At 62.7% G+C, this 230,686-nt stretch carries 196 protein-coding genes, 3 tRNA genes, 2 rRNA genes and 2 pseudogenes (1 of these 203 running past the window's edge); 85 read left to right on the top strand and 118 right to left on the bottom strand.

Annotation, left to right across the window (positions count from 1 at the left end):
• The 5 genes from HNQ60_RS22595 to tyrS all read right to left on the bottom strand — a co-directional run.
• Positions 1-184: ribosomal RNA gene (locus HNQ60_RS22595) — 23S ribosomal RNA — on the bottom strand; it reaches 2,722 nt to the left of the window's first position.
• 223 nt (positions 185-407) lie between these two features.
• Positions 408-483: transfer RNA gene (locus tag HNQ60_RS22600), tRNA-Ala, on the bottom strand.
• Between the two features lie 20 nt (positions 484-503).
• A tRNA-Ile gene (locus HNQ60_RS22605) sits at positions 504-580 on the bottom strand.
• A gap of 102 nt (positions 581-682) precedes the next feature.
• Positions 683-2,220, bottom strand: a 16S ribosomal RNA gene (locus tag HNQ60_RS22610).
• The 16S and 23S rRNA genes sit together here with 2 tRNA genes alongside, the layout of an rRNA operon.
• 444 nt (positions 2,221-2,664) lie before the next feature.
• On the bottom strand, positions 2,665-3,870 hold the full coding sequence (gene tyrS, locus HNQ60_RS22615; RefSeq protein ID WP_184335054.1) for a tyrosine--tRNA ligase: 1,206 nt from the start codon (positions 3,868-3,870) through the stop codon (positions 2,665-2,667).
• A 177-nt stretch (positions 3,871-4,047) separates the two neighbouring features.
• Between tyrS and HNQ60_RS22620 the strand changes: the two genes are divergently transcribed.
• Both HNQ60_RS22620 and ppk1 read left to right on the top strand, forming a co-directional pair.
• Entirely contained in the window at positions 4,048-5,406 is a 1,359-nt protein-coding gene (locus HNQ60_RS22620) for a peptidoglycan DD-metalloendopeptidase family protein (protein ID WP_184335055.1), read from the top strand.
• A gap of 89 nt (positions 5,407-5,495) precedes the next feature.
• Positions 5,496-7,571 (top strand): polyphosphate kinase 1, encoded by a 2,076-nt coding sequence (ppk1, locus tag HNQ60_RS22625; protein ID WP_184335056.1) that lies wholly within the window; start codon positions 5,496-5,498, stop codon positions 7,569-7,571.
• 5 nt (positions 7,572-7,576) lie between these two features.
• Here ppk1 and ppx read toward each other — a convergent pair whose 3' ends face one another.
• From ppx to HNQ60_RS22645, 4 genes are all read right to left on the bottom strand, one after another.
• Positions 7,577-9,073, bottom strand: coding sequence for an exopolyphosphatase (gene ppx / locus HNQ60_RS22630; RefSeq protein ID WP_184335057.1), 1,497 nt, complete (start codon positions 9,071-9,073; stop codon positions 7,577-7,579).
• A 105-nt stretch (positions 9,074-9,178) separates the two neighbouring features.
• Positions 9,179-9,541: an iron-sulfur cluster insertion protein ErpA gene (gene erpA / locus HNQ60_RS22635; RefSeq protein ID WP_184335058.1), complete on the bottom strand. Its 363-nt coding sequence runs from the start codon at positions 9,539-9,541 to the stop codon at positions 9,179-9,181.
• A 76-nt stretch (positions 9,542-9,617) separates the two neighbouring features.
• Positions 9,618-10,049, bottom strand: coding sequence for a bactofilin family protein (locus HNQ60_RS22640; protein ID WP_184335059.1), 432 nt, complete (start codon positions 10,047-10,049; stop codon positions 9,618-9,620).
• A gap of 90 nt (positions 10,050-10,139) precedes the next feature.
• Complete coding sequence (locus HNQ60_RS22645) at positions 10,140-10,880, bottom strand: DUF6776 family protein (protein ID WP_184335060.1); 741 nt, start codon at positions 10,878-10,880, stop codon at positions 10,140-10,142.
• Between the two features lie 140 nt (positions 10,881-11,020).
• Between HNQ60_RS22645 and hemJ the strand changes: the two genes are divergently transcribed.
• Positions 11,021-11,437: a protoporphyrinogen oxidase HemJ gene (gene hemJ / locus HNQ60_RS22650; RefSeq protein ID WP_184335061.1), complete on the top strand. Its 417-nt coding sequence runs from the start codon at positions 11,021-11,023 to the stop codon at positions 11,435-11,437.
• 19 nt (positions 11,438-11,456) lie between these two features.
• On the opposite strand, the gene HNQ60_RS22655 is transcribed toward hemJ, so the two are convergent.
• Positions 11,457-12,047: an RNA pyrophosphohydrolase gene (locus HNQ60_RS22655; RefSeq protein WP_184335062.1), complete on the bottom strand. Its 591-nt coding sequence runs from the start codon at positions 12,045-12,047 to the stop codon at positions 11,457-11,459.
• 91 nt (positions 12,048-12,138) lie between these two features.
• On the opposite strand from HNQ60_RS22655, the gene HNQ60_RS22660 reads away from it, so the two are divergent.
• Positions 12,139-13,116 carry a FecCD family ABC transporter permease gene (locus HNQ60_RS22660; RefSeq protein ID WP_221304401.1) on the top strand — a complete coding sequence of 326 codons (978 nt, stop codon included), beginning with the start codon at positions 12,139-12,141 and terminating at the stop codon, positions 13,114-13,116.
• Positions 13,117-13,139: 23 nt separating this feature from the next.
• On the opposite strand, the gene HNQ60_RS22665 is transcribed toward HNQ60_RS22660, so the two are convergent.
• From HNQ60_RS22665 to HNQ60_RS22685, 5 genes are all read right to left on the bottom strand, one after another.
• On the bottom strand, positions 13,140-14,180 hold the full coding sequence (locus tag HNQ60_RS22665) for an ABC transporter ATP-binding protein (RefSeq protein ID WP_184335064.1): 1,041 nt from the start codon (positions 14,178-14,180) through the stop codon (positions 13,140-13,142).
• Positions 14,170-15,831 (bottom strand): ABC transporter permease, encoded by a 1,662-nt coding sequence (locus HNQ60_RS22670; protein WP_184335065.1) that lies wholly within the window; start codon positions 15,829-15,831, stop codon positions 14,170-14,172. Before HNQ60_RS22670 ends, HNQ60_RS22665 begins: the two co-directional genes overlap by 11 nt.
• Positions 15,832-15,847: 16 nt before the next feature.
• Positions 15,848-16,861 (bottom strand): extracellular solute-binding protein, encoded by a 1,014-nt coding sequence (locus HNQ60_RS22675; RefSeq protein ID WP_184335066.1) that lies wholly within the window; start codon positions 16,859-16,861, stop codon positions 15,848-15,850.
• Positions 16,862-16,947: 86 nt separating this feature from the next.
• Positions 16,948-18,036 carry a GGDEF domain-containing protein gene (locus HNQ60_RS22680; protein ID WP_184335067.1) on the bottom strand — a complete coding sequence of 363 codons (1,089 nt, stop codon included), beginning with the start codon at positions 18,034-18,036 and terminating at the stop codon, positions 16,948-16,950.
• Positions 18,037-18,043: 7 nt separating this feature from the next.
• The gene (locus tag HNQ60_RS22685) at positions 18,044-19,141 is read right to left on the bottom strand and encodes a prephenate dehydrogenase/arogenate dehydrogenase family protein (protein WP_184335068.1); all 1,098 of its coding nucleotides are present in this window, start codon (positions 19,139-19,141) and stop codon (positions 18,044-18,046) included.
• Positions 19,142-19,288: 147 nt separating this feature from the next.
• Between HNQ60_RS22685 and pdxH the strand changes: the two genes are divergently transcribed.
• On the top strand, positions 19,289-19,954 hold the full coding sequence (gene pdxH, locus HNQ60_RS22690) for a pyridoxamine 5'-phosphate oxidase (protein WP_184335069.1): 666 nt from the start codon (positions 19,289-19,291) through the stop codon (positions 19,952-19,954).
• An 18-nt stretch (positions 19,955-19,972) separates the two neighbouring features.
• Here the strand turns inward: pdxH and HNQ60_RS22695 are convergent, their stop codons facing one another.
• The 5 genes from HNQ60_RS22695 to petA form a co-directional block, all read right to left on the bottom strand.
• Positions 19,973-20,395: a ClpXP protease specificity-enhancing factor gene (locus tag HNQ60_RS22695; protein WP_184335070.1), complete on the bottom strand. Its 423-nt coding sequence runs from the start codon at positions 20,393-20,395 to the stop codon at positions 19,973-19,975.
• A gap of 19 nt (positions 20,396-20,414) precedes the next feature.
• Entirely contained in the window at positions 20,415-21,011 is a 597-nt protein-coding gene (locus HNQ60_RS22700) for a glutathione S-transferase N-terminal domain-containing protein (protein ID WP_184335071.1), read from the bottom strand.
• Positions 21,012-21,082: 71 nt separating this feature from the next.
• Positions 21,083-21,847, bottom strand: coding sequence for a cytochrome c1 (locus tag HNQ60_RS22705; RefSeq protein ID WP_221304402.1), 765 nt, complete (start codon positions 21,845-21,847; stop codon positions 21,083-21,085).
• Positions 21,834-23,087: a cytochrome b gene (locus HNQ60_RS22710; RefSeq protein ID WP_184335072.1), complete on the bottom strand. Its 1,254-nt coding sequence runs from the start codon at positions 23,085-23,087 to the stop codon at positions 21,834-21,836. The genes HNQ60_RS22705 and HNQ60_RS22710 overlap by 14 nt, the downstream gene beginning before the upstream one ends.
• Positions 23,087-23,686 (bottom strand): ubiquinol-cytochrome c reductase iron-sulfur subunit, encoded by a 600-nt coding sequence (petA, locus tag HNQ60_RS22715; protein WP_184335073.1) that lies wholly within the window; start codon positions 23,684-23,686, stop codon positions 23,087-23,089. Before petA ends, HNQ60_RS22710 begins: the two co-directional genes overlap by 1 nt.
• Before the next feature lie 470 nt (positions 23,687-24,156).
• On the opposite strand from petA, the gene HNQ60_RS22720 reads away from it, so the two are divergent.
• Positions 24,157-25,071: a S1C family serine protease gene (locus HNQ60_RS22720; protein WP_221304403.1), complete on the top strand. Its 915-nt coding sequence runs from the start codon at positions 24,157-24,159 to the stop codon at positions 25,069-25,071.
• Here HNQ60_RS22720 and murA read toward each other — a convergent pair.
• Positions 25,068-26,336, bottom strand: coding sequence for a UDP-N-acetylglucosamine 1-carboxyvinyltransferase (gene murA / locus HNQ60_RS22725; RefSeq protein WP_184335075.1), 1,269 nt, complete (start codon positions 26,334-26,336; stop codon positions 25,068-25,070). The genes HNQ60_RS22720 and murA overlap by 4 nt on opposite strands.
• Before the next feature lie 2 nt (positions 26,337-26,338).
• Positions 26,339-26,587: a BolA family protein gene (locus HNQ60_RS22730; RefSeq protein ID WP_184335076.1), complete on the bottom strand. Its 249-nt coding sequence runs from the start codon at positions 26,585-26,587 to the stop codon at positions 26,339-26,341.
• Between the two features lie 150 nt (positions 26,588-26,737).
• On the opposite strand from HNQ60_RS22730, the gene HNQ60_RS22735 reads away from it, so the two are divergent.
• The 9 genes from HNQ60_RS22735 (at position 26,738) to mgtE (ending at position 34,724) form a co-directional block, all read left to right on the top strand.
• Complete coding sequence (locus HNQ60_RS22735) at positions 26,738-27,721, top strand: KpsF/GutQ family sugar-phosphate isomerase (RefSeq protein WP_184335077.1); 984 nt, start codon at positions 26,738-26,740, stop codon at positions 27,719-27,721.
• Positions 27,721-28,215 carry a KdsC family phosphatase gene (locus HNQ60_RS22740; protein WP_184335078.1) on the top strand — a complete coding sequence of 165 codons (495 nt, stop codon included), beginning with the start codon at positions 27,721-27,723 and terminating at the stop codon, positions 28,213-28,215. The genes HNQ60_RS22735 and HNQ60_RS22740 overlap by 1 nt, the downstream gene beginning before the upstream one ends.
• 43 nt (positions 28,216-28,258) lie before the next feature.
• A complete protein-coding gene (gene lptC / locus HNQ60_RS22745) occupies positions 28,259-28,810 on the top strand; it encodes an LPS export ABC transporter periplasmic protein LptC (RefSeq protein ID WP_184335079.1) in 552 nt (183 codons plus the stop codon).
• The gene (locus tag HNQ60_RS22750; protein WP_184335080.1) at positions 28,788-29,456 is read left to right on the top strand and encodes an LptA/OstA family protein; all 669 of its coding nucleotides are present in this window, start codon (positions 28,788-28,790) and stop codon (positions 29,454-29,456) included. The genes lptC and HNQ60_RS22750 overlap by 23 nt, the downstream gene beginning before the upstream one ends.
• Positions 29,453-30,178, top strand: a complete 726-nt coding sequence (gene lptB, locus HNQ60_RS22755) for an LPS export ABC transporter ATP-binding protein (protein ID WP_184335081.1) — start codon at positions 29,453-29,455, stop codon at positions 30,176-30,178. Before HNQ60_RS22750 ends, lptB begins: the two co-directional genes overlap by 4 nt.
• Before the next feature lie 73 nt (positions 30,179-30,251).
• The gene (locus tag HNQ60_RS22760) at positions 30,252-31,700 is read left to right on the top strand and encodes an RNA polymerase factor sigma-54 (RefSeq protein ID WP_184335082.1); all 1,449 of its coding nucleotides are present in this window, start codon (positions 30,252-30,254) and stop codon (positions 31,698-31,700) included.
• Positions 31,701-31,824: 124 nt separating this feature from the next.
• Positions 31,825-32,142: a ribosome hibernation-promoting factor, HPF/YfiA family gene (hpf, locus tag HNQ60_RS22765; protein WP_184335083.1), complete on the top strand. Its 318-nt coding sequence runs from the start codon at positions 31,825-31,827 to the stop codon at positions 32,140-32,142.
• Between the two features lie 154 nt (positions 32,143-32,296).
• Entirely contained in the window at positions 32,297-33,169 is an 873-nt protein-coding gene (gene rapZ / locus HNQ60_RS22770; protein WP_184335084.1) for an RNase adapter RapZ, read from the top strand.
• Between the two features lie 199 nt (positions 33,170-33,368).
• On the top strand, positions 33,369-34,724 hold the full coding sequence (mgtE, locus tag HNQ60_RS22775) for a magnesium transporter (protein WP_184335085.1): 1,356 nt from the start codon (positions 33,369-33,371) through the stop codon (positions 34,722-34,724).
• Here mgtE and HNQ60_RS22780 read toward each other — a convergent pair.
• On the bottom strand, positions 34,692-35,885 hold the full coding sequence (locus tag HNQ60_RS22780; protein WP_184335086.1) for a patatin-like phospholipase family protein: 1,194 nt from the start codon (positions 35,883-35,885) through the stop codon (positions 34,692-34,694). The two genes, mgtE and HNQ60_RS22780, sit on opposite strands and share 33 nt — an antisense overlap.
• Positions 35,886-36,147: 262 nt before the next feature.
• Here HNQ60_RS22780 and HNQ60_RS22785 point away from each other — a divergent pair, with 262 nt between their 5' ends.
• Positions 36,148-36,687 carry a peroxiredoxin gene (locus HNQ60_RS22785; RefSeq protein WP_184335087.1) on the top strand — a complete coding sequence of 180 codons (540 nt, stop codon included), beginning with the start codon at positions 36,148-36,150 and terminating at the stop codon, positions 36,685-36,687.
• A gap of 103 nt (positions 36,688-36,790) precedes the next feature.
• Here the strand turns inward: HNQ60_RS22785 and HNQ60_RS22790 are convergent, their stop codons facing one another.
• From HNQ60_RS22790 to tkt, 7 genes are all read right to left on the bottom strand, one after another.
• A complete protein-coding gene (locus tag HNQ60_RS22790; RefSeq protein WP_184335088.1) occupies positions 36,791-37,966 on the bottom strand; it encodes a vWA domain-containing protein in 1,176 nt (391 codons plus the stop codon).
• Between the two features lie 86 nt (positions 37,967-38,052).
• Positions 38,053-38,907, bottom strand: a complete 855-nt coding sequence (locus HNQ60_RS22795) for an AAA family ATPase (protein WP_184335089.1) — start codon at positions 38,905-38,907, stop codon at positions 38,053-38,055.
• A gap of 115 nt (positions 38,908-39,022) precedes the next feature.
• On the bottom strand, positions 39,023-41,395 hold the full coding sequence (locus HNQ60_RS22800; RefSeq protein ID WP_184335090.1) for a penicillin acylase family protein: 2,373 nt from the start codon (positions 41,393-41,395) through the stop codon (positions 39,023-39,025).
• 194 nt (positions 41,396-41,589) lie between these two features.
• On the bottom strand, positions 41,590-43,023 hold the full coding sequence (gene pyk, locus HNQ60_RS22805) for a pyruvate kinase (RefSeq protein ID WP_184335091.1): 1,434 nt from the start codon (positions 43,021-43,023) through the stop codon (positions 41,590-41,592).
• 146 nt (positions 43,024-43,169) lie between these two features.
• The gene (locus HNQ60_RS22810) at positions 43,170-44,345 is read right to left on the bottom strand and encodes a phosphoglycerate kinase (RefSeq protein ID WP_184335092.1); all 1,176 of its coding nucleotides are present in this window, start codon (positions 44,343-44,345) and stop codon (positions 43,170-43,172) included.
• Positions 44,346-44,491: 146 nt separating this feature from the next.
• Positions 44,492-45,490 (bottom strand): type I glyceraldehyde-3-phosphate dehydrogenase, encoded by a 999-nt coding sequence (gap, locus tag HNQ60_RS22815; RefSeq protein WP_184335093.1) that lies wholly within the window; start codon positions 45,488-45,490, stop codon positions 44,492-44,494.
• A gap of 22 nt (positions 45,491-45,512) precedes the next feature.
• Complete coding sequence (gene tkt / locus HNQ60_RS22820) at positions 45,513-47,516, bottom strand: transketolase (RefSeq protein ID WP_184335094.1); 2,004 nt, start codon at positions 47,514-47,516, stop codon at positions 45,513-45,515.
• Positions 47,517-47,959: 443 nt separating this feature from the next.
• Between tkt and HNQ60_RS22825 the strand changes: the two genes are divergently transcribed.
• The gene (locus tag HNQ60_RS22825) at positions 47,960-48,733 is read left to right on the top strand and encodes a metallophosphoesterase (protein ID WP_184335095.1); all 774 of its coding nucleotides are present in this window, start codon (positions 47,960-47,962) and stop codon (positions 48,731-48,733) included.
• Positions 48,734-48,803: 70 nt separating this feature from the next.
• Positions 48,804-49,682 (top strand): TraB/GumN family protein, encoded by an 879-nt coding sequence (locus HNQ60_RS22830; protein WP_184335096.1) that lies wholly within the window; start codon positions 48,804-48,806, stop codon positions 49,680-49,682.
• Here HNQ60_RS22830 and crcB read toward each other — a convergent pair.
• Together crcB and HNQ60_RS22840 are read right to left on the bottom strand one after the other, a co-directional pair.
• Positions 49,669-50,046, bottom strand: a complete 378-nt coding sequence (gene crcB, locus HNQ60_RS22835) for a fluoride efflux transporter CrcB (RefSeq protein WP_246433845.1) — start codon at positions 50,044-50,046, stop codon at positions 49,669-49,671. The genes HNQ60_RS22830 and crcB overlap by 14 nt on opposite strands.
• 19 nt (positions 50,047-50,065) lie before the next feature.
• Positions 50,066-50,230 carry a rubredoxin gene (locus tag HNQ60_RS22840; protein WP_184335098.1) on the bottom strand — a complete coding sequence of 55 codons (165 nt, stop codon included), beginning with the start codon at positions 50,228-50,230 and terminating at the stop codon, positions 50,066-50,068.
• Positions 50,231-50,433: 203 nt separating this feature from the next.
• On the opposite strand from HNQ60_RS22840, the gene hemL reads away from it, so the two are divergent.
• Positions 50,434-51,702, top strand: a complete 1,269-nt coding sequence (gene hemL, locus HNQ60_RS22845; protein WP_184335099.1) for a glutamate-1-semialdehyde 2,1-aminomutase — start codon at positions 50,434-50,436, stop codon at positions 51,700-51,702.
• Between the two features lie 4 nt (positions 51,703-51,706).
• Complete coding sequence (locus HNQ60_RS22850) at positions 51,707-53,656, top strand: capsule assembly Wzi family protein (RefSeq protein ID WP_184335100.1); 1,950 nt, start codon at positions 51,707-51,709, stop codon at positions 53,654-53,656.
• On the opposite strand, the gene HNQ60_RS22855 is transcribed toward HNQ60_RS22850, so the two are convergent.
• Positions 53,635-54,753: a glycosyltransferase gene (locus HNQ60_RS22855; protein WP_184335101.1), complete on the bottom strand. Its 1,119-nt coding sequence runs from the start codon at positions 54,751-54,753 to the stop codon at positions 53,635-53,637. The two genes, HNQ60_RS22850 and HNQ60_RS22855, sit on opposite strands and share 22 nt — an antisense overlap.
• A gap of 48 nt (positions 54,754-54,801) precedes the next feature.
• Here HNQ60_RS22855 and HNQ60_RS22860 point away from each other — a divergent pair, with 48 nt between their 5' ends.
• Complete coding sequence (locus HNQ60_RS22860; RefSeq protein ID WP_184335102.1) at positions 54,802-55,914, top strand: glycosyltransferase family 9 protein; 1,113 nt, start codon at positions 54,802-54,804, stop codon at positions 55,912-55,914.
• A 37-nt stretch (positions 55,915-55,951) separates the two neighbouring features.
• Here HNQ60_RS22860 and HNQ60_RS22865 read toward each other — a convergent pair whose 3' ends face one another.
• Complete coding sequence (locus HNQ60_RS22865; protein WP_184335103.1) at positions 55,952-56,359, bottom strand: hypothetical protein; 408 nt, start codon at positions 56,357-56,359, stop codon at positions 55,952-55,954.
• Positions 56,360-56,566: 207 nt separating this feature from the next.
• On the opposite strand from HNQ60_RS22865, the gene HNQ60_RS22870 reads away from it, so the two are divergent.
• Positions 56,567-57,466: a CPBP family intramembrane glutamic endopeptidase gene (locus tag HNQ60_RS22870; protein ID WP_184335104.1), complete on the top strand. Its 900-nt coding sequence runs from the start codon at positions 56,567-56,569 to the stop codon at positions 57,464-57,466.
• Here the strand turns inward: HNQ60_RS22870 and HNQ60_RS22875 are convergent, their stop codons facing one another.
• Genes HNQ60_RS22875 through HNQ60_RS22885 form a run of 3 tightly spaced genes read right to left on the bottom strand, consistent with a single transcriptional unit; the run spans position 57,467 to position 60,023 of the window.
• Positions 57,467-58,108, bottom strand: a complete 642-nt coding sequence (locus tag HNQ60_RS22875; protein WP_184335105.1) for an LON peptidase substrate-binding domain-containing protein — start codon at positions 58,106-58,108, stop codon at positions 57,467-57,469.
• 6 nt (positions 58,109-58,114) lie between these two features.
• Entirely contained in the window at positions 58,115-59,494 is a 1,380-nt protein-coding gene (gene mpl, locus HNQ60_RS22880) for a UDP-N-acetylmuramate:L-alanyl-gamma-D-glutamyl-meso-diaminopimelate ligase (protein ID WP_184335106.1), read from the bottom strand.
• 13 nt (positions 59,495-59,507) lie between these two features.
• A complete protein-coding gene (locus tag HNQ60_RS22885) occupies positions 59,508-60,023 on the bottom strand; it encodes a hypothetical protein (RefSeq protein ID WP_184335107.1) in 516 nt (171 codons plus the stop codon).
• A gap of 26 nt (positions 60,024-60,049) precedes the next feature.
• Here HNQ60_RS22885 and rnd point away from each other — a divergent pair, with 26 nt between their 5' ends.
• Positions 60,050-61,189 carry a ribonuclease D gene (rnd, locus tag HNQ60_RS22890; protein WP_184335108.1) on the top strand — a complete coding sequence of 380 codons (1,140 nt, stop codon included), beginning with the start codon at positions 60,050-60,052 and terminating at the stop codon, positions 61,187-61,189.
• Between the two features lie 3 nt (positions 61,190-61,192).
• Here rnd and HNQ60_RS22895 read toward each other — a convergent pair whose 3' ends face one another.
• Positions 61,193-62,071 carry an adenylate kinase gene (locus tag HNQ60_RS22895; protein WP_184335109.1) on the bottom strand — a complete coding sequence of 293 codons (879 nt, stop codon included), beginning with the start codon at positions 62,069-62,071 and terminating at the stop codon, positions 61,193-61,195.
• A 209-nt stretch (positions 62,072-62,280) separates the two neighbouring features.
• Here HNQ60_RS22895 and HNQ60_RS22900 point away from each other — a divergent pair, with 209 nt between their 5' ends.
• The gene (locus tag HNQ60_RS22900) at positions 62,281-63,552 is read left to right on the top strand and encodes a 6-phosphofructokinase (protein WP_184335110.1); all 1,272 of its coding nucleotides are present in this window, start codon (positions 62,281-62,283) and stop codon (positions 63,550-63,552) included.
• Between the two features lie 105 nt (positions 63,553-63,657).
• Positions 63,658-65,709 carry a sodium-translocating pyrophosphatase gene (locus HNQ60_RS22905; RefSeq protein WP_184335111.1) on the top strand — a complete coding sequence of 684 codons (2,052 nt, stop codon included), beginning with the start codon at positions 63,658-63,660 and terminating at the stop codon, positions 65,707-65,709.
• A 201-nt stretch (positions 65,710-65,910) separates the two neighbouring features.
• On the opposite strand, the gene HNQ60_RS22910 is transcribed toward HNQ60_RS22905, so the two are convergent.
• On the bottom strand, positions 65,911-68,220 hold the full coding sequence (locus HNQ60_RS22910; RefSeq protein ID WP_184335112.1) for an EAL domain-containing protein: 2,310 nt from the start codon (positions 68,218-68,220) through the stop codon (positions 65,911-65,913).
• Between the two features lie 600 nt (positions 68,221-68,820).
• Here HNQ60_RS22910 and HNQ60_RS22915 point away from each other — a divergent pair.
• From HNQ60_RS22915 to HNQ60_RS22925, 3 genes are all read left to right on the top strand, one after another.
• Positions 68,821-69,471 carry a protein-L-isoaspartate O-methyltransferase family protein gene (locus tag HNQ60_RS22915; protein ID WP_184335113.1) on the top strand — a complete coding sequence of 217 codons (651 nt, stop codon included), beginning with the start codon at positions 68,821-68,823 and terminating at the stop codon, positions 69,469-69,471.
• Positions 69,472-69,547: 76 nt separating this feature from the next.
• Complete coding sequence (locus tag HNQ60_RS22920; protein ID WP_184335114.1) at positions 69,548-69,868, top strand: rhodanese-like domain-containing protein; 321 nt, start codon at positions 69,548-69,550, stop codon at positions 69,866-69,868.
• Positions 69,869-70,005: 137 nt separating this feature from the next.
• Positions 70,006-71,454: a TolC family outer membrane protein gene (locus tag HNQ60_RS22925; protein WP_184335115.1), complete on the top strand. Its 1,449-nt coding sequence runs from the start codon at positions 70,006-70,008 to the stop codon at positions 71,452-71,454.
• A 105-nt stretch (positions 71,455-71,559) separates the two neighbouring features.
• On the opposite strand, the gene waaA is transcribed toward HNQ60_RS22925, so the two are convergent.
• Positions 71,560-72,840 (bottom strand): lipid IV(A) 3-deoxy-D-manno-octulosonic acid transferase, encoded by a 1,281-nt coding sequence (gene waaA / locus HNQ60_RS22930; RefSeq protein WP_184335116.1) that lies wholly within the window; start codon positions 72,838-72,840, stop codon positions 71,560-71,562.
• A gap of 89 nt (positions 72,841-72,929) precedes the next feature.
• Here waaA and HNQ60_RS22935 point away from each other — a divergent pair, with 89 nt between their 5' ends.
• Positions 72,930-73,928 carry an LpxL/LpxP family acyltransferase gene (locus tag HNQ60_RS22935; RefSeq protein ID WP_184335117.1) on the top strand — a complete coding sequence of 333 codons (999 nt, stop codon included), beginning with the start codon at positions 72,930-72,932 and terminating at the stop codon, positions 73,926-73,928.
• A gap of 45 nt (positions 73,929-73,973) precedes the next feature.
• Positions 73,974-74,927 carry an LpxL/LpxP family Kdo(2)-lipid IV(A) lauroyl/palmitoleoyl acyltransferase gene (gene lpxL / locus HNQ60_RS22940; protein WP_246433817.1) on the top strand — a complete coding sequence of 318 codons (954 nt, stop codon included), beginning with the start codon at positions 73,974-73,976 and terminating at the stop codon, positions 74,925-74,927.
• A gap of 126 nt (positions 74,928-75,053) precedes the next feature.
• On the opposite strand, the gene HNQ60_RS22945 is transcribed toward lpxL, so the two are convergent.
• A complete protein-coding gene (locus HNQ60_RS22945; protein ID WP_184335118.1) occupies positions 75,054-75,797 on the bottom strand; it encodes a 3-deoxy-D-manno-octulosonic acid kinase in 744 nt (247 codons plus the stop codon).
• 107 nt (positions 75,798-75,904) lie between these two features.
• Between HNQ60_RS22945 and HNQ60_RS22950 the strand changes: the two genes are divergently transcribed.
• The 3 genes from HNQ60_RS22950 to HNQ60_RS22960 all read left to right on the top strand — a co-directional run bounded on the left by HNQ60_RS22950 (position 75,905) and on the right by HNQ60_RS22960 (position 78,652).
• Positions 75,905-76,969 (top strand): glycosyltransferase family 9 protein, encoded by a 1,065-nt coding sequence (locus HNQ60_RS22950; protein ID WP_184335119.1) that lies wholly within the window; start codon positions 75,905-75,907, stop codon positions 76,967-76,969.
• A 60-nt stretch (positions 76,970-77,029) separates the two neighbouring features.
• Entirely contained in the window at positions 77,030-78,070 is a 1,041-nt protein-coding gene (locus tag HNQ60_RS22955; RefSeq protein ID WP_184335120.1) for a CDP-glycerol glycerophosphotransferase family protein, read from the top strand.
• 186 nt (positions 78,071-78,256) lie between these two features.
• Complete coding sequence (locus HNQ60_RS22960) at positions 78,257-78,652, top strand: DUF6165 family protein (protein ID WP_184335121.1); 396 nt, start codon at positions 78,257-78,259, stop codon at positions 78,650-78,652.
• A gap of 4 nt (positions 78,653-78,656) precedes the next feature.
• Here the strand turns inward: HNQ60_RS22960 and HNQ60_RS22965 are convergent, their stop codons facing one another.
• Together HNQ60_RS22965 and glnE are read right to left on the bottom strand one after the other, a co-directional pair.
• Positions 78,657-78,857, bottom strand: a complete 201-nt coding sequence (locus tag HNQ60_RS22965) for a zinc-finger domain-containing protein (RefSeq protein WP_184335122.1) — start codon at positions 78,855-78,857, stop codon at positions 78,657-78,659.
• 74 nt (positions 78,858-78,931) lie between these two features.
• Entirely contained in the window at positions 78,932-81,808 is a 2,877-nt protein-coding gene (gene glnE, locus HNQ60_RS22970) for a bifunctional [glutamate--ammonia ligase]-adenylyl-L-tyrosine phosphorylase/[glutamate--ammonia-ligase] adenylyltransferase (RefSeq protein WP_184335123.1), read from the bottom strand.
• 220 nt (positions 81,809-82,028) lie between these two features.
• On the opposite strand from glnE, the gene HNQ60_RS22975 reads away from it, so the two are divergent.
• The 4 genes from HNQ60_RS22975 (at position 82,029) to HNQ60_RS22990 (ending at position 85,601) form a co-directional block, all read left to right on the top strand.
• Entirely contained in the window at positions 82,029-82,622 is a 594-nt protein-coding gene (locus HNQ60_RS22975; RefSeq protein WP_184335124.1) for an energy transducer TonB, read from the top strand.
• 331 nt (positions 82,623-82,953) lie between these two features.
• Entirely contained in the window at positions 82,954-83,901 is a 948-nt protein-coding gene (locus HNQ60_RS22980) for a trypsin-like peptidase domain-containing protein (protein WP_184335125.1), read from the top strand.
• A 298-nt stretch (positions 83,902-84,199) separates the two neighbouring features.
• On the top strand, positions 84,200-84,727 hold the full coding sequence (locus tag HNQ60_RS22985) for a glycine zipper 2TM domain-containing protein (protein WP_184335126.1): 528 nt from the start codon (positions 84,200-84,202) through the stop codon (positions 84,725-84,727).
• A gap of 88 nt (positions 84,728-84,815) precedes the next feature.
• On the top strand, positions 84,816-85,601 hold the full coding sequence (locus HNQ60_RS22990) for an SIR2 family NAD-dependent protein deacylase (RefSeq protein ID WP_184335127.1): 786 nt from the start codon (positions 84,816-84,818) through the stop codon (positions 85,599-85,601).
• On the opposite strand, the gene HNQ60_RS22995 is transcribed toward HNQ60_RS22990, so the two are convergent.
• The 7 genes from HNQ60_RS22995 to HNQ60_RS23025 all read right to left on the bottom strand — a co-directional run bounded on the left by HNQ60_RS22995 (position 85,583) and on the right by HNQ60_RS23025 (position 96,799).
• A complete protein-coding gene (locus tag HNQ60_RS22995) occupies positions 85,583-86,884 on the bottom strand; it encodes an amidohydrolase (RefSeq protein ID WP_184335128.1) in 1,302 nt (433 codons plus the stop codon). The genes HNQ60_RS22990 and HNQ60_RS22995 overlap by 19 nt on opposite strands.
• A gap of 88 nt (positions 86,885-86,972) precedes the next feature.
• The gene (locus HNQ60_RS23000; protein ID WP_184335129.1) at positions 86,973-87,989 is read right to left on the bottom strand and encodes an FAD:protein FMN transferase; all 1,017 of its coding nucleotides are present in this window, start codon (positions 87,987-87,989) and stop codon (positions 86,973-86,975) included.
• Positions 87,990-88,052: 63 nt separating this feature from the next.
• Complete coding sequence (locus HNQ60_RS23005; protein ID WP_184335130.1) at positions 88,053-89,498, bottom strand: c-type cytochrome; 1,446 nt, start codon at positions 89,496-89,498, stop codon at positions 88,053-88,055.
• Between the two features lie 15 nt (positions 89,499-89,513).
• The gene (locus HNQ60_RS23010; protein WP_221304405.1) at positions 89,514-91,124 is read right to left on the bottom strand and encodes a c-type cytochrome; all 1,611 of its coding nucleotides are present in this window, start codon (positions 91,122-91,124) and stop codon (positions 89,514-89,516) included.
• Entirely contained in the window at positions 91,121-93,034 is a 1,914-nt protein-coding gene (locus HNQ60_RS23015) for a hypothetical protein (protein ID WP_184335131.1), read from the bottom strand. The genes HNQ60_RS23010 and HNQ60_RS23015 overlap by 4 nt, the downstream gene beginning before the upstream one ends.
• Positions 93,035-93,184: 150 nt before the next feature.
• On the bottom strand, positions 93,185-94,075 hold the full coding sequence (locus tag HNQ60_RS23020; protein WP_184335132.1) for a hypothetical protein: 891 nt from the start codon (positions 94,073-94,075) through the stop codon (positions 93,185-93,187).
• A gap of 30 nt (positions 94,076-94,105) precedes the next feature.
• A complete protein-coding gene (locus tag HNQ60_RS23025; RefSeq protein WP_221304406.1) occupies positions 94,106-96,799 on the bottom strand; it encodes a cytochrome c in 2,694 nt (897 codons plus the stop codon).
• Positions 96,800-97,028: 229 nt separating this feature from the next.
• Between HNQ60_RS23025 and HNQ60_RS23030 the strand changes: the two genes are divergently transcribed.
• Both HNQ60_RS23030 and HNQ60_RS23035 read left to right on the top strand, forming a co-directional pair.
• Positions 97,029-98,840: a sensor histidine kinase gene (locus HNQ60_RS23030; RefSeq protein ID WP_184335133.1), complete on the top strand. Its 1,812-nt coding sequence runs from the start codon at positions 97,029-97,031 to the stop codon at positions 98,838-98,840.
• A gap of 11 nt (positions 98,841-98,851) precedes the next feature.
• Complete coding sequence (locus HNQ60_RS23035) at positions 98,852-99,325, top strand: AtaL-like protein (protein ID WP_184335134.1); 474 nt, start codon at positions 98,852-98,854, stop codon at positions 99,323-99,325.
• Between the two features lie 63 nt (positions 99,326-99,388).
• On the opposite strand, the gene HNQ60_RS23040 is transcribed toward HNQ60_RS23035, so the two are convergent.
• The 5 genes from HNQ60_RS23040 to HNQ60_RS23060 form a co-directional block, all read right to left on the bottom strand.
• Positions 99,389-100,474 (bottom strand): OmpA family protein, encoded by a 1,086-nt coding sequence (locus tag HNQ60_RS23040; RefSeq protein WP_184335135.1) that lies wholly within the window; start codon positions 100,472-100,474, stop codon positions 99,389-99,391.
• A 176-nt stretch (positions 100,475-100,650) separates the two neighbouring features.
• Positions 100,651-101,361 (bottom strand): RcnB family protein, encoded by a 711-nt coding sequence (locus tag HNQ60_RS23045; RefSeq protein WP_184335136.1) that lies wholly within the window; start codon positions 101,359-101,361, stop codon positions 100,651-100,653.
• A gap of 79 nt (positions 101,362-101,440) precedes the next feature.
• Positions 101,441-102,244 carry an N-formylglutamate deformylase gene (gene hutG / locus HNQ60_RS23050; RefSeq protein ID WP_221304407.1) on the bottom strand — a complete coding sequence of 268 codons (804 nt, stop codon included), beginning with the start codon at positions 102,242-102,244 and terminating at the stop codon, positions 101,441-101,443.
• 8 nt (positions 102,245-102,252) lie between these two features.
• A complete protein-coding gene (hutU, locus tag HNQ60_RS23055; RefSeq protein ID WP_184335137.1) occupies positions 102,253-103,953 on the bottom strand; it encodes a urocanate hydratase in 1,701 nt (566 codons plus the stop codon).
• Complete coding sequence (locus tag HNQ60_RS23060; RefSeq protein WP_184335138.1) at positions 103,950-105,374, bottom strand: formimidoylglutamate deiminase; 1,425 nt, start codon at positions 105,372-105,374, stop codon at positions 103,950-103,952. Before HNQ60_RS23060 ends, hutU begins: the two co-directional genes overlap by 4 nt.
• Before the next feature lie 24 nt (positions 105,375-105,398).
• On the opposite strand from HNQ60_RS23060, the gene hutI reads away from it, so the two are divergent.
• The gene (gene hutI / locus HNQ60_RS23065; RefSeq protein ID WP_184335139.1) at positions 105,399-106,637 is read left to right on the top strand and encodes an imidazolonepropionase; all 1,239 of its coding nucleotides are present in this window, start codon (positions 105,399-105,401) and stop codon (positions 106,635-106,637) included.
• Positions 106,638-106,646: 9 nt separating this feature from the next.
• On the opposite strand, the gene HNQ60_RS23070 is transcribed toward hutI, so the two are convergent.
• From HNQ60_RS23070 to HNQ60_RS23090, 5 genes are all read right to left on the bottom strand, one after another.
• Positions 106,647-107,360 carry an outer membrane protein gene (locus tag HNQ60_RS23070; protein WP_184335140.1) on the bottom strand — a complete coding sequence of 238 codons (714 nt, stop codon included), beginning with the start codon at positions 107,358-107,360 and terminating at the stop codon, positions 106,647-106,649.
• 71 nt (positions 107,361-107,431) lie between these two features.
• Positions 107,432-108,694, bottom strand: coding sequence for an MFS transporter (locus tag HNQ60_RS23075; protein WP_184335141.1), 1,263 nt, complete (start codon positions 108,692-108,694; stop codon positions 107,432-107,434).
• Positions 108,695-108,753: 59 nt separating this feature from the next.
• On the bottom strand, positions 108,754-109,209 hold the full coding sequence (locus HNQ60_RS23080) for a DUF2214 family protein (RefSeq protein WP_221304408.1): 456 nt from the start codon (positions 109,207-109,209) through the stop codon (positions 108,754-108,756).
• Positions 109,210-109,402: 193 nt separating this feature from the next.
• A complete protein-coding gene (locus HNQ60_RS23085) occupies positions 109,403-110,026 on the bottom strand; it encodes a superoxide dismutase family protein (RefSeq protein ID WP_184335142.1) in 624 nt (207 codons plus the stop codon).
• Positions 110,027-110,088: 62 nt separating this feature from the next.
• Complete coding sequence (locus HNQ60_RS23090) at positions 110,089-110,493, bottom strand: hypothetical protein (protein WP_184335143.1); 405 nt, start codon at positions 110,491-110,493, stop codon at positions 110,089-110,091.
• 151 nt (positions 110,494-110,644) lie between these two features.
• Here HNQ60_RS23090 and HNQ60_RS23095 point away from each other — a divergent pair, with 151 nt between their 5' ends.
• Positions 110,645-111,454, top strand: a complete 810-nt coding sequence (locus HNQ60_RS23095) for a helix-turn-helix domain-containing protein (protein WP_184335144.1) — start codon at positions 110,645-110,647, stop codon at positions 111,452-111,454.
• A gap of 57 nt (positions 111,455-111,511) precedes the next feature.
• Entirely contained in the window at positions 111,512-112,297 is a 786-nt protein-coding gene (locus HNQ60_RS23100; protein ID WP_184335145.1) for a thioesterase family protein, read from the top strand.
• Positions 112,298-112,440: 143 nt separating this feature from the next.
• Here HNQ60_RS23100 and HNQ60_RS23105 read toward each other — a convergent pair whose 3' ends face one another.
• From HNQ60_RS23105 to HNQ60_RS23115, 3 genes are all read right to left on the bottom strand, one after another.
• Positions 112,441-112,653, bottom strand: a complete 213-nt coding sequence (locus HNQ60_RS23105) for a hypothetical protein (RefSeq protein WP_184335146.1) — start codon at positions 112,651-112,653, stop codon at positions 112,441-112,443.
• A 107-nt stretch (positions 112,654-112,760) separates the two neighbouring features.
• Complete coding sequence (locus tag HNQ60_RS23110) at positions 112,761-114,875, bottom strand: carboxypeptidase-like regulatory domain-containing protein (RefSeq protein WP_184335147.1); 2,115 nt, start codon at positions 114,873-114,875, stop codon at positions 112,761-112,763.
• Between the two features lie 302 nt (positions 114,876-115,177).
• A complete protein-coding gene (locus tag HNQ60_RS23115; protein ID WP_184335148.1) occupies positions 115,178-116,290 on the bottom strand; it encodes a helix-turn-helix transcriptional regulator in 1,113 nt (370 codons plus the stop codon).
• Between the two features lie 387 nt (positions 116,291-116,677).
• On the opposite strand from HNQ60_RS23115, the gene HNQ60_RS23120 reads away from it, so the two are divergent.
• From HNQ60_RS23120 to HNQ60_RS23160, 9 genes are all read left to right on the top strand, one after another.
• A complete protein-coding gene (locus HNQ60_RS23120) occupies positions 116,678-117,799 on the top strand; it encodes an efflux RND transporter periplasmic adaptor subunit (RefSeq protein WP_184335149.1) in 1,122 nt (373 codons plus the stop codon).
• A 1-nt stretch (position 117,800) separates the two neighbouring features.
• The gene (locus tag HNQ60_RS23125; RefSeq protein WP_184335150.1) at positions 117,801-120,926 is read left to right on the top strand and encodes an efflux RND transporter permease subunit; all 3,126 of its coding nucleotides are present in this window, start codon (positions 117,801-117,803) and stop codon (positions 120,924-120,926) included.
• Positions 120,923-121,576, top strand: a complete 654-nt coding sequence (locus tag HNQ60_RS23130; protein ID WP_184335151.1) for a TetR/AcrR family transcriptional regulator — start codon at positions 120,923-120,925, stop codon at positions 121,574-121,576. Before HNQ60_RS23125 ends, HNQ60_RS23130 begins: the two co-directional genes overlap by 4 nt.
• 61 nt (positions 121,577-121,637) lie before the next feature.
• Positions 121,638-123,437 carry an ATP-binding cassette domain-containing protein gene (locus HNQ60_RS23135; RefSeq protein WP_184335152.1) on the top strand — a complete coding sequence of 600 codons (1,800 nt, stop codon included), beginning with the start codon at positions 121,638-121,640 and terminating at the stop codon, positions 123,435-123,437.
• A 321-nt stretch (positions 123,438-123,758) separates the two neighbouring features.
• Complete coding sequence (locus HNQ60_RS23140) at positions 123,759-124,478, top strand: response regulator (protein WP_184335153.1); 720 nt, start codon at positions 123,759-123,761, stop codon at positions 124,476-124,478.
• Positions 124,475-125,893 carry an ATP-binding protein gene (locus HNQ60_RS23145; protein ID WP_184335154.1) on the top strand — a complete coding sequence of 473 codons (1,419 nt, stop codon included), beginning with the start codon at positions 124,475-124,477 and terminating at the stop codon, positions 125,891-125,893. The genes HNQ60_RS23140 and HNQ60_RS23145 overlap by 4 nt, the downstream gene beginning before the upstream one ends.
• A gap of 114 nt (positions 125,894-126,007) precedes the next feature.
• Positions 126,008-126,397 (top strand): hypothetical protein, encoded by a 390-nt coding sequence (locus HNQ60_RS23150; RefSeq protein WP_184335155.1) that lies wholly within the window; start codon positions 126,008-126,010, stop codon positions 126,395-126,397.
• Positions 126,398-126,673: 276 nt separating this feature from the next.
• On the top strand, positions 126,674-128,044 hold the full coding sequence (locus HNQ60_RS23155; protein ID WP_184335156.1) for a spinster family MFS transporter: 1,371 nt from the start codon (positions 126,674-126,676) through the stop codon (positions 128,042-128,044).
• 114 nt (positions 128,045-128,158) lie between these two features.
• Positions 128,159-129,349, top strand: coding sequence for a carbohydrate porin (locus HNQ60_RS23160; protein WP_184335157.1), 1,191 nt, complete (start codon positions 128,159-128,161; stop codon positions 129,347-129,349).
• Positions 129,350-129,519: 170 nt separating this feature from the next.
• Here the strand turns inward: HNQ60_RS23160 and HNQ60_RS23165 are convergent, their stop codons facing one another.
• The 9 genes from HNQ60_RS23165 to HNQ60_RS23205 all read right to left on the bottom strand — a co-directional run bounded on the left by HNQ60_RS23165 (position 129,520) and on the right by HNQ60_RS23205 (position 139,690).
• Positions 129,520-130,305 (bottom strand): amidohydrolase, encoded by a 786-nt coding sequence (locus HNQ60_RS23165; protein WP_184335158.1) that lies wholly within the window; start codon positions 130,303-130,305, stop codon positions 129,520-129,522.
• Positions 130,302-131,462, bottom strand: coding sequence for a methionine aminotransferase (locus HNQ60_RS23170; protein WP_184335159.1), 1,161 nt, complete (start codon positions 131,460-131,462; stop codon positions 130,302-130,304). Before HNQ60_RS23170 ends, HNQ60_RS23165 begins: the two co-directional genes overlap by 4 nt.
• Positions 131,463-131,528: 66 nt before the next feature.
• Positions 131,529-132,371, bottom strand: a complete 843-nt coding sequence (locus tag HNQ60_RS23175; protein WP_184335160.1) for an ABC transporter permease subunit — start codon at positions 132,369-132,371, stop codon at positions 131,529-131,531.
• Complete coding sequence (locus HNQ60_RS23180) at positions 132,368-133,375, bottom strand: ABC transporter permease subunit (protein ID WP_184335161.1); 1,008 nt, start codon at positions 133,373-133,375, stop codon at positions 132,368-132,370. Before HNQ60_RS23180 ends, HNQ60_RS23175 begins: the two co-directional genes overlap by 4 nt.
• On the bottom strand, positions 133,372-134,517 hold the full coding sequence (locus HNQ60_RS23185) for an ABC transporter ATP-binding protein (RefSeq protein WP_184335162.1): 1,146 nt from the start codon (positions 134,515-134,517) through the stop codon (positions 133,372-133,374). Before HNQ60_RS23185 ends, HNQ60_RS23180 begins: the two co-directional genes overlap by 4 nt.
• Positions 134,518-134,630: 113 nt before the next feature.
• Complete coding sequence (locus HNQ60_RS23190) at positions 134,631-135,770, bottom strand: polyamine ABC transporter substrate-binding protein (RefSeq protein WP_184335163.1); 1,140 nt, start codon at positions 135,768-135,770, stop codon at positions 134,631-134,633.
• A 343-nt stretch (positions 135,771-136,113) separates the two neighbouring features.
• Positions 136,114-137,511, bottom strand: coding sequence for an aspartate aminotransferase family protein (locus HNQ60_RS23195; RefSeq protein ID WP_184335164.1), 1,398 nt, complete (start codon positions 137,509-137,511; stop codon positions 136,114-136,116).
• 74 nt (positions 137,512-137,585) lie between these two features.
• Positions 137,586-138,920 (bottom strand): glutamine synthetase family protein, encoded by a 1,335-nt coding sequence (locus tag HNQ60_RS23200; RefSeq protein ID WP_184335165.1) that lies wholly within the window; start codon positions 138,918-138,920, stop codon positions 137,586-137,588.
• The gene (locus tag HNQ60_RS23205; protein WP_184335166.1) at positions 138,917-139,690 is read right to left on the bottom strand and encodes a gamma-glutamyl-gamma-aminobutyrate hydrolase family protein; all 774 of its coding nucleotides are present in this window, start codon (positions 139,688-139,690) and stop codon (positions 138,917-138,919) included. Before HNQ60_RS23205 ends, HNQ60_RS23200 begins: the two co-directional genes overlap by 4 nt.
• A gap of 241 nt (positions 139,691-139,931) precedes the next feature.
• Between HNQ60_RS23205 and HNQ60_RS23210 the strand changes: the two genes are divergently transcribed.
• Positions 139,932-141,302, top strand: a complete 1,371-nt coding sequence (locus HNQ60_RS23210) for a glutamine synthetase family protein (RefSeq protein ID WP_184335167.1) — start codon at positions 139,932-139,934, stop codon at positions 141,300-141,302.
• A gap of 92 nt (positions 141,303-141,394) precedes the next feature.
• Entirely contained in the window at positions 141,395-142,672 is a 1,278-nt protein-coding gene (locus HNQ60_RS23215) for an NAD(P)/FAD-dependent oxidoreductase (protein ID WP_184335168.1), read from the top strand.
• A gap of 15 nt (positions 142,673-142,687) precedes the next feature.
• On the opposite strand, the gene queD is transcribed toward HNQ60_RS23215, so the two are convergent.
• The 5 genes from queD to HNQ60_RS23240 form a co-directional block, all read right to left on the bottom strand.
• Positions 142,688-143,050: a 6-carboxytetrahydropterin synthase QueD gene (gene queD, locus HNQ60_RS23220; RefSeq protein WP_184335169.1), complete on the bottom strand. Its 363-nt coding sequence runs from the start codon at positions 143,048-143,050 to the stop codon at positions 142,688-142,690.
• A 93-nt stretch (positions 143,051-143,143) separates the two neighbouring features.
• Complete coding sequence (locus HNQ60_RS23225; protein ID WP_184335170.1) at positions 143,144-143,518, bottom strand: hypothetical protein; 375 nt, start codon at positions 143,516-143,518, stop codon at positions 143,144-143,146.
• 226 nt (positions 143,519-143,744) lie between these two features.
• Positions 143,745-145,988 (bottom strand): bifunctional 23S rRNA (guanine(2069)-N(7))-methyltransferase RlmK/23S rRNA (guanine(2445)-N(2))-methyltransferase RlmL, encoded by a 2,244-nt coding sequence (rlmKL, locus tag HNQ60_RS23230; protein ID WP_184335171.1) that lies wholly within the window; start codon positions 145,986-145,988, stop codon positions 143,745-143,747.
• A gap of 101 nt (positions 145,989-146,089) precedes the next feature.
• Positions 146,090-146,962, bottom strand: a complete 873-nt coding sequence (gene aguB / locus HNQ60_RS23235; RefSeq protein WP_184335172.1) for an N-carbamoylputrescine amidase — start codon at positions 146,960-146,962, stop codon at positions 146,090-146,092.
• A gap of 2 nt (positions 146,963-146,964) precedes the next feature.
• Positions 146,965-147,513, bottom strand: a complete 549-nt coding sequence (locus HNQ60_RS23240; RefSeq protein WP_184335173.1) for a cupin domain-containing protein — start codon at positions 147,511-147,513, stop codon at positions 146,965-146,967.
• Positions 147,514-147,648: 135 nt separating this feature from the next.
• On the opposite strand from HNQ60_RS23240, the gene HNQ60_RS23245 reads away from it, so the two are divergent.
• Entirely contained in the window at positions 147,649-148,971 is a 1,323-nt protein-coding gene (locus tag HNQ60_RS23245; RefSeq protein ID WP_184335174.1) for an aspartate aminotransferase family protein, read from the top strand.
• A 79-nt stretch (positions 148,972-149,050) separates the two neighbouring features.
• Here HNQ60_RS23245 and HNQ60_RS23250 read toward each other — a convergent pair whose 3' ends face one another.
• The 9 genes and pseudogenes from HNQ60_RS23250 to HNQ60_RS23290 form a co-directional block, all read right to left on the bottom strand.
• Entirely contained in the window at positions 149,051-149,722 is a 672-nt protein-coding gene (locus tag HNQ60_RS23250; protein ID WP_184335175.1) for a TorF family putative porin, read from the bottom strand.
• A gap of 336 nt (positions 149,723-150,058) precedes the next feature.
• On the bottom strand, positions 150,059-150,442 hold the full coding sequence (locus HNQ60_RS23255) for a cupin domain-containing protein (protein WP_184335176.1): 384 nt from the start codon (positions 150,440-150,442) through the stop codon (positions 150,059-150,061).
• Positions 150,443-150,556: 114 nt separating this feature from the next.
• Positions 150,557-151,246 (bottom strand): OmpA family protein, encoded by a 690-nt coding sequence (locus HNQ60_RS23260; protein ID WP_184335177.1) that lies wholly within the window; start codon positions 151,244-151,246, stop codon positions 150,557-150,559.
• Positions 151,247-151,518: 272 nt separating this feature from the next.
• Positions 151,519-152,289: an SDR family NAD(P)-dependent oxidoreductase gene (locus HNQ60_RS23265; protein ID WP_184335178.1), complete on the bottom strand. Its 771-nt coding sequence runs from the start codon at positions 152,287-152,289 to the stop codon at positions 151,519-151,521.
• Positions 152,290-152,373: 84 nt separating this feature from the next.
• Positions 152,374-153,738, bottom strand: coding sequence for a GH1 family beta-glucosidase (locus HNQ60_RS23270; RefSeq protein WP_184335179.1), 1,365 nt, complete (start codon positions 153,736-153,738; stop codon positions 152,374-152,376).
• Positions 153,735-155,342 (bottom strand): sugar porter family MFS transporter, encoded by a 1,608-nt coding sequence (locus HNQ60_RS23275; protein WP_184335180.1) that lies wholly within the window; start codon positions 155,340-155,342, stop codon positions 153,735-153,737. Before HNQ60_RS23275 ends, HNQ60_RS23270 begins: the two co-directional genes overlap by 4 nt.
• A gap of 164 nt (positions 155,343-155,506) precedes the next feature.
• A pseudogene (locus HNQ60_RS23280) lies at positions 155,507-155,824 on the bottom strand (cation:proton antiporter); the annotation flags it as partial.
• A gap of 129 nt (positions 155,825-155,953) precedes the next feature.
• On the bottom strand, positions 155,954-157,444 hold the full coding sequence (locus tag HNQ60_RS23285) for a tryptophan halogenase family protein (protein ID WP_184335182.1): 1,491 nt from the start codon (positions 157,442-157,444) through the stop codon (positions 155,954-155,956).
• Positions 157,444-158,409, bottom strand: a complete 966-nt coding sequence (locus HNQ60_RS23290) for a hydrogen peroxide-inducible genes activator (protein ID WP_184335183.1) — start codon at positions 158,407-158,409, stop codon at positions 157,444-157,446. Before HNQ60_RS23290 ends, HNQ60_RS23285 begins: the two co-directional genes overlap by 1 nt.
• A 74-nt stretch (positions 158,410-158,483) precedes the next feature.
• On the opposite strand from HNQ60_RS23290, the gene HNQ60_RS23295 reads away from it, so the two are divergent.
• On the top strand, positions 158,484-159,305 hold the full coding sequence (locus HNQ60_RS23295) for a polysaccharide deacetylase family protein (protein ID WP_184335184.1): 822 nt from the start codon (positions 158,484-158,486) through the stop codon (positions 159,303-159,305).
• Positions 159,306-159,311: 6 nt separating this feature from the next.
• On the opposite strand, the gene HNQ60_RS23300 is transcribed toward HNQ60_RS23295, so the two are convergent.
• Both HNQ60_RS23300 and HNQ60_RS23305 read right to left on the bottom strand, forming a co-directional pair.
• The gene (locus HNQ60_RS23300) at positions 159,312-160,658 is read right to left on the bottom strand and encodes a glycosyl hydrolase family 17 protein (RefSeq protein WP_184335185.1); all 1,347 of its coding nucleotides are present in this window, start codon (positions 160,656-160,658) and stop codon (positions 159,312-159,314) included.
• A complete protein-coding gene (locus HNQ60_RS23305) occupies positions 160,658-163,657 on the bottom strand; it encodes a glycosyl hydrolase family 28-related protein (RefSeq protein ID WP_221304409.1) in 3,000 nt (999 codons plus the stop codon). The genes HNQ60_RS23300 and HNQ60_RS23305 overlap by 1 nt, the downstream gene beginning before the upstream one ends.
• Before the next feature lie 327 nt (positions 163,658-163,984).
• Here HNQ60_RS23305 and HNQ60_RS23310 point away from each other — a divergent pair, with 327 nt between their 5' ends.
• The 6 genes from HNQ60_RS23310 to HNQ60_RS23335 all read left to right on the top strand — a co-directional run bounded on the left by HNQ60_RS23310 (position 163,985) and on the right by HNQ60_RS23335 (position 172,927).
• Positions 163,985-166,960 carry a TonB-dependent receptor gene (locus HNQ60_RS23310; RefSeq protein ID WP_281382821.1) on the top strand — a complete coding sequence of 992 codons (2,976 nt, stop codon included), beginning with the start codon at positions 163,985-163,987 and terminating at the stop codon, positions 166,958-166,960.
• 146 nt (positions 166,961-167,106) lie between these two features.
• On the top strand, positions 167,107-168,660 hold the full coding sequence (locus tag HNQ60_RS23315) for a tryptophan halogenase family protein (protein ID WP_184335186.1): 1,554 nt from the start codon (positions 167,107-167,109) through the stop codon (positions 168,658-168,660).
• 15 nt (positions 168,661-168,675) lie between these two features.
• Positions 168,676-169,389, top strand: a complete 714-nt coding sequence (locus HNQ60_RS23320; protein WP_184335187.1) for a SapC family protein — start codon at positions 168,676-168,678, stop codon at positions 169,387-169,389.
• Positions 169,382-170,386 (top strand): cupin-like domain-containing protein, encoded by a 1,005-nt coding sequence (locus tag HNQ60_RS23325; protein ID WP_184335188.1) that lies wholly within the window; start codon positions 169,382-169,384, stop codon positions 170,384-170,386. The genes HNQ60_RS23320 and HNQ60_RS23325 overlap by 8 nt, the downstream gene beginning before the upstream one ends.
• A 10-nt stretch (positions 170,387-170,396) precedes the next feature.
• Positions 170,397-171,905 carry a tryptophan halogenase family protein gene (locus HNQ60_RS23330; protein WP_184335189.1) on the top strand — a complete coding sequence of 503 codons (1,509 nt, stop codon included), beginning with the start codon at positions 170,397-170,399 and terminating at the stop codon, positions 171,903-171,905.
• A gap of 20 nt (positions 171,906-171,925) precedes the next feature.
• Positions 171,926-172,927, top strand: coding sequence for a LacI family DNA-binding transcriptional regulator (locus HNQ60_RS23335; RefSeq protein ID WP_184335190.1), 1,002 nt, complete (start codon positions 171,926-171,928; stop codon positions 172,925-172,927).
• A gap of 10 nt (positions 172,928-172,937) precedes the next feature.
• On the opposite strand, the gene HNQ60_RS23340 is transcribed toward HNQ60_RS23335, so the two are convergent.
• Positions 172,938-173,495 carry a DUF3237 domain-containing protein gene (locus HNQ60_RS23340; protein ID WP_221304411.1) on the bottom strand — a complete coding sequence of 186 codons (558 nt, stop codon included), beginning with the start codon at positions 173,493-173,495 and terminating at the stop codon, positions 172,938-172,940.
• Between the two features lie 220 nt (positions 173,496-173,715).
• Here HNQ60_RS23340 and HNQ60_RS23345 point away from each other — a divergent pair.
• From HNQ60_RS23345 to HNQ60_RS23355, 3 genes are all read left to right on the top strand, one after another.
• A tRNA-Met gene (locus HNQ60_RS23345) sits at positions 173,716-173,792 on the top strand.
• 174 nt (positions 173,793-173,966) lie between these two features.
• Complete coding sequence (locus HNQ60_RS28395) at positions 173,967-174,248, top strand: Arm DNA-binding domain-containing protein (RefSeq protein ID WP_184335191.1); 282 nt, start codon at positions 173,967-173,969, stop codon at positions 174,246-174,248.
• Between the two features lie 282 nt (positions 174,249-174,530).
• Positions 174,531-174,863 carry a hypothetical protein gene (locus HNQ60_RS23355; RefSeq protein WP_184335192.1) on the top strand — a complete coding sequence of 111 codons (333 nt, stop codon included), beginning with the start codon at positions 174,531-174,533 and terminating at the stop codon, positions 174,861-174,863.
• A 59-nt stretch (positions 174,864-174,922) separates the two neighbouring features.
• Here HNQ60_RS23355 and radC read toward each other — a convergent pair.
• Positions 174,923-175,375, bottom strand: a pseudogene (gene radC / locus HNQ60_RS23360) (RadC family protein); the annotation flags it as partial.
• A 437-nt stretch (positions 175,376-175,812) separates the two neighbouring features.
• On the opposite strand from radC, the gene HNQ60_RS23365 reads away from it, so the two are divergent.
• A complete protein-coding gene (locus HNQ60_RS23365; RefSeq protein WP_221304412.1) occupies positions 175,813-177,330 on the top strand; it encodes a DUF1254 domain-containing protein in 1,518 nt (505 codons plus the stop codon).
• 1 nt (position 177,331) lies between these two features.
• Here the strand turns inward: HNQ60_RS23365 and HNQ60_RS23370 are convergent, their stop codons facing one another.
• The 5 genes from HNQ60_RS23370 to HNQ60_RS23390 all read right to left on the bottom strand — a co-directional run bounded on the left by HNQ60_RS23370 (position 177,332) and on the right by HNQ60_RS23390 (position 185,248).
• Entirely contained in the window at positions 177,332-179,299 is a 1,968-nt protein-coding gene (locus HNQ60_RS23370; protein WP_184335193.1) for an alkyl/aryl-sulfatase, read from the bottom strand.
• Positions 179,300-179,432: 133 nt separating this feature from the next.
• Positions 179,433-180,581: an acyl-CoA dehydrogenase family protein gene (locus tag HNQ60_RS23375; RefSeq protein WP_184335194.1), complete on the bottom strand. Its 1,149-nt coding sequence runs from the start codon at positions 180,579-180,581 to the stop codon at positions 179,433-179,435.
• A 36-nt stretch (positions 180,582-180,617) separates the two neighbouring features.
• Entirely contained in the window at positions 180,618-181,862 is a 1,245-nt protein-coding gene (locus HNQ60_RS23380; protein WP_184335195.1) for a thiolase family protein, read from the bottom strand.
• Position 181,863: 1 nt separating this feature from the next.
• Positions 181,864-182,631: an enoyl-CoA hydratase/isomerase family protein gene (locus HNQ60_RS23385; protein ID WP_184335196.1), complete on the bottom strand. Its 768-nt coding sequence runs from the start codon at positions 182,629-182,631 to the stop codon at positions 181,864-181,866.
• A 184-nt stretch (positions 182,632-182,815) separates the two neighbouring features.
• Positions 182,816-185,248: a TonB-dependent receptor gene (locus tag HNQ60_RS23390; RefSeq protein ID WP_184335197.1), complete on the bottom strand. Its 2,433-nt coding sequence runs from the start codon at positions 185,246-185,248 to the stop codon at positions 182,816-182,818.
• 245 nt (positions 185,249-185,493) lie between these two features.
• Between HNQ60_RS23390 and HNQ60_RS23395 the strand changes: the two genes are divergently transcribed.
• A complete protein-coding gene (locus tag HNQ60_RS23395; protein ID WP_184335198.1) occupies positions 185,494-188,175 on the top strand; it encodes a LuxR C-terminal-related transcriptional regulator in 2,682 nt (893 codons plus the stop codon).
• Positions 188,176-188,224: 49 nt separating this feature from the next.
• Here HNQ60_RS23395 and HNQ60_RS23400 read toward each other — a convergent pair whose 3' ends face one another.
• Positions 188,225-189,118, bottom strand: coding sequence for an SDR family NAD(P)-dependent oxidoreductase (locus tag HNQ60_RS23400; RefSeq protein ID WP_184335199.1), 894 nt, complete (start codon positions 189,116-189,118; stop codon positions 188,225-188,227).
• Positions 189,119-189,362: 244 nt separating this feature from the next.
• On the opposite strand from HNQ60_RS23400, the gene HNQ60_RS23405 reads away from it, so the two are divergent.
• The gene (locus HNQ60_RS23405; RefSeq protein WP_184335200.1) at positions 189,363-190,940 is read left to right on the top strand and encodes a class I adenylate-forming enzyme family protein; all 1,578 of its coding nucleotides are present in this window, start codon (positions 189,363-189,365) and stop codon (positions 190,938-190,940) included.
• 227 nt (positions 190,941-191,167) lie between these two features.
• Here the strand turns inward: HNQ60_RS23405 and HNQ60_RS23410 are convergent, their stop codons facing one another.
• The 3 genes from HNQ60_RS23410 to HNQ60_RS23420 are packed head-to-tail and all read right to left on the bottom strand — an operon-like array spanning position 191,168 to position 195,849.
• Entirely contained in the window at positions 191,168-193,561 is a 2,394-nt protein-coding gene (locus tag HNQ60_RS23410) for an arylsulfatase (protein ID WP_221304413.1), read from the bottom strand.
• Positions 193,554-194,672, bottom strand: coding sequence for a CaiB/BaiF CoA transferase family protein (locus tag HNQ60_RS23415; RefSeq protein WP_184335201.1), 1,119 nt, complete (start codon positions 194,670-194,672; stop codon positions 193,554-193,556). The genes HNQ60_RS23410 and HNQ60_RS23415 overlap by 8 nt, the downstream gene beginning before the upstream one ends.
• On the bottom strand, positions 194,665-195,849 hold the full coding sequence (locus HNQ60_RS23420; RefSeq protein WP_184335202.1) for a lipid-transfer protein: 1,185 nt from the start codon (positions 195,847-195,849) through the stop codon (positions 194,665-194,667). The genes HNQ60_RS23415 and HNQ60_RS23420 overlap by 8 nt, the downstream gene beginning before the upstream one ends.
• Before the next feature lie 247 nt (positions 195,850-196,096).
• Between HNQ60_RS23420 and HNQ60_RS23425 the strand changes: the two genes are divergently transcribed.
• On the top strand, positions 196,097-197,806 hold the full coding sequence (locus HNQ60_RS23425; protein ID WP_221304414.1) for a carboxylesterase/lipase family protein: 1,710 nt from the start codon (positions 196,097-196,099) through the stop codon (positions 197,804-197,806).
• A gap of 42 nt (positions 197,807-197,848) precedes the next feature.
• On the opposite strand, the gene HNQ60_RS23430 is transcribed toward HNQ60_RS23425, so the two are convergent.
• Genes HNQ60_RS23430 through HNQ60_RS23445 form a run of 4 tightly spaced genes read right to left on the bottom strand, consistent with a single transcriptional unit; the run spans position 197,849 to position 202,244 of the window.
• Positions 197,849-198,664 carry an enoyl-CoA hydratase gene (locus HNQ60_RS23430; protein ID WP_184335204.1) on the bottom strand — a complete coding sequence of 272 codons (816 nt, stop codon included), beginning with the start codon at positions 198,662-198,664 and terminating at the stop codon, positions 197,849-197,851.
• 25 nt (positions 198,665-198,689) lie between these two features.
• The gene (locus HNQ60_RS23435; protein WP_184335205.1) at positions 198,690-199,841 is read right to left on the bottom strand and encodes an acyl-CoA dehydrogenase family protein; all 1,152 of its coding nucleotides are present in this window, start codon (positions 199,839-199,841) and stop codon (positions 198,690-198,692) included.
• Positions 199,842-199,862: 21 nt separating this feature from the next.
• Positions 199,863-201,041 carry an acyl-CoA dehydrogenase family protein gene (locus tag HNQ60_RS23440; RefSeq protein ID WP_184335206.1) on the bottom strand — a complete coding sequence of 393 codons (1,179 nt, stop codon included), beginning with the start codon at positions 201,039-201,041 and terminating at the stop codon, positions 199,863-199,865.
• A 9-nt stretch (positions 201,042-201,050) separates the two neighbouring features.
• Positions 201,051-202,244, bottom strand: a complete 1,194-nt coding sequence (locus HNQ60_RS23445; protein ID WP_184335207.1) for an acyl-CoA dehydrogenase family protein — start codon at positions 202,242-202,244, stop codon at positions 201,051-201,053.
• A gap of 218 nt (positions 202,245-202,462) precedes the next feature.
• Between HNQ60_RS23445 and HNQ60_RS23450 the strand changes: the two genes are divergently transcribed.
• The 7 genes from HNQ60_RS23450 (at position 202,463) to HNQ60_RS23480 (ending at position 206,952) form a co-directional block, all read left to right on the top strand.
• Complete coding sequence (locus HNQ60_RS23450; RefSeq protein ID WP_184335208.1) at positions 202,463-202,906, top strand: MaoC family dehydratase N-terminal domain-containing protein; 444 nt, start codon at positions 202,463-202,465, stop codon at positions 202,904-202,906.
• Positions 202,907-202,916: 10 nt separating this feature from the next.
• Complete coding sequence (locus HNQ60_RS23455; RefSeq protein ID WP_184335209.1) at positions 202,917-203,336, top strand: MaoC family dehydratase; 420 nt, start codon at positions 202,917-202,919, stop codon at positions 203,334-203,336.
• Positions 203,337-203,349: 13 nt separating this feature from the next.
• Positions 203,350-203,832: a hypothetical protein gene (locus HNQ60_RS23460; protein WP_184335210.1), complete on the top strand. Its 483-nt coding sequence runs from the start codon at positions 203,350-203,352 to the stop codon at positions 203,830-203,832.
• Between the two features lie 400 nt (positions 203,833-204,232).
• Positions 204,233-204,589: a hypothetical protein gene (locus tag HNQ60_RS23465; protein ID WP_184335211.1), complete on the top strand. Its 357-nt coding sequence runs from the start codon at positions 204,233-204,235 to the stop codon at positions 204,587-204,589.
• Positions 204,586-204,792 (top strand): helix-turn-helix transcriptional regulator, encoded by a 207-nt coding sequence (locus HNQ60_RS23470; RefSeq protein ID WP_184335212.1) that lies wholly within the window; start codon positions 204,586-204,588, stop codon positions 204,790-204,792. Before HNQ60_RS23465 ends, HNQ60_RS23470 begins: the two co-directional genes overlap by 4 nt.
• A 236-nt stretch (positions 204,793-205,028) precedes the next feature.
• The gene (locus HNQ60_RS23475; RefSeq protein ID WP_184335213.1) at positions 205,029-206,354 is read left to right on the top strand and encodes a serine hydrolase domain-containing protein; all 1,326 of its coding nucleotides are present in this window, start codon (positions 205,029-205,031) and stop codon (positions 206,352-206,354) included.
• Between the two features lie 76 nt (positions 206,355-206,430).
• A complete protein-coding gene (locus HNQ60_RS23480; RefSeq protein WP_184335214.1) occupies positions 206,431-206,952 on the top strand; it encodes a lipocalin-like domain-containing protein in 522 nt (173 codons plus the stop codon).
• A 162-nt stretch (positions 206,953-207,114) separates the two neighbouring features.
• On the opposite strand, the gene HNQ60_RS23485 is transcribed toward HNQ60_RS23480, so the two are convergent.
• Complete coding sequence (locus tag HNQ60_RS23485) at positions 207,115-207,792, bottom strand: DUF4386 family protein (RefSeq protein ID WP_184335215.1); 678 nt, start codon at positions 207,790-207,792, stop codon at positions 207,115-207,117.
• Positions 207,793-208,161: 369 nt separating this feature from the next.
• Positions 208,162-208,470 (bottom strand): hypothetical protein, encoded by a 309-nt coding sequence (locus HNQ60_RS23490; protein WP_184335216.1) that lies wholly within the window; start codon positions 208,468-208,470, stop codon positions 208,162-208,164.
• A gap of 137 nt (positions 208,471-208,607) precedes the next feature.
• Between HNQ60_RS23490 and HNQ60_RS23495 the strand changes: the two genes are divergently transcribed.
• Entirely contained in the window at positions 208,608-209,111 is a 504-nt protein-coding gene (locus tag HNQ60_RS23495; RefSeq protein WP_184335217.1) for a DUF1993 domain-containing protein, read from the top strand.
• 139 nt (positions 209,112-209,250) lie between these two features.
• Here HNQ60_RS23495 and HNQ60_RS23500 read toward each other — a convergent pair whose 3' ends face one another.
• Both HNQ60_RS23500 and HNQ60_RS23505 read right to left on the bottom strand, forming a co-directional pair.
• Complete coding sequence (locus HNQ60_RS23500) at positions 209,251-209,475, bottom strand: nucleotidyl transferase AbiEii/AbiGii toxin family protein (RefSeq protein WP_184335218.1); 225 nt, start codon at positions 209,473-209,475, stop codon at positions 209,251-209,253.
• Positions 209,476-209,567: 92 nt separating this feature from the next.
• Positions 209,568-209,993 carry a type IV toxin-antitoxin system AbiEi family antitoxin domain-containing protein gene (locus HNQ60_RS23505; protein ID WP_184335219.1) on the bottom strand — a complete coding sequence of 142 codons (426 nt, stop codon included), beginning with the start codon at positions 209,991-209,993 and terminating at the stop codon, positions 209,568-209,570.
• A 484-nt stretch (positions 209,994-210,477) separates the two neighbouring features.
• Between HNQ60_RS23505 and HNQ60_RS23510 the strand changes: the two genes are divergently transcribed.
• Positions 210,478-210,888, top strand: a complete 411-nt coding sequence (locus tag HNQ60_RS23510) for an arsenate reductase ArsC (RefSeq protein ID WP_184335220.1) — start codon at positions 210,478-210,480, stop codon at positions 210,886-210,888.
• A 17-nt stretch (positions 210,889-210,905) separates the two neighbouring features.
• Here the strand turns inward: HNQ60_RS23510 and HNQ60_RS23515 are convergent, their stop codons facing one another.
• Entirely contained in the window at positions 210,906-211,412 is a 507-nt protein-coding gene (locus tag HNQ60_RS23515; RefSeq protein WP_184335221.1) for an arsinothricin resistance N-acetyltransferase ArsN1 family B, read from the bottom strand.
• A gap of 132 nt (positions 211,413-211,544) precedes the next feature.
• Positions 211,545-211,910: a hypothetical protein gene (locus tag HNQ60_RS23520; protein WP_184335222.1), complete on the bottom strand. Its 366-nt coding sequence runs from the start codon at positions 211,908-211,910 to the stop codon at positions 211,545-211,547.
• A gap of 167 nt (positions 211,911-212,077) precedes the next feature.
• Between HNQ60_RS23520 and HNQ60_RS23525 the strand changes: the two genes are divergently transcribed.
• Positions 212,078-215,146: a sensor histidine kinase gene (locus HNQ60_RS23525; protein ID WP_184335223.1), complete on the top strand. Its 3,069-nt coding sequence runs from the start codon at positions 212,078-212,080 to the stop codon at positions 215,144-215,146.
• Entirely contained in the window at positions 215,130-215,786 is a 657-nt protein-coding gene (locus tag HNQ60_RS23530) for a response regulator (protein ID WP_184335224.1), read from the top strand. Before HNQ60_RS23525 ends, HNQ60_RS23530 begins: the two co-directional genes overlap by 17 nt.
• A gap of 7 nt (positions 215,787-215,793) precedes the next feature.
• On the opposite strand, the gene HNQ60_RS23535 is transcribed toward HNQ60_RS23530, so the two are convergent.
• Positions 215,794-218,220, bottom strand: coding sequence for a TonB-dependent receptor (locus HNQ60_RS23535; protein WP_184335225.1), 2,427 nt, complete (start codon positions 218,218-218,220; stop codon positions 215,794-215,796).
• 120 nt (positions 218,221-218,340) lie between these two features.
• On the opposite strand from HNQ60_RS23535, the gene HNQ60_RS23540 reads away from it, so the two are divergent.
• The 3 genes from HNQ60_RS23540 (at position 218,341) to HNQ60_RS23550 (ending at position 221,347) form a co-directional block, all read left to right on the top strand.
• Positions 218,341-219,405 (top strand): SMP-30/gluconolactonase/LRE family protein, encoded by a 1,065-nt coding sequence (locus HNQ60_RS23540; protein ID WP_184335226.1) that lies wholly within the window; start codon positions 218,341-218,343, stop codon positions 219,403-219,405.
• Positions 219,406-219,545: 140 nt separating this feature from the next.
• Positions 219,546-220,640, top strand: a complete 1,095-nt coding sequence (locus HNQ60_RS23545; protein ID WP_184335227.1) for a sensor histidine kinase — start codon at positions 219,546-219,548, stop codon at positions 220,638-220,640.
• Entirely contained in the window at positions 220,637-221,347 is a 711-nt protein-coding gene (locus HNQ60_RS23550; RefSeq protein WP_184335228.1) for a LytR/AlgR family response regulator transcription factor, read from the top strand. Before HNQ60_RS23545 ends, HNQ60_RS23550 begins: the two co-directional genes overlap by 4 nt.
• A gap of 9 nt (positions 221,348-221,356) precedes the next feature.
• Here the strand turns inward: HNQ60_RS23550 and HNQ60_RS23555 are convergent, their stop codons facing one another.
• The 6 genes from HNQ60_RS23555 to HNQ60_RS23580 all read right to left on the bottom strand — a co-directional run bounded on the left by HNQ60_RS23555 (position 221,357) and on the right by HNQ60_RS23580 (position 226,093).
• The gene (locus tag HNQ60_RS23555; RefSeq protein ID WP_184335229.1) at positions 221,357-223,264 is read right to left on the bottom strand and encodes a serine hydrolase domain-containing protein; all 1,908 of its coding nucleotides are present in this window, start codon (positions 223,262-223,264) and stop codon (positions 221,357-221,359) included.
• Between the two features lie 117 nt (positions 223,265-223,381).
• Positions 223,382-223,714, bottom strand: a complete 333-nt coding sequence (locus HNQ60_RS23560; RefSeq protein ID WP_184335230.1) for a YciI family protein — start codon at positions 223,712-223,714, stop codon at positions 223,382-223,384.
• 170 nt (positions 223,715-223,884) lie between these two features.
• On the bottom strand, positions 223,885-224,109 hold the full coding sequence (locus tag HNQ60_RS23565) for a hypothetical protein (protein WP_184335231.1): 225 nt from the start codon (positions 224,107-224,109) through the stop codon (positions 223,885-223,887).
• 326 nt (positions 224,110-224,435) lie between these two features.
• The gene (locus HNQ60_RS23570; RefSeq protein WP_184335232.1) at positions 224,436-224,918 is read right to left on the bottom strand and encodes a dioxygenase family protein; all 483 of its coding nucleotides are present in this window, start codon (positions 224,916-224,918) and stop codon (positions 224,436-224,438) included.
• On the bottom strand, positions 224,915-225,625 hold the full coding sequence (pcaH, locus tag HNQ60_RS23575) for a protocatechuate 3,4-dioxygenase subunit beta (protein WP_184335233.1): 711 nt from the start codon (positions 225,623-225,625) through the stop codon (positions 224,915-224,917). Before pcaH ends, HNQ60_RS23570 begins: the two co-directional genes overlap by 4 nt.
• Positions 225,626-225,634: 9 nt before the next feature.
• Positions 225,635-226,093 (bottom strand): acyl-CoA thioesterase, encoded by a 459-nt coding sequence (locus HNQ60_RS23580; RefSeq protein WP_184335234.1) that lies wholly within the window; start codon positions 226,091-226,093, stop codon positions 225,635-225,637.
• 155 nt (positions 226,094-226,248) lie between these two features.
• Here HNQ60_RS23580 and HNQ60_RS23585 point away from each other — a divergent pair, with 155 nt between their 5' ends.
• From HNQ60_RS23585 to pcaD, 3 genes are read left to right on the top strand one after another with little or no spacing between them, the layout of a single operon-like run.
• Positions 226,249-227,598 carry a lyase family protein gene (locus tag HNQ60_RS23585; RefSeq protein ID WP_184335235.1) on the top strand — a complete coding sequence of 450 codons (1,350 nt, stop codon included), beginning with the start codon at positions 226,249-226,251 and terminating at the stop codon, positions 227,596-227,598.
• Positions 227,595-227,981 (top strand): 4-carboxymuconolactone decarboxylase, encoded by a 387-nt coding sequence (gene pcaC, locus HNQ60_RS23590; RefSeq protein WP_184335236.1) that lies wholly within the window; start codon positions 227,595-227,597, stop codon positions 227,979-227,981. The genes HNQ60_RS23585 and pcaC overlap by 4 nt, the downstream gene beginning before the upstream one ends.
• Before the next feature lie 25 nt (positions 227,982-228,006).
• Positions 228,007-228,807 (top strand): 3-oxoadipate enol-lactonase, encoded by an 801-nt coding sequence (gene pcaD / locus HNQ60_RS23595; RefSeq protein WP_184335237.1) that lies wholly within the window; start codon positions 228,007-228,009, stop codon positions 228,805-228,807.
• A 24-nt stretch (positions 228,808-228,831) separates the two neighbouring features.
• Here the strand turns inward: pcaD and ychF are convergent, their stop codons facing one another.
• Both ychF and pth read right to left on the bottom strand, forming a co-directional pair.
• Positions 228,832-229,923, bottom strand: a complete 1,092-nt coding sequence (gene ychF / locus HNQ60_RS23600; RefSeq protein WP_184335238.1) for a redox-regulated ATPase YchF — start codon at positions 229,921-229,923, stop codon at positions 228,832-228,834.
• Between the two features lie 125 nt (positions 229,924-230,048).
• Positions 230,049-230,636: an aminoacyl-tRNA hydrolase gene (gene pth / locus HNQ60_RS23605; protein ID WP_184335239.1), complete on the bottom strand. Its 588-nt coding sequence runs from the start codon at positions 230,634-230,636 to the stop codon at positions 230,049-230,051.
• Between the last annotated feature and the right edge of the window lie 50 nt (positions 230,637-230,686).

The following is a 230,686-nucleotide window of genomic DNA, read 5'->3' on the forward strand; positions in this document are numbered from 1 at the left end:
CCCGGGTTCGCTCTTGCAACCTATGTATTCAGTTGCAAGTACTGCCGAAGCAGTGGGTTTCCCCATTCGGACATCTCCGGATCAAAGCTTGTTTGCCAGCTCCCCGAAGCATTTCGCAGGCTACCACGTCCTTCATCGCCTTCTATCGCCTAGGCATCCACCACATACGCTTATTCGCTTGACCATATAACCCCAATGAGCCTGAGGTTATAGGCGCTGGATCTCTCGAATGCGACATGATCAAAACAAACTCAAATTCAAAGAATTTGAATTCGCTTGAGATGATGCGTCAAAACAACTTCCGAATTTTTAAAGAACACCGTGCGAATTTTCATTCGCGACGCAAAGCCACACATGCACTGCACGCAACGCATGTGTCGCTTCACGTCATCCGCTAAAGACGAGGTTGGTGGAGCCAGTCGGGATCGAACCGACGACCCCCTGCTTGCAAAGCAGGTGCTCTCCCAGCTGAGCTATGGCCCCTGATACGTCTTTGTGAAGACTGGTGGGTCTGGGAGGATTTGAACCTCCGACCTCACCCTTATCAGGGGTGCGCTCTGACCAACTGAGCTACAGACCCGGATTCGACTTTGTAGCACTAGCCGGGCCAGTCTCGCGGGAACCGATAAACAGGTAACTTGAGTGGGAACTCGCTCCGGCTGTAAGCCAACGCGAGTCTTTTAAAGGAGGTGATCCAGCCGCACGTTCCCGTACGGCTACCTTGTTACGACTTCACCCCAGTCATTGACCACACCGTGGTAAGCGCCCTCCTTGCGGTTAGGCTACCTACTTCTGGTGCAATCAACTCCCATGGTGTGACGGGCGGTGTGTACAAGACCCGGGAACGTATTCACCGTGACATCGCTGATTCACGATTACTAGCGATTCCGACTTCACGCAGCCGAGTTGCAGACTGCGATCCGGACTACGACCGGCTTTTTGGGATTGGCTCCCCCTCGCGGGTTGGCAACCCTTTGTACCGGCCATTGTAGCACGTGTGTAGCCCTGGTCATAAGGGCCATGATGACTTGACGTCATCCCCACCTTCCTCCGGTTTGTCACCGGCGGTCCCCTTAGAGTTCCCAACTTAATGCTGGCAACTAAGGGTAAGGGTTGCGCTCGTTGCGGGACTTAACCCAACATCTCACGACACGAGCTGACGACAGCCATGCAGCACCTGTCTCCAGGTTCCCGAAGGCACTCCCGCATCTCTGCAGGATTCCTAGGATGTCAAGACCAGGTAAGGTTCTTCGCGTTGCATCGAATTAAACCACATGCTCCACCGCTTGTGCGGGTCCCCGTCAATTCCTTTGAGTTTCAACCTTGCGGCCGTACTCCCCAGGCGGACAACTTAACGCGTTAGCTACGACACCGAGAGGCAGACCCTCCCGACATCCAGTTGTCATCGTTTATGGCGTGGACTACCAGGGTATCTAATCCTGTTTGCTCCCCACGCTTTCGCACATGAGCGTCAGTATTGGTCCAGGAAGTCGCTTTCGCCACTGATGTTCCTTCCGATATCTACGCATTTCACCGCTACACCGGAAATTCCACTTCCCTCTCCCATACTCTAGCAATGCAGTCTCGAATGCAGTTCCCAGGTTAAGCCTGGGGATTTCACACCCGACTTGCAAAGCCGCCTACGCGCGCTTTACGCCCAGTAATTCCGATTAACGCTCGCACCCTCTGTATTACCGCGGCTGCTGGCACAGAGTTAGCCGGTGCTTCTTCTATGGGTTACGTCAAGACCCCGAGGTGTTAACTCGAGGCTTTTCTTCCCCACTGAAAGGGCTTTACAACCCGCAGGCCTTCTTCACCCACGCGGCGTCGCTGGATCAGGGTTTCCCCCATTGTCCAATATTCCCCACTGCTGCCTCCCGTAGGAGTCCGGACCGTGTCTCAGTTCCGGTGTGACTGGTCGTCCTCTCAGACCAGTTACGGATCGTAGCCTTGGTAGGCCATTACCCTACCAACTAGCTAATCCGACTTGGGCTCATCTATTAGCGCCAGGCCTTGCGGTCCCCGGCTTTCCACCATGGTGCGTATGCGGTATTAGCCCGAGTTTCCCCGGGTTGTCCCCCACTAATAGGCAGATTCCCAAGCGTTACTCACCCGTCCGCCGCTCGTCAGCATGTATTGCTACACCTGTTACCGCTCGACTTGCATGTGTTAGGCACGCCGCCAGCGTTCAATCTGAGCCAGGATCAAACTCTTCACTTAAAGGCTAATTTCTTAGACCTAATTGAAGTGACTAGAGAATCCAAAAAGCTCTACTGGCTATTTGGAACTCATCGTCGTGTTGCGTTAGCAGACGACCGACGCGAGTCCCCACACAAATTACCTGTTTCGATTTTTAAAGAGCGACCTATGCGCGGGGCCTAGGCAGAAGCGGGATTTTAACCGACTTTCCAGGTTCGTCAACACCCCAAAACTTCGAGGCGGTCACTTTTCTGGAGCTCGGCACGTGCGTTTTGTGACGCTCGTGTCTCGCGAGGCGGCGCATCTTACTGACGGCGACCCGGGAGTCAACACCCTTTTTGCAACTTCTTTTCGCCCTACGTCAGAGGGCGAATTTTTTCGGGGAATTCGCAAAATCAAGCGCGACGAGAACGACGAAGTGGAGACGAAAGCGACGTCATTCAACACATCGTCGCGCGATTTTTTTCATCCGCGGCGGAGCGTGATCTCCTCGAACACACGTTTGCCGACTTGAAAAAGATAAGTGCCACCCGCCTTCACCGACGCTTTCGTGTCCGTGATTTTTTCATCGTTCAGACGAACCCCGCCTTGCTGCATAAGGCGAAACGCTGCAGAGGTGCTTTCCACGAGACCGCACTGCTTGAGCAGAGCAGCCACACCGATCGAGTCGTTCTCGATCGTCACCGTTCGCTTCGGCACGTTCTCCGGCACTTCGCGTCGCTGGCTGCGCGCGCGAAAGTTGTCGAGCGCCTGGCTGGCTGCGGCTGAATCATGGAATCGTGCCGTAATTTCCAGTGCCAACTCGATCTTCAGCTCCATCGGATTGCGCCCCTCCGCGACGTCCTGCCTGAACTTCGCGAGCTCCGCATTCGGCCTGAAAGACAGCAGATCGAAGTAGCGCCACATCAGCTCGTCCGAAATCGACATGAGCTTGCCGAACATGCTGTCGGGGGTTTCGGTCACACCGATATAGTTGCCCAGCGACTTGGACATCTTGTTCACGCCATCGAGACCTTCGAGCAGAGGCATCGTCAGGACGACCTGCGGCTCCTGCCCATACGCTTCCTGCAGCTGGCGACCGACGAGGAGATTGAATTTCTGGTCGGTGCCGCCGAGCTCGACATCCGACTTCAGCGCCACCGAGTCGTAGCCCTGCACGAGCGGGTAGAGAAATTCGTGGACCGCGATCGGCTGTCCGTTCTTGTAGCGCTTGCTGAAATCGTCGCGCTCGAGCATTCGCGCCACGGTGTGTTTCGCGGCCAGCTGGATCAGGCCCGCCGAACCCATTTCGGTCATCCATCGGGAGTTGAATTCGATGCGGGTTTTCGCGGGATCCAGGATCTTGAAGATCTGCTGCTTGTAGGTCGCGGCGTTTGCCTCGATGTCCGCCGGAGTCAGCGGCGGCCGGGTCGCGTTGCGCCCCGACGGATCGCCGATCAGCCCCGTGAAATCGCCGATCAAGAAAATGACGTCGTGGCCGAAATCCTGAAAGCGGCGCATTTTGTTGATGAGCACCGTGTGCCCGAGATGCAGATCCGGCGCGGTCGGATCGAATCCAGCCTTGATTCGCAGCGGCTTGCCTCGGCGCAGCTTCGTCAGCAGCTCCGATTCCAGCAGGATCTCCGAGGTGCCGCGCTTCAGCTCGGCGAATTGTTCATCCGGGGACAGCATTCGTTTCTCAGGTGAGGAAAAAGGGTCGCGAGGACTCTATGAGTTCGATGCATTGCATGCAATTGCGGACGCCTGCGCGGTCGACCGCGCATCAAATCCATGGTTGACGATGCGCGGCTTGATCTTCTATTTTTCGCGCAACTGTTAAGTCGCTGATTTGTCTGCGGGGGTTCGAAAGTGCAGCCGGATTCGAGGATCGCCTTCGACTACAAGCCAAGGTCCGCGCAGTCCTCTTCCGCCAACCATGCCCGCTGGTTCGCTTCGGGGCTGATGCTGCCGCTGGTCGGCGGTCTCATCGCGTACTTCATTGCGAGAAATCAGCCGGTCGACTCACTGCCCGCGATTCAGGCGATCGCCCCCGCTGCGCTGCCCGCGCTCGAGCCCGATATAGTTGCTGCGCCACCCCTGCCTCAACCGCTGGGCGACACGCTGGAGTTCGTGGTCCGTCGCAACGACACGCTCGATCGCATCTTCCGGCACCTGAAACTCGATCTGAACGATCTCGCGAACATTCGCGACGTGCCGGGCATCCGCGCACAGCTCGACCGGCTTCGCCCTGGCGACACGATCGAGCTCATCCACGATGAAGGCATGGTGTACGCGCTAACGCGCCGCATCAGCGAAACAGAGATCCTGACGGTCAAGCGCGGTGATGCAGGGTTTGCTGCCGAAGTCATCGCGACACCGATCGAGACCCGCACGGTGCGAACGCACGGCACGATCGAGTCGTCGCTGTTCGTAGCGGCGAGATCGGCAGGCGTGAGCGCCGAACTGATCATGCGACTCGCGAACGACATCTTCGGCTGGAAGATCGATTTTGCCCTGGAAATCCAGCCCGGCGACACGTTCGACATCGTCTACGAACAGAAGTATCGCGATGGCGAATACATCGGCGACGGTCACATCCTCGCCGCCGACTTCATGAATGAAGGCAAGCTGCATCGGGCGGTTTACTTCAAGTCGACCGACGGTCAGATCGCCGGATACTTCGGTCCGGACGGTCGCAGCATGCGCCGTCAGTTTCTGCGCGCACCGCTCGATTTCACGCGCATCAGCTCGAATTTCAATCCATCCCGTCGCCACCCGATCCTGAACACGATCCGCGCGCACAAAGGCGTGGACTACGCGGCACCGACAGGAACCGTGATCAAAGCCGCCGGCGAGGGACGCGTCAGCTTTGCTGGCACGAAAGGTGGTTATGGCCGCGTGATCATTCTCGAACACGGAGGCGGCATCTCGACGCTCTACGGGCACATGTCGCGATTCGCAAAGGGCATGCGCGATGGGCTTCGCGTCGGCCAGGGCGAAACCATCGGCTTCGTTGGCAGCAGCGGCGCCGCGACCGGTCCGCATCTGCACTACGAATACCGGGTAAACGGCGCTCACAAGAATCCTCGCACGGTCGCGCTGCCGGATGCGCAGCCAATTCCGAACCAGTATCTGGCCGAATTCCAGACCAGCGCCGGCCCTCTGCTTGCCGACCTGGATCGGGCGCGCGACGCGGCCGTCGCGGCGGTGCCCGCCGCACAGCGGTGATCGTGGGAATGGCCTGACTTGCCGCTGTAACACAGCGGCTGAGCCCCCGTAGTATCCTCGGGATCGCCCCTCCTTCTCCGGCGATGCCCATGCTCGATGTGAATCTCAAGGCTCCCGAGTACTACATCAATCGGGAACTCTCCTTCCTCGACTTCAACTGGCGCGTGCTTGCTCAAGCACATGACGAGTCGCTGCCATTGCTGGAGCGCATCCGCTTTCTGGGCATCTCCTGCTCGAATCTCGATGAGTTCTTCGAAATCCGTGTTGCCGGCCTGAAGCAGCGCATGGAACTCGGGTCGCTGAGCGGCGGACCGGACGGCATGAGCGTCCCCGAGCAGCTCACGGCGATTCACGAACGGGCGATGGCGCTGGTGAAGGATCAATACGATCTCCTCAATCAGCTCGTCTTTCCCGCACTCGCCGCCCACGGGATTCAATTCGTCAACGCTAAGACGCTGACCGCGCGTCAGCACGCGTGGCTGGCAGATCAGTTCGCGAAGGAAGTCGAGCCGGTGCTCACGCCGCTGGGACTCGATCCGGCCCGCCCCTTTCCGCGGATTCAGAACAAGAGCCAGAACTTCATCGTGCGGCTCTCGGGCAAGGACGCATTCGGACGCGACGCCGAGCTCGCTGTTGTGCAGGTTCCGCGTTCGCTGCCGCGAATCATCAAGCTTCCGCAGACCGACGAGGCGCCGGGCACCACGCACTTCGTGTTTCTGTCCGCAGTCATCTCGACCTTCATCGCGCAACTCTTCAGCGGCATGACCGTGGTGGGTGCGTGGCAATTTCGGGTGACAAGAAACAGCGATCTCTTCGTCGACGACGAAGAAGTCGACAACCTGCTGCGCGCGATCGAAGGTGAGCTCGCCCAGCGCAGATACGGCGCGGCGGTTCGTCTCGAAACCTCGATGGACTGCCCTGAGGACATCACGACGTTCCTGTTGAAGCACTTCGCGCTGACCAAGGACGATCTCTACCAGGTGAACGGACCGGTCAACCTGAACCGGCTGATGTCGCTGTATGACCTGCTCGATCGTCCCGATCTCAAGTACGCACCCGTCACACCCGCGATTCCACGGCGGGTCGTCGCGAAGGAAGACATTTTCGCGGTGATGCGCGACAGCGATCTGCTGCTGCACCATCCCTTCGAGTCGTTCGTTCCCGTCATCGATCTTCTGCGCCAGGCGAGCACCGATCCGCAAGTACTCGCGATCAAGCAGACGCTGTATCGGACGGGGCCGCAGTCACCGATCGTCGACGCACTGGTCGAAGCGGCTCGTCATGGCAAGGAAGTCACGGTCATCATCGAGCTCATGGCCCGCTTCGACGAAGCCGCCAACATTGCGCTCGCGACACGGTTGCAGGAAGCGGGTGCTCACGTCATGTACGGCGTGGTCGGCTACAAGACACACGCGAAATTGATCATGGTTGTGCGGCGCGAGCACGGGAAACTTCGTCGCTACTGCCACCTGGGCACAGGCAACTACCACCCGAGCACAGCCCGCTTCTACACGGATTACGGCCTGTTCACTTGCGACGAGGCCATGGGTGAAGACCTGCACGAGCTGTTCCTTCAGCTCACGAGCCCGACACGCGTCGCCACGATGCAGAAGGTCCTGCAGTCGCCCTTCACGCTGCACGAGGGACTGCTTGAAAAAGCGCGGCGCGAGATGGAGTTTGCGCGCCAGGGCAAGCCGGCTCGCATCATCGCGAAGCTCAACGCGCTGATCGAGCCTCAGATCATCCAGACGCTGTACCAGGCGTCGATGGCCGGCGTGAAAGTGGATCTGATCGTGCGCGGCATATGCGCGCTTCGCCCTGGGATTACAGGGGTTTCGGAGAACATCACGGTCCGGTCGGTCATCGGACGGTTCCTCGAGCACTCGCGCGTCTATTACTTTCAGAACGGCGGCGAACCCGAGCTCTTCTGCGCGAGCGCGGACTGGATGGACCGGAATTTCTTCCGGCGCATCGAAGTGTGCTTCCCCGTGGGACACAAACACCGCGAGCAGATTCTCGAGGATCTGGAGACGTATCTGGCCGACAATACGCAGGCCTGGGAGCTTCGGGCCGCCGGCGAGTACGAACGGCGGACGCCGGGCGACAAGGCGGCGATCAGCGCCCAGACGACGCTGCTGCGCCGATACAGCCAGTCGACTGAGTAGCTTCTCTACAGAAGTTTCAGCCTGAAACCCGTCGATTTCAGGTACTCGGCCTCGTTCTCCAGGTCGGCCATCGTCAGCGGATAATCTTCGATCCAGCCGCTCGGAAACGTGAGATCCAGCGATCTTCCCTTGGCATGCACGCCGATCTTCGGCAGCGCCGCACTGCTGCGGCCGCGATGAAGGAGCACCGCAAGCCGCAGGATCACGATCAGGAACTCGACCTTCAGGTGCCAGGGCGGCGTCAGATCCTCGAGGTCCTCGAGATGAATCTTGCGTCGATGGGCGCCGACGATGCGGGCGAGAATTCTCTGCTCTTCCTGCGGAAAACCAGGCATATCCGCATGCTCGAGCAAATACGCGCCATGCTTGTGATAGTGGGAGTGCGAAACATCCAGGCCGATCTCGTGCAGCTTCGCCGACCACGAGAGAACCAGCGCGGCGAACGGATCTTCCAGCCCCCATTCCTTCTGCGTCTGCGCGAGAAAATCCTGTGTCGTCGCCTCGACACGATCCGCCTGCGCCACATCGACGTGATACCGGCCCTGCATCGCACGTACGCTGCGGGTTCGCGCATCTTCGTCGGTCAATCGACCGATGAGGTCGTACAGGAGCCCTTCGCGCAGCGCACCGTCGGCAACCTTCATCTGCTTGATGTCGAGCACATGCAGAATCTCGGCGAGGATGGCCAGGCCGCCGGCGAAGACCGGAACGCGTTCCTCTGACAATCCAGGCAGCCGGATGCGGTCTACGTTGCCCGCGCGGATCGTGTGGTCGATCAGGGATTCGACCGCTGCAGGCGTGATGACGCCGTCGCCTCCTCGGGCGCGCAGCACGTCGCTCACTGAACGGATCGTGCCCGACGATCCCACGGCGCTGTCGAACCCGTAGTCCCGAAACGTCGAGCGAACCGGCTGCAATTCCAGCCGTGCTGCGAGACGGGCGCGCTTCATGCGCTTTTCGCTGACTTCACCGCCGTCGAAGAAGCGGCTGCTGGTGCTGACGCAGCCCATGTAGAGGCTTTCGAGCTTCCGGGTCTGCACGCCCTCGCCGATGATGATCTCGGTGCTGCCGCCGCCGATGTCCGCGACGAGACGCCGGCCCGGCTCACTTGGCATCGTGTGCGCAACGCCCAGGTAGATGAGACGCGCCTCTTCGATACCGGAGATGATTTCGATGGGATGCCCGAGCGCGTTGCGGGCCCGATCGAGGAATGCACCTTTGCGCTTTGCCCGACGCAGTGTGTTCGTTCCCACGACGCGTACGCTCTCGGCCTTCATGTCCCGCAGGCGCTGGCCGAAGCGCTCGAGGCAGGCGAGCGCTGTCTCGATGGCGCTGCGATCGAGACGCCCGGTTTCGTCCAGCCCCGCAGCGAGCCGGACCATTTCACGCAGGCGATCGAGAATGATGATCTGGCCGTGGGAGTGACGGGCCACGACCATATGGAAGCTGTTGGAGCCCAGATCGACCGCGGCGATGACGTCAGGGACTTTGGATCGGGCCATGAACAGGAAGCTCCGCTAGCTGCTAGCAACTAGCGGCTAGCCAGAGCGGCAAAATACCTTCGGAGCCGCTGCCTTGGCTAGCGCGGGAAGGCCACGGGCTTCGGGTCAGGCGGAGAAAGACGAGCCACAACCACAGGTCGTGGTTGCGTTGGGATTGCGAATGACGAACTGCGCGCCTTCGATGTCTTCGCGGTAATCGATCTGCGCACCGGCGAGATACTGGATGCTCATCGGATCGACGAGCAGCGTGACACCCTGGTTCTCGACCTGCGTGTCACCTTCTTCGACGTTCTCATCGAAAGTGAAGCCGTACTGGAAGCCCGAGCAGCCGCCGCCCTGGACGAAGACTCGCAGCTTCAGGTTCGGATTCGCTTCCTCGCGAATCAGCTCGCCGACCTTTGCCGCAGCTGCGTCGGTGAAGAGCAGCGAGGAGGCGGGAGTCTCGAGGGTATGTGCTTCAGTGGCCATGCAGCGCGTATTGGGGCAATAACGACCGGATCAAGTCTACATCACCCACCGAACGCAAGCGTCGAAGACAGGAGAATCAGGAAGTCGCCTCATCCGCTACCGGTTCGGCCACAGGGGCCTGCGCTGCGGCTGAGGCTTTCCCCGCCCCGCCCTTACGCGCTTCATGGATGAGCTTGCCGTTGATTTCAGCACCCATCTCCATCTCGATCAGGTTGTAGTAGACGTTTCCCGTCACCTTCGCGGTCGCACCGAGTTCGACGCGCTCGTGCGCCAGGATGTCACCGTTGACCGTGCCGTTGAGGATCACGTTCGGGACGGCAACCGCGCCCTCGATGACGCCGCTGTCGCTGACGCTCAGCGTCGCCCCGGATTCGGACTTGGCGTCCACATTGCCCTTGATGTGCCCGTCGACGTGGAAGCCGCCGCCGAACTGGACGTCCCCGATGATGCGGGTGCCGGCGCCGATCAGCGTGTCGATGCGCTGGGGCTTGGGTTTGCTTCTGAACATGCGTGGATCCTGGAGAGGCTGCAACCGGGGCCGTACTTGGCCGGGAGCGGATCGTGAGGGCTTCAGACAGGGCGGTAAATCAGCCCTTCCCTAGCTTTCCGCCTGAATTTCCCACGGGTAGGACTCCCGAACAGGGGCGAGTCTGCCCGAACGGACCTCCACCGTGACTGCACGTGGTTCAAAGTCTGGAGGCAAAACGATGTCCTGCTGCAGCTCCTGGAAGTACCGGAACTTGAAATCGACCTGCCCGTCGGCGCGGGTATCGCCGCCGATTTGCGACAGGGGCAACTGGACCGGCGCGTTGTTGCGGACGCCTTCGATGTGGATGGTCACGGCGCCCGAGGCGGCGGCGTCCTGCCTCATCGACTGGACCAGCACCAGCTGCAACCGGTAATGGTGCTCCGCACCGCCCGGAAAGACCTGCAGCCGCTGGATCCTCAGCCCTCCGACACCGTCTTCAGGCGCCACGATGCCGCGATAGAAAGTGAGCTCTTCGCGATGTTTCAGCACCTGGGATTGAAGGTCGGAGAGGCTCTTCTCGACTTCGGCATAGGCCTCGCGATCGACGTTCTTCGCAAGCTCGGCCTTGGCGAGCTCGGCTTTCAGTTTTTCGTTGGCCTCGCCCAGCGAATCGATCTGGGCATTCAGCTCGCGCCGTCGCTGAATCTCGGCGAACTTGCTGTAGCCGCCCTGAAAGCGGCCCGTTTCATACGCAGCGTAGACCAGCAGCAGCACGCCGAAGATGCCGCCGAACAGCCACAGCCGCCGCTGCCACAGCGGCCGCGTGCGGATCACGAAACGCCCGGTTCGCAGCCCCCCGGTATCAGCCATTCACCTCAATCCCCCATGCATGGCCGGACAAGTAACGGTAACCTGCGCCATTAAAGCACAGGCCTTGTCGCGATCCGCGAACCCGTCACCAACCGACGACAACGCCGCGTTCGGCCCCGCATTCCACTCATGGGACGTTCATGCTCTGGCTCAAGGCATTCCACATCATTTTCGTCGTGACCTGGTTCGCCGGATTGTTCTATCTGCCGCGGCTCTTCATCTATCATGCCGAAGCGACGGACGCGCCCTCGATCGAACGCTTCAAGGTGATGGAGCGACGCCTCTTCGCCATCATGACGATCGGCGCAACGCTGGCCGCAACGTTCGGCATATCGATGCTGATCGTAGCGCCCGTGATGCTGAAGCTCGGCTGGATCCACGCCAAGCTGACGCTGGTGGCGCTGCTCATCGGCTATCACCTGTGGTGCTATCAGCTGATGAAGGCGCTGGCAGCCAACGCGAATCGTCACTCTTCCCGCTGGTATCGCATCTTCAACGAGGTGCCCGCCCTGCTGCTGATCTCGATCGTGCTGCTGGCGGTATTGAAGCCGTTCTGAAGCGGCTGCGACCTGGAACTCAGCCCTGATCGGTCGCTGCGGGGACGCCATCCTTCGATGCGCGCCGGAGCGCGAGATTGCGCAGATTCTTCTCCTGCGACGACCATTCCGGGAGCGACGGCGGATCGCCCGGCCAGGCGCGGCTCGCGAGCTCGTCGAGAGCGCGCACGTACACAGCGCGCTTGAAATAGATCACTTCGCGGACCGGGGTCCAGTAGTCGACCCATCGCCAGCGGTCGAACTCGGGCGTGTCGGTCGAATCGAAATGCAACCGGTCTTCGGAGCCGACGAGCCTGAGGAGAAACCAGCGCTGCTTCTGCCCGATGCACTGGGGCTGGCTGTTCCGACGCACATACTGGCGCGGCAACCGATAGCGCAGCCAGTTGCGCGTCGTCGCTACGAGCTCGACGTCGGACTTCTCCAGCCCGATTTCTTCCTTCAGCTCCCGGAACAGCGCCTGCTCCGGCGATTCGTTGCGCAGAACGCCGCCCTGCGGGAACTGCCAGCCGCGGCCGCCCGTGCGGCCCCCGAGAAATACCTGGCGGTCGTCGCGGATCAGGACGATCCCGACATTGGCGCGGAAACCTTCGGCGTCGATGAAGTCGGTCATGGTGCCTGCCGGATTGTTCCACAAGCACTCGCGGTGAACCACCCGACGTCCTTGAATGTCACGATCGCGGGCCCGTAATCTCCGCTGCGCTGTGCCGACCCGAATTACAACGACCTACTGCCTCCTCCTGATCGCGGCGCTTGGCGCGTTTGCACTGTCGCTCGCGAACGGCAGTGTCGGCCTGAGCCCCGGGCAGCTCTGGCACGGATTGATGGGCGAGGATTCGCTGGCCCGGGCCGTCGTGCTGGAGCTGCGCCTGCCGCGCACCCTGACGGCGTTCGCGGCGGGCGGTCTGCTCGCCATTGCCGGCGTCCTGATGCAGGTCCTGCTGCGAAATCCGCTCGCTGATCCGTTCGTCATGGGCATCTCCGGCGGCGCAGCCGTCGCCGCACTGTCAGCGATGCTGGTCGGCCTGACGGGCCTGCTGGTCGATGTCTCCGCGACGCTAGGGGCGCTGGCGACCACTCTGATCGTCTTCGCATTGGCGCGAGGCGAAGGCGGCTGGACACCCACAAGGCTGCTCCTGACCGGCATCGTGATGGCCGCCGGCGCCGGCGCTGTCGTGAGCGTGTTGCTGGCGATGGGGAACGACACCGAGCTCAGGGGCATGCTGTTCTGGCTGATGGGCGATCTTTCGACGAGCTCCAATCCCTGGCCCCTGCTCGTTCTGTTCGCGATCGCAGTCGTCGTTCTGTTTCCGCTGGCGAGACATCTCAATGTCCTGTCCCGTGGCGAGTTGCAAGCTCAGATGCTGGGCGCGCCGGTGCGCGCGATGAGGATCGCGATTTTCATCGCCAGCTCGATTCTCACTGCGGCGACAGTGACCAGCGCAGGGACCATCGGCTTCGTCGGACTCGTGACACCGCATCTCGTGCGGTTGATGCTGGGAGCAGACCATCGCCTCGTGCTTCCCGCCGCAGCGCTGCTCGGCGGTACGCTCGTGATGATTGCGGACCTGTGTGCACGGACTCTGTTCGCGCCGCGCCAGCTCCCGGTCGGAGCGCTCACGGCAATCGCGGGCGTGCCTTTGTTTCTGATCCTGATGCGCCGGGGAAAGACAGTGCCTTGACCTCCGTCGGCGTCAGCACGTCATCACTTCTTCTCGAACGCCACCACATGGTCCGGCTCGATACGGATCCCGATCTTCTCGCCGACCGCGTGATTGTGATGGCTCGGCACGAGTGACAGGAGTCGTGCACCGCTCGGCAGCTTGAGCGTGTACAGGAACTCGGCGCCGCGGAACGCGCGCTGACAGACCTCGGCCTTGAACGTGCTCTCGTCATCGTGAATAACATCGTCCGGCCGCAGCAGCAGATCGACGGCCGTACCACGTTCCCAAGTACCACTGCCGTTCGCATGCATCACACCGACTTCGGTCTGAACCGAGTTCCCGCCGACGATCTCACCGGCAATGAAGACGCCCTGGCCGATGAAGTCGGCGACGAACCGGCTCGCCGGGCGGTGGTAGAGCTCGTAAGGCGCATCCCATTGTTCGAGCCGACCCTGGTTCATCACGCCGACGACGTCGGCCACGGCGAACGCCTCCTGCTGATCGTGCGTAACCAGCAATGCTGTCGTGTTGAGCGACTTCAGCACCGCGCGGACTTCAGCGCTCAACCGTTCGCGCAACTCGATATCGAGGCTCGAGAACGGCTCATCGAGGAGCACGAGTTCGGGCTCCGGTGCCAGCGCTCGCGCAAGTGCCACGCGCTGTTGCTGCCCACCAGAGAGCTGATGCGGATACTTCGCACCGGAGTCGCCGAGCCCTACGGTTGCCAGCATCTCTTCGGCCCGCCGCTTCCGTGACGGGCCAGGCAGCCGATGCAGCCCGAAGGCGACGTTTTCGAGCGCAGTGACGTGCGGGAACAGCGCGTAGTCCTGGAACACCATACCGATCTGTCGCTCGGAGGGGGACAGAGCGAGCCCCGGCTGCGCGAGCAAGCGATCATGCGCACGGATCGATCCACGATCCACCGGCTCGAAACCCGCGATGCATCGCAGAGCCGTTGTCTTGCCGCATCCGCTCGGACCGAGCAGGCAGCCGATCGAACCGCGTGCGAGCTGCAGCGACAGCCCATCGACCGCACGATGCGAACCGAACGAGCGGGCGACATCCTGGAGCTCAAGCCACATGACGGTTCCCACGAACCAGCATTGCGGCCGGTACCAGGCCGACGAGGACGATTGCGAGCGCGGGCAATGCAGCTCGCTCCCATTCGCCGATCGATGTCATGTTGAACACGCGCACCGCCAAAGTATCCCATCCGAACGGTCGGGTGATGAGGGTGATGGGCATCTCTTTCATCACATCGACGAATACCAGGATCGCCGCGGTCGTGAGACTCGTCTTCAGCAGCGGGACGTGAACCTTCCGGACCAGCCGCGCACCGCTCACGCCCATGCCGACCGCCGCCTCGTCGATGGAGTGCGTCACGCGCTCGAGGCCGCTCTCGACAGGATTGAAGCCGACCGCGAGGAAGCGCGCCATGTAAGCAAGCAGCACCGCCAGCAGCGTGCTCTGGAGCAGAATGACCGGCGCACTGCTGCCCCACACGACTCTCATCGCGTCCTGCAGCGTGTTGTTGACGATGACCAGAGGAAACAGGATGCCCACCGCAAGCACGGTGCCGGGGACGGCGTATCCCAGCGTCGCCGTGCGGACTGCGGCTTTCACGAATCGGGTATGAGGTCGCCGCAGCAAGTACGCAAGAGTCAGGCTCGCTGCGACGATGACCAGCGATGCACTCGCCGCGAGCACGATGCTGTGCATCGCGAACTCCCAGTAGCGGGCATCCAGATCCTGCGCGGCACGCTGGATGGTCCACCAGATCAGCTGCAGCAGCGGCAGGAAGAACGCGAGCAGGAATACGACCAGCGCGTATCCCGCGGTGAGCCAACGGGCCGGACCCGATAGCGCGAATCGAGGGGGCTCGCGCGTCATGTCACGACTGTTGGCGAAGCGAAGCCCCGATCGTGAGCGACGCTCCAGATACAGCGCGACGAAGACGAATATGAGCAGCACCGCCGACAGTTCCAGCGCTGCATGAACGGAGAACATTCCGAACCAGGCGCGGTAGATCGCCGTGGTGAACGTGTTGTAGTTGAAGATCGAAACCGCACCGAAGTCGGCGAGCGTTTCCATGCAGACGAGTGCGACGCCGCCCGCGATCCACGGCTTCGCCATCGGCAGCGAGACGCGCCAGATCGCCGCCCTGCGCGTGTGCCCAAGCGTCTGCGCAACCTCGAGCACCCGACGCCCCTGGGTCAGGAATGCGCTTCGCGCGAGCAGATAAACGTAGGGATACAACGCGAGCGACAGTACGAGGATCGCGCCACCCGTCGATCGAATCGGAGGAAACCAGGCGGAAGACCCGAAGACGGAACGCAGTGCGGTCTGCAAAGGGCCTGCGTAGTCGAGAAATCCGATCGCCACGAAAGCCAGCACGTAAGCGGGAATTGCGAGTGGCAGCAGCAGTGCCCATTCGAGCCACCGTCTGCCCGGGAAGTCATACATCGTCGTGAACCACGCGAGCGATGTGCCGAGCGTGCCTGCGATCAGCGCCACGCCGATCACGAGCTTCACCGTGTTGGCAACGACGTCCGGCAACACGTGCTGGGCCAGATGACTCCACACACTCGTTTCCGGCGAGATCAACGCCGTTGCAATTACGAGGAGCGGCAGCAACGCGGGCAGGCACAGGGTGGCAGCGAGCAGCGTCCCCTGCCATTGGGACTGCGTGCCCGCGGACCGCACGGGAAGATCGGCCCGACCGATGGCGCTCATGGCGGGCCGTCAGAGATCACAGATACCCGGCACGATCCATCAGCCGGACCGCGGCGGGCTGCAGCTCGCCAGCCTGCGCGACATTCAACGGACTCTGTTTGAATTCGCCCCAGCCGGCGACCTGGTCCACCGCCTTGGCACTCGGCGATGCGGGGTATTCGAGATCGAGGCTGGCGAACAATGCTTGTGCTTGCGGCTGCGAAAGCCACTCGAGGAACTTCTGGGCCTGCTCGGCACGCGGCGCATGGGCAGTCACACCCGCGCCGGAGATGTTCACGTGCGTGCCCTGCCCGTTCTGATCGGGCCAGAACAGCTTCAACGGCAGATCCGGCTGGTCGCGCTGCAACCGACCGAAGTAGTAGGTGTTGACGATGCCGACGTCACACTGACCCGCGGCGATGGCCTGCATCAGCAACGTATCGTTGGCGAATGCGGGCGTGGCGAGGTTGGCGACCCAGCCGCGCACGATCTGCTCGGTCTTCTCTTCACCGTGCTGCGCGATCAGCATCGCGACCAGCGATTGGTTGTAGACCGACTTCGATGTGCGCAGGCACAGCCGGCCGCGCCACTTCTCGTTCGTCAGCGATTCATAGGTGTCGAGCTCTTCGGGCTTCACCCTTTCGGTGGAGTAGACGATGGTGCGCGCGCGAACCGTGAGGCCGAACCAGCGTTTCCGCGGATCGCGCAGATGCTCCGGAATGTTGGCATCGAGAACGGGGGATTCGATTGATCGCAGCACGCCGAGCTGTGCGGCGTGCCAGAGCACACCTGCATCCACGGTGATCAGCAGATCGGCCGGTGAATTCTTGCCTTCGGCATTCAGGCGCTGAATGAGCGGCCCGGCGTCATCGGTGATGAGCTGAACCTTCTGACCTGTCTCCGCGGTGTACTTGTCGATGATCGGCTGAATCAGCGTCTCGTTGCGGGCCGAATAGACGATCAGTTCCGACGGCGGCGGCGCGCACGAAACCAGGAGAGCGAGCGAACCCAGGAGCAGCCAGTGCAGGCCGGCGAATCGAAGCCGTTTCATGGAATCGTACTACCTCAAATGCGAATGAATCGCATTAAAATAGTAGCACGGCCCCGACCAAGTTCTCAGGCCAAGTTTCGCAGGCCTCAGGCAAGCTCGACCCGATTCCGGCCGTTCTGCTTGGCCCGATAGAGCGCGGCGTCGGCTTCGGCGAGCAATTCCTCGGCGGCCGCCTTGAGATCAGAATGATTCCGGTCGAGCACGATGCCGGCCACCCCGATCGATACCGTCAGATTCAGGCTCTTGCCGCCCGGGATTTCGAGCGGCGACTCGCAGACAGCGGCACGGATGCGCTCCGCCAGCGCACCAGCCTGCTCGGGGCTGATGCCGGGCGCGAGCACCACGAATTCGTCGCCGCCGAAGCGGGCCGCCGCATCGCTGTCCCGGATGTGGGCGTCTACGCGCTGAGCGGCCTCGCGCAGCGCCATGTCGCCGGCAAGGTGCCCGTGCTGGTCGTTGATCTGCTTGAACTTGTCCAGATCGATCAGGAGGCACGTCAGCCCGGAGCCCTGACGCTGCGCGCGCGCGAGTTCTTCTTTCAGGCGTGCATGCAGATACCGTCGGTTGTGCCAGCCCGTCAGGAAGTCCGTGAGACCGCTGCGCACGAGGCGCGCACGGTTCACTGCGTTCTCAATCGCGAAGGACGCTATCACGCCGAGGTGTGCCAGAAAGTCCGTTGCGAGATGGCGCGAGAACCGCTTCTCGTCGCTGCTTCCGAAGTTGAGGCTTCCCTGCAGACGCTCGTTGCGACGAAGAGGAATCAGGGCAACGCTGCGCAACGACTCAGCGCGCGGAAACAGGAGTTGATGATCGCAACCCATGTACGGACCGAGCCAGGGCTTGTGGAACGCGTTGAACTGCGGAGCCACGCCGACCATGCTGTCCGTGAAGATCACGTTTGGAAAATCATCGGTGCTCACATGGTCCGCGATGAGCAGGTGGCGGATCTCGTGCTGGGGATCGCACAGCAGGAGCGTCACCGCTTCGAGACCGTAGGATGCGAGCAGCCCTTTCGAGATCGCCTCGAACAGCTCGCGGAGATTGTCGGCCTTCAGCAGGTCGAGCTCCCGCTGCTGACTGCGCTTCAGCAGGCGCTCGTTGTTCGCGGCCTCTTCCACCAGCGCGGCGATCCGGGCCCGCAACTCTCGCGTTTCGTTCTCGAGATCGCGCGACATGACGACGTCATCCCTCCCTGACCCGGCCCGCCAGGTATTCGCGTCCCTGGCGCATCATTGCCGCGAAATCCGCGGCATCGTTTCCGGACACCGCCTGCCAGAGCCGATCCACGGCTGAACGCAGCGCGGTCAGCGATTCGCGGCCGTAGTCGTTCAGGCTCTGGATCTCGAAATACAGATCGGGACTCTCGCCCGCGACGCGCGTCGCGACATCGACTTGAGCGTCGTACGTGGTGCTGGAGAGCTGTGCGAGACGTGGCGCGGCCTCGCCGCTGTTCGCGAGGGCCGTGAAGAAAGCAATGTTCAACGCATGCGAGAGGCCGAGAACGTACGCGATGAGCCGATCGTGTTCATCGAGCGTCATGACGACCTGCTCCGCCATCGTTGACGCGAAGAGCCCGCGCGCGGCGTCGATCGCTTCCTTGCTGCCGGCATCGACAAAGATCACATGCCGCCCTGAGAGCAGTTCGGTGTCCGGTCCGAACATCGGATGGATCGACGTGATCCGCAGGCCCGCGTCCTGCATCGCCTTGATACCTGTCCGGAGCGGCGACTTGAGCGAACCGATGTCGAACACGATGCCTCGCGGCTTGCGGGCAGCCAGCTCGGCGAGAACACGGTTCGCGATCTGCAGCGGCGTCGCGACCACGATGAGGTCGTGCTCGAGCGCTGTCTCGCGCCAATCCGCAACCCACGACACGCCCTCGATACGCCCGGCGGGATCGGCTCCGCAAACCTGGTAACCCTGAGATGCCAGGAATTCCACGAACCACCGGCCCATCTTGCCGGCGCCGCCGATGACCAGCGCGGAGCGACCGCTCCCCTGACCGCCGGCTGCTACACGCAAGCGCTCCTGCGTGGTCAGCGATCCGCGAATGAGCAGCCGCATCACCGACTCGGCGAGATCCGGCGAGAGCTCGAGAGACTGCGCCGTGGAGCGTGCACGCATGAGCACATCGCGTTCGCGCTGATAGTCACGGGTGCCGCGTCCGGTTGAGCGTTTTGCTTCGGCGACTTCACGACTCAGCCTCTGGCGTTCAGCGACCAGCGTCAGCAGCTGTGTGTCCAGCGCGCTCAACCGCTCGCGCAGATCTTCGAGTGTCATGGAGAAAGCCAAGCTGTCGTCGTATGCAAAATCGCGCCGTTGTTTTACCTAGAGCCTCAAGCCCCGGCAAGCGTCGATCTGCAGCGACGGTTGCAACTGGCATAATCGGTCGACGAACGGCTTTTCCCCGATGACGGCACGAGTCCAATGGCTCAGAACGACTTTCTTCCGGAACCCCTGCCTGCCAGCCCCCTGCCGCTGTTTGCGCAGTGGTTCAGCGATGCGCGCGCCCGCGCCACTCAGCCGAACCCGGACGCCATGGTGCTCGCCACCGTCGGTCCGAACCTGGCGCCGTCAGCGCGGGTTGTGCTGTGCAAGCGAGTGGAAGACCAGGCTGGCTATATCGTGTTCTTCACCAATTACCAGTCGCGCAAGGGTCGGGAGCTCACCGAGCACTCTCGAGCCGCGGCGGTGATGCATTGGGACGTGCTTCAGCGGCAGGTCCGTATCGAGGGGACCGTGGTGCGCTCGCCCGCGGAGGAAAGCGATGCGTATTTTGCGAGCCGGGCAGTGCTGAGCCGGGTCGGCGCCTGGGCAAGCGATCAAAGCCAGCCGTTGGGCTCACGGGCCGAGCTGGCGACGAAGGTCGAGGCGGCAGCCCGTCGCTTTGGAGTCGCCCCGAACGCGCAGGACGGCCAGGTCCCGAGGCCGCCTCACTGGGGCGGCTTCCGGCTCTGGATCGAATCGATCGAACTGTGGGTGGAGGCGCCCGGACGCGTTCACGACCGGGCCGTCTGGAACCGTTCGATCAGCCGCAGCGGCGAATACACGTTCTCCGCCGGGGACTGGAAATCGACGCGGTTGAATCCGTGACGCGACCCGCCGGGGCCGCTATTTCACGACCTTGAGCGTCGGCTTGCCCTTCTTGGGCTGCTCTGGCGCGCCCGTCGACTGTGCCTCCGCGGGTGGCGGTTGCGGCGGAGGGGCGTCGGCCTCCGAGAAGATCATGCCCTGCCCCGTCTCGCGGGCGTAAATGCCCAGCACAGCGGCGATCGGCACGCTCACGTCGTAGGTCGACGGGCCGAACCGCGCACGGAAGACGACGCCGTCATTGCCCAGGTTCAGGCCGCTGGTCGCATTCACGCTGACATTGAGAATGATCTTGCCGTCCTGCACGTACTGGCGCGGGACTTCCACGCCCGTCACGCTGGCGTCGACGACGATGTGCGGCGTCTGCTGGTTGTCCGAGATCCATTCGTGCATTGCCCGAAGCAGGTAGGGTCGCCGCGACCGGAGGATTGGCGCATCACTCATCAGTATTCGCTCATCGCCTCTATGCGCGCATGTCCTGCTCGACACGCGAGAGGCTGTGCCTGAACGCCGGCCGGGAGAACACGAGGTTCATGTAACGCGTAATGGCCTGCGCCTGCGGCGGCAGGTCGATCTCCCAGAGCGCGAGCCGCCACAACACGGGCGCGATCGTCGCGTCGACCAGCGAGAACTCGTCGGAAAGAAAAAACGGCTTGGCCTGAAAGACATCCGCGCTCGCAAGCACACTGTCGCGCAGGACCTTGCGTGCCTTCACGCCCACTTTCTTGTCGGGATCGTTGATCTGCCCGACGAGCCCGTACCAGTCGCGCTCGATCCGGTACAGCGCGAGCCTGAACTGCGCACGCGCGACCGGATCCACCGGCATGAGGGGCGGATGCGGGAAGCGCTCGTCGAGATACTCCATGATGACGCGCGAGTCGTAGAGCACGAGATCGCGATCCACGAGCGTCGGAACGCTGTGGTAGGGATTCAGATCGAGGAGGTCTTCGGGAAGATTGCCGTCATCGACGTCGATCGCTTCGACATGGATGCCCTTCTCGGCCAGCACGATCCGCGTGCGGTGACTCCACACGTCGTCGGCCTTGGAGAAGAGCGTCATCACGTGCGGGTTTGTCCGGTGGAACGTCGAGCGATCGCAGCGCCGCGCACTTCAGGCGCGGCGCCAGGAAATCACTTCACGTCCTTCCAGTACTCCTTCTTGAGGAAATACGCGAAGAGGAAGAACACCGCCAGGAACGCCAGTACCTTCAGACCCAGGCTCTGGCGCTTCAGCTGCACCGGCTCGCCGATGTAGTCCAGGAAGTTCACGGTGTCGCGCACGAACTGATCGTATTCCTGCGGCGTCAGGCTGCCCTTCTGAACGAGCTCGAAGCCCGTGAACTTCTTGTGCACGGCATCGTGAGCGGCATCGCTCTGACCTTCGTACACGGCCTTCTGGTAGCCCTGCAGCTCCCACAGAACATGCGGCATCGCCGTGCCCGGCAGCATGGTGTTGTTCACACCGGTCGTGCGGGTGGGATCCAGGTAGAAGGACTTGAGGAACGTGTACAAGTAGTCGGCGCCCCGGGCACGTGCGATCAGGCTCAGATCCGGCGGCTGCGTGCCGAACCAGTGGCGCGCGTCCTCCGTCTTCATCGCGATACGCATGGTGTCGTGCGGTCGTTCCCCGGTGAACATCAGGTTCTGCATCACCTGGGCTTCCGAGAGACCGAGGTCGGTTGCCAGACGGTTGTAGCGAACGTACTTGGCCGAGTGGCAACCCAGGCAATAGTTCACGAAGTTGCGGGCACCACGCTGCAGCGACGCGACGTTGCTGACGTCGTTACGGGCTGCCTGCAACAGACCACCCGCCTCCGACGCGCTGCCGACGACGGGCAGTGCGGCCAGGGCGAGACCCAGCGCAAGAGCAATGACTGGCTTCTTAATGAGCATCATAGGTCACTCGTTCCGGCACCGGCCGAGTCTGATCGGCTCGCGTGTACCAGGGCATCAGAATGAAGAAGGCGAAGTAGATGACGGAGAAGATCCGGGCCGCGTTGGTGGCCTCAGGCGTCGCCGGCTGCAGGCCGAGGTAGCCGAGCGCGAGGAAGCTGATCGCGAACGCGATCAGGAACCCGCGATACAGCCAGCCGCGATAACGGATCGACTTCACCTTCGAGCGATCGAGCCAGGGCAGGAAGAAGAACGCCACGACGGCCAGACCCATGCAGATCACGCCGATCAGCTTGTCCGGGATCGCGCGCAGGATCGCGTAGAACGGCGTGAAGTACCACACCGGTGCAATGTGCTCAGGCGTGCGCAGGGCGTCGGCAGGTTCGAAGTTGGCGTGCTCGAGGAAGTAGCCGCCCATCTCCGGTGCGAAGAACAAGACGCAGGAGAACAGCGCCGCGAACACGATGAAGCCCACCAGATCCTTGACCGTGTAGTACGGGTGGAACGGGATGCCGTCGACCGGATGGCCGTCCGGACCCTTCACCTTCTTGATCTCCACGCCGTCGGGGTTGTTCGAACCTACTTCGTGCAGCGCGAAGATGTGCGCGATGACCAGGAAGATCAGCGCGATCGGCAGCGCAACGACGTGCAGTGCGAAGAAGCGGTTCAGCGTGATGTCGGAGATGTAGTAGTCGCCGCGGATCCACTCCACGAGCGATTCGCCGATCCCCGGAATCGCGCCGAACAGGGACACGATCACCTGCGCGCCCCAGTACGACATGTTGCCCCACGGCAGCAGGTAGCCGAAGAAGGCTTCGGCCATCAGGCACAGGTAGATCAGCATGCCGAAGATCCACACGAGCTCGCGCGGATTCTTGTGCGAGCCGTACATGATGCCGCGGAACATGTGCAGGTAGACCACGATGAAGAACGCGGAAGCACCCGTCGAATGCAGGTAGCGGATGAGCCAGCCCCATTCGACATCCCGCATGATGTACTCGACCGAAGCGAATGCTTCCGCCGCCGAGGGCTTGTAATTCATCGTCAGGAAGATGCCGGTGACGATCTGGAGCACCAGAACGACCAGCGCCAGCGAACCGAAGTAGTACCAGAAGTTGAAATTCTTCGGCGCGTAGTACTCGCTTGCGTGTTCCTTCATGAAGCGCGTCATCGGGAAACGCGCATCGATCCAGGAAACGAGGGCGTCGAGCCGCGTGGGCTTCGACTCAGGCAGTGCGCTCATCAGGCAGCCTCCGTATCAGTGCCGATCTGGATGACGCCTTCGTTGACGAAGCGGTACGGCGGAATTCTGAGGTTCGTCGGAGCGGGAACGTCCTTGAAGACGCGGCCGGCCAGATCGAACTTCGATCCATGACACGGACAATAGAAGCCGCCCGGCCAGGTGGCACCGAGCTGGGCATCCTGCGGCTGGAAGCGATCCAGCGGCGCGCAGCCCAGGTGGGTGCAGACACCCACGAGCACGAGGTATTCATCCTTCAGGGCGCGCGTCGCGTTCTTTGCGTATTCCGGCTGCTCGGACTCTTTCGAATCCGGATCGCGCAGGACATCCAGCACGGCCGGGGTCGTGAGGGTCGCAAGCATCTCGGGTGTGCGGCGGACGATGTAGATCGCCTGACCGCGCCAGTTCACCTTGACGATGGCGCCCAGCTCCAGCTTGCTGACGTCGGCATCGACCGGCGCGCCGAGCGCCTGTGCGCGAGCGCTGGGTTTCCATGATGCGAGAAAGGGCACGGCGGTCAACGCCGCACCAGCCACACCAGTTACCGTCGTTGCAACCAGCAGGAAGTGTCTCCTGCTGCGGTCGACATGCTCTTCACTCATCAACGATCTCCGCTGGCTCCGCACAATGCGGGCTGGCCCCTTTGTAAGCCCCGACTTTCAGGGTGTGTGACGCGCATCACGCGACCGCTGCTTCGCAGACAGCCGGCGTCGATGGCGCATGCGTCTGCCGCGAAATTTCCAAACCCTGAAGGAATTCCGCATTATACACACATTGAATACCGCGCTTTGAAGCGCCCCGCATGTCCCGGCATGGCGATGCTGGCCGCGCCGAGTCCCTGCAATCCGCATCCATGGCAACGCTGAAACAGAGCTTGGTCTTTTTGCTGAAGTGGGCGCTGATCGGACTCGCGGTCGCATGCGTTTTTCTCGTGGTGCGCTCGAATCTCCCGGGCCGTGCGGCCAATAGCGCCCCCACAGCGCCCCTCCCTTCCAGCACGCAGACGGACCCGGCCACGGTCCAGCCCCGCAGGTCATACGCGGACGCAGTCTCGCGAGCGGCACCGGCCGTCGTGAACATCTATACGGCTCGCGTCGTCAGCACGACGGTCCGGCCCCAGGCCACCCGACCGCTCTACGAACAGAATTTGCCGGCTGTTCGCAGGCGCGTGGAAAGCAGCCTCGGCTCCGGCGTCATCGTCGATGCCGCCGGGCATATCGTGACGAATCACCATGTGATCCGGGATGCGAGTGAAATTCGTGTGCAGCTCGCGGATGGCCGGGTGGCCACGCCGACGGTCGTGGGCACCGATGCCGATACTGATCTTGCGGTACTGAAGGTCGATCTTCCCGGGCTGCCGGTGATGCCGCTCGGACGCTCCGATGAATTGCGGGCCGGGGATGTCGTGCTCGCGATCGGCAATCCTCTCGGCCTCAGCCAGACCGTCACTCAAGGCATCGTGAGCGCCATCGGTCGCGGCAGCCTGCGCCTCGCGACTTTCGCCGACTTCATCCAGACCGACGCCGCGATCAACTTCGGCAACTCGGGCGGCGCGCTCATCGACGTCGATGGCGATCTCATCGGCATCAACACGGCGGTGCTCGCGCAGCAGCTCGGCACGGAAGGCATCGGGTTCGCGATTCCGGTGAATCTCGTGCGCGGCGTCATGAGCGAGATCATCACCCATGGCCGGGTGCGGCGCGGCTGGCTGGGCGTGCATGTCATCGGCGATCCGAATCGCCGCTTCAGTGCGCCCGTCGTCGGAGTGATCGATCGCGGCAGCCCGGCCGAGCGTGCCGGCCTGCGTCCCGGCGATCTGATCGTCGAAATCAACGGCCGGCAGATCCTGACCGATCAGGAAGCACTCACCCAGGTCGCCGCCATGCCGCCCGGATCCGAAATCGAAATCCGGTTCCGTCGCGGCGATCAGTCACTCACCGCGCGTGCCACGCTCGAAGAACGGCGCAGCGATGAACCAGCGCCTTAGGTGCTCCCGCCCGCAGCTCGCTTGATCTGCGCGCCGAGCTGTTCGAGCTTCTCCTCGATCCGCTCGTAGCCGCGATCGATGTGATAGATGCGCAGCACGTCCGTCGTGCCCTGCGCGACCAGACCAGCCAGCACCAGGCTCGCCGATGCCCGCAGGTCCGTGGCCATCACCGGAGCCGCGGTCAGTTGCGGCACGCCGCGAATGATCGCGGTATTGCCTTCGATCCGGATGTCCGCACCGAGACGCCGCATTTCGAGCATGTGCATGAAGCGGTTCTCGAAGATCGTCTCCGTCACCGTCGCGACGCCGTCCGCGATCGTATTCAGCGCTGCGAACTGAGCCTGCATGTCAGTGGGGAATGCTGGATGCGGCGCGGTTCTTATATCCACGGCCTTCGGCCTGCGGCCTTGCATATCCAGTTCGATCCAATTGTCGCCGGTCGTGATGACGGCGCCCGCTTCGCGCAACTTGCCGAGCACTGCATCGAGATGCTCAGCGCGTGCACCTTTGACCTTCACGCGCCCGCCGGTAATCGCGCCGGCAACGAGAAATGTGCCGGTCTCGATGCGATCGGGCAGCACGTCATAGCTCGCGCCATGCAGCTTTTCGACGCCGTCGACGATGATGGTGTCGGTGCCTGCGCCGCGGATCTTCGCGCCCATCGCGATGAGGAAATCCGCGAGATCCACCACTTCGGGCTCGCGCGCCGCGTTCTCGATGATGGTCTGCCCTTCCGCCAGCGTTGCGGCCATGAGCAGATTCTCCGTGCCGGTCACGGTGACCGTCTCGAGCACGAGCCTCGCTCCCTTCAACCGATCCGCGCGGGCACGGATGTAGCCATTCTCGATATGAATTTCGGCTCCCATTGCCTGCAGACCGGCGACGTGAATGTTCACGGGCCGGGCGCCGATAGCGCATCCGCCGGGCAACGAGACATCGGCGCGACCGAAGCGCGCCAGCAACGGACCCAGCACGACAATGGACGCGCGCATCGTGCGAACCAGCTCGTACGGCGCGACACATTCGGTAACCGTCGACGCATCGACTTCCACGCGTGTTTTCTCGTCGATGGTGACACTGACCCCCATGCTGCCCAGCAGCTGGATCATCGTGGTCACGTCACGCAGGTGCGGCACGTTGCCGATCGAGACCGGGCCTTCGGCCAGCAGCGTTCCCGCGAGGATGGGTAGCGCCGCGTTCTTGGCCCCCGAGATCTTGACCTCGCCGTCGAGACGCGTGCCGCCCTTGATCTGCAGTTTGTCCATGATCAGGCGTCCAGTGGCAGAGCCGGCGTTTCAGACGGGGCATGAACCTGCATGGTCAACGCATGGATCTCGCGTCCCATCAGTGCGCCCAGCGTGCCGTAGACCAGCTGGTGACGCTGCAGCGTCCGCTTACCCTCGAACTGGGAAGCGACGATGATCGCTTCGAAATGCGTATCGTCGTCCGAGACAACACGTACCTGCGCACCGGGAAGCCCGGCTTCGATCAGGGTTCTGACTTCGGATGCATTCATTGCCTGGTACTTCGCGAAAGAGTTCGAAAAAACTTGCGGCTCGCGAGCGACGCGGGCGCAGCGGGGAGTTCAGCGATATTAAAGGAACGCGACGGATTGTTCTGCAGCGGAGACACCCTCCCGGCGAACTTCCCGCGTTATGATGCGGCCATGAAAGCGACGCTCAGTGGCGAAAAACTGATCTCCCGCGCGCAGCAGGTCTTCAACGTCGAATCCGCGGCAATTGCGGCGCTGGGCGTACGCCTCGGCGATGCGTTCGTGGCCGCGTGCAAGCTGATCGATTCGTGCACCGGCCGGGTCGTCGTGACCGGCATGGGCAAATCCGGCCATATCGGCGACAAGATCGCCGCGACCTTCGCCAGCACGGGCACGCCCTCGTTCTTCCTGCATGCCGCGGAGGCCAGCCACGGCGACATCGGGATGATCACTGCCCACGACGTCGTCCTGGCGCTGTCGAATTCGGGGGAGACGGCCGAGCTCGTGTCCATCCTGCCGGTCATCAAGCGACTGGGTGTCGGCCTGATCGCCCTGACCGGCAAGCCGCAGTCCACCCTGGCCCGGGCCGCCGATGTCGTGCTCGACGTCAGCGTTGCGCAGGAAGCCTGTCCGCTCAATCTGGCGCCGACGGCCAGCACCACCGCGACACTCGCGATGGGCGATGCACTCGCGGTTGCGCTGCTCGACGCGCGGGGCTTCACCGAAGAAGACTTTGCGCGATCGCATCCGGGCGGCAGCCTCGGCCGGAAGCTCCTGCTCCATGTCGAAGACGTGATGCGCAGCGGTGAACAATTGCCGCGTGTGACGGTCGACACTTCATTGCATGACGGTCTCACCGAGATGAGCGCCAAGGGCCTCGGCCTCACGACGATCGTCGATGCCCAGGGCCGGCTCCTCGGCGTCTTCACGGACGGCGATCTGCGGCGACTCCTCGAGAAGCCGTTCGATCTGCATCAATCCCGGATGGGTGACCTGATGAAGCGCAACCCCAAAACCGCCCAGGCCAGGATGCTCGCCGCCGAAGCCGTGCAGATCATGGACTCGAGCCGCATCACGGCCCTGCCCGTCATCGATGCCGAAGGCAGGCTCGTCGGCGCGTTGAACGTTCACGACTTGTTCCGCGCCGGAGTCATGTAGTGGACACGTTGGTCGAACGCGCCCGAGACATCCGCCTGCTGGTTCTCGACGTCGACGGCGTCCTGACCGACGGGCGCCTGTACTTCTCCGCCCGGGGCGAAGAAATGAAATCGTTCCATGTGCGCGATGGCGCGGGCATCGTCCAGCTGCTCAAGGCAGGTCTGCAGATCGCCGTGATCTCGGGCCGCCAGTCGCGTGCGGTCGAGAGGCGGATGGCGGAACTTGGAGTGACCTGGGTACGTCAGGGAATCGAAGACAAGCTGGCGGCGCTGCGCGAACTCCTGGATATCCTCGGACTCGGCCCCCAGGCGGTCGCGAGCATTGGCGATGACCGGGCCGATCTGCCGATCTTCGAGGTGGCGCGGCTGGCAGTCGCCGTCGCGGATGCCCATACGAGCGTGAAGTCGCATGCCCACTTCATTACGCAGGCGCCTGGCGGTCAGGGCGCGGTGCGTGAGATCTGCGACCTAATTCTGGAGTCCCAACGCAAGTGACGCCTATCCGCTGTCCGCTATCCGCTATCCGCTTCTGCTCGCTATGAACTGGAGCTGGATCTGGATCGCCGCCGTCCTCGCCGCATTGGTGATCGCCTTCGGCGTGGCGTCGCGACGTGACTCCTCGTCCGTTGGCGCGCAGGAGACGCCGTCGCAGCCTGCCTACTATCTGAAGGACGCCGTCATCACGGAAACCACGCCTGAAGGCAATCCGGAAATCCGGTTGATCGCCAATCGCATCGAACAGCAGCCGAACGACGATGGCATCGAACTTTCGAACGTCCGCGTCGATTACCTCAAGGTGCCGGACAAGCAGTGGTTCCTGTCCGCCCAGCGTGGAGTCGTGCCGGCCGATTCGCACATCATCCAGTTCATGGGCAACGTGGAGCTCAAGCCGACCGACGGTCCGGCAACGACTTTCCTGCGCACCCAGGAGCTGAGCATCGACAGCGAGAAGAACATCGCCTACACCACGACGTCGCCCGTCACGATCCGCTTCGGCGCCTATGCGATGGACGTGAAGCGATTCGAAGCCGACCTCAATACCGAACGAGTGCGAATGGAGGCTGTGAATGGCCGCACCGACAAGGGCTGATGGGTACGCTGCCCTCGTGATGGGCATCCTGCTCCCCCCGTCACTGCCGGTGCACGCGGCAACGCCCAGCACCGAAGGCATCAACATCAGCGCCGATCTGCAGGACTCCAACCTGCGCGATGACGTGCACGTGCTGACGGGAAACGTCCGCATCACGCAAGCCGACATGTCGATGGAGGCTGAAAAGGCGACGGTGAACGGGCTGCAGACCGATCGCAGTCGCTGGACATTCGAGCGCGGGGTTCACATCCGTTCGAACAAAGCCGACCTGCGCGCCGACACGGCAGATGCGCTGTTTGCCAGCGGCCGGGTGTCCGAAGCGACAGTGAAAGGCGCGCCTGCGCAGTTCGAGCAGCTCGATGCGACCGCGGACAAGAAAGTCAGCGGCCGCGCAAAAGTGATCGAGTACGATTTCGGCAAGGGCACTGTGAAGATGACCCAGGACGTCTGGTTCAGCTACGGCGGCAACGAGTTCCGCGGCGACACGGTGGTCTACAACCTGAACGACGAACGCGTCGTGGTGAATCCCGGCGCAACGAGAGGCAACGGCGGTCGCGTGAACATCACCATCAAGCCCGGCAGTGTCCCCGCGCTCCCTGGTTCGCAAAACAAACCGCCGCCCGAGAAAGACGGAACCGCCGAATGAGTCGTCTGGTCGTCGAAGGACTCGCCAAACGTTATCGGTCGCGGCAAGTCGTCAAGGACATCTCGATCGAGATCTCGAGCGGCGAGGTCGTGGGCCTCCTCGGCCCGAACGGCGCCGGCAAGACGACGGCGTTCTACATGATCGTGGGACTCGTACCGCTCGACGCCGGCCGTGTCATTCTCGATCAGAACGACATATCGAAGCTGCCGGTGCATCGTCGGGCGCGATTGGGTCTCGGCTATCTGCCGCAGGAAGCATCCGTCTTCCGCAAACTCACCGTCGCGCAGAACATCATGGCGATTCTCGAGACGCGTTCGGAGCTCAACCGCGAGAAGCGCGACGAAATTCTCGAATCGCTGCTCGAGGAACTGCACATCGCTCACATTCGCAACAGCGTCGGTCAGGCATTGTCGGGCGGTGAGCGGCGGCGTGTCGAAATCGCGCGGGCGCTTGCTGCTGAGCCGCAATTCATGTTGCTGGATGAACCCTTCGCGGGCGTCGACCCGATTTCGGTTCTGGATATCCAGCGCATCATCCGGCACCTGACCGCGCGCAATATCGGCGTGCTCATAACCGATCATAACGTCCGGGAAACATTGGGAATTTGCGGCCGGGCCTACATCGTGAGCGGCGGGTCCGTCATCGCTTCCGGGACTGCGGAAGAGATCCTTGCCAATAAGGAGGTTCGTGAGGTGTACTTGGGCCAGGATTTCCGTTTGTGAGGATCCTGCCTTGAGGCTGCGTTGAGTCTGCGCCGCCTTCAGGGCAGCGAACGAACCCGGTACTGCCCAAAGAATGCTCAAACCCGCACTGCAGCTAAGACTCGGCCAGCAGCTCACGATGACCCCGCAGCTGCAACAGGCCATTCGCCTGCTCCAGCTGCCGGTGCTCGAACTGCAGGCGCAGATTCGCGAAGCGCTCGAATCCAATGTGATGCTGGAGTCCGAGGACGAGGCCGGCAGCCTCGAAACCGGCGACACCATCGTCGATCAGCAGACCTTCGAAAGCGCCGCTCCGACTCAGACCGTCGAGAGTCCCGAGACCGAGCGCGAAGCCGACACACCCGAGCAGGATTGGGGTGACAGCCAGGTCACGGGCCAGTCGGAAACGCCCTGGTCCGGCGACGATCAGCAGCAGGACTTCTCCGACACCAGCGGCGAGACGCTCCAGGAACACCTGACCTGGCAGCTCGAAATGTCGCGGCTCGACGAGCGCGACATGCGCATCGGCGCGGCCATCATCGATGCGATCAACGACGACGGCTATATCATCGAGCCGCTCGAGGAAATCGCCAGCAATCTCCAGCCCGAAACCGTCGCGACCATCGCCGACGTCGAACGTGTGCTGTTGCACGTGCAGGCGATGGACCCGGCGGGCGTCGGGGCGCGTTCGGTCAGTGAATGCATCGAACTGCAACTGCGTCAGCTGGACCCGGACACGCCGGGTCGCGAAACCGCCCTTGCCATTGCCGCGGGCTACCTCGACCAGGTCGCCGACCAGCAGTACTCGCTGCTGCGACGACAACTGCGAGTGTCGGAAGAGGAGCTCGAACATGCGCTCGTTCTCGTGCGCGCGTGCCAGCCTCGGCCGGGCTCGAGTGTCCATTCCGTTCCCGCCGAGTACATCGTTCCCGACGTCTTCGTGCGCCGGACCGAAAAAGGCGGCTGGGCCGTCGACATCAACCCGGCAAGCCTGCCGCGCATCCGCGTGAACCAGAGCTATGCCGGCCTCATCGGCCGCTCGTCCGACCACGCAATGCTGCGCACGCAGCTGCAGGAAGCACGCTGGCTGATTCGCAGCCTGGAAATCCGCAACGAAACGCTGCTGAAGGTGGCGCGCTGCATCGTGCAGCGGCAGTCCGCGTTCCTGGAGAACGGGGACGAATACATGCAGCCGATGATCCTGAAGGATGTCGCGGAAGCCGTCGAGATGCACGAATCCACGATTTCGCGCGTCACGACGAACAAGTACATGCATACGCATCGTGGCGTGTTCGAATTCCGCTATTTCTTTTCCAGCCACGTGGCGGCGAGCGACGGCACCGAAATGTCGTCGACCGCCATCCGCGCCAAGATCCGCAAGCTCGTCGCCGCCGAGGATGCGGACAAGCCCCTGTCGGACAGCCGCATCGCGGAGATCCTGTCGCAGGAAGGCGTGCAGGTCGCGCGACGCACCGTGGCCAAGTACCGCGAGGCGCTGGGCATTCCGCCCTCCAGCGATCGCAAACGGGTTCCCGTCAGGTGAAAGGTTTTTAAGGACCGCAACGAGCAGCCGAGAGCAGCGTCAGATCTTGAGATCGACCGGTGCGATGGCAGTAAGACCGGGTCGATGGTTCATTCCTCTGCCGGACTTGCCTGTAGGAGGCGCCATGCAATTGAACGTCACGGGTCACCATGTGGATGTCACGACATCCCTCAAGGGCTACGTAGAAAAGAAGCTTGACCGAATCGTCAGGCATTCGGACCACGTTACAGACGTTCACTGCATCCTGACGGTCGAGAAATTGCGACATAAGGCCGAAGCCACGGTCGCCCTGCGGGGCGCCACGGTCTACGCGGACGCAACCGAAGCAGACATGTACGCCGCGATCGATGCGCTCGCCGACAAGCTCGACCGCCGCGTCAAGAAACACAAGGAAAAGCTCGTCGATCATCACGCCGTGCCGGCCCCCAAGAACGGCGCATGACCCCCGACCAGCGGCGGTGAGACGGTCACCGCCGCTGGTCTCTCCCGCCCAATGTCGTAAGACTGGGCGGAAGCCACCTCAGGAGCGATAATCGCAGCGCGCCCCGGCGCTGTTCCATTTCGTTCCAACCGTCAGTCATTCACGATCATCCTTCATGCGTCTCGTCATCGTTAGCGGCCTGTCCGGGTCCGGCAAGAGCGTTGCGCTGCATATGCTCGAGGACCTCGACTACTACTGTGTCGACAACATTCCGGCGGGCCTGCTGCCGATGTTCATTTCGCACACCGTGCGGTCGCAGGAACCGACCTACGGATCGACTGCCGTCGGCGTGGATGCCCGCAATCGACCGACCGAGATCGCATCAGTCCCCAAGCTCGTGGACGAGCTCAAGCGCAGCGGCGTCGGCTGCGAAGTCCTGTTCCTGCGCGCCGACGAGGACATTCTCCTGAAGCGCTACAGCGAAACGCGTCGGCGCCACCCGCTCAGCCACGACGGGACCGGCCTGATCGACGCCATTCGCCAGGAGCGCAACCTGCTCCAGCCGATCGCCGATGCGGCGGACCTGGTCATCGATACCAGCCGCACGAGCGTGCATGAACTACGGGAGCTGATTCGCCAGCGCGTTGCCGGGCGAACCGAGGGTCGCCTGTCGATCCTCTTCGAATCGTTCGCCTACCGGCAGGGCGTGCCCGACGACGCCGACTTCGTATTCGATGTCCGCAGTCTTCCGAACCCCTACTGGGAACCCGGTCTCGCCCGCATGACCGGCCGCGATCCCGCGGTCGCCGAATATCTCGAACGCCATCCGGTGGTCGCGAAGATGTTCGCCGACATCGTCGGCTTCCTCGAGCACTGGATTCCCGAGTTCGTCCGCACCAATCGCAGCTATCTCACGATCGCCATCGGCTGCACCGGCGGACAGCATCGCTCGGTGTATCTCGTGGAGCGGCTCGCCGAACACTTCGCGAAACGCTATGCACTCGTGCACGCCCGCCACCAGGTCGTCGGCGACGCGAGCAAGCGCTGAGAGGCCAATCACCGGAACCGGAATCTCCACGGGGAACACGGGGCGCACAGGGTCAGAGCAGAAAAATCATTCCCCGTGAAACCCCGTGTTCCCCATGGAAACTCTTCTTCCGCGTCTTCCGTGCTGCTGCGGGTAGAGCACATGCACCTCACCCGCTACACTGCGCGCCACTTCGCGGTGGGCCAGCAGCTTTGCACCGATGACGACCGAGGCTCCAGTCACCAAAATCAGCCGACTCGCCGCGCTGCGCAGCGCGCTCGAGCGGGGAACCATGCGCCACGGTCAGCGCATGATCAATTCCCTGCACCCGGCGGAAATTGCCTCGCTCATCGAATCGCTGCCGCCCGCCAAGCGTGAAATCGTCTGGGAATTCGTCGATCCCGAGCTCGAGGGTGATGTGCTCGTCGAGCTCAACGAGGAAGTGCGGGCCGAGCTGATCGGCGGCATGGACGCGGACGAGCTCATCGCCGCGACCGAAGGCATGGAAGTCGACGACCTCGCCGACCTCATCGGGGACCTGCCCGAGACGCTGAATGAGCGCGTCCTGCGGTCGATGGACGCTCAGGACCGCGAACGGTTGAGCGCGGTGCTGGGATTTGAGCAGGACAGCGCCGGCGGCCTCATGAATCTCGACGCTGTCACGATCCGTCCGGACGTGACACTGGAAGTGGTCATCCGCTACCTGCGGATGCGGGCCGAACTGCCCGACCGCACGGACCGGCTCTTCGTGGTCAATCGATACGATCAGTATCTCGGCGGGCTCGATCTCACCCGGCTGCTGACGGAAGACCCGGAGCGGACGGTCGGCGAAGTGATGGATTCGACCGTCGAGGGTATTGCCCCTGAAGCGCCGGCCCGCGAAGTCGCGAAGCTCTTCGAAGACCGCGACCTCGTGTCCGCGGCCGTCGTGAGCTCGGACGGCAAGCTGCTCGGCCGCATCACCATCGACGACGTCGTCGACGTCATCCGCGAAGAGGCCGATCACTCCGTCCTGAGCATGGCCGGCCTCGACGAGGACGAGGACATGTTCGCCGGCGTCGTGCGCAGCGCCCGTCGGCGTGCCGTCTGGCTGGGCGTCAATCTCGCTACTGCATTCCTCGCTGCCAATGTCGTGGGATTGTTCGAGGCCACGATCGAAAAAGTGGTGGCGCTCGCCGTGCTGATGCCGATCGTCGCCAGCATGGGCGGCATCGCGGGCAGTCAGACCCTGGTGCTCATCATCCGCGGTATCGCGCTGGGCCAGGTCGAGGATGCGAACGCCCGCTGGCTGCTGATCCGCGAAATCCTCGTCGGCATGTTCAACGGACTATTCGTCGCCGGCCTCGTCGGCCTGGCGGCGGGACTGTGGTTTCACGAGTGGAAAATCGGCGCGATCATCTGTGGAGCATTGATGATCAATCTGCTCGCCGCCGCCATCACAGGCGTCAGCGTCCCGCTGGTTCTCAAGCGCTTCGGAGTCGATCCCGCGCTCGCGGGTGGCGTGATCCTGACGACGTTCACCGACTGCATCGGCTTCGCGTCGCTACTGGGTCTCGGCACTCTGTTCCTGACGTGACGACAAGCGGCGCATGACGCCAGTCGCGCCGGTCGACGCCACCGAGAAGCCGCCGATGAACGCGAGCAGATCCTCCGACCGCTTCATCGCATCCTGATAACCCAGCGCGATCAGCTCGCGCGTGAAGCTGTCCTGGAACAGCAGGTAGCTCATCAGCTGTCCTCCGCCGGTGTTCAACGCACCCATCGTTCGAAGCAGCACACGCAGCGCGCGCGGCAACGACCCCACGTGATGCCGGGCGATCTCAGAGATGTCGCGGCTGGGAAGGATCACCAGCAGATTGATCTTGCGCAGATGGAGCTCGCCCTGCTGCGCCGGCAACCCATTGTCGAGCAGGTTGTTGATCTGCGTCAGACGCTCCATGTCGGCATACAGACCGTCCGTGAACAACGCATCGAGCATGTAGCCGAAGATCTGGCCGAACGTCGGACAGACCGGCGGCTGCGGACAGACGACATGCGACTCGTTGCGCGTACCGATCACGAGCAACCGGTCGGCGCCGAGATGGATCGCGGAACTGAACGGACTGGCCTGTCGCATTGCGCCATCACCGTAGTACTCGTTGCCCATGAGCACCGGCGGAAACAGGAACGGAACCGCCACGCTCGCCATCAGGTGATCGAGCGAGAGCTGCGCCGGTTCACCGACACGCCGCAACCGGGCCCAGGGAACGCTGCCGGCTTTGCTCTCGTAAAACGACACTGACCGGGCGGTGATGTAGCCGGCCGCGGCGATCGACAGCGCATCGAGCTGACCGGCTTCGATGGACTTGCTCACCCGGGCGAAATCGAACTGCTCCTTGAGCAGCTCGCGCAGCGGCGAATTGTCGAACAGGGATTTGGGCGGCGGCAGCAGCCAGCCGCCCGACATCATGGCGAACAGCCAGTGCAGGCCGGACCGCATCATGCTCGCGGTATCCGCCCTGAACACCTGTTCGACCTGGAAATTGCGCCACACGCGCTCGAGGTTGCCGACGGCGACGCGAAAGCGGTCGGCGTGAACCGCCAGCGCGGTGGCATTCACCGCCCCGGCGGATGTGCCTGTAATCACGGGAAACGGATTGATCGCGCGGGCCGGCAGCAGATCGGCGATCGCACGCAGCACACCGACCTGGTATGCCGCACGTGCACCGCCGCCCGGCAGCACCAATCCGAGCTTCATGCCCCCTCTGGATGGATCCAGATTGGATGAATCCAGCTTCGATGAATCAAACTCGGTGGTCAAAGCAGTCCGCCCTACCCGCTTCCAAGTCCTGCGCCTGTCGTGCGTCTGGCTATTGTGTGCAGTGAATCGCATGGCAGCGTAACGCCTCAAGCAGGCGTGAGTTGCCGTCGGTTCAGGATTAGTATGGCACAGTGCCATCGCAGGCCGGCGTTGACGCCGCCAGCCGTCATCGACCCTTGTTACATACCGTGGAGCTTCCATGAACCGTATCCCCGCCCTCCGCGCCCTGACCTTCGGGATGCTGCTGGCCTGGTTCGCCGTGCTGCATGCAGAGCCGCAACTCGGCAGCGCGGCGCCCGCTTTCCGTCTGCAGGATCAGAACGGCAAGTGGCACGAGCTGAAGGATTACCGCGGCAAGTGGGTCGCGCTGTACTTCTATCCGAAGGATCAGACACCGGGCTGCACGACCCAGGCGTGCGAGTTCCGCGACAACATTTTCGCGTTCCGCGAAGCCGGCGCCGTGATCCTCGGCATCAGCGTCGACGACGTCGAATCGCACAAGAAGTTCTCCGAGAAGCACGGCCTGCCGTTCCCGATCCTCGCGGATTCCACGAAGGCGACCGCGAAGGAATACGGCGTCCTGAAGAAATTCTTCGGCACCCTCGAAGCCGCCCGTCGCGACACCTTCCTGATCGACCCCCAGGGGCGAGTCGTGAAGCACTACATGGACGTGGATCCGAAGGGGCACTCGCAGGTGGTGTTGAATGACATCAAGGAGCTGCAGAAGAAGGCTAGTTAGCGGCGAGCAACGAGCAGCGAGCCAGAAAATCAGAGAGGCCGGCGTTAGCCGGCCTTTTTTCTTGTCTGGCTACCCGCTCGCAGCTCGTCGCTCGCCGCCGGTTTTAGTGCAGTGCCTTGATCGCCTGATCCAGCCCCGCCAGCGTCAGCGGGAACATCCGGTCTTCGATCAGTTCGCGGGTGAGTTGCACTGACGGGGTGTATTCCCAGCGCTGCTGCGGTTCAGGATTGAGCCAGACGTGATGCGGCCAGGTGTGAGTCAGCCGTTGCATCCAGAGGGCGCCCGGCTCTTCGTTCCAATGCTCGACGCTGCCGCCGGGCTGCACGATCTCGTAGGGGCTCATCGTCGCGTCGCCGACGAAAATCAGCTTGTAGTCGTGGCCGTAGGTGCGCATCACTTCCATCGTCGAGATCTTTTCGCGATGACGGCGGCGGTTGTCCTTCCACACCGACTCGTAGACGAAGTTGTGGAAGTAGAAATACTCCATGTGCTTGAACTCGGTGCGCGCCGCCGAGAACAGTTCCTCGCAGACGCGCACGTGATCGTCCATGGAACCGCCGACATCCAGGAACAGCAGGATCTTGATGGCGTTGTGACGCTCGGGAACGAACTTCAGGTCGAGCAGACCGGCATTGCGCGCCGTTGAGCTGATCGTGTCGTCGAGATCGAGATGATCCGCGACGCCTTCACGGGCGAACTTGCGGAGCTTGCGCAGCGCCACTTTGATGTTGCGCGTGCCGAGCTCGACGTTGTCCGCCAGGTTCTGGAACTCGCGCTTGTCCCAGACTTTCACCGCGCGACGATTGCGCGATTCATCCTGCCCGATACGAATGCCTTCGGGGTTGTAACCGTAAGCACCGAACGGCGACGTGCCCGCGGTGCCGATCCACTTGTTGCCGCCCTGGTGGCGTTCCTTCTGCTCTTCGAGCCGTTTCTTGAGCGTCTCGATCAGCTTGTCCCATCCGCCGAGCGCTTCGATCTTCGCTTTCTCTTCTTCGGAAAGCGTCTTCTCCGCCATGCGGCGCAGCCACTCTTCCGGAATCTGTCCCATCATCGAATCGAACAGCTCTTCGACACCCTTGAAGTGCGCCGCGAACGCGCGGTCGAAGCGATCGAAATGCCGCTCGTCCTTCACCATGCAGGCACGCGACAGATAGTAGAAATCCTCGGCGCTCGCATTCGCGAGCCGCGCCTCGAGCGCCTCGAGCAGCGTGAGGAACTCCGTGATCGAGACCGGGACGCCGGCTTCGCGGAGTTTGAAGAAGAAGGGGATCAGCATTGGGAGAAGCGGTTGGCGGTTGGCGGTTGGCGAGAAGAAGGGCTGGATCGGACCAGTCACCTCCGCTATCCGCCATCCCCTTCAGCTCATTGCCGGCCCTGGCGGCGGTGGAGGAAGACGAGCTGTTCGAACAGGTGCACGTCCTGCTCGTTCTTGAGCAGTGCGCCGTAAAGCGGGGGGATCGACTTCTTGGGGTCGTCGGTGCGCAGCGCTTCCGGCGGAATGTCTTCGGCGACGAGCAGCTTGATCCAGTCGAGCAGTTCGGAGGTCGACGGCTTCTTCTTCAGTCCCGGGGTTTCGCGCAGCTTGAAGAATGCGTTCATCGCTTCGGCGAGCAGATCCTTCTTGAGCGTCGGGTAGTGAACCTGGACGATCTGCTCCATCGTGGCGGCGTCGGGGAAACGGATGTAGTGGAAGAAGCAGCGGCGCAGGAAAGCGTCCGGCAGTTCCTTCTCGTTGTTGCTCGTGATGATGATGATCGGACGATGACGCGCCTTGATCCACTGACGCGTTTCGTACACGTAGAACTCCATCCGATCGAGCTCGTGCAGCAGATCGTTCGGAAACTCGATGTCCGCCTTGTCGATCTCGTCGACCAGCAGCACCGGCTGCACGTCGCTCTCGAACGCTTCCCACATGCGTCCCTTGACGATGTAGTTGCCGATGTCATGCACCTTCGCTTCGCCGAGCTGCGAATCGCGCAGGCGCGAAACCGCGTCGTACTCGTAGAGACCCTGCTGAGCTTTCGTGGTCGACTTGATGTGCCAGCGGTAGAGAGGACGGTTCAGCGAACGCGCCACTTCTTCGGCGAGCTGCGTTTTGCCAGTGCCAGGCTCGCCCTTCACCAGCAGCGGACGCCCGAGCGTCACCGCCGCGTTGACGGCCATCATCAGATCTTCGGTCGCGACGTAGCTGTCGGTTCCGGCAAAGCGTGAAGACATTGGAACTCCGAAAGAAGGCTACTGGCTGCTGGCCAGCTGGCTGACTGGCCAGAGAAGAGCAGATCTTCTCCGGCCTGACCCGGATTTGCCAGCTCGCCGGTTCACCAGTTGACAGTTACGGCGTGAGTCGCAGCGTGTGCTCGGTTTTTCCCGGCAGCAAGGGTCGTGGTTCTCCACGCACCCAGGCCTCGTGGCCCGCACCGTAGAACGGCGACAGAGGATGGTCCACCGGTCCGCCCGGCATCTGGAACAGGCCTTCCGCTTCTTTTCCCGGAGACACGACGAGACGCTGCGACGCACCGAAGGCCGGGCCCTGGGCGCGAGGCATCGCGGAATCTCCGGACATCGGGTCGGTCGGCATATCGAGCCAGCGCGCGGCAAACGGCAATGCGCCGGACAGCGGATGGCGCATGTGCAACGTGTTCTGGCGCCCCCAGGTACACGGCTCCGCGCACTCTTCCGCGAGCTTCACCAGCGAACGGTCGAACGCGGCAAGCAACGCATCCTCCCAGCCCGAATAGCGGGGATCGAGCAGGTGCTGAGGTCGCTGGGTCACGATCTGCCACAGCGCACCCTCGAACTGCGCCGACGGTGCGAAGGTGGTTTCAGGGTGCTTCGAGCGCGCCTGAGCGATCAATGCGTCGAATACCTCGTTGCGCACCTGAAGTCGGAATGCGCGCACGATCGGATAACCGGCATCCTCAGCAGACGCGCGCGCTTTCCAATGCTCGACCAGCTCTCTCGCCTTCGCGCGTGCCGGCTGGTTGGCCAGCGCTGGTTCGTTCAGCAGGTCCAGCAAGAGATCGCGCCATCGGACCAGGAATAGCGCGCGATCATCGATCTGCAATTCGGCGAGCTGCTGTGGCGTCGCCTGCGTGAGACCGAGAAGACCATCGCGAATCTGCGCAGCTCGCGCACCGAGGTCATAGCCGCCATCGCCCATGAAGGCGAGCCACGTCTCGACATCGATGGTGCGAGTGTTCGCCGTCCACAAGCGACCGGCGGCAGGATCGATCACCCGCGGATATTCATCGGCGGTGCGCCAGCCCGTCCATCCTGTTCCCGGCGTGCGCCAGGAGGTCGGCAGCGTCGAGTCGTAGTTCGCACGGATCGGCACCTGCCCCATGAGCGACCAGCCGATGTGGCCCTGCTGATCGACCGCGAGAAAATTCTGCACCGGCGTGCCCGAACGATTCGCAGCGGTGAGCGCTTCCTGCACATTCGTCACGGTTTCGAAGTCGAGCATGCGAACGTTCGTTGCGCGTGAATGATGCGCAGTCCACGCGAGCGCCAGCGGTCGCCCTTGCGAATCGTGATTCACGATCGGACCCCATCGTGTGGTCTTCACTTCCAGTGCGATCGGATCTGCGCCGCGAACCTCGAGCGTTTCGCTGTGCGTCTCGATGGCTTCGGTCGTATCACCAACGAAATACCGCCCTTCGTTCGCCGGATCCAATTCGACGACGACGAGATCGGTCCAGTCGCCATAGCTGTTGGTGAAGCCCCATGCGACGCGGCCATTGCTGCCGACCACCATGACAGGCAGTCCGGGAAGCGTCACACCAACGAGGTCACGAGGTGTTTCGGCGCCGCCCGTCACGACCAGTCTCGCGTGATACCAGACGTGCGGCAGGCGCAGGCCAAGGTGCATGTCATTCGCAAGCAAAGCCGCATCGGCGACCGCATGACCGGCATCGACCGCCCAGCTATTGCTGCCGACGACCAGACGTTCTTCCCACGGCGTGTTGGAGACTGGAGCTGACAGTGCGGCTACACGAGCTTCGCCCTGGCGCAGGTCCATCACATCGGGCCCCGGGATCGCTGGAACGCGCCACGTACCCCCCGTGATCGGCGCATCCCATTCCGTACCGAGCGGATGCAGGAACGCGAACATCGCGGGCGGCAGAATCTCGTGGAGCTGCGATCGCGCGAGCTCATCAGCGCCCGACGAATCGTTCAGGCTCAGATACATCGAGAACGCGGTGAGAACTGAATCCTCAGCGAGCCATGGCTGTGGTTTCGTGCGCAGGACGAAGTATTCCCACGGCCTCGCTCTCGCTCCACCGAGCGCCGCATTCACACCGTCGACATAGGCCTCAAGGAGACTGCGATCCGAATCCGGCATCCCGGCAACGACTTGCTGTGCGACTTTGCGGAACGCATGAATGCGCAAGCGCTTGTCCGAATCGATCGTTGCCGCACCGAGCAGAGCAGAGAGCTCGCCGGCGGCCGCCCGCCGCATCAGGTCCATCTGGAAGAAGCGATCCTGCCCGTGGGCATACCCCGTCGCGAAAGCCAGCTCGCGTCGCGAAGCCGCCTTGATCGTCGGCGTACCGGATTTGTCACGCTCAATGGTCGCGGAGACGCCGATACCGGCGACGTCGCCGTCGAGCTGCGGCAGGCTGCCGCGAAACATGAGATAGCCGGTCGCGATCACGATGACGATCAATGCGACGACGGCAATAGCGATCCGGCCAAGCAAACGCATCCGGGCCCCTCTTGTAGTTATTCGGCCGGGCGATTATCGAGGGCCCCTCCCTGGGGCGCCAGCCGGAAGAAGATGATCCTGGAGCCGTCCTTACGCGCTGTCATAGCCGCGAAAAGAGGCTGTCATCCCCGCGAAAGCGGGGATCCATCTTGTTCAAGGGCATGGATTTCCGCTTTCGCGGGAATGACGACAGCCTACACCCTCACTTCCAGGATCTTCATCGAGTTCGTCTTCCCCGACACCCCTGACAGTTCGCCCTTTGTCAGGATGATCCGGTCGCCGGCTTCGACCATTTTCTTGTCGAGCATGAGACGGAAAATATCGTTGTAAACCTGCTGCGCGTCAGTGTGGAGGATGTCGAAGTTCACCGGGTAGACACCGCGGTAGAGCATCACGCGACGACGCGTGGCCTCATGGCGCGTGAAGGCGTAGATCGGAATGTCGGCGCGGATGCGGGACATCCACAGTGGTGTCGAGCCCGATTCCGTCAGGGCGACGATGGCTTTCACCTTGAGATGATTCGCCGTGTACATCACGGCCATCGCGATCGCTTCGTCGGTCTTCTCGAACTGGCCGCCATCGCTGCGATGGCGAATCGGCGTGTGGGAAGACTCGTACTTCTCGGCGCCGAGAATGACCTGGGCCATCGCCTGCACCGCTTTCACCGGATACTTGCCGACTGCGCTTTCACCGGAAAGCATCACGGCGTCCGTCCCGTCCATCACGGCATTCGCGACGTCCGACACTTCGGCGCGGGTCGGGATGGGGTTGTGAATCATCGACTCCATCATCTGGGTCGCGGTGATGACGACACGGTTGCGTTTTCGCGTCGCTGAGATGATGTGCTTCTGCAAGCCCGTCAGTTCGGCGTAACCCACTTCCACGCCGAGATCGCCGCGCGCCACCATGACTGCATCGCTTGCCTGGATGATGCGATCCAGGTTCACGATCGCTTCGCTGCGCTCGATCTTCGCCACCAGCTGGCCGTGGCCGTTCTCCGCCCGCAGCAATCGACGGGCCTCTTCCATATCCGAACCATCGCGCGCGAAGGACACGGCGAGATAGTCGACGCCCAGCTCGGCAGCGAGCTTGATGTCGATCCGGTCCTTGTCCGTCAGCGCGCCGGCGGAAAGTCCGCCGCCCTGCTTGTTGATGCCCTTGTTGTCGGAGAGCTCGCCGCCGACCACGACCTGGGTTGCGATCCGCGAGCCGTCCACCGCTGTCACTTCGAGGACGATCTGCCCGTCATTGAGGAGCAGCACATCTCCTGCGCTCACATCGCGGGGCAGGCTCTTGTACGCGACGCCCACGCTCGTTGCCGTTCCGGCCTTTGCGTCGAGCGAGACGTCGAGCGTGAAGGGCGCGCCGTCGACCAGTTGCACCGGGCCATTGGCAAAGCGCTCGATCCGGATCTTCGGTCCCTGGAGGTCGCCGAGCACGGCGACCTGCTTGCCGACCTGCTCCGCCACCTCGCGCACCATCTGCACACGCTTTGCGTGCGCCTGGGGTTCGCCGTGGGAGAAGTTCACACGCACGACATCGGCGCCCGCGACGATGAGGTCGGTGAGCACTTTGGGATTGTCCGTGGCCGGACCCAGGGTCGTCAGGATTTTTGTGCGGCGGAGCATTGGAGAAGTGACTGGCGGATGGCGGATGGGTCAGAGAAACATCAGCCAGTCTAATCCCGTCTGCTCAGCGGAAGTAAGTGCCTTGCGACCGATCGTCCGATAAGTGACGACGATGGCGGGCAGATTCGCCATCGTCGTTGAGAGCTCTACTGGCCGCGTTCTTCAAGCACAGCGACCGCCGGGAGCTTCTTGCCTTCGAGGAATTCGAGGAAGGCACCGCCGCCGGTCGAGATATAGGAAATGTCGTCTTCGACGCGGTATTTCTCGATCGCCGCGAGCGTGTCGCCACCGCCGGCAATCGAGAACGCGGAACTGCGGGCCACTGCGTGAGCCAGCGTCTTGGTGCCTTCGCCGAACTGATCGAACTCGAAAACGCCGACCGGTCCGTTCCAGACGATCGTGCCGGCATTCGCGCACAGGCGGCCGAACTGCTCCGCCGTATCCGGACCGATGTCGAGGATCATCTCGTCGGCGGCCACGTTGGCGACCTTCTTCACGTCCGCTTCCGCATTCGCGGAGAACTCTTTCGCGACGACGACATCCGTCGGCAGCGGAATCTCGACCTTGAGCTCGGCCGAGCGCTTGAGCAGGCCCTTGGCGATGTCGAGCATTTCCATCTCGACGAGCGACTTGCCGATGTTGTGTCCGGCCGCCGCGAGGAAGGTATTCGCGATGCCGCCGCCGACGATGAGCTTGTCGACCTTCGTCAGCAGGCTTTCGAGCACCGTGAGCTTCGTCGACACCTTCGATCCCGCGACGATCGCCATCAGCGGGCGCTTCGGCTTCTCGAGCGCCGTTTCCAGCGCGACGAGTTCGTTCATCAGCAGCGGTCCGGCGCAGGCCACCTTCGCGTACTTCGCGACGCCGTGCGTGCTCGCCTCCGCACGGTGCGCTGTGCCGAACGCATCCATGACGTACACATCGCACAGGTCGGCCATCTTGCGCGACAGGTCTTCCTTGTCCTTCTTCTCGCCCTTGTTGAACCGGACGTTCTCGAGCAGCACGACTTCGCCCGGTTCGCACGTCACGCCCTCGAGCCAGTTCTTCTCGAACCGGACCTTGAAGCCGAGCAGCTCGGACAGCCGCTTCGCGACCGGCGCCAGCGAGAACTCCTCGTCGTAGACGCCCTCTTCCGGGCGACCGAGGTGCGACATGAGCATCACCCGCGCACCTGCTGCTTTCGCCGCCTGGATCGTCGGCAGGGAAGCACGGATACGCGCGTCGCTGGTCACGACGCCACCCTGTACGGGCACGTTGAGATCCTCGCGGATCAGCACGCGCTTGCCGCGCAGATCGAGCTCAGTCATTCGCAGGATGGGCATGGAGGCTCCGGAGGCAGCCAGCAGCTGGCTGGCTGGCTAGCTGGCTAGCTCGCTAGCCAGATGATGGACAAAGAAGGAATCGTTCGGTCTCTGGCCAGCCAGCCCACTCCGGACAGGAGCAGCGCCAGCCAGCCAGTCGGCCGATCTCACTTCGAGATGACGCGCGCCATCTCCAGCACTTTGCTCGAGTAGCCCCACTCGTTGTCGTACCACGACACGATCTTCACGAAGGTGCCGTCGAGCGCGATGCCGGCCTCGGCATCGAAGACGGACGTCCGTGCGTCGCCGCGGAAATCGGTGGAGACCACCTTCTCCTCGGTGTAGCCGAGCACGCCCTTCATCGCGCCTTCGGACGCGGCCTTCATGGCTGCGCAGATCTGCTCGTAGGTCGTGTCCTGCTTCAGCTCCACCGTCAGGTCCACCACGGACACATCGGACGTCGGAACGCGGAACGACATGCCGGTGAGCTTCTTGTTCAGCTCGGGGATCACCACGCCGACGGCTTTCGCCGCGCCGGTCGACGACGGGATGATGTTCTCCAGGATGCCGCGGCCGCCGCGCCAGTCCTTGTTCGAAGGACCGTCGACAGTCTTCTGCGTCGCCGTCGTGGCGTGCACAGTCGTCATCAGTCCGCGCTTGATGCCGAAGCTGTCGTTCAGCACCTTGGCGATCGGCGCGAGGCAGTTCGTCGTGCACGAAGCGTTGGAGATGATCGCCTGGCCGGCGTAGGTCTTGTCGTTCACGCCGAACACGAACATCGGCGTGTCGTCCTTCGACGGCGCCGACATGATCACTTTCTTCGCGCCGGCATTGATGTGCTTCTGCGCGGTTTCCTTCGTGAGGAACAGGCCCGTCGACTCGACGACGATATCGGCGCCGACTTCGTTCCACTTCAGCTCCGCTGGATCCTTGACCGCGGTGAGACGGATCTTCTTGCCGTTCACCACGAGGGTGTTGCCGTCGACCGCGATCGTGCCCTTGAACTGACCGTGCACCGAATCGTATTTCAGCATGTAGGCGAGGTAGTCCGGCTCGAGCAGGTCATTGATGCCTACGATCTCGATGTCCGGAAAATTCTGCGTGGCCGCGCGAAACACCATGCGCCCGATACGACCGAACCCGTTGATTCCAACTTTGATGGGCATGCTCGTTCCTCTTACGAAAGATTCATTTCAGAACCTGTTCCACGGTCGCGACGATGTTGTCCGTCGTGAACCCGAAATGCTTGAACAAATCCTTGCCGACGCCCGAGGCGCCGAAGCTGTGCATCGCGACGATCGCGCCGCTGGGCCCGACGTAGCGCCACCACGTTTCGGGCGCGGCCGCTTCGATGGCCACCCGCTTATCGACAGCACGCGGCAGCACTTGTTCACGGTAAGCCGCATCCTGCGCATCGAACACGTTCGTGCTCGGCATCGAGACCACGCGTACGCGCCGGCCCTTCTGCTGCAGTGCCTGAGCCGCATCCATGGCGAGTCCGACTTCCGACCCGGTGGCGATCAGGATCGCTTCGGGCGTGCCTTCGCAATCCTTCAGGATGTAACCGCCGCGACGCACTGCTTCGATCTGCGCCGGAGTGCGAGCCTGGGCTGGCAGCGCCTGCCGCGTGAGCGCGAGTGTCGTGGGACCGTTGCGGCGCTCGATGGCGTCAGCCCATGCCACCGCCGTTTCCAGCGTGTCGCAGGGGCGCCAGACCGTCATGTTCGGAATGATGCGCAGGCTCGGCACGTGCTCGACCGGCTGATGCGTCGGGCCGTCCTCGCCGAGACCGATCGAGTCATGCGTCATCACGTAGATGACGCGCTGCTTCATGAGCGCCGACATGCGCATGCCGTTGCGAGCGTAGTCGGAGAACACGAGGAACGTGCCGCCGTACGGGATCTCACCTCCGTGCAGCGCGACGCCGTTCATGATCGCGGCCATGCCGAATTCGCGAACGCCGTAATGCAGGTAGTTGCCCGATGCATCCGCACCGGTAATCGCCTTCGAATCCTTGCGGTTCGTGTTGTTCGAACCCGTCAGGTCCGCCGAGCCGCCGAAGAGCTCGGGCACTGCCGGGCCGTAGGCGTTGAGCGTCTGCTGCGACGACTGGCGAGTCGCGAGGCTGCCGGAAGCCTGCTGAGCAACCTGCGCGATGTAGTTGCGCGCGACGTCCGACCAGTTCGCGGGAAGATCGCCCTTCATTCGCCGGGTGAACTCGGCTGCGAGGTCCGGGAACTGGCCTGAATAGGCTTTGAACTTGTCGTTCCAGGTGCCTTCCGCTTTCGTGCCGCGGTTGCGGGCATCCCAACCGGCGCGGATGTCTTCGGGAATGACGAAGGCATCCGAGGTCCAGCCAATGTGCTTGCGGGTCGCTGCCACTTCGTCAGCGCCGAGCGCCGCGCCATGCGTCGCCTCGGTGCCCTGCTTGTTGGGCGATCCGAAGCCGATGATGGTCTTGCAGCAGATCATGCTGGGGCGGTCCTTGACCGACTTCGCGGCACGGATCGCGGTCTCGATCGCCTGCGGGTCGTGACCGTCGACATTCGGCACCACGTGCCAGCCGTAGGCCTCGAAGCGCTTCGGTGTGTCGTCGGTGAACCAGCCGTGGACTTCGCCGTCGATCGAAATGCCGTTGTCGTCGTAGAAGGCGATCAGCTTGCCGAGCTTCAGCGTGCCGGCGAGCGAACAGGCCTCGTGGGAGACGCCTTCCATGAGGCAGCCGTCGCCGAGGAAGACCCACGTGTGGTGATCGACGATCTCATGCCCCGGACGGTTGAATTTGGCGGCGAGCATCTTCTCGGCGAGCGCCATGCCGACGGCGTTCGCAAGTCCTTGACCGAGCGGGCCGGTCGTCGTCTCGATGCCCAGGTGCGTGTCGTGCTCGGGATGTCCGGCGGTGTGGGAGCCGAGCTGCCGGAACGACTTGATGTCGTCCATCGTGAGCGGATAGCCGGTCAGGTGCAGGAGCGCGTACAACAGCATCGAGCCGTGGCCGTTCGAGACCACGAACCGGTCGCGGTCCGCCCACAGCGGATTGCCGGGGTTGTGCTTGAGGTGGTCGTTCCAGAGGACTTCGGCGATGTCGGCCATGCCCATCGGCATGCCCGGGTGGCCGGAATTCGCTTTCTGAACCGCATCCATCGCGAGGGCACGGATGGCATTGGCAAGCTGCCTGCGATGCGACGTCATGGACCTTCGGAACCCCTTTTCGACCCGGCTTTCAACAGCCGCGCATTCTGGACCAAGGGGGCGTCAGCGGCAATGGAAGTGGGACGCCGTCGACACAATTCGCGGGAACTTTCGGGGCGTCGACGCGTAGGAGCAGGCTGAGATACAGCCGCGTGCGCGAGCCGGGAGGCGGAACTTCGCGCTTCGATCCGCGGTCCAGCAAAGCATCAGCGGGCGGGCGTGCCGGCTTGCAGTTCGTGGAGTCGCCGCCAGTGAGACGCACTGCAAAGAATCGGGCACTGGTTCGACGGCGCCCCGGCTGATAAGACCTTGGTCACCCTTTCAGCCACGTAGGCATTGTTACGATGTCATGAATCGAGGGAGTCATCGACCATGCCCTGGGACCCTGACTCCGGAACATGACGCTTGTGATGATTATGTCGGACCGGACGTAACCGAATCTGATGAAATCCTTTCGCTTCATTCATTTCACCGATACGCATCTGACCGGTGATGCGGCAGCGACGCTGCGTGGCGTTGCGAGCCTGCCCGCCCTCCAGGCGGCCATTGCCGATGCGCGTCACCGCTGTCATCAGCCCGACGGTGTCCTGTTGACGGGCGACCTGGTGCAGGACGATCCGTCCGGTTATCGCCTGATCCGGCAGGTCTTCGGCGGATCGACCGTGCCCGTGCTCTGCCTCGCGGGCAATCACGATGTGCCGCACGAGATGCGCGCCGAGCTGAACACCGGCCCCTTCCAGGTCGGCGGCGAAATGGAGTTCGGCCGGTGGCTCGTCGTGATGCTCGACACGTGGATCGAACACGACGCGAGCGGCCGCATCGGTGAAGCACAGCTCGCTCATTTGCGCGACGTGCTGCGCACGCATCGCAATCATCATGTGCTCGTCTGCCTGCATCATCATCCCATCCGCATGCGCAGCGAATGGCTCGATCAGGTCGGACTGCAGGATGCAGAGGAATTCCTGAACATCGTCCGCACCCACTCCAACGTGCGCGGCGTGCTCTGGGGACATGTGCATCAGTCGCTCGACAGCTTCGTCGCGGGCGTCCGGTTCATGGCCTCACCCGCCACGTGTGCGCAGTTCCTTCCGAACAGCGACGACTTCGCCATCGACGATCGCCCACCGGGCTATCGCCTCCTCGAGCTGATGCCGGACGGCTCGATCGCCACGGAAGTGATCTGGCTCGAACGGTACGCGCAGCGCGTCGTCGCCTGATCGTCCCGATGCTGGCGGGATCGCGCCAGCCGGCAGATACTGCGGGCAACTTCCGAAGCGATGGCCCGCCATGCCCTTTTTCTTCCGTACGCTTGCCCTTGCCGCCCTGTTGGCGACTACGTCCGCGGCGGTTGCGGCACCCGGCGGTGAAAGGCATGCGCTCTGGTCGCTCAAGGGAAAATCGAACACGGTCTATCTGCTGGGATCGGTTCACTTCCTGAAGCCGACCGACCAGCTCCCCGGCGCCATCGACACTGCGTATCGCGACGCGGAGAAGCTCGTGATGGAGATCGACATGGATGATCTCGATCCGCTCGAGGCGCAGCAGATCACGCTGCAGCTCGGCATGCTTCCAGAAGGCAGGACGCTCGAGTCGGAACTCGGTGCGAAGGCCTATGCACAGGTCGCAACGCAGGCGCGCGCCATCGGCGTGGATCCCGCATTGCTCAATCGTTTCCGCCCGTGGCTGGCCGCGATGACGCTCGTGCAGCTGCAGCTCATGAAGCAGGGACTCGATCCGCAATCAGGCGTCGAGCAGCGGCTCACTGCACGCGCCGCGGTGGACCGCAAGGAGATCACCGGACTCGAAACCATGGAGCAGCAGCTCGGCATGCTTGCCGGACTGCCGGAGGATCAGCAGCGTGAGTTCCTGATGTACAGCGTCGAAGACGTCGAACGCGCATCGAAGGAGATCGATGAGCTGATCGCGGCGTGGCGCATCGGCGATACGAGCACGCTCGACAAGTTGCTGTCGGAAGGCTTCGACAAATACCCGGACCTTTATCGCCCGCTTACCGTCGATCGCAATCGGCGCTGGATCCCGAATATCGAAGCGCTGCTCGATGACTCAGACGACTACCTGGTCGTAGTCGGGGCTCTGCACCTGGTGGGCAAGGACAGCGTGATCGATCTGCTGGAACGCAAAGGGCACAAGATCACGCAGCATTGAGCTTTCCGATCGCATAGCCCGCCCAGACCGCGAGCAGGCAAAGCGCGACCGACAGCGCGACGTTCGCTCCAGCGAACAGGATCTTGCCGTCGCGCACCAGCGCGAACGTCTGCAGGCTGAATGCGGAAAACGTGGTGTAGCCGCCCAGTATCCCGACCATGAGGAATTCGCGCGCGGGCTGTGAATCAGGCCGCGTGTCCGTCATGGCGGCGACGAGGCCGATCAGGAACGAGCCGGTGACGTTGACGAAGAGCGTGCCCCAGGGAAACGACGTTCCCATTCGCTGGGCGACCAGCATGCCGAGCCAGTGCCGCCCGACCCCGCCGACGGCGCTGCCGAGCGCTATTACGGTGTAGGTCGTCAGCGTCTTCACTATCCGCCGCTCAGACTTCCACCATCTCGAAATCTTCCTTGCCGGCGCCGCAATCCGGACACCGCCATGACAGCGGCACATCCTCCCAGCGCGTGCCGGGGGCGAGACCGGAGATGGGGTCGCCCTTCTCCTCCTCGTAGATATAGCCGCAGATCACGCACATGTAGGCTTTCATCAACAGTCACGCACGGGAAGTTGTGAGATTTCGAGGGCGGCGATTATAGAGGGAGTTGCGTCGCGCTGTCGTCAGGTCGCTACAGCTCGAGGTCGTCGCGGCTCGGGACCCGGATCCGGCCGCCCGGCGGGGTGCTTCCGCCGCCTTCTGCCCCTACACTTGCGCCCCTGTCACGGTCTTTGTCACCCGCGGAGTTTCCGACCTTGTCTCTCTTCACCGATGCCTCCCGCTACATCCCCGGCGGCGTGAACTCGCCCGTGCGCGCTTTCCGCTCCGTCGGCGGCGAACCGCTGTTCATCGAGCGAGCCAGCGGTGCGCACATCTTTGCCGCGGACGGACGGCAGTACATCGACTATGTGGGCTCCTGGGGTCCGATGATCCTGGGTCATGCGCATCCGGACGTGATCAGGGTCGTGCAGGAACGGGCGGCGCTGGGATTGTCCTTCGGCGCGCCGACACAGATCGAAACCCGGCTGGCCCAGAAGGTCTGCGAGCTCATGCCATCGATCGAGCTGGTCCGGATGGTGAGCTCGGGCACCGAGGCCACGATGAGCGCGATCCGACTCGCACGCGGATTCACGGGCCGCAGCAAGATCGTGAAATTCGAAGGCTGCTATCACGGTCATTCGGATTCGTTGCTCGTGAAGGCCGGCTCCGGCGCGCTGACGCTCGGCGTCCCCACTTCTCCTGGTGTGCCGCCCGAACTGGCGGCTCATACGATCACGCTGGCTTACAACGACATCGCCCAGGTCCAGCAGACCTTCACCGACATGGGCCGCGAGATCGCATGCGTCATCGTCGAACCGATTGCCGGCAACATGAACTGCGTGCCGCCGGTGCCTGGGTTCCTCGAAGCACTGCGGGCGCTCTGCGACCGCCACGACTCGGTGTTGATCTTCGATGAAGTAATGACCGGCTTTCGCGTCGCGCTCGGCGGCGCCCAGCAGCTCTACGGCATCAAGCCCGATCTCACGACGCTCGGGAAGATCATCGGCGGCGGCATGCCCGTCGGTGCGTTCGGCGGCAAGCGCGAGATCATGCAGCAGATCGCGCCTCTCGGCCCCGTCTACCAGGCGGGCACACTTTCCGGGAATCCTGTCGCCATGGCAGCGGGCCTCGCCACGCTGGAGGCAATCAGCGCGCCGTCATTCCATGCGGCGCTGGCGGAACGAACGAACCAGCTGATCGAGGGCCTCTCGCTCGCCGCCCGCACGGCGAACGTTCCGTTCAGCACGAATCATGTCTGCGGCATGTTCGGCCTGTTCTTCACGGACAAGGCCCCCGTCCGCTACTTCCGGGAAGTCATGGCCTGCAACGTCGAACGATTCAACCGCTTCTTCCATGCGATGCTCGACGAAGGCGTCTATCTCGCCCCATCGGCGTACGAAGCAGGGTTCGTCTCGTCGGCGCACGACGCGAACCTCATCGAGTCCACCGTGAAAGCCGCTCGCGCCGCGTTCTCGAGAATCTGACCGGATGCACATCAAGTCGATTGCCTGCGCCCTGACGCTCCTCGGACTCGCTCAGGTCGCTCACGGGCGAGGCGTAACGCCCTACCTGCCGCTCAACCTGGCACCGGAAGTCGAGCGACAGATCGAGGAAGTCCTGATCCTGGCCGGCAAACCCGTCATGCGGCGGCCGATCGCCGCGGCAAACGTGCTCGATGCCTTGCCCGAGGCCTGCAAGGTCGACCGGCCTCTGTGCGATTCCGTTCGCAGCTATCTCAACCGCTACATGCAGAAGGCTGGCCTGACGCACGCTCACGCGGAAGCGGCAGCGACATCCGATACCGTCGCGCCCGTCGCGAATCGGCGCGGCATGACGACGGATGACGAGTGGGCCGCATCGGCCCAGGCCTACTACCAGCCGAGCGACTACTTCCTGCTGTCCCTCGGCGGCGTGGCGCATCCGGACACGACATCGCCGGCAGGTTCTTACCTGAGCGCGGGATTCGAATACGCGCAGCTCGACGTCGGTTACCGCGACCGATGGATGTCGCCGCTGACGGACTCCGCGATGCTGATCAGCACCGAGGCGGAGACGATGCCGTCGATCTCGATTTCGAATTACACACCGATGACGCCGCTCGGGATCAACTACGAATTCTTCCTCGCCGAGATGTCCGAGTCCGACCGGATCGTGTTCGAGGACGGCTACACCAGCGGCAATCCGGCGATCTTCGGCATGCAGCTCGGCATCGAACCGTTCGCGGGCTGGTCGCTCAGTGCGAATCGCATCATGCAGTTCGGCGGAGGCGAACGCGGCGGCAACTCCATCAGCGATGTGCTCGACGCCTTCTTCCGGCCTTCGAGCGCCGACAACCTCAGCGAAACCGAAGGCGCGGAGTTCGGTAACCAGGCCGCGTCGATCACTTCTCGCTTCCTGTTCCCGGGAAAGGTGCCCCTCGCGTTCTACATGGAATACGGCGGCGAGGACACATCACGGTCGCGCGACCTGCTCCTCGGCAACTCCTCGCTTTCTGTCGGCGTCGATCTGCCGAGGATCCTGCCGGACATCGGACTCACTTACGAAGTCTCGGAGTGGCAGAACGCCTGGTACGTCCATCACATCTATCAGGATGGCCTGACCAATGAAGGCCGCGTCATCGGTCACTGGGGCGCAGCGAACCGCGTCACCGGCGACGGGGTCGGCGCGCAGAGCCATATGCTGAAACTGACGTGGACGCCCTCGTTCGGTGGCTTCTTCGAAGCGCGTTACCGCACGCTGGCGAACGAGAGCTACTCCGGCTACGACTACACGCGCATGCACGATCTCTCGCTGCGGTACTCGCGCGACTGGAAGATGCTGAACTTCGGCGCCGAGATCCAGGCGGGCCGCGACGTCTTCGGCGAGGATTATCAGCGGTTCGCCGCCTTCGTGACGTACCCGCCCGGCGGAATCGAGCGCACGCCGCGAGGCCTGACGACGCAGTCCAGTGCGAAGATCGGCGAATACTTCGTCGACGCCGGCGTGCACACGGGTGAACTCAGAACCGACCTGGCTGCATCGATTCCCCGCACCGAGACCAGCACGACGGGCGGGCACATCGCCGTCGGCGTGCGCCGCCCGATTTCGAATCGCAACGACATCGGCGTGCGACTGGATATCGACGACCTCGACGGCTCGATGCTGCTCGGCGTGCGCGCCATCGACTATCGCTTTCGCCTGAACAAGAAGATTGCGCTGTCGCTGTTCGCGGGTGCTGCCCGCTACGATCTCGCGACGCCCGCTTACGGCATTTACACGGGCGCCGGCGTGCAATGGCGCGATGCTTTCCCGAAGTACGACATCGGCCTCGAATACCGCTTCGCCGACAAGATCGCGCGCGACAACCTGTTGCCGGACGATCCGCCGAACGACGGTTCGCGTAACGACGCTTTCTATGACGCGTCGCTGCTGACGCTCTACGTCAGCCGGCGCTGGTGAGAGAGATCGAGAGAAGATCGGCCGCCCGCCGACCCATCGACGACACCGTTACGCTGCGCGCTGGCCAGGATCGCTTCGTACGCACGAACCAGCGTCGCACCCGCATTCTCGGGCAGGAACTCACCCAGATCGACCTGCTGTCGCGGCGTGCGCTGACTATAGTGTCGCGTTAGCAAGGCAGCGAGCGCATCAGCGTCGTCGACCGGGTATAGCTGGCCCGGGAAGTTGCTCAGGATCTCGCAGCACCCTTCCGTTCGCGAAGCGACCACCGGGAGGGCACTGTCGAGCGCCTCCGCCAGCACCAGACCGAATGCTTCTTCGCGCGAGGGACACACGAACAGATTCATGATCTGGAAGTAGTCCTTCGCGTTGCTGCGAAAGCCCGGCAGGATCACGCGATCACCGCCGAGGGCAACGAGCTCATCCTTCTGCCTGCCGTCTCCGAGGATCAGCACCTTCGCATCCGGAAGATTCGCCTTCGCGAAAGCGCGGATGAGGACATCCCATCCCTTGCGCTCGATGAGCTGCCCGACTCCGCCGATGACGAAATCGTTCTCCGCGATCCCGAGCTCGCGCCGCAGGCCCGCGCATTCTTCGCCACACAGCTTGCGATTCGGCCGGACGATGTTCGGCGTGTAGAAGACGTCGCCGCGGTAGCTTGCAGGAATCAGTCGTTGCTGCCATCGCGCGACGCATAAAATTGCATCGAGCCCCAGATAGGCGTCGTCGAAGCAATGCATGTGGAGCGTGCCTGTCGTGACGACCGTTCCCTTCAATCGCGCGACGAGCTTCGTCGCGCGCGTCAGATGTGCATGTGCGATGTCCGGTGCATACTCGGCAATCACGCGTCGCAGCGCTCGCAGGGCAAACCATTGACGACGGATCCGGAACACGGTGACGCGGGAATCGAGATGATCACGGATCGATCCCTGCGCTCCGCCGCGTTTGAGAAACTGGCGCAAGGTGGGCCAGCCGGGAACAGCGACAGCGACTTCATGTCCGGCCGCTGCAAGATAGTTGCAATACTCCGCGGCAGATCGCTCCGATCCCTTGAACCCTTCAGACAGGATGACGTGCAGAATACGCAATCGAGTCATGCTGACGGCGACACTTCACACCCTTGAAGCAGCCCCGACTATACCTCCATGAATGAACAACCGCCCGGTTCGATGCGTCCGCTGGTCGTGAGATGCGGCGCCTTTGGCGACATGGTGCTGCTGACTCCTCTCATCCGCCGGCTGGCCGAACGCTTCCAGCAGCCCGTCGATCTGGTGTCCTCGGGTCCCTGGACGATTCCCCTGCTGCAGGGACAGCCCGGCGTCGGCCGCATCCATTTGCTCGAGAGCCGCAACACCCCCTACTGGCTCAACTTTCCGAAACAGCGCATCGCGCGCGAGCTGCGCCGCAACGGACCGGCACCCGCATGGTTCTGCGACGGCAACGGAGCCGCCTTCGATGTACTGCAAAAGGGAGGCGTGCCGAAGGACTGGGTGCTCGATGTTCGCGACCTCGCATTCGGTGCGCGTGAGCACTTCGTCATACGATGGTCGCGCTTCGCGAACATGACGCCGCCCGGACTGAGCGTCGCTCCATCGATGTCCCGCGATGGGATGATCGGTGATGGCACATCGCCGGTAGCTGTCCAGGCCGCGGTGATCGACGTCCTTCCCGCATGGCGATCGGATCTTTCCACCTGGCTCGAATCGCGCGGCCTTGGAAACACGACACTGCATCTGGTCCAGGCCGGCAACAAGCGCACGATGCGCAGCGGCCGACGCGACCGGGCAACCAACACGAAGTACTGGCCCGAAGAACGTTGGGCCGAAGTCGTGCGGCATATCAGGCACCGATCGCCGGAGAGCAGCATCTTGCTGCTCGGCACGCCGGGCGAAAGTGAACTGAACGACGACATCATCCGCCTGAGCGCAACGAAGAACGTGCACAACGCTGCGCTCGACCTGCCGATTCCGCGATTGCTGGCGCTGATGGAATCGGCCTCCAGCCTCGTCACCGTCGATTCCGGCCCTGCGCACGCGGCAGCGGCGGTGGGTTGTCCGCAGGTGGTCCTCTTCGGTCAGGCCGATCCCGAACTCTATCGGCCGTGGGGCGCCGCCGGCGCACAGGCCGAATGCCTCACCGGTACCGTCGACGGCCAGGCCAGCATGCTCGGCATTGGTGCAGGCGAGGTCACGGCGGCGTGGGACGCACTCGAGAAACGAGCACGCCCGTCGCCCGCCGTGGGCGTCGCCGCGCACTGACCGGCGTCGGCAGAATCTGCCGTTCCATCGCGTTCGGTCATCCCGCCGGCGCATCGGCGGTCCGCGATCGCCCGTTGCTGTCCGCGAAGCGACGTGCGGAGGCGTTCATCGCGGGTGTGACGCGCCCGTGCTTTTCGAGTCGCGCCTGAATTCCCGCCACTGTGCGCAAATGGCCGCGGGCCAGATCCGCGATGGACATGCCCTCGTCGAACTGCGTCAGCAGACGCTGGTCTTCGTCGCTGCTCCAGGGCTTGCCTGCATTGTCGGCTGTCGATGCGCGCGACCTCGGCTTAGGGCGTCGCTCGAGAATCCATAGGACCAGAAACAATGCACGCACCACGTCCGCCGTCTGATACGGGCTGTCCGCGGGAAACACCTCACCCGTAAGTGGATTGACGCCATTGGCCAGCGCCGACACGATAGAGAACGCTTTCGTTTCGTCCATCTCGATACCATCCGTAGTGAAAATTACGATCCCTGTTGTGCATGAGCGTCCAGACGCCGCTCCGCAGCCACCATCAGACCACACGAGCTTCGCGCTGGTTGTGCGATATCTGGTCGCTTCCGCCAGAAACGCGATCAGAAGCGCACGATCCGCTGCCGGTGATGTCCCAGTGGCGTCAATGAATCGACTCGGAGGTCCTCTTTAACGATGCGATCGTTCGCCTCCATCCTGCTGCTGTTCGCGGCGTGCCTGCTGACCGCCGCAGTGCTCGCCTACCCTTTCTGGTTGCTGGTCGGACTCATCGACGATCAGCCGATTCACCGTGTCCTGCACCGCGTGGCGATGCTGTGCGCGCTCGTCAGCCTGTTCTGGCTGTTTCGGCGCTGGCGGGTCGCGGACAAACACTCGACGGGCTTCGGCCTGCCCAAAGCCGCCTTCTGGAGACAGATCGGCGTCGGTGTGCTGGTGGGCGGACTCATCATCCTGCCGCCGCTGATCGCGCTGCAGATGATGGGCGTGCGAGTAACCGACGATCGTGTGGAGATGACCCTCTGGATTGCGGCCTCCGCGATCGTGAAGGGACTGGCGACCGGGCTCGTCGTCGGGCTCATCGAGGAAACGTTCTTCCGGGGCGCGCTCTACACGGCCATCGAACGCGAATCGGGCAGCGCGCCCGCGATTCTCCTGCCGAGCCTCCTCTACGCGTCGGTGCACTTCCTCGGCGGACGGTTGCACGTGCCCGCGGATCAGATCGACTGGCTCAGCGGCTTCGCGGTGCTGGACAGGATGTTCATCGCGTACAAGGACCCCGCCGCCATTCTCGACTCTTTCGCAGCCCTGTTCGCCGTCGGTGTCCTGCTCGCGCTGGTGCGTCAGCGCACGGGCAACATTGCTGCGTGCATCGGGATGCACGCAGCGTGGGTCGGCGCACTGTATTTCTACGGCGCGATCACGGAATTCAATGCGGCCAGCGAAGCGCGATGGCTCGTGGGCTCGTACGATGAAGTCATCGGCTGGGGAACGGTGATGTGGATGGGCGTGCTCGCCCTCATCCATTTCGTCGTGAGTCGCGGCACTCCTTCCGTATCGGCCGCGGCAGTGCGCTGACTACTGCAGATCTTCTTCCTGCTCGATCGCCTCGACTTTCACCCGCATGCGCAGGTGCTCGAGGCGCTTGAGCGGATCCTGCAATTCGAGGCACAACTGCTTCTCTTCGAGCGGCAGCGGCAGGATTTCAACCAGTCGCGAGCCCACCCATGTCGCATCCTCGTAGCGGATCGGAGTGAAGTCGTAGACCGGCGCCAGCTGCGGCAACGCGTGCTGCAACAACCGCACGAGGTATGCGCTGTCTTCTGGCACTGCCGTCGTGGTTTCGCGCGGCAGCCATTGAACATGCGCGATGTTGAGTCCATCGGACTGGCGACTCATCGACTCGATGCGAAAGGTATCTTCGCCGAGCGCGGTGATCCCAAGCAGCCCATCCTGCAGCCGCTCGAAATCCACGATGCGCGCGGATGTGCCGATGCGGACCGTGCTCGCCTCGCCGCCTGCTTCGACCCCTTCCAGAATCATTGCGACACCGAACGTGGTGCCTTCGCGCATGCAGCGGCCGATCATGTCCACGTAGCGCGCTTCGAAGATGCGCAGCTTGAGTGGCCCTTCGGGAAACAGGACCGCGTTCAGCGGAAACAGTGGAATCGTGCGCGGGAGAGCCGTGGATTTTCGCTCGTTGACCGCTGCGGGCTCCATCGTGGGTCAGCCGGTCGAGCGCTCGCGCAGTCGCGCGAGCAGCTTGCCGTGAACTCCGTCGAAGCCGCCGTTCGACATGATCAGCACGTGATCGCCCGCTGTCGCGAAATCGTTGATCTCCGCGACGAGGGCACCGATGTCATTCACGGTCCGTGCACGCTCGCCGAGCGTTGCGACCGATGCTGCGACGTCCCACTTCACACCCGGCCCCTGGTAGAGCCACACCCGATCCGCCTGGGCGAGCGAGCCGGCGATCGCTTCCTGGTGGGAGCCGAGCTTCATCGTATTCGAACGCGGTTCGAGCACGGCGATGAGTCGCGCCTTGCCGATGCGGCGGCGCAGGCCGTCGATGGTCGTATGGATCGCTGTGGGATGGTGCGCGAAGTCGTCGTACACAGTGATGCCGTCGACGACGCCTCTCACTTCCATGCGCCGGCGCACGCCTTTGAACTCTCGCAGCGCCTCGATGGCCTTGCTGATTTCGACGCCCGCGTGGCGTGCCGCGAGGACTGCGGCAAGTGCATTCTCCGCGTTGTGACGCCCGACCATCGACCAGCGCACTTCGCCCATGCTGCGCTCGCCTTCCATGATCGCGAACGACGAGTAGTCGCCGCCCGGTTCGACTGCGATGTACCACGCGGTATCCCCCTGCGTGCCGCTCGAGAACCGCTCGACGGGCGTCCAGCAGCCCATGTCGATCACGTGCATGACGTTGGCATCGCCAGCGTTCGCAACGACCATGCCATTGCGAGGCACCATCCGCATCAGCTGATGGAACTGCCACTGGATCGACGCAACGTCCGGATAGATGTCCGCGTGATCATGTTCGAGATTGTTGAGGATTGTGGTCCGGGGACGGTAGTGCACGAACTTCGCGCGCTTGTCGAAGAATGCGGTGTCGTATTCGTCTGCTTCGACGACGAAGTACTTCCCGCCTCCGTCGCGTGCCGTCACGTTGAAGTTGCCCGGCACGCCACCGATGAGGAAGCCCGGGTTCAGGCCGGCGTATTCGAGTATCCACGCGAGGATGCTCGACGTCGTCGTCTTGCCGTGCGTGCCGGCAACCGCGAGCGTCCATCGACCCGCGAGGATGTGCCGCGCCAGCCATTCGGGCCCCGAGGTATACGGAATTCCGCTCTCGAGCAGCGCTTCGACCAGTGGATTGCCGCGGCTCATGACATTGCCGACGACGACGACATCCGGTTTCAGCTTCAGCTGATCGGGATCGTAGCCCTGGATCAACTCGATGCCGAGCGCCGCGAGCTGATCCGACATCGGCGGATAGACGTTCTGGTCGGAGCCCGTGACGCGATGGCCCGCCGCCCTGGCGAGGGCAGCGATGCCGCCCATGAACGTGCCGCAGATGCCGAGAATATGGACGTGCATAGAGATGCGTGTTTCAACCCTGCAATCGGGTAACGATGAGCTGCGCCACTGCCAGCCCGGAATAGGCGATCGCTACCGTCAGCGCCATTCCGGTGAGCAGGCCCTGACCGAGCGCATGCATGAAGATACGACCCTGGATGAGCGCCAGGGCGACGAAACGAATGAACAGCCAGGCGATGTATGGTTTCTGCTCCGGACCGGCCATCATGATCTGGAGGACGCGTACCCCGATGTCGGCCAGCGCGAGCAGCACCCCGACCCCGAGCATGGCGGTCAGTGTCTGCATGAACCGCTCGCTCCGGCGAAAAAAAGAGAGCACGGCCCAGGGCCACAGGATCATCATGATCGCATCGACGACGACGACGACGATGACCGTCCGCAGCTGCAGACCCAGCAGCTGCACCTGGATGAAACTCGCGGCGACGTACATCGCGAGCGCAAGGGCCACCAGGAATTGCGACGCGGGAAGGTCCTGCGGGCCTTTGCGCCACAGCGCAATGTCGAGGAAGGTTTGCAATAATTTCAACATGAGACGTTCCGCAGATTGTACACGCCATGCCGCCGGCACTTCCGATCACGACCGCCGCTGAACTGACGCGAGCCCTGGAATTGCTGTCCGGCAGCAACTTCATCGCGCTCGATACGGAGTTCATGCGTGAGCGGACGTATTACGCGACGCTATGCCTGATCCAGGCAGCGACTGCGGACACGTGCGTGATCATCGACCCCCTCGCGGTGACCGACCTGACGCCGCTCTGGGAATTCCTGGCCGACCGCCGCCGATTGAAGGTGCTGCATGCGGCCCGGCAGGATCTGGAAGTCCTGTCGCAGGCGATGCATCGCACGAGCCCGGGCAACGCCGATGCTCCGGCCCCTGTTCCCGGACCGCTCTTCGATACGCAGATTGCAGCCGGGCTGCTCGGGTTGTCAGCTCAGGTCGGCTACGGCTCCCTCGTTGCGGACCGGCTCGGCCACGTGCTGCCGAAGGGACAGACACGGACCGACTGGAGCCGCCGGCCGCTCAGTCCCGAACAACTCGAATACGCCGCCGACGACGTACGCTACCTCGTCCCGCTGTATCTCAATCTCCAGGACGCGCTCGAAGAACGCGGGCGATTGGGCTGGCAGATCGAGGAGGCGCGGGAACTGGAGGATCCGAAGCTCTATCGCCCGGATCCCGCGGATTCATGGCGCAGACTGAAAGGGCTGGATCGGTTGCGCCCGGAACAGCGCGCAACGCTGAAACTGCTCGCGCAGTGGCGCGAGGCTCGCGCGATCCACAAGGACAAGCCGCGAGGCTGGATTCTTTCCGACGAATCGATGCGCGAGATTGCGGATCGCCTGCCGCGCACCGGCGAGCAGCTGGAGACGATCGATGGCCTGTCTGCGAATTTCCTGCGCAAGCGCACCGACGAGATGCTGGACCTGGTGACGCAGGGCCGTGCCAACGCCACCGCTGAAGCGCCGGCGGTGACGCCTCCCAGACCGGACCCGCAGAAGCTCGCGCTGGCCAATCGCCTGCTGTCGATCGTTCGCGACGAAGCTCAGCGCAACAGCATTGCGCCCGAGCTTCTCGCGACACGCCGCGACGTCGAACAGCTGGTCTTCTCAGGGCGCTCCGATCACCTGATGCAGGGATGGCGCCGGGAAGTCATCGGCGAGCGGCTGGTCGAACTCGCGACCGCCGCCGCCTGATCGTCACTTCTTTCGCGCGGCCTTCTTGGCCGGGCGCTTCTTCGCGACCTTCGCACGCTTCGCGGTCTTGGGGGCTGCCTTGACGCGCTTCGCCTTCGGTGCCGGCTTGCGAGCGGACTTCGCCTTCGCCGTCCTCACAGCAACCTTCTTGGTCTTCTTCGCGGGCTTGCGCGCGGCCTTAACGACGACCTTGTTCCTGGGCACCTTCGCGGTGCTGACTTTCACGCTCGACGGCGGCAGCGGCTTCGCAAGCGCGGCGGCCTCCATCCGTTCGAACACGGAGTCGAGCTCGCCTTCGCCGGCGATCGTGCGCAGCAGGCCGAGCTTCGCGTAGTAGTCGATGAGCGGCTGGGTCTGCTTCTCGTAGACCTCGAGCCGGCGGCCGATGACTTCTTCCTTGTCGTCCGGACGCTGAAAGAGCTCGGCGCCTTCGCGCGGGCACGTTGTCGCACCGTTGAGGGAATGCACGTTATAGACCGTGCCGCACTTCGGGCAGGTGCGCCGGCCGGCCAGACGCTGCATGAGCGTCTCGCGGCGAACGTCCAGCAGGAGCACGGCGTCGATGGGCTGGCCGATGTCCTTCAGGAGCGCATTGAGCGAGTTCGCCTGGTCTTCGTTGCGAGGAAAACCGTCGAGGATGAATCCGTTGGCGGCGTCGGGACGGGCCAGCCGGTCTCGAATGAGTCCAAGGACGATATCGTCGGACACGAGCTGACCGGCTTCCATGACGGCCTTGGCCTTGAGGCCAAGCTCCGTGCCTCGCGCAACTGCATCGCGCAGCAGGTCCCCGGACGACACCTGGGGCACGCCGTACTTGGCCTGCAGCCTCTGTGCCTGTGTGCCCTTGCCCGAACCGGGCGCTCCCAGCAAAACGATACGCATGATGTCGGCGACGACCTCCGAAGCAAAGGGGCGCTACCCTACCGAAAACGGGGCTTGCTGGCCAACTGGCAACCGGTGGACTTCGCAGGAATGGTCCCGGGCCGACGTTCGATTCCGGCCAGCTAGCATGCTAGCCAGCTAGCCGGCTAGCTGGCTTCTTCCTGCGCTATCCTTCGCCCCCCAAATTCCAATCACCTCAGGGGTCTGCAATGCCTGCAAAGAAACCTCGTAACGCCTTCTATGCCCAGTCGGGCGGCGTTACTGCCGTGATCAACGCGTCGGCCTGCGGGGTCATCGAGACCTGCCGCAAGCACAAGAACAAGATCGGCAAGGTCTATGCCGGGCGTCACGGCATCGTGGGTGCTTTGACAGAAGATCTGATCGACACGACGAAGGAATCCGCGGCCGCCATCCGGGCCTTGCGGCACACGCCCGCCGGCGCATTCGGTTCGGCGCGGTACAAGCTGAAGAAGATGGAAGACAACCCGGCGCAGTACGAACGCCTGATCGAGGTCTTCAAGGCGCACGACATCGGCTACTTCTTCTATAACGGCGGCGGCGATTCGGCCGACACGTGCCTGAAGGTCTCGCAGCTTGCCGACAAGCTTGGGCTTCCGATCCAGGCGATTCACGTGCCGAAGACAGTCGACAACGATCTGCCGATCACGGATTGCTGTCCCGGGTTCGGCTCGGTCGCGAAGTACGTTGCCGTGTCGATCCGCGAAGCCGGCTTCGACGTCGCCTCGATGGCGAAGACTTCGACGAAGGTCTTCATCATGGAAGTCATGGGTCGTCACGCCGGATGGATCGCCGCGGCGGGCGGTCTCGCGTCAGAGAAAGAAGGCGATGCGCCGCACATCATCCTGTTCCCCGAAATCACATTCGACGAAGAGCGCTTCTGCGCGCGCGTGAAGGAGTGCGTGGAGAAGTTCGGCTACTGCGCGATCGTAGTGTCGGAAGGCGTGAAGAACACGGACGGCAAGTTCCTCTCCGATGCCGGCCTGCGCGATGCATTCGGCCATGCACAGCTCGGCGGTGTCGCGCCCGTGATCGCCCAGCTGATCAAGTCGAAGCTCAACTACAAGTATCACTGGGCGGTCGCCGACTACCTGCAGCGCGCTGCGCGCCACATCGCATCGAAGGTCGACGTCGATCAGGCTTACGCGCTGGGCAAGGCCGCGGTCGAGCTCGCGTTGAAGGGTCACAACTCCGTCATGCCGACCGTCGTGCGCGCTTCGCAGAAGCCCTACAAGTGGAAGCTGGGCATCGCGAAGCTCAGCGATGTCGCGAACCAGGAAAAAATGGTGCCGCGCGACTACATAACAGAAGACGGTTTCTTTATTACCGAGAAGGCCCGTCGCTATCTGAGCCCGCTGATTCAGGGAGAAGACTATCCTCCCTACAAGAACGGGCTGCCGCGGTACGTCGAACTGCGCAACGCACCGGTGAAGAAGAAGCTCGACAAAACCTTTGTGCTATAGTCCAGCGCCTTTTTCTGGCAGCTTTTACAGCGGAAAAACCTGCATTTTTCGCTGTATGCAATCACTTAAGAATCGAAGCCCGTTTTTGGGGGAGGGGAAAGTTTCATGTCCACAGAAGTCGCGCTCTGGCTCGCGATCGGTGCCGGTGTGCTCGCCGTGCTTTACGGCGTGTTCTCCGTTGGCTGGATCAACAAACAATCGGCTGGCAACGAACGCATGCAGGAGATCGCAGCCGCGATCCAGGCAGGTGCCAAGGCTTACCTCAACAGGCAGTACACCACGATCGGCATCGTCGGCGTCGTGCTGCTCGTCCTGCTCGGCGTAGCGCTCGACTGGGCGACGGCAGGTGGCTTCGCCGTCGGCGCGATCCTCTCGGGTCTCGCCGGATACATCGGCATGAACGTTTCCGTGCGTGCGAACGTGCGCACCGCACAGGCAGCGAGCGTCGGCCTCAATCCCGCTCTGCAGGTTGCGTTCCGCGGTGGTGCAATCACCGGCATGCTGGTGGTGGGCCTCGGCATGATCGGCGTCGCCGGCTACTTCGCACTGATGCGCGGCCCCATCGGCGATGCAGCCGCGCTGCACTCGCTCATCGGCCTTGCGTTCGGTGGCTCGCTGATCTCGATCTTCGCGCGTCTCGGCGGCGGCATCTTCACGAAGGGCGCGGACGTCGGTGCCGACCTAGTCGGCAAAGTCGAAGCCGGCATTCCTGAAGACGATCCCCGCAACCCCGCCGTGATCGCGGACAACGTCGGCGACAACGTCGGTGACTGCGCGGGCATGGCGGCCGACCTGTTCGAAACCTACGCGGTGACGGTCGTTGCCACGATGGTTCTCGGCGGCCTGATGTTCACTGCCGCCGACGGCAGTCTCGACATCCGCTACATCATCTATCCGCTGGTTCTCGGCTCCGTGTCGATCGTCGCGTCGATCGTGGGCACGTTCTTCGTGAAGGCCCGCGAAGGCGGCAAGATCATGAACGCGCTCTATCGCGGCACCGCGGTATCGGGCGTGCTCGCACTCATCGCGTTCTACTTCGTCACGCCGGTCGTGATGGGCGAAGGCGAACTGGCCAGCGATCTCTTCTGGTGCTCCGTCATCGGCCTCGCACTGACTGCAGCGCTGATCTGGATCACCGAGTACTACACCGCAACGGAATACGGCCCGGTCCGCTACGTGGCCAGCGCTTCGCAGACGGGTCACGGCACGAACGTGATCGCCGGTCTCGCCGTTTCGATGAAGTCGACCGCCCTGCCCGTGCTCGCGGTCTGCGCCGCCATCTGGGGCGCGTACCACATCGCCGATCTGTACGGCATCGCGATCGCTGCAACGGCGATGCTGTCGATGACCGGTATGATCGTCGCGCTCGACGCGTACGGCCCGATCACGGACAACGGCGGCGGCATTGCTGAAATGTCCGGCCTGCCGAAAGACGTGCGCAAGATCACCGACGCACTCGACGCCGTGGGTAATACGACGAAGGCCGTCACGAAGGGCTACGCGATCGGTTCCGCCGGACTCGCAGCACTCGTGCTCTTCGCCGACTACACCCACAACCTCGAAGCCGTGAACAAGCTCCAGGTGTTTTCTCTGTCGGATCCGGCCGTGATCATCGGCCTGTTCATCGGCGGTCTCGTGCCCTACCTGTTCGGCGCGATGGCGATGGAAGCCGTGGGCCGTGCCGCCGGATCTGTCGTCGTCGAAGTGCGCCGCCAGTTCAAGGAGATCAAGGGCATCATGGAAGGCACCGCCAAGCCCGACTACTCCAAGGCCGTGGACATGCTGACACGCTCCGCGATCAAGGAAATGATCGTGCCGTCGCTGCTCCCGATCCTGGTGCCGGTGGTCGTCGCCTTCGGCATGAACTTCCTGATGGGTCCGGGCGCCGGCATCCGCGCACTCGGCGGCCTGTTGATCGGCACGATCGTGACCGGCCTCTTCGTGGCCATCTCGATGTGCACCGGCGGCGGCGCCTGGGACAACGCCAAGAAGTACATCGAAGAAGGCAACTTCGGCGGCAAGGGCTCGGAGACGCACAAAGCGGCGGTCACCGGCGACACCGTTGGCGATCCGTACAAGGACACGGCGGGGCCGGCGATCAATCCGCTGATCAAGATCATCAACATCGTGGCGCTGCTGCTGGTGCCGCTGCTTTGAGAAGGAAGCAGTGAGCTACGAGCGGTGAGCTGGTAGCCAGAGAACGAAAAAGGGCGCGACGGAAGTCGCGCCCTTTTTGTTTGCACACTGCTATTCGGAACCTTGCCTGCTCAAGGCAACTCAGCGACCAGGTCTCTCTTCCATCTGGCTCACAGCTCGTCGCTCGCAGCTCGCAGCCTCCGTCCGCACCCGTGCGGACGCTCAGCTCGCCCTCGCCACCACTCTCACCAACGGCTGCGGTCTCCCCAAGTGATACCCCTGCACAAAGTCCACGCCCATCCTGGTGGCCGCTTCCAGAGCACTCACGTCTTCGACCTGTTCGGCAACGACCTGGAAGTTCAGTGTCCGGGCGAGCTTGATCATCGCGGCGACCATCGCCTGGTTGACCGAATCGATGCCGAGGTTGCGGATGAATGAGCCGTCGATCTTGAGGTAGTCGAGCGAGAGGTTCTTGAGATTGCCGAAGGACGACAGGCCACGGCCGAAGTCGTCGAGGGCGAAACGGCAGCCCATGCCGTGGAGTACGCCGATGAATCGCTGGGCGTGTTCGATGTTCGTGATGACGGAATTCTCGGCGACTTCGAAGCACACCTTGTCGGCGTCGACGCCCGTGCGGTCGAGCACTTCGACGACGAACTCGAGGAACTGGGGATCGCCGAGCGTCTGGCCTGAAAGGTTGATCGCGATGCTGCGATCCGGTGGAACTCTGATCGCACCGCGCGCAAGCGCTGTCAACGCGGCTTGCACGACCCAGCGATCCACATCCGTCATGAGCCGATAGCGTTCAGCGGCACGCAGGAACTCCACCGGAGAGATACCGCCGGGGATCGACTCGTCCTGCAATCGCAGCAGCACTTCCAGCGCCGGGCCCCGCGTAACGCCGGGTGTCGCAATGATCGGCTGCGCCATCAGCTCGAAACGGTTGTCCTTGAGCGCAGTCTGCAGGCGCTGCAGCCACTGGATCTCGCCGCGGTGACGGGCGACGGACTCATCGCGAGCGGAGTACACGTGAACGTGATTGCCCTGCTTCTTGGCGACGTAGCACGCGGAGTCGGCGGCGCTCATGATCTCATCGACCACCCCGCTCTCGCGCGAGACTTCGACGAGGCCGACGCTGACGCCGATGTTGAAGATCTTGTCCTTCCAGACGAAGCGGTACTCGCTCACCTTGCGGACGACGTCGTCGGCAATCTGGCGCGCCTTCTCGAGCGGACAGCCGGTGAGCAGCAGGCCGAACTCGTCGCCGCCCAGCCGACCGGCGGTATCCGAATCGCGCACCGCTGCTTTCACGAGTGCAGCGACCTCGCGCAGCATCGTGTCACCAGCCATGTGACCGCAGCTGTCGTTCACGACTTTGAAACGATCCAGGTCGAGATAGCACAGGACATGCCGCGCGGCACTCGCATGCGTCGACTCGAGCGCTTCCTCCATGCGGCGTTCGAACTCGCGTCGATTCACGAGGCCAGTCAGTGGATCGTGGCTCGCCTGGTACGACATCTGGCGCGTGATGCCGCGCAGTTCGCTCACGTCGCGAACCGCGATCACCGTGCCCGCCAGATCACCGCGCTGACCCTTCAGGGGCGTGACCGTGAGCTCGACAGACCGTTCTTCGCCGCCATCGCGCGAGATCATCAATCCGCGGCGACCTACGGTGACTTTCGCTTGCGTGGTCAGGCACTGGCGAACCGGATCACCGAGCGACCGGCGGTCGCTTTCATCCACCAGCGTGATGATGTCGGTGATGGTCTTGCCCATCGCATCCGCGCCGGACACGCCCACCAGCTGCTCGGCAGCACGATTGAGATAGTCGATGCGACCGCTGACGTCCGTCGTGACGATGCCCTCGCCGAGCGAATCGAGCGTATCCCAGGCGGTCGAACGACCCTTCGATCCCTGCGACGGCGCGGTGGCGGCTCTGGGGCCCATCTCCAGCATCGTCAGCAACAGCGCCGGCCCGCCCTGGTAGTCGATGCGAACGGCTGAAAGCTCGACCCGCAATGTCTGATCGCGGTTCGGCTGCAGCTCGATCTCGAGCCGATCCATCGCCGGTTCCGCGCCCAGCACGCGGCGCAGCTGTTCGCCGACGAGATCGCGATAGTCGGGATGCACCAGGTCGGACATGGCCTGCCCGATCAGGTTCTTTTCATTCTGGCCGCTGAGGACGGCGAAGCGATGGTTTGCGAAGACGATGCCTTCGCGATGCACGGCAACTGCCTCGTGGAGTCCGCCGAGCAGCCCGACGAGAGCGCGTTCGCGTTCGGCGATCAGGAGATCCTTGACGGCGATCTGTTCGAGCAGCTGATTGGCGCTCGATGCGAGCGGTTGTGCCGGCTGGCCGCCGCTTCGCACGCGCTCGGCGAATCTGCCTTCGCGCACGATGCCGTCGAGCTGATTCGCGGCGCGCGACAGCACCGCGGCACGACGCTCGCGCCACACGAGCACGCCGATGAGGGCAAACAGCGCAATGCCCAGCAGCAAAGTGCCGACAGGAATGTTCAGTGTCCCTAACATGTCGCCCAACATGTCGGACGGGCACCAGCGAACGTACCGCCCATGATCTCCTTCAAGCCCCTACTCGCGCATTCATGCCGCCCGCACGGCCGATGCGCTTTGTCGATGATCCACGCATCGCGATCGCCTGAAGCTCCCCGCTTGCGAGCGACCTGATGACACCGATGCAGATGTTCACGCAAGCAATTGTGTGAACGCGATCGCAGCATATCGGACCGAGAAATTTCTGCTGCGGAGATTGACCATATTGCAGCGGCGATTCATGCGTTCGCCAGCGCTTTGCACGAAGGCGCATTGCGATTGTCGATCTTTTTTCCAGATCGCCCGCGAAGCTTCAGGGAATCGCTTCATGCGTACTGTCGCGGACGAGCGCTGCATCGCGTGCTCGACTCGCGACGCGAGTGAAACGCCCTGGGCCGAACCTGCCGCCGGGACGCTGCCGGAGGCACCCGCCGGCGTGTCACATAACCTTGTCTTGGGGCGGTCAAAGCCCTTACCCTTTGCGCCCGTTTTCCTCAGGTCCGGCCCCGCCCGGACCGCGGCCGTGGGGCCGCTCCCAAGTGATTGATCCTGGTCCCTGATCCTGAGCGTTTAGACGACATGAATATCGAACTGGCCCGCGAGCAGATGATCGGACAGCAGGTCAACACCTGGGAGGTGCTGGACGATCGCATCCTCGATGTGATGCGCGAGGTCCGCCGCGAAGCCTTCGTCCCCCAGGGTTGGCAGGGCGTGGCGTTCGCGGACAGCCCGATTCCGCTCCCCCATGGCCAGATGATGCTGCCGCCCAAGGTGCATGGCCGGATCCTGCAGGCCCTGGGCCTGCAGCCGGCCGACCTGGCGCTCGAAATCGGCACCGGCACCGGCTTCCTGGCGGCCTGCATGGGTAAGCTCGCCGGCCGTGTGCGTTCGCTGGAAATCGTTCCGGAGCTCGCCGACATGGCTCGCGCCAATCTCCTGACGGCCGCCGTGAACAACGTCGCCGTCGAAGCGGCTGACGGCATGCGGCTCGAAGACACCCTCGCTTTCGACGCCATTGCCGTGACAGGCTCGCTGCCGTTGTACGACGAACGCTTCCAGCGTGCGTTAAAGATCGGTGGACGCCTTTTCGTCGTGGTCGGCCAGGCACCCGTCATGGAAGCCTGGAAGATCACTCGGGTAGGCGAGCGTGAATGGCAGCGCGAAGGCCTGTTCGAAACCGTGCTGCAGCCGCTGATCAACGCGCCGAAACCACCGGAATTCGTGTTCTGAAAGTGTCCGCGGCCGGACACTCGCCGCCATTCACCGATCTTCACCCGCGATTCGCCGCAACTCGCTTCTCTTAACGATGAACATCCCGGAAATTACCCCCGCCGAATTCGTAGCCCGACGTGATCGCGGCGACGCCCTGACGTTGCTCGATGTCCGGGAGGGCTGGGAACTCGGGGTGGCAAGCGTGCCCGGAGTCGTCCACATCCCCATGGGGGAAGTCGCCGGACGTGCCGGCGAGCTGGATGCCTCGAGGGAGGTCGTAGTGTTGTGCCGGTCGGGCCGGCGCAGTCTCGAGGTGGCGAAGTACCTGCAACAAAACGGTTTCCGGGCGGTCAACCTCGCGGGCGGCATCCTCGCCTGGTCGCGCGACCTGGATGCAACCATTCCGACCTACTGACGCGTCCAAGGGAAGCTTCGTGGCGGTGAGGCCACCGGTCATGACATCAATCGTCAATAACAGGCGGGATGACCGGGTCCGATCGAAGTTGCAACTACTGGCCGGCTGCTGTGTTCTCGAACATGGGAAATGAATCAATGAAATTGCGCTCGTATATCCAAGCGTGCCTGAAGAAACACGCGCTGGCCTCGGCTGCTGCCATGATGGGCGGGCTGTCCCTGCTCGCGATCGCGCCGACGGCCTCCGCCGCGGACATCGTGGAGGTCTATCAGAAAGCGCTCCAGAACGATCCGCAGATTCGCGAAGCAGACGCCAACCGTCTGGCGAGCCGCGAATCGAAGCCGCAGGCGCTGGCTGCCTTGCTGCCGCAGATCAACGCAAGCGGCTCCTACGAGAAGACCGAGTCCGAAGGCGCCAGCCTGTTCGCTGACCCGACGACCAATCCGATCCAGTTCCGGCCGGCCCAGCGCGAGCAGGAGCTCGATACCACGGTCTACCAGTTCCAGTTGCGCCAGACGCTCTTCCGCTGGGATCAATGGTCGACGCTGAAGCGCGCCGATTCCCAGGTCGCCCAGGCCGAAGCCGACTACCAGGCGGCTCAGCAGGAGCTCATCCAGCGCACCGCACAGCGCTATTTCGATGTACTCGCTGCCCAGGACACCGTCGACGCCGCGGTCGCCACCCTCGAAGCTTTCAGTCGCCAGCTCGAGCAGGCGGACAAGCGTTTCGAAGTGGGCCTGATCGCCATCACGGACGTCCAGGAAGCACGCGCTGCCCACGATCAGGCAGCGGCAGGCGTGATCCTTGCCAAACGGCAACTTGCCACGGCGCTCGAACTGCTCCGAGAACTGACGGGTGAATCGTTCTCCTCCCTCGCCGCGCCGATCGATGACTTGCCGCTGCGCTCGCCCGATCCCGAGAACGAGGAGACCTGGGTCGCGACCGCCCTGGAACAGAACCTCCGCATCATCTCCGCGCGACTTGCAACGGACATCGCCAAGCAGGATGTGAGCGTCGCAAGATCGGGCCATCTCCCGACCATCGACCTGGTCGCTGGCCGCTCGGGCAATGACATCTCCGGCGATACGACGACGCAGACGGGCAACGGCCCCCGCTCCACTTCGCCGGCTGACAGCGACGGCACCGAAGACGCGATCGGCGTGCAGGTGACGGTCCCGATCTATTCCGGCGGCGGCACCTCGTCCCGCGTCCGCCAACGCGTTTATCTGCATCGTGCGGCTCGCGAGCGTCTGGAGCGCACCAACCGCGAGACCGAACGTGCCACCCGTGACGCCTACCTCGGCGTGCTCAGCGAAATGTCACGCGTGAAGGCACTCAAGCAGGCGCTCGATTCGAGCAAGACGGCGCTGCAGGCGACGGAAGCCGGATTCGAAGTCGGCACGCGCACGACGGTCGACGTGCTGGACGCACGCCGCCGGCTGTTCGAAGCGCAGACGAACTACTCGCGCAGCCGCTACGACTACATCCTGAATGCGTTCAACCTGCGGCTCGCGACCGGCACGCTGCGGCAGGAAGATCTCCAGAGGATCAATCAGTACCTGGAAGAAAGGGTCATTACGAAGTGACGACGCCGAGGCGGCGTCAGCTGTGAGCTGTGAGCTGTGAGCCAGAGACAGAGACAGAAGGCCGGCATTAGCCGGCCTTTTCTTTTCTCCTGTCCGGCTCGCCGCTCATCGCTCGCGGCTCACAGCCTCTGCTTTCTCGATCATCTCCATCACCCTCGCCACGGCCCCCCGATTCATCTCCAGAATCCCCAGCGCCGCTTGTCCCAGCTCCGCGCGCTTTTCCGGATTCGCGCTCAGCATCGCCAGCGTCGCTGCGAGTTCATCCGCTGAGTTCACTTGCAGCGCGCCTCCACTCTCGAAGAGCATCTTCGCAATATCGGGGGCGTTGAAGTTGCGAGGGCCGGTCAGGATCGGTCGCGCGAGGGCCGCGGGTTCGAGCAGATTGTGGCCGCCGATCGGTACCAGGCTGCCTGCGACGAAGGCGACATCTCCCGCTGCGTACAGCATCAACAGCTCGCCGAGCGTATCGGCCAGGACGACCCGCGTGTCTTCTTTCGCGCTCTCGCCACGAGAGCGGCAAACGAATGCCATTCCCTGCTGGCCGAGCCACTGACGCACGCGGTCGAAGCGATTCGGATGTCGCGGCACCAGGACGAGCAATGCGTCGGATCGCTTCGCGATGAGTTGTCGATGCGCGGCCAGCACGATGTCCTCTTCGCCTTCGTGGGTGCTGCCCGCGATCCAGACGAACCGGCCGAAGAACTCTGCTGTCCGCAGCGCCTCTCCAGTTGCGCGCACGTTCGGCGCGACCTCGATATCGAACTTGATGTTTCCCGTCACGTGCACGCGCGAGGCCGGTGCGCCGACTTCGATGAATCGATCGGCGTCCGCGCGTGTTTGCGCACCGATCGTGAGGTCCTGGTTCAGCGCCTCCCGGAACAGCGACGAGATGCGACGGAATCGGCGCACGGACTTCTCCGACAGCCGTGCGCTCGCAAGCACGATGGGAATCTGGCGTCGGCCGCACTCTCGATAGAGGTTCGGCCACACTTCCGTTTCCATCATGACCGCGATCCGCGGCTGGATGCGGTCGAGAAAGCGGCGAACGGCGCCCGGCAGGTCATACGGCAGATAGACATGCCGGACGGCATCGCCAAACAGCGCGTTCACCCGCTGCGCCCCGGTCGGCGTGGCCGTCGTCACGATCAGCGGCGGATCCGGATATCGCTTGCGCAGTTCCCGGATCAACGCGGCAGCAGCCTGCACTTCTCCAACCGAGACGGCATGGACCCAGATCGTCGGCACCTGTGTCCTGGTGCGCGAGAATCCGAAGCGCTCGCCCCAGCGCTCCCGGTAGAGCGGATCGCGCACGCCGCGCCACATCGTCGCCGCAAGCGCAATCGGTGCGGCTACATACAGGAGCAGCGTGTAAAGCAGACGAAGCATCGGGCGGCGTTTTGCTCTTGACCGGCGACGGTGGTGGGAGGCTACAGGCTGTCGCCGCCTCGAATCCATACTACTATTCGCGCCCGATCATGAGCACGCCCGACCAGAACGTCGCCACCGATCCGCCTGCCGCGGAACGTGCGGCCCGCGCAAAGATCCAGCGGGAGCCAGAGATCCCGCTGTATCGATTCCTCGGGCCCCGGTTCTGGGGCGTCTGGCTCGGGATTGCGATCGTGCGGCTCGTCAACGTGCTGCCGCTGCGGATGCAGATGGCGATCGGCCGCACGACGGGCCGCCTGGCGTTCCACCTGAGTCGTCGCGACCGGCGCGTGACGAAGATCAATATCGACATGTGCCTGCCGGAGCTCGACGAGCAGCAGCGGCATCGCCTCGTGCGCCGTCATTTCGAATCGCTGGGTTGCGCGCTCTATGAAACAGGCCTGGTGTGGTGGGCGAGCGATGCCCGCTTGCGTCGCCTGATCCAGTTCGACGGCGAAGAGAATCTGCACAAGGCGCTCGAAGGCGGCCGCGGAGCGCTCATGCTGAGCGCCCATTTCACGACTCTCGAGATGGGAGCGCGCGGACTGACCCTGCTCGGACCGACGAGCATCATGTATCTGACCCCGGGCAACGCGCTGATCGCAGAGTTCTCGCGCAGGGGTCGCATGCGCCATACCGTGCAGGCGATCACCTCGGAACAGATCCGCGACCTCCTGCAGAATCTGAAGAACAACCTGCCCGTGTGGTACGCGCCGGACCAGCGCTTCACCGAAAAGAACAGTGAACTCGTGCCGTTCTTCGGCCAGCCGGCCGCCTCGAATGTCGCGACGTCGCGGTTGGCCCGCATTTCGCGCGCGCCTGTCCTGCCGTACTTTCCTGCGCGCCGCGCGGACAATCGCGGTTACGTGATCCGGATTCATCCCGCGCTCGACAACTTCCCGTCCGAAGACGCGATCGCCGATACGCGCCGGTTCCACGAACTGATCGAAGCACATGTACGTGCTCATCCCGAGCAGTACCTCTGGGCCTACAAGCGGTTCCGGCGCGAAGGCTTCGATCCATACCGCAAGCAGGCGGTTGACGGTTGACCGTGGACGGTCACAATCCTTTCGTTCTCTGCGGAGCCCGATCCTTTGCCGCCAGCAGCCAACAGCCAACCCTCGACCGCCCAGTTGCTTCACCCGCGCTACTGGCCGACATGGCTTGCGCTGGGAATCCTGCGGCTTTTCGAACCGCTGCCGTTCCCCCTGCTGTTGTGGCTCGGCCGTCGCGCCGGCGATCTGCTATCCATCCTGCCGCTGTCGTTCGTGCGGATCGCGCGACGCAATCTCGAACTGTGTTTTCCCGAGAAGTCGGCTGACGAACGCCAGCGAATACTGCGCGCGCACTTTCGCAGCGTCGGCATCGGACTCTTCGAGACCGCGATCTCCTGGTGGAGCTCCGACGATCGGATCCGCAAGCTGACGAAATTCGAGGGTGAGGAGCACTTGCAGGCGGCACTCGCGCGCGGCAAGGGCGCGATCCTGCTGAGCGCGCATTTCACGACGCTGGAAATCGGCGCACGCGCCCTGTGCGCACGCATCGCGGCCAGCATCATGTACCGGCCGACGAGCAACCTCGTCCTCGAAAACTTCCTGATGCGCAATCGCGGCCGCCGCGCAAAGCGCGCGATTCCGCGCGACGACATTCGCACCCTCGTCACCGCGCTCAAGAACAACGAACCGGTCTGGTACGCGCCCGACCAGAGCTATCGGAAGAAAGGCGCGGAAATGGTTCCCTTCTTCCGGATTCCCGCTGCCACGAATACCGCGACGTCGCGCCTGGCGCGCATGACCGGCGCTGCCGTCCTGCCCTACTTCCCCGAGCGCCTGCCCGGCTCACAGGGCTACCGGATGATCATCCAGCCCATGCTGGAAGGCTTCCCCAGCGACAGTCCGGTGGCCGATGCCGAGCGATTCAATGCCAGCATCGAAGCACAGGTCAGGCTCGTGCCCGAGCAGTACCTGTGGATTCATCGGCGGTTCAAGGGACTGAGTCCGGACTACCCCAACTACTACGGGAAGAAGCGGATAGCGGATAGCGGATAGCGGATGGTCAGAGCAAGAGACCGACCGTCATTCCCGCGAAAGCGGGAATCCATGCCTTTATCCGAAAAGATGGATTCCCGCTTTCGCGGGAATGACAAGTCCCTGCCTCTGCCTATCCGCCATCCGCTATCCGCTATCCCCTTCCCCTTCCCCTTCCCCTTCCCCATATCCTTCCATCAGAGCATCCCAATTCCTCTCGCTGAAGTGCGCGTCGCTGCGCTGGCGACTGACTTTTTCCAAGGAGCGTCGCAGCCGGGAGAGCACGGCGGCTTCCCAGGGTCCGCGCTCGCGGAAGCGGCCGCGGTCGAAGTCGAGGATGTAGATCGACTCGTCGGCGCCGATGAGAATGTTGTGTGCATTGAGATCGGCGTGATGAACGCCTTCGCGATGGAAGCGCGCGATGGTTCGGCCCATTGCCCGCCATTGATCGGCGGTTCGCGTGGACAGCGACTGTGCGAGCGTGCGTGACGAGGGAAGCTCTTCGGTAATGAGGTCGGCTGTGTAAGTCAGCCCGCTGCGCAGATACCGGGCCGCGACGGGCGCGGGAACCGGCAGGTCCCGTCGGCGCAGTTCCGCCAGCAAGCGCCATTCCGCGAAGGAGCGTGTGCGATTCTCTCCGGTCCACAGGTAGCGATCCTGGGAGATGCGTGCGATGAGCCCGCCGCGCCGGTAGTGGCGCAATACCCAGCGGCCGTCGTCGGCCTGGATGAAAGAGACCGAACCGCGTCCGCCCGTCACTTGCGTCAACGCCTTCCGGTTCGACCAGTAGTCGCGGTCGAACCAATCCGGCTGCGCCTTACGCAATCGTGATGCGTCGTATAGGATGCCGCCGCCGGGAATCTCCAGGCGCTGCTCGACAGGGGCGCTCATGCAGGATTCGATTCTGGCCTTGCCACAGTGATGTGCGGAGAATAGCAAGCCTTCATGAACTGCGTGCCCGCCCGCGAACCGCTGCGCCGCCCGAGCCTGTAGAACGCATGTCGTCACCGTTCGATCAGCGTCCCGAGTCCGTCTGCATCCTGCGTCTGTCCGCGATTGGCGATACGTGTCACGTGCTGCCCGTCGTTCGCACCCTGCAGCGCGCATGGCCGCAAACCCGCTTCACGTGGGTCATCGGCCGCGTCGAAGCGAAGCTGCTCGGCCACATTCCCGATATCGAGTTCGTCGTGGTCGACAAGGGCAGCACGTTCGGGGCCCGCAGCAAGCTTGGAGCCGCGATGCGCGGACGTCAGTTCGACGTGCTGATGCACATGCAGCTCTCGCTGCGCGCCAGCCTGATGTCGATGGTCATCCCCGCGAAGATCAAGCTCGGTTTCGATCGCCGGCGCGCCCGGGAACTGCAATGGCTGTTCACCACCAATCGCATCCGGCCCGCGCAGCGCCAGCACGTGCTCGACTCGCTGTTCGGATTCGCGGAGAAATTCGGCGTCTATGAGAAGGTCCTGCGCTGGGACATCCCGATTCCGGACGCCGCCCGCGCATACGCGCGCCGGTTGATTCCCGATGACGTCCAGACGCTGGTCATCAGCCCCTGTTCGAGTCACGTGCTGCGCAACTGGCGCGCCGAGTACTACGCACAGGTCGCGGACTACGCCATCGGATCGCTCGGGCTGAAGGTCGTCATCTGCGGCGGCCGCAGCGAGATCGAGCAACGGATGGGCCAGGAAATCCAGGCCCGGATGAAACATGCCTGCGAAAATGCCGTCGGCAAGGACACGCTCGTCGAACTGCTCGCGACCCTCGAACGCGCAACGGTACTCCTCTCGCCTGACTCCGGCCCCGCTCACATGGCCACGGCAGTCGGCACCCCCGTGGTCGGTCTCTATGCAGCGACCAACCCACAGCGCAGCGGCCCCTATCTGAGCCGGCAATGGTGTATCGACAAGTACGATCTCGCCGCGCAACGACTGATGGGCCGCTCCGCAGCCGAGCTCCCCTGGACCACCAAGATCGAGAAGCCCGGGGTGATGGACCTCATCACGCCGGACGAAGTGAACAAAAAGCTGCACAGCGTATTGATCGCCCTGGCGCGTCGGCGCTGACGGCATACGGTCTTTGTGCGAACTTGCGGGCCGGCGGACGAGCCGGTACGGTCACCCGAAATGAACCGATCCCCTGAACACTACCTGCTGTATGGATCGGAGCGGTATGCACTCGCGATCCTGCGTCCGCTTCAGGACGCGATCCGTGCCCGCGGTGCGACGGCAGCCTGGTTCTTCGATGGACCTGGCGGAGAAGAGCTCCGCGCCGACGAAACCTGGCTGCGCACGACAACCGACGTACGGCGATTCGCCCCGCGCGCAGTCCTGACGTCGAGCAATGCCGTTCCTCACTTCTTCCCTGGCGTGAAGACCGAGGTTTTCCACGGATTCGATGCGGGCAAGCCGCGACACATCTACATCCGCGGATTCTTCGATCTTTATTGCACGACCGGTCCACGCGACACGCAGGCCTTCGAAGCCGAATCGCGGCGCGCCGGACACTTCGCCGTCCGCGAAACGGGCTGGCCCAAGCTCGATCCTTTCATGCGGGAGCATGCGACGCCGGAGGCGCCGCCCGTGCGTTCGACGCCCGTGATCCTCTATCACTCCACGTTCTCGCCCTCCTGGAGCGCGGCGAACATCCTTTACGACACCATCAAGCGGATGTCCCGGTCCGGGAAGTGGCGCTGGATCGTCACCCTGCACCCGAAGAGCGACGCCGAAACCGTGGCGAAATATCGCGGGCTCGAAAACGAGTACCTGCGCTTTGCGACCGAGGACAACATCCTCGACCTGTTCCCGCAGGTCGACATGATGATCTCGGACACCTCATCGGCGCTGAACGAGTTCCTGCTGACCTACAAGCCGGTGGTGACGTTCAAGAATCGGCGGCCCGGCCCGCAGCTCATCGACATCGACACCCCGGAACAGCTGGAGCCATCGATCGAGCGCGCCCTGTCGCGACCAGCACCGTTGATGCAGGAGATCCGCAAGTACGCGGATTCGATTCATCCCTGGCGCGACGGCCGCTCGAGCGAACGCGTGCTCCAGGCAGTGGACGACTTCATCGCCGCCGGCGGACGCAATCCGAAACCCAAGCCGATGAATCTGTGGCGCAAGCTCAAGATCCGCCGGCGCATCGGCTACTGGGGCCCGGCGTGAGAATCGGATCTCCACGGGGTACACGGGGATCACGGGGGAGACAAACAATTCAGTCCGGGCTCCTGTTCACCCGGTGACCCCCGTGGAGACTCTTCGTCTTCCTCGGGTGTATTGAAGCCCGTATTGAGCCTTCGTCGCCAAGAGATCAAACTTCTTCGGCCTTCGTACCACCACCGAGTCACCCTCATGGCCACCGACATCCACGTTCCCATTTCACCGGGCGAGCTCATCGACAAGATCACGATCCTGCAGATCAAGTCCGAACGGATGAGCGATGCGGCGAAGGTCGCCAACGTGCGCGTCGAGCTGGGGCTGCTGGAATCGACATGGCGCGATTCCGCCCACGGCAAGGCCGACATCACCGCGGAGTGGTCGGCACTGAAGAGGATCAACGAGAAGCTCTGGGTCGTCGAGGACGACATCCGCGACAAGGAACGGGCGAAGGAATTCGATGCGAAGTTCATCGAGCTCGCCCGCTCGGTCTATGTGATCAACGATGAGCGCGCCGCCGTGAAGCGCCAGATCAATACGAAGCTCGGCTCACGGATCGTCGAAGAGAAGAGCTACAAAGACTACAAGTGACGACCTATCTCTGCAGCATGTACTCCGCGCTGCAGTAAGGGCACTTCGCCCAGCCCGTCTTCTCGATCGGCAGGAAGACGCGCGGATGGGAATTCCACAGGTACATGCCGGGCATCGGGCAGGACAAAGGCAGATCGGACACGGTGACCGTGTACTGGTTCTGCGCGTTCGGCTGAATGAGCTTGGGGGCGGCTTCGGTGGTCATAAGGCCAGGTCAGGCTGCGTGAGAGCGGCGCATTGTAGGCCGTAAGCGGTGCGACGCGTAAGGGTCGCGAGCCCCTACAGGTTCTCCCCCATCACCTCGGCCCAGATTTCGACGACCCCGCGTCGCTCCTCGACGAACTCGTTGTCGGCGATCACGTTTTTCGCCCCGTTGAGCGACAGGTGATGCAGTCGCTCGCGATAGCGGCGGTACGTGTTCACCAGGAAATCCACTCTTGACTGCGGCACGAGGTTGCCGGACGCCAGACTTTCGAGCTGGCGGATGTTGTCCGAGAAGATCACGATCTCGGGATACCGGTCGGCCCACTTGAGCATCCAGTACTGCACCAGGAACTCCAGATCCGCGACGCCGCCGGCGTCCTGCTTGAGATCGACCTGGCCCGGCCCCGCCTTCGACAGGTTCTCGCGCATGCGGGCGCGCATCTTTCGCACCTCATCGCGAAGGTCCGTACGCCGCACCGCGTTTCGCAGCACCTCGAGCCTCGCCTCCTCAAAAGCATCCCGCAGTCCCGCATTACCAGCGACCGCGCGCGCCCGCAGCAGTGATTGGTGCTCCCAGGTCCACGCTTCCTGAAACTCGTACTCGCGAAAGCTGCGCAGTGTCTGAGCGAGCAGGCCCCGGTTGCCTCCCGGTCGCAACCGCGTATCGACTTCGTACAGCCGGCCCGCTGCGGTGTGAACCGTCAGCAGGTGCACGAGTCTCTGTGCGAGCCGCTGGAAGAACACACTGTTGTCCAGCGTCTGCGCGCCGTCGGTACGCTGCACCTCGCCCACCGAATCGTGCAGGAACACGAGATCGAGGTCGGAGCTGTAGCCGAGCTCGAGACCGCCGAACTTTCCGTAGGCGACCACGATCATGCTCGACGGTCGCAGCTCTTCCGGACGATCACCGCACATCGGCAGCCCGTGCTTGCCCGTCATCTGAGTCCACGCGAGCCCCAACGCTTCTTCGACGATCAGCTCCGCGATATCGGTCAACCGATCGCTCACTTTCATCAGCGGCAGATGACCGGTCAGGTCGGCAACCGCGACTCTGAAGATGGCGGCACTCTGGAAATTGCGCAGCAACTCGACCTGCCGCTCCGCATCCTCGCCGTGCAGCGCGCCGCGGCGGGCTTCAAGGTCTTCTGCAAACTGCGCGCGGCTGGGCGGCTCGCCTATCAGTCGCTCGTCGATCAGCTCATCGAGCAGCAATGGATGGGCAGCGATCTGATCGGCGAGGAACTGGCTCTGCGAACACAGCTGCACGAGCCGCTGCAACGCTGTCGCGTTCTCGTTGAGTAGAGCGAGGTAGACGGTGCGCCCACCGATCATTTCGAGGATCCGCGCGATGCGCGCGAACGTCACTTCCGGTGCTTCCACCTTTGCGATGCTCTGCAGGACCGGGGAGAGCGCCGCGCGCAGCCGGCGTCGACCCGTGTCGTCGAGGCGCCGGTAGTAAGCGGATGTGCGAAGCTGGTCCAACGCCTGTGCGAGCGCTGGCGAGTTACCCAGACCGAAGTCGTTCAACGCTCGCTCGCGATCCTCTGCCGGCGCATCGAGATCGAATCCCGCGACCGGCGCGGGCTGATCCGTGGCACTCCCCGCCGGGCCGAACACCGTCTGCGCGAAATATCTCGCGACTCGCTCGCGATGCATCGTCAGCTTCGTCGCGGCCGAGCTCCAATCCGCCATGCCCAGGGACAGCGCGAATCGCGTCTGCGCCGTGTCGTCGGTGGGCAGACGATGCGTCTGCTCGTCATTCCATTCCTGCAGGCGATTCTCTGCGAGCCGCAGAAATCGATACGCGGCGTCCAGGTCAGAGACTATCTCGCGGCCGAGCAGACGTTGATTCGCGAGCAGCGGCAGCACCGTGCGCAGCTCGCGATTCTGCAGGCGCCGGTCATTGCCGCCACGAATGAGCTGGAAAGCCTGGACGATGAACTCGATCTCGCGGATGCCGCCGGGGCCGAGCTTGATGTTGTCGCGCAGCTCGCGACGCTCCACCTCGCGGGCAATCATGGCTTTCATGTCCCGCAACGACTCGAACACGCTGAAGTCGAGATAGCGCCGGAAGACGAATGGCCGCAGGACTTCGTCGTACAAGGACGCGAAGTGTTCCTGCGCGGTGATGGCCCGCGCCTTCACGTACGCGTAGCGCTCCCAGTCACGGCCGTGCTGCTGCAGGTAGTCCTCGAACGCGCCGAATCCCATCGCGACGCGGCCGCTGTCACCGAATGGCCGCAGGCGCAGATCCACACGATAGACGAAGCCGTCGACGGTCTGCGTCGAGAGCAGCTGGGTGACTTTCTGGCCGAGGCGCAGGAAGAACTCGGCGTTGTCCACGCTTCTCGCACCATCGGTCTGCCCTTCCTCCGGGTAGAGGAACACGAGATCGATATCGGACGAGTAGTTCAGCTCGTGCGCACCGAGCTTCCCCATGCCGAGGATGAGCATCGATTGAGGATCGTTGCTCGATTCTCCCCGCGGCGTGCCGTAGCGCGCAGTGAGCATCGCGTACATCCGGTCGTAGGCAAATTGAATGCAGACATCCGCGAGCGCGGAGAGGTCCCGCAGCGTTTCATCGAGATCGGCCCAGCCGGCAATGTCGCGCCATGCGATACGCACCATGTGCCTGCGCCGGAAATGCCGGAGCGCTTCCATCAGCTCCGCTTCGGATTGTCCCCGTTCGTGCGCGACGAGATCCTGCGCGATCCACTCGCTCGTCGCGCGATCGAGCAGGCGTCCGTTCTCGATCAGTGCGAGCAGCAGGCTTGGATTGCGGCTGCATGAGGTTGCAATGAACTCACTGCAGGCCCAAACGCGCGGCGCGGTTTCCGCCACCTGCGAATGCGCGAGAATTTGTGACCACACGGGTTCGCTTTGCTCGCGACTCTCGCCGATGCGGGCGCGCGCGGCGTCGAGCAGGCTCGTCAACGTTGCATCCGCTGTCATCTCGCTACTTCATTGCCATTGAAAGTCGACCCGACGCATTGTCGCCGATTGCCTACGATCATGCGATTTTTTGTCGACGCCGAAGGAACTTTTTCCAACCCTTTTCGGCAACGAAGATTGTTTGAACCCTTTTGTCGTTCCGCATCGTTAACACACCAGGAAGCGCAAGCTTCGTTCAATGCGGAGGCAATGCATGTACGTCGAACGTCGCTCTAGTCTAATGGCACGCCCTGGCCTGCTCGCCGCGGTGATCGGTGTGCATCTGGTCATTGGCTATGTTCTGTCAGTCAGCATGGGCGTGATCAAGATGCCGGAGTTCATCCAGCCGGCACAGGTCGTCTTCATTCCCGAGCAGCAGGAAGTGATCGAGGAGCCGGAGATCGAGATCAAGCCCGACATCGAGCAGACGCAGGTCGATAATCTCGAGCCGAGTGTGATTCCTCCGGACGAAATCATCGTCCCGCCGGCTGAAACGCCGATGCCGCCTTCGGAGAACGCAATCGCCGCGACCGAAGCCGTGGCACCTCCTGGCCCGCCTTCGCAGGAGCTGAAGACGAAGTCGCGCGTCGAGCCCATCTATCCGCCAGCGGCACGTCGGGCGGGTGAGGAAGGTACGGTGAGGCTCCGTATCCTGGTGGATGAACGCGGTGCACCGCGCGAGGTTCAGGTCGCCAAGGGCAGCGGCTTTGCGCGACTCGACCAGGCAGCGATCGAGGCTGTGCGCAAGTGGCGCTTTGCCGCGGCCACCAATGGCTCGACCGCCATTACTGCATGGACGCAGGTGTCGATCACGTTCAAATTGACGAACGCGTGAGCGATCGTCATCCCCGCGTACGCGGGGGTGACGGAAAGTTGCCCTAAAGGCCGGAGCCCCGCTCCGGCCTTTTTATTTGCGTTCGCAGAAGAGTCCATTTCCTTGGGCTGCGTCTCAGAATCGCGCGAACGGCTCCTCGGAAATTTGAGCTTCATCACCGTTGTGCCGATCTGCTCGTCATAGGCTCAATTCACCTGCTGCGCTTCGCAGGCGCCCGCAGGAAGGTTCGAGGGCGTCGTCGGCTTGAAAAAATTTCCCTCGGGAGATGTCTTAGCCGCATTGCACGCCCCGTCGTATCGACCTCGGTATCGCTGACGGGTAGTTCTAGCACATGCACCGCAATCGCCATCACGCTGCTGCTTCCGCTGCACGTCCGGACACTCGACGCATCATCCGGTTGGCAGGGTCCCTGCTCCTGCTCGCCGGACTCGCATGGCTCGCTGACGCGGATGCAGCTTCGGGTCTGTGCCAGGAAGGCCGCTGCGGCAGCACGACCTCCGACGCAACCGCTGCGCCGGATCGCGGCACGCTCGATTTCGCAGCGACTCGCCGACTGTCCGCAACGGGCGCAACCGGCCGGCGCGGCGAGCTGTCGAGCCAGGAATTCTTTTCGTTCAGCGGTGTCGGCGCCATCGTCTGCACGGTGAACGGCGAACAGCGCATGGCGACGGCATTCCTCGTCGGCGCCTTCGACATCGGCGTGACCGTCGCACACACGTTCGAAGGACCCGACGGCACGGTCGCTCCCGAGAACTGCATTTACACCAGCACGGACTCACTCGGACAGATTCGTGAGCGCATCCCCGTCATCTCGATCAAGTCCCAGTGGGCAGCCGAAGCCGGTGCCGCCGGCCATGCCGCCAAGGACTTCGCGGTGATCCGACTCAGCGAACCTTCGAACTACGCGCAGCGCACGATGCCGATGGGCAAATTCTCAGGCGCCGCCGTGAGCGTGCTGATGATCGGCTTCCGCAGCGACATGGAATCCGATCCGATGAAGAGCAAGAGCCGCGGCACGGTCTATGAGCGCAAGGTCAACGGCCTCTCGCTCGCCAGCCTCGAAGGTTTCACGCACGACATCGACGCCCGCGGCATCGCCGCCGGATCTCCCGTCATCGACGAACGCACCGGCGTCATCATCGGTATCCACACCGTCCCCTCGCGCCCGTCAGCCGGCGTGGTACGCAACACGATGATCACGATGAACGACTGGCTCGAGCAGACCCTGCGCACCGAAATGCAGGCCGGCGACGAGAAAGGCGCGAATTCGAATCTCTGATCTCAGCAGCGGGTAGGCCCCACCGACCAAGAGGCGACCTGCGGCAGCATGAGCTGCCGCAGGGAAGCCCTTCCGCGGCATCCGTAAGTCAATTGCTGTCTGCCCCTTCCTGTGGGTCCGGCTTTAGCCGGACGTCATGCGAAGCATGCCTTTCGGCATAACGTCCGGCCCGGCCCCCACAACGGAGCCCGCCGCGGCGGCATCCCCGGAACCTCCTTCTTCCTCATCAGTTATAGGACCAGTCCTACCGCGGATGGTACGTCGGCGGACAGCGACATCAGGTGAACCAGGAGAACGCATGAACAAATCATTGGTGACTGGATTGGTGATCGGCGCAGCCGTCGTGACAGCCGGTGCAGCCATCGGGGGATTGAACGTTTTCGATCGCAAGCCGAAGTATGCGGAAGTGATCGATGTCGATCCGGTGTCGGAGACGATCCGCACGCCTCGACAGGTCTGCAACGACGAAACGGTGACGCATCAGAAACCCGTGAAGGATGAGAAGCGCATTACGGGCAGCGTGATCGGCGCCGTGGTCGGCGGCGTGCTGGGCAGCCAGGTCGGCAGCGGCAGCGGTCGCGATGCTGCAACCGTCGCGGGTGCCGCCGCGGGCGGTTACGCCGGCAACAAGGTGCAGAAGAAGGTGCAGGAGAACGGCACGTATCAGACCACGGAAACACACTGCGAAACAGTGTACGACAGCAGCGAGAAGGTCATCGGTTACGACGTCAAATACCGTCTCGGCGATGAGACGGGCACGATCCGCACGAAGGACAAGCCTGCCGACCGCATCCCGGTCGTCGACGGCGAACTGGTCGTGAACTGACCGTTCCGCCGGGGCTTCCCCTTTGGCGAAATGACGGATCGCGATAGAGTGCAGCGCCGGCCTGGCCCGGCGCTGCACTCATCGCTGCATGAACGATCACCGCAACGCCCCCGGCCGCTCATCCACCACGACTGACGCAACGCAGACGCTGCGCAGCCTGCTCGACGCGAGCCGCTACGTGGTCTTCTTCACGGGTGCGGGTATCAGCACCGAATCCGGCATCCCCGACTTCCGCAGTCCCGGCGGCGTCTGGTCCAAGATGCAGCCCATCTACTTTCAGGAATTCGTCGCATCGGAGGACAAGCGCCGCGAAGCCTGGCGTCGTCGTTTCGACAATCGCGATGGCTGGGTCGGCGCACAGCCGAACGCGGGACACATGGCAGTCGCGCAACTGGTCGCCACCGGAAAGGCGAAGTCGGTGATCACCCAGAACGTCGACAACCTGCATCAGGCCTCGGGTGTGCCCGAGAACCGCATCATCGAGCTCCACGGCAACGCGACGTACGCCACGTGCCTGTCGTGCCACACGCGCTACGAACTCGTCGACCTGGAGAAGGAATTCCACTCGACCGGCAACGTTGCTCCCTGCAAACGCTGCGGCGGCATCATCAAGTCAGCGACGATTTCTTTCGGTCAGCAGATGCCCGCGCTGCCGATGCAGCGCGCCCACGAGGAAACGATGCAGTGCGACCTGTTCATCGTCCTCGGCTCTTCGCTCTCAGTATTCCCCGCCGCCGATTTCCCTCTGCGCGCCCGGCAGAAAGGCGCCGCCCTCGTGATCATCAACCGCGATCCGACGCAGATGGATGATGTCGCGGATGTAGTGATACACGCGGGGATCGGGGAGACGATGGGTCACTTGCTCTGCAGGTAGTCCACCGCCACCGCCGTCAACGCCCTCTGCGCCACCGCGATCGCCGGCTCATCGATATAGAACAACGGCGAATGATTGCTCGGCGCATTGACAACGTCGGTGTTCGTCGGCGTGACGCCGACGTAGAAGAAGAAGCTCGGCGCGTGCTGGCCGAAGAACGAAAAATCCTCGGCACCGGTCTGCAGCGGCGTGACCACTACTTTGTCGGCTCCTGCGATCCGGCGCAGCGAAGGCAGCGTGCGCTCGACGAGTTTCGGATCGTTGTTCACGACCGGGTAGCTGTGGTCGCTCACCGTGAGCTTCGCGGTCGCGCCGCTCGACGAGGCGATGTTCTCGGCCGTGCGCCGCATGCGATCGATGATGTCCGCGCGAACTTTCGGATCGAACGTGCGAATCGTGCCGCGCATGCGTGCCGTGTCCGGGATGATGTTCTGGCGCACACCGCTGTCGAACTGACCGACGGTGACGACAGCGGGCAGTTCAGTGATGTCGATCTGACGGCTCACGATGGTCTGCAGCCCGACGACGATCTGCGAGGCGGCAACGATCGGGTCGACGCCCGACCACGGCCGCGAGCCGTGCGACTGGCGTCCCGTCACGTCGATCTGGAACGTGTCCGCGCCCGCCATGAAGGGGCCTGAGCGGTAGCCGATCACGCCGCTCGGAATCGCCGCGGCGACGTGCAGACCAAACACCGCTTCGGGCTTCACTTTGTCGAAGAGCCCTTCCTTGATCATCGCAGGTGCGCCGCCCTCCTCGCCTTCCGGCGGACCTTCTTCCGCCGGCTGGAAGATGAACAGGATCGTGCCGGGCAGATCCGCACGCAGCGATGTCAGCGACTGCGCGACCCCCATGAGAATCGCGGTGTGCGCATCGTGACCGCACGCATGCATCACGCCGACCTTCTTGCCCATGAACTCGGAAGTCACTGTCGACTTGAACGGCACATCCGTCTGCTCGATGACCGGCAGCGCGTCCATGTCCGCGCGCAACGCGATCGTCGGGCCCGGCTTTCCGCCGCGAAGCACCGCCGTGACACCCGTCTTCGCGATACCGGTGCGGACATCGAGACCCAGCTTCTTGAGATGAGCAGCGACCAGCGCCGAAGTACGCGTCTCGCGATTGCTGAGCTCCGGATGCTGGTGAATGTCCCGGCGCCAGGCGATGACACTGGCATCGACCTTTGCAGTCGCAGCTTCGACCTGCTCCGGCGTCACCGCGCCGAAAGCGCTGAAGGCGGACAGCGAAAGGGCCGCGAGGATGGCTGTGCGGATCGCGCTCATCAGGGAATCCCCTATGGGTTGTTGTAGCGGCAGAGAACCGCGATGAACGGACTATAGCGCGCTCGGTCGCGACGGAGCGATGCGCGTATCAGCGCAGAGGTTCGGCGAGATACTTCGCGAATGGCGTCGTCATCCGATGCTCGAGTCCATCGCCCTTCGCGACGATGAACAGCGCGGGGATCCGCAGCTTCTCCGCAAGTTCATAACCTTCATTCTCGCCCAGCACATTCAGCGCGGTGGCCCAGGCATCCGCTTCGAGCGCTGTCGGCTGCACGACCGCCACGGAAGCGAGTGCATGCTCGACCGGGCGGCCCGTACGCGGATCGATCGTGTGCGAGTAACGATGGCCGTCGCGCATGACGTAGTGCCGATACTCGCCCGATGTGGTGATCGCCATATCGTCGATCTGCGCGATTGCGAACGGCTCAGGTTCGGCATCGACGGGACGCTCGATCGCGATACGCCAGGCTGCGCCCTGTGCGTTGCGACCTCGTGCGCGGACTTCCCCGCCGATATCGATCATGAAGTTCGCGATGCCCAGAGCCTCGAACTTCGACGACAGCAAGTCGACGGCGTAGCCCGGTGTGACAGCGTTCAGGTCCACCGTCAGCTCCGGAATCCGCCTGCGAATCGCAAATGGCGTCTGCCGCACTTCGAGATTGCGATAGCCAACACGCGCTCTCGCCGCGGCGAGCGTCGGCTCATCGGGCAGTTCCTTCATCTCTCCCGCCGGCCCCATGCCCCACAAAGTCACCAGCGGCGCCACAGTGATATCCAGCGCGCCACCGGATCGTTCACTCACGACCTGTGCCCCCGTAACGACCGCGACGAACTCACCCGACACGGCAAACCAGTCCGTCGTCCCACTCGCATTGAAGCGTGAAATCTCCGAATCGGGGCGGTACGCCGACATCTGTACGTCGATGGTCGCTAGAACGTCGTCGATCGCAACACGCACGGCATGACTGTCGACTCCTTCCGGTGCACCCACGACCTTGACGGAATAGGTCGTGCCCATGGTGGGGCCGGAGAGATCGATGACGGGCGGCGGCTGATGGCAGGCGGTGACGAGGAATGCGAGCAGCGCAGCGAAGAGTCGGGGCATGGGAGCGTGACGAGGTGACGGACTGATCCCGTCAGTTCGCCACCCCATCGCGCCCCCTGTCAATCACAACGTCTTCATGTACTCCAGCAACACTTCCTTGTCCGGCTCCGGCAACTGGGTCCCGAACAGATGCCCGCCATTGCCGTTCGAGCGCTGGCTGACGTCGTGCTTCGTACCGGTCTCGCCAGCCTCGGCTTCGCTCGAGATGAAACCTACGTTCACGGGGTCGTAGACGTCATAGCCGCGCCAGAACACTGCCGGACGATCCGCGGGTGCCTTGAGCATGTCGCGCAATGTCGGCACTGAGCCGTTGTGGAGGTACGGAGCGCGCAGCCAGATGCCGTCGAGGAATGCGGGGTTGTAGCCGATGAGATCCTCCTCGAGGAGTCCCTTGCGGTCGATCCCGAACTCCTTGACCTTGTTGTTGGCCACGACGGCATGCTCCTTCTTCCACGTCCAGAGCCGCTCCGGATCCGTATCGACGCCGCGCAACTCCATGCGCGTTCCTGTCAGCTCGCTCGCGTGGCAGCGGGCGCACTCGTGATCGAACACGGCTTTGCCCGCTGTTGCTTTCGCCTCGTCGATCGGCCACGGAAATTTTGGCGGCGCTTTCGCAGAGAGATAGTCCTGCAGCCATTTCACCTCGGCGAGGAACTCCTCGTTGCTCTTCGGCCGCGCCCCGAGCAGGCCCAGCGCCGAATCGATGATCACCGAGTAGGTATCGTGGCTGTCGCCGGCCCAGTTCAGCGTGACCCGCTCGCTGTCGTACTTCTTCAGGTTCCAGATCGAAGGCATGTCGGTGGGGCCGATCGAATCGTCCATCGGCGTGTCCACCATGAAATACTTGGTCAGGTTCATCGCATCATCGCGCCCCCGGCCCCACTCCGGGAAATCATGGCGGTAGATCCACTGGAACTGTTCTTCGCGCTCCAGCAGCCGCTTCTTCGTGATCGGGATCAGCACGAAGCGATAGATGGCGCTGTCGATCCAGGAGAGATCGGTCACCAGATCGATCTCGTGCATGAGATTGTCGGCGTTGAACCGGGGATCCTTTGCGCAATCGACGAGGAACCGGAACATCGCTTCCAGGTTGAAAGTGTGCCCGGGTCCCGCGGTCACGAACGTCGGATTCTCATCGGCGATGCGCCGATAGCTGCCGGTATGACAGACAGCGCAGTTGTTGCCGATGCGCTCGAATCCGATCACCTTCTTCACGAAGCCGACCGGCAGCTCCTGTCCCTGCTCCCACGCAAATCCGAACGAAGCGAACCCGTTCGGCCCCGGAATCTTTTCCGGGAACATCCGCGGCAGTACGTAGAAGATCCAGTAGGGAATGCCCGCGTCACGCTCGCCGCCGATCGATCCGTACTTGAACCGCATCTCGGGATCGCCCGTTATCCACTCGGGCTGCGGCTCCTCGCGGAAGAATTTGTACCAGGTGAACAAACCACCGATGGCGATGAGCACCGTCAGTATGAGGCCGACGCGAAGCAGCTTCCGTTTGGTCATGATGACTCCTTCGGCCTAGAACGTCTTCAGATACTCCACCAGCGCATCCTTTTCCTCGTCCGACAACTGCGTCCCGTACGCCGCGCCCTCATGACCGGCGTTCGAATTGCCGGGCTGCTTCGTGTCGTAGAGGAAGAAGTTCCGGCCGTACCGGCTCGCCTCCGTGTGGACGAAGCCCATGCGAACGGTGTCGTACACATCGTCGCCACGATAGAAAGTCGGCGGACGAGAGGCTGAGGGCTCGAGCAGATCGCGAAGCGTCGGCACCGAACCGTTGTGCAGGTACGGAGCGCGGAGCCAGACGCCATCGAGCGGCGCGTTCGCGTAGCCGAATGTCTTTCGATAGTGGCAGTAGCGATGCGGATAGCCGGCGTAGATCGTGCCGAGCTGCACGACGAGGTCGTAGCTGAACGAATCGAGACGATGCCGATCGGTGCCGACGTCTTCGATCCGCGTGATCCGGCCGACGTAGGGACCATACAGCGCCGCGTCGTTCGGCTCACTCTTCAGGCAATCACGTGAAGTATCGCCGCCCGGCGGACTGAACTCGCGGCCATTCGTGCCGTGGCATCCTGCGCAGTAGTGCGCGTAGATCGGCTGGCCCTTCGCCGCGAGCGCCTGGTCGACGACCTCTGATTTGAGCTTCGGCGGCTCGGCCGTGAGCAGCCATTGTTCGATGCGGCCGATCGCCTTCAGGTCGATCGTCGGAGGCGTGGTGCCCGTACCGAACGCCGCATTCTTGTTCCGCTCCTCCGACATCACATTGTTCCCGTCCCAATGCAGCTGCATTCCTTGTCGCGGCTTCTGCAACCAGATGGATGGGAAATCGACGGCCGCGTTGCGCTCTCGCGCGGCGATGCGATCGAGCGGGAAGTTGAACAGCACCTTGTTCGGGTTGAAGGTATCCGTGCGCCCCGGTCCCCACGGCGTGTCATTCAGCAGCGGACCGAAGCGCCCGCCCAGCATCGTGAGCCGCTCGCGCATCAGCCAGATCGCAACCGGGTAGACGAGGTGTCGATCGAGCACGCCAAGGTGCTCGCCGCGCTCCTCCATCGCTCTGGCGATCTCGGGAACGATCACGTCCTTGCGGAACGCGGGATCGGCGGAGCATTCGAACAGGAACTTCTGGAAGTCGAACAGGTTGAACGTATTCGCCGGCATGCCGAGCACGACGAGCGGCTTCTCCTCCGGCGTGTGGCGTACCGTGCTGACGTGACAGACCGCGCAGTTGATGAATGTGCGGTCCATGCCGAGGTTGTGCCGCTTCGACATCCCGACCGGCAGGTCCCTGCCCTCTTCGTAGATGAAACCGAGCGACTCGTAACCCGCGCCCGGCACTGGCATGTGCTTCGAACAGACCCGGGGCATCACCTGGAAGACCCAGTACGGCAGCCCGGACTCCCGCTCGCCGCCCGTCGAGCCGTACTTGAAGTGTTCCCCGACGTCGGCGTATTCGACCGGACGATCGGCGGTGAAGCGCATCACGAGCAGCAGCGCCGTGATGACCGCGAACACGGTGATCATGATCAGCAGGATGAAGAGAATCCTCGCCCAGCGTCGCCTCAACAGCTGGGTCAGTGCGGAAGGCGCGAGGTCGCCGGACGTCGATGAGTATCGTTCGTTCACTGGATCCCTCCCATCGATGCCGGCAGACACGTCGGCAGCGACTCGTAGCCTTTCGCGAGCAGACGATCGACAGAGGGCGGCTGCCCATCCCGCTTCTGCAGCAGTGCTTCGATTCGCGCCCGCAGTTCGACCAGCGCACGCTCATCGGCCGCGCCGCGATGCTTGTGATTGCGGCCGTCGAACACGAACTCCGGCGGCATCGGCGTCTTCACCCGTTCGCCGGCCATGAGGTCGCGCATCGCGAGCCGCACGAAAATTCTTGGAGCGCAGCTTTCGATCGCCAGCGCCGCGCGCTGCGATCCGCCGCTCAGAAAATTGGGCGGGGTCACCTCTTCTGTGTGGTGACAACTTCCGCACTGTGATTCGAGCGCGACGGTCAATGGATCCGCACTCGGGGCAACGGCGGAATAGCTGTCGACTCTGGCGTTCACAGGGAGCGCATCCCGGGCATCGGTCCTTGCAGTGACGACCTGGCTCAGCAAGTCGCTCCGGAGCGGCAACGGGTCGAAGGCATGAGCAGCCATCGACGCGGTGAAGTCGGAGAAATCCTCGCGCACGTCGAGATGAGCGACGCCGTCGCCCAGCGTCGTGCGCCGCAATTCGATCCGTTCCAGCGAATCGCCATCGGGCAGTCGATCGTGCTGAGTGTCGCGAATCGTCAGTGTCATCGACGCCGCTGAGCGACTCACCGCGACGGGCAGGTGCCGCAAGGGCTGATGATTCCCGATCCGGATTTCATCGATCGTCCCGCGTGTACCGTCGAGCGTGCCTTTCAGACGGAGGGAAGCATCGCCGGAGCAATCGAACTGCTCCTGTCTCACGGACCCCGAGATACGGCAACTTGCAGTAATGCGATGGCGCTTCGCCGGGATGCCTTCGAGCCGGGCTGTCAATATTGTCCGATCCCGCTCCGCCCAGAATTCATTCAGCCCTCGCACGAGCTCGTGCGCCATGCCACGACCATTCCCCACAGCAAGCGTCTCGAGCGGTGCACGCGGCACCAGCGGATCGAAACGGACATCGACGTTCGCAAGCGCGAGGCCTGTCATCTCGGCGGGAACGATCAGCGGATCGCGATTCGGAATATCGGGATCGGGCAGCGAGAGACCGGCGGGCCAGACCTCGGCCGCCCGCTGCGCGAGCCGCGCAACTACAGCAGCCTGGAAGTTCTCATCGCCATCGGCATAGCCGCGCTCGCCGGTGAGAGCAAACTGCAGCGAAGCAATGAACGCCGCGCGGCGACATCTCGTACCGGCGTCACCTTCGCCGCAGCCTTCAGCCCACAATCGCTGCGTGAGCATCAGCCGGTTGGCGCGATCCGTGGCGTCATCGATGCTCTGTGCGATATCCGTGTTGCCTCGGGCTTCGACGCTGGAGAACACCTTGCGCGCGGCACTCAGCCGGTCGGCGATCGCGGGATTCGCATTGGTCTCGAGCCAGACCTGCTGCGAGAAAATCGGTCCGTGATTCTGATGACAGGAAACGCAGACGGTCCGCCGCGCGTAGGTGGCTTGCGGTTGCTGGCCCGCCGCATAGTTGTCGACGATCTGGAATTCGAATCGTCCGAGCGTCTCGTTGTAGCTGATGACTTCCATGACGCTGGCGCGGTCCTGAAAGCCCAGGTACAGCCGGTCGCGCAGGAGCTTGCCGCCGCCGTCCTTCACCACCGCGGTCACGATGCGCGGATGAGCGAAGAAATCTGGTGAAGCCGCGACACGTTGCAGCGAACGTCCCAGCGGTACCAGCACTGAGCGAGTGCATGGCTGGGCGGCGCTGCATCCGGCCGCGGCCTCGATGCGCGCGATCAGATGTTCGAAGGGAAACGGAATGTCCTGCCGGCCGTCCGGCCCGGTCGTGAGGCGATCGAACAGCGACATGCCCGCCGGCGGACGATCGGCTCCAGGAATCATGGGATCGACCGTCCAGTCAGCTGCCCGCGTCGCCTGGCTGCCCAGACAGAGCAGCAGCGCCGCAAGGCATCCACTTGCGCTGAACGCCTGCCGTGCCGCGCGGCTCCGATGCGATGGCTTCGCAACATGCGGCAAGCGGCGCCTCGTCAGTTATGAAGCCGACGCCATGAGCTTGCGTTCCTGCGTGCCGATCCAGCAATCCTCGGCGACCTTGCCGGTGTCCACGAAGGCGTCGCTCTGGCTGCCGGCGATCTCGTGGTTGTACAGCGTGAAATTCAGCAGGAACGCTTTGCCGGCGTAGGCGCGGCCCAGGTAGAAGCCCGGTCGGACCATCCGGATTTCGTCGCGGATCTGGAAACCATTGCGCCCGGCGAGATAGTCGGGTCGCTCGCGATAGCCGGGCAGCTCATCGGTGAACGCGTAGTCGATGATGATCGACTCGCGACGCGAATCGATCAGGCTCTGCCCGCAATAGAGCTTCGCGGGAAACAGCAGCCACTGATCCTTGCCGCCGACGTTGATCTTCTCGATCGTCGAGAGGTCGTCATCGATGATGGGCTTGAGCGCGGCGAGATCCTCGATCCGGTTGCGCAGGATTCGCGTATCGCGATCGAACACCTTGCCGCGCCAGAGTTGGGCGCCGAGTGTCTCGAGCTTCTGGGATTTCAGCTCGACGGCAAGCCCGGGAAGCCCGCCGACGATCTCCGAGATGCGCCGGTCGCGCTTCGAGTTCTTCGGAAAGAACAGCGCGCCGTCGAATGCCGCGTCCGGAATCGGGCCGGCCGTCAGTCGCGCGTAGATCTGATCGACCTGTTCCTGCGAGTAGTTCGCGATGTTCTCCGGCGTGAGCTTCATCAGGTCGGCCGGCGCCAGCGGGAATTCGTGCTCGATACGCGCGAAGTCCGGCTTCTGCAGGTATCGCTCGCCCGCTTCCGCGAACTGCAGCTTCGGCGGCGGGTGGAGCTTCGAGCGTATCCAGTCGCATCCCGTCAGCGGCAGCATCGCGACCAGCACGATCGCCAGCGTCCCTGAATGTTTCATCGGCGTCTTCATCGCTTGTGACCTCGCGCCTTACATCGTCGCCAGGAACGCCGTGAGCGCCTTCTTGTCCTGCGCGGACAAGCCTTCGCCGAACCGGTGCCCTTCGTTCTCGACTGTCGCGGTACAGGAGCTGTATGCCCCCAGCAGGAAGGGACGCTTGCGGATTTCATCGATCATCGTCGAGGGATCGCGCATGATCTCGGTGCGCACTTCGTTCAGCGCCTTGAACACAGTGCCGCCATCCTTTTCCCCAAGCGACTTGTTCAACTGCGCGTGGAGCTCGTCGGGCCGCAGGGCCGACAGCACGAGATCGTCCGCGAAGCGCTTGTGCTGGAAGTTACCCAGCGCACCGGCGGTCGCTCCTGCGGGAATGGTTACGGAGAAGCCCACGACCTGACGCTCTTCCTTCCCATCCCACAGGCGCGGTCCGAATGCGATCGGCACGTCGTCACTGAAGCGCGTGATCTTCGGCACCCGCTGATCCGGATTCAGCAGATCGTTCATCGACGCCTTGTAGAGATCGAAGCGCCCCTTGACGCTCGGATCGAACTTCCAGCACGCGGGCACCGCATCGCCTGCGAGTGCTTTGCCCTGTGCGTCCGCAAACGGCGATCGATAGAAGTCGTTCGCGGCGTTTGCCGGCTTGCCGCACAGCTCGGGGCCGAGCGCGTTGTTGTGCAGGAAGGGCGCATGAGCCCACAGGCTGAGCAGCGAGATATTGCGGTAGTAGCCTCGGCCGCCATCGCTCGCTTCCTTGACGGCAGTATCCGCGGGCCGACTGCGCAGCGTCTCCGAGCCGTATTCCTGCCACACGTGATCCTTCATGTGATTCGTGTGCAGCGCGCGGCAGCGGAATGTTCCGACGCCGGACACGGGTGTCGCCTGATCGTTGCCCAGCCAGTCAGCGCGCAGCCCCGTCTTCGCATCGATGGCCGCAAAGTCGCGGTTGGCGAACGGCCCGCCATCCTTCTCCGCGATACTCGAGTGACACCGGGCACAGTTGCCTGCGAATACTTCGCGTCCGCGCGCCACCGAGCCCGCACCGAATTCACGTTCGAGATCGGCGATGAAGGACTGTCGCGTATAGGTCCCTCGCGGATTCGACTTCTTCAGCTCGTTCTCGCGCGCCACCTGCAGATCCGTCGCATGCGTCTCTGACGACGTCAGGAAGTTCATGATGTCCTGCAGCCGGTCCTCGATCGCGCGGAAGTTCGGGCAGTCGCGGCGGCACTGGCCGATGTCGAACGGCGTCTGGCCGAAGTTGCGCTGCTGAGGATCGATCTGCCGCAGATCGGTCAGATGATTGACCCAGCACTGCTCGGCGCACGAGCCGATATTGAAATACACGCGCTGGATCGCCTCGAGCGCGCCGATCGAATCCTCACCGCCCTTCAGGATGTGATGGACGGTCTCAGTGCGGGTGCCGCGCTGCCAGCATTTCCCTTCGTGTTCGCACCAGCACGCCTCGGTTCCTCCCTGCTTCGCCTGGCCCTCGCCCGCGGGACACGCCTCTACCTTGCGCCATTTGTCGACCACTTCGTCCTGGAACGTCGGCCGCTGGTGAATGTTGATGATCGCGTTGATCGTGCCGGGGTTGTTGATCTGATCCGTCGGCACCGCGGAGGTGTCCGATGTTCCCGGCCGGGCATGCGAGAACACCTGGAACTCGATATCCGAGGGCGTCATGCCGGAACTCAGGATCTCCGAAATGCGCGTGTACTGATTGCCGACCGCGCCTTTCAGATTGGCCCACTGCGGATGCGCGGGATCGGCCGGCGGATTGAGCGGATCGAATGCGATGTGGCAGGAGCCGCAGGAGATGCCGATCAGGAACGGCGGCTCCACGGAACCATCGGCGAGCCTGCTCACGTGCGAATCGCTGTTCGCCTTGTCGTTCGACAATTTGCCGTTGTAGCCGGACCAGTTCGCGGCGGTGCCGTTCAATGCGAGCCATCGCTCACGATTGAAACGCGGATTCGGAAACTTGCGGATGCCCAGCGCGCCGGTCGATGTGCCGAAGGCGAGATCGCACGACGACTGCCGCTGATCCTTCGTCCGGTTGTGCACATCGTTCGTATCGGCCGGCGCGTCTTTGAAATCACACGCCGGATCGCGATAGCCCTCGCGGCCCACGAACTGCAGCAACTGTTCGTCGCCCGGGCACCAGTCGAAGCCGTAAGTGTCATCGGGCGACTTCGCGGGACAATCTTGCGAGCCCGGAACGCAGCAGCCCGGATCGTTGATGATGCCCCACGCAGCGAAGCGATCGCTGCGCTCGTCGCTGCGAAGGACGCGATACCAGTCGATCAGCACGCCGACGCGCTGCTGAAACGTATAAGTGTGGAATCGGGAGTTGCCGGCGGTCGACTTGTACCAGATCTCGCGCCCCGCCCGTTCGGACGGGTTGAGCGTCGCTTCGCCAAGGTAGAAGCCGGGATTGTCGAGCACCGGCGATTGTGCAGGTGCTGTCGCCTGTGTCGGCGGCGGCGCGGGCTGCGCGTCCGCTTCCGGCAACGGTCCTTTGTCGCCCGCGCAGTTGTTCAGAAGGACGGCGAACAAAAAGCTCGCCGAGATCAGCACTCCGCCGATGACCACGCCACGTTCCATGGTTCTCCTCCGGTCACGCTTCGAGTCACGCAGATCGCAATGACTGCGCTGCACCCGCGTCAGGTGGATGCGAGAGTAGTGACTCGCTTCGACGCTGTGATCTGTTCTTTCGGGCACGACTCCTCGACGAGCTTCTGGCCAGCCGCCAGTGGCCAGCAGCCAGCGGCTTCGATCGCCGCTTGCGAGAAAACAGCAGCGAGCCTCCGTTTGCGTGAACTGCATCACCGGCGAACGGCGATGCATCGCGCGTCTTGCGCCGCACAACCCATTCCTGTGAATCAGTGCTCACCCCTGCGGTGGCTGCGGACTTTGACGTGGCTGCGGAGGCCGCATACTGTGTCGCAACATGGCAAAGCAAGGCGCCGGATCGACCAGAAGGTCGGTCGAACACAAGACGCTGGCGGGGTTCGCGCTCGCGGGCGCAGTCCTGTTGATGGTCATCGGCGCAGCCTGGCTCGCCGCGGCAACCTTCGTCGGCACTGCCCGCCATGTCCGGGCTTCCATGGAGATCGTCACGGCGTACGAGCGATTTCGCTCCGCCGCGGCCGAAGTTGCCGCCAATCAATACGGCTGGCTGGGAAGCCAGGAACCCCAGTTCCTCATCGAACGCAACGCCGCGCTCAGTGCAGCAAGGCAACAGGTCGACCTGCTGCGCGTGCGCATTCCCCAGGGCGAGGTCGAGCGACAGCGCAACGTCGAAGTATTGAGCGCGGCGCTCGAGCAAACCGTCCTGGCGCCGGCACTCGAGGCCTCGGCAACGCCGCAATCCCAGGGCAGTCCGGTGTGGACACAGTTGCAGGGCCAGACCGTCGAGCTGCGTCGCGTCGTCGATGGGGCCATGGCTCCGGAGCGTGCGCTCTACCGATTGCAACTGATCAAAGCGCGCACCGCGATTCGCTGGCTCTACGCCACCGTCGCCATCGCCGCTGTAGTGATGTTGCTGGCGCTCGCATGGCTGCTGCTGCGCATCCGCCTCGACTTGCGCGAACGCGGGACCGTCGAACAGAACCTGCAGCAGGCCAACCGTCTGCTCGAATCGTTGCTCGAGAGCATCCCTGCAATGGTCTTCGCAAAGGACGCGCACGACCTGCGCTTCGTCCGCGTCAACCGCACGGGCGAGCAGCTGCTCGGATTGAATCGCGAGGAGCTGATCGGCAAGAACGATTACGATTTCTTCCCCGCCGACCAGGCCGATCACTTCATCGCGAAGGATCGCGAGACGCTGGCCTCGGGGAGCATCGTCGTCATCCCGGAAGAGAAGATCGACACGCGTGATCACGGCAGACGCACGCTGCACACATTCAAAGTGCCCGTGCGCGGCGACGACGGCCAACCCATGCTGTTGCTGGGCATTTCTCTCGACATCACCGAACAGAAGGAAGCCGAGCGCCGCATCGTCGCGCTGAACGAAGAGCTGACGCGCCAGGCCCAGCTCCTGCAATCGAGCAACGAGGAGCTCGAAAGCTTCTGCTATTCGGTATCGCACGATCTGCGCGCGCCATTGCGCGCCATCAACGGCTACGCACGGTTGCTCGAGCAGGACTACGGCCCCCGCTTCGACACGGAAGGTGCGCGCTACCTGCGAACCATCTGCAACGCATGCGACCGCATGGCGCAGCTGATCGACGATCTGCTCGAATTCTCGCGCATCGGCCGACAGACACTGGAACTCGAACCCGTCGACATGGAAGCGATGGTCGGCAAGGTGATCAATGATGCCGTCGGCGGCCGGAACGAGCCTCCGCCAGTCATCGAAACGAGCGCGCTGCCTCCCGTCCGCGGCGATCGCAACATGCTGCAGCTCGTCTGGCTGAACCTGATCGACAATGCGGTGAAGTACACGACCGGTGTGAATGCACCGCGTATCAGCATCGAAGCCGAGCCCGGCGCCAACGAGATCGTCTACTCGGTGACGGACAACGGCATCGGCTTCGACATGCAGTACGCCGACAAGCTCTTCGGTGTCTTCCAGAGACTGCATTCCGACTCGCGCTTTCCGGGAACCGGCGTCGGCCTCGCGATCGCACAGCGCATCGTCGCCCGGCATGGCGGCCGGATCTGGGCGAGCAGCGAACCCGGCCGCGGTTCCCGATTCAGTTTTGCAATGCCGACCGATCAGCGCCTGACCCAGGGCGAACCCCTGGCGGCCGCGGGCTGATCCGAACGGCCATGGCATCGCCGTTCCGCCACGAACACCTCGTCCGCATCAACGACCCCACGATCGAACGCTCGATGTGGCTCACGCGCCGCCAGCTCTGGAACGGCTTGCGTCACACGGTGCTGTCGCCGCAGGCGATGGATGAATCGATCGACGAAGCCAGCGTGATCGAGAACGCGGACGGCACGCTGCAGCGGGAGATCCGCCGCGGCCCAACAACCGCCACGGACGAGGTCAGGCTCGTGACGGGTCACTCGCTGACGATCTGCGCGGATTCGCGCGGCCAGTTCTGCGGCAGCACGCTGACGATCCGGATCGAAGAACCCGCACCCGAAATGCTGTTCGTCCGCTTTACGTACGAAGTCGTCGGCATCGACGACGAATGCACCGAGGAAGAAGACAACGCACGACGTTCGGCCTACCAGGCCTACGACATCGAGCGTGTGCGCGAAGCAAGACTTCACGCGCGCAGCCGGGGACACTGAGCCGCCAGCCAGCACCGTCTGCCTCTGGCTAGCGGCGAATCGCTAACGGCTAGCCGGCTTCCCTCACCTCATGTCGATGTCGACCCGCCGCGCCTCATCCTCGGTCCCATCGCCCGTTACATTCCGCGGCGGATCCATCACGATCCGTTCTACCTGGACTCCCTCGTCCACCAACGCCTCGCGGACAGCCATGGCGCGGTTCTTCGCCAATTCGGCGTTCTGCAGTTCATCACCCGTGCGATCGGTGTAACCGGTAATCGCGACGGATCGATCGGAGGATCTCGCCGATTGCGCCATGTCGGCAATGCGCTGCCGGTCTTCCTGATCGATGCTGGCGTCGCCGAGCTCGAAGTACACCTTCGTCGTGTCGGCCTCGGCCACGCGCAACGGCGTCGAATCCTGCGGCACTTCCGCAATCTGAACCGCACCGCCCGGCGCCTCCTGGTACTCGGAAGTCCGGTTCACGAAGAACATCACGCCGAGCACGGCCACTCCGGCCGCAACGGCCCATGGCAACCATGGCTTGTCGCGTGTCGGAGCCTTCGCGACGGCTGCACCCGCAACACCAGCGCCGGCGGCAGGCACCGAAGCAAGCAACTCGTTCAGGCTGCCGAAGCCCAGCGCCTGCGTGATCCGCGGGTCCAGACCTGCCCGCTCGAGCGACGGCCGCTGCCGAAGCACCAGCGATGCGAGCGCTGAGGGATCGAGATCGTTGTGCGACACGAACTTCTTCAGCATGCCGAACAGCAGCGGTGCCGCCATCGACAGCAGCGTCATCGCTGAATTGGGCCGCGCCCCGCTGACCTGCGAGATGGCGTTCGTGACGGGGCCCGTCCGTCCGCCGAACAACATGCCCGTGAGCGCTTCGCCGCTGCTCAGCAGCGATTCCATCGTGCCTCGATTCGCAAGCACCCCCGGCAGCTTGGCCGGGAGATGGCTGTCGATGTTGTCACTCGTCGTGGCGCGGAAGATTTCGCCGATGCCCTGCGGCGACGCGGCTCGTTGAATCAATGCAGCAAGCAGCGTCGGGCCGGCAGCGCGTGCGGCGGCGCGCGTGCTCTCTTCTGATTCGCCGAGAAGCCCGCTGGTCTGGCGGACCAGAGGTCCGCCGAGAGTGGAGTTGAAGATGTCCAGCAGATCGATATTCATGAGTCCCCCTTGCGTGCGCAAAAACCGACTCACGCGATGACCGGTGGTGACCGGATGCAGAGGGGATTCTTCGAGCGCCCGGAGAGAGCGTCAACAGTGGAAAACGTCGATACCGCCGCCGTGAGGGAACCGACGGCCGTGTGCGAACGCACAACGGCCGTCGTCAGACGATGCCGCTACCAGAAAATCTGGTTGACCACTGCGAGCACGACTCCTGTCGTGATGGCTGCGAGCACGACGTCGTTGTCGACCCGCACCCAGTGATAGCCGTACGGCGGCGGATACAGGTGGTACGCGTGGTAGTCGTGGATGACATAGCGCGGAGCGTAGTAGCCGTAAGGCAGGCGTGCGCCGGCGTACCAGCGATACGGGCGGTAACCGTGCGGACGGTAATAGGCACCGGCGTGATAGCGGACGTGATGATCCGGTCGCCAGTGATGGCGCGGGTAGTAATTGTCGTAGCGACGAACCTGCCGGTAGTCGCGGTGCTCGTAGTGGCGGCGGTCATCATGGCGATAGCGCCGTGCATAGTCGTTGTCGCGGCGGCCGTGTGAGTCATTCCAGTCACGACGATCGCGATAGCGGTCGTTGCCATGCCACGCATCGTTGTTGCGCGCATTGCGTCGATCCCAATCGCGCTCGCTGCGGCCTCGATGATCGCGATTGCCATCGTAACGATGATTCTGCGCGCGGCCATCCCGCTGGCGGTGATTCTGTTCGCGATGGCCCTGCTGGCGATTGCCTTGCTCGCGGTGATTCTGATCCCGGTGGCGCTGCTCACTACGCCCGCGATCCTGGCGTCCGTGATCGCGGTTGTTATCCGCGTTGACGGCACCTGTTGCCGCAAGCGCGGCGACGGCAATGAAAGTAGTCAGCTTGGTCGGCATTCCGATCTCCTGCAGTCTTGCCTGCTGGAGACCACTATCGCCGGCGGATACTGATCGCTCGCTGAACGCCGTGAAGTCGCTACGCCGCGACAGCCGTGCGCGCCAATGACAGATATTGACGGAGCAACTGCTGGATTTTCGAGGCCGCCGGAGCTGCCCTTGCGACGCTCCATTCGCTTCGCGGCGTTTCGTTCATGTAGGTGCGCTGTGCAAGTTCCAGCTGAACGGCCCACACGCGATCCGCCGGGCGACCGTAGGCCATCGTGATGTAGCCGCCCTTGAAGCGGCCATTCAGTACAGCAGAGTGTTTTCCATCCGATCGCACTGACTCGAGTAGCGCCTCGGCCACGGTTGCGGGACAGGAAGCATGATCGCGGGTCCCGAAATTGAACTCCGGCAGTTCGCCATCGAACAACTCGGGGACACGACTGATGATCGAGTGTGCATCCCAGAGCAACGCGTAGCCATGCTCGGAGCGGATTCGCCAGAGCTCTTCCGCAACGCATTGGTGGTACGGATGCCAGTAGTGTTCGATGCGATCCGCGATCTCGCCCTCCCCCGGCTCCGCGCCGGATTGATAGATCGTCCGGTTGTCGAATGTGCGGACCGGGCATACGGGAGACGTCGGATTGCTCGCGTACAGCGACACTGAATCCAGCCCCCGGTTGAGATCGACGACGTAGCGCGAGTACGTCGCACTGACGATCGATGCACCGAGATCGGCGGCGAATCCGTACAACTGATCGACGTACCAATCGGTGTCGATCAACTCACGCCCCGCCGCGGTGAAGCGCCGTGCGATTTCGTCAGGCACTTGCGTTCCCGCATGCGGGACACTGATGAGGAGGGGTTGGGAGCCGCGGTGGAAGGCGTATGGGAGCATGGCTGCGATTATCCGATCATCGGCCCGATCATCGGCAGATTCAGGCCATTCTCCTTCGCACACTCGATGGCCTCGCCGTAGCCGGCATCCGCATGCCGCGCGACACCGGTCGCCGGATCGTTCCAGAGCACGCGTTCGACGCGGCGAGCCGCGGCTTCCGTGCCGTCGCAGACGATGACGACACCGGCGTGCTGTGAGTAGCCCATGCCGACTCCGCCGCCGTGATGCAGGGAAACCCAGGTCGCGCCGCTCGCGGTGTTCAACAATGCATTGAGCAGCGGCCAGTCGGAGACGGCGTCGGATCCGTCCTTCATGCTTTCGGTTTCTCGATTGGGGCTCGCGACCGAACCCGAGTCGAGATGATCGCGGCCGATGACGATCGGCGCCTTCAGCTCGCCGGAGGCAACCATCTGGTTGAAAGCGAGGCCGAGTCGATGACGCTGACCGAGCCCGACCCAGCAGATGCGCGCGGGCAATCCCTGGAACTGGATGCGTTCGCGCGCCATGTCGAGCCAGCGATGCAGGTGCGGATCATCGGGAATCAGCTCCTTCACCTTCGCGTCGGTGCGATAGATGTCTTCCGGGTCGCCTGAAAGCGCGACCCAGCGGAAGGGTCCGATACCACGGCAGAACAGCGGGCGAATGTACGCCGGCACGAATCCCGGGAAATCGAATGCGTTCGTGACACCGGCATCGAACGCCACCTGCCGGATGTTGTTCCCGTAGTCGAATACGGGCACGCCGAGCTTGTGGTAACCCAGCATCGCCTTTACGTGCTCGGCCGCGGAGGCACGTGCCGCGGCGACGACAGCCTGCGGATCGCGTTCGCGCATGTCGTGCCACTTGTCGAGACTCCAGCCGAGCGGCAGGTAGCCATTCACCAGGTCATGCGCGGACGTCTGATCGGTGACCGCATGCGGCCGGACGTCACGACGCAGCAAGTCAGGAACGATCTGCGCCGCGTTGCCGAGGACACCGACGGACACGGCCTTCCCTGTCGTCTCCGCGTTGGCCAGGATCCGCAGAGCCGAATCGATGTCGGGTGCCTGCACATCGAGATAGCGCGTATCGAGGCGCTTCTGGATGCGACTGGGCTGACATTCGATACACAGCATGCTGGCGCCCGCCATCGTTGCCGCAAGCGGCTGTGCGCCGCCCATGCCGCCGAGACCCGCCGTCAGGACCCACTTGCCTTTGAGGTTGCCGTTGAAGTGACGGCGTCCCATCTCGACGAACGTTTCGTGCGTGCCCTGCACGATGCCCTGGCTGCCGATATAGATCCACGATCCCGCCGTCATCTGCCCGAACATCATGAGACCGCGGCGATCGAGCTCGTTGAAATGCTCCCACGTCGACCACTTCGGCACGAGGTTGGAGTTCGCCAGCAGCACTCTCGGTGCGTCTTCATGCGTGCGAAATACGCCGACCGGCTTGCCCGATTGAATCAGCAGCGTTTCGTCGGTCTTGAGCGCGCGCAGTGCGTCGACGATGCGATCGAAACATTCCCAGTTGCGTGCCGCGCGACCGATGCCGCCGTAGACGACGAGCTCATCGGGATTCTCGGCAACCTCGGGATCGAGATTGTTCATCAGCATGCGCAGCGGCGCCTCCGTCAGCCAGTGACGGGCGGACAACTGAGTGCCGCGCGGCGCGCGCACAGGCCTCGAGCCCTGGAAGCGATCAATGGCAGGAATCGTGCGGGCATTCATGGGGCGATCCTCGGGGGCGGTATCGACCGATATTCCGGCTGCGGGGGTTGTATGGCAACCCCGCCCTCCCGCCGATAGCTTCCCGCAATCGCTGCTTCCGCAAAATGCCGGCCATCCTGCACCACCCAGCGGCCGCCGACCATCACGTCGCGGACCGGGTTGGGCTGGCCCGAAAAAATCAGGGTGTCGATGATCGCGTCGCCCGAGCGACCGACGAGCATCGGTGTATCCAGATCGAGGACGACGATGTCGGCGCGGCGACCGGTGTCGAGTGCGCCGATGTTTCGTCCGCAGGCGCGCGCGCCGCCATCGCATGCGAGGCGCCATAGTCGCGAACCGGTCGAGCCGCTGGCGGGATCCGCAAAGACATTGCGTTCCTGTCGGGCCAGCCGCGATTGGTACTCGAGCCAGCGCAACTCTTCGACCGGCGATATCGAGATGTGGCTGTCGGAACCGATGCCGATCGTGCCGCCCGCCTCCAGGAACCGCCCGAGGGGAAACAAGCCATCGCCGAGATTCGCTTCCGTGGTCGGACACAACCCGACGACGGCACGACTGCGCGCCATCGCATCGACTTCACTGTCGACAGCGTGAGTCGCGTGGATGAGGCACCAGCGATCGTCGACCGGCGCATGATCGAGCAGCCATTGGATCGGCCGTTGCTGCGTATGCCGCAGACACTCGGCAACTTCGCGTTGCTGTTCGGCCACGTGAATGTGCACGACACTGCAATCCCGGCTGCCGAGCGCACCCATCAATTCATTCAAGTGCGCAGGCGGCACGGCGCGCAGGCTGTGAATCGCGACGCCGAGGCTGTTCGGCGACGAGCCAACACGTCCCCTCAGGTCATCGAACAGCTCGAGAAACCGTGGCACGTCGTGGACGAACTGTCGCTGGCGCTGCGTCGGCGGCACCGCGCCGAAGTCGGACGTGCAGTACAGCGTCGGCAGCAGTGTCAAACCGATTCCCGCTGCCGACGCGGCATCGAGGATGGCCTGCGCCATCACGCTGCGATCTGTATACGGAGCGCCATCCGGCTGGTGATGCAGATAATGAAACTCGCAGACCGACGTGTAGCCGGCTTTCAGCATTTCTACGTACAGTTGGGCGGCGATGACATTGAGCAGTCGCGGCGTCGTCCGGCGCGCCAGCTCATACATCGTTTCGCGCCAGGTCCAGAAGCTGTCGTTGCTGCCCGCGCGCCGCTCGGCAAGCCCGGCCATCGCCCGCTGGAATGCATGACTGTGTACATTGGGCATGCCCGCGATCGCAGCACCGGCAACAGCAGCGGCCTTGGTTTCGCGATCGCCTGAACGGATGGACACGATGTCGCCGCCCGCATCGATGCCGATGACGACATCCTGCCGCCAGCCGTCGGCGAGCCACGCATTCGCAAATCGGAAATGGGCCGGTGGGGTCATGGCGAAAGTATATGCTTGGCGCCCATGTCCACCGACAACTCCTCTCACTGGGACCGTCTCTGGATCGGCGCCCGCCTCGCCACATTCGAGGCCGAGGGTGACAGCATCGGTCTGATCGAGGACGCCGCGCTGGCGATCCGCGACGGGCGGATCGCATGGATCGGGACTCGCGCACAGCTCGATCAGCTTCGCTGGACGGCGAAGGTCACGACACCCGCCGAGGGCTTGTGCATCACCCCGGGGCTGATCGAATGCCACACGCATCTCGTGCACGCCGGCAATCGCGCACATGAATTCGAACTGAGGCTGCGGGGCGCGACGTACGAAGAGATCGCACGCGCGGGCGGCGGCATCGTATCGACGATGAAAGCCACTCGAGCCGCGACTGAAGAGCAGCTGCTGGAAGAGTCCCTGCCCCGCGCCCTCGCCTTCGTCGGTGAAGGTGTCACGACACTCGAGATCAAATCGGGCTACGGGCTCGATGTGGCAAGCGAACTGAAGATGCTGCGCGTCGGCCGGCGATTGCAGTCGAAGCTCGGTATCACAGTCGTGAACACGTTCCTCGGCGCGCATGCGCTGCCGCCGGAATACGCCGGAAGGCAGGACGACTACGTGCAGCTCATCGTCGATGAGATGTTGCCCGCAGTGGCCGCCGAGAAGCTCGCGGATTGCGTCGATGCCTACCATGAAGGCATCGCGTTCACGCGCGAACAGACAGCTCGCGTCTTCGAGCGTGCGCGGCAACTCGGCCTTCCGGTTCGACTGCACGCCGATCAGCTCAGCGATTGCGGCGGCGGTGCACTCGCCGCTCAGTTCCACGCGCTGTCAGCGGATCATCTCGAGTACACGTCGACTGAATCGCTGGAGCGGATGGCCAAAGCGGGTGTGGTTGCGGGCCTCTTGCCCGGCGCGTTCTACTTTCTGAGAGAGAAGCAATTGCCGCCGATCGCGCAGATGCGTTCGCTCGGCATGGCGATGGCTGTATCGAGCGACTGCAATCCAGGGACTTCGCCGCTCGCGTCGCTGTTGCTGGCCATGAACATGGCGTGCGTGCTGTTCCGCCTCACGCCCACTGAGGTGCTTCGCGGCGTTACGATGCACGCCGCCAGAGCGCTGGGCCTGTCCGATCGCGGTGTACTGCGCGCCGGGGCGCGGGCCGATCTGTGTGTGTGGCGCCTGCGTCATCCGCAGCAGTTATGCGCCGAGTACGGCGTGCACAAGCCGGTGGAAACGCTCGCTGCCGGTCACGCGCTGCCGCAATGACCGGTCGGATCAGAAGGCGACGGTAAAGCCGAGACTCAGCATGTCCACGTCCGCCTCGCCCATTTGCACGTCGTAGTAGCCGATCCCGCCATCGCCCGCGTCCAGATATCGCTGGTATTCGAGCCGCAGAGTATAGATCTCGGCGAAGGTGAAGCCTCCTCCTACTCCCACCACCCAGTCGGTATCCGATTCCGAGATGCTGTCGCTCGCGCTGTTCTGCCCATCGCTCACGCGCACTCCGAGCTCACGGGTGGAAAATACGATGCCGCCGCGGGCGTAGATTTCCGAGCGATAGCTCAAGGGCAGGATCGCCAGCGCCGAAAGGGTGAGCCCCGTGATCTGACTCCTCGCCGACTGGTTCCAGTTGGCCGGAACCGCTGGCGTCACGCTTACGTCCATGCCACTGCTGTCGTCGCGGAAGGAGACTTCACCCAGATCCACATAACCGCCTTCGATGGCGAAGTGGTCGAAGAGACGGTAGCCGCCGAGGAATGAGAATCCGCTGTCTTCGGTGTCGAAGCTCGTGGCCGACTGCGTCTGCTGGAACCCGAAGTCGGTATAGATGCGCGACGCCTGCAGGTCGTACGGTGCCTGGGTGGCGTCGTTTTTCACCTTCCCGTAGGCCGCGCCGACATAGAAGCCGCGCTCTGCCGCGGAAACTCCGGTCGCCATCATCAGCGAGCCGCAGGCCAGGACTCCGAGACCGACCAGGCGTACGTTCATGTTGAACCCTTCACAGCTTCGATGCGCGCCAATACTAACAAGGCAAGCTGAATGACAGCTTGAAAATCGCCTCAGGCGGGCCGCGGGCGCAGACTGAACGCGGCCAGCGTCAGGATCAGTGTCAGCAGCAGGGTCGCACTGAGGGCGAGCGACCAGTGAATGCCGATCATCGCGCCGACCACCCCGATCGTCACGCCGCTGAACGTTCTCATGCCCAGCGCGGCCATGGAATAGACACCGATGACCCTGCCACGAACCTCCGGTGGCGCCCGCAACTGTACGAGGGTCTGTGCCATCGAGAAGAACGAGAGTTCAACGAACCCGGCGACGAACAGCAACGCCATCGACAAACCGTACACATTGGACATCGCGAAACCGGCCAGCGCGCAACACCAGACGATTGCCAGCAGGAATGCGGTCCGAGGATTGGGCTGCAGAAGACCGCGGCTCTCGAGTAACAGGCCTGCGGTCAGCGCACCGGCTGCGTCGGCGGACAACAGCAGGCTGTAGGACAGATCCGCGTCGCCATGCCCAAGGTCGTGCGCAAACCCCGGCATCTGCGCCTGATAGGCCGTGCCCACGAACAGCGATGCCCCGCCGGCCAGCAATGTCATCGACAGCAGCGTGCGATCGGCGGCCACGTTTCGTATTGCCGCAATGATGTCCGTCAGACCGCGGATTGCTCGCGGCGGCGGCCCCTGCTCCGTCCGGAACTTCGGCCCGTAGGGAGCTTTCCACAGCCAGAGAATCGTCGGGAGATACAACAGCGCGTTGAACAGGATTCCTTTCTCGGGCCCGAGCAGCAGCAGAATGCCTCCGCCCACCGCCGGACCGAAGAGCATTCCAAGATAGCGGGACGTTGCGTTGAGCCGCACCGCACTCTGCAGCTGGTCGCGCGGAACGATGTCGTGCAGCAGCACCTGCGAAGGCGGACTCCACAAGACACCGGCAATGCCGTGCGCGACGAGCAGAACTGCCGCATGCCACATCTGCAACGTATCCGTGAGGAACAGCACACCCCACGCGATCGACACGAGCATGAAGATCACCATGCCGATCTGGATCAGCCGCCGCGGATCGAAACGATCGGCCAGCGCGCCCGCATAGACGGAGAACAACAGGAACGGCAGCCAGTGCGACACGATCGCAAAGCCGTTGAGCGCCGGTGAATTGAACTTCTCGAAGATGACCCAGTAGCTGATGACGTGCTCGATGCTGTCCGCCATCATCGCGCCGGCCATGCTGAAGAAAAAACCGCGATAGCCGCGGTGCCGGAGCGCAGCGAAGGAACGAGGCGGCGACGCAGCGGCCGCGGTCGGAGAATCGGCTGACAATCGAAGTCCTTGGGATAGAGCGAGGCCGCCCGCAGTGAATCAGCAGACCGGCCGCAGCGTCAACCGATGAAGCCGATCCCCCGTGCCATCAACGCAGCGCACAGCATGATCACGACAAGCAGGGTCAGCTGGACGTGAATCGCCCGCCGGATCGAACGACGCCTGGCGTCCTCCAGCACCGGAATCTGCTGCTGACGTAGCGCGCTCCGCCAGGAAAGGTACTCGCGCGTCGGACCGATCGACATGACGCCGACGACGGCGAACAGGACGATCTTGACCAGGAACGGACCGCTGCCGAAGTAATACGCAGCACCCTTCTCCGTGTAGAACACACGCAGAAACCCCACGATGAGCAGCACGACCGCAGCGGCACCGTAAACGCCATCCATGCGCGCGAGCGATCGCGCGGACACTAGATTCAGCTCTCCTCTGATGAGCACGAGCTCGGTCATGAGCGCGCCGACAAGGATGAAGGCCGCGGAGTGATGCAGGAAGGCCAGGAGGGCGGAGATCATAGGGGGACGAGTGTGAAGCTCAGGGACGAGTGTGCTCCGTCATCCCCGCGAAAGCGGGGATCCATGCCTCTGTCTCGAATGGATTCCCGCGTTCGCGGGAATGACGAGGCGGGCTCTTCTCTGGCGGGCTGGCTAGCTGGCCGCCCCGGATGGATCCCCGCTCTCGCGGGGATGACCGCACGTGCCTCCGCGGTCATTTGATAATGGCGCAGCCAATCCTCTTCCCCGAATTCCCCGACGGCTGCGTCTGGTAGTCATCCGCCTTTTCGTGGATCACGATCGAACGGCCCACGATGTCGTTGGGCTGTCCGGTCCGCAGGCTCAGGCCACCGATGTTGGCCGTCAGTTGCGCTGCGCCCTGGTCGTCGGCCGTGATGTTGGGCATGTCACCCAGGTGCCGATTTACCGTCGCCGGGTCACCGTGGGGCTGACCGGACGGGTTGTAGTGCTCGCCGGCGCTGCTTGCATCGGGGGCGCTGCAATCGCCGTTCTCATGAATGTGGAATCCATGGGTCGAACCGGGCGTCAGGCCGCTGATCGTGCCTGTGATCTGCACACCCGGCCCAGAGGGCTGGAGCATGAGGGTCCCGGACACCCCGTTGCCCTGAGTCGCTTTGAGCTCCGCCGTTGCCCCTAGCGGCTGGCCATCTCCCGCTGTCGGCCCCGTTGTCGGTGATCCATCGGCAACCGGCGGTGCCGGATCCGTGGCCGCGGGAGGCGGCGGAGTCGTCTCTGTCGGCGAATTGGGGGCAGCGGATCGATCGCCGCAGGCAGCGAGCAGAACGGCAAGGGACAGAACGGGAAATGCTCGATACATGGCTTGGAGCTCCTGGGTTGTACCCCGGTACAACCCGCGGAGCCGCTATCCGTTCCGCATATTTACGCGGTCGCCGCAGTCGCCGAGCGGCGCAGGCCCACGAACTCGAGCACGCTGATCGCAGCGACGAAGAGCGCCTGGCCGATCACGAACGCATGGCCGAACGCATTCGGCGCGATCGAGTCGAGTGCGAGCACTGCAAAGCTCTCCACCACCCACACTGCATTGATGGCGATGATCGCCCACACCGCGCCGCGACGAATCGATGACCGCGACGAGACGTAGCCCACGAAGGCTGCGAACGGCAGCAACACCACGCCTGCCTCGAACAGCAGATCGGACGGCAGGCTCAGCAACGTTCCGAGAAATCCTGAGAACGCAACGAGCAGCACTCCCAACGCGACACAGGAAGCGGCATCGGCGAGCAGGACGCGACGGAGAAAGAGCGACGATTGAATCTGCGACATGACGAGTTCCTCTTTGTCATCGGCCTCACCGCGCGAGCCGATGCGATGACTGTTCGTTGCGGCGATGGGGTGATCATTGCCGGGCTCGCGTCGCACAAGCGATTACCCGGCAGGTAATGGCCCTCCTGCGAGCGCGTGATATCGTCAGCCCATGATCAATCCGAAGAACGCCACCGCCCTGCGCCCGGTCGGCACACTGCTGCGCGAATGGCGCCAGCGTCGCCGGATGAGCCAGCTCGATTTCGCCACCGAAGCGGAGATCTCGACACGTCATCTCAGCTTCGTCGAAACGGGCCGCGCGCAACCGAGCCGCGAAATGCTGATGCGGCTCTCCGAACTGCTCGATGTGCCATTGCGCGAACGCAATGAGCTGCTGGTCGCAGCGGGCTTCGCGCCGGTCTTCGCCGCGCGTTCACTCGATGACCCGGCGCTGCAGGCGGCACGACGGGCAGTCGACCTCGTTCTGAAGGGTCACGAGCCCTACCCCGCGCTCGCCGTCGATCGTCACTGGAATCTCGTCGCCGCGAACCGGATGGTCGGACTACTGATGTCGAGTGCGAGCCCGGAACTCCTGCAGCCGCCGATCAACGTCCTGCGACTCACGCTGCATCCGCAAGGCATCGCACCGATCATCGCGAACGCAGCCCAGTGGCGCGAACATCTGTTCGCGCGATTGCGGCGACAGATCGAAGTCTCCGCGGACGCAGTGCTGAACGATCTCTTGAAGGAACTGACGACGTATCCGTCTGCTGCGCCTCCGAAGCGAAGCGATGTCACGGCGCATGGCAGCGACGTCATCGTGCCGCTCAGCCTCACGACGCCGCACGGCACGCTCAACTTCATCAGCACGACGACCGTCTTCGGCACACCGATCGACGTGACGCTCGCCGAACTGGCGATCGAAGCGTTCTTCCCTGCAGATCAAGCCACTGCCGACATCCTCCGGCAGATGGCCTCATAGCGCACGGCGACGGTTCGCAGGCACACTGGATGCCTGTATCGGACTGGAGATCGCTGCATGGACTACCTGTATCGCGTCGAGGGCAACATCGCACACACGCATAGTTGTGCGGCGGGTCCGTGGAGCGCGGATATGCAACACGGCGGCGCGCCCGCTTCGCTCGTGAGCTGGGCAGCGGAGAAGATTCCGACACGGGAGCCGATGCAGGTCGCAAGGATCACGATCGATCTTCTGCGGCCGGTGCCGATCGCACCGCTCGAGATCCGCAGTGAGGTCGTTCGCGAAGGCAAGAAGATCCAGTTGTGTTCGATCACGCTGCTTGCCAACGGCGTCGAGGTGACGCGTGCAAGCGTGCTGAAGATTCGCGCGTCCTCGCTGGAACTGCCCGATGACATCGAAGACGAACGCATCGAACTGCCAGGCCCCGGGGGCGGCGAAACGCCGACGCAGCTCATCGGATCAGCGTCCAACGCCTTCATCCATGGATTGTCGCTGCGGATCGTGCGGGGCGGCTTCCGCACGCTCGGTCCTGGCGCATGCTGGTTTCGCGCGGAACGTCCCGTGATCGAAGGTCAGCCGATCTCAGCGCTCATGCGAGCCGCGATGACCGCGGACTTCTGCAACGGCGTGTCTTCGGTGCTCAAGTTCGACGAATGGACGTTCCTCAACGCTGACCTCACCGTCAGCCTGGCGAGAATGCCGCTCGGCGAATGGATCCTGCTCGATGCCCAGACCTGGCTCGGCGACAACGGCGCAGGTATCGCGTTCGCCCGCCTCGGCGACGAGCGCGGGTATTTCGGGCGGGCGGTGCAGAGTATGGTGATTGAGAAGAGGGAGGCTTGAGGCCTGAGTAGGAGGATCTCTTGTCACGCGTCTTGCTGTGGGTCCGGCTTCAGCCGGACGTCATCGCCGAGGCGACAGAGCCGGCTCCGCCGGCTAACGTCCGGCTGAAGCCGGACCCACAACAAGACCAGACCACTGCCTCATCACTTCATCAGTTCATCCCTCTTCTTCGCCTCCTCATCCCTCTTCTTCTCCCTCCGGATCGTCATCACCACCGACGCCATCGCAACGCCCATCACAGCGATGAGGGCCGCCATGATGAAGACGAGGCCGCCAGCGAGGCGATGCGCCTCGTAGAGCCCGAAGGCAAGGCCGATAGGGGTCGTGATGAGGAGCAGAGGCTTGGCGATCTTCATGCGGGCAGGATGAACTTCCTGGCGGCGACGCTCAAGGCCGAAGGCATGGACTCAAAAAAAAGGGGCGCGAATGCGCCCCTCTTCCGACTCGGCTTTTGCCGATCTGATCAGCGCTGCGCGGCACCGCGCAACGATGCACGCTGCTTGGTCGCCGGCTTGCTCACCGTGAGCTTCGACGCCAGCCCGGCGGGCGCGGCGAACGGCTCATAGTCATAGAAGCGAACCAGCTGCGTCTGCGGGGTGTTCTCGTTCACCGCCCCCTGGGATGTGAACCGGCGCACTTCCATCCAGTACACGCGGGCGTCATCCGCAACGATCGGGATGATGCGGCGTTCGTCGAACACGATGCAGCTCGCGCTGCCGACTTCGCAGTTGTACTGCTCGGTCTCCCAGTTGAACGTGCGGCTCACGACGACTTCCACACCGACCGGGCCTTCCGTGATGCTCCAGCGGAACGTTGCGGCTGCGTCGACGACGACCGCATCGTTGTCGCCGATGAAGTCGACTTCCTGGGCGCCCGTGAAGTCGGCGTCGAACCGCAGGCGGAAGCCGCCGAGACGCGCATCGCCGGTGGTCTCATCGCCCTTGCCGAACTGATAGAAGCGGCCGACGACGTCCTCTGCCGTGAACTCGACTGCGTACTCAGGATCGGCAAACACAGAAGCGCCGGCGCCCATGTACACGCCGCCCTCACCGTCTTCGCCCACGCGCACTTCCCAGAACAGATCGCTGGCGAGTGCATCGATGTCGCGGAATGACAGGTACTCGGCGCTCCAGCCCTCGAACTGCAGAGCGACGATCTTGCCGATCTCGTCATCACCGCCATCGGCATTCAGCTCCCAGGTGAAGTCCTGACCCGTGATGAGCGCGCGGCCCGTGCCGTCGGCATGGATTTCAGCCACGTCGGCAACGACCCTGTGCTGACGGCTGTCCCACACATAAATCGTCTGGGCGTTGTCCTTCAGCTCTTCGACGCCGATCACGTCGAAGTTGTCCATGGCCAGTACGGTACGTGCAACCGTCGCCGTCTGCTCCGTGTTGAGCGATTCGCAGGTCGGATAAGTGATCTCGCTGGTCGTCGTGATCGCAACGCTGCGCTCGTTGAGCAGCGTCAGCTCCACGCCATTGCTGACATAGACGGCCTGGATCTGGGCAACGTGTCCGTTGCAGCTGACGGTGTCGTAGCTGACCGTCTGCACCGGCTCGTCGTAGGTCACCTTGATCGTCGAACCATCCAGTTCCCAAGTGAACGACTGATCGTACGTTTCCGAGCTCTCGGAGCCCTTGCCGTCCGCCCACAGGTCGAAGTGAGAGACGCGACCGGTGTAGTTGAACGTGAACAGCGCATCCGTGGACAGCATCGCCGTCGTGAAGCCCTCGTTGTCGAGATAGCGCTGCAGCGCAGTGGCGTCCTGACCGAGCTCCGGATCGCGCGCAATCGCCACCTGGGCCGCCGCGAACGCAGCCGGATCGTTCTGATACACCTCGTTGACGAAGCTCTGGCGAGCCGTCGAATCGCTCACGAGCGCGAGGATCGACGTCGTTCCGTTGGGGAGCGGATTGTTCTCGGCGTCATCCACCGCGAGCTTGATCGCCGCAGCGAGATCGAGAACGTCCTGCGCGTTGACCAGCGACGCCGCGCTCTGAAGCGCTGCGTTCGTCGTGATCGGCTCGCCACCGTTGGCCTGCTGCAGGAACACAGCCTGTGCCGTGCTCACGTTGGTGATCTGCGTCGAGAAGTTCTCGGCGCTGTCGAGCACATCGTCGTTGCCCGCAGCCGTCAACAGCGATTCGAACGAACCGGCCAGCGATCTGAACTCGACGAACGACTGCTCGCCCACGCCGCGCGCGCTGAGCGTCACGAACTGGCCTACGTTGGCTTCTTCGATTTCGATCTCGAGGCTGTAGACGCCATCGGCATCGGCCGTGGCGGTGAACGTTTCCGATCCGACCGTCGCCGTCACTTCGGCGTTCGCGATCGGCTCGTCAGTGACCTTGCCGCTCAGCGTGAGCGAAACGGTCTCGGGCGGAGGCGGAGGCGGCGGGGGCGGCGGGGGCGGAGGTGGCGGGGGCGGAGTGACGTTGCCGCCGCCGCTCGAGGGAGGCGGAGTGGTGTCGTTGTTGTCGTCGCTGCCGCCGCATGCGGCGAGCTGCGTCGCGAGAATCAGTGAACACAGCGCAGCCAGCTTGCGGCTGCGGCTCTTCGATCCGGGCAGTGTCATCTCCATGTCTCCTGCAGATTGATTCGTTTCGTTGTAGGTCGTCGCGGGTGTCACCGCGTTCGGTCGCGGAAACTAGTGAGCGGGGGTTCCAGTGGCATTCCCAAAATTGGATATGCGCTGCGCCGCGTTCGGAATTTGTGATCGCACGCTCACTGCAAGGCGTGCTGCGCGCGGTGCGCTGAATCAAGCGGGAAGTGAAGCGTGAACACGCACACAGATCGCGATCGAAGCGCATGTGAACCCAATCACGCACGCGACACGCGTGCGCGAGAAGCAGTTCACAACGAGTTCTTGAGCGCGCTTTAGAGCTGACCGAGCTTTGCGACGAGCTCGGCCTGTCGGTTGACACCGACCTTGGAGAGGAGCGCCTTGATCTGCAGGCGCACGGTGCCGACAGCCACACCGCGAGCAGCGGCAATCGCTGCTGCGTTCCTGCCTGCAATCAGATACGAGGCAACATCGGCTTCGGCAGCGGTGAGTCCATACACATTCTGAAGCAGTGCCGACTTCTGCTCGCCCTCGCCACGCGGGCCTCGGGCTGCGACAAGTACACGCGTTCCCAGAAGAGGATGCAGTCCACTCGAAGGCAGCGCAGCCACATCGAGCACGAGAGCGGGATCATCAGCTGCACCGCGCACCACGACTGTGCGTGTCGCAGGCGTTCGAATGTCCAGCGCCGAATGAGAGACCGCTCGGATGGCGGATTCGAGAGCCTGTGTATCTTCCGACACCTTCGCAGTCAGCCGGCCCTGACGCAATTCCAGCCCGGATTCTCCGTCGACGAGCTTCTCCGCGGCCGCTGTCAGTTTTTTAACGACACCGGCGCTGTCGCAAACGAACGCAGGGATCGCCAGCGCATCCATCGCATCGGCCAGCACGGCCTCACCGTTGCCAGCCATCTGCATGTGCAGGCGTACCGCGGATCGCACGTGCGGCGCGAGAGCCTGGAACAAATCGCGCTGTTCGCGGGTGATGTGTCCCTGCTCTTTCGACCGCAGCACGGCCAGGCCAACGAGCAGGTCGGCCGTTCGATCCAGGGTCGCGAGACAGATGTAAGGCACGTCCGCGGGAACCGCGAACTCCTGATAGTGCGGATTGCGGTCGTATTCGTCGCGAGTGATGAAATCCTCTTCGGCCAGCGCGCGGAGCACCGGCGCATCCATCCCGGCGCGCACACGCGGATTGACCGCGGGATCGCCACCGTTGCACTCGACGAACTGCCGCACCATCTCCTCCGGCACATCCGTCAGCAGATTCAGCGGTACCGTGGCATCGGCACCGAGAGCGATCAGCTGTCCCGAACGCGAGCCCGTCGCACGGGCAAGCGCCTCCAGCGCGGGATACCAGTTCCCGTCGAGGGCGGCACGCTGAAAGGAATCGATGAGGGCAAGAAATCGATCGTCGTCACGGATCATCGTCTGATGGAATCTTCTCGGTCACATCGTCGGAAGCGCCCATCCCAGCAGCGCTGCCGCTTGTCCGGTCTCGAGCCGGGCTGCGCGATCATTCCGTTGTCGCGCCGCGAGTTTGCTATGGCTGCGGCGAGACGCAAGAGTGCGACCATCACAAGCGCGGCCCTTGTGCGCCGGAACGAACTTGTCGCCGAACCTTGCCTAGCGACGTTTGAGTGAATGGATGAGGCCGCGTGCTGCATTGTGCTGAACGGGGGATGCCCGCAAAGAAGTGTGGATCCTTCGTTACCAATGTCGTCAGCGGCCGGATTTCCAGCACTTGCCGCAACTGAAAACTCGTGTAGCGGCTGCTACACTAATTGTCCGTCGCCTTTTCCTGTCGAGTTGTCCGTGCGATACCTCTCCGCTCTGCGCGTATTTGCCGCGTTTTCCTGCGTCGGCCTTCTTTGCGCATGCAACAAAGCCCCGGATAACCAGGGCGGTGACCCGATCCCGGTCACCGTGAAGACGATCGAAGAACGTACGGTCCCCCTTTCCATTGAGGTCGTCGGCCGCACCGAGGGCGCAAAGGAAGTGGAGATCCGCGCCCGGGTCTCGGGCATCGTTGAAAAGCGCCTCTATAACGAAGGCGCATTCCTGCGGGCCGGCGCTCCGCTGTTCCAGATCGAACGCGCACCCTTCGAGATCGCGCTGGCGCAGGCACGCGCGGACGCTGACCAAGCGACCGCGAACGAAGAGCAGGCGCGCCGCGAGTCAGATCGCGTAGCTGGTCTCTACAAGAACTCCGCGGTCAGTCAGCGAGTCGCCGAAGAAGCCCAGACTTCCTACAAATCGGCCACGGCCGCTCGTGATGCCGCGCGAGCCCGTGTTCGCGAAGCCGAACTGAATCTGTCCTACACATCCGTCTCCGCCCCGATCTCAGGCGTCACGGGTCGTGCACTGCATTCCGAAGGCAGTCTCGTCACCGCCAACACGGACAGCAGCCTGCTGACCACGATGTCGCAGACCAATCCGGTGTGGGTGCGCTTTGCACTCTCCGAACTGGAGCACGAAAGTGTGCGCCGCACGCCCGACGACAAGATCCGCGTGCAACTGGTGTTCGCGGACGGTCGTGTTTACGAAGCGCCGGGCCGCCTGAATTTCGCCGGATCGACCGTCGATCTGCAGCTCGGCACCGTCCAGGCGCGCGCCGAATTTCCGAACCCGCAATTGCAGGTTCTGCCGGGACAGTTCGCAACGGTTCGACTCGAAGCAGGCAGCCAGCAGATCGTCGCCGTGCCGCAGACCGCGGTACTGCAGGGAAGCCTCGGCCGTTTCGTCTGGGTCGTCGGACCCGATGGCAAGGCGACGCAGCGTGCAGTGGAGGTCGGCGCATGGACCGGCAGCGACTGGATCATTCGCAAGGGACTCGCCGTTGGCGACGCCATCATCGTCGACAACCTGATGAAGCTGCGCCCGGGCGTGGCCGTGCAGGCCGGCACCCCCGCCGCCGCGACCTCCGCGGGCGGTTGATATGGTCTCGACGTACTTCATTCACCGGCCGGTGCTGACCGGCGTCACCGCGATCATCATCGTCATCGCGGGCCTGGTCGCCGCGTTCATTCTGCCGGTCGCGCAGTACCCGGACATCGCGCCGCCAACGGTCGTCATCAACACGAGCTATCCCGGCGCCAGCGCCGAGACGATCGCGCAAACCGTCGCGGCGCCCATCGAAGAACGCCTGTCGGGTGTCGAGAACCTCCTCTATTTCAATTCGACGTCTTCGTCGACGGGCGACATGTCGATCACCGCGACATTCGACGTCGGCACGAACATCGATACCGCCGTCTTCAACGTCAACAACCGCGTGCAGCTCGCATTGCCGCGACTTCCCGACGAAGTCCGCCGCAACGGTGTGACGGTTCAGAAACGATCGCAGGACATCCTGCTGCTCGTTACGCTCGTTTCCCCGGACAACAGTCGCGACACCCTCTTCCTCTCGAATTACGCGACGATCTCGCTGCTCGATGAGCTCAAGCGCGTCCCGGGCATCGCCGACGTTTCGATCTTCGGCGCGCGCGACTACTCGATGCGCATCTGGCTGCGGCCGGATCGTCTCGCGCAGCTCGGCCTGACGGTCAGCGACATCGCGAACGCGCTGCGCAACCAGAACACCCAGTACGCCGCCGGCAAGATCGGAGCCGAACCCGCCGTCGACGGGCAGAGCATCGTTTACACGGTAACCGCGCGCGGACGCCTCGTGGCGCCGGAAGAATTCGGCGAGATCGTCATTCGCGCACAGCCCGGCGGCGGCGTGCTGCGCCTGAAGGACGTTGCGAGAATCGAGCTGGGCGCCCAGAGCTATGACACGTACAACATGCTGAGCGGCAAGCCGTCGATCGGCATGGCGACGTTCATGCAGTCCGGCGGCAACGCGCTCGAAGTGGCCGAATCCCTGCGCGCAAAGATGGAGGAGCTCAAGAAGTCGTTCCCCCCGGGCGTCGACTACCTCACGCCGTTCGATCCGACACGCTACGTCTCCGAATCCATCAGCGAAGTCACGAAGACCATCATCGAGGCCGGCGTCCTGGTGCTGCTGGTCGTCTTCCTCTTCCTGCAATCGTGGCGCGCGACCCTGATCCCCATCGTCGCGGTGCCCGTCTCGCTCATCGGCACGTTCGCCGGACTCTGGCTGGCGGGGTTCTCCATCAACACGCTGACGCTGTTCGCGATGGTCTTGTCGATCGGCATCGTCGTCGACGACGCCATCGTCGTGCTGGAAAACGTCGAGCGCCTGATGCGCGAAGAGAAGAAATCGCCGCTCGAGGCTTCCATCGAAGCCATGCGCGAGGTGTCCGGCGCAGTCATCGCGATCGTGCTCGTGCTGTGCGCCGTATTCGTGCCGGTCGCGTTCCTCGGCGGACTGGCCGGCCAGCTCTATCGACAGTTCGCGGTGACGGTTGCCATCGCCGTCGTCATCTCCGGCTTCACGGCACTGACGCTGACACCGACCCTGTGCGCCATCCTGCTGCGCGAAGCGCATCACGACTCGCCGCGGTTCCGCTGGTTCAACAACGCGTTCGCCGCGACGACGCGTCGATTCCTGCAGAGCGTGGACCAGGCCCTCTCCTATCGCGGCCGCTCGCTCGCCATCTTCGCTGGCGTCATCGCGATCGCGGGCTTCCTGCTGTGGCGCATTCCCACCAGCTTCGTACCGCCCGAAGATCAGGGTTACCTGATCGGCAATGTCCAGCTGCCTGACGGCGCGACGCTCACACGCACGGGTAAAGTGACGTCACAGTTCCAGCAGATGCTCGCGGGGATCGATGAGGTCGAGCACGTCAACGTCATCAACGGCAATGACATCGTCGGCGGCGGTACGCGCAGCAGCGCGGGTACGCTCTTCATCATCCTCAAGCCCTGGGACGATCGCGACGTGCCTGCTGCGGAAGTCGCGCGCAACGTCAACGCGAAAGCGCGACAGATCCGCGACGGCAATGCGCAGGCATTCAATCCGCCGGCCATTCGCGGCCTCGGCACAGCAGGCGGCTTCGAGATGTATCTGCAGTCGCGCACCGATTCCGACCCGACCCGACTGGCTGACGTCATGCGCTCTTTCCAGGAAGAGCTGGGGCAGCATCCGTCACTCACGAACGTGAACGCATTCTTCCGCGCAGGCGTACCGCAGTTACGCGTCGAAGTAGATCGCGAGAAGGCGCTCGCACTCGGCGTCCCGGTGGAGGAAGTCTTCGAGGCACTGCAGAGCACGATGAGCGCGCTGTATGTGAACGACTTCAACGTCTACGGCCGCACCTTCCGTGTGCAGATGCAGGCTGAAGCCCCGTTCCGCAACGATCCCGAAGATCTCGGCAACGTGTACGTCCGTTCGCGGACGAGCGGCGAGATGCTGCCGCTGAAGGCGCTGATCCGCGTCGGCGAGATCGTCGGCCCCGAACTGCTCGAACGTTTCAACGGTTACGTCGCAGCGCGCATGAACGGTGCAGGCAAGCCGGGCGTGAGCTCGGGCCAGGCCATCGCCGCTGTCGAGGAAGTCGCCGCCCGACTGCCGGAGGGCTATCAGATCGCTTGGACCGGGCAGGCGTATCAGGAAAAGCGCGCCGGCAGCGCTTCGATCTTCGCGTTCGGATTCGCGCTCGTCATGGTGTTCCTGATCCTTGCGGCGCTGTACGGCCGATGGTTGTTGCCGACGTCGGTGCTGCTCGCGGTACCGTTCGCCGTTCTCGGTGCGCTCGGCTTCGTCGCCCTGCGAGGTCTCGAGAACGACATCTACTTCCAGATCGGGCTCGTGGTGCTGATCGGCCTCGCGGCGAAGAACGCCATCCTGATCGTCGAGTTCGCCCAGCAGGGCTACCTGCAGGGAATGTCAGCCATCGAAGCCGCCAGGGAAGCGGCCCGACTGCGTTTCCGCCCCATCGTGATGACGTCGCTGGCATTCGTGCTGGGTGTCGTTCCGCTCGTAGTCGCCACTGGCGCCGGCGCGGCTGCGCGTCAATCGATGGGCACGGGTGTATTCGGCGGCATGATCCTCGCGACGTTCATCGCCACCGTCTTCGTGCCCCTGTTCTTCGTTCTCGTCGCACGCCGTCGCAAGGAATCGCCGGCGGCCGCACCGACGAAGGCCATCGAGGAACAGCCGTGATCGCATCGGTGCGGAGCATCACCGTCGCCAACACGCGCGCCCGGCAGCTCGCCGCGCGTCGGGAACAGTTCATTGCGGCTGCCGAGCGCATGTTCCTGAAGCAGGGTTTTGCGAAGACGAGCGTCAACGCGATCGTGCGCGAAGCCGGCGGATCGCTGGCAACGCTGTACGCGGAGTTCGGCACGAAGGAGGCGTTGTTCGAGTCAGTCCTCTGCCAGCGCGCCAGAAGATTTTTCCCGGACGCGCGCCCTCGTCCACCCACGAGCGGCGGCGAACCCGAAGCGGACCTGCGGGCACTCGCGACCCACATGCTGCGCCGGATGCTTTCCGAAGACGGCCTGTCGGTGTATCGCATCTGCGTGCATGAAGCCCCGCACTTTCCCGGCCTGCGCAAGGCAATGCTGGAAGCGGGCATGCCCGGGCTGCTCGAAGGCACGGCCCGCTACATCGCCGAGTTGGCGGAGCATCATTCAATGAAGATCGACGATTGCCCGCTCGCGGCATCGCAGTTCATTGCCCTCGTCCAGGGTCAGCTCGTGTTCATGGCGGCCCTTGGCAGCAGGGTCGATGCGGGGATGCGCGACAGGCATGTGGAGCAGGCGGTGCAGGCGTTTCTGAAGATCCATCCGACCGGAAAACATGACGAGTGACGGGTGAGCGGTGACGGGCCAGAATAGCCGCCCTCCGCCGCTCCGACCCAATCGTCACTGAATGCCTCTACTCACGCTCCGCAACGCCGAGCTCGCCTACGGCCTGCATCCCCTCCTCGATCGCGCCAACCTCGCCATCCAGGATGGGGAGCGCATCGGCCTGATCGGACGCAATGGCACCGGCAAGTCCTCGCTTCTCAAGATCATCGCCCGGCAGGCGCCGCTCGATGACGGCGAGCTCGCGACCCAGGACGGCCTGCGCGTCGTCATGGTCGAACAGGAACCCGAGCTGCCCGAGGCCGGCTCGCTTCGCGAAAGCCTGGTCATGCGCGGCGCATTCGACGCCGTGCATGACGAACGCGAGCGCTGGCGAATCGAGGCGCGGCTCGATGAGTTTCTGCATCGTTTCGCAGTCATCCCCGATCGCGCACCGCGGACCACATCAGGCGGCGAACGCAAGCGTGCGGCACTCGCCCTCGCACTCGCATTGCAGCCCGACCTGCTCCTGCTCGACGAACCGACCAACCATCTCGACATCGACGGCATCACCGCGCTCGAGGATCTGCTGATCAAGGGGCCGACAGCCGTGATCATCACGCACGACCGCGCATTCCTCGATCGCGTCGTGACGCGCATCGTGGAACTGGACCGTGGCCTGCTTCGCTCGTATCCCGGCAACTTCGCCGCATACGAGACGCGGAAGAGCGAGCAGCTTGCCGCCGAAGAAGTCGTCAATCGCAAGTTCGACAAGTTCTGGGCGCAGGAAGAAGTCTGGATCCGCAAAGGCATCGAGGCGCGCCGCACCCGCAATGAAGGTCGCGTGCGTCGACTCGAAGGGCTGCGCGAAGAGCGTGCTGCTCGTCGCGAACGACTCGGCGACGTGAAGCTGACGCTCGATTCAGGCGAGCGCTCCGGCAAGCTCGTCGCGGAGCTCGAAGGCGTGAACAAGCGCTTCGGCGACAGGGTCCTCGTACGCAATCTGTCGATGCGAATCATGCGCGGCGACCGGCTCGGGCTCATCGGCCCGAATGGCGCCGGCAAGTCCACGCTGATCAAGCTGATCCTCGGCAGCCTGCAGCCCGACGCGGGGTCGATCCGGCTCGGCACCAACCTGCAGGTCGCGTACTTCGATCAGATGCGCGAACAGCTCGATCCGGAGAAGTCCGTCGTCGAGACGATCAGCCCCGGCTCCGACTGGATCGAGATCGGCACCGAGCGCAAGCACGTGATCACCTATCTCGCCGACTTCCTCTTTCCATCGCAGCGCGCGAACTCACCGGTAAAGGCACTCTCCGGCGGCGAACGCAACCGGCTGCTGCTCGCGCGGCAGTTCGCTCGCCCCGCCAACATTCTCGTGATGGACGAGCCGACCAACGATCTCGACATCGACTCACTCGAACTGCTCGAAAGCACGCTGCAGACGTACCCAGGCACGCTGCTGCTCGTCAGCCACGATCGTGCCTTCCTCGACAATGTCGTCACCCAGACGCTGGTCGCCGAAGGCGACGGCAAGTGGCAGGAGTACGTCGGCGGCTACACGGACTGGCTCGCCCAGCGACGAGCACCCGTCGTTGCCCCTGCCCCAAAGGCGAAAGCCGAGATCAAACCCGCACCCGCCGCTGCCTCCGCGGCCCCTGCAAAACTCAGCTACAAGGAAGCCCGCGAACTGGAACAGCTGCCCAAGGAAATCGAGCAGCTCGAGCAGGAACAGCAGGACCTCACGGCCCGCATGAGCAGCGCGGACTATCACCGCCAGGGCCCGGACCAGATCAAAGCCGACCGCAAGCGTTCGGAGGACATCGATGGGCTCCTCCAGCAGAAGTTCGACCGATGGGAGGCTTTGGAGGCACGCAAGGGATAGAAGCGGATAGCGGATGGTGACTGGGCAGCACCCGGATGAGATCAGGCCGACGGATCGGCTCTTGTTGTGGGTCCGGCTTCAGCCGGACGTTAGCCGGCGGAGCCGGCTCTGTCGCCTTCGGCGATGACGTCCGGCTAAAGCCGGACCCACAGGCAGAAGGCTGCCTGCGCACTCCTCCGGACCGGCCTTCGCGCATCAAGCGCGGAGCGCCTCTGACCAACCGCTAACGGCTAACCGCCAACCGCTTCTCCCTAACACTTGGTTACAAATTGCGTAACTCCCTGAAAATCCCACACCCCGGTCGTCTGCTATAACGCTGGCATGACGGAGCGGCAGCACATCCTGGTCGTCGACGACGATCGCGAGATTCGCAGCCTGTTGTGCGACTACCTGGAAAAGAACGGGTTTCGCACGACGGCGGTGGCGGACGGGAAAGGGCTGCGCCGTTCGATCGAGCACACTCACATCGACCTGATCGTCCTCGATCTCATGCTGCCGGGAGACGACGGGCTCACGCTGTGCCGCGAGATCCGCACTCGCTCGCAGGTTCCGATCATCATGCTCACCGCACTCGGTGAAGACATCGATCGCATCGTCGGCATGGAGGTGGGCGCGGACGACTACCTTGCAAAGCCGTTCAATCCGCGAGAGTTGCTTGTGCGCATTCGCGCGGTCCTGCGTCGTGCTGCTCATGCGCCGCGCGATCCGCTGCCCAACGAAGTGCGCGCCTACCGGTTTGCCGGCTGGCGGCTCGACATCACGTCCCGGACGCTCACGAACGAGAGCGGCAATGTCGTATCGCTGACGGGTGCTGAATTCCGGCTGCTTACGATTCTGCTGGCGCATCCGCATCGCGTCCTGAGCCGCGTCCAACTGGCCGAGCTCGCGAGCGGTCGCGACATCGATCCCTTCGATCGCAGCATCGACGTGCGCGTGAGCCGCCTGAGGCAAGTGCTCGGCGACGGCGGCCGATCGCCGCAGATCATCAAGACCATCTACGGTGAGGGTTATCTCATCGGCGTCGAGGTCGAACAGGAATGAGCATCGGGCTGCCGCAATCGCTGTTCAGTCGATTGCTCGCGGGCCTGCTGGCGGCAGTCGGCGTCGCGCTGATCGTCATCGTCGTGCTGATCATCCATGAGCGTCGGGATCTCGCGCTGTGGAGAAGCGGCGCGTGGAGCGCCGCTGACAATATCGCCGAAGCCAGCACCGAACTCATGAAGCTGGATGCCGAAGCGCGGCAGACGCAGGTAGAGGCTTATCGCACCCAGCGGCGGCTCGTGGAGAACAAGCGTCCACCGGGACCTCCGCATCCGCGCAAAGAAGCACAGCGAATTCAACAAGCCTTCGCGGAGAAGATTCGCACGCAGCTCGGGCCTCAGTACCAGGTCCAGATCTCGAACGCCCGCGGTCGCTGGCGCGATGTCATTCCCGTGTCCGGTAACTTCCAGATGCCGGAGGGCCGCCCACCTCCCGAAGGTGGACCGCCGAGCCCCAGGTCGCCGGACAGCTGGTATGACGTATCCGTGACGCTGCCCGATGGCGACAGCGTCGTGTTTCGCACGCTCGCACCGCAACCGGGCCCTCCGCTCCCGCGCCAGATATTCATCAATCTCGCATTGCTCACGGGCCTGCTCGCACTGGCGCTCTATGCGATGACGCGCACGATCACGCGACCCCTGTCGGACCTGGCGCGGGCCGCCGATGCAATCGGTCGCGGAGAAAGTCATCCGCCGTTGCCGGAGAAAGGGGCACGCGAACTGCGCGATGCCACGCACGCATTCAACACGATGCAGGAACGCCTGCATCGCTATCTCGACAGCCGCACTCGCGTACTCGCCGCGATGTCGCACGATTTGCGCACACCTCTGACACGCCTGCGCCTGCGCGCCGAAGCGATGGACGACACGGACGCGCAAGCCCGGTTCGTTGCCGACATCGACGAGATGAGCCGGATGGTGACGGGTGCATTGAATCTGTTCAAAGGACTGAACGACGAGGAACCGCAGCGGGCGATCGTCGTCGACGATCTGCTCGGCGAGATCCAGAAAGAGTTCGCGGAGCTGGGAGCAGCATTCGCCATCGAAGGTCACTCGGATGCGCCGCTGCTTGCTAAAGCCCAGAGCCTGAAGCGGTGTTTCTCGAACCTGCTGCACAACGCAGTGAAATACGGGACACAGGTCGTCGTGACCATCGCCGACGGCGACGAGCTCGTCGTTTCGATTCGCGACGATGGCCCGGGCATCCCCGCGGAAGAGCTCGAGCGCGTCTTCGAACCGTTCTATCGCGTCGAGGCTTCTCGCAATCGCGACACCGGCGGAACCGGCCTCGGCCTCAGCATCGCCCGCGACATCGTGCAGGCGCACGGTGGTTCGATCTCACTCACCAATCGAGCTGAAGGCGGACTCGAAGCGGTGGTGAAGCTGCCGCGCGGACGCAAGACCCAGGTCAGTTGACCGGTTGTCTTTGGCCCGCCGTCAGCGGGTCTTACAAAAAGTAACTATTGCTTACCCGTGCGCCTCGCATCGATCGATACATTCATTACGCATCACCTCAACAGGAGATTCGTAATGAAAACCCGCATCACCCTTGCAGCCATCGCGCTGCTCGCTGTCGGCAGCGCCGTTGCCGAACCGCCCGGCCCGCCTCCCGGTCACCGCGGCCCTGACATCGAACGCCTGGCTGTCCTGCTCGATCTCGATGAGGGCCAGAAGGTCGCCGTGAAGCAGGTCCTGGACGAGCAGTTCGCACAGCGGGCCGCGGCGAAGCAGCAGGCCCGCGACTCGCAGACCCGCCCTTCGCGCGAAGAATGGCAAGCGAAGCGCGAGGAGGCGCAGAAGGAAACGCTCGAAAAGCTCCGCGGCATCCTGAGCGATCAGCAGCTGACGAAGTTCCAGGCGCTGACTGAAGCTCGGCCGCGCGGTCCTCGGCCGGACAACTCAACGGGCGGCAACCAGTAGACATCGCCCGGCGTCCACGGGCTGCGGGAGATACCCGCAGCCCGGATTCAACCCGACCAGCAGGCCGAAAAACGCATACCTCGTTTTCCAATTCTTTGCTTCCCGGCTCCGCGCCGAGTAACTATGATCGGCCTCGACGGCGCAGGCCCCAGCAAGAGGGGCAAAGTCGACGCTTGATCGATCCGCGCCCGACGCTCGACAACAATCGCGACATCCTGTCGAAACGACCCTGTCGCAACGACCTGGAGTCGCTGCACACGTACAGGGGGCTTTCGAGTGACCGATCAGAATCAGGCAGCAGCGCCTGCCTCAAGCGCGATTCCGTATCCCACCTCGGGCCAGTCCTGGTACCTGGTGTTCGTCCTGATGATCTTCTACGTGTTCTCGTTCATCGACCGGCAGATCATTTCGCTGCTGATCGGCCCCATCAAACGAGACCTGGGAATCTCCGACACGCAGATCGGACTGCTGTCGGGATTCTCTTTCGCGCTGTTCTACTGCCTCCTCGGCATTCCCATCGGCTGGCTCGCGGATCGCAAGAATCGCAAGGCGATCATCGCAGTCGGCGTCATCGTGTGGTCGCTGATGGCGAGCTTGTGCGGAATGGCCAAGACGTTCGGGCAACTGTTCCTGGCGCGTGTGGGCGTCGGCGTAGGTGAAGCCGCATTGTCGCCGCCGGCGTATTCGATGATCACTGACGCCTTCCCGCGCGAGAAGCTCGGTCGCGCCTTCAGCATCTACAATCTCGGAATCGCCATCGGCAGCGGCATTGCCCTGCTGGTCGGTGGACTGGTCGTCGGCGCCGTCACCGGGGAAGGCAAGACGTTCACGCTGCCGTTGATCGGCGAGATTCGCGCGTGGCAATTCGTGTTCATCGTCACGGGTGCACCGGGCCTGCTGCTGCCGCTCCTTCTCCTTACAGTGCGCGAACCCGCGCGGCGCGGTCTCATCAAAGCCGAGCCGAATGCGGACGCGCCCGCCGACATCCCGCTTCGCGAGGTCGTCCGGTTCATGATCAAGAGCGGGCACTTCTACAGCCTGCACTTCATCGCACTCGCGCTGTTTGCGATGCTCGGCTACGCCGTAGGCGCGTGGCTGCCCGAAGTGATCCACCGCACCTATGACGTCCCGCCTTCGGATGTCGGCAAGGTGCTGGGAATCTCCGTTCTGTCGGTCAACGTCGCGGGCATCCTCTTCTTCGGACGCCTTTGCGACAAGCTGACCGCAAAGGGCCACACCGATGCGCCGATCATCGTGTGCTTCATCGTTGCGATCCTCATCGTGATCACCAGCACCGTGCCGTCGTTCATGCCGAACGTGACCCTCGCGTATGTCGCAATGTGTATCGCGGGCTTCCCCTTCCATGGCTACGTTGCGATGGGCCCGATGGCGGTCAACCAGGTGACGCCGAATCAGATGCGTGCGCAGGTGTCCGCGGTCTATCTCTTCGTCAACGCCTTCCTGGGGATCGGCGTCGGTCCGGCGCTCGTGCCCTTGATCAGCGATTACATCCTCAAAGATCCATCACAGATTCGCTGGGCGCTGGCCATCGTGGTGTTCGGTGCGGGCACTCTCGCCGCCATCCTGCTGTGGTTCGAACGCAAGCCGTTCCGCGCACGGATGGCTGCTGCAGCGCAGTGGCAGTAGTCACAGGCATCTTTTTCAGGGAAACCCTGACGCGCTCCGCGTGACGCCGCTCACACGGAGCGCGGCCAGCCCTGCCGATACAGGAGGTATCCGCAACGTCCGCGAGATGCCTCCATGCGCCCCTGGCTCGCCCTGCTCTTCAGTTGCGCCGCGACGCCGGCGCTCGCCGAATCCGAATGCACCGATTGCACGGGCTCCGATGCCCTGTCGGTCGAGGCCATTTACACGGCGGAAACCTGGCGCAATTTTTCCGGCGGAGCCGCGCAAGGCAACCGCTATCTCGACAATCTCGACCTGACGGTGAACCTCGACGGCGCTCGCTTCGGCGCGCCGGGCCTGCAGATCTTCGGTTACCTGCTCTACAACAACGGTCACAGCATCTCGGACCTGACCAACGTCGCACAGGGCACGAGCAACATCGAATCGTCGCGAGCCGTGCGCCTGTACGAGCTCTGGACCCAGTGGCAGTTCGGCGAAGGCGACAACTCGGTGAAGTTCGGTCTCTACGATCTGAACTCCGAGTTCGACAGCATCGAAACCTCGGGCCTGTTCATCAATCCCTCGCACGGCATCGGCGCCGATTTTGCGCAGACGGGTGAGAACGGCCCCTCGATCTTCCCGACGACCAGCCTTGGCGTTCGCGCACTCAAATCGTTCGATGCGTGGACCGTGCAGGCCGCCGTGCTCGACGGCGTGCCCGGCGACGTCGATCGTCCTGACCGCTCCGGCATTCACCTGTCGTCAGACGAAGGCGCCCTCGTCGTGGGCGAGCTCAACTATCGCACCGAATCGGGTGCGCGCTTCGGTGGCGGCTACTGGCGCTACACCGCGCAGTTCGACGATCTGACGGCGACGGATGTTGCTGGTGAGCCGGCGCAGCGCAACGACAACGCGGGTCACTACCTGATCGCCGAGTCGCCACTGTTGTTCTCCGAGGGCGAAGACCTCGGCACGCGACTGTTCGCGCGCACTGGCGTCGCGAACGATCACATCAATGCAATCCGTCGTTACTACGGCGCGGGCATCGCTCGCACGGGTGTCGGTTCGCGCGCCGCCGATCAAGTCGGCTTCGCCATCGCCGTCGCCGAACTCGGCGATCCGTTCCGTCAGGCCGAGGCTCTCGCCGGCACGGAAACGACGCGACGCGAGTACAACTACGAACTCACCTATCGCTCAGAGATCACGGACTGGCTGGCCTTGCAGATGGATCTGCAGTACGTCGACAACCCCGGCATGACGCCGTTTGTGGAGTCGGATTGGGCGGTCGGACTGCGGCTCGAGGTGGGCAGCAGCTGGGCGTGGTGAAGAAGAAGCAGATAGCGGATGGGGACTAGGCATAGCCGTTCAACAAGCTGCCTCTGGTTGTGGGTCCGGCTTTAGCCGGACGTTGGCCGGCGGAGCCGGCTCTGTCGCCTTCGGCGATGACGTCCGACTAAAGTCGGACCCACAGCAAGAGCGCTCTGCCCAGTCGCCATCTATTTCAGCCCAAACTCATCCGCATCCATGTGCGCCGGAAACTTTGCCCTGAACGCTTTCAGCGCCGTGTAGTCGAGCGTCACCGTCTGCACTGCCTCGCCTGCCAGGTCCGGAATCAACGGCTGGCCCATGAAATCGAGCGCAGCGCTGTCGCCCGTGTAGCTGACATCGAGACCGTCGGTGCCGACGCGATTCACGCCGATGCAGTAGCTGAGATTCTCGATCGCTCGCGCCTTCAGCAACGTTTGCCATGCATAGCGGCGGCGCTCCGGCCAGTTCGCTACGTACAGCAGCACATCATAAGCATGCGTCGCGCTGTGACGGCTCCACACGGGGAAACGCAGGTCGTAGCAGACGAGCGGACAGATCCGCCAGCCATTCAGATCGACCAGCAGTTGCTTCGAGCCAGACGCGTAGTGCTTGTGCTCCAGCGCCATGCGAAACAGATGCCGCTTATCGTAAGTCGCATGGCTACCGTCGGGGCGCATCCAGATCAGGCGATTGAAATAGTGGTCACCATCCTGCGTCACGATGCTCCCGGTGACCACGGCATCGAGGCCTTTCGACAACGTCCGCATCCACTGCGTCGTCGGGCCTTCGACGGGCTCCGCCACCTGGGCGGCCGCCATCGTGAATCCGGTGCTGAACATCTCCGGGAGCACGACCAGATCAGTCTGACCCGCAAGCGGCGCCAGGAGATGATCGAAACGGTCACGATTCGCCGCGGCGTCATGCCACGCAAGATCGGTCTGGATCAAGGAGACTTTGAGTGCAGCAGGCGTCATGACGCGACGCGCTCGAGCTGCCGCAGCTTCGCAGCCGCCTCGATCAATGTTTCGTCCTTCTTCGCGAAACAGAAACGGATGACATCGAGATGCGGCGGCGATTGGTAAAACGGCGACACCGGGATCGACGCAACCCCCGCGCTTCGCAATACGATGTCAGCGAACTCGGCATCCTGCACCGACGAGATGCCGCTGAAATCCAGCAGCTGAAAATACGTACCTTCGGACGGAATCCAGCGGAACGGTGATCCCTGCAACTGGCGCAGGAACAGATCGCGCTTGCGCTGGTAGAACCCAGACAGCTCGTTGCTGTGGCTCGGCTGCTGCTTCAGGAACTCCGCAATCGCGAGCTGCAACGGCGTCGCGATACTGAAGGTATTGAACTGGTGCACGCGCCGGATCTCGCGAGTGATGTCCGGCGGCGCGATCGCATAGCCGACGCGCCACCCCGTCGCATGCATCGTCTTGCCGAACGAGAAGCAGACGACTCCGCGCGCGTACAGTTCCTCGTGCCCGAACACACTGGCATGGCGCGCTCCGTCGTACACCATGTGCTCGTACACTTCGTCGGAGAGCACGAACGCATCCGTCGGTCGCAGCACTTCCGCAAGCTGATTCAGATCATCGCCCGACAGGATCATCCCGGTGGGGTTGTGGGGTGTATTGATCATTACCATGCGCAGTTTCGGCGTCACGGCCTCGCGCACTCGTTGCCAGTCGATCCTGAAATGCGGCGCTTGCAGCGGAATGTGCACGGGTCGCCCGCCAGCGAGGATGACCGCCGGCCCGTAAGAATCGTACGAAGGATCGAACAGGATCACATCGTCGCCCGGATGCACGAGCGCGCTGATCGCCGAAAAGATCGCCTCGGTAGCACCGAGCGTGATTGTGATCTCTGCTTCCGGATTCACAGTACGCCCGTAGTTCGCCTGCATCTTGCGGGCGATCTGCTCCCGCAGCGATGACTCGCCGATCATCGGCGCGTACTGGTTGTGCCCCGCCGACGTCTTCTGCGCGAGCAACTCCTTCAGCAGCTCCGGCGAGTCGAAGTCGGGAAACCCTTGCGCGAGGTTGATCGCGCCCATCTCGCGGGCGCGATTGGTCATGACCGTGAAAATGGTCGTGCCGACGTGGGGAAGTTTGGATTTCAGAGCCATGCGACGAAAGTGACGAAAGTCACGCGAGTGACCGCGCGTGCGCAGTTGTGCAGCCACTACCGGCGGCTACTTTCCCCCCGCCGCCGCCATCTGCATGTCCCGCTGCCGCCGCTTTTCCTGGGCGTGCATGAGGAAGCCGGCGATGACTACGCCGACGGTCACCAGGAGCACCATGATCGAGGCGAGCGCATTGATGTCGGGACTGACGCCGAGGCGGACTTTGGAGAAGATCACCATCGGCAGCGTGCTGGAGCCGGGGCCCGAAACGAAACTGGCGATGACGAGATCGTCGAGAGAAATCGTGAATGCGAGCAACCATCCCGACACGAGCGCCGGAGCGATGATGGGCAGTGTGATGAGGAAGAAAATCTTGGCGGGCCGGGCGCCGAGGTCCATCGCAGCTTCTTCGAGAGAATCATCGAGCGTCGACAGGCGCGACTGCACGATGACGGTGACGTAAGCCATCGTCAGCGTCATGTGGGCGATCGTGATCGTCGTGACACCCCGCCCCTGCGGCCAGCCGAAGAACTGCTCCATCGCGACGAACAGCACGAGCAGCGACAGGCCGGTGATGACTTCAGGCATCACGAGCGGTGCCGTCGTCATGCCCGAGAACAGCGTCCGGCCGCTGAACTTGCCGAAGCGCGCGAGGGCGAGACCGGCGAGCGTACCGAGGATCACCGCGCCGGTGGCGTTGATGGCGGCAATCTTCAACGACAGCCAGGCGGCGCTGAGGATCTGGTCGTTCGCGAAGAGCTTGCCGTACCACTCCGTCGAGAAGCCGCCCCACACCGTCACGAGTCGCGACTTGTTGAACGAGTAGATGACGAGCAACAGGATCGGGATGTAGAGGAACGCGAACCCGAACACGAGCGCGGAGATGCGAAACAGCGGCACGCGATTGCTCATCGGTGTGCCCCCCTGGCCTCTGCACTCTGCGCCCGCTGCAGGAGCACGATCGGGATTACGAGCAGCAGCAACAGCGCAATCGCGACGGCACTGGCGACCGGCCAGTCACGGTTACTGAAGAATTCAGTCCACAGTACTTTGCCGATCATCAGCGAATCCGGTGCGCCGAGAAGCGCGGGAATCACGAACTCACCCACAGCCGGAATGAAAACGAGCATCGATCCGGCGATGATGCCCGGCATCGACAGCGGCAGCGTGATCGTGAGGAACGACTTGAAGGGCCGGCTGCCCAGATCCGCGGCAGCTTCGAGCAGCGTCAGGTCCATCTTCTCGAGGTTCGAATACAACGGCAGGATCATGAACGGCAGGTACGAATACACGATGCCGACGTAGATGGCGAAGTCCGTCTGCAGCATCACGATCGGCTGATCGATGACCCCGAGCCACATGAGGAAGTTGTTGATGAAGCCATTGTTCTTCAGCAAGCCGATCCACGCGTAAACGCGCAGCAGGAACGACGTCCAGAAGGGCAGGATCACCATCATCAGCAGCACGTTGCGCCACGTCGACCTGGAGCGGGCGATCGCATAGGCAAGCGGATATCCGACGAGGAGACACAGCAGCGTGGAGATGAAGGCGACCTTCATCGAATTGAGATAGGCCTTCCAGTACAGATTGTCCTCGAACAGGAACATGAAGTTGCCGAGATTGAGCTTGATCTCGAGGACCTTGTCCCCCGCCCATTGGAACAACGGCTGATACGGAGGCGAGGCGATCTGCGTTTCCGAGAACGCGATCTTGAGAACGATGATGAAAGGAACGAGGAAGAACAGCAGCAGCCAGAAGTACGGGATCGCAATGACGGCAGTGCGGCCCCGCACACCCCATCGCAGGAGCCGTGCCTGCGTCCAGCGGTACGGCGGAAATTGCTGCAGAACGCGCAGGATCAGCTGCGCACCCGCGCTGTGTCGTTGCCCGCTGGGCGATTCCGCTTTGGCGATCATTCGCCGAGCACCACGGGGCTCGAGGGATGCCAGTGCACGTAGACCGACTGATCCCAGGTAATGAGATCGTCGGCGTGCCGATACGCATTGGGCTGGGTCACGCGCACGACCTTGCCGGAATCGAGCTGCACGAGATAGATCGACATGTCGCCCATGTATGCGATCTCTTTGACGACACCGTGCGCGACGTTGTCTGCCTGATCGGGCTTCTCGATCGAAATATTGATCTTCTCGGGCCGGACCGCGGCCCACAGCAGTACGTCCGGCGCCGAGCTCACACCGTGATCGACGAAGATCGTGCCGCCGAGTTCGGGCGATTCGATGCGCACCCGATCGGGCAGATCTTCGATCATGCGCCCCTGGAACATGTTGACGTTGCCGATGAACTCGGCGACGAACTTGCTGCTCGGATACTCGTAGATGTCTTTCGGCGTCCCGACCTGGACGATCTCGCCGAGATTCATCACGCCGATCCGGGACGAGAGCGTCATCGCCTCTTCCTGGTCGTGGGTGACGACGACGAATGTCACACCGAGCTGCTCCTGGAGGTTCACAAGCTCGAACTGCGTGTGTTCGCGCAGCTTCTTGTCGAGTGCGCCGAGCGGCTCGTCGAGCAGCAGCAGCTTCGGGCGTTTCACGAGCGAGCGCGCAAGCGCAACACGCTGGCGCTGGCCGCCTGACAATTGGTGGGGCTTGCGCTTGGCGAACTGAGCGAGCTTTACGAGCGCGAGCATGTCGGCTACGCGCGTAGCGATTTCCGCCTTCGGAACGCGGTCCTGCTTGAGGCCGAATGCAACATTCTGCTCGACCGTCATGTGCGGGAACAGCGCGTATGACTGGAACATCATGTTGACGGGGCGCTCGTACGGCGGAATGCCCGCCATGTCGACACCGTCGATCAGAATCTTGCCGCTGGTAGGCTCTTCAAAGCCCGCCAGCATGCGCAGGAGCGTCGTCTTGCCGCAGCCCGAGCCGCCGAGCAGACAGAAGAGCTCCTTCTTGTAGATCTTCAGCGAAACGTCATTGACAGCGACGAAGTCCCCGAACTTCTTCGTGACTCGCTCGATGCTGATGTATGGGACGGCTTGCGGGTCGTTCCAGGGCTGAATCTTGAGTTCGGGGCGGCTGCTAGGGGTGGCCATGATTCACCGCTGTTGTTGTTTGCGTCGCACGGCCATCGGGCTACGGGAAAAGGGTCACGGCCAGAATGCTCTTCCGGCCGTCACCCGTCGTCCGCAGCCCGTAGCCTTCTTCATCAGCTGCCCGTCGTGAACTTCGTCCACATACGGGTCATCAGGCGCGTGAAATCCTCGCCGTAGGCGAGCGAGGGGAACAGCTTCGCCTTCACTTCCGGCGTCGGGTAAATGCCCGGGTCGTTCTTCACTTCGTCGTTCACCATCGGCAGCGACGCGGCATTGCCGTTCGCGTAGTTCACGAAGTTCGAGTTGTTCGCGGCGACCTGCGGATCCATCAGGTAGTTGATGAAGGCGTGGGCATTCTTGGGATGCTTGGCATCCGTCGGAATGGCCAGCATGTCGAACCACACGATCGTGCCTTCCTTCGGGATGGCGTACTTGATGACCGTGCCCTGCCCTGCTTCCGCCGCGCGATCGCGCGACTGCAGGATGTCACCGCTCCAGCCCACGGCGACGCAAAGATCGCCGTTCGCGAGATCTTCGATGTACTGCGAGGAGTGGATCTTGCGGATGAACGGACGGATCGCCATCAGCTTCTCTTCGGCCGCCTTGAGATCTTCTTCCTTCTGGCTGTTCGGATCGCGGCCCATCCAGGCGAGCGTGATCTTCAGCAGCTCATCGGGAGCATCCAGCACGGACACGCCGCAATCCTTGAATTTCGCGATCTGCTTCGGATCGAAGATCAGATTCCAGCTGTCCACCGGCGTGTCGCCGAGGATCGCCTTGATCTTCGCCTCGTTGTAGCCGATGCCCGTCGTGCCCCAGAGATACGTGACCGAGTGTTCGTTGGCAGGATCGTGCAGGGCGACGCGCTGCATGATGTCCGGGTCCATGTTGCTCAGGTTCGGCAGCTGACCCTTGTCGAGCTTCTGGAAGACGCCGGCCTTGATCTGGCGCTCGAGGAACGATGCGGACGGGACGACCACGTCGAATCCGGAATTGCCCGCCAGCAACCGGGTTTCGAGCACGTCGTTGGAATCGAAGACGTCGTAGGTGACCTTGATGCCTGTCTTCTCTTCGAAGTTCTTGATGGTGTCTTCGGCGATGTAGTCCGACCAGTTGAAGACGTGAAGTACTTTCTCTTCTTCGCCCGCTGCAGCGGCCTGCGGTCCCTGCTGTGCCTCTTCCTTCTTGCCGCAAGCTGCCAGTACGACAGCGACGGCGGTTGCAGTCAGGGCAACGCGCAATTTGTTGTTCATCGGATGAGCTCTCCCCATGGTTGGTACGAGCCGGTCCCTACCGGCACCGGGCAACTGCGGGCAGCGTAGCGCACAGGAGGCCAGCAGGCCAACAGGCAGAGAAGATCGAACGCAGCCAGACCGACAACGAAAACACGGCCACAGCCACAACGGGTTCTCGTCCGAGTCCGGCCTGTGGGTCCCACTTCAGTGGGACGTCGGGGCCGAAGGCCTCTAGTCGCTAGCGCGATGACGTCCGGCTAAAGCCGGACCCACAGCAAGACACGGCTACCCGACGAAAAAATGAGCACTGACGGTGCAGCGATGCGAGCGAACGCACCGGCCTGGCAATCCGAGTCGTATTCTAGCCGGCCAGTTGGCTCGCCTTCTGCAGCGTCTCATCCAATGATCTGCGCGCTTTGTCCATCAACTCATCCACGTTCGCCCGTGTCATCACCAGCGGTGGCGCGATGATCATTGTGTCTCGCACGGCCCGCATCACCAGGCCATTTGAAATACAGATGTCACGACACAGTGTGCCGATCTCACCGGGGTCGGCGAAGCCCTGACGGGTTGCCTTGTCCTTGACCAGCTCGAGGGCTCCGATCAGGCCCACTCCGCGGGCCTCGCCCACCAGCGGGTGATCGGCGAGCTCGCGCCAGCGCTGCTGCAGATAGGGACCGATGTCGCTCCGGACCCGATCGACGATGCCCTCGTTACGCAGAATGTTGATGGTGGCGCAGGCCACCGCGCAGGCCGCGGGATGGCCGGAGTAAGTGAAGCCGTGATTGAAATCGCCGCCCTTCTCGATCAGGACCCGGGCGACCCGGTCGGCGACCATCACGCCGCCGATGGGCAGGTAGCCCGATGACATTCCCTTGGCGATCGGCATCAGGTCCGCTTCGATGCCGAAGTACTGCGAGCCGAACCATTCGCCGGTCCGGCCGAAGCCGCAGATCACCTCGTCGGCCACCAGCAGGATGCCGTAGCGCTGCGCGATCTTCTGGATCTCCGGCCAGTAGGTCGATGGCGGAATGATGACGCCCCCCGCACCCTGGATCGGTTCGCCGATGAAGGCCGCGACCTTGTCCGGTCCGATCTCGAGAATCTTTTCTTCCAGCGCGCGTGCCGCGACCTTGCCGAATTCCTCCGGCGACAGGTCCCCGCCTTCCCCGTACCAGTACGGCTGGCGAATATGCACGATACCCGGAATCGGCAGGCCGCCCTGGGCGTGCATCGGTGCCATGCCGCCGAGACTCGCCCCAGCCATGGTGCTGCCGTGATACGCATTCTTGCGGCTGATGATCACGGTGCGCTGCGGCTGTCCCAGCACATCCCAATAGCGGCGGACTGCACGGACCACCGTGTCATTCGCCTCCGATCCCGAGCCTGTGAAGAACACGTGTGTGTATTGCGGCGGCGTGACTTCGACGAGCAGGCGAGCCAGTTCGATCGCCGGCGGATGAGCGGCCTGGAAAAAGCTGTTGTAGTAAGGAAGCTCGAGCATCTGCCGGTATGCCACTTCGGCAAGCTCGCGGCGTCCGTAGCCGAGATTCACACACCAGAGTCCCGACATCCCGTCGAGGATCTGTCGGCCATCGGAATCGTAGAGATACACGCCCTCCGCGCGCGTGATGACGCGGGTGCCCTTGCGAGCCAGTGCGGCGTGATCGGTGAAGGGATGCAGGTAGTGCGCGGCATCCAGTGCCTGCCAGTCAGCCGTGGAACGGGACGGAATGAACGAGCTGGATGACGCAGTCATGATTTCAGCGGAAGCGGCGTGAGTAGTTCATGAAGACTCCGAATGTGGGCCGGTGATCAGGTCATCGATCGCCGTCACACGTTCAACAGAAGATGTTCGCGTTCCCAGGAGCTGATCACCTGCAGGAACGTCTCGTATTCGTTTTCCTTCACGGCGGCGTACGCCAGTACGAAACGCTCGCTCAGGATTTCGAGGAGCGGCCGGCAATCGCGCAGCAGGCGCAGCGCCTCTTCGATGTTTCGTGGCAATCCGAACGGCAGATCGTAGGCGCTGCCGGTGACAGGCTCAGTCGGCTTCAGACCCTCGATCATTCCCAGGTAGCCGCAAGTCAGCGATGCGGCGATCGCGATGTACGGATTTGCATCGGCACCAGCGATGCGATTCTCGACGCGGCGATTGGCCGGATTCGATACCGGCACCCTGAGACCCGCGGTGCGATTGTCATAGCCCCACTGCGTGTTGATCGGTGCCGAGTGATGCCGCGTGATGCGGCGATAGGAGTTCACGTTCGGCGCGAACAGCGACATCGCCGCGGGCAGGTACTTCTGCAGGCCGGCGATGTGAGAGAAGAACAGCTGTGACGGGCGGCCTTCCGCATCGCTGAAAACGTTCTTGCCGGTGCGACGGTCGATCACGCTCTGGTGAATGTGCATCGCGCTGCCCGGCTCGCGCGCCATCGGCTTCGCCATGAACGTCGCATACATCTTGTGACGCAGCGCTGCTTCGCGCGCCGTGCGCTTGAACAGGAACACCTGGTCCGCGAGCGACAGCGCGTTTCCGTGCAGCAGATTGATTTCCATCTGCGCGGCACCGTCTTCATGAATCAGCGTGTCGATCGCGATGTCCTGCGCTTCGCAGAAGGCGTAGACGTCGTCGAACAGCGGATCGAATTCATTCACTGCCGCAATCGAGTATGCCTGGCGACCGATCTCCGGCCGGCCCGAGCGGCCCATCGGCGGCTTGAGCGGATAGTCCGCATCGATGTTCGGTTCGACGAGGAAGAACTCCAGCTCAGGCGCAACGACCGGCTCCCAGCCGTGCTGCGCATAGAGCTCCAGCACGTGCTGGAGCAGATAGCGCGGCGCCATCGTGACCGGGCGGCCATCGGAATAGAAACTGTCGTGGATGACCTGCGCCGTGGGTTCGGCGGTCCAGGGCACGACGCGAATCGTGCTCGGATCCGCCTTCAGCACGACGTCGATTTCAGAAGGGCTGATGGCGCGATCGTCGTCCGGATATTCGCCGGTGACGGTCTGCAGGAAGATGCTCTCGGGCAGTCGCATCCCCTCGTCTTCCGCGAACTTCGCCGCGGGCATGATCTTTCCGCGCGGCACACCGGCCATGTCGGGAATTATCGCTTCGACTTCGGAGATACCGTGTTCTTTGAAGAATTGCTGGATGACGCTCATAAACGATCCTTGCGCGCGCGGGCGGTGGCGTATTGCCGGGCAGATTCGCCGAAGGCCGCAAACAGGGCGCGCGAAAACGGGTTGTCCTGGAATTTCCACTCGGGGTGCCACTGCACCGCGTGGGCGAACGACGGCGCATTCCTCACCCGGAAGGCTTCGACGATGCCATCCGGAGCACGCGCCTCGATGTCGAGACCGCGACCGAGTGTCTGCACTCCCTGGGAGTGCAATGAATTGACCTGAATCTGGTTCTGACCGCCGGCGAGCTGGTGCAGAAAGCTGCCGGGCACCAGTTCGACTTCGTGGGCCGGGCCGTACTGGGTGTCGACGGGCGCCTCGAGATCCTCTCGGTGATCGCTGAAGCCGTCGACCTCGTGAATCCGCTGCCAGAGTGTTCCGCCAAACGCGACGTTCATTTCCTGGAAACCCCGGCAGATCGCCAGCAAGGGCATCCCGGCTTCCACCACCCGCGGGATGAGCGGGAGGGTCGTCGCGTCGCGCTGAGGATCGTGCAACGTGCCCGGCGCGCTGCTGGGACCGCCGTAACGATGCGGCTCGACATTCGATGCGCTCCCCGTGAGCAGGATGCCGTCGAACCGCGAAAGCAGCTCCTCGAGGTTCGGCGAATCGCCGAACGAAGGAATGACGACGGGAATGGCGCCCGCACCCACTGCCACGGCATTGAGGTATTTCTCCCCCACACAGTGGAAGTAGTGATGTCCCAGCAGACGGCGGTCCGCAGGGACTCCTATGAGCGGCTTACCCGGCATAACGTTTAATATCTTTAACGACCGGCAGAGGTACCGGCGTCCAACCGACGGGGCATTTAACCACAACCGGGCCCTTTCCGCCCGCCCGAGGTTTACCGAGGGGGGCCATTTTCAGGCCTCACAAGGGCTTGCAGGCGGGTTCGGGGTGCCCGAAAGCTTGCCGGGCCGGCGATTGGGCCGGTATTCTCCCTGCGGCGGACGACGTCCAATCCGCTATCAAATCTTAAACAGGGTGCGCCTCATGGCAGTCGAAACACCGATCTCCGAGATCGCTGCCTTGCGGCGCGAGCATCCTGCTACCCGCTTCGTTGACATTCTGCTCGCGGATATCTGCGGCGTGCCCCGCGGTAAGCGCGTGACGATAGAAGAGCTGCCCGGCGTTTACGAAGGCGAGTTCCTGCTGCCGGGATCGATGTTCGCGCTCGATGTTCAAGGCGGCACGATCCAGGAAACGCACCTCGGCTTCGATGAAGGCGACGCCGACCGTGCATGCATGCCGATCGAAGGCACCCTGCTGCCGGTACCGTGGTGCAGCGGCGAAGTCGCGCAACTCCAGGTGACGATGCGCGATCGCGATCGCAGTCCCTTCTTCGGTGATCCGCGCCACGTGCTCGCGAACGTGCTGAAGCGATTCCGGTCGCTCGGCCTGACGCCGGTCGTCGCAGTGGAGCTCGAATTCTATTTCCTCGATCGCGAACGCACGCCGCAGGGGCGAATTCAGCCGCCGCGCATGCCGCTCACCGGGCGCCGCGAATTCCGGACCCAGATCAACTCGATGGTGGATCTGAACGAGTACTCCTCGGTGCTCGCCGACATCTCAGCCGCATGCACTGCCCAGAAGATTCCTTCGGGCACGGCGCTCGCCGAATACGGCCCGGGCCAGTTCGAAGTGAATCTGCATCATTCCGCAGACGCACTCCGCGCCTGCGACGAAGCGATCCGCTTCAAGCGACTGGTGCGTGGCGTGGCGACCCGTCACGGCATGGAAGCGACGTTCATGGCCAAGCCCTATGCCGAGATGGCCGGCAGCGGTGCTCACCTTCACGTGAGCGTGCTCGACGAATCGGGACGCAACATCTTCGAATCGCCCGATGCCGGCGGCAACGAGACGCTGCATCACGCAATCGGCGGGCTCGCGGAAACGATGAACGACGTTATGCTGGTTCTCGCGCCGACCATCAACTCCTATCGCCGCTATCGTCCGGAGGCTTACGTTCCGCTGAACCCGTCGTGGGCGGTGAACAACCGGGGCACAGCGCTGCGCATTCCGGTGAGCTCACCGGTGAATCGACGCGTTGAACATCGCGTCGCCGGCGCGGATGCGAATCCATACTTGCTGACCGCCGCGGTCCTCGCGGGCATTCACCACGGACTCGAGCGGAAGATCCAGCCCGGCCCGCCGCTCGCAGGCAACGCTTATCGCGATCACACGCCGTCACTGCCGCTCACCTGGCCGGAAGCCGCATTCGCATTCGAGCGCAGTGAGTTCGTGAAAGACTACTTCGGGCCAGCCTTTCAATCGTTGTTTGCGACGACGCGCCGCGGCGAGTTCCGCGCCTTCGAGCTGAATGTGTCGCCGCTGGAATATGAGTGGTATGTGACGACCAGTTAGCGTCGTCATCCCGCGCAGGCGGGAATCCATGCCTTTAGAAGATGGATCCCCGTTTGCGCGGGGATGACAACTCCCACGTCGACAGCCGCTCCATGACTCCACCGCATATCGATTCCTACTACGCGGCCTCCGCCAACCCGTCGCCGAGCCATCCTCAGCTCGCTGGCGACGTCGACGCGGACGTGTGCGTCATTGGCGGGGGCATCGCCGGCTGTTCGACTGCATTGCATCTCGCCGAGCGCGGTTATCGCGTCGCGCTGATCGAATCGAAGCGCATTGCATGGGGTGCTTCGGGCCGCAGCGGCGGCCAGGCGATCGTGGGTTTTGCGAGCGGACAGCAAAAGCTGATCGACCAGCTCGGGTTCGACGATGCACGCAAGCTCTGGGATGTCTCTGTCGAAGCATTGAGCCTGCTGAAGGATCGCGTTGCGCGCCACGCGATCGACTGCGACCTCCACTGGGGCCAGATGCACGTTGCGATCAAGCAGCGCCAGCGCGACGTATTGCTCGCTGAGAAAGAGGAACTCGAACGCAAATACGGATACTCGCATCTGCGCTTCGTCGAGCGAGACGCACTGCAGTCGTTGCTCACGACGCAGCGCTACTGCGCCGGCCTGTATGACAGCGGCAGCGCGCACCTGCATCCGCTGAACTACACGCTGGGCCTGGCCGCCGCGGCTCAAGCCGCAGGCGTCAGCATCTTTGAGAACACGACGGCACTGGAAATCATCAAAGCCGATCCGGCCACGGTTCGCTGCGCTACCGGCCGTGTTCGAGCGCGCTTCGTCGCGGTCTGCTGTAACGCGTATATCGACGGCCTCGCGCCGGAACTCCAATCGCGCATCATGCCGGTCGGCACATACATCGTCGCGACCGCGCCGCTCGGCGAAGCCCGGATGACCGGGCTGATGCGCGAGAATATTGCGATCACCGACATCAATTTCGTGCTCGATTACTTTCGCCGTTCCGCGGATCACCGCCTGCTCTTCGGCGGCCGCGTGAGCTACTCGGGCCTCGACGCATTCGACACCAAGAGCGCCACTCGCAAGCGCATGGTGAAGGTATTCCCACAACTCGCCGACGTGCCCATCGAATACGCATGGGGCGGCTACGTCGACATCACGATGAATCGCGCCCCGGACTTCGGACGCATCGCTCCGAACGTGTACTACCTGCAGGGGTTCTCAGGTCACGGGATTGCGTTGACCGGCATTGCGGGGAAGCTCGTCGCCGATTCCATCTGCGGTCAAAGCGAGCGGTTCGATCTGTTCGCGAAAATTCAGCACCGCAAGTTCCCGGGCGGGAGCCTGCTTCGAACACCAGCGCTGGTGCTCGCCATGCTGTGGTACCGGATGAGGGATTGGCTGTAGTACGACGAGCCGCGATCAGCGAGCACTTTCCTCGTACACCGCCCCGCTCGTACACGTCTCGTGCACGACGACTTTCTGCAATAGCGGCAGCACTGCCTTCGTCTCATTCCACACCCAGCGCGCAAGATTCTCGCTGGTTGGATTCTCGAGGCCGGGAATTTCGTTCAGGTAGTGATGATCGAGGCGATCGTAGATGGGCTGGAACGCCGCCTTCACGTCGGCGAAGTCCATCACCCAGCCGCTGTGCGGATCGACGGGCCCGCCGATGTGCAGCTCGATGCGAAAGGAATGACCGTGCAGTCGCGAGCACTTGTGACCCGCGGGCACGTTCGGCAAGCGATGCGCGGCTTCGATGGTGAACGCGCGAAAAATTTGCATTCAGGTCACAGCGATCAGAGGACCGCGTCAGCGAGCGGCGGTCGATTCTCTCCGAACTAACCGCCAACCGCTAACCGCTAACCGCTTCTGCCTTCAAGCCGCTTTGCGGCGACGGGCGCTCGACGAGCAGCTGCAGGTGCCACAGGTGCAGCGGATCGCGCTGCAATCCTTGCAGACAGCGAAATCCACGGAACCGAAATGACGACGGCAATGCTCGCAATACGGCTTGCGACGGCCGCCACGGGCAGTGCGATACGAATCCACAGCCTCGACGTACTCAGCCGTCTGCGCATCGGGGCACTGGGCGAGATCCTTGCTGACGATCGCGCGCATGAAAGTCGTCGCCGTCATCGAGCCGACCTTGAACAGGCGCATCTGCTCTTTCGCGAGACCCATCTGCGCGACCGGGTCGTAAATCACCACGCCCAGCTTGGGATGAAACTGAACCTGAAAGGGATCGGCGCTCATAAGCGTGCACTCTATGCTGTGCCCTGGCCTCGTTGGCCGGACGTGAAATCGAAGTCTCGCGCAGGGGTTATTACGGGGGCCCGTAATGCAGCCGCAATTGTGCTGCAACGCACGAGTCACAATCAATCCATGACAACCCTATTTCCCTAGTTCGTATACAAGATTACGCCCCAGGGGCGACGACGTCCGTTCGTAGGTTCCGAGATGCGGCTGCTCTGACGCGGGTTCAAGGCGATCCGCCGGCGGATTGCGGCGAAAATGCCTGCGGAATCACTATTTTTGCCGGATCCGCCAGGGTCAACTGGTAGCACTGGTGGATACGCGGGCTACGCCTGAAATCCCAGGGAAGCGTGGCTGTCGTGAGATCTTCGACCGCAAAAGCCCCCAGAGCGTTCCGGTCGAGGCGGAATCGCGTGTAGTTATTTGAGAACACGATCACACCCTGGGGCGCGAGCAACTTCGCGGCCAGCATCAAAAGCATTACGTGGTCGCGCTGCACATCGAAGTCATCTTCCATGCGCTTCGAACGCGAGTGGGTCGGCGGATCGATGAACATAAGCTCCCACGGCCGGAATCCCGCCGTCCGCGGTCTTTCCGCCTGCTCCCGCAACCACGCCATGCAGTCCGCCTGCACGAATCCGTGTTCCGGCTGGGCCATGTCATTGAGCGCGAGGTTGCGCTTTGCCCACTCCAGGTAGGTGCGCGACATGTCGATGGTCGTCGAAGACGTCGCGCCACCGCCGGCCGCATACACAGTCGCGGTTCCGGTATAGGCGAACAGGTTGAGGAATTTCTTGCCGCGCGCGAGCTCGCCGACTCTTTGTCGCGTCAGCCGGTGATCGAGAAACAGCCCGGTGTCGAGATAGTCGTGGAAGTTCACGACGAAGCGATACGATCCCTCGCGCACCTCTTCGAACTGACGCTCGTTGCTGACCTTCTCGTATTGCGCGACGCCCTTCTGCTGCCTGCGCCGGCGCAGGTGAATCCGATCGGTCGGCAGCGCGAGCACTTCCGGAATCACGGCGAGAACTTCGCGCCTGCGTGCGCGAACCGCCTCGACCTCGATCGTGCGTGGCGCCTCGTATTCCTGAACATAAGCCCACGGCTGATCCGTACCGTTGCCATACAGATCGATCGCAAACGCGTACTCAGGCATGTCGGCGTCGTAGACGCGGTAGCAGTGAACGCCTTCGCGCTGCGCCCAATCCTTCGCTGCCTTCAGGTTCTTTCGCAGCCGATTCGCGAACATCTGTGCGCCCGGCTGATTGCGAATCGCCTGCTCGTCCTCTGCTGAACGCGCTGGCCGATCCGCGCCGCGATACTCCGATGGCTCGATATCGAAACGCAGCAGACGACATTCGATTCGTCCGTTGAACAGCGTGTGGCTGCGCTTCGCATTGATACCGATCGCTTTTGCGAGCGGTGGATTACCGGTGAACACCGCGCCCTTCCAGCCTTCGAAATGCTCGCGCAGTTTCGCGCCGAGCAGCTCGTAGACTGACTGCAGCCTCTCCTGATCGCCGATGCGCTCGCCGTAGGGAGGATTGGTGACAACGAGTCCGGTTGCGCCGCTGTCCCGCGTCAGCTGCGCAAGATCGCGCCGCTCGACGTGAATGAAGCCGCGCAGGCGAGCGCGCTCGACGTTCTCGATTGCCGCCCTCACGGCACCGGCATCCTGGTCGTAGCCGCGCAGCGTCAAACGTCTGTCCAGCGTCGCCGTGCGGCGCTCGCGAGCTTCCTCGACCAGGCGCCGCCACAACTCACGATCGTGACCCGCCCAGCCGATGAGGCCGAAATAACTGCGCATCGAACCCGGCGCGATGTCGAGCGCCATCAGCGCAGCTTCGATCGGCAGCGTGCCGGAACCGCACATGGGGTCGACGAGCTCTCCACCGTCCTTCGCGATCGCGGGCCAGCCGCAGCGAAGCAGGATGGCTGCGGCGAGATTCTCCTTAAGCGGTGCAGCGACACCACGTGCGCGATACGCGCGTCGATGCAGACTGTCGCCTGACAGATCGAGACTGACAGTCGCGCGGTCCCGGTCGAGACGCACATCGATCTGCACCTCGGGCTGCTCGAGCTGTACCGACGGACGCTCTCCGGTGCGCTCGCGCATGAAATCGACGATCGCATCCTTGGTCTTCAGCGCACCGAAATGCGTATGCGTGATGCCGCTCGTGGTTCCGGCGAGCTCGACCGCGAGTGTTCCATTCGGCTTGATGTGATCCGCCCATGAAATGGACTTCACGCCTTCATACAAGGCCTCGGGCGTCGGCGCGGCGAAGGAGCCGACCGGCATGAGCACCCGGCTTGCCGTTCGCGACCACAGGCAGGCGCGATAGGCGACTTCGAGCGTGCCTTCGAACTGCACGCCGAGCTTGAACTCACGGCATTGAACAGCGCCGCAGTCGCGCAGCTCAGCGGCGGTCAGGTCGGCGACGCCAGGTGGACAGGAAGCGAAGAATTGCATCGTATCAAGCCGAAGATTTCACACGGAGTTCACGGAGCAACGACCCGCAGACCGGATCATTCCATGGTCTGCGTGATCTCCGTGAACTTCATGTGAACCTCTTATTTTCTGGTATGCCCGTCGAGCGTCAGGAGGGGGCCGTAGTGCTCTGGACGACGATCGCGGAAAACGCCCCAGGCGTTGCGATAGTCGCGAATGGCATCCAGGTCGAACTTCGCCGTGAGGATCGACTCGGTGGTGCGATCAGCCTGCTTCACGAGCGCACCGGTGTGATCCGCGATGAACGAGGAACCGTAGTACGTCACGGACCAACGCTCGCCTTTTTCGGTGCCGATTCGATTCGATGCCACGAGCGGCATGATGTTCGACGCTGCGTGCCCCTGCATCGCGCGCTGCCAGTGATCGCGCGAATCGATGCTGGTGTCCTGCGGCTCGGCGCCAATGGCCGTGGGATAGAAGAGAATCTCCGCACCGAGAAGCGCCATCGCCCGCGCGCTCTCCGGGAACCATTGATCCCAGCAGATCGCCACGCCGATCGTTCCGAACCGTGTCTTCCAGACTTTGAATCCGGTGTCGCCCGGCGAGAAATAGAACTTCTCGTGATAGCCGGGGCTCTCGGGAATGTGCGCCTTGCGATAGATACCGAGATTGCTGCCGTCGGCATCGATGATCGCCACCGTGTTGTAGAAGGCGTTGCCTTCGCGCTCGTACACGCTCGCAGGCAGCACGACGTTCAGCTCGCGAGCGAGGGCGCGGAATTTCGCGACCGCGGGATTCTCCTCGATCGTGCGAGCCAGCGAGAAATAGCGCTGGTCGTGGTCCTTGCAGAAGTACGGCGTCTCGAACAGCTCCTGGATCAGGATGACGTTCGCGCCCTGCGCGGCGGCGGCGCGGATCGTGCGCTCGGCAGTCGCGAGGTTCTGTTCACGATTGTCGGTGCAGGCGAATTGGGTGGCGGCGACTGTGACTTGCATGGCTAGAACGTAGGCGGCGTACTGGCGCTGATGATCTCACAGGCCTCCGGGCCCAGGTTACGAAATCTATGCGGGACGGCGCTGGAGAAGTAATACGCATCTCCCGGCCCGAGCACCCGCGACTGGCCACCGACGGTCAGCTCGATCTTTCCGCTGATGACGATGCCGCCTTCTTCTCCTTTGTGACTCAGCATGTCCTCGCCGGTGTCGGCACCCGACAAATAGTGCTCGTGCATGATGGCCATGGCGCGATTGGGACGCTTCGCCGCAACGAGGCGCAGCAGCACGTTGCCGTCTCCGATGTCAGTCAACTCTTCGCGCGTGTAGAAAACTTGCGGGCTGGCCTGCAGATCGAGCGTGAAGAATTCGGCCAGCGACATCGGAATGCCGTCGAGAACTTTCTTGAGCGAACTGATCGACGGGCTCACGCGGTTCTGCTCGATCAGCGAAATCGTCCCGTTCGTCACGCCAGCGCGCTTCGCAAGCTCTCGCTGCGAGAGGCCGTACATGATCCGTACGTTCTTCAGATGCGTGCCCACGTCGATGGTCATGGTGTCGTTCCGTCTTCGAGGGTGTTTAGAATAATCGACACTCTGCGAGGATGGCCAGCTTTTCAGGCCCTTTCATTGAGAGCCTTGTCTAATTTTCTTATCATCGCCGCTGCCGTCCCCTCCGAGGTCCGATCCATGTCCGCACAACCGAACCGCGCCGATCTCGAGGCGCTCTGGCTCCCCTTCACCGCGAACCGGCAGTTCAAGGCCAATCCCCGCCTGCTCGCGAAAGCCGAAGGGATGCACTACTGGACGCACGATGGCCGGAAGATTCTCGACGGCGTCGCGGGCTTGTGGTGCGTCAACGCGGGCCATGGTCGCCAGGAAATCGTCGAAGCTGTCAGCCGGCAGATCGCGACGATGGAATACGCGCCGCCCTTCCAGATGGGACATCCGCTGGCCTTCGAGCTCGCGAACCGGCTGGTCGAACTGACGCCCGGCGACCTCGATCATGTGTTCTTCACGAACTCCGGCTCCGAGTCCGTCGATACCGCACTCAAGATCGCCATTGCATATCAGCGCCTGCGCGGCGAAGGCACTCGCCAGCGCCTGATCGGTCGCGAGAAGGGCTACCACGGCGTGGGCTTCGGCGGCATCTCCGTCGGAGGCATGGTGAACAACCGCAAATTCTTCGGCAGCATGCTGCCCGGTGTCGACCACCTGCGGCACACGCTCGATCTCGAGCACAACGCATTCACGCGCGGCTTGCCGGAATGGGGCGCGCATCTCGCCGACGATCTGGAGCGACTCGTTGCGCTTCATGACGCGTCGACGATCGCCGCGGTCATCGTCGAACCGGTCGCGGGATCCGCGGGCGTCGTGCTGCCACCGAAGGGCTATCTGCAGAAGCTGCGCGCGATCTGCGACAAGTACGGCATCCTGCTCATCTTCGACGAAGTGATCACGGGTTTCGGAAGACTGGGCGCGCCGTTCGGCGCGCAGTATTTCGATGTCATGCCGGACATCGTCACGACCGCGAAAGGCCTGACGAACGGCGCGATTCCGATGGGCGCCGTGTTCGTGCGCAAACACATCTACGAGGCGTTCATGCAGGGACCCGAGAACGCGATCGAGCTGTTCCATGGTTACACGTACTCGGCACATCCGGTTGCGTGCGCCGCAGCCCTGGCGACGCAGGAAATCTATCGTCGCGATGCGCTGCTGACACGCGGCGCGCAGCTCGCGAAGCAATGGGAAGACGCCGTTCACTCGCTTCGAGGCCTGCCCAACGTGATCGACATCCGCAACCTCGGACTGGTTGCGGGCATCGAGCTGCAGTCGCGAACCGGAGCCCCGGGGGCGCGCGCCTACGACGTGTTCCTGAAGGCCTACGAGAAAGGCATCCTGATCCGGTTTACAGGCGACATCCTTGCGCTGTCTCCACCACTGATCATCGAGCCGAAGCAGATCGATGAACTGGTCGGCACGCTCGCGGAAGTGATCCGCGCGACAGCCTGATCACTGCCAAAAGAAAAAGGCCCCGGAGGCGTGAGCTTCCGGGGCCTTCGTTCGTCAGAAGACGACGATCAGACCGGGATCAATCCTTGCCCCACGGGAACGTCGTGGCGACCGTGAAGATCACGCGATCGGTCTCGGCATCTTCGATATCAGTATCGACGTACTTCAGCGAAAGACTGAAGTTGCCGATTTCATAGCCGACGCCCAGCGAGTAGTCCATGTAGGAATCGCCGTAGAGCACGTCGATCGCATCGCCGTCGCTATAGCCGATATGCGCCAGGAGCGAGAAGTTGGCAGGCAGCGGCACCGTTGCGGAGGTGTCGAGATAGAACGAACTCTCGCTCGTGGCGCCGAAGTCGTTCGAGTACCACAGCTTGCCCTTGAACCACTGGTAGCTGAGGCTGCCATAAATTTCGGGATAGTCGAGATCCGAGTCATCGGGATAGGCGTAGTACACCAAGCCGACGTCCCAGCCGAGGCCACCTTCGGTTTCGCCCGTGAAGCCGGTGTACAGATCGACTTCGTAGTCGACGTCGGTTCCGAAGTCCACGTTGCTCGCCCACGCACCGACGTACCAGCCGTTGTCGGCCGCGAAGTCCAAGCTGGCTTGCAGCGCCGGATCCTCGTCCGTCTGCGTGATGCCGCGATAGTCGTAGTCGCTGGTCAGCGTCCACGTCGAGCTCACGCCCGCATTGGCTGCTGCCGCGGTCGTCAGCAAGCCCAGTGCAGCCAGAATCCTCAGATTTCGCATAAATCTCCCCTTGTGGTGAGAAAGAAACACGCCCCAACGGCGCGGATGATTGAGTTTACTTCGCGTAGCCGCTTTCGAGTCGTTTTGCGGTTAAAAAGCCACAGCTACAGCCCGCGCTAAGAGATGCAGCAACTATGCCAAACGGATCACACAATCGTCGCAAGGGCGAACCAGGGGTCACGGCTGTACTTTGATGTTCAAGCGGCCGCAGACCTCAACGGTGGCGCGGCTTTACTGCAGCAAGTTGTATGCAGATCGGCTGACGCTGCGAAATCGCAGGGATTGCAGCTCCTCCGCCGATCGCCCCAACTCCGTGCAGGCAGGCTGGCGCCTGCGCTATTTTGATGCAGCCTCGAAGATTGCGTAGAGCTTCAGCGTAGGTACTTTTACGTGCCACGTCCCAATGAAGCCCGCGGGCACCACAAACGAGTCGCCAGTCTGGAAAGTGCGTCCGTTTCCGCGCTCGTCTTCGATGTGAACCTGGCCGCGAAGGATGTGACAGAACTCGCTCTCTGCATACCGGACCCGCCATTTGCCCGGCGTGCTTTCCCAGGTGCCGGCGAAGAACTGCCCGGTCGAGTCACTGAAAAAATTGCGGGTCTTCTGCTCGGGCGTGCCGGCGAGCAGGCGATCGGGCGCCGGCTTCGAATGAGTCAGCTCCGGAGTCGCAACGGCGAAATCCACGATGCCGGAAATATCGCTCACGCTGGCGTCGGTCATGACGATGCTCGCAAGACACATGAAGAGGCCCTCGACTCTAAGAGGGGATCACGCCCCTGGCTACTGCGGACAAGGAGACCGGCGCTTTCGCGCCGGTCTCGATAGCCGCTCAACTCACTGGGCTTGTGCCACCGCCGACTCGGACGATGCCCCCACCGGGCGGATCGCGAGACTCACTCGCCGCTCCCACGCGTAGGCTTCGATATCGTCCTTTGCCGCTGTCGTCAGATCCTCACCATGCGCGGACAGGCGAATCTGCTCGGGGGTGACACCACCGCGAATCAGTGCTTCGCGGACGGCATCAGCGCGCCGCAGTGACAACTCCAGGTTCTGCTCGGGAGTTCCGCGCGGGTCGGCAAAGCCGTTGAGCTGGATTTCGAGCTGGCCGTGAGCGGCAAGCAGGGCTCCCAGCGCCTCGAGCTTCGCGGCGACCTGCGAATCGATATCCGAACTGCCCGTACGGAACATCACATCCGCATGGAGTTGCTCGGCAAGTCGATCGAGCATTTCGTCACCGCCCGTGCTTTCGCTGGCCTTCGCGAGCGCAACGCGCGTATCGATGAGCTCCTGTTCGAGCTGTTTCGCATGCAGGTCCGCGCGCTTCGCCGTACCGACACTGTCGCCGAGAATGCCGCCGACCATCAGCCCGACGAAGGCGCCGATGGGGCCACCGACCACAGCGCCGATCGCCGCGCCGCTGCCCATGCCAACGCCCTCTTCCTTGGTGAACTTGTTCTCACCCGCGTTTGCCACGCCCGTGCTCAACGCAATGGCAACCGCCCCGATCAGTGCTTTCTTGAACATGACTTCTCTCCCACACCACTCGTCGTTGCAGCAGGTGACGATTTACCCGTGGGAGCTATTCAAGGCCGCAATAGCGACGCAACTGCGGGACCGGAGTGGCGGGAGAGAGAAGGATGATGGCGAATTGTGGCGGGAGCGCGGAGATACGGAACTCGGATGTCACACGGAGTTCACGGAGATTGAAGAAGGCAGAGGGCCTCGGCGACCCTGCGATTTCCTGATCGTCAGATCTCCGTGCTCTCCGCGAACTCCGTGTGAAATCTTCTCCTGATTCAGAGACTGCTACACAAATGACCGCCGTCCACAACGAGCGTCGAGCCCGTCATGTATCGCGAAGCATCGGATGCCAGCAGCAGCAGCGGGCCGTCGAGATCCTCATACTGCCCGACGCGACGCTGCGGAATGCGGCGGATGAGTGCCTGGCCCGGCTCGGTGTCGAAGAAGCCCTGGTTGATTTCGGTGGCGAAGTAGCCGGGTGCGATGCCGTTGACCCGAACTCCATTGCGAGCGAGCTCCAGCGCCATCGTGCGAGTGAGCTGCGTCAATCCGGCCTTCGATGCGGCATACGGCGCGACGTGCCCAGCCTGGCGAAAGCTCAGGATGGATTCGATGTTGATGATGCTGCCGCCCTGCCCCCGATCGCGCATCCGCCGCGCGACCTCGGTTGCCATCAGGAATGCACCTTTCAGATTCACATCGACGACGTCATCCCAGTCCTGCTCAGTCTGTTCGAGCACGCCCTTGGCCACTGACGTCCCGGAGTTGTTGACGAGCACATCGATCGGCCCCAGCTCCGATTCGATAGCTGCGACAGCTGCGGCGATCGACTTGCTGTCGGTCACATCGAGACGCGTTACCGCCGCCTTGCCGCCGCTGGCGGAGATATCCGCGGCGAGCGCTTGCAACGCATCCGTCCGACGCGCTGCCAGGCCCACCTTCGCGCCTGCACTTGCGAGCACGCTCGCGAAATGTCGCCCAAGACCACTGGACGCACCCGTGACGAGCGCTACTTTCCCCTGGAGCACCGAACGATCGACCGTCATGGAATCCCCGCCTTATGCGACCTGAACAGGTCCGCGAGGATAAAGCAGCTTTCCCGGACCTGCCCGGGAATCAGCCGGCCCGGCTCAGGCCGTTTGCGAATCCGGCTGCGGCTGTGCGTGCAGGAGCGCGCTGTACCATTGACCGCTCTTCTTCACGGTGCGCTTCTGCGTCGCATAGTCGACGTGAATGATGCCGAACCGCTTCCCGTAGCCCTGGGCCCACTCGAAGTTGTCCATCAGGCTCCAGACGAAGTAGCCCTTCATGTCGACGCCCTGGCGGATGACATCCGCCACGGCTGCGATGTGCGACTCGATGTACGCGCGCCGCAATTCATCGTCGATGCGTCCGTCGACGACATGGTCCTCGTATGCGGCACCGTTCTCCGTGATGAAGATCGGCGGCAGCTTGTAGTCGCGCTTCAACCGCAGGAGCAGTGCCGCGAGGCTCTGCGGCGCAACCTCCCAACCCATGTGAGTTACCGCCGCCGTGCTGCTCGAAACAGGCGAAGTCGGATTCGCGCTGCTCGAGACGGTCGGGTGGTAGTAATTGATGCCGAGGAAATCGATCGGCTGGCTGATCAGCGCCGCATCGCCGCTCTGCACGACCGGAGCGTCGGCGCCGAGATGCTCGAGCATGTCGCTTGGGTACTCGCCTTTCAGCACGGCGTCGGTGTACCAGCGCACGAGCTTTCCATCCTCGAGCCGGGCGTGGAACGCATCGAGCTCCGAATCCGTCGCCGGGGAAATAGGCGACATGTTGAGCACGATGCCGACGTCGGCCTTCGTTCCCGTCTGACGGATTGCCTGCATTGCCAGGCCGTGACTGAGCAGCACATGGTGCGCGACCTGGTAAGCGACGCGGCGATTGCGAATGCCGGGCGCGAAGATGCCCTGCTCATGACCGAGAATTGCGGTGACCCACGGTTCGTTGTGAGTGGCGATCGAAGCCATCCGATCACCGAGGCGACGCGTGACGATCTGCGCGTACTCCGCAAATCGCAGCGCTGTATCGCGCGACAGCCAACCTTCGTGCCGCTGCTGCAGCTCGATCGGCAGATCCCAGTGATAGAGCGTCGCGTAAGGCTGAATGTTGCGCTTCAGCAGGCCGTCGACCAGGCGCTCATAGAATGCGAGCCCCGCTTCGTTCGCAGGACCCGAACCGAGCGGCTGCACGCGCGGCCAGGAGATCGAGAACCGGTAAGCGTTGACGCCGAGCCCGGCGATCAGGTCGAGATCCGTTTCGAGACGATGATAGTGATCGCAGGCGATGTCACCGTTGCTGCCGTCAGCGATCGCGCCGGGCTGCCGGCAGAACTCATCCCAGATGGACAGAGCCTTGCCATCCGCGCGCGCGGCACCTTCGATCTGGAATGCGCTGGTGGCAGCACCCCAGATGAAATCGGACGGGAACCGGCGACGCAGTTCGAGAACGGAGCGGTTCTGAGTCATTGAATGGATGGCGTAACCGGATCCGCACTGCGTAGTGCATCCGTGCGGTTCGCACTCGTCCTGGCAGGTGACATGAGTTCGCTTTCGAGCTCTTCGAGCGTGCGACCCTTCGTTTCGGGAACGACGAACAGCACGAACAGGAACGCCGCGGAAGCAAAGAGACCGAAGATCAGGAAGGTCCCCGCCGACCCGAAGGTCGACAGCTCCCATGGAAAGATGAAGGTGACGCTGGCGCTCACGAGCGCGTTGAAGAAGCCGGCGACGGAAATCGCCGCCGCGCGCTGCTCGTTCGGGAAGATCTCCGACAACAACACCCACATGACCGGCCCGAGCGAAATGGCGAACGACGCCACGAAGCCGATGATGGCGATCAGCACCAGCTTCGCGTTCATCGTCAGCGCCGCCGAAATGAACGACTGGCGGTGCGACTGGACCTGTTCCGCGCCGACTGCACCCGTGACAGCCGCGACGTAGGCACGCTCGGAGTCATACGAAGTGCCGTCGAGTGTGCGAAGTTGCATGGCCAGCGAATCCGGAACGCCCGCCTTCTGCACGGCTGCGACGGTGTTTGCGTTGACTTGATACGTCGCACTGTTGAACGCCGCGCTGATCGTCAGCAGCGAAAGCGCCATACCGGCCACACCAATGGCGAGAAGCGGCTTGCGGCCCAGTTTGTCGATGAGCCAGATCGCCACGAACGTCATGCCGACGTTCACGAGACCGACGAGCACGGCCTGACGGAAAGCATCGTCCACGCCGCCGCCCGCTTGCGCGAAGATCGTCGGCAGGTAATAGAAGATCGCGTTGATGCCCGTGATCTGCTGGAAGAACGCCAGCCCCAGCGCGATCACCATGATGAACCGCATGCGGCTGTCGAGCAGCCCGCGGAATCCCCGCGATACCGGCTTCGCAACGAGGCTCTGGCGAATCCGCTGCAGACTCGCCTGCGCCTGATCCGTGCCAGCAACTCGCGACAACACCTGCAGCGCCTGTTCGTCACGGCCCTTCAGCAGTAACCAACGCGGGCTTTCCGGCACGAACAGCAACAGCGCGAAATAGGCGATCGCCGGCAAAGTCTGCACGCCCAGCATCCAGCGCCAGTTGTGATCGCCGACGCCGAGAAGGAAGTAGTTGGAGAAGAATGACGCGGAAATACCGATCACGATCATCAACTGATTGAGCGAGACGAGGCTGCCGCGCTTCTCGGCCGGCGAGATTTCCGCGATGTACATGGGCGCGATGAGGATTGCGCCACCCACCGCCAGGCCGCCGACGATGCGCGCAATGACGAAACCGGTGAAGGTGGTCGCCGTCGCAGCCAGCACGGAAGACACGACGAACAACAGCGCGGTGCCCAGCAGCACTCGGCGCCGACCGAAGCGATCGCTGAGCGGGCCTGCGATCGCATTGCCGGCCATCGCACCCCAGCCGAGGCTGCTGACGGCCCAGCCGAGCTTCAGGTCGCCTGCCGTTCCCGTGAGACTGAAGTAGTCGCGGATGAACGGCACGACGCCGGAGATGACCGTGGCATCGAAGCCGAGCAGAAAGCCGCCGATGGCGACCGTCAGCGCGACGAATGCAATGTTGAGCCTGCCCTGGGCCATGCGCGGATGATTCTTTACTTTCGGTTGTTGTCGCAACGGCGCTTCAGCCGCACCCCTGCTGCGACCGGCTGGAATCCAGCGATGAAAGCGCTTACACGGAGTATTGGCAGATCAACGGGGAGTGTCAAGCCAGACGCCGGAGCATTGTCACATCGGCCGCAAGGTCACGTCGGGGTTTCCAGCGCGTTCAGCTCGCCGCGCGCCCGCGCTTCGCGGCCGTAGACCCACTCGAAGACCGGGGAAGCCATGAGGGTGGTAACGATTGCCATGAGCACCAGCATCGAAAAAAGCGCGGGTCCGATGACGCCGGCCTGCAGTCCGATATTGATGATGATGAGCTCCATCAATCCGCGTGAATTCATCAGGGTCCCCATGCCGAGCGCCGTGCGGTTGTCCTGACCGCAAAGTCTTGCCGCGGCCCAGCATGCGCCGAATTTCGCGAAGATCGATGCCGCGAGAATCGCCATCGCGACGAACAGCAGCTGCGGATCGCTGACGATGGTGCACCGCGCGGCATGGCGGCGGGCGTCTTATAGAGGACGCGTCGTGACGCGCTCAATTGCCGGCCGATTGATTCTCGCTATCGCGAAAGGCCCCCAGGCCCTGGCTCTTCAGCGATTCTGCGCGGAGAGGAATTCCTCATGGGTCGGCAGGTGCGACACCATGCCCTGGATGGCTGCCTTCGCGGTTTTCAACGCCCCCGCGATTCGGGCGTAGTCGACGTTCTCGACTCGCGGGCAATAGTGGCTGGGCTGGATTCCCATACCTTCGAAGATCGATTGCCAGCTCGTGTTGCGAAACAGCGGGTCCGTCCCATCACGCAATGCGCCGTGGCGCTTGAACAGTTCGATGCGCTCCTGCAGCGAGTCCGGCAATTCGATCTGGCTGCACCATTGCCAGAACGGCGAGTCATCGCGCGCCGTTGCGGCGTAGTGCAGCAACACGAAGTCCCGCACTTCCTCGAAGTCTCCGGTCATTCGACGGTTGTACTCACGCACGAGAGCGAGATCGCAGTCGCGGTCCGGGAAATACCGCAGGAAGAAGTCGATGCCGCGAGCGATGAGATGAATCGACGTCGCTTCCAGCGGCTCGAGGAATCCTGCCGCCAGCCCCAGCGACAGGCAATTGTGTTTCCAGAGCTCACGCCGGTGACCCGTGACGAATGGAATGATCCGCGGCTCGTCGACGACGGGACCATCGAGACCGCGGATCAGCGTCGCCTTCGCGGTCGAGTCGCTGCAGAACTGGCTCGAGTAGACGTAGCCATTGCCGACGCGTTGCTGCAGCGGGATTCGCCAGCTCCAGCCAGACGATTGCGCCGTCGCTCGCGTGTACGGCAACAGCGGCCCGCGTCCTTCGCTGCGCATCGCCACCGCGCGATCGCACGGAAGATAGTTCGACCAGTCGATGTGCTCGACCGCGAGCGCCTTGCCGATCAGCAACGCCTTGAAGCCGGTGCAGTCGATGAAGAAATCACCCCGGATCTCGCGGCCGTCCTCGAGCACGACCGATTCGATGAACCCGCTCTCGCGCTGCTTCACGCTGGTGACCTTCCCTTCCGTGCGCACCAGGCCACGGGACTGGGAGTAGTCACGCAGATAACGGGCAACGAGCGTGGCATCGACATGAAGCGCGTAGTTCGCGCCGCCGATCGGCGTGTTAGGCACCTTCGCGGGTGGGAAAAAGCGGCCGCTGTCCGCCATGACACTGCATGGCGAGAAATCCATGAGCGACGACGTATCGCCCTGCGCGCGCGCCCTGAGCCAGCACTGGTAGAAATCGTGCCCACCGATCGGCTGACCGATCACACCGAAGGGATGGAAATACGACTTCGCCCGCTGGTGCCAGCCGACGAACTGGATCCCGAGCTTGTAGGTGGCGTCGGTCGCGCGAATGAATTCCTTCTCGTCGATCCCGAGCCGTTGAATCAGACCCACGAACGGCGGCACCGTGGACTCGCCGACGCCGATCGTGCCGATCTCCTCGGATTCGATCAGCTCGATTTCACACAGCTCGCGCTTCAGGTGACGGCTCAGCATCGCGCCCGCGAGCCACCCGGAAGTACCACCGCCGATGATCACGATTCGGGAAAGAGGTTTCATCACCAGTCTCGATTCTCGAGGAGCACGCCGGGCGATCCGGTCTCGCGCATCGTGTTGTAGTTCCAGTAGGCCGCGCTGCTCGCCTGGATTGCACGACGCAACAGATCGATCGCCTTGTGCCTGGGAAAGCTGACTCGCCAGGCGAGCACGAGCGTACGCCTCGGCGCGGGTTCCTGAAATGGCCGGCTCACGAGAATCTGCGGCGCATAGAGGGGCAGGCTGGCCGCGGTCTGCGGAAGGATCGTCACCCCCAGCCGCGAAGCGACCATATGACGTAACGTCTCCAGGGTGCTGCCGCTGACGCCGCTTCGCACCAATTCACCTTGCGGCCGCAGATGCGGAAATGCGTCCAGCACCTGCTCGCGAAACGGATCGCCCTCGCCAAGCAACAGCACCTCGACGGGATCGAGGTCCGTCGGTGCGATAGCGGTCTTCGCCGCGAGCGGATGACTCGGCGGCAACAGCAGAACGAATGGTTCTTCGAACAACGTCTGCGCAACGATATCGGGCTCATTGAAGGGCGCAGCGACCAGAATCGCGTCGAGCTCGCCGCCGCGCAGCTTCGCGGTGAGTACCGGCAGCTTGTCTTCCTCGACGTACAGAGAAAGATGATTCGCCGACTGCTGCAGCAGCGGGATGAATTGCGGCAACAGATACGGACCGATCGTGCCCAGCGTGCCCAATGCGAGCGGCCCTTCGAGCTGATCCTTGTCGGCAGCCGCGACATCCTTGATCGCCGCCGCTTGCTCGAGCACACCGCTCGCCATGGCGACGACGCGCTGACCGATCGGCGTCGTCAGCACGCCTTGTTTGCCGCGCTCGAACAGCGACACGCCCAGCTCGTCCTCGAGCTTCTTGATGGCAACGCTGAGCGTCGGCTGGCTGACATTGCATTGCTCGGCCGCGCGCCCGAAGTGCTGTTCGCGGGCAAGCGTGACGATGTATCTGAGCTCAGTCAGCGTCACGCTCGCGGATCCTCTGATGCTTTCGCTATGCTCGGCACAGCCCGATTCCCGATCTGCGTTACAGGACGACGTTCATGGTGCGACAACTCCTCATCCTGGCCACCCTGGGCCTGATCGGCTCCACGACCGTGGCGCTTGCAGAGGATAAGCCTTTCTCCTGGCCGCGCGGAGCGAAAGCCGCTGTAAGTCTTGCGTATGACGATGCGGCGCCGTCGCAGCTGGACCATGCAATCCCGACCCTCGATCGGTACGGGCTGAAAGGCAGCTTCTACCTGACCCTGGGCAATGACACGATCGCAAAACGCCTGCCGGAATGGCGTGCGGCCGCAGCCAACGGCCACGAACTCGCGAATCACACGCTGTTCCATCAATGCTCGCGCTCCGTCCCGGGGCATGAATGGGTCGTTGCCGACAACGACCTGGACACGATCAGTGTCGGGCAACTGGCCGCGCAGATCCGGCTCGCCAACACCATGCTGCACGCGATCGACGGGCGAACAGAACGCACGTACACCGTTCCGTGCGGCGATCTCAAGGCGGCTGGAGAGCTCTATCTTCCCGCGGTGCGCAGCGAGTTCGTCGCGATCAAGTCCGGTGCCGGCGCAGTCACTCCTGACATGCGAACGGTCGATCCGTACTCGGTTCCGGTCGGGACACCGTCGAACGTGACCGGCGAACAACTCATCGCCATCGTCACGGAAGCTGCGGCGAGGGGCACGATGGCCAACTTCACCTTTCACGGCGTGGGCGGGGATCACCTCGCGGTTTCCGCGGAGGCCCATGCGCAACTCGTTCAGTATTTGGCGAAGCACAAGGACATCTACTGGACGGATACGTTTCTCAACATCATGACGTACGTGAAGCAGGAGCAGGCTCGCGTGCGGACGGGACGCTGAGCAGCATCACCGCTCCACCTTGCGCGACGCGACAGCCGTCGCTTCCACTTCCGCGGGAATCGCAGGACTCCCCTCCTCCACGATCGGCACGCGATACGCCACCGGCAGCACAAAGCCCGCGATTCGCGTCGCCGCCTCGTCGCCGTTACCGGTTGTGATGTCCGCGCTCCATGTACCGTCGATACCCGGATAAATCGTCGGCGACGTGTAGGACGGCTTGGGGTACCACAGACCCTCCGCCTGGATGTAGATCGCGACGCGATACAGCGCGGGATCCACACCCGTCACCTGCCCGCGCAGATCTTCTGTCGAACCCAGTACCGGCATCGAGGTGAATTGCAATTGCGCCGGCCCCGCCCCGCCGGGGATCTGTCGACTCCAGGTATCCGCGGCATTCGTTCCGTCGAACCCGGCGTTCATGCCGGTTTTCATGTTGCCCGACGAGTCGAGCACACCCCAGTGAGGACCTTGCGATCCCTCATCCGTCTTCCACGCTTCGTTGAAAGCTTCGAAGTAGAAGTACTCCACCTGCTTTGTCCGCGCCCACGAAACGAAGCTGTCGAAATAGTTTGCCGCGTTCGTTGCAGATGGAATCGCTCCGCCGCGCTGCGCGCCGGCAGTCGGCCAGCCGGTCTCGCTCACGACAACCTTCTTTGGATGAACCGCCGCCTGCAGTCGCGTGAAGATGAAATCGAAATGTCGCATCGACTGCTCGATGGGCACGCCATCGAAGTACGGGTAGATGTTCGCAAAGGCCACATCCACCTCATCGACGACGTCCGGATGCGCCAGCAACTGATACGCCGTGTCGGCATATCCGAGTTGAATGCGTGCGGGCAGCGTTTGCCTCACATCGCGGATCTGGGAGATGAGCGCATCCTCGGACAAGTCGGCGCGCTCGAGCACTTCCGAGCCGGCAATCACGACATCGCCCGTATCGCCGGCCAGCGCCGCGGTGATCAGACCGTTCTTCTCGCGTTCATTCTGAGCAGCGTCACGGGAGAAAAACGCGCCGACGGTGATGCCGACACCGAGATTGCGCGCAACTCGCCCGGCGTTCTCGAGCCCATGAGTCATCGAATACGTACGCACGGAGTTCGTCATCGGCGCGACCACCTGCATGCGCGCGGTCAACTGGCTCTCGCTGATCACGATGCCCTGATTCGGGCTCTGGCCATCGAGATATGGCCCAAAGTTGAGCCCAGTTACTTTCTCGACGATGCGCGGCGGAGTCTGCGGAGGCGGCGACGAGCCTCCGGGCGGCGCAGCGTCACCGCCACCTCCGCCGCCACCCGAGCAAGCCGACAGCATGAGCGCCTGGATGCAGACACCAGCGATGAAGACGGACCGCATCACTCACGCCCCTTGGCTGCATCGCCGATGTGCGATGCGACTCGCGCAGCGTAGAGCGAGGTGCCTGCGCAGATGAACAGCGTACGGCCGTCCTCCCCGCCAAACGTCAGGCCATGCGGGCGTTCGGGAACCTGGACGATCTCGATCAGCTTGCCGTTCGGGTCGTAGACGAAGATGTGGCCATCGGCGATGTAGACATTGCCATTGGCATCGACAGCGAGAGATTCACCGCCCTGCTCGGCGAACAACCGAGGCGCAATCCATTCACCGTCTGCGCCGACCTGGGCGGAGAACGTCTTGCCGTGCCACTCCTGCGTGAAATAAGCGCGCTCGCCGGTGCGCGCACGAGTCATTCCATACGCACGCAGCACGTCGTGGTCCTTCGTTCCCCAACTCAGCAGGCCTTTGATGAAGTCCTCGCCTGCCGGCACAAACGTCGTCCCGTCCGGCGAAACGTAGTGTGCCGGACGCTTCGGCGATTCCCCTTTCGACACTTCGATGTCGAAGGTCCAGTAGTTCTGCGGCAGGATCACATCCAGCCCCGCGCGATCCTTGGCCACCTGGATCGGCAGCGCGTGGATCGGGCGATCCGGATGATCCGGCGCCAGCGCATACACAGAGCCGGCGTGAGAGATCACGAGCAGATTGCCCGCTCTGTCGATTGCGAGATTCACCGGCTCCAGTGACGCATCGGAGATCTCTTCGGGCAGTTTGCTCGGCAAGGTCCAGCGATAAATGCGCTGACGCTGTGCATCGACCGCATAGAAGCGCCCTTGCCGGTCAGCCGCGCCGCCAGCCAGACGCACGAAGCCGTCCGCCACTTTCTCTATGCGAGTTCCCTGCTCGAGCACGATCGATGCAGTGATCTGATCCGGCACACGACGATCGTTCAACGTCGCTGCCGCAAACTCACGCGGCCTGATGTCGAGATCGTTTGCCGCATCGACGACCGCACTGCTGAAGTCCGCCTTGCTGTTGGTCCACCAGTGAAAGCCACGGAAGCGGATGTCGCTTGAGCCGCTGACCTTGACCGCGTGAGGGAATGACTGAGTGGAGCTGATCACCCGATAGATGAAGAGATTCGCCAGCGTGATATTGCGGCTGCGGGAAATCTCGACCGGCAGTGCATGACCGCTTTCGCCACGCTCTTCCTCCAGTTGCAGCGCGTAGAGATCCCAGTTCGCGACCCGATCCAGCTTCACTTCCGTACGAACGTGATGCTCGCTCGACATCTGATAGACGCGCCCGGGCGTCGTTGTGTCTGTAACGAGCAGCCCCGCCTGCGCGTAAGGAGTCGGCGTCCATATATCGAGGAACGTTCCCCCACCTCCCTGTGTGACCCAGAGACTCGGATACTGTGAATCCCATCGCCGTCGCGGATCGGGATCCGCTGTCTTGTTGCTGTTGTAGATCGGCTCGGGCTCACCGCTCAGTTGCGCCGTTCCATGGCCGCCGAGGAACCGCACGTCATTCATCAGCGATTTCTCGCCCGACATCCACTTCACACCCACCGCGCGCGGATTGACGCCATTCGTGTACACGCCGAGGCCGATCATGATGTTCGCGCCGCCTGACGGAGCCTCGATCATCGCCACCGGTTCGCCGACGCCCTGGAACGCCGGCGTGTCGTCAGCAAGGAAAATACGCACAGCGCCGGCATGCAGTCCGATCAGCGCCGTGTCCGGTTTCAGTTTCAGCGTTTCCGAAATCCGATAGGCGCCCATCGGGAAATAGAGTGCGCGATGCTTGTCGATCGCCGCACGAAGCGCATTCGTGTCGTCCGCGATCCCGTCACCCTTCGCTCCCAGCGTTCGAACGTCGACCCAGCTGCTCTGCGGTGGCAGTGGAGCGATGTCGCTCGAGACGGCCAGCGGCAAGGCTGCGATGGATTCGATCCGCGATCGCGTCTCGAGCACCAACTGCTCTTTGGCGACACCCGAACCTTCAATGTGAAGGCCGTGAGAGAAGCTTGCGACCTTGTACGTACGACCTGGAGCGCGAATCTTCTTGCCGCTGGACCGGTAGGTCGCAAACGTCGGCGCATCGCGCGCGACGACATTCTCTATGTTGATCTGATTACGGCTGTTGTATTCGTTGCCTATGACAAGCGCGGGCCCCGTAATGTTTTCGAGTCGCCCGTCCTTGATCCAGAGCTGTTCGCCTTTCTCGGCTCCCATCGAAACGGCGGTCGGCACATTCCGGAACAGCGGGCGGATCAGCGTCAACCCAGCGGCTTCAGATGCGATGGCCGCGGTGCGCTGCCCTTCGAATTGCGTATCGATGACGGTGTATTGCCATCCCGGAGATGGCGTCTTCGTCATGATTGCGTAGCGCCCGCCGACGAAAGCGACGTCTTCCACCACATTGCCGCCATCGTGTACGCCCGCGAGGCCCGCGCCGATGTCGATCCGCATATGCGCCAGGAAACAGTGCTGTGCGAAAGTCGAGCGAACCGCGACGGCCGAGGGATTTCCCTTGCCCAGCACGATGTCGACGTTGCTGAGCGCGGAATAGAACGTGCCCGGATTCGCATCGCGTACCGGCTCGCTGAAGTCGATCGACTTCGCCTGTTGCGACGCAGACTGGAATACGAAACCCGCATTGCCCGGATGACCCGGAATGTTGCCGGTGAAATGAAACAGGTAAGCGGGCTCACGCTGGAATCCCGGCGAGCGATCCGCAAGCGCAAACACCGGGCGCTTCTTGCCGTAGCCGATCACCCGGATGCCGGGCCAGATGCGGATCGTGCGACTGAGCTTGTAGCGACCCTCGGGCACGAAGACGATGCCGCGAATGGTCGTTGCCACGACCGTGTCGATCGCCTTCTGCAGCGCAATCGAGTCGTCACCGACACCATCGCCATGAACACCGAACGCCTCTCGGGTGAGATAGATCGCCTTCGGATCGTCTGGCCGCTGCGTGTAATAAGAGTCCGCATGCGAACGATCGAGAGCCAGCAGGCCGCAGAGCGACATAAGAACAGCGTGGAGTCTGGTCATGCGAGCCGCTCCAGTGCGGCGAACGATTCATGGGTGGAGCCGGGCAATACGGATATGACGAAGGCAACTTTCACTGCTGCACGCCGATGACAGCGCTTGCCACGACGAACGTGACTCGCGGGCGCAACAGAAAAGCCACAACTGCGATCCAGTTCATGAAACATGGTTGCGTCATCAACGGATTGTCTTGCCATCCGCGCTGGCGCCATGCTAACGTAAATTTGTAAGCGCTTACATCCGCGCCAGAACAATCATCACGAGCCTCAGGGGGGCATCGACGTGAACGATCGCGCACGCAGACCTACACAGGTGGCGCAAGCCATCTCATTGATTCTCGGAACAACAGTCGTCTTCTCGACGGCCCTGTCACAGGAGACTCAGGGACTCGAAGAAGTCATTGTCACCGGCATCCGCGGCAGTCTCACTTCCTCCATGGAGTTGAAGCGCGACTCGCAGGGCGTGGTCGACGGCATCGTCGCCGAAGACATCGGCAAGTTCCCGGACACCAACCTCGCCGAATCGCTGCAGCGTATTACCGGCGTGTCGATCGACCGCACGGCGATCGGCGAAGGTTCACGCGTCACGGTTCGCGGTGTCGGCCCCGACTTCAACCTGGTGCTGTTGAACGGCCGCCAGATGCCGGCATCGTCGATCGAAGCCACCACCGCATCGAACTCCCGCGCCTTCGACTTCGCCAACCTCGCTTCCGAAGCGATTTCGGCGATCGAGGTCTACAAGACCAGCCGCTCCTCCACTCCGACGGGCGGCATCGGCGCGACCATCAACGTGAAGACCGCCCGCCCGCTGGATGCGCCTGGATTGCACTCGAGCTTCGGCGTCAAAGGCGTGATCGACACATCCGCCGGCAACCTGCCGAGCAATCTCGAAGGCGACAGCATCACGCCTGAAATTTCAGGCATCTACAGCAACACTTTCGGCGACGACAAGTTCGGCATCGCGATCAGCGGCAGCTACCAGGAACGTGACCTCGGCTACAACCAGGCCACGACGGGTGGCTGGCGCGCATTCGGCGGCGACGAGGTGAACTGGGGCACGATCCCGCTGCCCGGTCAGCCCGGCTCCGAGCGCATCACGAACCGTCCCGACGCAAGCGACACCTACTCCGTGCCGCAGAGCCTGGGTTACAGCTTCAACTCCGTGCAGCGCAAGCGCACGAACGGCCAGCTGGCACTGCAGTGGGCACCGGTCGACAACGTCACCGCGACACTCGACTACACCTACTCCGAAAACAAGATCGCGACACAGCGCAACGAACTGTCGGCGTGGTTCAATTTCGGCGCGTCGAGCAGCAGCTGGACCGATGGTCCTGTTGCAGCGCCTGACGTCTACACCGAGCTTCTCCCGGGCGGAAACAGCGACGTCGGCATGGGCGGCGCGCAGTTCGCCACGAAGAACGAGAACAACTCCGTCGGCTTCAACCTCGAATGGGAAGTCAGCGACCGCTTCGGCCTGCAGCTCGACTTCCATGATTCGACCGCGGAATCCGGCCCGGACAGCCCGTACGGCTCGAACGTCGCCTTCGGCGTCTCGGACCTGAGCCGCGGCGATACGACCGGCATCTTCTCGAACGACTTCCCGATCCTCGGCATGCAGCTGGCCAACGGCCGCACGCAGATCGACCCGAGCTTCATGGAAGTCACGGGCTCGAGCTTCCGCAACAGCTACATGAAGTCGGAAGTGCAGCAGGGCCAGTTGAGCGGCGACTTCGCGTTCACCGACAGCTCCCGCCTCGACTTCGGCGTCGGCTTCACGGAAGTGAACAACCGTTCCGCGTTCTCTAACGTGCAGTCCGACAACACCTGGACCGGCATCCGCAACGCCAACGGCGGTCTGACGGCCGCGAGCTTCGACGACGACATCTGGCGCGCGGACACCGTGTCCAAGTACTTCGACCAGATCTCCGGCAGCGGCGATCCACGCCTGTTCAACCAGTTCTTCACGTTCGACTTCGAAAGACTGCGCAATCAGGTCGCGCAGCTGCGCGGCGCGTTGCCCGATCAGTCGCTGGCCACGTGCCCGCTGAACGGCAATCAGTCGATCCGCGTGCCCTGCTACGAAGCTTCGAGCATCTACGGCACGGATCGTCGCGTCGAAGAGAAGTCGAAGAGCGCCTACGTCCAGTTCAGCCAGGACTGGGAATGGGGCAAGCCGATGCATGCGGCTCTCGGACTGCGCTACGAGGAAACCGACGTTACGTCGAGCGCCCTCGTGCCGATTCCCACCGGCATCGCCTGGGCGGGCAACAACGAGTTCACGATCCAGTTCGGCGCACCCGACTTCACGACGCTCGAAGGCAGCTACGACTACCTGCTGCCGAGCTTCGACTTCAGCGTCGATCTGACCGATGACCTCAAGCTGCGCGCCAGCTACGGCGAGACGATCGGTCGCCCGCAATGGGGCGACATCCAGGGCGGACAGACCCTGGACGCTCTCGCTCGCATCAACGGCGGTACTGGCAGACAGGGTGATCCGGGCCTGAAGCCGCTCGAGTCGCAGAACATCGACTTCTCGGTCGAGTACTACTACGGCGAATCGAACTACCTGTCGGTCGGCTACTTCCGCAAGAACATCGACAACTACATCGGTGTTTCGACGATCCAGGAAACGCCCTTCGATCTGCCGCACCCGGCGAACGGCGGGTACTTCAACGAAGCCAACACGAACGGTGCGTGTGCGGGTGACCTCACCTGTATCCGTCAGTACATCTTCGCCAATCATGACGGCGATCCGGGCGTGAACGCTGCCACGGGGACGATCCTGGGCATCGCCGGCGATCCGATCGCGGTGTTCGACATCCAGGTGCCGAGCAACCAGAAGTCGGCGACGCTGGATGGCTGGGAAATGAACCTCCAGCACGTGTTCGGCCAGAGCGGCTTCGGCTTTGCCGTCAACTACACGATGGTGGATTCGAACATCAGCTACGACGACCAGAGCCGCCAGGATCAGTTTGCGATCGTCGGTCTGAGCGACTCCGCCAACTTCGTGGCCTTCTACGAGAACTACGGCTTCGGGATTCGCGCGGCCTACAACTGGCGCGATGAGTTCCTGTCGGCCACGTTCGACAGTACGGGCACACCGAACCCGAACTACACGGAGGCCTACGGCCAGATCGACGTCAGCGCGAGCTACGACATCACGGACGCGTTCACGGTCCAGGCGGAAGTCATCAACCTCACGGACGAGACTCAGCGAGTGCATGGCCGCAACGACAACCAGCTGCTTTTCGCAACCCAGACGGGTCCGCGCTACATGATCGGCGCCCGTTACAAGTTCGGACAGTAGAAAACTGTGTTTGCAGGTGCTGCGCGGTCTCCCTACCGCGCAGCCGGAGAAGCCGCTGTCCCCCACAGCGGCTTTTTCGTTTCAGCGGGTGCCGGAACGGCGTCCGCTGCTTATAGTATCGAGAGCGTTCGTATAGGCCTTTTGCGTTGACGAATCCGATTCGACATGTGGTGATCGTGGGTGGCGGCTCGGCCGGCTGGTTGACGGCCGGGGTCGTCGCGGCGGATCACTGCGCAAAGTCGGAATCCGGGTTGCGGGTTACGCTGATCGAATCCCCCGACGTCGGCCCGATCGGCGTCGGCGAAGGCACCTGGCCCACGATGCGCGACACGCTGCGGCGAATCGGCGTCACCGAGAGCGACTTCATCCGCGAATGCGATGCGTCGTTCAAGCAGGGGTCCCGGTTCAATCAGTGGGCTACCGGCGCCGAGGGCGATTACTACTATCACCCGTTCGTTCTGCCCCAGGGCTATACGGACACGAGCCTCGTTGCGAGCTGGCTGCAACGCCACAGCGACGTTCCCTTCGCCGATCTCGTGAGCTTCCAGCCGCATCTATGCGTTCACGGCAAAGCGCCGAAGCAGATGTCGACGCCGGAGTACGCCGCGGTCGCGAACTACGCGTATCACCTCGATGCCGGCAAGTTCGGCATGTTCCTGCGCAAGCACTGCACGGAAAAGCTGGGGGTAAAGCTCGTGCTGGATCACGTCGTAGCGATTCAGACGCGCGACAACGGCGATATCGCCGCCGTCCAGACCCGTGAGCAGGGCCCTATCGAAGGCGATCTATTCATCGACTGCACGGGCCTGCAATCACTGCTGATCGGCAAGCACTACGAGATTCCGTTCCTCTCGCAGAAGCACGTGCTCTTCAACGACACGGCCCTTGTGGTGCAGGTACCCTACCCTCACGAAGATAGCCCCATCGCCTCCCAGACGATTTCAACCGCGCAGACGAGCGGCTGGATCTGGGACATCGGCCTGCCGACACGCCGCGGCATCGGCCACGTCTATTCGAGCGCTCACACGACCGATGAAGCCGCGGAGCGCGAACTGCGCAGCTACGTCGAGCGCACCGGCGGTCCCGCGAATGCGCCGAGTCCGCGAAAGCTCTCGTTCCATCCGGGCTACCGCACGAAGTTCTGGCATCGCAACTGCGTCGCCATCGGACTCTCCGGCGGATTCATCGAGCCGCTGGAAGCGTCGGCACTGGCGATCGTCGAGTTTTCGGCGGCGATGCTCAGCGACCAGCTGCCCGCCACACGCAGCGCGATGGACACCGTGGCCCGGCGCTTCAATGATGCCTTCCTCTATCGCTGGGAGCGCGTCATCGATTTCCTGAAGCTCCATTACATCCTGACGCGCCGCACCGATTCCGCGTACTGGCGGGACAACTGCCGCACCGACTCGATTCCGGACCGGCTGCAGGATCTCACCGAATTTTGGCGCTACCAGCCGCCGTCCCGGTACGATCTGCCTCGTATCGAGGAGATCTTTCCGTCCGCCAGCTATCAGTACGTGCTCTATGGCATGGGCTTCCGTCCGCAGTCGCCGCCCGCGATGCGGCGCAGCGACGATCCGGAACGTGCCGACGAGTTCTTCCGCGAAGCCGCGGCGCTCACCGGCAAGATGCTGAAAGCGCTGCCGACCAATCGCGAACTGATCAGCCATATCAAACGCAACGGGCTGCCTCGCATCTAGCAGCCGGAGACCCGCATGCCGAAGAACGTGTTACTGAACAACATCGAGCACAAGGACCTGCACATCGTCACTGCGCGCGGCGCGCAGTACGGCGACGATGTCATGTTCGCTCTGACCTTCCCTGCCGAGTTCCGCAGCATTCAGGCGCACTACCCGATCGTGTTCAGCAAGGGACCGGACGGCAAGTTTCAGCCGCTGGCGCTGTTTGGATTCAAGCAGAACCAGAATCTCTTTCTATCGAACGACAGCTGGGACGCGACCTACGTCCCTCTGATGGTCGAGCGCCAGCCGTTCCTGATCGGCTCGGGCCCGAATGGTGAGCTGCTCGTGCACGTCGACCTCGATCATCCACGCGTCAGCCGCACGCAGGGCGAAGCCGTCTTCCGCGAACACGGCGGCACCACCGACTATCTCGAACGCATCAATTCCACGCTCATGACGCTCCACCAGGGAATCGCGGCTACGGCGCCTTTCGTCGATGCGCTGATCGAGCACAACCTGCTGGAGTCGTTCGTGTTCGACATCCAGCTCGCCGACGGTTCGCAGAATCGTCTCTCGGGCTTCTACACTGTTCACGAAGACCGGCTGCGCAACCTCGACGGCGCGGCGCTGGAGCGACTCCACAAGACCGGCTACCTGCAGGCGATCTTCATGGTGATCGCTTCGCTGTCGAACTTCCGCGCGCTGATCGAGCGGCAGCAGAAGCTGCTGAAGACAGGTCATGCCTGAGCGGATGAAGGAAATCGCGGGACTCGATCCGCGCTCGCTGCCGGACGATGTGCTGAGCTCGACTCAGCCGTTGGTGCTGCGCGGACTGATCTCGAGCTGGCCAATGGTGCAGGCGGCTCTCGAATCGAGCGCCGCGGCGCGAGCCTACGTCCTCAAGTTCTATCGTGATGCCACCGTGGGCGCGTTCCTCGGCATGCCGGACATCAATGGCCGGTTCTTCTACAACGACGACCTCAGCAACTTCAATTTCCGCGCGGTGAAGATCAAGCTCGACACCGTCGTCAATGAAATCGCGAGACACGAAGCCGCCGCGAACCCGCCTGCGATCTACGTCGGCTCGACTACCGTCGATACGTGCCTGCCGGGCTTCCGCGCCGAGAACGATCTCGATCTCGGCGATCGTCGCGCACTGGCCAGCGTGTGGATCGGCAACCAGACGCGCATCGCGGCGCATCATGACCTGCCCGACAACATCGCCTGCGTCGCCGCCGGGCATCGGCGCTTTACTGTCTTTCCGCCCGAGCAGATCGACAATCTCTATGTCGGCCCGGTCGACTTCACGCCCGCGGGCCAGGCCGTCAGTCTCGTCGACTTCCACGAGCCCGACCTGGACCGGTTCCCACGCTTCGCGACCGCGCTGGAACATGCGCAGATCGCCGAGCTCGGCCCGGGTGATGCGATCTTCATTCCCAGCTTGTGGTGGCATCACGTCGAATCGCTGGATACGTTCAACGTGCTGGTGAATTACTGGTGGCGGCAATCGCCTGCATGGATGGACACACCGATGCACGCACTGACGCTCGCGATGATGACGGTGCGCGACCTGCCGCCCGCGCAGCGCGATGCGCTGAAGAAGATGTTCGATCACTACGTTTTCGACGTGAACGACGCCACCGCTGCGCACATTCCCGAGGGCGCGCGACGCTCGCTGGCGCCGATGACGGAAGACATGATGCGGGAGCTTCGCGTGCGCCTGCTGCAGAGACTGAATCGTTGAGGGGATTGCAGTGAATCAGAAGCGTATTCGCAGAATCGTCATCGCCGGCGGCGGCACCGCGGGCTGGATGGTCGCAGCGTGCATTTCGAAGATCATGGGAAAGATCCTCGACATCAAGCTCATCGAATCGGATGAGATCGGCACCGTCGGTGTCGGCGAAGCGACGATTCCCACGCTCGTTGCCTTCCATCGCCTGCTCGACATCAACGAGCAGGAGTTCATGGCAGCCACGCAGGCGACGTTCAAGCTCGGCATCGGCTTCGACAACTGGCGCGACCGCGGCCTGAACTACATCCATTCGTTCGGCATCACGGGCACCGATCACTGGACGGCTGGCTTTCAGCATTTCTGGCTCAAGGGCCGCGAACGCAATCTCGCCAGCGACTACGGCGACTACTGTCTTGAGCTCGTGGCCAGCCTCGCCAATCGCTTCGCGCACTTGCCGCGCGACGGGATGAACTACGCGTTCCATCTCGACGCCGGTCTCTACGCCAAATTCCTGCGACGCTTCAGCGAGGGCTACGGCGTCAAGCGCATCGAAGGGAAGATCGTCGAGGTGAAGACGAACGCAGAGAGCGGCTATATCGAATCGCTCCGGCTCGACTCCGGCAACGACATCGAAGGCGATCTGTTCATCGATTGCACCGGCTTCCGCGGCCTGCTGATCGGACAAGCGCTCAAGATCGGCTACGACGACTGGTCGCACTGGCTGTTCAACGACAGCGCCCTCGCCTTGCAGACGGAGTCTGTCGGCGAGCCTGTGCCATACACGCGATCGATCGCGCATGAGTCCGGTTGGCAGTGGCGCATTCCGCTGCAGAGTCGCGTCGGCAACGGCATCGTCTACAGCAGCCGCTACATCGACGATGAACAGGCAAAACAGACGCTGCTGGGCAACATCCAAGGCAAGATCCTGACGGAACCGCGCGTCATCCGCTTCAAGCCCTGCCAGCGGCAACAGGTCTGGAGCAAGAACTGTATCGCCATGGGTCTCGCGAGCGGATTCCTCGAGCCGATCGAATCGACGAGCATTCATCTGATCTCGCGCGCCGTGAGCCGCCTGATGCAGAGCTTCCCGAGCGAAGGCATCCAGCAGTCGGACATCGACGAGTACAACGAGCGCAGCAACTGGGAAATCCAGCACATCCGCGACTTCATCATCCTGCACTACCATGTCACCCAGCGGCAGGACAGCCCGTACTGGCGCGCGTGCCGCGAGATGAAGATCCCCGCGAGCCTGCAGCATCGCATCGACCTGTTCCGGGAAACGGGCCGCGTCTTCCGGGTGCCGAACGAGCTGTTCGCCGAGAATTCCTGGGTCCAGGTCATGCTGGGCCAGGGATTGATGCCGGAACAGCATCACCAGGTCGCCGATCTCATGGGCGACGCCGAACTGGCGAACTTCCTCGGCACGATCAAGGCCAGGATCGCCAAGACGGTGGCGCAGCTCCCTTCTCATCAGGCTTACGTCGAGCAATACTGCAAGGCGCCGGACATGAACGCCGCCATGGCGAAATAACAAAGAAGCGAGCGGGACGGATGGCCAATATCTACGAAGTCGCGGAGCTCGCCGGCGTGTCGCTGGCGACGGTCTCGCGCGTCATCAATCCAGGCGCGAAGGTCAGCGACAAGACGCGGCAGAAGGTGCTGGCCGCGATGAAGCAGCTCGGCTATCGGCCGAATTCGATCGCTCAATCGCTCGCGACCCGCAGCTCCAACACAGTGGGCGTACTCGTCTCCGAACTGCACGGTCCGTTCTTCGGCGCGATGCTGAGCGCGATCGAGGAAACACTGCGCGCCAACGGCAAGTTCGTGCTGGTGGCGGCGAGTCACAGCAAGGAAGAGCTGGAAGCCGAGGCGATCAAGTTCCTCGTGGGCCGCAACTGCGATGCGCTCATTGCCCACATCGAAGCGCTGCCCGATAAATTCATCGTCGAGCACAACAAGAAATCCGCGCCGCTCGTCGTGCTCAACCGGAAGGTCCGCGGCCTCGCCGATCGCTGCTTCAGCCTGAACAACGAGCTGGGCGGTTACCTGGCCGCTCAGTCGCTGCTCCAGCTCGGCCATCGCAACATCGCGTACATCTCGGGCCCGCTCGACTTCGTCGATGCGCAGCAGCGTCTGCTTGGGCACAAACGCGCATTGACGGAAGCCGGCGTGACTTTCGATGACCGGCTGCTGCATGAAGGCGACTATCACGAGACGGGCGGCAGCGACGCTCTGAACGACCTGTTCAATCAAGGCGTGAAGTTCAGCGCAGTGATCTGCGCGAACGACGACATGGCGGCAGGTGCCATGGCTGCCGCGCACGATCGTGGATTGAGACTGCCGGAGGAACTATCCATCGTCGGCTTCGACGATTCGCCGATCGCGCGCTACGTCTACCCGAAGCTCTCGACGGTCCACTACCCGATTGCGGACATGAGTCACATGGCGGCGCGATGGGTCCTGCGCAATGTCTACCAGCAGAGCAGTCTGGAAGTGCAACAGGCCTTCGAGCCTCGTTACATCGCCCGCGACTCCGTGAGTCGCCCGGCCTGAAGGTCCAGCGCTACAGCAGCTCGTAGAAGCGAATGATGGCAACGTCGGCCTTGCGCTCCGCAACGCCGATGAAGATCGCCCGATTCAGCCAGGCGTGTTCGCTCTCGAGCGGCGCTTCGAACTCCGCAGTCGTGCGAAAGTAGTAGGACTGCGGATCGACCGATTCCCCACGAGCGAGCTTCGCGATGACGTCAGGCGGACCGTGCCGCATCCCGCGGTTGGTCACCATGATCAGCGCGCCGTCCTTTGCTTGAAGGGTGTACTTGGCTTCGATGGCGAGAACACCGTCGGGGCGCACGAACTGCCAGTCCGCACCACCCGGTACCACTGTTCCTTCGATTCGCGGCCCAGCGAACGTGCCGCCGGTGATCGGGACAATGCGTCGCAACCCATGCGAACTGGGGCCGACAACCTGCGGGGTGCTGACCGAAACGCGGGCCTCGAAAGCAAAGCGGCTACGAACCTCGCTGGCGGGACTTTCAGCGGCGCTCGCTGTGCCCAACCCGGCGAGCGAAACACCCGCCATCGAGCCCACAACGTGTTCCAGAACATGTCGACGGGAAGGCATCGCGTGACTCCTGAAAAGCCCTCAAAATCGGCCGGTGATGGGCCCGGCCTGTGTCGTCATTCCCGCAAACGCGGGAATCCATCCGGCTCGGACCGCAGCCTCAGCTGCCCGCGGCCCTTCAGGGAAACTCCGATTCCTTGACAGCTCACGGCCCGGTCCAGACAATGCCCGCCCTTCTGTCTCCGGCTCGACGGCCCCACCGTTGTCCGGGCGCAAAAAAGGCTAGGTAGCTCAGCTGGTTAGAGCGTGGCACTCATAATGCCGAGGTCGTGGGTTCGAGTCCCACCCTAGCCACCATTCGATTCGCCGGCGCTGTCCGGACTCTTCCCCGAAATCTCTTTCTTTCAGATGCTTAGCGGCATCTGACGTCCATAGATTGCCACCGATTTGCGTCGAAATACGGCATTGAGCAGGGGTACCGAATAGGGGTACCTAGTCATATCTGCCGAGGACGCGGAAATCGGTACCCCTATGACACGGCTTTCAGACACGAAAATAAGGGCTGCGAGGCCTCGGGTACGTCCGTACAAACTGTTCGATACGGACGGACTTTTCTTGCTCATCACGCCGACCGGTCGCAGGTGGTGGCGGCAAAGATATCGCTTTGCCGGGAAGGAACGCTTGCGAGGACTCGGCACCTATCCCGAGATCAGCCTGGCTGAAGCACGTGAAGAGAGTCTGGCGATTCGCAAGCTGCTCGCCAAGGGACTTGTTCGGCCAGCGCGCGGAAGCGCGCCTTGGTCAGCGACGTAACTCGTGCACCGATGAGTTCTGTGCAAGCCATGGCCCAATTGTTAGCACATGGCCGCCGCGAAGCTATCCTGCAATTCACCCCAAATAGCGCCGAAACTCAGAGACACATTCTCCGCGCAATGTGCTAGATAGACTGGAGCAGCACCGCATCAACAGTGCTGCGATTCGATGATTGTTCTACTGCGAAGGAGTCTCGAACTCTCAAATCCGAAGCGGCGCCCGCCGGTGCTAGTAACACCAACGGACGCCTAACCACCGCCCTACCTATCTAGAGGTACGACCATGGCTACGCGCGATTGTATCGAGGCCCGGCTCTCGGGCTTACGTAATTATCCCCAGCGGTCGCAATGCGACCTCCATTTCGCCTTGAACTTCCCCACCCTGGCCGTCCGGGAATCCGATCCGCCGCCGGAGACAAGTGCTGAGCTGCTGGGTCGCTTCAGCGACGCCCGCGACTTCCTCCAGTGTGCTCTCAGCTCGCTAACCGCACGTGATCAAGGCTGCTTCTACAGCCCCGAAGTCGCGTGCCTGCAGCATGGGCTGGAGTTGCTGGGGAAGGCCTACAACGATCTGGACTTCTGGCTGGTCCGCGAATCCAAACCGCCCCGGGCTTAGAGCCAGCGCTGATGGGACACCGGCCGTGACGTCGACCGCCAGGCCGGTTCGGCGCTCTCTTATAAGAGGCCGCGTTCCGCAAAGGACTCGACAACCGCATCGCCCACGATGAGGTGATCGAGCACCCGGATGTCCACCAATGCCAGCGCCTGCTTGAGCCGGCGCGTCAGCAACTCATCCGCCTGCGATGGCTCGGCTACTCCTGACGGATGGTTGTGCACCAGGATCACTGCCGCAGCGTTGTGCGCCAGCGCCTCCTTCACGACCTCGCGAGGATGGACACTCGCGCCGTCGATCGTGCCTCGGAAGAGCTCCTGACAACACATCACCCGGTTTCGGTTGTCGAGGTACAGGCACGAGAACACTTCGTGTTCCACGCCACCGAACCGGACCGCGAGATACTCGCGCGTCACCCTCGGGTTCGACAGTGCACCAGACTCCAGAACTCGAGTCGACAGAATACGCAGTGCCGCCGCGATCACTTCGTCGTCGCTCACACTCCCCTGGCTCTCCCCAACTCCTGTCTTAAAGCGAGTGCTGTAGCGCGGCTCGGTGACCATCATGGCACCGCTGTGCGAACGGACATTCAAACTGTGAACGCTGCGCTTCGAAGTATTCATGGCGGATCTCCTTCTCCAGGCGGGATTGCCTGTCGGAGATCCCTCGTCACAGCGCTGCGCAGTCGTCAGGGCCGCGCGTAGCGCGCTTGCGAGCACGGCGTAGCCGCGCGCAGGCCTTGACGACGAGAACGGTGTGACAACCTATACGTCGACCAGGCGATCCCTCTCTCTCCGCTGCCCCTAGTACGCATACCACCTGTCGGGTCGGTAAACCAATATTCAACAGGCTAGTTGAATCGGAACTCTGAGGCCGACGCACGCACCTGCGATGCCCGCCAACACCCCGCTATCACGCAAGTCGCATCAAGCTTGATGCGAACGAGGGAAGCATGATGTTTGCCGCAAGACTGCTGACTCTGAGCATCGTGTTGCCAACTCTGCTTGCGGGCTGCCAAGGCAAGGAAAGACCAGCTGCTGCCACCGCGACGACCGCGGCCACAGCATCTGCCAATGCGACCAGTTTCTCCGAGCGCTACGAGTTCAAGGGTGGGTATCCGACTGACGAGACAGCACAACGTGCCCACGATTCTCTCGATCTGAATCGAGCCCTCTCCGCCTACCGGTTCTTCTATCCCACCGTATCCGGCGCAGCGATCTTCGCCGGCACGGCCAAGGTCGGGGTTGTACCGAACAAGAAGTTCGGCTACATGGACACGCAACCGAAACACGTCGGTTACACGCTCAACTCCGATACCCCCTACGGTGCCGTGCTGCTCGATCTTCACGCGGGGCCGATGGTGATCGACGTGCCTCCAGGTCCACTGCTGGGTGCCGCGCTCGACTACAACCAGCGCTGGATTGCGGACATGGGAATTCCCGGTCCCGATGCCGGAAAGGGAGGCAAGCACCTGATCCTGCCCCCCGATTTCAAGGGCAATGTGCCGCGCGGCTACTACGTCAGCAAGGCAACATCGTTTCGTGTCGTCGGTGGCATGCGTTCGATTCCGGAGCAAGGAGACCTCGCAGGCGCCATCGAGCGCCTCAAGTCGGTGAAGGCGTATCCGCTGAACAAGCCGACCGATTGGACCGATCCGATTTGGTTTGACATGACACCGCAGCCGCAGGACACCACACCCCATTCCTTCGAAGAAAGCATCGAGTACTGGCGCGTGCTTCATCAGGCCGTGACCGACGAGCCGCCCCTCGAGGACTCACGGTCATACTATGGTGATCTTGCCGCCCTCGGCATCGTCAAAGGCCAGCCCTTCAATCCTGATGAACGCATGACACGCATCCTCGAACAAGCCGCGAAAATCGGTAGTGCACAAATGCGTGCAGAGGCATTCGCCGACAACAGGGCCGACCGCGTCGTCTGGCCGGATCGGCAATGGCAATGGGCCTCGCTGCGCTTCGAGAACGGTTCGTTCGATGCAGCGGATTACCGCGACACGTACGCCATCGACAAGTGGTTCTATCAGGCGATCGCGGCGTCGCCTGCGATGTTCCGCCGCGATACGAGCGCCGGCTCGCTCTACTGGCTCGGACTGCGCGACGGCAGCGGGGCATACCTGGACGGTGGCAAGACCTACAAGCTCACCGTACCCCTGCCTGTGCCCGCTCGACTGTTCTGGTCAGTCACGGTCTACGACGCAATCACGCGCAGCCAGATACAAACCGATCAGGCCAAAGCCGCGTTGCGCTCACTCTTTGAACTGAAAGAACTGTCCGGCGACTCCGTCGATCTGTACTTCGGACCCAAAGCGCCGGCGGGGCAGGAATCGCGCTGGATCCAGACGCTTCCGGAAAGAGGCTGGTTCGTCTATTTCCGAATCTACGGCCCGCAAGGCCCTGCCTTCGATGCCAGCTGGAAGCCGGGAGACTTCGTGGAAGTGAATCAGTCGCTGTAGTTCACGGTGCAATGATATTGAACGATGGCGTGAACGTGGCGAGCATTCCCATCAGCTCGGACAGCTTTCGACCGTCGCCTTCGATCCGGATATCGCCTTGCTTCAAAGCCGTTGGCAGATCGATCTGACGCAAGCCGATCCGATCAAGGGTTGCCTTGGTCAGCGTGACTGTCGCGTCCGCGTTCGCATGTCTGCTGTTGTCGCGGTACGTCAGTACGCCGTTGCGCAGCGTCAGCGCGAATGATTCCTGTCGATCGCTGAATATCCAGTTGATGGTCATGTCGTGACCTTGCGCCTTCTCTGAATCGAGGCGCACGGCCATGAAGTCGAAGAACATGCCGGGTTCCAGTGCCTTGATCAGGTCCGCAGAGCTGCGCCCGGACTGCTGGCGCACACCGTTGCGCAGCTCCATCGCACCCGTGAGATACATGTTGCGCCACAGAGCGCTTTCCGACTGGTAACCCAACTGCTCAAGCGCCTCCGCTTGCGCTTCACGCGCCTTTGCGTTTTCCGGCTCCGCAAACACGAGGTGGTTGCCGAGCTGAACGGCCCATCGGTAATCGCCCTTCTCCATCGCCCCGCGAATCAACTCCAACACCTTCGCGCTGCCACCCAACGCCTCGACATAGCGTTTGCCGGCTTCGACCGGCGTCAGCGGGTCCAGGTTGGCAGGATTCGCATCGTAGAAACCAAGGTAGCGCTGGTACACCGCTCGCGCATTGAAGCTGAGCGTGCCGTAGTAGCCGCGGGTGTACCACTTGTTCTCCAGTTCGCCCGGAAGCCGCTGCATGGCTTCGGCGATCTCCGTCGGAGTCATCCCAAGATTCAGCAGGTGCAGCGTCCGGTCATTCACGAATGCATACATATCGCGCTGATCCGCCAGCAGCGTGCGAACGTGCTCGCCGCCCCAGGTCGGCCAGTTGTGCTGCGCGAACAGGACGTCAGTCTTCTCGCCGTAGCGCACCAGCGTTTCGTCGAGATAGCGGCTCCACGCCTTCGCATCGCGCACCTCGGCGCCGCGCGGAGTGAGGATGTTGTGCATCGCCGGCAGCAGGTTGTCGGCCATGCACAACGCACGCAGCTGCGGTAGATAGATGTTCATATCTGCCGGCGCCTCGGCTCCCTGCGTCAGCTGAAACTCGATCTCGATCCCGTCGATGCGATGAGTCTCGTAGTTCTGTTTCAACTCCACCGTCGGCGCGATAAGACTGATCGTGCCTCCGGCGGGAACCGTCTTCCCGAACCCAGTGTCCACCTGGCCGCGCTCGCCGCGGGGCGTGAGTGCCGCAGACTGATACTGCGCACGACGGAACATGGCGTTCCCCGCGAAGACGTTCTCACTCACCGTCTCCTGCATGAAACCGCCCGGCGCATAGATCGCTACCTTGCCGGCTTTGACGTCCGCCTCATCCACCACGCCGCGCACACCGCCGAAATGATCGATGTGACTGTGTGTATGAATCACGGCAACGACAGGTTTGCGTGGCCGGTGTTGATAGTAGAGATCAAGCGCCGCGCGTGAGGTTTCCATGACCGTCAAGGGATCGATGACGATCAATCCCGTGTCGCCTTCGATGATCGTCATGTTTGCCAGATCGAACCCGCGCATCTGGTAGACGCGTTCGGTGACCCGAAACAGTCCGGCGATCGTATTGAGCTTTGCGATGCGCCACAGGCTCGGATTTACGGTATCTGGACTCTGTTCGGCCTGCAGAAATTCGTACGAACGCAGGCTCCAGATCGTGTTGCCGGCGACGTCCTTGATTTCTCCTTTGAATGGCGCAATCAGGCCGCGCGTCGCCGATTCGTAGTCGCCGCGATCGTCGAGTGGCAGGTGCTTCAGCACTGCGGCGTTTTTCTCGACCGTCGCGCTGCTCGCGGGCTTTCCCTGCGTCGGAGAAGATTCAGCGGCTGCGGCCGTCCCAACGACCGAAGCCAGCACCACGGCGAGAATTCCCATGCGCAACATTGTTAGCCTCCAGAAAGCCTGCCTGCAGATCGCGGGATTCGCTTCGCGTTTGTAGCCTGACATTCCAGGACGGCTATGGCCAGCGCGAAATACCCCAGCAAGGCGCGCTCACAGGCAGAGACAGGTTCCGAGTTCAGACGAACGACGAGAAGCCGGTGAGTTGACGAGAGATCAGAAGCTTCTGAATCTCCGTCGTGCCGTCGGGAATCGGGATCACGATCGCTTCGCGCAACAGACGCTCGACCTGAAACTCTTTGGTGAGCCCGTTGCCGCCGTGCAGCTGAACGGCATCCCGGCACACCTTGACCGCCGATTCGGTCGCAAACCATTTCGCCATCGACGATTCGACCTCACAGCGAATCCCAGCATCGATGAGTGCGAAGGCCCGCAGGCACATGAGTCGCGAAGCATCGGCGAGCGTGGCCATCTCAGCAAGCTTTTCCGCGATCAGCTGATGCGAGGCGATCACTTTTCCGAACTGCTTACGCTCCTTCGCATACGCAATCGACTCCTCCAGAGACGCACGCATGAGACCAACGGACAGCATGCCGACGTGGGCACGTGCCTTCTCGAACACCTTCATCGTGTTCCTCAGGCCCTCGCCTTCCCCACCAATGACATTGGTCGCCGGCACACGGGCGTCGGTGATGAACACCTGTGCTGTGGACTGAGAGTTCATGCCGATCTTCTCAATGTTGCGCGCCTCGTAACCGTGCTCCCTGCGATCGATCAGGATATGCGACAGCCCCTTGTCGCTCGTGCGCGTGGTGCAGATGATGAAGTCCGAGTAGACGCCGTTGGTGATCCAGGTCTTTTCACCGTTGATGACGAAATGATCGCCGTCACGCACGCCGCGCGTCTTGATGTCGGCGACATTCGAGCCCACGTCGGGCTCGCTGATGCCAAAGCAGCCGAAGACCGTGCCGGCCAAGAGTCCAGGCAGATACCTATCACGCAAATGAGCCGGGGCATTCGTGACCATGAACTCCGCCGTTCCTGCGTTGATCATCGCGCACAGACCGATATCGCAGGAGACCGCCACGATCTCCTCGAACAGCATCGCCTTGGTGAGAAAGCTGAGCCCAAGACCACCGTACTGCGTGGGCACCGTGGTGCCGAAGAACCCGAACTCCGCGATCATCTGCTGGATCTCGGTCATTTTCTCCTTGGGAAGGAACCGGTCCCGATACTCGCGGGCGATCGGCTTGATCTCTGCCTGAAGAAATTTGCGGAAGCTGTCGACCGCGGCGCGTTGCTCTTCGGTGGGCGGGAAGAGATTCATGGTGGTGTCGTGTTCAATGAGGATGTGAGCAGCCGCTCAGGCGCGGCTGAAGATACCGACGTGCTCGGTGGACTCTTCCACGCGCCACAAACCACCACCGTTGCCCTGCAACGCAAAGTGGGCGTCCTCGACCTGACGCGGGCCGCAGTTACCTCGCAGCTGCTCGACCAGCTCGTAGATCTGTCCTATGCCGGTGGCGCCGATGGGATGGCCTTTTGACTCGAGCCCCCCGGACGGGTTGATGGGCAGCTTGCCGCCGATGGTCGTGTCCCCACGCTCGGCCATGACTCCGCTCGTTCCCGGTTCGCACAGTCCCAAGGCCTCGACCGCCAGCAGCTCACCGATGGCGGTCGCATCGTGCAGTTCCGCCACATCGATGTCTGACGGGCTGATGCCCGCCTGCTCGAATGCCAGCTTGCCCGCGAGATGCGTGCAGCCTTTGTCGAAGTCCTCAGCTGCGCGGGCCGACGCCGAACGCACAATGCTGGCCATCACCTTGACCGCGCGCTTGCGATCAAAACCATATTTCTTGAGTGCAGCCTCCGTGCACACGATCGCCGCGGCTGCACCATCGGAAATGGGCGAGCACATCGGCAGGGTGACCGGATAGGTGATGGGTGGCGCTGCGAGGATCTCCTCGATGCTCATCGGCATGCGGTACTGAGATCGCTCGTTGTGTACCGAATGGCTGTGATTCTTCGATGCGACGGCGGCGAGCTGGCGCTGCGTGACGCCGTAGCGCGCCATCAGTCCGCCACGACCGAGTGCCGCATACACATCCATGAAGCGGCTGTACGGCTTCGGTGATTGCGTTCCCGGCGGCGGCACGATGGACTTGCCCATCTCGGCCAGGTAGTTCGCATTGTCATCCGCGGTCTCGACATCCCAGGCGGAGTCGAATGCCGAGAACATCTTTGCCTTGTCGGCCGTGTACATCTTCTCTGCACCAACCGCGAGCACGACGTCCGTTGCTCCGGCCCGCAACTGGTTGACGGCAAGATTGAACGCGTGGCTCGAGGAGGCACACGCGCCTTCGAGATTGAAGATCGGAATGCTGTCGAAGCCCAGCGGCAGCAAGGCCACCTGGCCCCGAATCATGTGCTGGCCTTCAAAATGTCCCTGCGTACAGTTGCCGAAGAACGCCGCCTGCACCCACTTGCGATCACAGCCGGCGTCCTTCAACGCATCGCCCACGGCCCACGCCGTCAGCTGCTTGATCGACTTGTCGAGGTGTCGACCGAAGGTCGTCATGCCGACGCCGACGATGTAGATATCTTGCATGTCAGTAGCCTTTGAATCGAGGTTCGCGTTTCTCCACGAAGGCCTTGAGTCCCTCGCTCAGGTCGTAGGAACGCTGGTGATTGCGGCAGACGAGCTGTTCATGGCGCAGCGCATCCTCCACGGACTTGTCGAGTGCTTCGTTGGCGACGGCCTTCATGTTCGCCAGCACCAGCGGACTCTTTTTCGAGAGCTTGTCGCCAAGGCCCTGCACGCGGCTTTCCAGATCGGCGTCCGGGACGACTTCGTTGACGAGGCCGTAGTGCCGCGCCTCCACAGCGCTGATCGGGTCGCCCGTGAAAAGCAGATAGCGGGCCACGTTCTGCGGGATCTTCCGTGGCAGGATCGCCGCACCTCCACCGCCCGGAAAGACGCCGAAGTTGGAATGCGCATCTGCGAACTTCGCGCTCTCGCCGGCAATCACGAGGTCGCACGCGAGCACGAGCTCGAGTCCACCGGCGTATGCCAGTCCGTTCACGGCCGCGATCACCGGCTTTGGATAGCTGCGCAGTGTGTCGAAGAGTTCGACGATCACGTCGAGCAGGTCCTTCTGACCCGGCTCTCGTTCGGAAGCGGCTTTCAGATCCGCGCCCGCACAGAACGCACGACCGCGACCTGTCACGACGATGACGCGGACTTCCGCGTCGTTACGCCATTGCCCCAGCTTCTCGATGAACTGCGTGCAAAGTTCCTGCGTGAGGCTGTTCAGCGCGCTGGGACGGTCGAGCGTTACCCACGCAACTGCGCCTTGGCGCACGTGAGAAATCGTCATGCATGGCTCCTGACGGATGGTGGATTCAGGCCAGAGTAGCGATGCGGCCCTGCGCTTCCGACCCCTCTCGCTGAGGGGGATGCGCGACCACCTTGGCCGAGGGAGCGAGAAGCTGCCCTCGAAAACAAAGCGGCCTGTCGTCTCCGACAGGCCGCTACGTCGCGATGATCCGCTCGAACAGATATCAGAAGCGGAAGTTGGCCTGGACCGCTACCGATCTGCCCGGCTCTATGTAACGCATGGCTGCGAACCCGCCGCGCGTGAGACTGTTGGCCAGCGGCAAGTCCGCGCCGTACGGCATGATCCGTTCGTCGGTCAGATTCTTGCCCACCAGCGCGATGTCCCACGCGCTGTCGGCGCGACCGAATGAAATCCGTCCATTCAGCTTCGTGTATGCCTCCTGCGTCTGCTTCGGATCGAGGTTCGGCGAGGCGAAGTAGTCGCCGGTGTAGTACGCATCCAGCACCGTACGCAACTCGAAGCGGCTGCCCATCGGAATGCGATAGTCGGCCGATGCAGAAGCCGTCCAATCCGCAACGTACTGATTGGGTTTGCCGGCGTTATCGCACGTTACGCCGGCAGGTGCGGTCGCAGTTGATGGCTCGATCGGGCACGGAGCGCCCGAAAATTCCGTGAACTCGAAATCGGTCCAGGCCACCGCGGCGCTGAAGAGCAGATTCGACGTGGCGCGCCAGCGCGAATCGAGTTCCACGCCCTTGATCTCCGCAGCGCCTGCGTTTGACACGTTGTAGCTCACGCCGTTGAAGACACTGACCTGCAGATCGTCAAACTCGGTGTAGTACGCGGCCAGATTCACTTCGAGCTGGCCCGCGAACGTCATCTTCGCGCCGATCTCGTAGTTCTCCGCCTTCTCCGGCTCGAACTCGAACGATCCGCCCTGCCCCGGAGGGGCATTCGAGATGGAATCATACCCGCCACCCTTTGCGCCCTTGGTCCACGTTGCGTAGGTCATGACGTCGTCGGTGATGTCGTACTGCAGACCAACGGATGGCAGCACATGATCTTCGCTGCGCTCGTCGCTGATGTTGTGGGCCACTTTCTGCAGCAAGGACCGATTCAGGAAGGCCACCACTTCCGCCCGCGTATCGATACCGAGTGTGTAGAACGAAGGCGGGAGGCCGGCGATCACCGTCGTCGAGTCCAGCGGCGCACCATTCAGGTCGGTGTAACGGACCGCGCGGCTCGCCGTCTTGTCTTCCTTGGTATAGCGCAGGCCGACGTTGCTGCGCAGCGCATCGGTGATGTTCCAGGTTACGTGCACGAAGCCGGCATAAGACTCGCTTTCCTGGCTGAACGTGCGCGGACCATCGGTATCGGAGAGCTGCGACGCAGCCGTCGCGCCCACCTGCGCCGTAAGAATCGGAATCAGGAGCGTATTCGAGTAGAAAGGAATCTTGGTCAGCGAATCGAGTTCGGTCTTCTCCCAGTACACGCCGGCGAGATATTCGATCCTGCCACCCGTGGGTGACGTCAGCCGCAATTCCTGGCTGACCTGCTCGAACTCCTCGTCCACCGACTGTACGAGAACCGGTGCGCCAGTAATGTCGGCGTCAGTGCTCTCGCCGAACTCGTACTCCGAGTAACCAGTGATCGCGGTCAGCGTGTGCTCGCCGAGCTGCCAGTCGACAAAGAAGCCGTACTCATTCATCTCGTTGTCGCTGAACTCGGCAGCATCCGCCGATCGCTTGCCGTCGGGAAAATTGTTCAGCACGCTCGCATCGGCACCAAGGGCGCGCAGGGTCTGCGCGTACGTCGCTGTCACAGGGCGCGTTGCTGACGGCAATGCAGCCCGATCATCGACGACCTCGTAGGGGCGACCCGTCGAGTCGAACTTGCTGTGTTCGGCTTTCAGCGCGAGTTCGACGTTGTCCGTCAGGTCGAATTCCAGCCAGGCGCGGACCTGCGACTCTTCCTGCTCCGATTCATCGACCAACTTGGTCAGGTTCTCGATGTTGCCGCCATACTCCCGGTAGCGTGCGGCAACGCGGCCGCGCAAACGATCAGTACCCAGAGGCCCCGAGAGCACACCCGTGTAGAGTTGCTCGTCGTACTCCGGCTCGTACAACGCGCTGACGGAGCCCTCGAAAGAGCCGGTCGGGCGTGCACTCGTGATATTCAATGCGCCGGCCACGCTGTTCTTGCCGAACAGAATGCTCTGTGAGCCGCGCAGCACTTCGATTCGCTCCAGATCGAGGAACGGCGTGCGCGCCTGCTGGCCGCGACCGCGATACAGGCCGTCGACATACGTGCCGACCGATTGTTCGAAACCTGCGTTGGTGCCGGAAAAAATGCCGCGGATGGAGATGGCATTGCCCTGCGGCGTCGGCTGCATGAGGAAACTGGGAGCATAGTTCTTCATGCCCTCCAGGCTGACGATGCCAGCATCCTGCAGCTTGTCTGCAGAGATCGCGGTGATCGCGATCGGGACATCGGAAAGCGACTCCTCGCGCTTCTGCGCGGTCACCACAACTTCTTCGAGCGAACCCGCCTCGGCTGCTTCGGGTTGAGCGTTCTGTGCGCCGGCGGCGCTACCGAGCAGCACAAGTGAGATCGCGGTGACAAGGTCGCGTCGCGCGACTCTATTCAGATCGGACATTCATTCCCCCCGTGGTGTTAAAACACCAGATCCCTGCGTAGTGTGGTTTATGGATCGAAACCTACAAGGGCACTGGCGCGGAGGTTAGCAAGCGATCTTTGTGGGGTTACCCCCCCCAGTTGAGGAGTCAGGGAGTGCCTGCATTGTGTTGCGGCTTTCCTACTACGTTCTGGACGCGCTCGAAGCGTCGGGTGTACAAGGCGGGTCCCGCGTTTGTTCACGCGCGTCACACGCGCCGAGCGCCGATGAGTCTCAACAAGCTGCTGGTCTCGACCAAGTTTTCGCCGCCGCGCGTCGGGTCCCGCTATGTGCAGCGCAAACAACTTCTCGAAGCGCTCGAGGGCGGCAAGAACTGCAAGCTCACGCTCGTCAGCGGCAGCGCAGGCTTTGGCAAGACCATTCTGCTCGCACAATGGCGACAGGAACTGATGAAGGCTGGCCTGCAGGTCGCCTGGCTGTCGCTCAGCCACGATGAAAGGCTGCTGCCCAATTTTTGCGCGCACTTGTTCGATGCACTCGCCCGCCTCGGCGTCCCGCTCGATGAAGAGGTGCTGCTGGCTGGCGATGGCAGCGCATCGATCGACGGCATCGTTGCCGCGCTCGTCAATGGCCTTGCCGCAATCGATGACGATCTCTATCTGATCCTGGATGACTGTCACCACGTCGAGGATCCATTGGCGCATCGGCTGATCCAGAAGCTGCTCGACCATGGCTCCGGCAACCTGCATCTCATCATCGCGTCGCGCTCTGCTCCGCCCCTGAGTCTTGCGCGGCTGCGTGTCATGGGCCAGGTCGCGGAAGTCGAGTGCGCGGATCTGCCCTTCGATCTCGCCGAGACGCGTGCATTCCTCGAACAGAACGTGAGCGGCATGCGCTTCAGCGCTGATGAAGTCGGCGAGATCCACAACGTGACGAACGGCTGGCCGGCCAGCCTGCAACTGCTCGCCATCTCGCTGAAGAGTCGGCCCGAGAACCGCGCGACCCTCCACAATCTGGGCGCGCAGTCCGCGAACCTGCAGAACTATCTTTCCGAGGATGTGGTGGCACGCCTGTCGGCAGAACTGGCGCAGTTCATGGAATCGATCTCTATCTGCCGACGCTTCAATGCTGCGCTTGCCGAGGCAATCACCGGCAACAAGAACACTGCGCTGCTGTTGCAGCAGATCGAGGACGAGAACCTGCTGATCATGCGAGCCGAATCGGAGGATCGTTCGCCGTGGTACCGCTTCCATCCGCTGTTTGCGGAGTTCCTCATGGCTCGTCTGGAGCGGCGCGGCGAAGAGGCCGTGAATGCACTGCATCGCCGTGCCAGCTTGTGGTTTGCAGAGAAGGGGCTGATCGTCGAGGCGCTGCGCCATGCGACTCTGGGCCATGATGTCCCTTCGGCGGTGTCGATCACCGAGCGCACCGCACAAGGTGCCTGGAGCGTGCGGCATCTCGGCCCCATGCTGCACCTGGTGAACAATCTCTCGCCGGAAAGCATCGCGTCGCATTCGCGCCTGCTCTATCTCGGCGCGCTCACACTGGCGATCACCGGGCGGCACAATCGGGCGGCGGCATGGATCGAGCAGATGCGCTCCGGCGATTCCATGAACACTCGCGACACCGTCTTTCGCGTCGCGCTCGCGAGCGCCCTGAGCGCCTTGCAGAGAGACGACACTGCGAAGGCCATCGACTATCTCGAACCTCTGCGCAGCGACGACGCCACGAGCGCGTTCGAACGGAACATCTTCGTCACCACACTTGCGACTTCTCTGGCGGCCGCTGGCCGCTATGCCGACGCGCATCGCCTGCTGGATGCCCATCCTCATGCAACGGATGGGGATCGCGACGACACAGGGCTCCTGCTCGTCGCCGGCTGCCGCGACATCATCTTCCTGATCGAAGGCAAGGTGATCGAAGCAGAGCGCGCATCCATCTATACGCGCGCACTCGCATCCTATGGTCGGGGCTCGGTCTGGACCAGCATGAGTGCTGCGACGCTCGCGAGCGTGCTGTACGAGCAGGACCGGATCGAAGACGCTCGGGAACTGCTCGCGAACCGACTGCATATCGTCGGCGCCTCCTCACCGGAGATCATGACCCGCGCAGTCCTGTGCCAGGCGAGGCTGGACTGCCTGCAGGATTCGGCGGAGGCCGCACTCGCGCTGCTCGAACGACAGGCGGCCTTCTTTCGTTCGATCGGGCTCGATCGTCCTTTTGTCTATACCGGCGCGGAGCAGGTACGCATTCTCGTTGCGAAGGGTGATGTACAGAGCGCAGCCGATGTGACCGGACGCCTCGAACAGATCGCCGGATCGCATGTCGGCGCGGGCGGCTTTCGTGCGGAGATTCCGGCGGTCGCTGCCCTGGCACGCGCTCGTGTTGAACTGGCGAACGGCCGACACGATGCGGCCATGCAGGCCATCGAGACCGCAAGAGCGATAAGCGACAGGCTCGACCGAGGCTGGCTGAAGACCGTATGCCGACTACTCGCGGCGACGACGCTGTGCGTCGCGGGCCGGACGACCGAAGCATCGGTTGAGTTGATCGACGCGCTACGCATCGGACAGCAGCTCGGCCTGACTCGCACCTTCGTGGACGAAGGAGAATCGCTGTATCAGCAGATGCAGAGAATGCAGACCGGAGGCGCCTTCGATGAGTCGATCGCGAAGTATGCGCAGCAAGTCCTCAATAGCTTCGAGGGGGCTCGACGCACGGCAACCACAGCTGACGTGAGTGCCGAGGGCAAGGCGGCACTGACGCCGCGAGAGATGGAGATGGTCGGCCTGATTGCAGCCGGCATGTCGAACAAGCGCATCGCACAGACGCTCAACATTCGGCTCGAAACCGTGAAATGGAACCTCAAGAACGTGTTCGTGAAGCTCAAGGTGTCGAGCCGCTATGACGCGACGATCCGTGCGCGGCGACTGGGCCTGATCAAGTGACGGTGATCGGCAGCGGCATGCCTGGCGACCACCCTCGTCGTAACCGCGTTCAGATCTTCCCCATCGCCACGGCGCTCTGCAGCATGGCGTTGTCCAGCAACAGCTCGCCTTCGCGGTTGCCGATGGCGTCGAAGCGCGCCGCGACCGTTTCCGGGGTCGACTCTTCGCTCGTGACCTGGATGCCGCGTGTGAGCGTGATGTAGGCACGCTCGACGCCGCCCGCGCCGGCAGCCAGCGTGGCCCTGTTCGGTGCGCCCTCACTCACTAGGTACAGCGCGGTCGCGACGACAGCCTCGGGACCCATCTTCGACAGCAACTCCGGCGGAAGGATGTCTTCGGTCATGCGCGTCGCAGCTGCCGGCGCGATCGTGTTGACGTGCACATTGCTCTTCGCGCCTTCGATGCCGAGCGAGCCCATGAAGCCGACAAGAGCAAGCTTTGCCGCAGCGTAATTGCTCTGGCCAAAATTCCCATAAAGCCCGGTGCCCGACGTCGTCATCAGAATGCGTCCGTACTTCTGCTCCCTCATGATGTCCCACACCGCCTTTGTGCAGATGACCGACCCCATCAGATGCACTTCGAGGACGGTACGGAAGTCCGCCATCGTCATCTTTGCAAAGCTCTTGTCGCGCAGAATGCCGGCGTTGTTGATGAGGATGTCGATCCGGCCCCACTTGTTCTTTGCTTCGGCGACCATCGCAGCCACACCGGCCTCGTCGGTCACACTGCAGCCGCTGGCGATTGCTTCGCCGCCGAGTTTCACGATCTCGTCGACGACCGCCTGCGCCGCACTCGATGAGCTGCCCGTGCCGTCGCGTGCGCCTCCAAGGTCATTGACGACGACCCGGGCGCCGCGGCGTGCCAGTTCCAGCGCGTATTCGCGGCCGAGCCCATTGCCTGCACCGGTGACGATTGCAACCCGATTGTCGAAACGAATGGCCATGGGACGGTCAGCTCCTGCAGTTGAGGATCGGGAGACTAGCAATGGCCCGCGGCGCAGCTGTACCTCCCTTAAAGGGGGGGCCCATCCCTTACCCTTGACGAAAATCAGGCAATGGAAGACAGATATCGGCCTTATGCTTTGCGGCCCCAAAATCGGCCGTGCCCCCTCCGGGAGAGGTGGGGTGTGATCGCAAGACGCCCGGTAACCTCGGTTCACAGGGCATCGCACGCCACGAGACACACGTATGAAAACGAACTTTGCACAGCAGACGGCGCAACTTGCACGGCGCTATGGCGATCGCGAGGCACTGGTCAACATCGAACGTGGCCGCCGCTACACCTGTCGTGAGCTGCATCTGCTCACCAATCGCATCGTCAACATGATGCGCGAGCGCCTTGCGCTGCGGCGCGGTGATACCTGGCTGTGCATTCTCGAAAACGACAACCTCTCGCTGCTGCACGCCTGGACGGCACTGAAGAGCGAGGCCGCCGCAGCCTGGACGAACTACCGAGACTCATTCGACGAGCATCTCTGGCAGATCGACCACATCACACCGAAAGTCGTGTTCGTCGAGAGCGCACTGATCGATCGCTACTACGCGCCGCTGCGTTCCCGCGGCATCACGATCGTCTGCATGGACCGTATCACCGAGCCCCGCGAGGGCCTGCAATCCTTCTGGGATCTTCTCGAAGACGTTTCAGACGCCGATCCGGGTATCGAGAGCGATATCCACAAGGATGTGCTCATTTATCGCTTCACTGGCGGCACGACCGGCCGAGGCAAATGCGCGCAGTACACCATGGACAACTGGCTGGCGAGCCGCGACAGCCTCTACGCGCCGCAAGAGCAGTACTTCGATTGTGAGACGCGCAATCTCATCATGGCACCGATCAGCCACGGCGCCGGTCTCGGGACGATTGCAGTCTTCTTTCGCGGCGGTTGCTGTGTTACCCAGAACACGCCAGACCTCGCGCAATGGTGCCGCAATATCCAGAACGAGAAGATCACCCTCTCCACCCTGGTCCCCACCCTGCTCTATCGGCTGCTCGAGCTGGAAGAATCGAAGAGATGCGATCTTTCCTCGCTGCGTACGCTGTTCTACGGCGCTGCGCCGATGAGTCCGCCCAAGCTGCGCCTGCTGCAGGAGCGCTTCGGCAACATCTTCGTCCAGAGTTACGGGGCGACGGAATCCTTCTCCATGATTGCGCTGCTGCTGAAGAGTGATCATGTCAGCGGGCCCGATGGCGCGCCCGGGCATCTCGCTTCGGCCGGCTGCATCGCAGCCGATGTCGAAGTCCGGATTGTCGACGACAACGGCGCCACCGTGCCGGACGGCGAAACCGGAGAAATCTGGATTCGCTCGCGCAGCACCATCTCTGGCTACTACGGCAATCCGGAAGCCACCCAGCAGGAGTTCAGCGACGGCTTCTGGAAATCCGGCGACCTGGGTTATCGCGATGCGCAGGGCTATCTCTATATCGTCGATCGCAAGAAGGACATGATCATCACCGGCGGATTCAACGTGTACGCGATCGAGGTCGAGAATGCGATCAGCACGTACCCGGGCGTCATCATGTCCGCGGTGGTCGGCATGCCCCATCCCGAATGGGGCGAAGCCATTCACGCGGAAGTCATTCTGCGCGCCGGCACGACGGCGTCCGCCGAGCAGATCATCCAGCACGTCAAGGACCGGATCGGGAAGTTCAAGGCGCCGAAATCCGTCACCCTTGTCGATGAACTGCCGCTCAGCGCGGCTGGCAAGGTACTGCGGCGCAAGGTCCGCGAGAAGTACTGGAAGGACCAGGCGCGACGCGTTGGCTGATGGAAGACAAGCAGACTGTGGCGGACAGCCGTTGACGAGCTGCGCCAGCAGAGAGCCTGGCTTGCATGACCGCTGAGCTCATCTCACGCCGTGACATCGACTTCCTGCTCTACTGAAGCGACTCATCGCAGCCACGATCGAACGCACCGGCGCGTCGGACCTGACACCGTTGGCCCAGTCGACCGGACTTGCCTGGAGATGCAGCCGGCCTGGTTCTGAAGACAGGATCAGTGCATCTCGAACCTCACCTTCTCGATCTCCCCTGTAAACCTGAACGGGGGCTTGTACGAGAAGTCCACTGGCGAGCCGACGTCTTCGCCGATATCCATCCCTTCGTTGAGAGAGATCAGCGCGGGAATCGTCTTGCTCAGCCTGCCTTCGGCGACTTTCGCGCCCTTCACGGACAGGGTGATGACAGCGCCTTTGCCACGTTCTTTTGGGCTGCCCTGATATGAGAATTCGACTTCGATCTGGACCTTGCCGCTCGGCAGCGGTTGCTGGCTCGTCAGCATCAGTCGCTCCTCGGCAAGATAGTTGTAGACGAACGTTGGCTTTCCATCGCGCACGTACAGCGCGTAGCCACCGACCATGCCGCCCTGAGTGACGATGATGCCGTTCACATCGGCACCGGATGAGTTGATGTCCGCAGTGACTGTCCAGGAGCGGTTGAGAACGCGGGGCGAGACATCATTGGGCAGCCCGACCTGTCCTGGATAGTAAGTGAGCGTCTTCCCCGCACCGAGCGTCGGCCGCCCCATAAGGGCACCGTTGAACCGTTCGACAGTTCGCCAATCGAGGGGCAGCACGTTGTGGCGCGCGGCCTCCGCCCACCACAGGTCCTGCAATTCGCGCAGCTTCTGCGGGTATCGTGCGGCGAGGTCGACCGCCTGCGTGAAATCTTCGTCGATGTGATACAGCTCCCACTGCTGCTGATCGGGCACGAAGTCATTTCGCGGAAACCACGGCGCCGATCCCATCGCGGATGCCATCCAGCCATCATGATAGAGACCGCGTTTTGAGCCGAGCTCGAAATACTGTGTCGTGTGCCGATCCTTCGCGTTCGCGTCGTTCAGCGAGTAGGCGAAGCTCACTCCTTCGATGGGCTTCTGCGCAACGCCGTTCAGCATGGTCGGCGGGGTGATGCCGGTGAGCTCGTAGAGGGTCGGTACGATATCGACCACGTGCGTGAACTGCGTGCGAAGCCCGCCGCTCTCCTTGATCTTTCCCGGCCAGGAAACAACCAGTGGATTGCGAATGCCCCCGAAGTGGCTCGCGATGCGCTTGGTCCACTTGAAGGGCGTATTCATTGCGTGCGCCCAGGCGGCCGGAAAGTGATTGAAGTGCTTCGGCCCCCCGAGTTCGTCGATGACTTCGAGATTGTGCTGCCATTTCTCGGAGAAGCCGTTCAACGCCATGTTCTCGTTGATGGACCCCTCGAGCCCGCCCTCCGCGCTCGCACCATTGTCGCCGGCGATGTAGATGAACAGGGTATTGTCGCCGCCCGGCAGCCGCTTCACCGCATCGACGATGCGACCCATCTCGTGATCTGTGTGCGCACCGAACCCGGCAAAGACCTCCATCATGCGCGCGTAGAGACGCTTCTGATCGGCATTGAGTGAATCCCAGGACGGCAGTCCTTCCGGTCGCGGAGTGAGTTGCGCATCGGCTGGAATCACGCCGAGCTTCTTCTGACGCTCGACGGTCAGCTCGCGATACTTGTCCCAGCCCATGTCGAACTGACCCGCGAATCGTTCAATCCATTCCTTCGGCGCGTGATGCGGAGCGTGAGTAGCACCAGGTGCCACGTAGAGGAAGATCGGCCGATCTGGAGCGATGGTTTTCACATTGCGCGCCCAGGAGATGGCGTGATCGGCGAGGTCGGGCGTGAGGTGATAGTCGGGGTCATTCGACGGCGGAACGAGATTGCGGTTCTCATAGACGACCGGATTCCATTGACTCGTGTCGCCACCGTTGAAGCCGTAGAAGTAGTCGAATCCCAGGCCATTGGGCCAGCGATCGAACGGGCCTGCCACACTCGCTTCCCATGTCGGTGTGTTGTGGTTCTTGCCGATCATCGCGGTCATGTAGCCGTTCTGACGCAGTACTTCGGCGATGGCGCCCGTGCTCTTCGGGATCACGCCGGTGTAGCCGTCATATCCCGTCGCCGCCTCCGCGATCACGCCCGACGATGCCGAATGAGCATTGCGTCCCGTGAGCAGCGCAGCACGCGTCGGACTGCAGAGCGCGGTCGTGTGAAAGCGGTTGTAGCGCAAACCCTCGGCAGCGAGCCTGTCAATCGTCGGCGATGGCACGCCGCCGCCGAACGCAGCGAATTGCCCGAAGCCCACATCGTCGAGCAGGATCAGGACGATATTCGGTGCGCCCTCGGGCGCCCGCACAGGCTGCGGGAACTGAGCCGGATCGGAATCGAGATAGGTTCGCCCAACATTGCCTTGGAAGTGGAAGTCGGGACGCGGCAGGACGGTCGGCGTGGGCGGCTCGTCGGCGGCGCAGGTGGGCGAGACCGCGAGCAATGCCCATGCAGCGAGCGGGCGCAGGGCGAAAGGGCTGGAGGAAGTGTGGAAAAGATCTCGAATCCGTCGTGTCATCAGTTCAAGCATTCTCTTCGACTCCAAGCCACTCACGCAGCACCCATTCACGATCCGCTCCTCGCTCCGGAACCGGGCCGGGCGACGCCGCGGGCGTGCCAGAAAATCGCGGTGCCGGATTCGCCTGCAGCACCCCATCAGGACTCGAGTAGACGCCGCGCTCGACCATGTGCGGATGCTTCGCCGCAGCTTCCGGATCGAGTACGGGCGCGAAGCAGACCTCCGTACCTTCGAGCATCGCGCACCACTCATCGCGCGTGCGTTGCGCGAACACTTCGGCGAATCGTCGCTTCGCCTCCGGCCAGGTATGCCGATCGAACTGGTTCGCGAATGCAGGGTCTGCACCGAGCCCGAGCTTTCCAAGAAGCAGGCGATAGAACTTTGGCTCGAACGACTGCACGGAGATGAACTGACCGTCGGCGCAGCGATACGTCGCGCTCCAATGAGAACCATCGAGGATGCTCCCGCCGCGCTCCGTCACGAGCTGTCCGAGCGCACGGCCCCCGAGCAGGAGATTCAGCATGTGCGCCGAACCGTCGACGATGGCTGCGTCGACAACCTGTCCTAGCCCCGTTGCACGTGCACTCATCACAGCGGCGAGCACCCCAATCGTGAGGTACAAGCCGCCCGCCGCATCCCCATTGAGGGTCGGCGGTGTCAGCGGCGGCTCACCGGCTTGCCCCGCATACCAAAGCGCGCCGCTCAATGCGACGTAGTTGAGATCGTGGGCGGCAACGTGCGCCAGCGGACCGTCCTGACCCCAGCCGGTCATGCGGCCATACACGAGCCGTGGATTGCGAGCGAGACAGATATCCGGCCCCAGTCCCAGCCGCTCCATCACACCGGGACGCATGCCTTCGATCAGCGCATCGCATTGCTCTGCGAGCTGCAGCACCAGCGCGACATCCTGCGGTGATTTGAGATCGACCGCGATCGACCGCTTGCCGCGATTGCTGATGGCAGCGCGTCCCAGGTCGGTCACCTGCGGATTCGGTTCGATGCGATCCGCGAGCACGACGTCGGCGCCAAGGTCTGCGAGCAGCATGCCGCAGAACGGCGCAGGCCCCAGCGCGGCGATTTCCAGAACCCGCAGCCCGGCGAGCGGGCCGGAGCGATCAGCCATTGCGATACATCGTGACGACGCAGGCCCCGCCCACGCCGAGGTTGTGTTGAAGCGCCACGCGCGCACCCTCGACCTGACGCTCTCCCGCCTGTCCGCGAAGTTGCTGCGTCAGCTCGAAGCACTGCGCCAGGCCGGTCGCACCGATCGGATGGCCCTTCGACAGCAATCCGCCGGAGGGATTCGTGACGTACTTGCCGCCATACGTGTTATCGCCGTCATTGACGAACTTCTGCGCGCCCCCCTCCGGACAGAGACCGAGCGATTCGTACGTGATCAGTTCGTTGTGTGCGAAGCAGTCGTGCAGCTCGACAACATCGACGTCCTCAGGACCGATGCCGGCCTTCTCGTAAACCTTGTTCGCCGCTTCCCGGGCCATGCCGTAGCCAACGGCATAGCGCATGTCGTCGCCGAACGATGTGGGCCTGTCCGTCGTCAGGGATTGCGCGGCAATCCACACGCGGCTGTCGAGGCCGCGTTTGCGAGCCGTCTCTTCGCTGCAAAGCACCGCAGCGGCAGCCCCGCAGGTTGGCGGACACGCCATCAGGCGCGTCATGACGCCCGGCCACATGATCTTGTCGGCCATGACCTCTTCAGTCGTGAGTTCCTTGCGGAAAATGGCCAGCGGATTCTTCGCTGCGTGCCGACTGGCCTTGGCGCGGATCCTGGCGAACGTCTCGAGTGGCGTGCCGTAGCGCTTCATGTGCTCGAGGCCCGCACCGCCGAACATGCGCAGCGCATTCGGCACCTCCGGCAGTTTCCCGAGCAGCGACTCGCGCGTCTGGTCGAAGCGATCAAAGGGGGACGGACGATCCGGGAAATTGATGTCGAGCGCGCCGGGATTCATCTGCTCGAAGCCGACCGCAAGCACCATGTCGGCCTCACCCGACTCGATCGCCTGTCGCGCGAGGTGCAGCGCAGTCGAGCCAGTAGCGCAATTGTTGTTGACGTTGATGACGGGAATGCCCGTCATGCCCACTTCGTACAGCGCACGCTGACCGCTACAGGAATCTCCATAGACGAATCCCGCATAAGCGGACTGAATATCCCGGTAGTCGACGCGCGCGTCAGCCAACGCAAGAGCGACCGCCTCGGCACCCATCTGCTCGTACGTCTTGCTCGCACCCGGCTTCGTGAAAGGAATCATGCCGACACCGGCGACGACGATCTTGCGTGACATGTCAGTTCCTTGGTGAGGCGAGTCGAGAATCGTTGAGGCTGAAATGCTAGCGACGCTCGGCCGTTGCGACTCCCCCCTGCGGGGAGGGGGCGATCGCAGGAAAGAAATGTCTCGCACCTGCGCCTTGCACCTCCTCAAGGTGAGGGGGCATCTGCGAACACTCCCGTTGCTATAAGGGATTTGCTGAAGCTCTGTTCAGCCCCGGCTCGAACGGACTTCGCTGCACGAGCAACAAGCATCAGGGGGAATGAACATGACGCGAAACATTCGCGCGATCTTTATCATCGGTCTGCTATGGACGACCTCAGCGTCGCTCGCAGCACCCGGGCTGACAGCACCCGTCAACACTCAACAAGGCCCGGTCATCGGTCTGGCGAGCGGTCAGGTCGATCAGTTCTTCAATGTTCCGTTCGCGGCGCCGCCTGTCCGCTTCGCGCCGCCGCAACCGGCCGTCGTTCGCTCGGGTGAACTACACGCGACCGGCACACCCGTCGAATGCTGGCGCGGGCCCACGGCGCTGACGCCCGAGGCGAAGGGTCAGGAAGACTGTTTGATGTTGCACATCACACGACCGGTCGGCGCCGCAGCCGGTGCGAATCTGCCAGTGATGTTCTGGATTCATGGCGGCGCGTTTGCGATCGGCAGCGGCGGACTGTATGACCCGCGCGCCCTGGTTCGCGAAGGCAATGTCATCGTCGTCACGATCAACTACCGCGTCGGGCCTTTCGGATTCCTGGCGCTGGATGAGCTGCAGGCCGAGTCGCCGTATGCCGGAAACTATGGTCTCGCCGATCAGATCGCCGCGATGACCTGGGTGAAGAACAACATCGCCAGCTTCGGCGGCAATCCGAACAACGTCACGCTGTTCGGTGAATCGGCCGGCGCCATCAGCGCGATCATCCACCTCGGTTCGGACCGGTCGCGCGGCCTGTTTCATCGAGTCATCGCGCAGAGTCCGGCCCTGATGATCGAACAGATCATTCCGCCGTTGGTCGCCGCCAAGAACTACGGAGGTGAGTTCGCTCAGAAGCTCGGCTGCGGTGCTGGCGACCGGCTCGCCTGCCTTCGCAACCTGGATCCGCAGATCATCGCGTCAAATGCGGGTTTCGGCACGCTGCTCGTACTTGAGAGCGGCACACGGCTGCCCTTCGCTCCTGTCGTCGACGGCTGGGTCGTGCCACGCAATCCACTCGACTCGCTAACGCAGGGCAAGATCGCCCGCGTGCCTGTGATGATCGGGACGACGCGCGATGAGGCGAATCTCTTTGTCGCGATCATGGAGAAAGAGCTTGGACATCCCGTCGGTTTGGACGACTACACCAACTTCTTCCTCGAAGGGTTCAAGTATCCGATCGAAGGGGCGCTGGCCGCACCGGCGATTCAGGCGCTCTACCCTGTCTGGGACTTCGACTGGGACTACGGTCTGTCGCTCGCACAGACACTCACCGACTTCACGTTCTCCTGCCCGAGTCTTGTGATGCGACGACGGCTGCGTCCATGGGTACCTGTCTATGGTTATGAGTTCGAGGATCCGAATTCACCGACCGTGCTCTCATTCGAGCGCGAACCGTTGCGCGGCTCGAATCACGCGGACGAGATCCCGTATCTGTTCAACAGCGTCACCGGCATCGGGGTGCCTGTCACTTTCACATCTCAGCAGAACGCACTCGCGGTACAGATGCGCAAGTACTGGACCAGCTTCGCCCGTCACGGGCATCCGAACGGCATGGGCGGCCCGAACTGGCCGAAGTTCAACGACGAATACTACACATGGATCCCGCTGACCCTGCTCTGGGAACGTCGCAACGAGCAGATCCAGCGCCTGCATGTGGACGGCGTGCGCACCGCATACGAATCACCGAATCCGCTGAGCTGGAGCTACTCCAGCAATCATAAGTGCGGATTGCTCACGCTTTCGACACCGCTGGTGCGACTGCTCCAGCCGGTATTGTTCTGAGTTCTTTCGGCCCCTTCTCCACCTGCGGGGAGGGGGCCGTATCTACCGGCCCCGGAATTGAGGTGGTCGCTTCTCCAGAAACGCGCGGACTGCCTCGCGCGTATCCTCGGTCGTGATCGTCCGTGCGAGATGCAGTGCTTCGATGTCCAGCATCTGCTCGAGGCCGCCCTCCTCCGCCTCGTTGAGATTGCGTTTCAGGTAACGGTTCGCAACACGCGGACCATTGCCGATCTGCGAGGCAATGGCGGCCGTGACTGATTCGAGCTGATCATCCGCAACGACGCGGTTCACGAGCCCGATCCGTAAGGCTTCCGCAGCATCGAGCTTCTCGCTCAGATAGAAGAGCTCCCGCGCCTTCGCCGTGCCGACCAGACGGGTCAGGAAATACGTCGCACCGAAGTCACCAGACAGGCCCACCTTGGCGAAGGAGGTCGTGAACGTCGCGCTTTCAGAGGCGATGCGCAGGTCGCAGGCGGCCGCCAGCGCCAGCCCCGCTCCCGCCGCGGCGCCTCGAATCATCGCGATCGTCGGCTTCGAAATCTGATGCAGCAGTTGCGAGCAGCGCACCGCATGCCGAACTGCATCGGACAGCTGCTCAAGTCCGAGATCGGCATCGGCAGGCGGCAGTACGGCTCCGTCACGCAAATCTGCACCGACGCAGAACGCCCGCCCCGCACCCGTGAGCACAATGGCCCCGATGCTGGCGTCGGCCGCTGCCGCTTCGAGCTCGGTGCATAGCTCCTCGAGTACCTCTCGTGTGAATGCATTGAGAACCTCGGGACGGTTCAGGGTCAACGTGATAAATCCGTCCTCGCGGCGCACGAGAAGCGGGCTTGAATCGTTCTGCTCGAGATTCATGTGGGCTCCGGTCTGCTTCAGAGCGTCAACGCGCCAGGCTTCGCGCAATGATGACTTTCTGAATGTGGCTCGTGCCTTCGTAGATCTTCGTCACACGCGCATCGCGGTAGTACCGCTCGACTGGGAAGTCATTCAGGTACCCGTAGCCACCGTGGATCTGCACGGCATCCGAACACACCTTCTCCGCGATCTCGCTGGCGAAAAGCTTGGCCATCGAGGCTTCCCTGCCGCATGCAATGCCTGCCTGATGCAATCGCGCGGCATGAATGACGAACTGCCGAGCGACCTCCACCTGCGTCGCCATATCGGCGAGATCAAAGGCGACACCCTGCAACTTGATGATCGGTGCGCCGTAGGCTTGGCGCTCTTTTGCGTACTGGACCGCGGCTTCCAACGCAGCGCGTGCAACACCGACAGCAACGGATGCAATGCCAATTCGCCCTTCCGAGAGCGTGGCCAGGATCCTCTTGTAGGCGGCACCTTCCTCCCCAAGGAGGTTTTCGGCGGGCACACGACAGTTGTCGAGCTGGATCGCAGCGACATGCGCCGACCGCTGGCCCATTTTGTGTTCGACGCGCGAAACAATGTACCCCGGCTCCTTCGGGTCGACGATGAACAGACTCCCACCCTTCCTTCCTTCTGGCGTGTCGGTGGTCGCTGCGATCGTTATGGCGCACCCCGCCTGATTGCCATTCGATATGAACTGCTTGCTGCCATTCAGCACGTAATGCGTGCCTTCACGGCGCGCTGATGTACGGAAGTTCGCAGTGTCCGAACCCGCCTGCGGCTCCGTCAGCAGACCGGCCGCAATCGCCTCGCCGGATGCCAGCGCGGGGAGGTATTTGCGTTTCTGATCCGCAGTGCCGAAGCGCGCCACCATGTCGGCCATGCCGTTGTGAACGTGAAGGATGGTTGCGAAACCCGCATCGGCCGCCGCGAACTCTTCGATCGCGAGGATGTACTCCACGAAGCTCGCGCCCGAACCGCCGAACTCTTCCGGGACATGCATGCCTAGAAAGCCAAGCTCCGCCGCGGCCTTCAGCTCCTCCCGCGGCCACTCGCCAGTCCGATCACGCTCCGCAGCTGTGGTCGCCACGATTTCGGTGGCCACCTTTCTGGCGGAGTCGCGGATCATCAACTCCTGTTCGCTCAGGAAGGCCGCTGATGTGTCGTTCATGTGTTCTCTCTGGATTCTGTGTCAGGGTGCACGCGCATAGGTCGAGTCCGTACGCGCATCGGAAAATCGCTTCTGGAGCCGCCGCGCCGTGGCCATTTCACGAACCGTGCCGGTCCCAAGCAGCACATCTGCGACCACGGCACGCTTGAAGTAGTGTCCGACCGAATACTCCTCGGTCATGCCGATGCCGCCGTGCAGTTGGATGCCCTGCGCGCACACATTGCGTGCGACACCGCAGATGAAGGATTTCGCAGACGACAGGGTCTCGTATCGCTCGTTTGCGCATTCATTGAAGAAGGAAGCGAGCGCCACGAACAGCATCGAGCGCGCGAGCTCAGTCTCCGCCGCCATATCGGCCATGCGATGCTGAAGGCTCTGGAAGGTTGCGATCTGCACGTTGAACTGTTTGCGATTGCGCAGGTAGTCCGCCGTGATCTCCAGCGTTCGTTCCATTGCGCCGACCAGCTCGGCGCACAGCGAAAGCATCGCGTGCGACAAGCCTTCGCGCAGTGCCGGCAGTCCATGCTCAAGATCGCCCAGCATCTCCACCGCCAGCACGGCATCGAGAACGATCTCGGCGGCCTGGGTGCCATCGTGCAGCGGTAGACGTGTCGCAGTCAGTCCCGGCGCATCGGAGCGCACGAGGAACAGGCCCACGGATCCACGGCTCGTCGGGTGACTCGGCAGTCGCGCCGAGACAACGTAGCCATCGACCAGCGGGCCGCCGAGCACCAGCGTCTTGCGGCCGTGCAGGACATATCCGTTTGGCGAGTGATCGGCGTGAGTCTGCACGATCTCCGGCATCCCGTGAGACCACGGCTCGCTGTAGGCGAGCGCCAGACGCTGGGAACCGTCGATCAATCCAGGCAGCCAGCGCTCGCATTGCGACGGCGTCGCTGCCGCAAGGAGAGTCTGTCCAGTGAGCACCGCGCACCCAAGATACGGTTCGACCACCAAGCCGCGGCCAAACTGCTGGCTGATGATCGCTGTCTCGATCGCGGAGCCGCCGAATCCGCTGAACTGCTCGGGTAGTGCTGCGCCGAGCCAGCCGTTGGCGGCGAAGCCCTGCCAGTTCGCGCCGCTACCACCCTCATCAGCCTTCACCAGCGCGAGGCGTTGTGTGACGTCATAGTTCTCGGCAATGAAGCGCGCGACACTGTCCCGAAGCAGTTGCTGTTCGGAGCTCAATTCGAATTGCATGTCGTGCCCTCAGAATCCGTATAGCGCTTTCGCGATGATCCCGCGCTGCACTTCATTCGTGCCGCCGTAGATCGTCGAAGCGCGCCGCAGGAACATCTCACTCGCCGCGCCTGCGGCAAGCTCTTGCAGCGGCAGACTGGTCGCTGGTCCTTCGTGCGGGCAGGGATAGAACACGGCTCCGTAGTCTCCGAGCATCTCAACGATGAACGCACTCATGCGCTGTTGAAGATCGGTGCCGCGCAGTTTCAACATAGACCCCATGGCGTGAGCGATGGGGCTTTCCTGTCCATGCAACGCTGCCGTGCGCTGAACCATCATCGAGACGGCCTTCATCTCGGTTTCGAAGCGAGACAGTCGCAGCGCGAACTCCGGGTGTTCGACCAGCGCCTTTCCGTCGAGCTGAATTTCGACCGCCAGGTTCTGCATGCGGCGCAGAAAGACCTGCAGCATCGGCAGCTCAGCGGTGCTCGCGTGCTCGTTGTTGAGCAGGTACTTTGTGATGCTCCAGCCCTCGCCTTCCCTGCCGATGAGATTGGCCGCCGGCACGCGTACATTGTCGAAGAACACTTCGTTGAGATGGTGCCGTCCGTCGATGCTCATGATCGGCCGCACGGTGATTCCCGGCGTCTTCATGTCCGCGAGAAGGAAACTGATACCCAGCTGCTTCTTTTCGGACTGACTCGTTCGAACCAGGAGGAAGATCCAGTCGGCCCGATGCGCGTAGCTGGTCCAGATCTTCTGACCATTGACGACGTAGAAGTCGCCGTCACGCTGCGCACGCGTGCGCAGCGATGCCAGGTCCGATCCGGAGCCCGGCTCCGAGAAGCCCTGGCACCAGAAGCGCTCGCCCGCCAGCGTTGGCCCGACGTGTTCGGCGCGCTGATCGTCAGTCGCGAAATGGTTCAGTACCGGTCCAAGCAGCTTGTGTGCGAAGTTGTCGAGCGTCGGCGTTCCGGCGGCAGCGCATTCCTCATCGAAGATGATCTGCTGCTCCACGCTCCACCCCGTGCCGCCGCGATTCACCGGCCAGTACGGTGCTCCCCAGCCATGGGCGGTCAGCAGCCGCTGCCAGTCAGCGGTCTCTGAACGCTCCGAGCTGATGCTGCGAGGCAGGTTCGCCAAGTCGCGCGGCAACTCGTTCCGCAGGAAATCCTGCACCGTTGTCCTGAAGGACACGAGCGCGGGATCGACGTTGAAGTCCATGCCTTGTTGCTCTCCAAAACCCAGTAGCGCCTTGGACTCCGAAGCTAGCGCTCGGGCACGGCACGGAGAACCCCTCTCCTGAAGGGGGCATGACAAGTGCCTGGCTGAAGGGAAGCACGCGGCGCCCCTCCTCCTGAGGGGGTGCCGGTAGCACAGCAGTGTGGATACTGGACGCGTGCACGACACCACGTGCGCGGCTAAACACACGCGGAAATCTCATGCTCGACAAGAGTCTGATCGGACGATCGCTGCATACCAGCACCATCCAGGTCGAGAAAGGTGCGCTGCGCCTCTTTGCCAAGGCGATTGGAGAATCCGATCCCGTCTACACCGATGAGGCCGCTGCCCGCGATGCCGGATACAGGTCTCTGCCCGTGCCGCCCACGTTTCTCACTTGTCTCGAAGCACAGGCGTCCGATCCGCTTAAAGTGATCGAGCTGGCGAAGCTCGACCTGGGGCGCATCCTGCACGCCGAGCAGCAGTTCATCCATCACGCCATGGCCTTCGCCGGCGACGAGCTCACTTTCGCCACGCACATCGCGGACATGTACGAAAAGAAGGGCGGCGCGCTCGAATTCCTTGTCACCGAATCCCGCGTCACGAATCAGCACGGCGATTCCATCGCCGACATCCGCTGTTCGCTCGTGCAGCGCAATTCCTGAAGGGACGATCATGAAAGAATTGCGTTTCGACGAGCTCACGGTCGGCGATGAGCTCCCCGCGCTGCCGCTGTCGCCGATAACGCGTACGACTCTGGCGTTGTACGCTGGCGCTTCCGGCGATCACAACCCGATCCATATCGATCTGGACTTCGCACGTCAGGCCGGCATGTCCGATGTGTTCGCACACGGCATGCTCTCGGCCGCGTACCTGGGCCGCTTTCTCACCGGCTGGGTACGACAGGAACGGATTCGCGAGATCAAGCTGCGCTTCACGGGCATCACTCATCTGCAGGACGCGCCTTTGTGCAGCGGGCGCATCGCCGAGAAATTTGAGCACGCCGGTGAAGAGCGTGTGCGGATCGAACTGAAGACCACGGTGCGCGGGAACATCGACACGATCGTGGGCGAGGCAGTGCTCGCTCTGAAGTGAGCGGCGCATAAGGATGGACTCACAGTACAAGGCCTACCTGCTGGAGCGATACCACGACGAAGTCGCGGGTGAATCGTTCTTCCGCACCCTGTCCGAACACGCCACGGACCCGGACCGGAACTACAAGTGGCAAGTGCTGACGCGTCTGGAGACCGAGACGCAGGAACTGCTCCGGTCGGCACTGAAAGAACTGGAACTCGAAGTGGCGCCGAGGCGCGAGGACATCGAACGCGGTCAGCGCGAGGCCACGAGATTCTCAGCCATCCCATGGATTGAGTTCATGAAAGGATTCCGGCCGGTACTCCAGAATTTCGTGCACATGTTCGAAGCAGCCGAAAGCCTGGCGCCGGATGTGCGCGACCGCACTCTCCTTCAGCACGTAACCGCACATGAACGCGCCTTGCTGGCATTTGTCACCCGTGAGCTGGAGGGTTGCAGCGATGCTTCGCTGCAGCCGGTCCTCACGCTCCTCGAGAACCCGCCGCGACGGTTTTAGGTTATCAGTGCGCGTGATGACGATGTCAGTTCTCACACCGCTGAGAGTCGACAGATCGCGGCAAGTGCTGATCGATCCATCGTGTGAGACAGACAATAGCTAAGTGATCTCTTTCGCGAAATCACGTGTACGCGTTACTCGTTGTGGGATACGCGCGCGTGGCCGCCATGCTGAGCAAGTGCAAGTACCGACGGATCGACGATCCACGCCTTCCGAACGAGGCTGATCTTTTGTCAGCTATGTTCGCGGTGCCTTGAGCCGCTTGAGATTCTCCAAACACACACGAACGCGCCAGTTGAAGGCTTAGATGCCCATCGGGAAACACATGTAAAGCACGCTTGACACGCGACCGCGGCAGCACCATAGTAAAGCGTACTTTACATCGATCGCAGGTGGGCACATGCAGTATCTCGGCATGGTTCTTTACGTTGCCACAACGGGTGCAGCAGTCTTTCTGCTCAGCCGATTCGATATTCCCGAACCATGGCGATATCTCGTAGCTGGAGTAGCGGTGCTTCCAGCACTTCTCATCGTCTTCGGCATGCTCCGAACCATCAGGCGTCAGGACGAGCTATTCCAGCGCGTGCAGTTTGAAGCTATTGCCCTGGCGGCGGCCGTTGTCTGGCTGTTCACGTTCAGCTGGGGAGCATTGGAGTTCATGCAGCTCGTTCCCCGATTGCCGGCGTACGTTGTCGCAACCGGCATTGTGTTTCTGTATGGGTTCGGCGGATGGTGGTTTCGCCGCCGCTACCAATGAAAAACCGGCTGCGAGAGCTTCGTGAACAGAAGGGATGGTCACAGCAAACCTTGGCGGAGAAGCTCGATGTCTCCCGTCAGACCGTCATTTCGATCGAGCTGGGGAAGTACGATCCCAGCTTGCCGCTCGCCTTTGCGATTGCTTCAACGTTCTCGAGCAGAATTGAAGACATCTTCACTCCCGATGTAAGGCGCCGCTCATGAGCCTTGACCGGCGACGGGAACCACCCGCAAGGCGCATGACACGTGGCGCGAACGCCGAGCGTCCGCTTCTGGCCGTTGGCTAACTTCCGCTTCCGACCCAAACCAGACATGCGCCGGGCAGGGAACTTGTGTCGAAATGCATATGCGGGGACCGCATGTCACCTCGCGCGGCGGGATACGGCCACTGCGGTAGCTGCCCGTAGGCTTCACGTGGTATCTGAGATCACGAGGGCGCCATGAACCATCGCAACGCATTCACCCGACGTAGTTGCATTGCCCGCCTGGCCGCAACACTCCTGCCCCTGCCATCACTCGCCCGCGCGGCGACAGTGAGCGCACCGCCCTGGCCTGCGCTCCAGAACGTTCTCGATGAATTCGTCATCGAACGCAGCGCAGTGGGGACGAGTGTGGCGGTCGCGCGATCAGGGACCGCGGCCTATCTCGACGCTGGGCGGATCGCTTTCGATTCCCCTGAGCCCTTCGACGAAAACAGCATCTGTCGCATCTATTCGATGACCAAGAACGTCACACGGATCGCGACGCTGCTACTGGTCGAAGACGGCAAGCTCTCGCTGGAACAGCCGGTCGCGGAGGTGCTGCCGGAATTCAGGAATCTTCGTGTAGCGATCGATATCGCGAAAGGCCTCGAATCCCGGCCCGTCACGCGCGTCATGACCATGCGTCACCTCATCACCAATACGTCGGGACTGGGGAACTGGACGCCAGGATCGGACAGCGGTGACGCACTGCATCGCCTGTATCGCGAAAGGGGCATCACGCCAGGATCCTACGGCACTGGACGCACGCGACCTGGCTACGGCGCGCAGCCGGCCACGCTCGACGAAATGGTCGCGCGAGTGGCCGAACTTCCGCTCGCCTTCGAGCCGGGCACGACGCTGCATTACTCGATCGGCTTCGACGTGATGGCGCTGGTGATCGAACGCGTCACGGGAATTTCATACGACGCGTTCCTGCAGAAGCGCCTGTTCGAGCCCCTGCAAATGCATTCCACCGGATTCCAGGTGAAGCCGCATGACGCCAGACGCCTCACGACCAACTACGATGCCACCGAACGCCAGGTGAATTCAGCCGAACACTCAGCGCAGGATCCCGCCTTGCCCGCGGGCTGGCGCGTCCAGGACGATCGCGCCGGCAGTGACTGGCTCAAGCCGCCTCACCTGCTGGCCGGCGGTGGTGGACTGGTTTCCACGTCGCGTGACTTCCTGCGCTACGCGCAGATGTTGCTTGATGAAGGCGCGCTCGGGTCGACACGGATCATGAAGGTCGACACTGCACGCATGGCCGTTGGCAACATCAATCCGCCCAATGCGGCGGAGCCAGATGAAGGTGTCGGTGCCGGCACTCGTGCGATGCTGAGGACGCCTCTGATCCCGCCCGGCACGATCGGAGGCGGCGGAGCAACCGGCACGCTCTTCTGGATTGATCCCAAACATCACACCGCGGCGGTGTTCATGGTGCAGGTGATGTATGGCGGCCCTGCGCGTTCACCATTCCAGAAGCGGCTCTTCGCGGCCATCGATCAGGACATGGCCAGCGCGTGATGGACATCCGTCCTTTGGAGTGTCCGGCTTTGATCGCCGCATCGGCAAGGTAGCGTTCGGCGCACGGAGGGGAGCTATGTGGAGTCGTATTCTTGTCGTGCTTCTCATGGCGTGCCGTGGCATCGGAGCTTCCGCTCAGGAAACCCCTGCCGCGCGGGAGGCATCGCAAACATCCGCCGGAGATGGCATCCGGGGCGTGTGGAGGGTTACGGAGTTTGCCTCGCGAATTCCTGGCGCACAGTGGGAAAGTCGTGGCGCACCCTACCTGAGCCAGTACATTTTCACGGAGAAGCACTACAGCTATCTGTATGTGCCAGGGCCGAACCCCCGGAAGAGGTTTGCTGGCGACCCAAACAAACCCACTGATGCCGAGAAGGTAGAGGCCTATAACTCCCTCGTTGCTGCAACAGGGACGTATTCGTTGTCAGGCCAGACTCTCACGCTGCGTGCGCTGGTCCACAAGAACCCCAATGAAATGGGCGAAGTGCGGCTGACGTACACAGTTGATCTTGATGGCGACACGCTCCAACTGGTTATCGCCAACCCGCCATTCATGCCTGATCGTGAATGGCGCACAGTGCTCACGAGGGTAGAGTGAACACCTGCCCTGCGCTCGGATGAGTTCCGCTCCCGGGCCGAAGCCCGGCATCGACCCGGAGCGGACGTGGAAATCGAGACAATGCAAGAATGCCGGATGAAAGAAGGGGAAAAGAGCAGAAGAATATTGATGGTCAGAGGAGCCGCAGATTCCGTCTGTTGTTCACGGTGACGGGGACGGTTCGAGGGTGATCCGGGCGTTCCTCAACAGCGTTAGACCGACGCCGATGAACCACGGGATCTGGCCGAGGCCGAATGCAGCACCCAGGGCACCGAGTGCGGGGATGGCAGTGAGGATTCCGGCGATTCCGACCAGTACGCCAAGCACGTTCAGCGCGCGCGGGAACACGCGTCGATTCAGTGCGGCTGCACTCACGAGCAATAACCAGACACCTCCTACGATCTCGACGCCACCGCCAAGGCCGTCCTGAATGACCGCAATCGTGCGCCAGTGCGTCGCGGCCTGTTCCATGTTGTGGGCGCTGAGCGCTGCAGCAGAGTCGAGTCCCACATTGGCGACCATGCCGCTCGCGACGACCATGCCGGCCCAGATCAGGCCGAACGGGGTCGCGATCTTCATGAGGGTTGAATCGCTGGACAATCGCTCATGCAATGCGACGCTCAGCACGACCAGCGCGATGCCGAAATTCACATAGATGAAGAGCGTCCAGAGCTGGAACAACAGCTTGTTGTCCAGAATGAAGGTGAGACGGTCCTCGCTGGTCCAGCCCTCTGATGCCGCCCCGGGATTGAGCGCCGTTGCCATGACGGCGAAACCGACGATGTAAGCCAGGGCTTCGAACAGGGCGGCAATGCCACCCGCTTGCTGCAAACGATTCATGGTCGGGCACGAAGGAAAGCGGGGCCAGTCCCTTGATCGATGACACCTCTGGGCTGTCATTTGTTACAGCCCAGAGGAAACAACGGGCACCGGGCCGGGAAACCGGGAAGCTGCCATGACCCGAATCCGGAGTGTCGATCTACTGACTTCCGCTTCTATCCGTTCGCGGACGGCGCCAAGGCCTACTGCGCCCAAAAGTCGCGCGAGCGGTGTTGCCTGCAAGTGCATGTGCCGCAGCGGCGATCATCGCGATGAGCACGTGCGCCTCCGGCGCGCGTGCTGCACGCGCACCGCAGTGGGCCACCTCTGGCAGGCAAAGGGGCCAGATCTATTTTCTTGATATGGGTCCCCCGTTCAGCACAACGTGCTCTACGGCAGCTTGAACTTTCGCATCGCGCGCTGCGGCCATATCGATGTAAATTGTGCACCGCCGATGAGCCGGAATGCTGCGGACATACCGCGCAGCGTTGCGTGCTTTTCAAGAACGCGCTTGATGCGCCGAAATGACTGCCTTGGATCGGCGGTGTTCACGAACACATTGATTTCCTCCGCCCTGGTGTCGTAGCCGTCGAAGACAGCGTCGCCGAGCACGTCCTTCAACCTGCTCTCGAGCGTCGCGAGGAACGCTTCATCTTCCAGAGACTTGCGCCAGAACTTGATGACGAGCTGGTAGTCCATCCGCAGATTGTAGGCCTGACATTGCAAGCGCCGTGAACATCGCGCGGTTCTCTACGCGCCACGCGATCTGCCCGGAACTGTTAAGGTTGCGAATCCCGCGACTCGCTCGCCGACTAACGATCGCTTCAGGAGTCTACATGACCGTCTCGATGTTTCAGGCCTCTGTGCCGCCGTTCATTCGTGCGTTGACGAATCTCGCAGGCATTCTCGACAAAGGGCTTGCGTATGTGCAGGCGCGCAAGATCGACGAAGCCGTATTGCTCACCAGCAGACTGTTTCCCGATATGTTTCCGCTAGTCCGTCAGGTGCAGATTGCAACCGACACGGTTCGAAGCGGCGCCGGGCGTTTGGCTGGCGTGGAATTCCCCTCATACGAGGACAAGGAAACGACGTTCGCCGAGCTCACCGTGCGGATTCAGAACACGGTGACGTTCCTGAAAACGCTGCAGCCGACGCAGATCGATGGGAGCGAGAACAGGACGATCTCGTGGCAGAGCCGAAGCAGTACGAAGTCGATGCAGGGGCAGCCGTACTTGTTCAATCACTTGCTACCGAACATCCATTTCCACGTGACGACGGCGTACAACATCCTTCGCCACAACGGCGTTGAGGTCGGCAAGAAGGATTTCCTCGGCCCGTAGGGTGCAGAGGCGGGAACCGGGGGAAACCTTGAGCGCGGTCCCCTTCTGGCCGATTGCAGATACGGACGGTGGCCTGCTTCAGTGTATTGAGCCGAAGGCTTCATCGACCGATTGGACTATTTCAACGCTGGCATCGGCGTCAGTGCTCGCACTTTGCCAGAAGGCTCGACGTGATCTTGTCGCGCAACTCTGCAAGCTGCTTGCGGCGCTGTGTTTTGCTCACCGCATCTGCGTCGATAGGCACGATCTTGAAATCGATGTCCTCCGACATGCGACTGATCAGCTTATGGGCGCGCGCCAAGCAGGTGCCGCCCGAGAATACGAGCTGAAACGGCGCCGCATCTGTCGCAGCGATGGCGCGCATTGCGCGAATGATGTGCCAGTCTTTCTCAATCAGGACGGGGCGCGCGAAACCGAAATACTCCTGGGCCTCGCGAATCTCGGCCGGACCATAGGTCACGTGCGTCGCTCAACCACGAGGCTGTTGCCACCATAACCCAGACGTCGAGCGAAGCGGCCTTTGACCCGGACGACCGCATTGGCTGGCACCTGCGTTGACCGGCCCTCGTTGTATGCGCGCTCTGCTTCGGTGGGCTGCCAGTCGACGCCGAGCTTCGTCAACGCCTCCCGCGAAGCGCCAGCGAATCCGTCACGCGCGGTTAGAACCGGCCGGCCCGAAAGTCTCGACCGCTCGGCGCGTGCGTAGACACCATAGCCAAGTCGAACTAGCCGGCCTTCGCGCACCAACTCGCGCAGGGCTCGGATGATCTGGTCCTCACCTCCCAGACGGGCGAACTCGCGCGTTAGAAACACATCGTCGCCCCTGCGGGCGATCGCTGCTTCTACCCTGTCACGCAATGTCTTCCGAGTTCGAGGACGCATAGAAATATACTTGCAAAAACCCGACAAAACACAAGGCACAACCACTCTCTAAGTTATTGATTTTAAATAAAGTACAAACAATAACCCCGATACTCTGGCAACGAAGATATCGGAAGCCGGACAGACGAGAAAATAGCCGATCGGCTATTTTTAGCGGCGGCTGAGCTCAAGGCAGCGGAAACGAGCCGACCGGCTATTTTTTTCTCGGCTCGGACTCGAACCCAGAACCATTTTTTAAGGCAGGGGTACCGGTCAGGGGTACGTCAAAATCAGAGTCGCGCAAACGCCTGTAATTTCGGCCTTTTCTTGAGGAATGCGAGTCCCACCCTAGCCACCATTCGATTCGCCGGCGCGGTCCGGACACGTCCCAGAAATCCGACACCTATAGATTGCCACCGATTCGCGTCGAAACACGGCATCGAGCAGGGGGTACCGGATAGAGGTACTTCGAACTTGCAGCCGCTGCGGGGGCATTGAAGACATCATGGAGCGCATCCTGTTCCTGTGCGTCGCCAACTCCGCTCGCAGTCAGATGGCCGAAGGACTCGGCCGGATGCTGCTTGCCGATCTGGCAATTGTAGCGAGCGCCGGCTCACAGCCCTCGAAGGTCAATCCCTATGCTATCGAGGTCATGAGGGAACTTGGCACGGACATTTCGTTGCACCATTCCAAGTCCGTAGGTGACTTCGACGTTCAGAACCTCGACCTCGTGATTACCTTGTGCGCCGAGGAGGTATGCCCGGTGCTGCCGGGGAATGTGCGCCGGCTCCACTGGCCTACGCCAGATCCTGCCAGCAATGACCCCGCACTCAGTCGTGAGGACATGCTGCATCGCTTTCGAACCGCGCGTGATCAGATTCGGAAGAAGATTGAAGCGTTGCGCACGGAACTGTAGATCGCGCTTGATGACACCTACGGATTCAGAATCCGCTCCCAGTACGTGACATCGATCCATCGACCGAACTTGAATCCCACTTCTCTGAAGTGAGCCACCTTTTCAAAGCCCAGCTTCTCGTGAAGGCGGAGGCTCGCGTCATTGGGTAGCGCCACGCCACCGATCACTGCATGCACGCCAGCGACTTGAAGCGCGGCGATCAGATGGCGATACAGTTCACTGCCAATACCCTTGTGAACCTGTCCGGCTCGCAGATAGACCGTCGCTTCCGCGGAAAACTTGTAGGCGGCGCGCGCCCTCCATTTCGACGCGTAGGCATAGCCGATCACCGCTGAATCACTCGTCGCGATCAACCAGGGCAACGGGATCGAACGAACATCGAGGATGCGCCGCGCCATTTCCGGCGCGTCGACAGGCTCTTCCTCGAATGTAATCGTGGTGTTCAACACATAGTGATTGTAGATCTCGACGATCTGCTCAGCGTCTGCGCTGGTGGCGGGGCGAATGGATACCTGTTCTTTCATCGGCAGCTCTCTACCCGTGTCTCCGGCCTTGATCGATGAGATGAGGAGTATTGACGCCAGCATGGGATACAGCCACTCGGCACGGCAAGTAGGGGCTTGCTTGCCAGCAGGCGGCGCACATTGCGCGGGACGCTAAGAATCAAAATGGAGTACGCGACGGCCAAAAAGACGTGCGTCGATTGAATAGGCACCGGCACCCAGCAGGCAGATCGCGATCATATTGAGCGCATGGATCGCGATGATCGCGCTGCTCCAGTCGTGCTGTGTCAGCCCGACCCCTCCAGTGATCGCCGCGCACGCAAGCGCGACAACGCGAGTGCCCAGTCCCAGCAGCAGCAACGCAATGAACAACGCGAGCGCGACTACCACCCACCGACTGTGCGCGCCTTGAATCGCCAGGTAGCAGACGCAGGCGATGCATAGTGCGGCCGCGACCCGAAGTAGTAACAAAGCTGCGCCAGCAACTCCGGCAGGATGTTCTGAGAACGAGTACGTCACTCCATGGGTTTTAATGCAACGAAGGGCTGGAAGCCCGCCTCTTACGCCGTGTTCCGTACCCCCTCTTTTGGGGATGTGTACCGCGCCCCCATTGAGGCATCATGCGGGATGATTTGCCCGTCAGCGGCATGAAATTCTAACGACCGCGGCCAAGTGCTCGCCGAAACATGAACCGACTTATCGCGAGCGCGGCTGCACTACTCATCTGCTCTCACGCGTGGGCTCTGGATCCGACACGCACCATCGCCCAGTTTCACCACACTTCCTGGACCGTGGCCGATGGAATGCCCGCGGATATCCTGGCCATCGCGCAGTCCCAGGAAGGCTACATGTTCCTGGGTTCGGTCAACGGGCTGTATCGGTTCGATGGTGTGCATGTAGAAAGATACGCCGCGGATCTGCTCCCCAGTCCGAGTATCCACACGCTCGTAACCACACCCTCGGGCGGACTATGGATCGGATACGAGCGCCCTGTGGGGCTTATTTCGTATCTGCACAACGGCGTGGTGACCAATTATCCACTGCACGCCGACACCACGACTCGCGTCGTACAGATCATCGTGGCGCCCGATCAGACAGTATGGGCGGCGACACCTGACACCATGTTCAGATTTGATGGACAGGAGTGGGTCGCAATGGAGAGCGACTGGGGTTCCGCTCTGGGCCAGACACCGGGGGGCGTATGGTCATTCGGGATCGGCCGCGACGGGACGGTCTGGTCGAAGAACCGGCTCGGGCTCTACTACCTGCCGCAGGGCCAATCTCGGTTCCTTCTCGCGCACGGCTATGCCGGCGGTCCGGAAGCGTTCATGAACACGCCCGATGGAAGGCTCTGGACGACTGATACAACCGCACACCGGCTGTATGCGCTGCCCGATCTCGATCCGGATATGCCCGTGCCGCCGCCGCCTCTTGTCGGCGTTCGCGTGGCCGACACATTGCAGGCGCCGATGCTTCTGGATCGAGACGGTACGCTCTGGTGCGCGAGCCTGGTCGACGGTGGCATCTGCAGGATTCTCACGAAGTCGATTGCGTCGGATGAAAACCATCAGGGGCGACTCGACAAGTTCAGGGATGGCCTCTCGTCGAATCTGGTGCGCACGTTCTTCGAGGATCGCGAAGGGAGTATCTGGGTCGGCACCAGTCTCGGCCTCGACCGGTTCCGGCCCGCAAACGTTGTCCACGAGACGCGTGTCCCCGCCGGATTCCGGGCGCGATTCGTGCAACGAACGCAGAACGTGCTCTACGCATACACCGGCTGGTCAAATTCGGCGACGCGCGCCTCTGATGGCACCGAGTCATTGTATCGGGTGCTCCCGCACCAGGCTCCGGAGCTGTTGATACGAAACATTGGTCGCCTGCGGACGATGCATGCGAATGAGACCACCGGATCACTGCTTGTCGTGACGAGCAATGGGGTGCAGCAACTCGAGGGCAGCAATCTCGGTCCGCCAGTGACGCTGCCCCAGGGCGTCAACGGGGATTTCATCTACTCCGCAGTGATGGATAACAGTGGCGAGTTATGGATATCCGCGTTCTACAAGGGCGTGTTCCGCCGGCGCAGCGATAAAACCTGGGAGTCGGTCGACATCCGTTCGAAGTACGCCGCCACGGCAGTACTGATTGCCACGCCGGACGGCGCCGTGTGGGCGCGCTATTCCGGGGGAACCCTGTTCCGCCTCCACGGCAACTCGACTGAGGACTTCTCTGATCGCCAGATAAAGATCGGAGATATCACCCTGATTCATCCGTACGCCCATGGCCTCATCTTCGGGGGCGAGGGCGGCATGTCGTTCTTTGACGGCAAGACATTTCATTCGCTGAGCGCCCTTGATGAGCCGGTTCTCAACGTGGTCACGGGAATCGCCGAAAGCCAGGACGGCAGCACCTGGGTCTTCACACAAGCTGGCGTGCTGCGCATGGACCGCGACAACCTGCTCTCCGCGCTGCTGAAATCGGATGCAAAGGCGTTGCGCTATCACCTGATCGACTCTCGCGACGGCCTGCCCGGAGCACCGTACGGCGCCGTGTACGGCAGCACTGTCGCCACCGGTCCGGATGGGCGCGTTTGGTTCACTACCGGCGAAGGCCTTGCGTGGATCGACCCCACGAATCTCTACCGCAATCCCCTGCCCCCTCCGGTCGATATCCAGTCACTCTCCACTGCTGGACACGAACTTGATGCGCAGCGCGCGCTGTCACTTGCTGCCGGGACGCGCAATGTCGAGATCAACTACACGGCGCTGAGCCTTTCGATTCCCGAACGCGTGCAGTTTCGATACAGGCTGGATGGTGTCGATGAGGACTGGGTGGATGCAGGCAACCGGCGGCAGGCGTTCTATACGCAGCTTGGACCAGGGGAGCACCAGTTCCAGGTCATTGCGGCGAACAGTGATGGCGTCTGGAACAGCGAGGGCGCAACGCTGATCTTCACGATTCCGCCGACGTTCGTGCAGACAAAGACTTTTCTCGCCCTTTGCATTGCAGGCTTCGCCGCCCTGCTGACGATGCTCTATCGGGCACGGCTGACGCAGGTCTCGGCTCGTATGCGGTTTCAGCTCGAGGCACGCATGGCTGAGCGCGAGCGAATCGCGCGGGAGCTGCATGACACGTTGTTGCAGGGATTCCAGGGACTGATGCTGCGCTTCCAATCCGTGGCCAACAGAATTGCTCCCGACCAGCCAGCGTACAGGCTCATCGAAGAGGCGATGACCCGTGGCGATGAGGTCCTGGCCGAAGGACGCGATCGCGTGCGCAGCCTGCGAGGTACAGAAATCGCAGAGAGCCTGCCCAATGCGCTTCAGAAGCGCGCCCAGGAGCTCTCCGCGGGGTCCGATGCCGAAGTGCGCGTCGTCATCGAGGGAACAGTGCGAATGCTTCATCCGGTCGTGAACGACGAACTGGTAGCCATCTGCAACGAGGCGCTCACCAACGCGTTCAGACATTCAAGAGCAAAAAACATAGACATCGACATCGTATATCGCCGACGCAGTCTCGATGTCCGGATCCGCGACAACGGAATCGGCATCGATGCAGCAGTGCTCGCTCATGGCCGGCAGGGTCATTTCGGCCTCGCGGGCATGCGCGAACGCGCACAGAAGATTCGGGCAACGCTGCACCTTTCCAGCCGCAGCAATGCGGGGACGGAAGTCGAGATCGTCGTGCCGGCATCAGCTGCTTATGCCAAGCGACTGGTGCGTGTCGACAAAGGAACGCTGCATGCAGCAGACCAGTGATGGGGAACCTCGGAACAGCACCGATCGCATTCGTGTGCTGACCGTGGACGATCATCCCATGCTCAGGGAGGGCATCGCCGCAGTGGTACAACCACGCGCCGACATGGTGCTGGTCGGTGAGGCGGAGGATGGAGCACAAGCGGTCGACGCATTCCGCCAGTTGAGACCGGATGTGACGCTGATGGATCTGCAGATGCCCAATCTCAACGGCGTCGACGCCATCATCAAAATCCGCGCGGAGTTCCCGACGGCGCGGATCATCGTTCTCACGACTTACGCAGGAGATGTGCTGGCGCTACGCGCACTAAGAGCGGGTGCGGTCGGGTACCTGCTGAAGGGCACGTTGCGCAAGGAACTGCTGGACGCGATTCGCACAGTCCATGCAGGGCGCAAGCACATCCCAGTGGAAGTTGCGCAGCAGATTGCTCTGCACGCTGGCGAAGACAGCCTCACCGAGCGCGAAATCAGCGTGCTCAACCTTGTGTCAACAGGCCATGCCAACAAGGAAATCGCGCGGGTGTTGTCCATCTCGGAAGACACCGTCAAGGGCCATCTGAAGAGCATCTTCAGCAAGCTCGACGTCGGTGACCGGACCCAGGCCGTGACCCTTGCCGCGAAGCGCGGGATCATCGACCTCTGATCGTAAGCTAGTAGCGAACGCTGAGCTCGAGGCCCAGATAGCGTGCGCTGTCACTGCCCGGCGTCCAGCGTGTCGCGTCGCTCGTCGGTGCGGCAGCTGCGCCGTAGGGGTTGATATTCCAGGCGCCATCGCGGCCCCTGGTCAGGGAATAATTCTGATCGAGCACGTTGACGCAGAACGCCTTCAGCCTCCACCGGTTGCTCTCGATTCCGACGGCGAGATTGAGGAGTCCGTACGAGTCTTGCACCGACATCGGATCCTGCAGCAGGCTATGCATGACGCTCGATTGCCAGTGCCAGCTTGCGGCAGCGAAAGCTGAGTAGCCGTTGATGAGCGGTTGCTCGAACTGTCCATCGAGACTGAATTTCCACCGGGGTGCATTCGGCAATGGCCGGCCCGAAAGATCCTGCTTTCCGGCGACACAGCCCAGGCCCGGCGTCTGACTCGAAAAACACGGTGCACCGGGAAACTCGTCGATCGTGGCTTCGTTGTAGCTGCCGCTGGCAGTCAGCGACAGCCGCTCTCCCAGCGATGCTGTCACCTCCGCCTCGACACCACGGGTCGTCGCCTGCTCGATGCTGTTCAGAATGTTCTGCTGCGTGAGCTCATCGCGACTTTGAGCCTGAAAGTCATGAAACACCTGGTCAAACAGCGTCAGACTCCAGTACAGCCGAGGGTTCAGCTGCCCCTTCACGCCAAACTGATAACCATCGACGGTTTCCGGCGCGACCGGCTGCTGAGCCGCGACTGCGTCCCCAATGGGAAAGCCCTGGTAGGGGCCTGTCGCTGTGACGGGTGAGCGCATCGTGTAGGTGCTGGTCAGATCGTAGGCTGCGCCCTTGTACCCCCGGTCATAGCCCGCGAAGAGCATCATGGCGGGCGTGATTTCATAGGTGATCGCCACCTTTCCAGAAAACGAATCGAAGTCATCGCACGTTGACACCGCCAAGCCGCTGGTCGTCGATGTCGAGCAATCTGGAACCCCGAACGTGACCTGATTGAAGCGATCGATCAACGAGTAGCTCAGCTCCTCGTGATTGACCCGCATGCCTGCAACGATGCCGAAACGACTCGTCACGTCGAACGAGGCGGTTCCGAAGAGTGCGTAGTTCGTTGCACGGGCATTGGCAAGGTACGTTGAGTATGCGGAGCCCGTCGCGGGTACCGTGGTCAACGTTCCGTACTGCGTCAGCGTATTGGACCCGCGAACGAACGACCGTTCCGAATCCGTCTGATTGAAGTAGAGTGCGGCGAGGAACCTGAAGCGATCCTCCTGGGGCGATACGAGTCGCAATTCCTCGGTGATGGAGTCGACCTGGAACCATCCTCCGTTCGCGGACCCTCCGGGAATGGCGCCAGAAATCCCAGCTCCTCCGGGCCCCCAGTTGAAGGCTGTGCCATCGGTATCCTGCCTGTCCTCGAGTTGATACCGGTTCAACGCGGTGATTGAAAGCAGCGAGAGTTCGCCGATGCGTCGTTCAACCTTCACGCTCCCGCCGTAGTCGACCGCATCCCCGCGTGGGTCAACGTCCGCCGAAATGAGTCGATTACTCGAACCCGGCGTAATGCCGTTCAATACATCCGCCTGAGGAGCCCGATAACCCTGGAACCTGCCGAAGGTGACGCCGGGGCTCACGGATTGAGACGCCCATGTGCAGCACGAGGCTTCGGTGTCACTCCAGTACGCGGACAGTGCGACAGTCCACGGCTCAGAGGGCTCCCAGAGAAGCTTTGCACGCGCGAAGACATCGCGATGACCGTTGACCCAGTTCTGCGTAAAGGTGTTGTAGAGGTTGCCGCGATCAGAGACTGCACCCACAAACAAACGAGCACTCAGCTCATCGGTCACCGGACCTGACAGGAAGCCACTGAGACGGCTTTCACCATCATCGGTCGCCATGGCCTTGCCCCCGGCCTCGAAGACCGGGCCGGGGGAATTCGTGGTGATGTTGACCACACCCGCCGTGGCCGAAGTTCCGAAAAGCGTGCTCTGCGGACCTCGCAGGATCTCGACCTGGGAAACGTCGGCGAGCGCCTGGAACGCCTGTGCCTGAAAGGACTGGAGAACATCATCCACGATGACGGAAACGCTGGGTTTCGTCGCGATGGAAAACGCATAAGTCCCTACGCCACGGATATTGATGCTGTTGTTCGCCGGCTGGGTCGTTTTGGTGATCGTCAGCGACGGCGCTATACGCACCAGATCATCGAAATCGCGAACCTCGCTGCGCGAAAGATTCTCCTCCGTCGCGACCCAGATCGATGCTGGAAGATCCTGGAGCCTCTCGCGGTGCTTGCCGGCGGTAACGATGATCGACTCGAGAACATCGGAGCCGGGAGCATCGACCTGTGTCTGTGCCCCTGCAGTCGGGATGGACGCGGCGACGGACACCGCCATCAAGACGGTCTTCAGTGAAACGGCGGTGGTAGGCATGGGGACGCGAACTACAAACCATCGCTGTGCCCCGGTCAACAGGCCCCGGAACCGCACGCATGTCCAATCTGTACGGGCCCGATTGGCCAATGATCAGTCTTCACTGGGCAGGGAACAACCGTGACACGAACAACATGCACTCTGTTTCTGGCGATCGCGCTCGCGTCCACACAGGTTCACGCCGAAGGCCCGCTCCGGCTCGATGTCGAACAGTTTGTGTCCCTGCCTGCGGATGTGCGCCATCCGGAGAGCATCACAAGCGACCCCGAGACACGCGAGATCTATGTGGCCACGTTCGACGCGCGGCTACCGCAGAACGAACGCAACAACCAGCTGCTGCGATACTCCGAGGACGGGCGCCTTCTTTCCCGTCGAGGCTTCGGCGCGACACCGTTGACGGGAATCGAGTTCCGGGACGGGTACGTCTATGTATTGAACTTCGGTGCATCCAGGCTTCAACGGGTGCCTGGCCGCTTTCATGCGGCCTCCGAGATCGTGGACGTCGCGAGTTTTGGGGCACTGGCACCTCCTGCTCCTGCCCCACGGCTCGTGTCCAATCCCGATGGAAGCAAAGACGACATCCGATTCGGCTCGGCGGGGTTGCCTGCGATCAACGGTTTGAAGTTCGATCGCAGTGGCACCCTCTATGTGTCCGATTCGTTCCAGGGCGCAATCTACCGAATCGCTGACGCAACGACCTGCAAGCCTTGCAAAGTTGAAACGCTGGTCAGAGATCCGCTATTGGCAACGGCGGGTGCACTACCCTTCGGCGCTAACGGTCTTGCGCTGAACGCGGCTGAATCGATCCTCTATATCAACAACGCAGGTGACGGCCGCGTACTGCGCATGCCCCTGCCCAGTGGACCGATTTCTGTCCTGGCCGAAAGCGTGCACGGCGCCGATGGGCTCATGTTTCATCGAGGTATGTTGTGGGTCGCTGCAAATCAGGCCGACGCTGTGGTCGCACTGGACGAGCAGGGACGTGAACGAGTTCGCGCGGGCGCGTTCATGGGAATCGACCAGCACGGCGCGCCGACCGGACTCCTGTTCCCCGCCAGTACGACCGCTGTGGGTGATTGGATGATTGTCGCTAACCTGGCCCTGCCACTGACGCCTACTGCGGGTGACGAGTGGGAAGAAGACGTGACCCGATGGACGCTCGCGCGGTTCAAACTCCCGAAATGACGCCATCCTGCGCACTGATGCGGTAGACCGGCCACGATCGGCCGTGCCGCCGGTCACAGGCGTCGGACCGCTCACCATGCCGTCTCGACCGTTCGACACCGAGAAGTGACTTCTTTGTCCCGACGCCTATGCTGGCGGCCATGGTGTACGAATATCTCGATACCGACGCCCGCCCCGCCGACGCGCGCACCTACTGGGCGTGTCAGTTCGCAGGCTGGGGCCTCTATGGTCTCGCGCAGTTGTACAACGCGATCGAAGCGCTCCACGTACCGGCTGGTCGCGCACTGGCGGAGATCGCAGCGTTGAATGCAGCAGCCATCGCGCTCACGCATCTGCTGCGAAACTTCATGCGACGCCATCGCTGGTCAACGATGCCGTTGCGCGCACTCCTGCCGCGGAGCCTGGCCGTCAGTGTTGCCCTTGGCACGCTGCTCGGCCTGGCGATGCATTTCACATCGATCGCTCCCATGTGGGTGCTCGGTGATGAAGTCGTTCTGCCGCAGATCCCAGGTTTCCTGCTGGATCCGATGTTCGTGCGCACCTGCAACTGGAGCCTGGCGTTCTTCTTCTGGATCGCGATCTACTTCGGACTCACCTCGCTGCGCGACCAGCACGTTGCGATGCTGCGGCAGTCCGAGCTCACCCGGGCGCTGCAACTCTCCGAGCTGCGGCTGCTCAAGTCGCAACTCAATCCGCATTTTCTGTTCAATAGCCTCAACAGCGTACGTGCGCTCATCGCAGATGATCCGGAGTGTGCACAGAATGCAGTTACGCAACTGGCGCGCACACTGCGCTACACGCTGCGTTCGGGTCAGGAAGAACTCGTGACCCTGGAGCGCGAGCTGGAGATCGTCGACGATTATCTGGCGCTCGAATCGCTGCGCTTCGGTGACCGGCTGCGTATCGAGCGTCGCATCGAAGCGAGCGTCCTCGGGGTGCGCATTCCCGTCATGCTGTTGCAAACGATCGTGGAGAATGCGATCAAGCACGGCATCGCGCATCTTCTCGAAGGGGGCACTTTGACGATCTCGGCAGCGCTTCACGGCGACACCCTGCATATCGAGGTGAAGAACCCGCGGCCCGCGAGCGAGCACCCCGCCAGCCCGGATGGAATCGGTGTACGCAACTCCGCGGAGCGCCTGCGATTGCTGTTCGGTGCCCGCGCGAGCTTCGAGCTCGACCTCTCGCACGCCGACCTGGCACTGGCGCGCATCAGCATGCCTCGCGAATCATGAAAGCAATGATCGTGGACGATGAGCCGCTGGCACGTCGCGAACTGCGACGTTTACTGGCGTCGTTCCCGACCATCGAGATCGTCGGCGAGGCTGCGAATGTCGAAGAGGCCGTCGCAGGCGTCGAGCGCTGGCAGCCCGAACTGCTGTTTCTCGACATCCAGATGCCGGGCGGCACGGGCTTTGATCTGCTGGCGCGCCTCGATCAGGCTCCGCAAGTCATTTTCACGACGGCGTACGATCATCACGCCGTGCACGCATTCGAGGTCAACGCACTGGACTATCTGCTGAAGCCGATCGAGCCGGAGCGGCTGGCAGCCGCGGTCGCGAGGCTTCACGCTGCGAAGTCACACCAACTTCAGCCCACCTCGCAGGAGCCGGCAATCGAGCGCCTGTTCGTTCGCGACGGTCCGAGGTGCTGGTTCGTACCGCTTCAGGAAGTGAGCCTCATCGTTTCTGAAGGCAACTACGTGAGACTGCATTGGGGCAAGGCCCAGCCGCTGCTTGCGCGCCCATTGAGCAGCCTGGAACAACGTCTCGATCCGCGGCGGTTCTTTCGCGCCAACCGCCGCCAGATCATCAACCTCGACTTCATCGAGAGCGTCGACCTCGGCGTCGGCGGGCAGCTCCATGCACAGTTGCGCGATGGACCGGAGATCGAGATCTCGAGACGGCAGGCCCGGATTTTCCGCACGCTGACGACGATCTGACCCAAGCGCTCAGTAGCGCAAGGTCAGACCGATCAGATTGAACGCGAGACCGAACCACACGACGGCGAGCATTGCACCGACGAGGGTCACGCTCCAGAGCTTGCTCCACCACTTCGCGCCGCTCGTGAACACGAGCTTCGCGTTCCAGATCGTCACGCCGATACCAGCGATGCAGAGCAGGCCCACGATGTGGAGCAGCGTAAGCCCACCATTCAACCTGCCGTCGAACGAGGCAAGGTTCGACAGACCCGACTGGACCACCACCATCCATCCCACCAGGAACGTGAGCCCCAGAATCGCGACGACGCGCACCAGGCGATGCGCGAGCTTCGCCAAGCCCGTCCGATCAAGAGGCGCACGGTAGTAGCGGCGAGTCAGCGCTCCGACGGGCCATGAAACAACGGCAGCGATCAGAATAGCGATCGTCACCAGCATCAGCGGTTTGATCCACGCCGAGGACCGCGACGCCGGAACGGGCACAAGGACCTCGATTCCGCCGGCCGAATCGAATCCGAGGAATCGGATCTTGCCGTCCTCGATGCGCGCCGCGAGACGTTCATGCCCACCGACTTCACGCCAGACATACGGTGCGACCTCGCGCCACGACTTCGGCTCACCGTTGGCGCCAGTCAGATGCGGAATGACGAGCGTACCGTCCTCTTTGGCGACGACTTGCGTCTGCCCGACCAGCGACACCACGTTGAAGAATGTCGTTTCAGCTCGGCGCGAGGTCGCGTAGAGCCCCGCGACCTCGCGAGCGTGCTCGACCGCAGTACTCGTCGCAGGTTCATTCGGCACCGCAGCTGGAAAATAGCGATCGGCGAACAACTCGAACAGCGCATCGCGGAGCCGATAGGCAGCACCTTCCTTACCCTGGCTGTTGAACGACATGAACAGCCCTACACCGTCATCCGCGAACAGTAGCATGTCGCTGTGGAAGAACTGCGTATCGCCTGCGTGACCGATGACGCGCCGGCCATTGCGGCTGCGGTCGAAGAAACCAAGTGAGTTGCCGTGAGTCGGTGGCGCAGCCTGGAACATCGATCGGTACATCAGCCGAGCCGTGTCCGGCCCCAGCAGGTCCGGACGCGCTCCACTCTCGAGTTGCAGATGGGCAATCATGAATCGCGCCATGTCGGCACCGCTCGAGGTGAGACTGCCCGCGGGTGCCGGACCGACGAGCTCGAAGTACCCGGCGGGCGACGAGCCCCTTCGATAGCCCTGTGAAAGGTCCGCGCTCAGCGCCTGGGGCACGGGCTGTCTGAATGTCGACCGCTTCATGTCGAGCGGTGCGAAAACATGCCGGTCGAGGTAGTCATCGAAATCTTCGCCTGACACGCGTTGCACGACGTAGCCCGCGAGCGCGACACAGTAGTTGCAATACGAAGGCACTTCGCCCGGCGGGAAGATCGGGTCGGGCTTGGTTTTCTTCACGAACGTTTCGAGGTTCGGCAACGTGTCCGGATCGCTGAACATCAGGCCGTGGAGCATCTCCTCGTAGCCGCCGGTGTGCGTTATGAGATTCCGCACGGTCACTGGCTTGCCAAGGGTCGGCACCTTGAAATCCAGGTACTGGTTGACGTCGGCATCGAGGTCGATCTTGCCTGCCTCCACCTGCTGCATCACCGCCGTGTCCGTCACGAGCTTCGCGACGGAACCCAGACGGAAAAGAGTGCGCTCAGGATCGACGGGCGTCTGCGTCGTAACGTCCGCGTATCCATAGCCCTTCTGTGCCAGAACCTCGCCGTCCTTGACGACCACCACGACAGCGCCGGCGATGTCACCGCTGCGTAGTGCATTGGGCATCAAGCCATCAAGCCAGGCTTCCAGATCGGCCCGCTCGAGCGGCGCTGATATCGCCACACCCGCCAGCAGCAGATTCAGAAACATCGATCCCACGAACGTGGCCAAACGCATGTGCGCTCTCCCGAAACGACGAATGCCGTCGCGGGGCCAATCTAAGCGGTGCCGCTGGCGCTTCCGTTGCGGCGTGAGGAACGGTCGAAATCGGCACTCGAACGGCGAATTTCGGGCCTAAGACAGCTCCTGAAGTGGCCATACCTCGACCACCCCATGGGCGACCGCGCATGGAGTCTTCGAGACCAACGCGATGGCCTCTTGCATGTCCTCTGCCTCGATCACCGCAAATCCTGCAATCGGCAGACTGCTGCGCATGTAAGCGCCAGGCGCCGTCTGAAGACTCGCGTCGTCGTGATTGCGCACTTGAACGGGCGGGCCCGCCATACCAATCAAAGCACCGCCGGCTTTCATGCTCGCATCATGCGCATGTGCGGCATTCCGCACGGCTGAATCCGTCCGCTCGTAGCCCTTCTCGTCGCCGTACCCGACAGTGATGAACTTCGCCATGACCACCTCCGCGTCAATGCTGGAAGAAGGTTTGGCGTCAGCTGAAGTTCCGCGACCGCTTCTGGCCGCTCCTGCATCGACCTACTTCCGAGGTAGCGAACAGTCTCTCCAGCTTGGGCGTGACTGGAACAGCGCGCGCCGGTCAGCACAATGACCGGCGCGCAGACTACTCAGAACCACCGGCACCCGTACGGCGAAAAATCGCAGGGCCACGGGTCCGGCGGCGGCGGATCGACGGGCTCTGGATTGCATTGTGGCAAGTACGGCTTCTTCATGCAGATGGGCGGATCATCTCCGAACTCATCAGCTTGAATCACTGGCGCGTTCAACAGCACGACCACGGTGCATGCCTGCAGCACTCGTTGTGCGGCTTGCTTGACGATGCTCGATTTCATATCAGTCTCCTCGAGTTGATGAACTCTGCTCAGGCGCACGTTGCCGAGCAGTGAGGAAGACCGTAGCGAGCATGTCCCTGGGAGTGAACTGGACTGAATAGTTTGCGTGGGATGTCGCTCCCTTCTCATCGATCTCGTTATTGCACGTGCAATGCCAATGAACGCGACGTAGCTGGGTTCTTTGGTACATCGGAGTTCGACCGACGAGAGTCGTTCGGCGAGCACGGACCAGACCAGCACATGGAAATTTCCGAAGGCGCAGCCTGGCCGGAGGACGAGCTGATGTCGACATTGGCCGCGTGCAAGCAGCATTCGCGGCGACCTCATCAGCACTCCAGAAACACCGTTTCGCCTTCTCCGGCGAACCGGATATCGAAGCGATAGCGCCGATCCCCCGTCGAAACCGCGACCAACGTGGGCCGCCGTGCGTAAGGCACGAGGCTCAAGATCGGGTCATTCCCATTGATCGCTGTCGGGTCGAAGTAGATTCGTGTGTAGAGCCGCTTGAGCAGGCCGCGTGCGAAAACTCCAACGCACAGATGAGCCGCTGCATCCGGTCCCATCGACACTGGCCGCGAAGTCTCGAAAGCAAAGCGGCCCGTCGAGGGATCAGTCGCGAATCGGCCGAACGCTTTGTTGTCCGGCTGCCAGATCTCGATCATTGCATCGGTAACGGGCACGCCTTCGGCGTCGAGCACCGAGCCTTCGATTGTGATCCGCTCGCCGTTGCCAGCCAGGCTCGACCAGCGTTCGTGGATCAATCCGATCTGAAAATACGGACCGACGGTCTGCGACGGCGTGACGCTCATCGGCCATGCTCCATCGGTGTTTCTTCGGGTCCGCGCAGGACGATGTCGAAGCGGAATCCCAGCGCCCATTCGGGGCGAGTCGCCTGCAGGTCGAATCGGGCGATCATGCGTTCACGGGCTTTCGCATCCGGGACCGAATGAAAGATCGGATCGAACGGGAACAACGGATCGCCCGGAAAATACATCTGCGTCACGAGCCGCGTCAGGAAGCACGGGCCGAAGAGCGAGAAGTGGATGTGTGCCGGGCGCCAGGCGTTCGGATGATTCCCCCACGGATATGCGCCGGGACGGATCGTCGTGAACTGATAGCGGCCTTCCGCGTCCGTCAGGCAGCGCCCCGCGCCGAAGAAATTGGGATCGAGCGGCGCGTCATGCTGATCGCGCGCGTGCCGGTATCGTCCCGTCGAATTCGCCTGCCACACCTCCACGAGCGAGTTGGGGATCGCGCGGCCCTTCTCATCGAGCAGCCGGCCGTGAACGATGATGCGCTCACCGATCGGCTGCCCCTGCCCGTGTGCCGTGAGATCGGCGTCTTCCGGTCGAACATCGGAATGCCCGAATGCCGGGCCGCTCAACTCTGAAAGCGTATGCGGCACGATGACCAGCGGTTCGCGAGGCGAACGCAATCGCGTCGAGGCATACGGCGGATGCAGGTACGGCGGATCGGCCTGCAATGCCTCGCGTGAGTAGACCGGCAGCGAACTCATCGCAACACCTCAGTGCGCAGAGTTGAATCGGTCGATCACTTCCTGTGGTACCGGTTTGGTCCTGATGCCGCCCGGCTTCTCCGGGTCCTTTCCCGCCCAGACGCGGCTTTCGTAGCCTTCGACAGCCACTTTGCCCTCTTTCAGCAACCGGTGGTCGACGCGCAGACCGGAGCGGCGCCACTCGCCGATGCGGCTCTCGACGGTGATGCGGTCGCCGAACGTGGAAGGCATGAAGAACTTCGCCTGCACATCGACGATCGGCATGCCGACGATGTCGTAAGTCTTCACCAGCGTGGGCTTCGGCAGGCCGACGGACTCGAACAGGTACGCGGTGTTCGCATCGAACAGTTCGAGGTAGCGCGGGTAGAACACGATCCCCGCCGGGTCGCAATTGCCCCATTCGATCCGGACTTCGCGCCGGAAGATCGCACCCACCGGAGGGGGAGGAGCACTGCCGCCTGTTTCCATAATTGTCTGGGCACCTTACTGTATGCGCTGGCGCCGTTATACGGGATCGACACAATGTCGGCAAATCACGGCACATCGGCCGATGCCCGCACGCGGCCGCTCCTTTAATATGAGCCCATTCGCGGATGGCAACGCCGCAATCACAGGGTAAGCGATTGGACGCTCAGTTTCACAGCACAGAGGTTGCTGGCCTGTTCGCCGCCGAACGGCAGATTGCGCACATGCTCGCCTTCGAGGGTGCGCTCGCACGGGTCCAGGGCGAGCTCGGATTGATTCCCGAACCCGCTGCCCGGGCGATCGCGGATGCTTGCGCGGATCGCAAGCTGATCGCACGCATCGATCTTTCGGCGGCGCGAGTTGCCGGCAATCCCGCGATTCCCTTCGTGAAGCAACTCACCGCACTGGTCAGAGCTTCGGATCCCGAGGCTGCGGCGTGGGTTCATCACGGCGCGACCAGCCAGGACGTCATCGACACGGCGACGGTTCTATCGCTACGCGAAACCTTCGCGGCGATCATTCGTGATCTCTCGCAGTTGCGCGAAGCGATCGCGACGCTCGCTCATGCTCACGTTCGCACGCCCATGATCGCCCGCACCCTGCTGCAGCACGCAGCGGCGACGACGTTCGGTTACAAGCTCGCGGCGGCGCTCGCGGGACTCGATCAATGCGCGCAACGAATGATGCAACTGATGCAGACGCACTTCTGTCTGCAGCTCGGCGGACCCGTCGGTACGCTGAGCACCGCCGGCCCCCTCGCTCTCCCACTCGTCCGCGGCGTCGCCTTGCGACTGGGACTGCAACCCGCGGAAATCTGCTGGCACACGAATCGCGTGCGCATCGTCGAATGCGGCACAGCGCTCGCAACGCTGACGGGGCATCTCGGCAAGATCGCGCACGACATTGCGCTGCAGATGCAAAGCGATGTCGCTGAGCTCGCAGAGGCACCGGCGCCCGGCAAGGGCGGGTCGTCGGCGATGCCTCACAAGCACAACCCGGTGGATTCGGTTGCTGCGAGTGCCGCCGCTATCGTCACTCCGCAACTCGCCAGCACGCTGCTCGCCGCGATGGTTCAGGAGCACGAGCGCGCCGCCGGAGCCTGGCACGCAGAATGGATTGCATTGCCTCAGCTCTGCAGCCTCACTCACGGCGCCGTACTCGCGGTGACTCAGAGCTTTCGAGGCTTGCGCGTCGATGTTCAGCGAATGCAGGCGAATCTCGATGCCGCGCTCGAGCTTATCGGCGCGAGCGCGGTTGCCGAAGCGCTCGCTCCCGCAATGGGGCGCGATGTTGCTCACGATACGGTGCAGGAGTGGACGCGCATCGCGATTTCCAAACATCGTCCGTTGCGGGAGGTCGTCGCGCAGGAACTGCGCAACGCACCTCATGCACTGCCGCCGGAGCAGCTCGATGCGCTGTTCTCCATTGATCGCAACGTCGCTGCTGCCGATGCCGCCGCACGGCACTATCTCGAACAGCGAACAGCTTCCCCGGGCGGAAATTCATGAACGAGAAAGAGCGCCACGAACTCGGCATGCAGCATCGCCGCGCGGTACTGGGCGATGCGTGGGTCGATCGCGCGACCGGCAATCTCAACGACTTCAACCGCGAATTCCAGGACCTGATCACGCGCTACGCTTGGGGTGAGATCTGGAGCCGGCCCGGGCTCGATCGCAAGACGCGCTCCTGCATGGTGCTCGCTACCTGCATCGCTCTCGGCCGGTGGGAGGAATTCAGGCTCCACGTCCGCGGCGCGTTCAACAACGGGCTCACGCAGGACGAGGTCAAGGAGGTCATCCTGCAAAGCGCGATCTACGCCGGTGTCCCAGCCGCAAATACCGCGATCCATCACGCACAGGCAGTCATCTCGGAACTCAACCCGCCGCCGTGATGTTTGGACTGCAAGAGGGTTCCCGATGAAGCTCATTCAATCCCAGGACGTGCAGCTGCGCTGCGACCACACGCCGCGATCCGGCGCCCCGGCGCTGCTCATGATCAATTCACTCGGAACGACCCTCGAGATGTGGGACGACCAGATGAGCGCGTTACAGGAGCGGTTCGAAGTCGTGCGCTATGACGCGCGTGGCCACGGTGAATCGACCGCCGGATCGCATACGACAGCAACAATCGACGATCTTGCCCGAGACGCGCTCGCCATTCTGGACGCGTGCGGAATCGCTCGCGCTCATCTGTGCGGCCTGTCGCTCGGCGGAATGACGGCTATGTACATCGCGCAGAAATGGCCGGATCGCGTGCTGAAGGCAGCACTGTGCAATACATCGCCCTACATGCCGCCGAAAGACGGATGGGACTCGCGGATCGCGACGGCGAAGAAGGAAGGCATGGCGGGACTGACCGAAGCCGTGCTCGGCCGCTGGTTCACCCCGGAGTTCCGGTCGGCACAACCCGAACGGGTCGAGCGTGTCCGGCAAATGCTGCTGAACACTTCAGTGCAGGGTTACGTCGCGTGCTGTACGGCAATCCGGGACATGGACCAGCGCGAGTCCATCAAGTCGATCCGCACCACGACGCTCGTGATCGGCGGGTCGAAAGATCCCGCCACACCGCCGTCGGAAGCCGAATTGATCGCGAGCTCGATTCCCGACGCGAAGCTCACACTGCTCGACGCGGCGCATCTGTCGAATATCGAGCAGGCGGACGAGTTCACCCAGACGCTGGTGGAGTTTCTCGGCGGCGGTGAGACGATGACCGAGTGATCGCTCGATCACCCGATCGCTTGCTCACACATTGAACCGGAAGTGCATCACATCGCCTTCGTGGACGATGTACTCCTTGCCTTCGAGCCGCAGCTTCCCGGCTTCCTTGGCCCCTTGCTCGCCCTGGTTCGCGATGTAGTCGTCATAGGCGATGACTTCCGCGCGGATGAAGCCCTTCTCGAAATCGGTATGAATGACGCCGGCGGCCTGCGGCGCCGTTGCACCAACCTTGACGGTCCAGGCGCGCACTTCCTTTTCACCCGCGGTGAAGTAAGTCTGCAGTCCGAGTAGCTTGTAACCCGCGCGGATCACGCGGTTCAGGCCGGGCTCGTCGAGCTTCAGTTCCGCGAGGAAATCCGCACGGTCGGCCTCTTCGAGCTGCGCAATCTCCGCTTCGATGGCGGCGCAGACAGCAACGACTTCCGACCCTTCTTCCACGGCGCGAGCCTTCACTGCATCGAGATGCTTGTTGTTGGTGAAACCGTCCTCTGCGACGTTCGCCACGTACATCAGCGGCTTCAGCGTGATCAGCTGCAGTTCCTGGATCAGCTTCCGCTCTTCGGGATCCTTCACCAGCGAACGGGCGGGCTTGCCGGAGTCGAGATGCTCTTTCAGCTTCTTGAGCAGGTCACGCTGCTTGATCGCGTCCTTGTCGCCGGCCTTCGCCGCTTTCTCTGCTCGCAGCAGACCGCGGTCGACGGTATCGAGATCGGCGAGCGCCAGTTCCGTATTGATCACTTCGATATCATCGAGCGGCCCGATGCGACCGGACACGTGCACGATGTCATCGTTCTCGAAGCAGCGGACGACGTGAGTAATGGCGTCCGTCTCACGGATGTGCGACAGGAACTTGTTACCCAGCCCTTCGCCCTTGCTCGCACCCGCCACGAGACCCGCGATATCCACGAACTCCACCGTCGCCGGCAGGATGCGCTCGGGACTGACGATCTTCGCGAGCTCATTGAGGCGCGGATCCGGCACCGGCACGATGCCGACGTTCGGATCGATGGTGCAGAACGGATAATTCTCCGCCGCGATCTGCGCACGCGTCAGCGCATTGAAGAGTGTGGACTTGCCTACGTTAGGCAGACCAACGATGCCGGATTTGATGCCCATAAGGAGAGAAGCGGTTGGCGGTTAGCGGTTGGCGGTTAGTTCGGAATCGGAAGGGCGGGAAGAGTTGTCAGGTCGCGCTGAGAGAGTCATCTTCTGATCTCTGACTAACCGCTGACCGCCAACCGCTAACCGCTTCTCTTCTGATGCAATCCATTCATGGCTTTCTCCGGGCCTTGCTGGAGGAAAACATCCAGGGCGTCCAGAGAAGCAGCGACAGAGGCGAGAATTTTCTCTTCCTCTTCTTTCGGAGCGCGGCGCAGAACGTAGTCGATTACCTGCGACTTGTCGCCTGGGTGACCGATGCCGAGGCGCAGTCGCCAGAAATCGGCGCCGATGTGAGTAATCGTGTCGCGCAAGCCGTTGTGACCGCCGTGGCCTCCGCCCAGCTTGAAGCGGGCGTCGCCGACGGTGAGGTCGAGCTCGTCGTGAACGACCAGCGTTTCGCCGGGCGACACTTTCAGATAGTCGGTGAGTGCGCGGATCGCCAGTCCGCTGCGGTTCATGTACGTCGACGGCTTGAGCAGCGTGACTTCATCGCCATTCAGCTGAATGCGGCAGATCTCGCCCTGGAAGCGGGTGTGACTGCGGAAGCGGCCGCCGAGCTTCGACGCGAGCGCATCGACGAACCAGAATCCCACGTTGTGACGCGTGAGCACATGCTCGGGCCCGGGATTGCCGAGTCCGACGATGATCTTGATGGGAGTGGCAGGCATGGGAGCGAATGGCTGACTGACGATTCACAATGGGCGATGAAGAAGGGCGT

It is taken from the genome of Povalibacter uvarum (assembly GCF_014202975.1).
In the GTDB taxonomy this organism is placed as follows: domain Bacteria; phylum Pseudomonadota; class Gammaproteobacteria; order Steroidobacterales; family Steroidobacteraceae; genus Steroidobacter; species Steroidobacter uvarum.

Excerpts from the sequence above, each read along its gene's own strand:
- tyrS (WP_184335054.1), bottom strand. The coding sequence starts at position 3,870 with ATGCTGTCCCCGGATGAACAATTCGCCGAGCTGAAGCGCGGCACCTCG.
- ppk1 (WP_184335056.1), top strand. The coding sequence starts at position 5,496 with ATGCTCGATGTGAATCTCAAGGCTCCCGAGTACTACATCAATCGGGAA.
- ppx (WP_184335057.1), bottom strand. The coding sequence starts at position 9,073 with ATGGCCCGATCCAAAGTCCCTGACGTCATCGCCGCGGTCGATCTGGGC.
- erpA (WP_184335058.1), bottom strand. The coding sequence starts at position 9,541 with ATGGCCACTGAAGCACATACCCTCGAGACTCCCGCCTCCTCGCTGCTC.
- HNQ60_RS22640 (WP_184335059.1), bottom strand. The coding sequence starts at position 10,049 with ATGTTCAGAAGCAAACCCAAGCCCCAGCGCATCGACACGCTGATCGGC.
- HNQ60_RS22645 (WP_184335060.1), bottom strand. The coding sequence starts at position 10,880 with ATGGCTGATACCGGGGGGCTGCGAACCGGGCGTTTCGTGATCCGCACG.
- hemJ (WP_184335061.1), top strand. The coding sequence starts at position 11,021 with ATGCTCTGGCTCAAGGCATTCCACATCATTTTCGTCGTGACCTGGTTC.
- HNQ60_RS22655 (WP_184335062.1), bottom strand. The coding sequence starts at position 12,047 with ATGACCGACTTCATCGACGCCGAAGGTTTCCGCGCCAATGTCGGGATC.
- HNQ60_RS22665 (WP_184335064.1), bottom strand. The coding sequence starts at position 14,180 with ATGTGGCTTGAGCTCCAGGATGTCGCCCGCTCGTTCGGTTCGCATCGT.
- HNQ60_RS22670 (WP_184335065.1), bottom strand. The coding sequence starts at position 15,831 with ATGAGCGCCATCGGTCGGGCCGATCTTCCCGTGCGGTCCGCGGGCACG.
- HNQ60_RS22675 (WP_184335066.1), bottom strand. The coding sequence starts at position 16,861 with ATGAAACGGCTTCGATTCGCCGGCCTGCACTGGCTGCTCCTGGGTTCG.
- HNQ60_RS22680 (WP_184335067.1), bottom strand. The coding sequence starts at position 18,036 with ATGTCGCGCGATCTCGAGAACGAAACGCGAGAGTTGCGGGCCCGGATC.
- HNQ60_RS22685 (WP_184335068.1), bottom strand. The coding sequence starts at position 19,141 with ATGACACTCGAAGATCTGCGCGAGCGGTTGAGCGCGCTGGACACACAG.
- pdxH (WP_184335069.1), top strand. The coding sequence starts at position 19,289 with ATGGCTCAGAACGACTTTCTTCCGGAACCCCTGCCTGCCAGCCCCCTG.
- HNQ60_RS22695 (WP_184335070.1), bottom strand. The coding sequence starts at position 20,395 with ATGAGTGATGCGCCAATCCTCCGGTCGCGGCGACCCTACCTGCTTCGG.
- HNQ60_RS22700 (WP_184335071.1), bottom strand. The coding sequence starts at position 21,011 with ATGACGCTCTTCTCCAAGGCCGACGACGTGTGGAGTCACCGCACGCGG.
- HNQ60_RS22705 (WP_221304402.1), bottom strand. The coding sequence starts at position 21,847 with ATGATGCTCATTAAGAAGCCAGTCATTGCTCTTGCGCTGGGTCTCGCC.
- HNQ60_RS22710 (WP_184335072.1), bottom strand. The coding sequence starts at position 23,087 with ATGAGCGCACTGCCTGAGTCGAAGCCCACGCGGCTCGACGCCCTCGTT.
- petA (WP_184335073.1), bottom strand. The coding sequence starts at position 23,686 with ATGAGTGAAGAGCATGTCGACCGCAGCAGGAGACACTTCCTGCTGGTT.
- murA (WP_184335075.1), bottom strand. The coding sequence starts at position 26,336 with ATGGACAAACTGCAGATCAAGGGCGGCACGCGTCTCGACGGCGAGGTC.
- HNQ60_RS22730 (WP_184335076.1), bottom strand. The coding sequence starts at position 26,587 with ATGAATGCATCCGAAGTCAGAACCCTGATCGAAGCCGGGCTTCCCGGT.
- HNQ60_RS22735 (WP_184335077.1), top strand. The coding sequence starts at position 26,738 with ATGAAAGCGACGCTCAGTGGCGAAAAACTGATCTCCCGCGCGCAGCAG.
- lptC (WP_184335079.1), top strand. The coding sequence starts at position 28,259 with ATGAACTGGAGCTGGATCTGGATCGCCGCCGTCCTCGCCGCATTGGTG.
- HNQ60_RS22750 (WP_184335080.1), top strand. The coding sequence starts at position 28,788 with ATGGCCGCACCGACAAGGGCTGATGGGTACGCTGCCCTCGTGATGGGC.
- lptB (WP_184335081.1), top strand. The coding sequence starts at position 29,453 with ATGAGTCGTCTGGTCGTCGAAGGACTCGCCAAACGTTATCGGTCGCGG.
- HNQ60_RS22760 (WP_184335082.1), top strand. The coding sequence starts at position 30,252 with ATGCTCAAACCCGCACTGCAGCTAAGACTCGGCCAGCAGCTCACGATG.
- hpf (WP_184335083.1), top strand. The coding sequence starts at position 31,825 with ATGCAATTGAACGTCACGGGTCACCATGTGGATGTCACGACATCCCTC.
- rapZ (WP_184335084.1), top strand. The coding sequence starts at position 32,297 with ATGCGTCTCGTCATCGTTAGCGGCCTGTCCGGGTCCGGCAAGAGCGTT.
- mgtE (WP_184335085.1), top strand. The coding sequence starts at position 33,369 with ATGACGACCGAGGCTCCAGTCACCAAAATCAGCCGACTCGCCGCGCTG.
- HNQ60_RS22780 (WP_184335086.1), bottom strand. The coding sequence starts at position 35,885 with ATGAAGCTCGGATTGGTGCTGCCGGGCGGCGGTGCACGTGCGGCATAC.
- HNQ60_RS22785 (WP_184335087.1), top strand. The coding sequence starts at position 36,148 with ATGAACCGTATCCCCGCCCTCCGCGCCCTGACCTTCGGGATGCTGCTG.
- HNQ60_RS22790 (WP_184335088.1), bottom strand. The coding sequence starts at position 37,966 with ATGCTGATCCCCTTCTTCTTCAAACTCCGCGAAGCCGGCGTCCCGGTC.
- HNQ60_RS22795 (WP_184335089.1), bottom strand. The coding sequence starts at position 38,907 with ATGTCTTCACGCTTTGCCGGAACCGACAGCTACGTCGCGACCGAAGAT.
- HNQ60_RS22800 (WP_184335090.1), bottom strand. The coding sequence starts at position 41,395 with ATGCGTTTGCTTGGCCGGATCGCTATTGCCGTCGTCGCATTGATCGTC.
- pyk (WP_184335091.1), bottom strand. The coding sequence starts at position 43,023 with ATGCTCCGCCGCACAAAAATCCTGACGACCCTGGGTCCGGCCACGGAC.
- HNQ60_RS22810 (WP_184335092.1), bottom strand. The coding sequence starts at position 44,345 with ATGCCCATCCTGCGAATGACTGAGCTCGATCTGCGCGGCAAGCGCGTG.
- gap (WP_184335093.1), bottom strand. The coding sequence starts at position 45,490 with ATGCCCATCAAAGTTGGAATCAACGGGTTCGGTCGTATCGGGCGCATG.
- tkt (WP_184335094.1), bottom strand. The coding sequence starts at position 47,516 with ATGACGTCGCATCGCAGGCAGCTTGCCAATGCCATCCGTGCCCTCGCG.
- HNQ60_RS22825 (WP_184335095.1), top strand. The coding sequence starts at position 47,960 with ATGAAATCCTTTCGCTTCATTCATTTCACCGATACGCATCTGACCGGT.
- HNQ60_RS22830 (WP_184335096.1), top strand. The coding sequence starts at position 48,804 with ATGCCCTTTTTCTTCCGTACGCTTGCCCTTGCCGCCCTGTTGGCGACT.
- HNQ60_RS22840 (WP_184335098.1), bottom strand. The coding sequence starts at position 50,230 with ATGAAAGCCTACATGTGCGTGATCTGCGGCTATATCTACGAGGAGGAG.
- HNQ60_RS22850 (WP_184335100.1), top strand. The coding sequence starts at position 51,707 with ATGCACATCAAGTCGATTGCCTGCGCCCTGACGCTCCTCGGACTCGCT.
- HNQ60_RS22855 (WP_184335101.1), bottom strand. The coding sequence starts at position 54,753 with ATGACTCGATTGCGTATTCTGCACGTCATCCTGTCTGAAGGGTTCAAG.
- HNQ60_RS22860 (WP_184335102.1), top strand. The coding sequence starts at position 54,802 with ATGAATGAACAACCGCCCGGTTCGATGCGTCCGCTGGTCGTGAGATGC.
- HNQ60_RS22865 (WP_184335103.1), bottom strand. The coding sequence starts at position 56,359 with ATGGACGAAACGAAAGCGTTCTCTATCGTGTCGGCGCTGGCCAATGGC.
- HNQ60_RS22870 (WP_184335104.1), top strand. The coding sequence starts at position 56,567 with ATGCGATCGTTCGCCTCCATCCTGCTGCTGTTCGCGGCGTGCCTGCTG.
- HNQ60_RS22875 (WP_184335105.1), bottom strand. The coding sequence starts at position 58,108 with ATGGAGCCCGCAGCGGTCAACGAGCGAAAATCCACGGCTCTCCCGCGC.
- mpl (WP_184335106.1), bottom strand. The coding sequence starts at position 59,494 with ATGCACGTCCATATTCTCGGCATCTGCGGCACGTTCATGGGCGGCATC.
- HNQ60_RS22885 (WP_184335107.1), bottom strand. The coding sequence starts at position 60,023 with ATGTTGAAATTATTGCAAACCTTCCTCGACATTGCGCTGTGGCGCAAA.
- rnd (WP_184335108.1), top strand. The coding sequence starts at position 60,050 with ATGCCGCCGGCACTTCCGATCACGACCGCCGCTGAACTGACGCGAGCC.
- HNQ60_RS22895 (WP_184335109.1), bottom strand. The coding sequence starts at position 62,071 with ATGCGTATCGTTTTGCTGGGAGCGCCCGGTTCGGGCAAGGGCACACAG.
- HNQ60_RS22900 (WP_184335110.1), top strand. The coding sequence starts at position 62,281 with ATGCCTGCAAAGAAACCTCGTAACGCCTTCTATGCCCAGTCGGGCGGC.
- HNQ60_RS22905 (WP_184335111.1), top strand. The coding sequence starts at position 63,658 with ATGTCCACAGAAGTCGCGCTCTGGCTCGCGATCGGTGCCGGTGTGCTC.
- HNQ60_RS22910 (WP_184335112.1), bottom strand. The coding sequence starts at position 68,220 with ATGTTAGGGACACTGAACATTCCTGTCGGCACTTTGCTGCTGGGCATT.
- HNQ60_RS22915 (WP_184335113.1), top strand. The coding sequence starts at position 68,821 with ATGAATATCGAACTGGCCCGCGAGCAGATGATCGGACAGCAGGTCAAC.
- HNQ60_RS22920 (WP_184335114.1), top strand. The coding sequence starts at position 69,548 with ATGAACATCCCGGAAATTACCCCCGCCGAATTCGTAGCCCGACGTGAT.
- HNQ60_RS22925 (WP_184335115.1), top strand. The coding sequence starts at position 70,006 with ATGAAATTGCGCTCGTATATCCAAGCGTGCCTGAAGAAACACGCGCTG.
- waaA (WP_184335116.1), bottom strand. The coding sequence starts at position 72,840 with ATGCTTCGTCTGCTTTACACGCTGCTCCTGTATGTAGCCGCACCGATT.
- HNQ60_RS22935 (WP_184335117.1), top strand. The coding sequence starts at position 72,930 with ATGAGCACGCCCGACCAGAACGTCGCCACCGATCCGCCTGCCGCGGAA.
- HNQ60_RS22945 (WP_184335118.1), bottom strand. The coding sequence starts at position 75,797 with ATGAGCGCCCCTGTCGAGCAGCGCCTGGAGATTCCCGGCGGCGGCATC.
- HNQ60_RS22950 (WP_184335119.1), top strand. The coding sequence starts at position 75,905 with ATGTCGTCACCGTTCGATCAGCGTCCCGAGTCCGTCTGCATCCTGCGT.
- HNQ60_RS22955 (WP_184335120.1), top strand. The coding sequence starts at position 77,030 with ATGAACCGATCCCCTGAACACTACCTGCTGTATGGATCGGAGCGGTAT.
- HNQ60_RS22960 (WP_184335121.1), top strand. The coding sequence starts at position 78,257 with ATGGCCACCGACATCCACGTTCCCATTTCACCGGGCGAGCTCATCGAC.
- HNQ60_RS22965 (WP_184335122.1), bottom strand. The coding sequence starts at position 78,857 with ATGACCACCGAAGCCGCCCCCAAGCTCATTCAGCCGAACGCGCAGAAC.
- glnE (WP_184335123.1), bottom strand. The coding sequence starts at position 81,808 with ATGACAGCGGATGCAACGTTGACGAGCCTGCTCGACGCCGCGCGCGCC.
- HNQ60_RS22975 (WP_184335124.1), top strand. The coding sequence starts at position 82,029 with ATGGCACGCCCTGGCCTGCTCGCCGCGGTGATCGGTGTGCATCTGGTC.
- HNQ60_RS22980 (WP_184335125.1), top strand. The coding sequence starts at position 82,954 with ATGCACCGCAATCGCCATCACGCTGCTGCTTCCGCTGCACGTCCGGAC.
- HNQ60_RS22985 (WP_184335126.1), top strand. The coding sequence starts at position 84,200 with ATGAACAAATCATTGGTGACTGGATTGGTGATCGGCGCAGCCGTCGTG.
- HNQ60_RS22990 (WP_184335127.1), top strand. The coding sequence starts at position 84,816 with ATGAACGATCACCGCAACGCCCCCGGCCGCTCATCCACCACGACTGAC.
- HNQ60_RS22995 (WP_184335128.1), bottom strand. The coding sequence starts at position 86,884 with ATGAGCGCGATCCGCACAGCCATCCTCGCGGCCCTTTCGCTGTCCGCC.
- HNQ60_RS23000 (WP_184335129.1), bottom strand. The coding sequence starts at position 87,989 with ATGCCCCGACTCTTCGCTGCGCTGCTCGCATTCCTCGTCACCGCCTGC.
- HNQ60_RS23005 (WP_184335130.1), bottom strand. The coding sequence starts at position 89,498 with ATGACCAAACGGAAGCTGCTTCGCGTCGGCCTCATACTGACGGTGCTC.
- HNQ60_RS23015 (WP_184335131.1), bottom strand. The coding sequence starts at position 93,034 with ATGATTCCTGGAGCCGATCGTCCGCCGGCGGGCATGTCGCTGTTCGAT.
- HNQ60_RS23020 (WP_184335132.1), bottom strand. The coding sequence starts at position 94,075 with ATGAAACATTCAGGGACGCTGGCGATCGTGCTGGTCGCGATGCTGCCG.
- HNQ60_RS23030 (WP_184335133.1), top strand. The coding sequence starts at position 97,029 with ATGGCAAAGCAAGGCGCCGGATCGACCAGAAGGTCGGTCGAACACAAG.
- HNQ60_RS23035 (WP_184335134.1), top strand. The coding sequence starts at position 98,852 with ATGGCATCGCCGTTCCGCCACGAACACCTCGTCCGCATCAACGACCCC.
- HNQ60_RS23040 (WP_184335135.1), bottom strand. The coding sequence starts at position 100,474 with ATGAATATCGATCTGCTGGACATCTTCAACTCCACTCTCGGCGGACCT.
- HNQ60_RS23045 (WP_184335136.1), bottom strand. The coding sequence starts at position 101,361 with ATGCCGACCAAGCTGACTACTTTCATTGCCGTCGCCGCGCTTGCGGCA.
- hutG (WP_221304407.1), bottom strand. The coding sequence starts at position 102,244 with ATGCTCCCATACGCCTTCCACCGCGGCTCCCAACCCCTCCTCATCAGT.
- hutU (WP_184335137.1), bottom strand. The coding sequence starts at position 103,953 with ATGAATGCCCGCACGATTCCTGCCATTGATCGCTTCCAGGGCTCGAGG.
- HNQ60_RS23060 (WP_184335138.1), bottom strand. The coding sequence starts at position 105,374 with ATGACCCCACCGGCCCATTTCCGATTTGCGAATGCGTGGCTCGCCGAC.
- hutI (WP_184335139.1), top strand. The coding sequence starts at position 105,399 with ATGTCCACCGACAACTCCTCTCACTGGGACCGTCTCTGGATCGGCGCC.
- HNQ60_RS23070 (WP_184335140.1), bottom strand. The coding sequence starts at position 107,360 with ATGAACGTACGCCTGGTCGGTCTCGGAGTCCTGGCCTGCGGCTCGCTG.
- HNQ60_RS23080 (WP_221304408.1), bottom strand. The coding sequence starts at position 109,209 with ATGATCTCCGCCCTCCTGGCCTTCCTGCATCACTCCGCGGCCTTCATC.
- HNQ60_RS23085 (WP_184335142.1), bottom strand. The coding sequence starts at position 110,026 with ATGTATCGAGCATTTCCCGTTCTGTCCCTTGCCGTTCTGCTCGCTGCC.
- HNQ60_RS23090 (WP_184335143.1), bottom strand. The coding sequence starts at position 110,493 with ATGTCGCAGATTCAATCGTCGCTCTTTCTCCGTCGCGTCCTGCTCGCC.
- HNQ60_RS23095 (WP_184335144.1), top strand. The coding sequence starts at position 110,645 with ATGATCAATCCGAAGAACGCCACCGCCCTGCGCCCGGTCGGCACACTG.
- HNQ60_RS23100 (WP_184335145.1), top strand. The coding sequence starts at position 111,512 with ATGGACTACCTGTATCGCGTCGAGGGCAACATCGCACACACGCATAGT.
- HNQ60_RS23105 (WP_184335146.1), bottom strand. The coding sequence starts at position 112,653 with ATGAAGATCGCCAAGCCTCTGCTCCTCATCACGACCCCTATCGGCCTT.
- HNQ60_RS23110 (WP_184335147.1), bottom strand. The coding sequence starts at position 114,875 with ATGACACTGCCCGGATCGAAGAGCCGCAGCCGCAAGCTGGCTGCGCTG.
- HNQ60_RS23115 (WP_184335148.1), bottom strand. The coding sequence starts at position 116,290 with ATGATCCGTGACGACGATCGATTTCTTGCCCTCATCGATTCCTTTCAG.
- HNQ60_RS23125 (WP_184335150.1), top strand. The coding sequence starts at position 117,801 with ATGGTCTCGACGTACTTCATTCACCGGCCGGTGCTGACCGGCGTCACC.
- HNQ60_RS23135 (WP_184335152.1), top strand. The coding sequence starts at position 121,638 with ATGCCTCTACTCACGCTCCGCAACGCCGAGCTCGCCTACGGCCTGCAT.
- HNQ60_RS23140 (WP_184335153.1), top strand. The coding sequence starts at position 123,759 with ATGACGGAGCGGCAGCACATCCTGGTCGTCGACGACGATCGCGAGATT.
- HNQ60_RS23145 (WP_184335154.1), top strand. The coding sequence starts at position 124,475 with ATGAGCATCGGGCTGCCGCAATCGCTGTTCAGTCGATTGCTCGCGGGC.
- HNQ60_RS23150 (WP_184335155.1), top strand. The coding sequence starts at position 126,008 with ATGAAAACCCGCATCACCCTTGCAGCCATCGCGCTGCTCGCTGTCGGC.
- HNQ60_RS23160 (WP_184335157.1), top strand. The coding sequence starts at position 128,159 with ATGCGCCCCTGGCTCGCCCTGCTCTTCAGTTGCGCCGCGACGCCGGCG.
- HNQ60_RS23165 (WP_184335158.1), bottom strand. The coding sequence starts at position 130,305 with ATGACGCCTGCTGCACTCAAAGTCTCCTTGATCCAGACCGATCTTGCG.
- HNQ60_RS23170 (WP_184335159.1), bottom strand. The coding sequence starts at position 131,462 with ATGGCTCTGAAATCCAAACTTCCCCACGTCGGCACGACCATTTTCACG.
- HNQ60_RS23175 (WP_184335160.1), bottom strand. The coding sequence starts at position 132,371 with ATGAGCAATCGCGTGCCGCTGTTTCGCATCTCCGCGCTCGTGTTCGGG.
- HNQ60_RS23180 (WP_184335161.1), bottom strand. The coding sequence starts at position 133,375 with ATGATCGCCAAAGCGGAATCGCCCAGCGGGCAACGACACAGCGCGGGT.
- HNQ60_RS23185 (WP_184335162.1), bottom strand. The coding sequence starts at position 134,517 with ATGGCCACCCCTAGCAGCCGCCCCGAACTCAAGATTCAGCCCTGGAAC.
- HNQ60_RS23190 (WP_184335163.1), bottom strand. The coding sequence starts at position 135,770 with ATGAACAACAAATTGCGCGTTGCCCTGACTGCAACCGCCGTCGCTGTC.
- HNQ60_RS23195 (WP_184335164.1), bottom strand. The coding sequence starts at position 137,511 with ATGACTGCGTCATCCAGCTCGTTCATTCCGTCCCGTTCCACGGCTGAC.
- HNQ60_RS23200 (WP_184335165.1), bottom strand. The coding sequence starts at position 138,920 with ATGAGCGTCATCCAGCAATTCTTCAAAGAACACGGTATCTCCGAAGTC.
- HNQ60_RS23205 (WP_184335166.1), bottom strand. The coding sequence starts at position 139,690 with ATGCCGGGTAAGCCGCTCATAGGAGTCCCTGCGGACCGCCGTCTGCTG.
- HNQ60_RS23210 (WP_184335167.1), top strand. The coding sequence starts at position 139,932 with ATGGCAGTCGAAACACCGATCTCCGAGATCGCTGCCTTGCGGCGCGAG.
- HNQ60_RS23215 (WP_184335168.1), top strand. The coding sequence starts at position 141,395 with ATGACTCCACCGCATATCGATTCCTACTACGCGGCCTCCGCCAACCCG.
- queD (WP_184335169.1), bottom strand. The coding sequence starts at position 143,050 with ATGCAAATTTTTCGCGCGTTCACCATCGAAGCCGCGCATCGCTTGCCG.
- HNQ60_RS23225 (WP_184335170.1), bottom strand. The coding sequence starts at position 143,518 with ATGAGCGCCGATCCCTTTCAGGTTCAGTTTCATCCCAAGCTGGGCGTG.
- rlmKL (WP_184335171.1), bottom strand. The coding sequence starts at position 145,988 with ATGCAATTCTTCGCTTCCTGTCCACCTGGCGTCGCCGACCTGACCGCC.
- aguB (WP_184335172.1), bottom strand. The coding sequence starts at position 146,962 with ATGCAAGTCACAGTCGCCGCCACCCAATTCGCCTGCACCGACAATCGT.
- HNQ60_RS23240 (WP_184335173.1), bottom strand. The coding sequence starts at position 147,513 with ATGACCATCGACGTGGGCACGCATCTGAAGAACGTACGGATCATGTAC.
- HNQ60_RS23245 (WP_184335174.1), top strand. The coding sequence starts at position 147,649 with ATGTCCGCACAACCGAACCGCGCCGATCTCGAGGCGCTCTGGCTCCCC.
- HNQ60_RS23250 (WP_184335175.1), bottom strand. The coding sequence starts at position 149,722 with ATGCGAAATCTGAGGATTCTGGCTGCACTGGGCTTGCTGACGACCGCG.
- HNQ60_RS23255 (WP_184335176.1), bottom strand. The coding sequence starts at position 150,442 with ATGACCGACGCCAGCGTGAGCGATATTTCCGGCATCGTGGATTTCGCC.
- HNQ60_RS23260 (WP_184335177.1), bottom strand. The coding sequence starts at position 151,246 with ATGTTCAAGAAAGCACTGATCGGGGCGGTTGCCATTGCGTTGAGCACG.
- HNQ60_RS23265 (WP_184335178.1), bottom strand. The coding sequence starts at position 152,289 with ATGACGGTCGATCGTTCGGTGCTCCAGGGGAAAGTAGCGCTCGTCACG.
- HNQ60_RS23270 (WP_184335179.1), bottom strand. The coding sequence starts at position 153,738 with ATGACTCAGAACCGCTCCGTTCTCGAACTGCGTCGCCGGTTCCCGTCC.
- HNQ60_RS23275 (WP_184335180.1), bottom strand. The coding sequence starts at position 155,342 with ATGGCCCAGGGCAGGCTCAACATTGCATTCGTCGCGCTGACGGTCGCC.
- HNQ60_RS23285 (WP_184335182.1), bottom strand. The coding sequence starts at position 157,444 with ATGAAACCTCTTTCCCGAATCGTGATCATCGGCGGTGGTACTTCCGGG.
- HNQ60_RS23295 (WP_184335184.1), top strand. The coding sequence starts at position 158,484 with ATGGTGCGACAACTCCTCATCCTGGCCACCCTGGGCCTGATCGGCTCC.
- HNQ60_RS23300 (WP_184335185.1), bottom strand. The coding sequence starts at position 160,658 with ATGCGGTCCGTCTTCATCGCTGGTGTCTGCATCCAGGCGCTCATGCTG.
- HNQ60_RS23305 (WP_221304409.1), bottom strand. The coding sequence starts at position 163,657 with ATGACCAGACTCCACGCTGTTCTTATGTCGCTCTGCGGCCTGCTGGCT.
- HNQ60_RS23320 (WP_184335187.1), top strand. The coding sequence starts at position 168,676 with ATGCCGAAGAACGTGTTACTGAACAACATCGAGCACAAGGACCTGCAC.
- HNQ60_RS23325 (WP_184335188.1), top strand. The coding sequence starts at position 169,382 with ATGCCTGAGCGGATGAAGGAAATCGCGGGACTCGATCCGCGCTCGCTG.
- HNQ60_RS23335 (WP_184335190.1), top strand. The coding sequence starts at position 171,926 with ATGGCCAATATCTACGAAGTCGCGGAGCTCGCCGGCGTGTCGCTGGCG.
- HNQ60_RS23340 (WP_221304411.1), bottom strand. The coding sequence starts at position 173,495 with ATGCCTTCCCGTCGACATGTTCTGGAACACGTTGTGGGCTCGATGGCG.
- HNQ60_RS28395 (WP_184335191.1), top strand. The coding sequence starts at position 173,967 with ATGACACGGCTTTCAGACACGAAAATAAGGGCTGCGAGGCCTCGGGTA.
- HNQ60_RS23355 (WP_184335192.1), top strand. The coding sequence starts at position 174,531 with ATGGCTACGCGCGATTGTATCGAGGCCCGGCTCTCGGGCTTACGTAAT.
- HNQ60_RS23365 (WP_221304412.1), top strand. The coding sequence starts at position 175,813 with ATGATGTTTGCCGCAAGACTGCTGACTCTGAGCATCGTGTTGCCAACT.
- HNQ60_RS23370 (WP_184335193.1), bottom strand. The coding sequence starts at position 179,299 with ATGTTGCGCATGGGAATTCTCGCCGTGGTGCTGGCTTCGGTCGTTGGG.
- HNQ60_RS23375 (WP_184335194.1), bottom strand. The coding sequence starts at position 180,581 with ATGAATCTCTTCCCGCCCACCGAAGAGCAACGCGCCGCGGTCGACAGC.
- HNQ60_RS23380 (WP_184335195.1), bottom strand. The coding sequence starts at position 181,862 with ATGCAAGATATCTACATCGTCGGCGTCGGCATGACGACCTTCGGTCGA.
- HNQ60_RS23385 (WP_184335196.1), bottom strand. The coding sequence starts at position 182,631 with ATGACGATTTCTCACGTGCGCCAAGGCGCAGTTGCGTGGGTAACGCTC.
- HNQ60_RS23390 (WP_184335197.1), bottom strand. The coding sequence starts at position 185,248 with ATGTCCGATCTGAATAGAGTCGCGCGACGCGACCTTGTCACCGCGATC.
- HNQ60_RS23395 (WP_184335198.1), top strand. The coding sequence starts at position 185,494 with ATGAGTCTCAACAAGCTGCTGGTCTCGACCAAGTTTTCGCCGCCGCGC.
- HNQ60_RS23400 (WP_184335199.1), bottom strand. The coding sequence starts at position 189,118 with ATGGCCATTCGTTTCGACAATCGGGTTGCAATCGTCACCGGTGCAGGC.
- HNQ60_RS23405 (WP_184335200.1), top strand. The coding sequence starts at position 189,363 with ATGAAAACGAACTTTGCACAGCAGACGGCGCAACTTGCACGGCGCTAT.
- HNQ60_RS23410 (WP_221304413.1), bottom strand. The coding sequence starts at position 193,561 with ATGCTTGAACTGATGACACGACGGATTCGAGATCTTTTCCACACTTCC.
- HNQ60_RS23415 (WP_184335201.1), bottom strand. The coding sequence starts at position 194,672 with ATGGCTGATCGCTCCGGCCCGCTCGCCGGGCTGCGGGTTCTGGAAATC.
- HNQ60_RS23420 (WP_184335202.1), bottom strand. The coding sequence starts at position 195,849 with ATGTCACGCAAGATCGTCGTCGCCGGTGTCGGCATGATTCCTTTCACG.
- HNQ60_RS23425 (WP_221304414.1), top strand. The coding sequence starts at position 196,097 with ATGAACATGACGCGAAACATTCGCGCGATCTTTATCATCGGTCTGCTA.
- HNQ60_RS23430 (WP_184335204.1), bottom strand. The coding sequence starts at position 198,664 with ATGAATCTCGAGCAGAACGATTCAAGCCCGCTTCTCGTGCGCCGCGAG.
- HNQ60_RS23435 (WP_184335205.1), bottom strand. The coding sequence starts at position 199,841 with ATGAACGACACATCAGCGGCCTTCCTGAGCGAACAGGAGTTGATGATC.
- HNQ60_RS23440 (WP_184335206.1), bottom strand. The coding sequence starts at position 201,041 with ATGCAATTCGAATTGAGCTCCGAACAGCAACTGCTTCGGGACAGTGTC.
- HNQ60_RS23445 (WP_184335207.1), bottom strand. The coding sequence starts at position 202,244 with ATGGACTTCAACGTCGATCCCGCGCTCGTGTCCTTCAGGACAACGGTG.
- HNQ60_RS23450 (WP_184335208.1), top strand. The coding sequence starts at position 202,463 with ATGCTCGACAAGAGTCTGATCGGACGATCGCTGCATACCAGCACCATC.
- HNQ60_RS23455 (WP_184335209.1), top strand. The coding sequence starts at position 202,917 with ATGAAAGAATTGCGTTTCGACGAGCTCACGGTCGGCGATGAGCTCCCC.
- HNQ60_RS23460 (WP_184335210.1), top strand. The coding sequence starts at position 203,350 with ATGGACTCACAGTACAAGGCCTACCTGCTGGAGCGATACCACGACGAA.
- HNQ60_RS23465 (WP_184335211.1), top strand. The coding sequence starts at position 204,233 with ATGCAGTATCTCGGCATGGTTCTTTACGTTGCCACAACGGGTGCAGCA.
- HNQ60_RS23470 (WP_184335212.1), top strand. The coding sequence starts at position 204,586 with ATGAAAAACCGGCTGCGAGAGCTTCGTGAACAGAAGGGATGGTCACAG.
- HNQ60_RS23475 (WP_184335213.1), top strand. The coding sequence starts at position 205,029 with ATGAACCATCGCAACGCATTCACCCGACGTAGTTGCATTGCCCGCCTG.
- HNQ60_RS23480 (WP_184335214.1), top strand. The coding sequence starts at position 206,431 with ATGTGGAGTCGTATTCTTGTCGTGCTTCTCATGGCGTGCCGTGGCATC.
- HNQ60_RS23485 (WP_184335215.1), bottom strand. The coding sequence starts at position 207,792 with ATGAATCGTTTGCAGCAAGCGGGTGGCATTGCCGCCCTGTTCGAAGCC.
- HNQ60_RS23490 (WP_184335216.1), bottom strand. The coding sequence starts at position 208,470 with ATGGACTACCAGCTCGTCATCAAGTTCTGGCGCAAGTCTCTGGAAGAT.
- HNQ60_RS23495 (WP_184335217.1), top strand. The coding sequence starts at position 208,608 with ATGACCGTCTCGATGTTTCAGGCCTCTGTGCCGCCGTTCATTCGTGCG.
- HNQ60_RS23500 (WP_184335218.1), bottom strand. The coding sequence starts at position 209,475 with ATGCGCGCCATCGCTGCGACAGATGCGGCGCCGTTTCAGCTCGTATTC.
- HNQ60_RS23505 (WP_184335219.1), bottom strand. The coding sequence starts at position 209,993 with ATGCGTCCTCGAACTCGGAAGACATTGCGTGACAGGGTAGAAGCAGCG.
- HNQ60_RS23510 (WP_184335220.1), top strand. The coding sequence starts at position 210,478 with ATGGAGCGCATCCTGTTCCTGTGCGTCGCCAACTCCGCTCGCAGTCAG.
- HNQ60_RS23515 (WP_184335221.1), bottom strand. The coding sequence starts at position 211,412 with ATGAAAGAACAGGTATCCATTCGCCCCGCCACCAGCGCAGACGCTGAG.
- HNQ60_RS23525 (WP_184335223.1), top strand. The coding sequence starts at position 212,078 with ATGAACCGACTTATCGCGAGCGCGGCTGCACTACTCATCTGCTCTCAC.
- HNQ60_RS23530 (WP_184335224.1), top strand. The coding sequence starts at position 215,130 with ATGCAGCAGACCAGTGATGGGGAACCTCGGAACAGCACCGATCGCATT.
- HNQ60_RS23535 (WP_184335225.1), bottom strand. The coding sequence starts at position 218,220 with ATGCCTACCACCGCCGTTTCACTGAAGACCGTCTTGATGGCGGTGTCC.
- HNQ60_RS23545 (WP_184335227.1), top strand. The coding sequence starts at position 219,546 with ATGGTGTACGAATATCTCGATACCGACGCCCGCCCCGCCGACGCGCGC.
- HNQ60_RS23550 (WP_184335228.1), top strand. The coding sequence starts at position 220,637 with ATGAAAGCAATGATCGTGGACGATGAGCCGCTGGCACGTCGCGAACTG.
- HNQ60_RS23555 (WP_184335229.1), bottom strand. The coding sequence starts at position 223,264 with ATGCGTTTGGCCACGTTCGTGGGATCGATGTTTCTGAATCTGCTGCTG.
- HNQ60_RS23560 (WP_184335230.1), bottom strand. The coding sequence starts at position 223,714 with ATGGCGAAGTTCATCACTGTCGGGTACGGCGACGAGAAGGGCTACGAG.
- HNQ60_RS23565 (WP_184335231.1), bottom strand. The coding sequence starts at position 224,109 with ATGAAATCGAGCATCGTCAAGCAAGCCGCACAACGAGTGCTGCAGGCA.
- HNQ60_RS23570 (WP_184335232.1), bottom strand. The coding sequence starts at position 224,918 with ATGAGCGTCACGCCGTCGCAGACCGTCGGTCCGTATTTTCAGATCGGA.
- pcaH (WP_184335233.1), bottom strand. The coding sequence starts at position 225,625 with ATGAGTTCGCTGCCGGTCTACTCACGCGAGGCATTGCAGGCCGATCCG.
- HNQ60_RS23580 (WP_184335234.1), bottom strand. The coding sequence starts at position 226,093 with ATGGAAACAGGCGGCAGTGCTCCTCCCCCTCCGGTGGGTGCGATCTTC.
- pcaC (WP_184335236.1), top strand. The coding sequence starts at position 227,595 with ATGAACGAGAAAGAGCGCCACGAACTCGGCATGCAGCATCGCCGCGCG.
- pcaD (WP_184335237.1), top strand. The coding sequence starts at position 228,007 with ATGAAGCTCATTCAATCCCAGGACGTGCAGCTGCGCTGCGACCACACG.
- ychF (WP_184335238.1), bottom strand. The coding sequence starts at position 229,923 with ATGGGCATCAAATCCGGCATCGTTGGTCTGCCTAACGTAGGCAAGTCC.
- pth (WP_184335239.1), bottom strand. The coding sequence starts at position 230,636 with ATGCCTGCCACTCCCATCAAGATCATCGTCGGACTCGGCAATCCCGGG.